General features: G+C 55.5%; 203 protein-coding genes, 5 tRNA genes, 1 other RNA gene and 3 pseudogenes (2 of these 212 cut by a window edge). 89 read left to right on the top strand and 123 right to left on the bottom strand.

Going from position 1 to position 230,686, the window contains the following annotated elements; translation table 11 throughout:
- The 4 genes in view from K3757_RS09025 to K3757_RS09010 are tightly spaced (at most 22 nt apart) and all read right to left on the bottom strand, a layout consistent with a single transcriptional unit that may run on beyond the window.
- Positions 1–753, bottom strand: the 5' portion of a protein-coding gene (locus K3757_RS09025) for a glycosyltransferase (protein WP_260001132.1). 249 nt of this gene lie to the left of the window's left edge; 753 of the gene's 1,002 nt are visible here — the first part of the coding sequence; the start codon lies at positions 751–753; its stop codon lies off the left edge, out of view.
- On the bottom strand, positions 750–1,730 hold the full coding sequence (locus tag K3757_RS09020) for a glycosyltransferase family 2 protein (RefSeq protein WP_260001131.1): 981 nt from the start codon (positions 1,728–1,730) through the stop codon (positions 750–752). The genes K3757_RS09025 and K3757_RS09020 overlap by 4 nt, the downstream gene beginning before the upstream one ends.
- A 22-nt stretch (positions 1,731–1,752) precedes the next feature.
- Positions 1,753–2,676, bottom strand: a complete 924-nt coding sequence (locus K3757_RS09015; RefSeq protein ID WP_260001130.1) for a glycosyltransferase family 2 protein — start codon at positions 2,674–2,676, stop codon at positions 1,753–1,755.
- On the bottom strand, positions 2,673–3,914 hold the full coding sequence (locus K3757_RS09010) for an oligosaccharide flippase family protein (RefSeq protein ID WP_260001129.1): 1,242 nt from the start codon (positions 3,912–3,914) through the stop codon (positions 2,673–2,675). The genes K3757_RS09015 and K3757_RS09010 overlap by 4 nt, the downstream gene beginning before the upstream one ends.
- 192 nt (positions 3,915–4,106) lie before the next feature.
- Between K3757_RS09010 and K3757_RS09005 the strand changes: the two genes are divergently transcribed.
- On the top strand, positions 4,107–5,306 hold the full coding sequence (locus tag K3757_RS09005; protein ID WP_260001127.1) for a polysaccharide biosynthesis/export family protein: 1,200 nt from the start codon (positions 4,107–4,109) through the stop codon (positions 5,304–5,306).
- Here K3757_RS09005 and K3757_RS09000 read toward each other — a convergent pair.
- From K3757_RS09000 to K3757_RS08990, 3 genes are all read right to left on the bottom strand, one after another.
- A complete protein-coding gene (locus tag K3757_RS09000; RefSeq protein WP_260001126.1) occupies positions 5,296–7,785 on the bottom strand; it encodes a PAS domain-containing hybrid sensor histidine kinase/response regulator in 2,490 nt (829 codons plus the stop codon). The genes K3757_RS09005 and K3757_RS09000 overlap by 11 nt on opposite strands.
- 48 nt (positions 7,786–7,833) lie before the next feature.
- A complete protein-coding gene (locus K3757_RS08995) occupies positions 7,834–8,310 on the bottom strand; it encodes a molybdopterin-dependent oxidoreductase (RefSeq protein WP_260001125.1) in 477 nt (158 codons plus the stop codon).
- A gap of 195 nt (positions 8,311–8,505) precedes the next feature.
- Positions 8,506–9,885 carry a WecB/TagA/CpsF family glycosyltransferase gene (locus K3757_RS08990; protein ID WP_260001124.1) on the bottom strand — a complete coding sequence of 460 codons (1,380 nt, stop codon included), beginning with the start codon at positions 9,883–9,885 and terminating at the stop codon, positions 8,506–8,508.
- A 250-nt stretch (positions 9,886–10,135) separates the two neighbouring features.
- On the opposite strand from K3757_RS08990, the gene K3757_RS08985 reads away from it, so the two are divergent.
- From K3757_RS08985 to K3757_RS08975, 3 genes are all read left to right on the top strand, one after another.
- The gene (locus tag K3757_RS08985) at positions 10,136–10,750 is read left to right on the top strand and encodes a response regulator transcription factor (RefSeq protein WP_260001123.1); all 615 of its coding nucleotides are present in this window, start codon (positions 10,136–10,138) and stop codon (positions 10,748–10,750) included.
- 107 nt (positions 10,751–10,857) lie between these two features.
- Positions 10,858–12,297: a hypothetical protein gene (locus K3757_RS08980; protein WP_260001122.1), complete on the top strand. Its 1,440-nt coding sequence runs from the start codon at positions 10,858–10,860 to the stop codon at positions 12,295–12,297.
- The gene (locus K3757_RS08975) at positions 12,294–13,571 is read left to right on the top strand and encodes an O-antigen ligase domain-containing protein (RefSeq protein WP_260001121.1); all 1,278 of its coding nucleotides are present in this window, start codon (positions 12,294–12,296) and stop codon (positions 13,569–13,571) included. Before K3757_RS08980 ends, K3757_RS08975 begins: the two co-directional genes overlap by 4 nt.
- A gap of 426 nt (positions 13,572–13,997) precedes the next feature.
- Here the strand turns inward: K3757_RS08975 and K3757_RS08970 are convergent, their stop codons facing one another.
- Positions 13,998–14,546: a YaeQ family protein gene (locus K3757_RS08970; RefSeq protein ID WP_260001120.1), complete on the bottom strand. Its 549-nt coding sequence runs from the start codon at positions 14,544–14,546 to the stop codon at positions 13,998–14,000.
- 430 nt (positions 14,547–14,976) lie between these two features.
- On the opposite strand from K3757_RS08970, the gene nadA reads away from it, so the two are divergent.
- The 4 genes from nadA to K3757_RS08950 all read left to right on the top strand — a co-directional run bounded on the left by nadA (position 14,977) and on the right by K3757_RS08950 (position 19,771).
- A complete protein-coding gene (gene nadA / locus K3757_RS08965; protein ID WP_260001119.1) occupies positions 14,977–16,026 on the top strand; it encodes a quinolinate synthase NadA in 1,050 nt (349 codons plus the stop codon).
- Positions 16,027–16,031: 5 nt separating this feature from the next.
- A complete protein-coding gene (locus tag K3757_RS08960) occupies positions 16,032–17,597 on the top strand; it encodes an L-aspartate oxidase (protein WP_260001117.1) in 1,566 nt (521 codons plus the stop codon).
- A complete protein-coding gene (nadC, locus tag K3757_RS08955; RefSeq protein ID WP_260001116.1) occupies positions 17,594–18,442 on the top strand; it encodes a carboxylating nicotinate-nucleotide diphosphorylase in 849 nt (282 codons plus the stop codon). The genes K3757_RS08960 and nadC overlap by 4 nt, the downstream gene beginning before the upstream one ends.
- A gap of 297 nt (positions 18,443–18,739) precedes the next feature.
- Positions 18,740–19,771 carry a histone deacetylase family protein gene (locus tag K3757_RS08950; protein WP_260001115.1) on the top strand — a complete coding sequence of 344 codons (1,032 nt, stop codon included), beginning with the start codon at positions 18,740–18,742 and terminating at the stop codon, positions 19,769–19,771.
- Between the two features lie 239 nt (positions 19,772–20,010).
- Here K3757_RS08950 and K3757_RS08945 read toward each other — a convergent pair whose 3' ends face one another.
- From K3757_RS08945 to K3757_RS08920, 6 genes are all read right to left on the bottom strand, one after another.
- On the bottom strand, positions 20,011–21,036 hold the full coding sequence (locus K3757_RS08945; protein ID WP_260001114.1) for an extracellular solute-binding protein: 1,026 nt from the start codon (positions 21,034–21,036) through the stop codon (positions 20,011–20,013).
- 30 nt (positions 21,037–21,066) lie between these two features.
- The gene (locus tag K3757_RS08940; protein ID WP_260001113.1) at positions 21,067–21,873 is read right to left on the bottom strand and encodes an ABC transporter permease; all 807 of its coding nucleotides are present in this window, start codon (positions 21,871–21,873) and stop codon (positions 21,067–21,069) included.
- Positions 21,866–22,768 carry an ABC transporter permease gene (locus tag K3757_RS08935; protein WP_260001112.1) on the bottom strand — a complete coding sequence of 301 codons (903 nt, stop codon included), beginning with the start codon at positions 22,766–22,768 and terminating at the stop codon, positions 21,866–21,868. The genes K3757_RS08940 and K3757_RS08935 overlap by 8 nt, the downstream gene beginning before the upstream one ends.
- Entirely contained in the window at positions 22,765–23,820 is a 1,056-nt protein-coding gene (locus tag K3757_RS08930; RefSeq protein ID WP_260001111.1) for an ABC transporter ATP-binding protein, read from the bottom strand. Before K3757_RS08930 ends, K3757_RS08935 begins: the two co-directional genes overlap by 4 nt.
- A gap of 43 nt (positions 23,821–23,863) precedes the next feature.
- Entirely contained in the window at positions 23,864–25,312 is a 1,449-nt protein-coding gene (locus K3757_RS08925; protein WP_260001110.1) for an amidase, read from the bottom strand.
- A 390-nt stretch (positions 25,313–25,702) separates the two neighbouring features.
- Positions 25,703–29,752, bottom strand: coding sequence for a PEP/pyruvate-binding domain-containing protein (locus K3757_RS08920; RefSeq protein WP_260001109.1), 4,050 nt, complete (start codon positions 29,750–29,752; stop codon positions 25,703–25,705).
- A 228-nt stretch (positions 29,753–29,980) separates the two neighbouring features.
- Between K3757_RS08920 and K3757_RS08915 the strand changes: the two genes are divergently transcribed.
- Together K3757_RS08915 and K3757_RS08910 are read left to right on the top strand one after the other, a co-directional pair.
- A complete protein-coding gene (locus K3757_RS08915; RefSeq protein ID WP_311201755.1) occupies positions 29,981–30,874 on the top strand; it encodes a PhnD/SsuA/transferrin family substrate-binding protein in 894 nt (297 codons plus the stop codon).
- A 21-nt stretch (positions 30,875–30,895) separates the two neighbouring features.
- On the top strand, positions 30,896–33,163 hold the full coding sequence (locus K3757_RS08910) for a response regulator (RefSeq protein ID WP_260001108.1): 2,268 nt from the start codon (positions 30,896–30,898) through the stop codon (positions 33,161–33,163).
- A 703-nt stretch (positions 33,164–33,866) separates the two neighbouring features.
- On the opposite strand, the gene K3757_RS08905 is transcribed toward K3757_RS08910, so the two are convergent.
- Both K3757_RS08905 and K3757_RS08900 read right to left on the bottom strand, forming a co-directional pair.
- Positions 33,867–34,610: an RlmE family RNA methyltransferase gene (locus K3757_RS08905; protein ID WP_260001106.1), complete on the bottom strand. Its 744-nt coding sequence runs from the start codon at positions 34,608–34,610 to the stop codon at positions 33,867–33,869.
- Positions 34,610–35,731: a Ppx/GppA phosphatase family protein gene (locus tag K3757_RS08900; RefSeq protein WP_260001105.1), complete on the bottom strand. Its 1,122-nt coding sequence runs from the start codon at positions 35,729–35,731 to the stop codon at positions 34,610–34,612. Before K3757_RS08900 ends, K3757_RS08905 begins: the two co-directional genes overlap by 1 nt.
- A 264-nt stretch (positions 35,732–35,995) precedes the next feature.
- Here K3757_RS08900 and K3757_RS08895 point away from each other — a divergent pair, with 264 nt between their 5' ends.
- Genes K3757_RS08895 through K3757_RS08885 form a run of 3 tightly spaced genes read left to right on the top strand, consistent with a single transcriptional unit; the run spans position 35,996 to position 38,345 of the window.
- On the top strand, positions 35,996–36,292 hold the full coding sequence (locus K3757_RS08895) for a virulence factor (protein ID WP_260001103.1): 297 nt from the start codon (positions 35,996–35,998) through the stop codon (positions 36,290–36,292).
- Positions 36,293–36,326: 34 nt separating this feature from the next.
- Entirely contained in the window at positions 36,327–37,253 is a 927-nt protein-coding gene (locus tag K3757_RS08890; RefSeq protein ID WP_260001101.1) for a methylenetetrahydrofolate reductase, read from the top strand.
- A 12-nt stretch (positions 37,254–37,265) separates the two neighbouring features.
- On the top strand, positions 37,266–38,345 hold the full coding sequence (locus K3757_RS08885) for a methyltetrahydrofolate cobalamin methyltransferase (protein ID WP_260001099.1): 1,080 nt from the start codon (positions 37,266–37,268) through the stop codon (positions 38,343–38,345).
- 53 nt (positions 38,346–38,398) lie between these two features.
- Here K3757_RS08885 and K3757_RS08880 read toward each other — a convergent pair whose 3' ends face one another.
- From K3757_RS08880 to K3757_RS08815, 14 genes are all read right to left on the bottom strand, one after another.
- On the bottom strand, positions 38,399–39,322 hold the full coding sequence (locus K3757_RS08880; RefSeq protein ID WP_260001098.1) for an acetamidase/formamidase family protein: 924 nt from the start codon (positions 39,320–39,322) through the stop codon (positions 38,399–38,401).
- 12 nt (positions 39,323–39,334) lie between these two features.
- Entirely contained in the window at positions 39,335–41,116 is a 1,782-nt protein-coding gene (locus K3757_RS08875; protein WP_260001096.1) for a gamma-glutamyltransferase family protein, read from the bottom strand.
- A 71-nt stretch (positions 41,117–41,187) separates the two neighbouring features.
- Positions 41,188–41,264 (bottom strand) — tRNA-Arg (locus K3757_RS08870).
- 50 nt (positions 41,265–41,314) lie between these two features.
- Positions 41,315–42,535, bottom strand: coding sequence for a cysteine desulfurase (locus K3757_RS08865; RefSeq protein WP_260001094.1), 1,221 nt, complete (start codon positions 42,533–42,535; stop codon positions 41,315–41,317).
- Positions 42,528–43,118, bottom strand: a complete 591-nt coding sequence (locus K3757_RS08860; RefSeq protein WP_260001092.1) for a YIP1 family protein — start codon at positions 43,116–43,118, stop codon at positions 42,528–42,530. The genes K3757_RS08865 and K3757_RS08860 overlap by 8 nt, the downstream gene beginning before the upstream one ends.
- Positions 43,118–43,603: a YIP1 family protein gene (locus tag K3757_RS08855; protein WP_260001090.1), complete on the bottom strand. Its 486-nt coding sequence runs from the start codon at positions 43,601–43,603 to the stop codon at positions 43,118–43,120. The genes K3757_RS08860 and K3757_RS08855 overlap by 1 nt, the downstream gene beginning before the upstream one ends.
- A gap of 1 nt (position 43,604) precedes the next feature.
- Positions 43,605–44,885: a Fe-S cluster assembly protein SufD gene (gene sufD, locus K3757_RS08850; protein ID WP_260001088.1), complete on the bottom strand. Its 1,281-nt coding sequence runs from the start codon at positions 44,883–44,885 to the stop codon at positions 43,605–43,607.
- The gene (gene sufC, locus K3757_RS08845) at positions 44,885–45,640 is read right to left on the bottom strand and encodes a Fe-S cluster assembly ATPase SufC (RefSeq protein WP_260001086.1); all 756 of its coding nucleotides are present in this window, start codon (positions 45,638–45,640) and stop codon (positions 44,885–44,887) included. The genes sufD and sufC overlap by 1 nt, the downstream gene beginning before the upstream one ends.
- Positions 45,641–45,699: 59 nt before the next feature.
- Positions 45,700–46,497, bottom strand: a complete 798-nt coding sequence (locus tag K3757_RS08840; protein WP_260001084.1) for a polysaccharide pyruvyl transferase family protein — start codon at positions 46,495–46,497, stop codon at positions 45,700–45,702.
- Entirely contained in the window at positions 46,497–46,811 is a 315-nt protein-coding gene (locus tag K3757_RS08835; RefSeq protein WP_260001082.1) for a heavy metal-binding domain-containing protein, read from the bottom strand. The genes K3757_RS08840 and K3757_RS08835 overlap by 1 nt, the downstream gene beginning before the upstream one ends.
- Positions 46,808–46,993 carry a hypothetical protein gene (locus K3757_RS08830; RefSeq protein ID WP_260001081.1) on the bottom strand — a complete coding sequence of 62 codons (186 nt, stop codon included), beginning with the start codon at positions 46,991–46,993 and terminating at the stop codon, positions 46,808–46,810. The genes K3757_RS08835 and K3757_RS08830 overlap by 4 nt, the downstream gene beginning before the upstream one ends.
- Positions 46,993–48,513, bottom strand: coding sequence for a Fe-S cluster assembly protein SufB (gene sufB, locus K3757_RS08825; RefSeq protein ID WP_260001079.1), 1,521 nt, complete (start codon positions 48,511–48,513; stop codon positions 46,993–46,995). The genes K3757_RS08830 and sufB overlap by 1 nt, the downstream gene beginning before the upstream one ends.
- Positions 48,514–48,531: 18 nt before the next feature.
- Complete coding sequence (locus K3757_RS08820) at positions 48,532–49,710, bottom strand: cysteine desulfurase family protein (RefSeq protein WP_260001077.1); 1,179 nt, start codon at positions 49,708–49,710, stop codon at positions 48,532–48,534.
- A gap of 48 nt (positions 49,711–49,758) precedes the next feature.
- Positions 49,759–50,217, bottom strand: coding sequence for an Rrf2 family transcriptional regulator (locus K3757_RS08815; protein WP_260001076.1), 459 nt, complete (start codon positions 50,215–50,217; stop codon positions 49,759–49,761).
- A 174-nt stretch (positions 50,218–50,391) separates the two neighbouring features.
- Between K3757_RS08815 and K3757_RS08810 the strand changes: the two genes are divergently transcribed.
- The 5 genes from K3757_RS08810 (at position 50,392) to K3757_RS08790 (ending at position 53,967) form a co-directional block, all read left to right on the top strand.
- On the top strand, positions 50,392–51,045 hold the full coding sequence (locus K3757_RS08810) for an alpha/beta hydrolase (RefSeq protein WP_260001075.1): 654 nt from the start codon (positions 50,392–50,394) through the stop codon (positions 51,043–51,045).
- A gap of 23 nt (positions 51,046–51,068) precedes the next feature.
- Positions 51,069–51,281, top strand: coding sequence for a hypothetical protein (locus K3757_RS08805; protein WP_260001074.1), 213 nt, complete (start codon positions 51,069–51,071; stop codon positions 51,279–51,281).
- Positions 51,278–51,865 (top strand): HD family hydrolase, encoded by a 588-nt coding sequence (locus tag K3757_RS08800; protein WP_260001073.1) that lies wholly within the window; start codon positions 51,278–51,280, stop codon positions 51,863–51,865. The genes K3757_RS08805 and K3757_RS08800 overlap by 4 nt, the downstream gene beginning before the upstream one ends.
- A gap of 94 nt (positions 51,866–51,959) precedes the next feature.
- Positions 51,960–53,174 carry an NADP-dependent isocitrate dehydrogenase gene (locus K3757_RS08795; protein WP_260001072.1) on the top strand — a complete coding sequence of 405 codons (1,215 nt, stop codon included), beginning with the start codon at positions 51,960–51,962 and terminating at the stop codon, positions 53,172–53,174.
- A gap of 187 nt (positions 53,175–53,361) precedes the next feature.
- Entirely contained in the window at positions 53,362–53,967 is a 606-nt protein-coding gene (locus tag K3757_RS08790) for a YitT family protein (RefSeq protein ID WP_260001071.1), read from the top strand.
- A gap of 8 nt (positions 53,968–53,975) precedes the next feature.
- Here the strand turns inward: K3757_RS08790 and K3757_RS08785 are convergent, their stop codons facing one another.
- Positions 53,976–54,782, bottom strand: coding sequence for a class II glutamine amidotransferase (locus K3757_RS08785; RefSeq protein ID WP_260001070.1), 807 nt, complete (start codon positions 54,780–54,782; stop codon positions 53,976–53,978).
- Positions 54,783–54,989 carry a DUF6356 family protein gene (locus K3757_RS08780; RefSeq protein WP_260001069.1) on the bottom strand — a complete coding sequence of 69 codons (207 nt, stop codon included), beginning with the start codon at positions 54,987–54,989 and terminating at the stop codon, positions 54,783–54,785.
- 115 nt (positions 54,990–55,104) lie between these two features.
- Here K3757_RS08780 and K3757_RS08775 point away from each other — a divergent pair, with 115 nt between their 5' ends.
- From K3757_RS08775 to typA, 3 genes are all read left to right on the top strand, one after another.
- Positions 55,105–55,563, top strand: coding sequence for an Lrp/AsnC family transcriptional regulator (locus tag K3757_RS08775; RefSeq protein ID WP_260001067.1), 459 nt, complete (start codon positions 55,105–55,107; stop codon positions 55,561–55,563).
- 12 nt (positions 55,564–55,575) lie between these two features.
- The gene (locus K3757_RS08770) at positions 55,576–55,908 is read left to right on the top strand and encodes an SMR family transporter (RefSeq protein ID WP_260001066.1); all 333 of its coding nucleotides are present in this window, start codon (positions 55,576–55,578) and stop codon (positions 55,906–55,908) included.
- 103 nt (positions 55,909–56,011) lie between these two features.
- Complete coding sequence (gene typA, locus K3757_RS08765) at positions 56,012–57,829, top strand: translational GTPase TypA (RefSeq protein ID WP_260001064.1); 1,818 nt, start codon at positions 56,012–56,014, stop codon at positions 57,827–57,829.
- Positions 57,830–57,916: 87 nt separating this feature from the next.
- On the opposite strand, the gene K3757_RS08760 is transcribed toward typA, so the two are convergent.
- From K3757_RS08760 to recA, 3 genes are all read right to left on the bottom strand, one after another.
- Positions 57,917–58,204: a DUF1330 domain-containing protein gene (locus K3757_RS08760; RefSeq protein ID WP_260001062.1), complete on the bottom strand. Its 288-nt coding sequence runs from the start codon at positions 58,202–58,204 to the stop codon at positions 57,917–57,919.
- 5 nt (positions 58,205–58,209) lie between these two features.
- The gene (gene alaS, locus K3757_RS08755) at positions 58,210–60,864 is read right to left on the bottom strand and encodes an alanine--tRNA ligase (RefSeq protein WP_260001060.1); all 2,655 of its coding nucleotides are present in this window, start codon (positions 60,862–60,864) and stop codon (positions 58,210–58,212) included.
- Positions 60,865–61,004: 140 nt separating this feature from the next.
- Positions 61,005–62,075, bottom strand: a complete 1,071-nt coding sequence (gene recA, locus K3757_RS08750; protein WP_260001059.1) for a recombinase RecA — start codon at positions 62,073–62,075, stop codon at positions 61,005–61,007.
- Between the two features lie 203 nt (positions 62,076–62,278).
- Here recA and K3757_RS08745 point away from each other — a divergent pair, with 203 nt between their 5' ends.
- Positions 62,279–62,878: a gamma-glutamyl kinase gene (locus K3757_RS08745; RefSeq protein ID WP_260001055.1), complete on the top strand. Its 600-nt coding sequence runs from the start codon at positions 62,279–62,281 to the stop codon at positions 62,876–62,878.
- On the opposite strand, the gene K3757_RS08740 is transcribed toward K3757_RS08745, so the two are convergent.
- The 3 genes from K3757_RS08740 to guaB form a co-directional block, all read right to left on the bottom strand.
- On the bottom strand, positions 62,875–65,187 hold the full coding sequence (locus K3757_RS08740; RefSeq protein WP_260001054.1) for an ATP-binding protein: 2,313 nt from the start codon (positions 65,185–65,187) through the stop codon (positions 62,875–62,877). The two genes, K3757_RS08745 and K3757_RS08740, sit on opposite strands and share 4 nt — an antisense overlap.
- A 133-nt stretch (positions 65,188–65,320) precedes the next feature.
- Complete coding sequence (locus tag K3757_RS08735) at positions 65,321–66,484, bottom strand: RsmB/NOP family class I SAM-dependent RNA methyltransferase (protein ID WP_260001053.1); 1,164 nt, start codon at positions 66,482–66,484, stop codon at positions 65,321–65,323.
- Between the two features lie 3 nt (positions 66,485–66,487).
- The gene (gene guaB / locus K3757_RS08730; protein ID WP_260001052.1) at positions 66,488–67,936 is read right to left on the bottom strand and encodes an IMP dehydrogenase; all 1,449 of its coding nucleotides are present in this window, start codon (positions 67,934–67,936) and stop codon (positions 66,488–66,490) included.
- Between the two features lie 135 nt (positions 67,937–68,071).
- Here guaB and speB point away from each other — a divergent pair, with 135 nt between their 5' ends.
- From speB to K3757_RS08705, 5 genes are all read left to right on the top strand, one after another.
- On the top strand, positions 68,072–69,031 hold the full coding sequence (gene speB, locus K3757_RS08725) for an agmatinase (protein WP_260001051.1): 960 nt from the start codon (positions 68,072–68,074) through the stop codon (positions 69,029–69,031).
- Positions 69,032–69,106: 75 nt separating this feature from the next.
- Positions 69,107–69,493: a hypothetical protein gene (locus K3757_RS08720; RefSeq protein WP_260001050.1), complete on the top strand. Its 387-nt coding sequence runs from the start codon at positions 69,107–69,109 to the stop codon at positions 69,491–69,493.
- 230 nt (positions 69,494–69,723) lie between these two features.
- Positions 69,724–71,772 (top strand): ASKHA domain-containing protein, encoded by a 2,049-nt coding sequence (locus K3757_RS08715; RefSeq protein ID WP_260001049.1) that lies wholly within the window; start codon positions 69,724–69,726, stop codon positions 71,770–71,772.
- Complete coding sequence (locus K3757_RS08710; protein WP_260001048.1) at positions 71,769–72,611, top strand: class I SAM-dependent methyltransferase; 843 nt, start codon at positions 71,769–71,771, stop codon at positions 72,609–72,611. Before K3757_RS08715 ends, K3757_RS08710 begins: the two co-directional genes overlap by 4 nt.
- A gap of 39 nt (positions 72,612–72,650) precedes the next feature.
- Positions 72,651–72,724 (top strand) — tRNA-Gly (locus K3757_RS08705).
- Between the two features lie 800 nt (positions 72,725–73,524).
- Here the strand turns inward: K3757_RS08705 and K3757_RS08700 are convergent.
- The 4 genes from K3757_RS08700 to K3757_RS08685 all read right to left on the bottom strand — a co-directional run bounded on the left by K3757_RS08700 (position 73,525) and on the right by K3757_RS08685 (position 76,084).
- Positions 73,525–73,716, bottom strand: a complete 192-nt coding sequence (locus K3757_RS08700) for a hypothetical protein (RefSeq protein ID WP_260001047.1) — start codon at positions 73,714–73,716, stop codon at positions 73,525–73,527.
- Positions 73,713–74,849 (bottom strand): FAD-dependent monooxygenase, encoded by a 1,137-nt coding sequence (locus tag K3757_RS08695; protein ID WP_260001046.1) that lies wholly within the window; start codon positions 74,847–74,849, stop codon positions 73,713–73,715. The genes K3757_RS08700 and K3757_RS08695 overlap by 4 nt, the downstream gene beginning before the upstream one ends.
- Entirely contained in the window at positions 74,812–75,018 is a 207-nt protein-coding gene (locus K3757_RS08690) for a hypothetical protein (protein ID WP_260001044.1), read from the bottom strand. The genes K3757_RS08695 and K3757_RS08690 overlap by 38 nt, the downstream gene beginning before the upstream one ends.
- A 175-nt stretch (positions 75,019–75,193) precedes the next feature.
- Positions 75,194–76,084: an AraC family transcriptional regulator gene (locus K3757_RS08685; protein WP_260001043.1), complete on the bottom strand. Its 891-nt coding sequence runs from the start codon at positions 76,082–76,084 to the stop codon at positions 75,194–75,196.
- A gap of 162 nt (positions 76,085–76,246) precedes the next feature.
- On the opposite strand from K3757_RS08685, the gene K3757_RS08680 reads away from it, so the two are divergent.
- Entirely contained in the window at positions 76,247–77,200 is a 954-nt protein-coding gene (locus tag K3757_RS08680; protein WP_260001042.1) for an SDR family oxidoreductase, read from the top strand.
- Positions 77,201–77,488: 288 nt separating this feature from the next.
- On the opposite strand, the gene K3757_RS08675 is transcribed toward K3757_RS08680, so the two are convergent.
- The 21 genes and pseudogenes from K3757_RS08675 to acuI all read right to left on the bottom strand — a co-directional run bounded on the left by K3757_RS08675 (position 77,489) and on the right by acuI (position 98,318).
- Positions 77,489–78,793: a ferric reductase-like transmembrane domain-containing protein gene (locus K3757_RS08675; protein ID WP_260001041.1), complete on the bottom strand. Its 1,305-nt coding sequence runs from the start codon at positions 78,791–78,793 to the stop codon at positions 77,489–77,491.
- Positions 78,794–80,304: 1,511 nt separating this feature from the next.
- Entirely contained in the window at positions 80,305–81,372 is a 1,068-nt protein-coding gene (locus K3757_RS08665) for a hypothetical protein (RefSeq protein WP_260001040.1), read from the bottom strand.
- Entirely contained in the window at positions 81,356–81,871 is a 516-nt protein-coding gene (locus tag K3757_RS08660; RefSeq protein WP_260001039.1) for a hypothetical protein, read from the bottom strand. The genes K3757_RS08665 and K3757_RS08660 overlap by 17 nt, the downstream gene beginning before the upstream one ends.
- Complete coding sequence (locus K3757_RS08655) at positions 81,861–82,253, bottom strand: hypothetical protein (protein ID WP_260001038.1); 393 nt, start codon at positions 82,251–82,253, stop codon at positions 81,861–81,863. The genes K3757_RS08660 and K3757_RS08655 overlap by 11 nt, the downstream gene beginning before the upstream one ends.
- A gap of 496 nt (positions 82,254–82,749) precedes the next feature.
- A pseudogene (locus tag K3757_RS08650) lies at positions 82,750–83,121 on the bottom strand (integrase core domain-containing protein); the annotation flags it as partial.
- A gap of 46 nt (positions 83,122–83,167) precedes the next feature.
- Positions 83,168–83,311, bottom strand: a pseudogene (locus K3757_RS19110) (transposase); the annotation flags it as partial.
- Positions 83,312–83,406: 95 nt separating this feature from the next.
- Complete coding sequence (locus tag K3757_RS08645; protein WP_260001037.1) at positions 83,407–84,771, bottom strand: pilus assembly protein TadG-related protein; 1,365 nt, start codon at positions 84,769–84,771, stop codon at positions 83,407–83,409.
- Between the two features lie 13 nt (positions 84,772–84,784).
- On the bottom strand, positions 84,785–85,222 hold the full coding sequence (locus tag K3757_RS08640) for a TadE/TadG family type IV pilus assembly protein (protein WP_260001036.1): 438 nt from the start codon (positions 85,220–85,222) through the stop codon (positions 84,785–84,787).
- Between the two features lie 341 nt (positions 85,223–85,563).
- On the bottom strand, positions 85,564–85,698 hold the full coding sequence (locus K3757_RS08635; protein ID WP_260001035.1) for a hypothetical protein: 135 nt from the start codon (positions 85,696–85,698) through the stop codon (positions 85,564–85,566).
- Between the two features lie 437 nt (positions 85,699–86,135).
- Positions 86,136–86,711, bottom strand: a complete 576-nt coding sequence (locus K3757_RS08630; protein ID WP_311201754.1) for a DUF6538 domain-containing protein — start codon at positions 86,709–86,711, stop codon at positions 86,136–86,138.
- A 133-nt stretch (positions 86,712–86,844) separates the two neighbouring features.
- Positions 86,845–86,934: transfer RNA gene (locus K3757_RS08625), tRNA-Ser, on the bottom strand.
- 69 nt (positions 86,935–87,003) lie between these two features.
- Positions 87,004–87,723 (bottom strand): alanyl-tRNA editing protein, encoded by a 720-nt coding sequence (locus tag K3757_RS08620; RefSeq protein ID WP_260001032.1) that lies wholly within the window; start codon positions 87,721–87,723, stop codon positions 87,004–87,006.
- Positions 87,720–90,131 (bottom strand): DUF3772 domain-containing protein, encoded by a 2,412-nt coding sequence (locus K3757_RS08615; protein WP_260001031.1) that lies wholly within the window; start codon positions 90,129–90,131, stop codon positions 87,720–87,722. Before K3757_RS08615 ends, K3757_RS08620 begins: the two co-directional genes overlap by 4 nt.
- On the bottom strand, positions 90,128–91,162 hold the full coding sequence (locus K3757_RS08610) for a cysteine synthase A (protein WP_260001030.1): 1,035 nt from the start codon (positions 91,160–91,162) through the stop codon (positions 90,128–90,130). The genes K3757_RS08615 and K3757_RS08610 overlap by 4 nt, the downstream gene beginning before the upstream one ends.
- A gap of 45 nt (positions 91,163–91,207) precedes the next feature.
- Complete coding sequence (locus K3757_RS08605; RefSeq protein WP_260001029.1) at positions 91,208–92,311, bottom strand: NUDIX domain-containing protein; 1,104 nt, start codon at positions 92,309–92,311, stop codon at positions 91,208–91,210.
- A 3-nt stretch (positions 92,312–92,314) separates the two neighbouring features.
- Positions 92,315–92,755, bottom strand: a complete 441-nt coding sequence (locus K3757_RS08600; protein WP_260001028.1) for a TrgA family protein — start codon at positions 92,753–92,755, stop codon at positions 92,315–92,317.
- Positions 92,756–92,785: 30 nt separating this feature from the next.
- Positions 92,786–93,994 carry a cyclopropane-fatty-acyl-phospholipid synthase family protein gene (locus K3757_RS08595; RefSeq protein ID WP_260001027.1) on the bottom strand — a complete coding sequence of 403 codons (1,209 nt, stop codon included), beginning with the start codon at positions 93,992–93,994 and terminating at the stop codon, positions 92,786–92,788.
- Positions 93,995–94,059: 65 nt separating this feature from the next.
- Positions 94,060–95,484, bottom strand: coding sequence for a deoxyribodipyrimidine photo-lyase (locus K3757_RS08590; protein WP_260001026.1), 1,425 nt, complete (start codon positions 95,482–95,484; stop codon positions 94,060–94,062).
- Positions 95,485–95,551: 67 nt separating this feature from the next.
- Complete coding sequence (locus tag K3757_RS08585) at positions 95,552–96,775, bottom strand: aminotransferase class V-fold PLP-dependent enzyme (protein ID WP_260001025.1); 1,224 nt, start codon at positions 96,773–96,775, stop codon at positions 95,552–95,554.
- Between the two features lie 62 nt (positions 96,776–96,837).
- Complete coding sequence (locus tag K3757_RS08580) at positions 96,838–97,335, bottom strand: hypothetical protein (RefSeq protein WP_260001024.1); 498 nt, start codon at positions 97,333–97,335, stop codon at positions 96,838–96,840.
- Positions 97,332–98,318: an acryloyl-CoA reductase gene (gene acuI / locus K3757_RS08575; protein ID WP_260001023.1), complete on the bottom strand. Its 987-nt coding sequence runs from the start codon at positions 98,316–98,318 to the stop codon at positions 97,332–97,334. The genes K3757_RS08580 and acuI overlap by 4 nt, the downstream gene beginning before the upstream one ends.
- A gap of 263 nt (positions 98,319–98,581) precedes the next feature.
- On the opposite strand from acuI, the gene K3757_RS08570 reads away from it, so the two are divergent.
- On the top strand, positions 98,582–99,313 hold the full coding sequence (locus K3757_RS08570) for a FadR/GntR family transcriptional regulator (protein ID WP_260001021.1): 732 nt from the start codon (positions 98,582–98,584) through the stop codon (positions 99,311–99,313).
- 23 nt (positions 99,314–99,336) lie between these two features.
- Here K3757_RS08570 and K3757_RS08565 read toward each other — a convergent pair whose 3' ends face one another.
- On the bottom strand, positions 99,337–99,765 hold the full coding sequence (locus tag K3757_RS08565; RefSeq protein ID WP_260001020.1) for a L,D-transpeptidase: 429 nt from the start codon (positions 99,763–99,765) through the stop codon (positions 99,337–99,339).
- Positions 99,766–99,970: 205 nt separating this feature from the next.
- Between K3757_RS08565 and K3757_RS08560 the strand changes: the two genes are divergently transcribed.
- The 8 genes from K3757_RS08560 to K3757_RS08525 all read left to right on the top strand — a co-directional run bounded on the left by K3757_RS08560 (position 99,971) and on the right by K3757_RS08525 (position 105,640).
- Entirely contained in the window at positions 99,971–100,324 is a 354-nt protein-coding gene (locus K3757_RS08560; protein ID WP_260001019.1) for a DUF4345 domain-containing protein, read from the top strand.
- Positions 100,325–100,674, top strand: a transfer-messenger RNA (tmRNA) gene (gene ssrA / locus K3757_RS08555).
- 491 nt (positions 100,675–101,165) lie between these two features.
- Positions 101,166–101,981: a sulfurtransferase/chromate resistance protein gene (locus tag K3757_RS08550; RefSeq protein WP_260001018.1), complete on the top strand. Its 816-nt coding sequence runs from the start codon at positions 101,166–101,168 to the stop codon at positions 101,979–101,981.
- The gene (chrA, locus tag K3757_RS08545) at positions 101,978–103,222 is read left to right on the top strand and encodes a chromate efflux transporter (RefSeq protein ID WP_260001017.1); all 1,245 of its coding nucleotides are present in this window, start codon (positions 101,978–101,980) and stop codon (positions 103,220–103,222) included. The genes K3757_RS08550 and chrA overlap by 4 nt, the downstream gene beginning before the upstream one ends.
- A 70-nt stretch (positions 103,223–103,292) precedes the next feature.
- On the top strand, positions 103,293–103,781 hold the full coding sequence (locus K3757_RS08540) for an SspB family protein (RefSeq protein ID WP_260001016.1): 489 nt from the start codon (positions 103,293–103,295) through the stop codon (positions 103,779–103,781).
- Between the two features lie 64 nt (positions 103,782–103,845).
- A complete protein-coding gene (gene fumC / locus K3757_RS08535; RefSeq protein WP_260001015.1) occupies positions 103,846–105,237 on the top strand; it encodes a class II fumarate hydratase in 1,392 nt (463 codons plus the stop codon).
- Positions 105,234–105,410, top strand: a complete 177-nt coding sequence (locus K3757_RS08530) for a DUF4169 family protein (protein ID WP_260001014.1) — start codon at positions 105,234–105,236, stop codon at positions 105,408–105,410. The genes fumC and K3757_RS08530 overlap by 4 nt, the downstream gene beginning before the upstream one ends.
- The gene (locus tag K3757_RS08525; RefSeq protein WP_260001013.1) at positions 105,407–105,640 is read left to right on the top strand and encodes a ribbon-helix-helix domain-containing protein; all 234 of its coding nucleotides are present in this window, start codon (positions 105,407–105,409) and stop codon (positions 105,638–105,640) included. Before K3757_RS08530 ends, K3757_RS08525 begins: the two co-directional genes overlap by 4 nt.
- Before the next feature lie 157 nt (positions 105,641–105,797).
- Here K3757_RS08525 and K3757_RS08520 read toward each other — a convergent pair whose 3' ends face one another.
- From K3757_RS08520 to K3757_RS08505, 4 genes are all read right to left on the bottom strand, one after another.
- Positions 105,798–106,691, bottom strand: coding sequence for a fructose bisphosphate aldolase (locus tag K3757_RS08520; protein ID WP_260001012.1), 894 nt, complete (start codon positions 106,689–106,691; stop codon positions 105,798–105,800).
- Positions 106,692–106,773: 82 nt separating this feature from the next.
- Positions 106,774–108,126 carry a cytochrome P450 gene (locus tag K3757_RS08515; RefSeq protein WP_260001011.1) on the bottom strand — a complete coding sequence of 451 codons (1,353 nt, stop codon included), beginning with the start codon at positions 108,124–108,126 and terminating at the stop codon, positions 106,774–106,776.
- The gene (locus K3757_RS08510) at positions 108,123–109,355 is read right to left on the bottom strand and encodes a hypothetical protein (protein WP_260001010.1); all 1,233 of its coding nucleotides are present in this window, start codon (positions 109,353–109,355) and stop codon (positions 108,123–108,125) included. Before K3757_RS08510 ends, K3757_RS08515 begins: the two co-directional genes overlap by 4 nt.
- A 72-nt stretch (positions 109,356–109,427) precedes the next feature.
- Positions 109,428–110,180, bottom strand: a complete 753-nt coding sequence (locus K3757_RS08505) for a cytochrome c biogenesis CcdA family protein (RefSeq protein WP_260001009.1) — start codon at positions 110,178–110,180, stop codon at positions 109,428–109,430.
- Between the two features lie 72 nt (positions 110,181–110,252).
- Here K3757_RS08505 and K3757_RS08500 point away from each other — a divergent pair, with 72 nt between their 5' ends.
- Entirely contained in the window at positions 110,253–110,498 is a 246-nt protein-coding gene (locus K3757_RS08500) for a sulfurtransferase TusA family protein (RefSeq protein WP_260001008.1), read from the top strand.
- Positions 110,499–110,570: 72 nt separating this feature from the next.
- Here the strand turns inward: K3757_RS08500 and K3757_RS08495 are convergent, their stop codons facing one another.
- Complete coding sequence (locus tag K3757_RS08495; RefSeq protein ID WP_260001007.1) at positions 110,571–113,357, bottom strand: Rne/Rng family ribonuclease; 2,787 nt, start codon at positions 113,355–113,357, stop codon at positions 110,571–110,573.
- 572 nt (positions 113,358–113,929) lie between these two features.
- Between K3757_RS08495 and K3757_RS08490 the strand changes: the two genes are divergently transcribed.
- Positions 113,930–114,229 carry a hypothetical protein gene (locus tag K3757_RS08490; protein WP_260001006.1) on the top strand — a complete coding sequence of 100 codons (300 nt, stop codon included), beginning with the start codon at positions 113,930–113,932 and terminating at the stop codon, positions 114,227–114,229.
- A gap of 81 nt (positions 114,230–114,310) precedes the next feature.
- On the opposite strand, the gene K3757_RS08485 is transcribed toward K3757_RS08490, so the two are convergent.
- From K3757_RS08485 to purC, 5 genes are read right to left on the bottom strand one after another with little or no spacing between them, the layout of a single operon-like run.
- Complete coding sequence (locus tag K3757_RS08485) at positions 114,311–115,645, bottom strand: sigma-54 dependent transcriptional regulator (RefSeq protein ID WP_260001005.1); 1,335 nt, start codon at positions 115,643–115,645, stop codon at positions 114,311–114,313.
- A 3-nt stretch (positions 115,646–115,648) separates the two neighbouring features.
- Complete coding sequence (locus tag K3757_RS08480) at positions 115,649–117,418, bottom strand: ATP-binding protein (RefSeq protein ID WP_260001004.1); 1,770 nt, start codon at positions 117,416–117,418, stop codon at positions 115,649–115,651.
- 35 nt (positions 117,419–117,453) lie between these two features.
- On the bottom strand, positions 117,454–118,122 hold the full coding sequence (gene purQ / locus K3757_RS08475) for a phosphoribosylformylglycinamidine synthase subunit PurQ (RefSeq protein ID WP_260001003.1): 669 nt from the start codon (positions 118,120–118,122) through the stop codon (positions 117,454–117,456).
- Positions 118,122–118,352: a phosphoribosylformylglycinamidine synthase subunit PurS gene (purS, locus tag K3757_RS08470; RefSeq protein ID WP_260001000.1), complete on the bottom strand. Its 231-nt coding sequence runs from the start codon at positions 118,350–118,352 to the stop codon at positions 118,122–118,124. Before purS ends, purQ begins: the two co-directional genes overlap by 1 nt.
- Positions 118,353–118,401: 49 nt before the next feature.
- On the bottom strand, positions 118,402–119,163 hold the full coding sequence (purC, locus tag K3757_RS08465) for a phosphoribosylaminoimidazolesuccinocarboxamide synthase (protein WP_260000999.1): 762 nt from the start codon (positions 119,161–119,163) through the stop codon (positions 118,402–118,404).
- 501 nt (positions 119,164–119,664) lie between these two features.
- Between purC and bmt the strand changes: the two genes are divergently transcribed.
- The 4 genes from bmt to K3757_RS08445 all read left to right on the top strand — a co-directional run bounded on the left by bmt (position 119,665) and on the right by K3757_RS08445 (position 122,424).
- Positions 119,665–120,678 carry a betaine--homocysteine S-methyltransferase gene (gene bmt / locus K3757_RS08460; RefSeq protein ID WP_260000997.1) on the top strand — a complete coding sequence of 338 codons (1,014 nt, stop codon included), beginning with the start codon at positions 119,665–119,667 and terminating at the stop codon, positions 120,676–120,678.
- 165 nt (positions 120,679–120,843) lie between these two features.
- On the top strand, positions 120,844–121,542 hold the full coding sequence (locus K3757_RS08455; RefSeq protein ID WP_260000994.1) for a B12-binding domain-containing protein: 699 nt from the start codon (positions 120,844–120,846) through the stop codon (positions 121,540–121,542).
- Positions 121,543–121,636: 94 nt separating this feature from the next.
- Positions 121,637–121,792, top strand: a complete 156-nt coding sequence (locus K3757_RS08450; RefSeq protein WP_260000992.1) for a hypothetical protein — start codon at positions 121,637–121,639, stop codon at positions 121,790–121,792.
- Entirely contained in the window at positions 121,789–122,424 is a 636-nt protein-coding gene (locus tag K3757_RS08445) for a DUF1638 domain-containing protein (RefSeq protein WP_260000990.1), read from the top strand. The genes K3757_RS08450 and K3757_RS08445 overlap by 4 nt, the downstream gene beginning before the upstream one ends.
- Positions 122,425–122,434: 10 nt before the next feature.
- Here the strand turns inward: K3757_RS08445 and K3757_RS08440 are convergent, their stop codons facing one another.
- On the bottom strand, positions 122,435–122,845 hold the full coding sequence (locus K3757_RS08440) for a SufE family protein (protein ID WP_260000989.1): 411 nt from the start codon (positions 122,843–122,845) through the stop codon (positions 122,435–122,437).
- A gap of 131 nt (positions 122,846–122,976) precedes the next feature.
- Here K3757_RS08440 and K3757_RS08435 point away from each other — a divergent pair, with 131 nt between their 5' ends.
- Positions 122,977–123,501: a hypothetical protein gene (locus tag K3757_RS08435; RefSeq protein WP_260000988.1), complete on the top strand. Its 525-nt coding sequence runs from the start codon at positions 122,977–122,979 to the stop codon at positions 123,499–123,501.
- Here the strand turns inward: K3757_RS08435 and rnd are convergent.
- From rnd to purM, 3 genes are read right to left on the bottom strand one after another with little or no spacing between them, the layout of a single operon-like run.
- Complete coding sequence (gene rnd / locus K3757_RS08430; RefSeq protein WP_260000987.1) at positions 123,498–124,655, bottom strand: ribonuclease D; 1,158 nt, start codon at positions 124,653–124,655, stop codon at positions 123,498–123,500. The genes K3757_RS08435 and rnd overlap by 4 nt on opposite strands.
- A gap of 57 nt (positions 124,656–124,712) precedes the next feature.
- Positions 124,713–125,309 carry a phosphoribosylglycinamide formyltransferase gene (purN, locus tag K3757_RS08425; protein ID WP_260000986.1) on the bottom strand — a complete coding sequence of 199 codons (597 nt, stop codon included), beginning with the start codon at positions 125,307–125,309 and terminating at the stop codon, positions 124,713–124,715.
- Complete coding sequence (purM, locus tag K3757_RS08420; protein ID WP_260000985.1) at positions 125,309–126,355, bottom strand: phosphoribosylformylglycinamidine cyclo-ligase; 1,047 nt, start codon at positions 126,353–126,355, stop codon at positions 125,309–125,311. Before purM ends, purN begins: the two co-directional genes overlap by 1 nt.
- Positions 126,356–126,469: 114 nt before the next feature.
- Here purM and K3757_RS08415 point away from each other — a divergent pair.
- Positions 126,470–126,546: transfer RNA gene (locus K3757_RS08415), tRNA-Ile, on the top strand.
- Positions 126,547–126,701: 155 nt separating this feature from the next.
- Here the strand turns inward: K3757_RS08415 and K3757_RS08410 are convergent.
- Positions 126,702–128,021 carry an ATP-binding protein gene (locus tag K3757_RS08410; RefSeq protein WP_260000984.1) on the bottom strand — a complete coding sequence of 440 codons (1,320 nt, stop codon included), beginning with the start codon at positions 128,019–128,021 and terminating at the stop codon, positions 126,702–126,704.
- Between the two features lie 44 nt (positions 128,022–128,065).
- On the opposite strand from K3757_RS08410, the gene K3757_RS08405 reads away from it, so the two are divergent.
- From K3757_RS08405 to K3757_RS08390, 4 genes are all read left to right on the top strand, one after another.
- Complete coding sequence (locus tag K3757_RS08405) at positions 128,066–128,977, top strand: MBL fold metallo-hydrolase (RefSeq protein WP_260000983.1); 912 nt, start codon at positions 128,066–128,068, stop codon at positions 128,975–128,977.
- A 78-nt stretch (positions 128,978–129,055) separates the two neighbouring features.
- A tRNA-Asn gene (locus tag K3757_RS08400) sits at positions 129,056–129,130 on the top strand.
- Positions 129,131–129,261: 131 nt separating this feature from the next.
- A complete protein-coding gene (locus tag K3757_RS08395) occupies positions 129,262–131,133 on the top strand; it encodes a site-specific integrase (RefSeq protein ID WP_260000981.1) in 1,872 nt (623 codons plus the stop codon).
- 641 nt (positions 131,134–131,774) lie between these two features.
- Positions 131,775–132,131 carry a nuclear transport factor 2 family protein gene (locus K3757_RS08390; protein WP_259995661.1) on the top strand — a complete coding sequence of 119 codons (357 nt, stop codon included), beginning with the start codon at positions 131,775–131,777 and terminating at the stop codon, positions 132,129–132,131.
- A 211-nt stretch (positions 132,132–132,342) separates the two neighbouring features.
- On the opposite strand, the gene K3757_RS08385 is transcribed toward K3757_RS08390, so the two are convergent.
- From K3757_RS08385 to K3757_RS08375, 3 genes are all read right to left on the bottom strand, one after another.
- The gene (locus K3757_RS08385; protein ID WP_260000979.1) at positions 132,343–133,371 is read right to left on the bottom strand and encodes a hypothetical protein; all 1,029 of its coding nucleotides are present in this window, start codon (positions 133,369–133,371) and stop codon (positions 132,343–132,345) included.
- Between the two features lie 581 nt (positions 133,372–133,952).
- On the bottom strand, positions 133,953–136,499 hold the full coding sequence (locus K3757_RS08380; RefSeq protein WP_260000978.1) for a hypothetical protein: 2,547 nt from the start codon (positions 136,497–136,499) through the stop codon (positions 133,953–133,955).
- A gap of 132 nt (positions 136,500–136,631) precedes the next feature.
- Positions 136,632–138,350, bottom strand: a complete 1,719-nt coding sequence (locus K3757_RS08375) for a hypothetical protein (protein ID WP_260000977.1) — start codon at positions 138,348–138,350, stop codon at positions 136,632–136,634.
- A gap of 752 nt (positions 138,351–139,102) precedes the next feature.
- On the opposite strand from K3757_RS08375, the gene K3757_RS08370 reads away from it, so the two are divergent.
- Entirely contained in the window at positions 139,103–139,531 is a 429-nt protein-coding gene (locus tag K3757_RS08370) for a hypothetical protein (RefSeq protein ID WP_219578959.1), read from the top strand.
- A gap of 317 nt (positions 139,532–139,848) precedes the next feature.
- Here the strand turns inward: K3757_RS08370 and K3757_RS08365 are convergent, their stop codons facing one another.
- On the bottom strand, positions 139,849–140,691 hold the full coding sequence (locus tag K3757_RS08365; RefSeq protein ID WP_260000976.1) for a hypothetical protein: 843 nt from the start codon (positions 140,689–140,691) through the stop codon (positions 139,849–139,851).
- Between the two features lie 489 nt (positions 140,692–141,180).
- Between K3757_RS08365 and K3757_RS08360 the strand changes: the two genes are divergently transcribed.
- Entirely contained in the window at positions 141,181–141,483 is a 303-nt protein-coding gene (locus K3757_RS08360; protein ID WP_260000975.1) for a hypothetical protein, read from the top strand.
- Between the two features lie 276 nt (positions 141,484–141,759).
- The gene (locus tag K3757_RS08355) at positions 141,760–143,061 is read left to right on the top strand and encodes a plasmid recombination protein (RefSeq protein WP_260000973.1); all 1,302 of its coding nucleotides are present in this window, start codon (positions 141,760–141,762) and stop codon (positions 143,059–143,061) included.
- Positions 143,062–143,266: 205 nt separating this feature from the next.
- On the opposite strand, the gene K3757_RS08350 is transcribed toward K3757_RS08355, so the two are convergent.
- On the bottom strand, positions 143,267–143,506 hold the full coding sequence (locus tag K3757_RS08350; RefSeq protein ID WP_260000972.1) for a hypothetical protein: 240 nt from the start codon (positions 143,504–143,506) through the stop codon (positions 143,267–143,269).
- 428 nt (positions 143,507–143,934) lie between these two features.
- Here K3757_RS08350 and K3757_RS08345 point away from each other — a divergent pair, with 428 nt between their 5' ends.
- A complete protein-coding gene (locus tag K3757_RS08345; RefSeq protein ID WP_260000971.1) occupies positions 143,935–145,077 on the top strand; it encodes a DUF4240 domain-containing protein in 1,143 nt (380 codons plus the stop codon).
- Positions 145,078–145,554: 477 nt separating this feature from the next.
- On the opposite strand, the gene K3757_RS08340 is transcribed toward K3757_RS08345, so the two are convergent.
- From K3757_RS08340 to K3757_RS08290, 11 genes are all read right to left on the bottom strand, one after another.
- Positions 145,555–146,856 (bottom strand): ABC transporter transmembrane domain-containing protein, encoded by a 1,302-nt coding sequence (locus K3757_RS08340; protein ID WP_260000970.1) that lies wholly within the window; start codon positions 146,854–146,856, stop codon positions 145,555–145,557.
- Positions 146,853–147,380 (bottom strand): plastocyanin/azurin family copper-binding protein, encoded by a 528-nt coding sequence (locus K3757_RS08335; RefSeq protein ID WP_260000969.1) that lies wholly within the window; start codon positions 147,378–147,380, stop codon positions 146,853–146,855. Before K3757_RS08335 ends, K3757_RS08340 begins: the two co-directional genes overlap by 4 nt.
- A 105-nt stretch (positions 147,381–147,485) precedes the next feature.
- Entirely contained in the window at positions 147,486–148,298 is an 813-nt protein-coding gene (locus K3757_RS08330) for a copper-binding protein (RefSeq protein ID WP_260000968.1), read from the bottom strand.
- A gap of 46 nt (positions 148,299–148,344) precedes the next feature.
- Positions 148,345–149,703: a multicopper oxidase family protein gene (locus K3757_RS08325; RefSeq protein ID WP_260000967.1), complete on the bottom strand. Its 1,359-nt coding sequence runs from the start codon at positions 149,701–149,703 to the stop codon at positions 148,345–148,347.
- A 14-nt stretch (positions 149,704–149,717) separates the two neighbouring features.
- Positions 149,718–151,181, bottom strand: a complete 1,464-nt coding sequence (locus K3757_RS08320) for a TolC family protein (RefSeq protein ID WP_260000966.1) — start codon at positions 151,179–151,181, stop codon at positions 149,718–149,720.
- Entirely contained in the window at positions 151,181–151,423 is a 243-nt protein-coding gene (locus K3757_RS08315) for a hypothetical protein (RefSeq protein ID WP_260000965.1), read from the bottom strand. Before K3757_RS08315 ends, K3757_RS08320 begins: the two co-directional genes overlap by 1 nt.
- A gap of 599 nt (positions 151,424–152,022) precedes the next feature.
- Positions 152,023–152,781 (bottom strand): glutaredoxin, encoded by a 759-nt coding sequence (locus K3757_RS08310; RefSeq protein ID WP_260000963.1) that lies wholly within the window; start codon positions 152,779–152,781, stop codon positions 152,023–152,025.
- A gap of 11 nt (positions 152,782–152,792) precedes the next feature.
- Positions 152,793–153,269, bottom strand: a complete 477-nt coding sequence (locus K3757_RS08305) for a DUF305 domain-containing protein (RefSeq protein ID WP_260000962.1) — start codon at positions 153,267–153,269, stop codon at positions 152,793–152,795.
- Positions 153,270–153,337: 68 nt separating this feature from the next.
- Positions 153,338–153,730, bottom strand: a complete 393-nt coding sequence (gene cueR / locus K3757_RS08300) for a Cu(I)-responsive transcriptional regulator (protein ID WP_260000961.1) — start codon at positions 153,728–153,730, stop codon at positions 153,338–153,340.
- A 10-nt stretch (positions 153,731–153,740) separates the two neighbouring features.
- On the bottom strand, positions 153,741–156,248 hold the full coding sequence (locus K3757_RS08295) for a heavy metal translocating P-type ATPase (RefSeq protein ID WP_260000960.1): 2,508 nt from the start codon (positions 156,246–156,248) through the stop codon (positions 153,741–153,743).
- 650 nt (positions 156,249–156,898) lie between these two features.
- Positions 156,899–157,045, bottom strand: coding sequence for a ribbon-helix-helix protein, CopG family (locus K3757_RS08290; RefSeq protein WP_260000959.1), 147 nt, complete (start codon positions 157,043–157,045; stop codon positions 156,899–156,901).
- A 150-nt stretch (positions 157,046–157,195) separates the two neighbouring features.
- Here K3757_RS08290 and K3757_RS08285 point away from each other — a divergent pair, with 150 nt between their 5' ends.
- The 4 genes from K3757_RS08285 to K3757_RS08270 all read left to right on the top strand — a co-directional run bounded on the left by K3757_RS08285 (position 157,196) and on the right by K3757_RS08270 (position 162,732).
- Complete coding sequence (locus tag K3757_RS08285) at positions 157,196–157,672, top strand: hypothetical protein (RefSeq protein ID WP_260000958.1); 477 nt, start codon at positions 157,196–157,198, stop codon at positions 157,670–157,672.
- A gap of 73 nt (positions 157,673–157,745) precedes the next feature.
- Entirely contained in the window at positions 157,746–158,762 is a 1,017-nt protein-coding gene (locus K3757_RS08280) for a hypothetical protein (RefSeq protein WP_260000957.1), read from the top strand.
- Positions 158,763–158,807: 45 nt separating this feature from the next.
- Positions 158,808–161,036: an AAA family ATPase gene (locus K3757_RS08275; RefSeq protein WP_260000956.1), complete on the top strand. Its 2,229-nt coding sequence runs from the start codon at positions 158,808–158,810 to the stop codon at positions 161,034–161,036.
- A gap of 394 nt (positions 161,037–161,430) precedes the next feature.
- Positions 161,431–162,732: a plasmid recombination protein gene (locus tag K3757_RS08270; protein ID WP_260000955.1), complete on the top strand. Its 1,302-nt coding sequence runs from the start codon at positions 161,431–161,433 to the stop codon at positions 162,730–162,732.
- 709 nt (positions 162,733–163,441) lie between these two features.
- On the opposite strand, the gene K3757_RS08265 is transcribed toward K3757_RS08270, so the two are convergent.
- A complete protein-coding gene (locus K3757_RS08265) occupies positions 163,442–164,554 on the bottom strand; it encodes a zinc-binding dehydrogenase (RefSeq protein ID WP_260000954.1) in 1,113 nt (370 codons plus the stop codon).
- 547 nt (positions 164,555–165,101) lie between these two features.
- On the opposite strand from K3757_RS08265, the pseudogene K3757_RS08260 reads away from it, so the two are divergent.
- Positions 165,102–165,735, top strand: a pseudogene (locus tag K3757_RS08260) (tyrosine-type recombinase/integrase).
- Positions 165,736–166,049: 314 nt separating this feature from the next.
- Here K3757_RS08260 and K3757_RS08255 read toward each other — a convergent pair.
- Together K3757_RS08255 and K3757_RS08250 are read right to left on the bottom strand one after the other, a co-directional pair.
- Complete coding sequence (locus K3757_RS08255) at positions 166,050–166,739, bottom strand: D-lyxose/D-mannose family sugar isomerase (protein ID WP_260000953.1); 690 nt, start codon at positions 166,737–166,739, stop codon at positions 166,050–166,052.
- Positions 166,740–166,767: 28 nt separating this feature from the next.
- A complete protein-coding gene (locus tag K3757_RS08250; RefSeq protein ID WP_260000952.1) occupies positions 166,768–167,946 on the bottom strand; it encodes an ROK family transcriptional regulator in 1,179 nt (392 codons plus the stop codon).
- Positions 167,947–168,109: 163 nt separating this feature from the next.
- Here K3757_RS08250 and K3757_RS08245 point away from each other — a divergent pair, with 163 nt between their 5' ends.
- The 5 genes from K3757_RS08245 (at position 168,110) to K3757_RS08225 (ending at position 172,658) form a co-directional block, all read left to right on the top strand.
- On the top strand, positions 168,110–169,129 hold the full coding sequence (locus K3757_RS08245) for a sugar ABC transporter substrate-binding protein (RefSeq protein ID WP_260000951.1): 1,020 nt from the start codon (positions 168,110–168,112) through the stop codon (positions 169,127–169,129).
- A 104-nt stretch (positions 169,130–169,233) separates the two neighbouring features.
- A complete protein-coding gene (locus K3757_RS08240) occupies positions 169,234–170,295 on the top strand; it encodes an ABC transporter permease (RefSeq protein ID WP_260000950.1) in 1,062 nt (353 codons plus the stop codon).
- Positions 170,295–171,059, top strand: coding sequence for an ATP-binding cassette domain-containing protein (locus tag K3757_RS08235; RefSeq protein WP_260000949.1), 765 nt, complete (start codon positions 170,295–170,297; stop codon positions 171,057–171,059). The genes K3757_RS08240 and K3757_RS08235 overlap by 1 nt, the downstream gene beginning before the upstream one ends.
- Before the next feature lie 5 nt (positions 171,060–171,064).
- Positions 171,065–171,724 carry a nucleoside triphosphate hydrolase gene (locus tag K3757_RS08230; protein ID WP_260000948.1) on the top strand — a complete coding sequence of 220 codons (660 nt, stop codon included), beginning with the start codon at positions 171,065–171,067 and terminating at the stop codon, positions 171,722–171,724.
- A 4-nt stretch (positions 171,725–171,728) separates the two neighbouring features.
- Entirely contained in the window at positions 171,729–172,658 is a 930-nt protein-coding gene (locus K3757_RS08225; RefSeq protein WP_260001217.1) for a carbohydrate kinase, read from the top strand.
- 872 nt (positions 172,659–173,530) lie between these two features.
- Here the strand turns inward: K3757_RS08225 and K3757_RS08220 are convergent.
- The 7 genes from K3757_RS08220 to K3757_RS08190 all read right to left on the bottom strand — a co-directional run bounded on the left by K3757_RS08220 (position 173,531) and on the right by K3757_RS08190 (position 181,751).
- Positions 173,531–174,643, bottom strand: a complete 1,113-nt coding sequence (locus K3757_RS08220) for an aminopeptidase P family protein (protein ID WP_260000947.1) — start codon at positions 174,641–174,643, stop codon at positions 173,531–173,533.
- Between the two features lie 26 nt (positions 174,644–174,669).
- Entirely contained in the window at positions 174,670–175,272 is a 603-nt protein-coding gene (locus K3757_RS08215; protein ID WP_260000946.1) for a helix-turn-helix domain-containing protein, read from the bottom strand.
- A 3-nt stretch (positions 175,273–175,275) separates the two neighbouring features.
- Entirely contained in the window at positions 175,276–176,967 is a 1,692-nt protein-coding gene (locus K3757_RS08210) for an ABC transporter ATP-binding protein (protein WP_260000945.1), read from the bottom strand.
- The gene (locus K3757_RS08205) at positions 176,964–177,914 is read right to left on the bottom strand and encodes an ABC transporter permease (protein ID WP_260000944.1); all 951 of its coding nucleotides are present in this window, start codon (positions 177,912–177,914) and stop codon (positions 176,964–176,966) included. Before K3757_RS08205 ends, K3757_RS08210 begins: the two co-directional genes overlap by 4 nt.
- The gene (locus K3757_RS08200; protein WP_260000943.1) at positions 177,911–178,882 is read right to left on the bottom strand and encodes an ABC transporter permease; all 972 of its coding nucleotides are present in this window, start codon (positions 178,880–178,882) and stop codon (positions 177,911–177,913) included. Before K3757_RS08200 ends, K3757_RS08205 begins: the two co-directional genes overlap by 4 nt.
- Before the next feature lie 145 nt (positions 178,883–179,027).
- Entirely contained in the window at positions 179,028–180,608 is a 1,581-nt protein-coding gene (locus tag K3757_RS08195) for an ABC transporter substrate-binding protein (RefSeq protein ID WP_260000942.1), read from the bottom strand.
- Positions 180,609–181,568: 960 nt separating this feature from the next.
- Complete coding sequence (locus K3757_RS08190) at positions 181,569–181,751, bottom strand: hypothetical protein (protein WP_260000941.1); 183 nt, start codon at positions 181,749–181,751, stop codon at positions 181,569–181,571.
- A gap of 427 nt (positions 181,752–182,178) precedes the next feature.
- Between K3757_RS08190 and dctP the strand changes: the two genes are divergently transcribed.
- The 4 genes from dctP to K3757_RS08170 all read left to right on the top strand — a co-directional run bounded on the left by dctP (position 182,179) and on the right by K3757_RS08170 (position 186,043).
- Positions 182,179–183,216, top strand: a complete 1,038-nt coding sequence (gene dctP, locus K3757_RS08185; protein WP_260000939.1) for a TRAP transporter substrate-binding protein DctP — start codon at positions 182,179–182,181, stop codon at positions 183,214–183,216.
- 83 nt (positions 183,217–183,299) lie between these two features.
- Entirely contained in the window at positions 183,300–183,866 is a 567-nt protein-coding gene (locus K3757_RS08180; RefSeq protein ID WP_260000937.1) for a TRAP transporter small permease subunit, read from the top strand.
- Positions 183,863–185,176 (top strand): TRAP transporter large permease subunit, encoded by a 1,314-nt coding sequence (locus tag K3757_RS08175; RefSeq protein WP_260000935.1) that lies wholly within the window; start codon positions 183,863–183,865, stop codon positions 185,174–185,176. Before K3757_RS08180 ends, K3757_RS08175 begins: the two co-directional genes overlap by 4 nt.
- Positions 185,177–185,740: 564 nt before the next feature.
- Complete coding sequence (locus tag K3757_RS08170; RefSeq protein WP_260000933.1) at positions 185,741–186,043, top strand: SH3 domain-containing protein; 303 nt, start codon at positions 185,741–185,743, stop codon at positions 186,041–186,043.
- Positions 186,044–186,450: 407 nt separating this feature from the next.
- On the opposite strand, the gene K3757_RS08165 is transcribed toward K3757_RS08170, so the two are convergent.
- The 10 genes from K3757_RS08165 to K3757_RS08120 form a co-directional block, all read right to left on the bottom strand.
- Positions 186,451–188,229, bottom strand: a complete 1,779-nt coding sequence (locus K3757_RS08165; RefSeq protein ID WP_260000931.1) for an ABC transporter ATP-binding protein — start codon at positions 188,227–188,229, stop codon at positions 186,451–186,453.
- Positions 188,226–189,173, bottom strand: a complete 948-nt coding sequence (locus K3757_RS08160; protein WP_260000929.1) for an acetamidase/formamidase family protein — start codon at positions 189,171–189,173, stop codon at positions 188,226–188,228. Before K3757_RS08160 ends, K3757_RS08165 begins: the two co-directional genes overlap by 4 nt.
- A complete protein-coding gene (locus K3757_RS08155) occupies positions 189,163–190,803 on the bottom strand; it encodes an ABC transporter substrate-binding protein (protein WP_260000927.1) in 1,641 nt (546 codons plus the stop codon). Before K3757_RS08155 ends, K3757_RS08160 begins: the two co-directional genes overlap by 11 nt.
- Before the next feature lie 29 nt (positions 190,804–190,832).
- Entirely contained in the window at positions 190,833–191,753 is a 921-nt protein-coding gene (locus K3757_RS08150) for an ABC transporter permease (protein WP_260000925.1), read from the bottom strand.
- A complete protein-coding gene (locus tag K3757_RS08145) occupies positions 191,753–192,637 on the bottom strand; it encodes an ABC transporter permease (protein ID WP_311201753.1) in 885 nt (294 codons plus the stop codon). Before K3757_RS08145 ends, K3757_RS08150 begins: the two co-directional genes overlap by 1 nt.
- Entirely contained in the window at positions 192,624–193,223 is a 600-nt protein-coding gene (locus K3757_RS08140; RefSeq protein ID WP_260000923.1) for an ANTAR domain-containing response regulator, read from the bottom strand. Before K3757_RS08140 ends, K3757_RS08145 begins: the two co-directional genes overlap by 14 nt.
- The gene (locus tag K3757_RS08135) at positions 193,220–194,299 is read right to left on the bottom strand and encodes a transporter substrate-binding protein (RefSeq protein ID WP_260000921.1); all 1,080 of its coding nucleotides are present in this window, start codon (positions 194,297–194,299) and stop codon (positions 193,220–193,222) included. Before K3757_RS08135 ends, K3757_RS08140 begins: the two co-directional genes overlap by 4 nt.
- 1,272 nt (positions 194,300–195,571) lie before the next feature.
- Positions 195,572–196,882, bottom strand: coding sequence for a TRAP transporter large permease (locus K3757_RS08130; RefSeq protein ID WP_260000919.1), 1,311 nt, complete (start codon positions 196,880–196,882; stop codon positions 195,572–195,574).
- Entirely contained in the window at positions 196,879–197,427 is a 549-nt protein-coding gene (locus tag K3757_RS08125) for a TRAP transporter small permease (protein WP_260000917.1), read from the bottom strand. Before K3757_RS08125 ends, K3757_RS08130 begins: the two co-directional genes overlap by 4 nt.
- An 82-nt stretch (positions 197,428–197,509) precedes the next feature.
- A complete protein-coding gene (locus K3757_RS08120; protein WP_260000915.1) occupies positions 197,510–198,661 on the bottom strand; it encodes a C4-dicarboxylate TRAP transporter substrate-binding protein in 1,152 nt (383 codons plus the stop codon).
- 335 nt (positions 198,662–198,996) lie between these two features.
- Between K3757_RS08120 and K3757_RS08115 the strand changes: the two genes are divergently transcribed.
- Positions 198,997–199,632, top strand: coding sequence for a TetR/AcrR family transcriptional regulator (locus tag K3757_RS08115; RefSeq protein WP_260000913.1), 636 nt, complete (start codon positions 198,997–198,999; stop codon positions 199,630–199,632).
- 3 nt (positions 199,633–199,635) lie between these two features.
- On the opposite strand, the gene K3757_RS08110 is transcribed toward K3757_RS08115, so the two are convergent.
- Both K3757_RS08110 and K3757_RS08105 read right to left on the bottom strand, forming a co-directional pair.
- Positions 199,636–201,231 carry a class I adenylate-forming enzyme family protein gene (locus K3757_RS08110; RefSeq protein WP_260000911.1) on the bottom strand — a complete coding sequence of 532 codons (1,596 nt, stop codon included), beginning with the start codon at positions 201,229–201,231 and terminating at the stop codon, positions 199,636–199,638.
- Positions 201,232–201,510: 279 nt separating this feature from the next.
- Positions 201,511–201,633, bottom strand: coding sequence for a hypothetical protein (locus K3757_RS08105; protein ID WP_260000909.1), 123 nt, complete (start codon positions 201,631–201,633; stop codon positions 201,511–201,513).
- 685 nt (positions 201,634–202,318) lie between these two features.
- On the opposite strand from K3757_RS08105, the gene K3757_RS08100 reads away from it, so the two are divergent.
- From K3757_RS08100 to K3757_RS08090, 3 genes are read left to right on the top strand one after another with little or no spacing between them, the layout of a single operon-like run.
- Entirely contained in the window at positions 202,319–202,735 is a 417-nt protein-coding gene (locus K3757_RS08100) for a CopG family transcriptional regulator (protein ID WP_260000906.1), read from the top strand.
- 31 nt (positions 202,736–202,766) lie between these two features.
- Complete coding sequence (locus K3757_RS08095) at positions 202,767–203,849, top strand: PHB depolymerase family esterase (RefSeq protein ID WP_260000904.1); 1,083 nt, start codon at positions 202,767–202,769, stop codon at positions 203,847–203,849.
- Between the two features lies 1 nt (position 203,850).
- Entirely contained in the window at positions 203,851–204,975 is a 1,125-nt protein-coding gene (locus tag K3757_RS08090) for a C45 family autoproteolytic acyltransferase/hydolase (RefSeq protein ID WP_260000902.1), read from the top strand.
- A gap of 455 nt (positions 204,976–205,430) precedes the next feature.
- Here K3757_RS08090 and K3757_RS08085 read toward each other — a convergent pair whose 3' ends face one another.
- Positions 205,431–207,725 (bottom strand): arginine/lysine/ornithine decarboxylase, encoded by a 2,295-nt coding sequence (locus K3757_RS08085; RefSeq protein ID WP_260000900.1) that lies wholly within the window; start codon positions 207,723–207,725, stop codon positions 205,431–205,433.
- A 208-nt stretch (positions 207,726–207,933) separates the two neighbouring features.
- On the opposite strand from K3757_RS08085, the gene K3757_RS08080 reads away from it, so the two are divergent.
- The 8 genes from K3757_RS08080 (at position 207,934) to K3757_RS08045 (ending at position 216,179) form a co-directional block, all read left to right on the top strand.
- Positions 207,934–209,598, top strand: coding sequence for a phosphoethanolamine transferase (locus tag K3757_RS08080; RefSeq protein WP_260000898.1), 1,665 nt, complete (start codon positions 207,934–207,936; stop codon positions 209,596–209,598).
- Positions 209,595–209,996: a diacylglycerol kinase gene (locus tag K3757_RS08075; RefSeq protein ID WP_260000896.1), complete on the top strand. Its 402-nt coding sequence runs from the start codon at positions 209,595–209,597 to the stop codon at positions 209,994–209,996. The genes K3757_RS08080 and K3757_RS08075 overlap by 4 nt, the downstream gene beginning before the upstream one ends.
- Positions 209,997–210,010: 14 nt before the next feature.
- Entirely contained in the window at positions 210,011–210,703 is a 693-nt protein-coding gene (locus K3757_RS08070) for a phosphatidylserine decarboxylase (RefSeq protein WP_260000893.1), read from the top strand.
- Positions 210,700–211,467: a phosphatidylcholine/phosphatidylserine synthase gene (locus K3757_RS08065; RefSeq protein ID WP_260000891.1), complete on the top strand. Its 768-nt coding sequence runs from the start codon at positions 210,700–210,702 to the stop codon at positions 211,465–211,467. The genes K3757_RS08070 and K3757_RS08065 overlap by 4 nt, the downstream gene beginning before the upstream one ends.
- Entirely contained in the window at positions 211,448–212,104 is a 657-nt protein-coding gene (locus K3757_RS08060) for a response regulator transcription factor (RefSeq protein ID WP_260000889.1), read from the top strand. Before K3757_RS08065 ends, K3757_RS08060 begins: the two co-directional genes overlap by 20 nt.
- Positions 212,101–213,438, top strand: coding sequence for a HAMP domain-containing sensor histidine kinase (locus tag K3757_RS08055; protein ID WP_260000887.1), 1,338 nt, complete (start codon positions 212,101–212,103; stop codon positions 213,436–213,438). The genes K3757_RS08060 and K3757_RS08055 overlap by 4 nt, the downstream gene beginning before the upstream one ends.
- A gap of 115 nt (positions 213,439–213,553) precedes the next feature.
- The gene (locus K3757_RS08050) at positions 213,554–214,939 is read left to right on the top strand and encodes a DUF1800 family protein (RefSeq protein ID WP_260000885.1); all 1,386 of its coding nucleotides are present in this window, start codon (positions 213,554–213,556) and stop codon (positions 214,937–214,939) included.
- Positions 214,940–214,943: 4 nt separating this feature from the next.
- A complete protein-coding gene (locus tag K3757_RS08045) occupies positions 214,944–216,179 on the top strand; it encodes a DUF1501 domain-containing protein (RefSeq protein ID WP_260000883.1) in 1,236 nt (411 codons plus the stop codon).
- Positions 216,180–216,247: 68 nt separating this feature from the next.
- Here K3757_RS08045 and ndk read toward each other — a convergent pair whose 3' ends face one another.
- A complete protein-coding gene (gene ndk / locus K3757_RS08040; RefSeq protein WP_260000881.1) occupies positions 216,248–216,670 on the bottom strand; it encodes a nucleoside-diphosphate kinase in 423 nt (140 codons plus the stop codon).
- Positions 216,671–216,774: 104 nt separating this feature from the next.
- On the opposite strand from ndk, the gene K3757_RS08035 reads away from it, so the two are divergent.
- The 4 genes from K3757_RS08035 to K3757_RS08020 all read left to right on the top strand — a co-directional run bounded on the left by K3757_RS08035 (position 216,775) and on the right by K3757_RS08020 (position 220,302).
- Positions 216,775–218,634 (top strand): ABC-F family ATP-binding cassette domain-containing protein, encoded by a 1,860-nt coding sequence (locus K3757_RS08035; RefSeq protein ID WP_260000879.1) that lies wholly within the window; start codon positions 216,775–216,777, stop codon positions 218,632–218,634.
- A complete protein-coding gene (locus K3757_RS08030) occupies positions 218,631–219,269 on the top strand; it encodes a MarC family protein (protein ID WP_260000877.1) in 639 nt (212 codons plus the stop codon). Before K3757_RS08035 ends, K3757_RS08030 begins: the two co-directional genes overlap by 4 nt.
- 45 nt (positions 219,270–219,314) lie before the next feature.
- Complete coding sequence (locus K3757_RS08025; RefSeq protein WP_260000875.1) at positions 219,315–219,896, top strand: TIGR02281 family clan AA aspartic protease; 582 nt, start codon at positions 219,315–219,317, stop codon at positions 219,894–219,896.
- A gap of 64 nt (positions 219,897–219,960) precedes the next feature.
- The gene (locus tag K3757_RS08020; protein WP_260000872.1) at positions 219,961–220,302 is read left to right on the top strand and encodes a hypothetical protein; all 342 of its coding nucleotides are present in this window, start codon (positions 219,961–219,963) and stop codon (positions 220,300–220,302) included.
- Here the strand turns inward: K3757_RS08020 and K3757_RS08015 are convergent, their stop codons facing one another.
- From K3757_RS08015 to K3757_RS08005, 3 genes are all read right to left on the bottom strand, one after another.
- Positions 220,303–220,653, bottom strand: coding sequence for a DUF6614 family protein (locus K3757_RS08015; protein WP_260000870.1), 351 nt, complete (start codon positions 220,651–220,653; stop codon positions 220,303–220,305).
- 71 nt (positions 220,654–220,724) lie between these two features.
- On the bottom strand, positions 220,725–221,183 hold the full coding sequence (locus tag K3757_RS08010; RefSeq protein WP_260000868.1) for a DNA polymerase III subunit chi: 459 nt from the start codon (positions 221,181–221,183) through the stop codon (positions 220,725–220,727).
- 5 nt (positions 221,184–221,188) lie between these two features.
- Positions 221,189–222,664, bottom strand: a complete 1,476-nt coding sequence (locus K3757_RS08005) for a leucyl aminopeptidase (protein ID WP_260000866.1) — start codon at positions 222,662–222,664, stop codon at positions 221,189–221,191.
- Positions 222,665–222,802: 138 nt separating this feature from the next.
- Here K3757_RS08005 and lptF point away from each other — a divergent pair, with 138 nt between their 5' ends.
- From lptF to rsmA, 6 genes are read left to right on the top strand one after another with little or no spacing between them, the layout of a single operon-like run.
- Positions 222,803–223,933, top strand: a complete 1,131-nt coding sequence (gene lptF / locus K3757_RS08000) for an LPS export ABC transporter permease LptF (protein WP_260000864.1) — start codon at positions 222,803–222,805, stop codon at positions 223,931–223,933.
- Positions 223,930–225,027 carry an LPS export ABC transporter permease LptG gene (lptG, locus tag K3757_RS07995; protein WP_260000862.1) on the top strand — a complete coding sequence of 366 codons (1,098 nt, stop codon included), beginning with the start codon at positions 223,930–223,932 and terminating at the stop codon, positions 225,025–225,027. Before lptF ends, lptG begins: the two co-directional genes overlap by 4 nt.
- Positions 225,028–227,163, top strand: coding sequence for an LPS-assembly protein LptD (locus tag K3757_RS07990; RefSeq protein WP_260000860.1), 2,136 nt, complete (start codon positions 225,028–225,030; stop codon positions 227,161–227,163). It abuts the gene before it with no gap.
- Entirely contained in the window at positions 227,151–228,368 is a 1,218-nt protein-coding gene (locus K3757_RS07985) for a peptidylprolyl isomerase (protein ID WP_260000859.1), read from the top strand. The genes K3757_RS07990 and K3757_RS07985 overlap by 13 nt, the downstream gene beginning before the upstream one ends.
- On the top strand, positions 228,365–229,324 hold the full coding sequence (gene pdxA / locus K3757_RS07980; RefSeq protein WP_260000857.1) for a 4-hydroxythreonine-4-phosphate dehydrogenase PdxA: 960 nt from the start codon (positions 228,365–228,367) through the stop codon (positions 229,322–229,324). Before K3757_RS07985 ends, pdxA begins: the two co-directional genes overlap by 4 nt.
- A complete protein-coding gene (gene rsmA / locus K3757_RS07975; protein ID WP_260000855.1) occupies positions 229,321–230,163 on the top strand; it encodes a 16S rRNA (adenine(1518)-N(6)/adenine(1519)-N(6))-dimethyltransferase RsmA in 843 nt (280 codons plus the stop codon). Before pdxA ends, rsmA begins: the two co-directional genes overlap by 4 nt.
- Before the next feature lie 78 nt (positions 230,164–230,241).
- On the opposite strand, the gene K3757_RS07970 is transcribed toward rsmA, so the two are convergent.
- Positions 230,242–230,686: the 3' portion of a DUF4167 domain-containing protein gene (locus K3757_RS07970; RefSeq protein WP_260000853.1), read on the bottom strand. The gene runs 146 nt beyond the window's last position; only the last 445 of its 591 coding nucleotides appear in the window; the start codon falls outside the window, past its right edge — the gene reads right to left on this strand; its stop codon occupies positions 230,242–230,244.

Raw genomic sequence — 230,686 nt, 5'->3', positions numbered from 1 at the left:
GATGGCCACCAGGCCGTAGGCTTCCCAGCGCGAGGGCATGACGACGACATCAATTGACGCAAGTGCAGCGGTTGCATCCTCATAAAATCCACGAAAAACAATGCGGGGATCGTCGCCTGCGAGGGATCTGAGTGCGACCTCTTCTGCACCTTCTCCGATGATATGCAGTGCAATATCGGGATCCGCGCACTGGCGAAACGCCTTTATCAAAGTATCAAACCCTTTTTGCCCGTCCAGCCGGCCAATCGCTCCAAAAACACGTGCTTGGTTTGTAGACGCCGGCACGGACCGAAAGGCATCCAGATCGACGCAAGACTGGATGGTGGAAAGTTTTTCGCCCCTGATAAGACGACTTGCGATCATCCAGTCTGCTTGTCCCTTGCTGACACTCACGACGCGGTCGAACAATCCATAAGCTGTTTTCAGCAAACGGATAAAGCGGCGCTTATGTGTCACGTTGTGGGCTACAAATCCTTCTGTATAGCTGTGCTCGACGTGGATAAGCGGAACCAGAGCAAACCGCATGCGAAGGGTCATCAGTGACGGCAACGCAGACCAAGAGACCGTCAGGTGTGAAACGACGACATCCGCAGCCCCGACAGGCCAGGAAAGTGATCCACGTTTGACAAACTTGACTTCATGCGTTGCTGTCTTGGCCATTTCCGGATCGGACCGAAGAAAATCGAGAACGCGCATCACGCCGCCAGCGGTGGTATCGTCGACAAGGTGCAAAACGGTTGGCAGCTCCTTCATGACTTTGCGCCTCGCTTTTCCATAAGTGCATCCAGTGCAAGGGGGCCTGCAGTGCGCAAAATCGCTGCTGCAGCAATCGTCGTGAGCGTTTTGCGCGGCTCTTCCCAAAACGGCAGCCAAGACGCTTTGACAGATTGCGCAACCAGATCGACAGCACGCGCGGTGTCTTTGTCACTGATTGCGCGGCGGGCAAGATAGCGGAGCTGGTACGCGCGGGCCGTTTTGGTATGTTTGGCAAAGAACCCCGGCGAAATCAGGGCAAGTTTTGCGACCATCCGTTCCCAAGCGGCCAATTGCAGATCGGTTGCAGAGGACAAGGCGCCCGCGCTGATGCGATATTGTGTGAGATGTCCCTCAATACCCTCGAAATGCCAGCCGGTTGTAAGGGCGATCCGCAACCAGCATTCGATATCCTCGGACTGTCGGAATGTCTCGTCAAAATACCAGTCGCGTGATTGCTCGGATGCAGGGCGGTGGGCGATTGCATCGAACACCGCACGGCGAATGACAGGAGCTGACCCGTTTCCAATAGGATTGCGTTTAAAGATATGTGCCGCGGTGATATTTTTGAGGCGCGGGCTCTGGTTTATGCCAAGGGCAATGCCGTTGTCGTCGATCATACAAGAACCAGAGTAGCTCACACCGATTTGTGGTGCAGATTGCAAATGCGCTACGTGTTCGGCCAACTTTTCCGGCAACCACAAGTCGTCGGCATCGCAAAAACCGATAAACTCACCGGATGCGGCAGCGATGCCGGTGTTGCGCGCGCCCGCAAGGCCGCGATTGCGTTGGGTGATGACTTTTATGTGGGGCCGGTTCGCATAGTCGCGCAACAGCGACGCGGTCGTATCGGTAGAGCCGTCATTCACCACGATAATTTCTACGTCTCTAAAGGTCTGAGCGCACAGAGCGTCTAGTGTGGCCCGCAAGGTTTTGGCCACGTTAAACGCAGGCACTATGACAGAGGCTGTGGGCATGAGGTGCTCCTAATCGGGAGGGTTAGCGTGAGAACAGAATTTGAGAGAGCCGGGAGGGAAGAACGGGGACAAGCATGGCACCTGCCAATGTGGCAAGGCCGCGCCACGGGGTGCTAAAGAAGCCAGCGGGACTGCGCATCACCCCTTTGAAAGCGAAACGCAAAGGTAGCAGACGCCCCTGCCCCAAGCGCAAAGCCCGGCGGCACAGATAGCGTAGAAAAATCGCGTCAGAGCGCCGTGTCGGGGCGTGTCCGAACCGGCCAGCTGTGCGGATGGCGTCTTTGCGACCCTGTTGCATGGCGCGCAGATTGGCGGAGAGGCCGTAAGGGCTGCTGCGATACCATGTTTGAAGCGCATCGATGCCAACCACTTGCGCGCCAGTGCCGACAAGACGGATCAGCCAGTCAAGATCCTCGTTGTGGACCATCTCCTCGTTAAAGCCACCTGTGCGCAGAAAGGCATCTCGGCGCACGGCAATGTTGGACATGGTGCAAACGGGGTTTTCCCCCAACAGCATCTGAATGCTCAGCGGCGTGGCGGGGATTGTAGAAGTGGCAGTGACTTCGGCAGGATCATCTTGGAAAAAGGCGACCTGTCCAAAGGCTGCGTCGATGTCGGGTGTGTCAAAGCAGTCGTTTAGCTGGCCAAGTTTTTCGGGCCCCCAAATGTCATCCGCGTCGCAGAAGGCTATCACGTCACCTGTGGCGAAGGTAAGCGCCCCTAGGTTTCGCGCCCGGCTGGGGCCTTTACCCACATTGTGGATGACGCGGATGCGCGGATCGAGGCTGCGTGCAGTATGCAGGACCTCCAGCGTTGCATCCGTTGAGCCATCATCCACACAAATGACTTCCCAATCCTGACAGGTCTGGGCCTGAATGCTTTGCAAGGTCGCTTGGAGGGTGAGAGCGGCGTTGTAGCATGGAATGATGATTGAGAAGTCCCTCATGACTGTACCTGCGGGTAAGAGGGGAACAGATCGTTTTGAAGAATTTTGAGAGCACCGAGCAGCATGAGCCCCCCCGTTACGACAACGTATCCGACAGCCATTGCAGTGAGACCGAAGGGGGCGAAAAGCAGTGTGCTAGACAGCACCGCTGCGGCGAGCGTGGCAGTCATCAAAAGCTCTACCTGCGGCTTGCCACACACTCGCAACCAGCCTGCGGCAGTGGTCCAGAGTGTCGTGGGGATAGCAACAAGGCAAAGGATTGAAACCAGTGGAGCCACGTCTTCCCAACCCTCGCCCAGCAATGCAGGCACATAGTAAGGAGCAAGTGCAGACTGTAAGATGACGACCGGAGCGATCAGCCCAAGGCCCACAACAATGCTTTGACGCATGGCAGCAGCAGTATCACGGGACTGGCTGAGGTGCGGAAACACAACAGTGGAAAAGGCCGTTGCGAATGCATTGGACAGGCTCAAACCAGCATTGAAAGCCATGAAGTAAAGGCCGAGTGCCTGAGGTCCGAGGGCAAGACCGACAACGATCTTGTCGCCTTGCAAGCGCAGCACTTTGACAACTTCTACGCCCAGTACAGCCCAGCCGTAGGAAATGAAGGGCCGCAAAGGGGCAGGTTTGATGCCTGCCTTTGGCGCCCAAGGATGTAGGGCGCGAACAGCGACAAGCCAAATAGGAGCAGATAGAACACGCGGCAAGATGAGAGCGAGCGCGGAGGGATATATCAGCACCAATGCAACGGAAAGCAGATTAGCGCCCACAATTTGTGCGCCGCCGATGGCAGCGGTTTGGCGCAGCTTGCCTGCGCGCATCGCAAGTGCCACATGGACCAGACCTGCAGGCATCAACAGATACTCAAGCCCCATAACGAAGATGAGACCGGCAAGCACAGCACTGCCGCCCGATAGGTAGAGTACAGCAGCTATTAGGGCTTGAGCCGCGAAAAGACCAAAGCACCAGAGCCAGAAGATACGGCGCGCGGCCGTGCATGTTGCCTCCAGCGCTTCGTCGCTAGCGACAATGATGCGTTGACCAACGCCATTTTCGGTCAGAGCCTTGAGAAGATCGCCTGCCGCCAGCGCCGATGCCGCGATGCCGATCTGCGTCAGATCCAATGTGCGGGCCACGGCGACAACAACGAAAAGACGCGACGCCTTGGCGGCCACTTCTGATGCGCCGTAAGCGATCAAGTTAGTCGCAAAATGTTTTGTTGTCTCGGCGAAGGGCACTGTCGGGTCTTTCCGGTTATGTTGCCCTACCCTAGCCCGCAGCCATCCTTGCTGTCTCGGTCCCTGCAGGACAGGCCGCAAGCGCAAAAGGAGCGCCCCCTACCCATCGGGATAGGGTTTAAAATCGCATGTTTTGTGGCTCGATAACCCTGCTGAACCTATGGTACACTCAGCCATCTTCAGGAGTCCTTCATGGCAAAAAGATCCACACTGTCCAGCGCGATCAGCGTATTACTCATGACAAGTGCATGTGCCAGTTTCGACCAGCCTGACAACCTCGAGCCGGTGGCGCAGGGCGATGGCTATCAGGCGCAATACCGTGAGCCAGATGTCACGCGACGGCAGGCCGACTTGCTGCGCTCAGAGGAAATCAACCTGCAAAAATGTCTGCCGCTTGGTGGGACTGCGGGCAAAGGGTCCGGCATTGCCGCAAGTGCATTGAAAGGTGAACGCTTGTCGAGGAATGATCTGCTGGATGTGCGGATCAGTGACGATGATACATTCAACGGAAACTATGTCGTCTCGCGGGACGGGATGCTCAAATTGCCTTTCCTGCCGCCTATCCGCGCTCAGGGCCGCAGCACTGCGGAAGTCGAAGCAGACATTGCCGCCGCATTGGTTGCGGATCAGTTTTATCAAACGCGGCCTAGAATATCAGTTCGCGCTACTGATTTCGCCTCGGTTTCTATTGGCGTGTCAGGTGCAGTCTTTGAGCCGCATGTAGTCGAGATTGGCGGCGTGCGCGGAGATACCGTCGACAGCCAGCGACAGGTCGCCTCTGGCGCGTCAACCGAAGGGCGCAACCTCTCTGCTGCTTTGAGAGCGGCTGGTGGTGTACGGCCTGATGCCGATATCTCGGCGGTGGAAGTACGACGGGGAGGCAAGCTTTACCGGTTGGACATGCGCGGTGTTTTTGAAGGCAGCAATAGCGTAGACATTATGCTGCTGACAGGTGACGAGGTGCGCGTGCCAAGCCGTCAGTGTTTCCAAGACGACCTTATGCGCCCCAGCCCGATCAGCCCGCCAGGTGTGAGCCTGTTTTTGTCCAACCTGACACAACCCGCGCAGAATAACGCGGCATCCGCCATAGGCCAGACCGTGCGTCAGGTGCCGTATGGTTCGCGTTATATTCAGGCCGTGATTGACGCCAACTGTGTTGGTGGCGCGCGGACGACCAGCGCAAACCGTTCTGCAGTCTTATTCTCGCGCAATCCGGTCTCTGGCGTGTCAGTGGTCATTGAACGCAATATCGAAAACCTGCTGCGCCGTGCCGACCGCGATGATTTCGATCCATATCTGCTGCCCGGCGATGCGATGGCATGTTATGACAGCACGGTAACCAACCTTGCCGAGATCGGGCGTGTGATTGGGATGGTAACTCTTATTCCGTAAGGGCGATTTCGGACAATGCCTTTTTGCTACGCTTCCAAAGATCGGGCAGTGAGGTGATCGCGGCTAACACCTTGGCATCTTCACCGGCTTTTGCCGCCTCTTCCATAGAGAGCAGTGCGGCGCGAAAACGGGTTGCACCAAAAAGGGCAGCGCTGCCTGCGATCCTATGGGCTTGCGCAGCGATTTCTCCACGGTCAAGATGCGTATCACTTTGCAGCCATTCGATCATCTGATCGACTTCCCCTGTATAGCGCGCAAGCAGTTTGGGAAGGTTCTCAGCCCCGACAGCCTCCAAGGTTTCAAGCATGTGCGCGTCATCAACCAAGACAGAGACGTCATCCGAGGCTGGCTCGGGCGCGTCTCCCATCATTGTGCGAAGATCCGCTTTCCTAAGCGGTTTGGTGAGCACGTCATCCATACCATGAGCAATGAAATCGTCACGCTCTGACGGCATGGCATTGGCGGTCAAAGCAACAATGCGGGACCGACAGGATGCGCCCTTGCCTTCTCTGATCCGGCGCGTGGCAGTGCGTCCGTCAAGCACCGGCATACTGATATCCATCAAAATCAGGTCGAACTTTTCATGCGTGGCCATATCGACGCCTTGCTGGCCGTCGTGTGCTTCTGACACATGATGGCCGTCTGCCTGCAACATCTCACGCGCAACAAAGCGGTTGATCTCGTTATCCTCGACGATAAGCACCCGCTGCGGAGCAATAGGCGCATGGCTGTTTGCACCATGATCGTTTCTGGAAGTGGCCTGAGCTTTGGTGGCGGGGACAGTTACGCGGAATGTAGTTCCCTGCCCCACAACGCTTGCCACATCAATCTCACCGCCCAAGACGTTCACGAACCGCTTGGCGATGCTCAGGCCAAGGCCCGAGCCGCCCACTTCCCGGTCGTAGGCGGCATTACCGGTTACAAAATCATCGAAAATGCGGTCTTGCAGCTCATCGGGGATGCCCGTGCCCGTGTCCTCAATCTCGAAAGAGATTTCATCATTATGCCAACTCACGGTGACGGATACCCGTCCGCGTTTGGTGAATTTCACAGCGTTGCCAATAACATTCATCAGCACATGCTGAAGGCGGTCGCTGTCGGATGTAATCCAGTGTTGTGGAAGGCCGTTCCAGCCCCAGTCCAATGTGGTTTCCTGGGTCGACGCCATTCCGCTTTGGCTGTCGATGATATCCTGAAGCAGGTCGGAGATGTTCATAGGCTCAAGCTTTGCGCTGACCTTGCCCGAGTCGTAGCGGGTGATATCCAGAACATCGGAAACATGGCTAAGAAGCAGACGGCCCGATGTTTCCATATTGCGCATATAGGTGTCTTGTTTTGTGCTGACGGGGGTATCGCGCATCAGGCTCAGGTTGCCCAGCAAACCATTGAGAGGTGTGCGAATTTCGTGGCTCATGGTGGCAAGGAACTCGGAGCGGCTTTTCTCACCTGCAATGGCCTTGTCGCGCGCATCGACCAATTCGGCCTCATCCAACTTCTGCTGTGTAATATCGCGCAGAAAAGCAATAAACATCTCACCCTGAGCGCTGACCGCGGACTGGACCGCAAGCTCCACAGGAAAGATGGAGCCATCGGCGCGTTTCGCCTCTAGCTCTACCCTGCCCTTACCAACCACACGTTTTTCGCCGCCTGCGCGCATTCGGGCCATTCCCGCATCGTGGCTTGCGCGCAGGTGGTCAGGTATTATGATCGCACCAAGTTCGTGACCGATCACATCCTGAGCGCGGTACCCGAAAATTTCTTCGGCGGCGGGGCTGAATTCAATGATGGTGCCTGTTTCGTCGCTCACGATCACACCATCCAGAGAGGCTTGCAGGACAGTATTCATCCGTGACGTCGTCTGGCTCCGTTCGCGTTCCTTGCGCACAAGCTTTCTGTTCAATCGCACAAAGTGCAATACTGACATGCCCAGTGCGGCGATCAAGGCAGCCAGAGTGAGAGCCAATTCGATCATCGTGCGAGCAACTTCGTTGCGCTGCTGGTCCGCGTTGCGGGCAAAGATTTTCAGGCCCGAATTAGATAATCTGCGCACATCGGGCCTGATGTCTTGAACAAGGGCAGCCAGCCGAGGCATCTGGCCTGTCAGCTCTGCATCGGATGTATCAATATAGGAAACCGCGGTGTCCAGCCACGTCTGAATTTTGCTAAGCGTTTCCCTGAACTCTGTATCCTGGCGCAACTCTTCAAAAACATGGGCCGTGGAAACAGTGTTGATCCTGCTGTAAAATATATCAAACCGCCGCCGTATCCCCGGCAGGTCTGCCCCGACCCTAATACGGCCTGCGAACTCCTGAAATTCAACTTCGGTTTGCGAAAGCGACCATTGAACATTATCGGAACTGGCTGAGCTTAGCTCTTCGATCTCGCTGCGCACGGTCCATGTCAGAAAGGCAATAGCCAGCACAACAACAAGACCGGCCAAGACAATTAATGCCTGGCCGGGTTTGATGCTTGTCTTCATAAGGTTCGCCACAGTTGTCCCTGCTTTTTTGAAATGCTCCACTAGGGGTTACTGGACCACTTCAATTCTGTCGAGTTGCCAGATGCTGCGCGAATAGATTACTTCGGTGCGGTAGTCGGCCTTTGCGTCATAGGGATACACGATCCAAAGCGGGCCTTTATCGCGGACTGACATTTCTTCACCATTCAACTTCATCGCGATGATAGGCCCATTTTCAACAGCATCCGAAATCGGTATTTCCACGGTATAGTCGTTAATTGCAGTCGCGAGCAGCTTGCCCTCTTCGGCACCGATTGCGTCAGTGATAGCAGCCAGTGATACGCCTTCGAACGTCTGCGCGCCGTCAGTCCAGATCGTTGTTGTCTCAATGACTTCAAGGTCAAAAGCCTCAAGTGCGGCGCGATCGAAGGTCTGCGTTTTCCCGTCAAAGGTCACGGTAAGTAGCGTGTCTTCGGCCTGCGCCGATGTGCCCAAGCCGATAACAAAGGCCGTCGCGACCAGGCAGGTGTAGATGCGGTGTAACATATGTAACTCCTAATGCTTGCTCCGAGCTTGATGTCACACCAAGCCCCAACTCGCATCTGGGCATCGGGATAGAGACCTATCCTTTCGGATAGATCAGGCTTCAGATGGCCAGTTCATGCAAATTTAATTTCGCTGGTGATGTAGATGAAAAATCCCGGGATACTGATCCCGCCCAGCAAGCTATCTGGACGCGGCCTAATGTGCGCCACGCCCTGTCAGGACCGCGCGGAATGTAAGTGCTATAAGGATCAGGTCGAGCAGGATCGTCCGCTTGGTCACATATGCAAGATCCATTTCGATCATCTGATCAAAGCCGATCTCGGCGCGGCCGGATACCTGCCAGATGCCTGTGATACCGGGCTTCACGGCCAGACGGCCGAATGCACGCTGTGGATAAGCATTAACTTCGCACGGCAACGCGGGGCGCGGGCCGACAATCGACATCTGCCCCCGCAGTACGTTGAGGATTTGCGGCAGCTCGTCGATGGACGAACGGCGAATGAAGCGGCCCACACGTGTGATACGCGGATCGTCTGCCGACTTAAAGCAGAGGCCTTCCCGATCTGATCCGGTCAGAACGCCTGCACGCAGGGCTTCTGCGTCCGAAACCATGGAGCGGAACTTGACCATCGTGAAGGGGCGACCGTTCTGGCCAATACGGGTTTGGGTGAACAGCACAGGGCCTTTGCTTTCAGCCTTTACGGCAAGCGCGGTAAGCGCGAGGATCGGAGACAGGACAACAAGCGCAGTGAGGGATAACGAGATATCGAGGGCGCGCTGTGCAACTGCCTTGGCTGGAAGCGCGAAAGCGGCTTGTTTAGCAGCACGTGCAAGAAAGCTGGGATTGCCTGCAAGATAGCGTTTTGCCAAACGCCGCGGCTCTAGCGCCAAACGCCAGACCCATTCGCATTTCGCTTTGCGAACCAATGCAGGCGCGCGGGATACGTTGCCTGCGAAGAAGTCCAACGCCGCGCCAACACCCATGGTCAACTCTGCATTGATGTAGGGCGCATTGCGGTGCAGCCAGAGTTCTTGCATCGGCACACCAAGGGCCACCAACACGATGTCGGCACCGCTGGCATTCATATCGGCGATGATCTCGGCATCGTTCTGGGCCTGAGCATAACCGTCACGCACACCGGCAATCCGCAAGTTGGGGATCTTGTGGATCAGATTGTTCGCAGCCCTATCCGCCGTTCCCGGAGTACCCCCAAAGAGATAGACGGATTTACCACGTTGCGCGGCCTCTTCTAAGATCGCGGGAATAAAGTCGGTGCCATTCAGGTTCTCGGTCAGCTTGTGACCTGTCATCTTGGCGGCAAGAGCAACACCAATTCCGTCCGGCAGCAGATAATCAGCGCTGTTTACTGCAGCTGCGTACTGCCTATTACGTGCCATCACATTAAAGCAGTGGGCATTCATAAAATTGATGCGCCGTTTTCCAGGCGCCAAAAGCGCTGCGATTGTCTGGGGCGTTGTGGCGTCGACCAGTGAAGTGCGCAAGCTGGGCAGATAGGTTTCACGCAGAGGTGTCGCAGGTGTCAATGGGCCGTCGAACGTGGTAAGGTATGTCATGGCAGCAGTCCTTATTGATCAGAAATATTGGATTAGTGATCAACGAAAACAGGCACTTGCCGCAACGGAGCGGGCGGACAGGTGGAGGGCACTTATGGTTGACGGATACCCCAACAGGGCCCACATCAAAGGCAGAATGGCGGCGATCCTATCCGTTCGGGGGGCCGCGTTAACCCTAATTTCCCGCTATTTGCGCCTTTGAAGTACCACAATCTGCGGTTACAATGTCTCAACGCTCGAAGGATGTATTATGAGAGTTTTGATTGCTGACGACCACGACCTGCTGCGCGACACGCTTGTAATGTTCCTTGAAGCAGAGGGGCAGATGGAGACCGCGACCGCAGGCACGTTTGATCACGCCTGCGCGAAGATCGAAGATGATGGACCATTCGATCTGATTCTGCTCGACTACAACATGCCCGGCATGAATGGTTTGGACGGGCTGCGCAAAGCGATTGCCCTCAAAGACGGGCAGCGGGTCGCCCTCATTTCGGGAGAGGCGACGCGCCAGATTGCCGAGGATGCACTCGAAGCGGGCGCAGCCGGATTTGTGCCCAAATCCCTGCCCGCCAAATCGCTGGTGAATGCTGTCAAGTTCATGGCCATGGGTGAGCAATATGCGCCCATTGATTTCATGACGGCGATTGAAGAAGAACCCACAAACGCCCTTGCCGAAAAGCTTACACCGCGTGAATTGCAGGTGCTTAAAGGGTTGACCGAGGGCAAGTCGAACAAAGAGATTGCGCGTGATCTGGTCATCACCGAGCCGACGATCAAACTCCATGTCAAAACGCTCTACCGTAAAGTCGGGGCCGCAAACCGCACACAAGCAGCCCTGATCGCGCGCGAAGCCGGCCTGTTTTGATCTAACCTAAAGGATAGGTGCAGGGTCAAATGCCCCATTCCGCTGGCCCTTAGTCCACAAGATAAATTCCGTGCATTCAGATAGATCATCGGTGAAGGAGCCACCCGATGATCACATTCACATTTCCATTTGCTGCCAAACCCCGTCCCCGCGCAGGGGGGGTCGTGAAGCGTGTCGTCATGGGTGGGAAGCTTGGCGATCCGGCACGGTTGCCGCGCTATATGGCGACCGCAATTCTCGGGGCGACCCTGATTTGGGCACCGTTGCTGGGTTATCTCAAGACAGCGCCTCTCAGCTACCGCTCGACCACATCGCTGATCATGCCGGGCTCGGGCGCGTCTGCCTCGATGAATGTAAACGGGATTGGTCAGGCGACCTCCTATGCCAACTCTGCCTTTGCCAGCAATGCTGTCAGCCCGACCGAGACATATAAGCGATTGTTGGGGGCGGACCGGATTGTCGATGCGGCGGCGGCGTCCTTGAACATCCTCCGCAGTGAATTGGGCCAGCCGCGTGTGCGTCTCGTGGATCAAACAAGTCTGATCCACTTTGAAACCACAGGCCGCACCCCGCAAGATGCGCAGGCCCGTGGCGATGCCATTCTGGCGGCGTTTTTCGAGGAGCTGGATGCGCTGAGGACCGATGAAGTCGACACCCGTCAGGACAGCGGCCTACAAGCCATTGCGGACTATCGCGCTTCTGTTGCGGACACGCGCAGCCAGATCGAGGCGCTACAGGCGGAGACCGGATTACTATCTGTGGACCAATATGACGTGCTGCTGTCACGACATCTGGCACTCGACGACCAAATTCAGACCCAGCACGCCACACTGAGCGACATCGCGGCCACCACTGCCGCGTTGGAAGCGCAATTGGGACTGGATGCTTCTGTTGCAGCCGCCACGCTCAAGCTTTTTGCAGATGGCTCCTATATTGCATTGCTGGATGAGGTGGCACGAACCGAAGTCGCCCATACGGAGGCCAATGCGCAATATGGATCGCGCCATCCAAAGGTACAGGCGGCACGTGCCGCGCGCGACCGTTCAGCCTCGACAGCCTTAACCATGGCACAAACCATCACCGGCTTGGATGCTCGGGCGCTAGGCGCCTTTGACCTCGCTCCGGATGGTGCGCGGGCGCAGTTGTTGGCAGAGCTGGTGCGGATGCATGTGGATGTGTCCGGGGCGCAGCAACAGTTAGCGACACTTGAGCGTCAAAAAGCCGAAGGCCAGACTATGCTGGATACCTTCGCCCCTGCAGCCGCTAAGATGAAAGACCTCGAGCGTGATTTTTCCGTGGCAGAGGCCGTCTTTGCCTCGGCCATTGCCCGCGCTCAATCGAGCAAGTCGGATGTCTATGCCTCCTACCCGCTTGTGCAGGTTCTGGAGAATCCGTCCCTGCCATTGAAACCCTCCTCTCCCAACCGCAAGCTGGCTGTGATGGCGGGGGTCGCTGCCACGCTGATGCTGCTCATCAGCCTTGCGATGGGCTGGATCAGGATTGCACTGATCTCGCGTCTGCTGTCCAAGCCCGAGGCCCGCGAATGATCTGCGAGAACCCCATTGAGCGCATGGTCTACCGCACATTTGTCTGGACATGGCCGTTTTATGCGGTCGGCGCGCTCTATATCGTTGGCCCTGTGCTGGCATGGGTGTTGGGCGGATTAGCGGTTCTGGTCCTTTACCTCGGGCCTGCCGTACGCGAGGATATGCGGGCAACGGGCAGTATTCCGCCGGTGATCTGGTGCTGGCTGGCAGGCATGTTTGTACTGCTGATCGCCCTGTGGGTCGGGCATCTTGATTGGGGCCTTGGCACCGGCAAGACGATCAAGTCATCCATTGGTTGGGCAAAAGGATGGGCGCTGTTGGCGCTGTTTCCGTTAGCAGGCGCCGTGCTGCCTATCCGCCGCGAGGTGTTGGTGCGTGCGCAATGTGTCGTCGGCTTGTGGACGCTTATCCTCGCGCCCGCCCTCCTGGCCGCGCCTTATATTGGCTTGCCGGAACGCATTTTCACCTCGCCGCTCAAAGCTGTGGGTGGTCCGGGACCCGAGTATTTCACGGTCTATTTTTACACTTGGGACCCTGCAAGCTGGACCCCGCGCTGGCAATTTTACGCGCCTTGGTCGCCTTTTGCAGCACTTCTCGGGACGGTGATGGTGCTGTTTGCACTAGAGGAAAAGACCATCAAGTGGCGCAGCATCGGGATTGCAGCCGGAACCGTGATGATCTTTGCCTCCAAGTCACGAATGGGATTGGTGGGGCTTGTCGCCTGCACAATTGGGCCGCGCCTCTTGCCGCTCATTCTGCGCGGATGGGCATGGCAGTTGTTGGCCGCTTTAACGGCGTCATTGGCAGTGGTTGGATCGACCCTCGCCACCGCAGCGACCGATGCCGTCGCAGCATTCAAAGGCGCGCGGGCAGATAGCACCCGGGTGCGCGAAACACTTCAACGCATTGCCACAGAACGCTGGCAGAACGACGCCTATTGGTTTGGCCACGCCACTGTGCAACCGGGCAGCCATGCGGTGGAATACATGCCAATTGGCAGTCATCACACATGGTACGGGCTATTGTTCGTGAAAGGTCTGGTCGGATTTTTAGCCCTGCTCGTGCCCTTTGGGTGGCAGATGTGGATTGCGATAAAGGATGCCGCGATGGGACCACGAGGGCGTTTGCCATTAGGAATCATGATGACACTTTTGTTGCTGTCCTTTGGCGAAAATATAGAGATCGAAGCCTACCTGCTGTGGCCTGCACTGATTGTGCTGGGCATCCATGCAAGGGAGTTGGCGCTACCTGAAGCTACTCTGGAGAGGGTCTGAAATGCGATGCAAGTCCGCAATCCCCACCAAGGTCCGTTAAGAGCGTTTGCTGCCACCGTAAAAGGGCTGGCGACATCACCTTCGGGAATAGTCATCGAGAATAGGCAGCCTGCTGTATTTTCGAAGCTTAGGCAGGCAAAGCAAACGTGAACATGTACTACTCAATCTGCTTCACGGTCATGAATACTGAATCTTCATAACTGACTGATAAAAAATACTTATTGAACACCACCTCTGACCAAAGGACTGTCCTTCCACCGCAAGACCCTGAGAACATGCATGGTTCAAAGTAAGACTGCCGCCCTGCGCCTCGCGGCGTGGCCAAAGATTACTTCGCCCCCATATAATGCCACCTAAAACCCATTCCGGACGCAGTTTCGACGCATGCCTAGGTGTTATCCGGTGTTAAAGTTAGTCGGTTCAGCGTCAGCGGCCAGCAGTTTTCAATTCAACAGGAGTGACGTAAACGATGCTATCATCGACGCTTACCATCACTTCGCCGTCCTGAATATTTACCTGCAATTTCATTGAGCGCTTTGCCATCTTCGCCAGTTCACTGGTGTCTTTTTCCAGAAAATTCGTGACCTGAAGATTATCAAAACGGGTGGTACTGTTGCTGATCTTCTCCCACCAGACATCAGCCGTCCTGCCGCCATAGCTATAGACGATGACTTTGGCGGCCTTTCCGCAGGATTGACGGACGATCTTCTCGCTCGGAAGGCCCAATGCCACCCACAGGTCCAGCTCGTCACTCAGGCTTTTCTGCCAGATGTCCGGTTCGTCATCGGTTGAGAGACCCTTGGTCAGTTCCAATTGCTCGTTGGCATTTAGCGCAAAAGCAAGAAGACGTACCATCAACCGTTCATCCGTCTCTGACGGATGTTTTGCGACAGTCAGTTTGTGGGTCTCGTAATAGTGACGATCCATATCTGAGACGGAAAGTTCAACTTTATAGATGGTGGCTTTTTGCGCCATGATCTGTCCTTGAATCTAGAAGATTGGGATGCCTAGAGCGTCTGATCGCTTTGTGAAAGCAGATAAAGGAATACATCTGGGAAAGATGCGGCCAAATTAGCGTTTAAAGGCGTTTGGATTATCAAAGAAAACCACAAACGCGCATTACACCCCCCCTTGGTAAAATGACGAAATGTGGAAAGACCAATTGGAAAGCATAGCAGTTTACATTCTCTGAGGCGCACCAAGACAATCTTTAAGTGCCTGACATAAGGTTACATTTCACCCGGACAGAGCGATCAGGCAGAATACAGCGCCCTTGCGCTTTTCACCGCTGCGCTAAAGAAATTGCAGTGCAAACTTGCCTATAAACGGTGTTTCGCGCTGCAAGACGTTGGCCTGCGGCCATTCTCCATGTATTGAGCACTCAAATCATCCGGAGACATGCTCAATGCTGGACCTTTCGCACGTTCGCACCGTTCTTTCAGATCACTATGATCTCACCCCTTCTGCTGAATGTGCAGAGGCGCTGCAAGACACCTACGCAGGTATGTCACGTGTCGTTTCACCGGCGGATTGGCTGATCTACGCGCCATACGTCAAGGCGATCAACACGCTGAAAAAAGAACGCAACGCGGTTATTCTGGGTCACAACTATATGACACCAGAGATTTTCCATGGCGTGTCCGACTTCGTCGGTGACAGCTTGCAGCTTGCAATGAAAGCCAGCGACGTTGATGCGGATGTGATCGTTCAGGCGGGCGTCCATTTCATGGCGGAAACCTCGAAAATTCTGAGCCCGGAAAAGACTGTCTTGATGCCGGACATGGATGCAGGCTGTTCGCTGGCCGAAAGTATCACAGCTGCTGGTATTGACGAAATGCGGTCAAAATATCCCGGCGCGCCTGTCGTGACGTACGTGAACACAACCGCAGAAGTCAAAGCCGCCTCTGACATTTGCTGCACCTCCTCGAACGCGTTGCAGATCGTGAATGCGATGGAAAGCGACACGGTCATCATGACGCCGGATCAATATCTGGCGCAGAACATTGCCAACCAAAGCCACAAGAACATCGTCTATTGGCCCGGATCTTGCATCGTACATGAGCAATACACAGCCAAAGATCTGCGTGATTTCCGTGAATGGAATCCGGGCACGCGATTGATCGCGCACCCGGAATGCCCGCCTGATGTGGTCGCAGAGGCTGATTTCTCCGGCTCGACTAGTGGCATCATCAAATATGTGACGGACGAAAAGCCTGAAAAGGCAATGCTGATTACCGAATGCTCGATGGCGTCGAATATCTCGGATCAACTGCCAGAGGTGGACTTCGTCGGCCCCTGTAACATGTGCCCTTACATGAAGAAAATATCGCTGGAGAAAATTCTATGGGTGCTGCACAGCGGTGAGAACGAGGTTTTCGTCGATCCCGCCGTCGCTGAAAACGCCCGCAAGTCGGTGCAAGCGATGATCGACCTGTCACGCAAACTGGGTCTTTGATCCGGATGAAAACCGTTCAGACCGACCGGATCATCATTGTCGGTGCCGGGCTTGGCGCGCTATATGCTGCGCTCAAACTTGCGCCACGTCCTGTCGCTATGATCTCGCCCGAGCGTCTGGGTGAAGGGGCCAGCTCGGCTTGGGCGCAAGGCGGTGTCGCGGCTGCGATGGACGCGGCTGACAGCGCGCAAAGCCATGCTGCCGATACGGTAAAGGCGGGCGATGGGACCGTTGATCCCGATGTCGCCGATCTGGTCACCCAAGAGGCACGCGCCCACATCCTTGATCTGACCGCACTTGGCACACCTTTTGATCGAACCGAAAACGGCGATTACGTTATGTCGCGCGAAGCTGCGCATAGTTTTGCGCGTGTGGTCCGTGTCAAAGGCGATCAGGCCGGGGCCGAAATTATGGCTGCACTTATCGAACAGGTACGCATGACAGCGTCTATTCAGGTTCTGGAAGGCACGATGGCCCTAGACCTAGAGGTCATCGACGGCCGCGTCACGGGTATCGCCATTCAATCAGCCGAAGATTCAGGCTCTGCCCCTGTGATGTTGCGCGGCAGTGCCGTGTTGTTGGCCGGTGGCGGCTCTGGCGGGCTTTATGCTATAACAACGAACCCGCCACGGATACGCGGTCAGGTGATCGGTCTGGCTGCGCGTGCGGGTGCGGTGATTGCAGACCCAGAATTCGTCCAGTTTCATCCCACTGCGATGGACGTCGGTGAGGACCCTGCCCCATTGGCCACCGAAGCCCTACGCGGGGAAGGTGCCACACTGATCAACAGCAATGGCGAAAGGTTCATGCAGGCTGCGCATCCCGATGCCGAGCTTGCCCCACGCGACGTTGTGGCCCGTGCGATATTCGCACAATCCCAAGCAGGCCTGCGCCCGATGCTCGACACGCGCCACGTGTTGGGTGAGGCCATCAAAATCCAATATCCAGCGGTCGCAGAAGCCTGCGCACGCAACGGCATTGACCCTGCAATTGACCCGATCCCGGTAGCCGCCGCGGCGCATTACCACATGGGCGGGATCGCAACCGACACAGACGGCCGCGCTTCGTTAGGCAGTCTTTGGGTCTGCGGAGAAGCGTCTTCGACCGGATTGCACGGTGCCAATCGTCTGGCCTCGAACGGCCTGCTTGAAGCGCTGGTTTTCGCCCGCATTTGCGCTGAAAACATCGCGGCAGCGGTCCCCGAGAACACGGCGCCGAAACTTGACATCAGCTTTGACGAAGGCGGCACATCGCCCGATCCCGACGCGGTGACACAACTGCGCGAAACAATGACACGCCACGTTGGTGTCATGCGGGATGCCACGGGCCTGAAGACAGCCCTGCGTAAGATCGCGGATCTTGAGGACACCTTCGGGGACAGTATTTCCTTCCTGAACATGACCGCTACAGCGACCTTGATCGCCGCGTCGGCACTTGCCCGCGAAGAAAGCCGCGGGGCGCATGAGAGGTCCGATTTTCCTGATACAAATCCCGGCGATGGCAAACGATCAAAGCTGACGCTGGCGGATGCCATGACATTAAGAACCCAAATTTGTGAGGAAGCCCCATGAGCTTTTCCAATGTGCCTGACTTGATCCTTGAGCCGATGATCCGCAACGCGCTTATGGAAGATTTGGGCAGCTACGGTGACGTGACAACCCGCGCCGTGATCCCCGCCGGAACGACCTACTCAGCGCGCCTGAACGCCCGAGCAAACGCCATAGTGTCAGGCATGCAGATCGCGCGCATCGCCTTTCATCTGGTGGATGCAACGCTTGGCATTGAAACACACATTGCGGATGGCCAGCCCTGCAATGCTGGTGACACTCTGATGACTATCACAGGCAGCGCGGCGTCCATCTTGTCTGCCGAACGTGTGGCCCTGAATTTTGCAGGGCGCTTGACCGGTATTGCGACGATGACGGCTGCATTTGTCGCCGAAACCGACGGGACCGAAACCCGCGTCACCTGCACCCGCAAAACGACACCTGGCCTGCGTCTGGTTGAGAAACTGGCGGTTCTGCACGGCGGTGGCTTCAATCACCGCTATTCCCTGTCGGACGCAATTCTGATCAAGGACAACCATATTGCCGCTGCGGGCGGTGTCCGGCAAGTTCTGGAAGCCACAAAGGCCCATGCAAGCCACATGATGGCTGTTGAAATCGAAGTGGATCGGTTGGAGCAATTGGCCGTTGTTCTAGAGGTCGGCGGTGCCTCTGTCGTCCTTCTGGACAACATGAGCAACGACCTGCTGCGCGAGGCGGTTGCCCTTGTAGACGGGCGCATGAAAACGGAAGCCAGCGGCAATGTAACCCTTGAACGCATCGCTTCTATTGGAGCCACAGGTGTTGATTACATCTCCTCCGGTGCGTTGACCCACTCTGCGCCTACCGTTGATCTTGGTCTGGATTTCTGACCTTGGCGGGGACCGGTCTGATCTTAGTGCGGGAACAACCTGCGCGCGCTCAGGGCCTCTGACACAGATCATCAAGAACCGATCGCTTTTACCCTATTCCGGCTAACCACTGAAATCAGGCGCGCGACCGGGGCGATCTGCCAAAGCCATACGCGTCTCCTTGCTCGGAACATAGCCCTCCGTTAACCGCAAGGCTGAATACCTTGGCGGCTACGAAAGAAACATTGGATTATTGCAGGATAAGTTGGCACGCTTGCGCGATATTGCCCCTCCATATTTCATAGTCAGGTGCCCGAAATGCGAATATTTCACAGTGAAGACCACCGCTTCCACTTTCCGCAGGCGGAACTGTCTGGCGGCCAATTTGTCACGCCGTTCGAGCGCCCCTCGCGGGTTGAATACGTGCTAAATCGGCTCCGCGAACGCAAGCTCACCGATATTCGTGCACCTGAACAAGTTGACATGAAACCTGTAAGGGCGCTGCTTGACCCTGGATACCTCAGATTTCTGGAGACCGCTTGGGATGAGTGGAAAGCCGCAGGAATGGCCGGAGAGATTATCGCAGCCAATGTTCCTGCCAGAGGTATGCACCTTGACCGGATACCCGAGTATATTGACGGTAAGGTCGGATATTATTCCCACGCCTCGGAAACGGCAATCACCCAAGGGACATGGGCCGCAGCCCTGTCTTCGGTTGCCTGCGCCCAGACGGCGCAACGACATGTTGCGGCAGGCGCTGACAGCGCGTTTGCCTTATGCCGCCCACCCGGCCACCACGCCACTGCGGATCAATATGGCGGCTACTGCTTTATCAACAATGCCGCAATCGTCGCCGATATGTTCCGCACATCCGGAGCCGGGCGCGTAGCTATTCTGGACATTGATTTCCATCATGGCAATGGCACGCAGACCCTCTTCTACGACCGCGCGGATATCCTGTTTGCATCGCTTCACGGTGCCCCGCAACAAACCTATCCCTATTATCTGGGATATGCTGATGAGACAGGAAAAGATGCAGGCGAAGGGGCAAACCTTAACTATCCGATGACGGCCGGCACAGGCTACGATTTATGGGCGCAAGCGCTGGATGACGCCATCGCCAAGATCGCGGATTGGGGTGCGGAAGCATTGGTCGTTTCTTTGGGAGTGGATGCGTACAAAGAAGACCCGATCAGCTTTTTCAAACTCGAAAGCAAAGATTTTACGGATGCAGGCCGCAGGATCGGGCGGATGAAACTACCCACTGTTTTCTGCATGGAGGGCGGCTATGCGATCGAAGCTGTTGGCGTTAATACGGTTAATGTTCTTGAAGGGTTCAAGGATGCGTAATGTCGTCTTTGCAGGAACGTATTTTAAGATATCGTTTCTGTTGAACTTGTCACCCCGCAAGACCGGCGCCTCAAGCTGGCAGGTTTTTCAGAACGCTCAAAATAGCACAACCTGAGACTGTTCAACTCAGTTTCGGTCAGGCGGGAAAAGCGCCCTGATCTCTAGGGCGTTTCGACAAGGCAACATTGCACCTAAACAGATGCAAGGACGGGGTCGCAACGCAGCCCCGTCCTTGGTGTTTATTTCAGCAATTCAGTCCAGATTGCGGTATAAAGATCTACCGCCGATTGTGGGCAGGTTGGCAAAAAACGTCCCGCATCTGCGAACTCTGCCGGCGTCACGATCTCTGGCGCAGTTTTCATATCTTCAGGCATAAATTCCTCTGATCCAGCCACACCATTGGCATAACGCGCAAAGGCAGAGATCATCGCAGCGTTCTCGGGCTCAAGGATAAAGTTGATGAATTGATAGGCTTCATCGACGTTCTTCGCATCTGCCAGCAAGGCGACAGAATCCATGAACAACGGGTAACCTTCCTTGGGATAGCCATAAACCACATCAGGGTTATTGATCCGCGCGCGCATGGTAGAGCCGTTCCAGTTAACGGAAGCGGCGTAGTCCCCCGAAGAAAGCTTGTCGGTGGTTCCGTAATCCATCGACAGCCACTTTGGCTTCGCAGCCATCAACCTGTCGCGGACCTTTTTGAGGACGGTCAAATCTTCGGTGCAGGCTTCGCCGCCTGCGTTAAAGATCGCCATATTCAGAACATCGTTCATTTCGGGCACGATGTTGATTTTGCCGACCAGCTCCTCTGGCGGATCAAGGAACAGCTCGGATGTGTTTGGATCACCGCCGTAGACGGTTGTGTTCACCGCGATGCCAACTGACCCCCACTGCCACGGAACCGAATGCGCACGGCCAGGATCCCATGGCACATCTTTCCACTCGGCCGCTATATTGGTGATGTTGGGGATTTTTGAATGATCCAGCTCGGCCAGCAGGCCCTTACGGACATAGACGGGTATATAGTTTGCTGATGGCACAACCAGATCAAACCCGGACGCCCCTGCCTCTACCTTGGTGAGGGCCGTTGTGTTGCTGTCATAATCGGTGACGGTCACGGTGATGCCTGTCTCGGCGGTGAATTTATCCAACATCTCGGGGCTGGTGTAATTGCCCCAGTTGAATAGGTTCAATTCGCCTTCGGCCATCGCACCGAAGGTGGTGCTGAGCAGGGCTGTCGTCGCAATAAGGTAGGTCTTCATCAGGATACTCCCTTTTGGATGTTGTGCGGGCTATGCCCGCTTTTTGGTGACGAACACGAAAACAATGAGGATCAGAACGGTCAGGGCCAATAGCGCCGTTGAGATGGCGTTCACCTCGGGCGTCAGCGCGCGGCGCAATTGGCCAAGCATATAGGTGGGCAGTGTATCCTGCCCTGCAGATTTCACAAACTCGGTGATAATCACATTATCGAGCGAGATAATAAACGCCAGCATAGCCCCCGCAATCACTCCGGGCAGCAGCAGCGGCAGGGTCACATAGCGAAAGGTCTGCCAGGGGGTGGCGTAAAGGTCCGCCGCGGCAGTCTCCATGCTGGTGTCCATCCCTTCCAGCCGCGCCTTGATGGGCAAATAGGCAAAGGGGATACAAAAAGCGGAGTGTGCAAGGATCAGATAACCCAAGCCGGTATAGCCAGTGGCAACCTTCACCGAAGAAAAGAAAATAAGGAGCGCAACAGCCGTCACGATTTCAGGCACCATCAGCGGTTGGTTGATGATGATGTAGATTAAGGTCTGCCCTTTGAACCGTCCCCTACGCGTTGTCCCGAGAGCGGCCATAGTCGCCACAGTTGTCGAGATAACCGAGGCCCAGAGCGCGATAATCAAGGACCGGATAGTGGCGTCCTGCACTGCCTCATTGTTGAAGGCGACCACATACCATTGCAGGGAAAACCCGCCCCACTGGTTAACTGAATTGCCGCCGTTAAAGGAATAGATCACCAGCGTCGCAATGGGCGCATACAGCAGAACGAAAGCCACGACCGCGATAAAGGTAAAGCCCGGCAAGGTTGTCACATCAAAGGCGCGTTTCTTAGCCATGCGGATTATCCCGCGAAGACACGCGCGTGTAGACCACTAAAGACACCAGAACGATCAACAGCAGCACAGTCGACAACGCCGCCCCAAGCGGCCAGTTCTGCCCCTGCCCGAATTGCAGCTCGATAAAGTTGCCGATCATCATATTCTTGCCGCCGCCCAACAGGCGTGGCGTCACATAGGCGCCCAGACTTGGGATGAACACAAGAATAGATCCCGCGATGATCCCCGGTTTAATGATCGGCAGGATCACTCCGCGCAAAACCTGCCACCGCGAGGCATAAAGATCATACCCCGCCTCGATCAGACGGAAATCAAAGCGGTCAATGGCGGCATAAAGCGGCAATACCATCAGCGGCAGATACACGTAGGTCATGCCGATCAGCACCGCTGTATCCGTATACATAATCTGGATCGGATCGGAAATGAGACCGGCGCTGATGAGCGCAGTGTTCAGGATACCTTCGTTGCGCACCACTTCCATGATGGCAAACGTCCGGATCAGCAGGTTTGTCCAGAATGGGATAGTAATGAGAAATAGCCAGAACGCCCGTGATTTTGCTGGTCTAGTGGCGATGAACCACGCAGTCGGCAAACCAAGCACAAAGGTGATCACCGTGGTCGAGATCGAAAGCTTTACCGAACGCCAGAAGATCGACAGGTTCGCATCCGCAAGGCTGACAGTCTGGTCGAAAATGTCCCGTTCAAACAACACGCGGAACCAGCCGTCACCGGACAGTATCCACCGAACGCCAGAGTAATCCCCTTTCTCAAGCACGGAGTACAATGCAACAATTAAAAGCGGCCCACTTGCCGCAAAAACCAGCAAAACCAGAGCAGGCGCAGACAGCAGCCAACCATTGGCACCTTTGCTACGTTGTCCGCCCGCGATGCTCATGTCTTCAGCACCTGAACGGCTTTGGTATCAATACCGATCCCCACCGTATCCCCGACCTTAAATGCACCGACAGAGTTTGATTGCACACGGGCTACGATCTGGCTCCCATCGCTCAGGCTGACGGTGTAATGTGTGTCCGTCCCCATATAGGTTGCCTCGGTGATCTTGGCAGTCAGGCCAGCATCAGCGGTGCCCAGCTGTATCTGTTCAGGCCGTATGGCAAGCGTTACATCGCCTGTCTGACCGGACAGCTGCACATCCAGCATATCGCCCGTGCCAATTCTAACACGCCCTCCGTCCACCTGCCCGTCAAGAAAGTTCGTCTCTCCGATGAAGTCGGCGACAAACCGGTTAACGGGATGTTCGTAAATCTCATGCGGCGTACCGACCTGTAGCAACGCGCCCTGGGACATCACGCCGATCCGGTTGGACATGGTTAACGCCTCTTCCTGATCGTGGGTGACAAAGATGAAAGTGATACCCGTCTCTGTCTGAAGGCGCTTCAGCTCGCTTTGCATTTCTTTGCGCAGCTTCAGGTCCAATGCAGAAAGTGGCTCATCCAGCAGCAAGACCTGCGGTTCAGGCGCAAGCGCACGGGCCAGTGCCACACGCTGTTGTTGCCCGCCAGATAACTGTTGCGGCAATCGGTCCGCAAATTCCTGAAGCTTCACCAGCGACAGAACGCGATCAACGGCCTTGGCGACCTCGGCGGCAGGCCTGCCCAACATCTTGAGACCAAAGCCGACGTTTTGAGCGACATTAAGATGCGGGAATAGCGCATATGATTGGAACACCGTGTTCACAGGGCGCTGGTTTGGCGGTGTATGCGTAATGTCCTGACCGGACAAAAAGATGGTGCCGGATGTGGGCGTTTCAAAGCCGGCAATGCACCGTAAAAGCGTAGTTTTACCGCAACCAGACGGTCCAAGAAGGGTAAAGAACTCACCCTGTTCTATCGATATTGATACATCGCCAAGCGCCGCTACAGCGCTAGGCCCATTTCCGTAGACTTTTCCGATATTACGCGCGTCAACCGCGATATTGGTGTTCAATCGCCGTTCCCCCTACTCCCTCACTCTGCGCACCAATCTCAATCTATGCAAGATATTCCGCGAGCAGTGATGGTCTATGGTGGGACCATGGCGCAGCTTGCTCAAGTTCTGCGCACAGGGCAATCAACGTGGCATCTTCACCAAAAGCAGCAGCCAGATGTATCCCCACGGGCAAGCCGTCGGTTGTCCAATGCAAAGGAACAGATGCCGCAGGCTGACCACTGGCGTTGAAGGTCGCGCAGAATGGTGAATATTCGAAAACACCACCCGGCCCCACGCGGTAATTGGCGTAGTCTTCCCGTTCGTGGGTAAAACGGCCAACAAGCGCTGGCGGCTCTGCCAATGTGGACGACAGAATGATGTCGTAATCGTCAAAAGATGCAGCCATTTCACGTCCGTAAGCGTGGATTTTGTTGACCGCCGCCAAATAGTCTGCGCCAGAAATCCCCCCTGCGTAGGCCAAAGCGCCTCTTGCCACGCCCTGAATGTCACCTTGGCGCAGGTCGCGGCCTTTTGCTTTCGTCACATTCTGAATCCAAAGCGCTGTCCCACATGCTACAATCTTGGTCCAGGCGTGCATCATGCCTTCGTGATCGGCCTTGGGACAGGCAGGCGTGACGTGATGGCCAAGCTCTTCAAGAATTTTTGCAGTTTCGAGAACGGCCGCCCGACATTCATTATCAATGGGGGCGCCGGTAAATGTGGTATCACAAACCGCAATCCGCAGACGGCGCGGAGGACGTACAATGGCCTCCGAATAGGATGTTTCCATCATTGGGGCAACATAGGGCGCGCCTGAATCCGGCCCCGCGCACGCATCCATCATCGTTGCATTATCACGCACCGAACGTGTGAGGAAACCGTCTATGGCCATGCCGCCCCAACCCTCACCGGACATGGGCCCGTCCGGAAACCGCGCGCGGGTTGCTTTGAATCCAAACAAGCCGCAGCTTGATGCTGGTATCCGCACTGAACCGCCGCCGTCTGATCCATGCGCCATTGGCACAATTCCTGCTGCAACCGCCGCCCCCGATCCCCCCGAAGACCCACCGGAAGTCCGCGAGACATCCCACGGATTCCGTGTCGGACCATCGTAAACGGCCGCCTCAGTCACAGGGCCTATGCCCCCCTCTGGCGAAGTTGTCCGACCGAAGGTTACAATACCCGTCGCCCGCATGCGCCGATATATTTCACTGTCATAAGTGTATCTGGTGTCTCGCAGCAGATTTGATCCGCTATGAGAGGGAAAATCCACGGCTTCAGCCCCGAGATCCTTCATCAGAAATGGAACCCCCTTAAAGGGACCCTCCGGCAAACCTGCCTTGATCGCCGCGCGCGCGACCTCTTCCTGTATCAAGACAACTGCATTCAATTTAGGGTTAAATACAGACACCCGAGCCAGCGCTTCATCAAGCAGTTCAGACGGCGAAACCGCGCCCGATGCCACTTGCGTTGCCAAAAATGTCGCATCATCCTGATAGCCGGATCCCATCTGAGACCTCCATCTTGGGGGTTCGAGCCTCTTTGAGCGGTTTGAATACCCACATCAACAGGAGGCCTCTTGCATACATGATACTCGGTACACGTTTCCGGGCAACACCTTAGAAACAGTGACAGCAGAGGATACTAAAGCGCTACCTGCTTTGCAGCTGGCGGCGGCAATATGCCGGCAACTCTCGCTCAGGAAACGCTGATGATTTGGATCGTTGCATCTACGCCCTTTGGTCTGATGTATCCTAACGTGCGCTTCAGTAACCATTCCTGATTATTGGGATGGCACTGTATTTCTTCACTCCACCCGGTGGTCTGATCGGTTGAGTGAACAGGAATTTCCAATCGGGGCTGATCCCCGGATTTGAGGGATCAGCCGTTGGCTTCGGTTTCAGGCAATCTTGCGTGCGGGTGCCCTGCCCGCTTCTGTAACGGTGATTGTTCCGTCCGTGCCGACCGCAGCGATCATTCCGGTCTGCAAGGACTCCAAACCGCTGCACCTTACGTGCATCAGAATATCTTTCTCACGCGCCACAATCGCCATGTGGCTCAACCAGCCTCCAATCTCGCTCAACACCCCGCCAGACCGCTGCACAAAGGGCAACCAAACCGGATTAACCATTCGGCAAACAATGATATCGCCATCTTCAAAGCCCGAGAACGCAGTAGCGCCCATGCCGGTGTCATCGTGAACGACGAACACCCGACCAGACACATTTTGGCTTCCGGAAACACAGACACCCCCAAGGGCGCCCTGCCCTTGAGCCCCTTGCACAGCAGCCTCAGCGGACAATATTTCACAATCACGTAAAGTCAGCGATACAGGTTTGAGCGCGTGTTTCGAAAGCTGCGCAGCACGATCCTTTCGGTTCTGAGCAATCTCTTTCAGCACCTCGATGTCAGCCCTTCCGGCAGTGAGAAGTTCATCCATCTCAAGATAGAAAACCAGATCAAATAGCCCCGTTGCCTGAGAAAATGCCAGTATAGCCCGACGCATTTCAGCGATGATCTTAAGCGCCTCATGCTTGGCTTGTTCTTTCGCGTCTTGCAACGCGATGGCCAGATCAACTGGGGTCTTGGGACCGTGTGCCAGTGCAGAACGGCCCTTGATCTCAACAGGGTTTGCCCCCTTTAGCAATGACCACAGCATCTCAGGCGCTTCAGCGTATCTCGGGGTGCTGAGTTCATAATCAAAGATGGCCCGATGCCCCATCAGCCTCATCAAACGGTCTTTTTGCTTGTCGCCCGCGAGATCGCCGCATGCATTGATGAGACTGTTCGGAGTATGGTGCAAAACGGGGTGCATCAGGCGGCTTTGCGCATCTGCATTATCTTTCGCAAAGGCTTCGGCTTCATTCATCGTAAAACCAGCCAGAATATTGATCTTTTCGGCCTCGACGTAGATCTCGCGGACGAATTTAGTCTCCAGTTTCTGTATGCAGCTAATGATAATGTCTGGCGGCATCGCGGTGAAATCCACGGCCTGCCAAAGCGCCAGATCGTTTTCCAATGTCGGCATTGTTTCATTCCGGAACGCGGCGACCACGCGGATGGCATTCTTACGCATCTCCCGCGCTTTGGATTTGCCAAGGCGCAATGCCATCGATTGTTTTAAGCTACTATCCACAAATGTGCGGCCAAAGAGGTTGATCAGATGGCCAGGCCGACCTTCAGGCAGGTTGTAATTAACCCCAAGCTGTCGGCAGGCGATGTCTAAACTGCCGCCCGGTGCCCAAAGTCGCCCCATCAACGAGAAAGACAAAGGCGTCGGAAGCGGAAGGACCTCTGACATTTCGTCTTGCTCAAGGATCACCTCATCCGGCTCAGCGTCTTTGTACATGTGCAAGATACGTTCCCACTCCTCCACCCTGACCATTTCCGCGGTAGTTCCAGTTTTCAGTGTTGTGATATCGCGGCTTTGTACGATCTGGAAAGCGCCATCAGCGTAGGCCCATTCGATGTCTTGGGGGCAACCGAAAATTGTTTCGATCTTTTGGCCAAGCGATAATAAAACCTCCAAATTAATCGGCGGAGTTTCCTCGCTAAAGGCCGTGTGCGTGTGGCGCCCGAATTGCAGGCTCTGCGGCGTCACCCTGCCAGAGACCAAATCCTCACCGCAGCCCTTGACCAACTCAACCATCATCAGACCTGGTGCCTTGGGATCTTGGGTAAACAACACGCCGGCATATTCGGCACGTACCATTTGCTGAACCAGTACATTCCCGTCATGGCTGGTTGGCCCCGAGCGATCATAATCATTCGCACGCTCAGCCGAGAAAGACGCGATGACCGCATCCAAAGCGCTGCGCATCCCTTCATGGCGGACATCCAACACACTATCGAACACTCCTGCAAAGCTTTGATCGGCCCCGTCTTCGCTTGCGGCCGAGCTTCGCACAGCGCAAGGTTTCTGCCCAACCATGCGCCAAATTTTCATCGCGAATTCGTCCTTTTGGCTGCCTGAAAGACGACCGTAAGCCCTGATCCCACCGGAGCGAATAACAAGACCATCCGGAACCGGCAGACCCGCATTCTTCAGCACAGAAAGCCTGTAGGACTTATTGCCGCTTTCGCGCAGCGCAGACGTGTGCTCAAGAAGGGAAACACCGATAGGCAGCTTGCGCGAGGGTAGATCATGCCAAAGGCTTTTGACCTTGTTTTTGAGTTCGGAAAGAAGACCGGTGACATATGCACGCTGGATCAGCAAAAGCGTGAGGCTGGCACAGAGGTAAATGTTGCCCGCCGCACTTAGCCGGAAAACCAACCCGAACATCAGCGGTGCACCAATAACCCACCACAAAGCAGCCTGCCGACCCGTTTTCGCCACTGCCCAGTGCAGATAAATCCCCGCCAATACCGCAAACAACAACGGCAGCACAAAGGTCCCGTCGGGCTGCCCCAAAGACTGCACCCACAGGAAGGGCGCATTGATTTCCAGGCTCGCCTTTTCGGTCGCGCTTAGACCAAGCATCATGACAGGCAAAAACAGCAACGCCGCAAGGTTGCGCATCGGGGTCAGCCCCTTATCCCCGTAAAAGCGCTGTATGGCGCGGGCTTTTCTGGCTGGATCGTCTTTCAACTTCTCTTTGAGCAGTTTCAATTCGTCGGACGAAGTTGAAGTGATCATCTGATCCCGCTCCGACTTTAGCGCGATGGGCAGAACAAGCATCCGGGACAAAAGCGACAGGGTAAAAAGGGCAAGCACAAAGTGCGATCGCTCTGCGATCCAGACCAACCCCTCCGCTAATCTGGCGACCGCTTTCTGCCAAAGTGTCACCTGCTGCTCAGCTTGCCACTGTTGGACATGTGGCTTGGGCTTGGGCGCGACGAAATACTCCCAAGGGGTGGTGTAGCGACCCCGGAAATCAATGCCCGCTTCGTTCATCTCAAGCGCTAGAACCTGTGACATGAAACAGCTGCGACGGTCGTAGCAAGCCGCAACCGTTGGCTTGTCTTGCAACTGGGTAATCCGGTTTTTCAATTCCTCCGTTGGCAAAGCACGAATTGGAATGTTGATCGCATCCGGCAGGTGTCCAACAGAAAAATCGCCGGGATAGCGGGTATCAACAATCTGGAGGTTGCCCGCCTCTATTAGGCTTTTGAACTCTGCCGTGCCCAACAGTTTTTCTTTGTTCGGATAGTCTGGAATGGCACGCAAATCGGATAAGGATTGCACATCTTTATCGCTGAATTTACGCCCCTCCACGATCCACTTTTCGATACCACCCGCAATAAAACGACAATCAATCCCCCGTGCGGCCAGTTGCGCGCAGATTTCACCACTGCGGTTGCCGTTGTGACAGAACAACACAACTTGTTTCCCTTCAAGAGGGATGTTGGACTGCATGAAATCAGGGAACCGGACATGACGCGCGCCCGGCAAGGTTCCCATGCGGTGTTCACCGGTTTCTCTCACATCAAAGAATAGCGCAGATGAGGCGCCCCCTGACCCATCCAAGAGTTCCTGCGCCTTTTTGGTTGTGACAGCCAGCGGGTTTCGGGATTGCTGACCAAAGCTCGCCTCTTTCAGATCGGGGTCCTGAATGCTGGTTCCATCAAATTGCGCCGGCCTGACAAGTGTGGCTTGAAGATGCGCAAGCTCATTTGCCTGCTGTGTGCGGTACTGCCAGATATTCGCAGCTCCAAGGACCAACCCGATCAACAAAAGTACCATAATCAAACGGAGGGGAAAGCGCCCCTGTCCGCGCCCCGTTGACGGATTGAAGCCGAACCGCTTGGCAATCAGCGCGCCAGCCCCCGTCACCGTTGCAATTCCCACCGCAAAAACCTGCGACAAAGAAGAAACCGACCCGATGATCAATTCCGGAGACGGTATGGCAAATGCGATATTCGGAGCAAAAAGCATAAGAAGGAGCCCGATCGTTCCGATCTGAGGCCGCATATATACGGCAAGCCGGTTTTGTGTGTCTTCTTGTGCCATGTTCGCCCCGTCTGGTTACCTGAATGCAATCAGACGATAAGAGGCAAATTTTCTTTACAAATAATTTACATACAATTTTTTTGATCAATCCAAACGCCTCCCTGACCACCGAAGGTCCTTAGAAAATCACATCGGGCATTAACGAATAATTCTTTTTGATCTGCCACGAATTGTCCGTCATTTCCGGCGATGCGTCCCCAAACGTTCCGCCAAACTATGAGGGCCACCATGAATAAAATTTCTGCAAAACTGCTTGGGTTTGTTGTAAAGGCGCAGAAGCATGCATCACATTGGGCATGCGTTACTGTGACTGTCATTATTGCTACTATGGCGACGTCGGCGACGGCAGAAATCAACCTGACCTTCGGCAGTTACGCCGCTGACAAGCCGACTTATACGGTCAAGATGTACCGCCCTTTCCTGCAGTATCTGGCACAGGAAATGACCAAAATTCTTGGTGAACAGGTCAACATCAAGATGCGGATCACGAAGGAATACGAAACAAGCATCGACCAGCTTGCAAATGGGGAAGTTGACTTTTCCCGGTTTGGACCGGCCTCCTACATCACCGTTTTCGAACGTGAACCAAAAATACAGATCATCGCAATCGAGTCCAACAAAGGAAGCAAGCGGTTTAAAGGGGCCATAGCTGTCCATGCTGACAGTCCGATTCAATCCCTGTCGGAACTGAAAAATAAAAGCTTCGCCTTCGGCGATCAGCTCTCAACTATCGGCCGGTACCTGGCACAAAGTCATCTTCTTGACGCTGGTATCAGTAGCAAAGAGCTTAGCGGGTATGACTATCTTGGTCGTCACGACCGGGTTGGCGCTGCGGTCGCTGCTGGTAGGTTTACCGCCGGTGCTCTGAAGGAAAGCACCTTGTCGAAGCTCATCCGTTCTGGCGTTCCAATCAGAGCAATGCACGAGTTCGATAATGTCACAAAACCATGGTTGGCTGCTGCGGGCATGGACCCGGACGTCCTTGCCGCAATCCGTGAAGTTATGTTGGAACTAAAGGACGCCGAGTTGTTGGGCGACATCGCCGAAGACGGCTTTCTGGAAGGCTCGGACGCGGACTATGACATCATCCGTCAGGCCATGAAGCACAGCAAAATGTTTTAGATCAGCTGATTGGATGAGCACATGAAGAAAATGGGTATATACACCCAGATTGCTGTTTCAATGACCTGTGCTGCGGCAATCGTGGGGTTCCTTATTGAGGGCTACGAACGCAGAGCAGAAATCAACCGGATGAACGATGATCTTCTGGCCCAAGCTGATCTGACAGTCTCTTTGATCAGCGGCTTGATGATAGAACCGATCATTGTCCAGGATACGCCTGTCCTTGAATCAGCCATCAGCGAAGCTCTTTCAAGCAACGGGAAATTGCTTTCTCTCATCATTAAAAACGATTCCGGTGGCGTGATCGCACAAGCGGAACGTGATGGAGCAGCAGATGACGCGGCGTTCCGCCGCTTCAAGCGTGATATCATCGTCGAGGGGGAAGCATTCGGCGTTATGGAGATCGATTGGTCGACCGCTGAAGGACAGGCATTGATAAATTCAAAGGTAAGTCGCACGCGTTACATTATCTTGATCGCAATCTTCACCCTTTCTGCTGTCTTTCTATTGCAGATACATTTCCTGATCATGCGTCCCCTGCGGAATATTCACGAACGGATGTCTGCCGCCATTGCGGGTCAAGCCCACGCAAGAAGGCCGATCGCATCATTTGCGTCGCATGAATTCAAAGCGCTCGACCGATCCGTGGACGTCTTGCAACGCAGTTTCTCTGAGCGCGACGAACGCGAGCGGGCGCTTGAAATCGAACGCGAAAACTCCGACAGGGCAAACAAGGCGAAATCTGATTTCCTTGCCAACATGAGCCACGAAATACGCACGCCAATGAATGGCGTGATTGGCATGACCGAACTCATGCTGGAAACCGAGCTTGATGAAGATCAAAGAATGTACGCTGAAACAATATCCTCATCAGGATCGGCGTTGCTGGCAATCATTAACGACATCCTTAATTTCTCAAAAATAGAAGCCGGGAAAACAGTACTGGAGCCTGCTCCTTTTGATCTGCAGGCCACAATTGGCGACGTGGTGACCTTGCTCTCGGCAAAAACCAGAGAAAGCTCTGTCGAGGTCGTATTGCGCTATGATCCTGAACTGCCGACCGTTTTCGAAGGGGATGTTGGTAGACTTCGGCAGGTGCTGACAAACATCGTAGGTAACGCCGTCAAATTTACGCTTGAGGGATATGTCTATGTGGATGTTACAGGCGTGAAAAGTCCGGGACATTACGATCTGGAAATCAAAGTTGCAGACACCGGGATTGGCATTCCAAATGACCGGATAGATCAAATATTCAATGCGTTTGAGCAGGTAGACAGCTCGCGGAACCGGCAATTCGAAGGCACCGGCCTTGGATTGGCTATTTCATCGAAGCTGTTGGTACTGATGGGCGGTCGGATAACGGTAAAATCGGAAGGAGAGAGAGGATCGACTTTCGCTATAGAACTGCCGTTGCATACAGCACCAGAGATTCCGCCCAGTACAAACAATATAACTGTGCCACTGAGAGGTTTGCGCGTTCTTGTTGTGGATGATCTGGAGCTTAATCGTAAAATCCTGTCGGAGCGGCTGGCAAGCTGGGACATGGTTTCCGTCCTTGCCTCGTCTGGTGCCGAAGCACTAAAAATTCTTGAGCGGACAGAGGAAAAGTTCGACTTGATAATTCAGGATTATCAAATGCCACAGATGAATGGTGAAGAACTTGCATGTCGCATCCGAAGCTTGGCTTCGTATAAAGATACCCCTCTCATAGTTTTGTCATCCATTGACCAAGCCATGAGCATCTCCATCAAGTCGAAGTACAGCCCATGCGAATTGCTCCTTAAGCCGGTTCAATCAAAAAGCCTTCGGGCAGCAATCGTCCAGTCGTTGCAGGTAAATCCCAACAAACCGCGTCATGTCAAATTGCCCAACGTGCTCAACAATCCCACAGCACCTCTGAAAATACTGGTGGCAGAAGACAATAAGACGAACCAGTTTATTGTGAAGAAAATGATGGCTAATTCCTCCATGTCCTTAACATTTGCCGACAACGGTCACGAGGCCTTGAAAAAATTCGCTGAGATCAGACCTGATGTTGTCTTCATGGACGTATCGATGCCTGAGATGGACGGGTTGGAAGCCACACAAGCCATCCGCAAGCTCGAGACGGAAATGACCTACCAACATTGTCCGATTGTGGCCTTTACGGCAAACGCCCTGCAAGAGGATGAGGAACGCTGCCTAGACGCCGGGATGGATGGTTTTTTATCTAAACCAATCACGAAAAAAGCACTCTTGGCGACAATTCAACATTGGACGGCACCACAGGCTCGGGCGATCAACTCATAATCGTCCGTATGTCAGAAATTCATTTGCCAGCTGATCCCGGGAATCCGGAAAGCGGCCTTTTCCATACATTGAGACACGCATCGCTGACTGCTCCAACAGATCCTTCATCATTGCACAGATGGAAGATAGACGGACTGCTTTGACCAAAATATTCCTATGGCACCCAAATAGACTTTGCGCAATTTGCATTGAGCAACCCAGTCCCTTCCTTAAGCTTAAGTCTTTCGACCAGTATCACTTTACTACTGCACCGTAAGTGTTGGCATAATCTCTATATCCCCAATCACGACAGGACATCGCCCCACACTATCACACTATGCTGAGTATAGGCTCCGTCGGTAGTAGAAGATTTTTCTCTATCGGAATTCGACTTCTTGGCGCGGATTCTTGTTTCACATGAACCGCGCCACTTCAGCCATGGCACGATAGTTCCGGAGAACCTCCTTACAGCAGAGGTATCATTGAATTTGCCCTTCATGGACACCTAGCTGTCGCTATAAAGCAATGTCGTCTGATGCCCATGCAATGAATTTCAATTGCCTCCAACAGCGTGACAGGCGCGCTCTTGATCAACTTGGTCGCCTAGTCATTTAAGAAGTACGAAAGCGCGCAAGCTATGCGGCCGACACTATCGTTATGACCGTCAATATGCTGCGTCAAATCGCACCAAGAGAACCGTATCGACCCGTCCGATCCCGCAAAATCACTCTGCCTCTGGCGGCTCCGCATCATCGGCCTTAAAGCCGATCGCAACGACGAACTTCTCCGAACTGTCCTGACGGCTCGACGGCGGTTTGTAGTTGGCAACCTTGCGAAAGCGCTTCTTAAGCAGCTGTTGCAGTTCACCCTCCGCGCCGCCAGCCAGAACTTTGGCCACAAATGTGCCGCCCTCGTCCAGCACGTCAAAGGCGAAATAGGCCGCCGCTTCGCACAAAGCGATGATGCGGTTGTGGTCGGTCTGTTTGTGGCCCGAAGATGCAGCCGCCATGTCGGACATAACCACATCCGCACGACCACCCAGCCATTCCTTAACCTTCAGGTCCGCGTCGTCTTCCATGAAATCAAGCTGGTGAATCTCGCAGCCGGCAATCGGCTCCATTTCTTGCAAGTCTACAGCCAGAATGGTGCCGCGCGATTTGCCGCCTTTTTCACCCAGTACGTTGCAGCGTTTGACCGCCACCTGACACCAGCCGCCCGGAGCAGCCCCTAAGTCAACAATCCGTGCGCCCGGGACCAAGAACCGGTACTTGTCGTCAAGCTCCATAATCTTGAATGCCGCGCGCCCGCGATAGCCTTCGGCCTTGGCGCGTTTGACATACGGATCGTTCAACTGCCGCTGCAACCAGCGGGTCGAACTAAGCTTGCGTCCGCGCGCAGATTTCACTTTTACCTTAAGGTCACGCTGTCCGCGCCCTGATATATTCTTTCCTGTCGGCGTCTTGCCCATCAGAATGTTCCTTCTTCAAGCACGCCGTCCGCGCTCATTTGTGCATATAAAAGGCCTTCGCGTAGACCGCGATCCGCAACGCTTAGCCGGTCTGTCGGCCAACAGCGCATCAGCGCCTGCAAGATGGCAGCGCCTGACATAATCAGCGCAGAGCGGTCGTGCCCGATGCACGGATCAACCCGCCTGCCCTCTGGCCCCATGGCGAGGTATTTGTGAATCACCTTGTCAATCTGCTGGCTGGTCATGCGCAGCCCGTCCACTTTGGTCCGGTCATATCGGCGCAAGCCCAAATGGCTTGCCGCCACTGTCGTGACTGTACCCGACGTTCCAACAATCTGAAACCGTTCTTGCGGTTGTGCGGATTGATAGGGAGTAAAGTCGGTCAGGTTCTCTTCAAAAAACCAGCTCATTAACGCAAAGCGCGCTGCATCATCTTCTACGTCAGAGAACTGGTCGCGCAGCGTCGCCACCCCCAGCGGCACACTGATCCAGTCAACCACCCGCGCGGCCGGAATATCGGTCGGGGCTTGCACAAATCCATTATGCAGCCGCATGATCGATTGGGCACGGTCCCGCTTGGGCACTTTAGAGATGTCGATCCAGACTAATTCGGTCGATCCGCCACCGATGTCCACTACCAGCAGGTTTTCCGTTTTCGGACTGACCAAGGGCGCGCAAGAGATCACAGCAAGCTGGGCTTCCTGCTCTGGCGCGATAATGTCCAGACGCAACCCCGTTTCACGGGTCACGCGGCGCATAAAATCATCACCGTTAATGGCGCGGCGGCAGGCCTCGGTTGCGACAAGGCGCATGCGTTTGACTTTATTGCGGCGGAGTTTTTGCTGGCAGATGCGCAATGCCTGAATGGTACGCGTCATTGATCCGCGCGACAATCGCCCGGTCTTCTCAAGCCCCGCGCCAAGCTGGACGGATTTCGAGAAACTATCCACCACATGAAAACCACCGCCCTTTGGTTGGGCAATCAACATGCGACAGCTATTTGTGCCCAGATCAAGGGCCGCATATAGGTCGTTCGATCTGGACGAAACTGGCGCGGGGCTCAGAACCGTCGGTTTTGTTTGTTCGAGCGCGCCCGCACCTTTGGAGCGCTTTGGCGCCATGGTATGCGCCTTTCATTACGAGTTGTCCCCACGATACGTCTTGCGCGGCTCTGGCGCAAGCACCCGCGAGCGACAAAGACCACCGATTTTAATCAAGCGCATGATCTTCATGCGGGGAATGGGCATTCGCACCCCTCGCGGCACCAAGTGCCGTGGGATATACAAAGGTCGCGGATGGTGCCGTTATTGTCGAAAACGACATTCGTGCAGTGCCCCCCATCCGCTAGAGAGATTGAAACGTAATGCAGGTTGGAGGAATCGCGCATGGCTGAAGTGGTTGTGGTCTACTGGCGGGATATTCCCGCGCAGGTCATCGTCGGCAAAGGTCGGCGCGGCGAAAAGCGCATTCTTCCGGAACGCTTTGAGCAGGCGATTGACCGCGCTGCCATGAAGGTTGGCGCGGAAGATACCGATGCCTATCTGGCCGAATGGCGCAAAGCAGACCCTTATACCGTTGAAGGTGATGACGCTGCCGCGGCCGATGCCGAAGCTGCCCGTCTGGACCAAGAGTACGATCGCGACCGTATCAAATCATTGATTGCAAACGATGGCTGGGCCTGATCGCCCGCGTTTCGATTTTGGAAGGAGCCTGCGCATGGCACTATTGAATTTCCGCAAAAAGTCAGAGCCTGCCGATGAAGGGGTTAATCCCGAAATCGTGAGCTTTCTCAAAGACTTCTCTATCGAAGTTATGCCCCGCACAGCAGAGAAGGTCGAAGACTTTCGCGCGCTTTTGCCCGAAGGCACCCGCGTCTATATCGCACATATCGAAGGCACGCCCATCGAAGACATGGTCGCGACGGCCAAGCGTTTGAATGACGATGGATATTCCGTCATGCCGCACTTCCCGGCCCGTATCATCAAAGACCGCGCCACCCTTGCGGACTGGATTGCACGCTATCAGGGAGAAGCAAACGTAAAGCAGGCATTGCTACTGGCCGGCGGAGTTGCGAGCCCTTGCGGTGAATTCTCTGACAGTATGCAACTGATGGAGACCGGTCTGTTTGACAAAGCAGGCTTCACCCGCCTGCATGTCGCGGGACACCCGGAAGGCAACCGCGACATCGACGCATCAGGCACAGCCAATGTCGATGCTGCCCTGCGCTGGAAAAACGATTTCCAGACGCGCACGGACGCAAAGATGGCGATTGCAACGCAGTTCGCTTTTGAAGCGAAGCCAATCATTGCCTGGGCCGACAGCCTGCGCGACGCCGGGATCACCCTGCCCGTCCACATCGGCATTGCAGGACCTGCAAAACTGCAAACGCTGATCAAATTCGCCATCGCCTGCGGCGTCGGCCCATCGCTCAAAGTACTCCAGAAGCGCGCGATGGATGTGACCAAGCTGCTGCTGCCCTACGAGCCGACAGACGTGCTGCGCGAATTGGCTGCCCACAAAGCCGCCAACCCCGACTTCAACATCTCTCATGTGCATTTCTTCCCGCTTGGCGGGATCAAGACCAACGCCACATGGGCGCACAAACATGGCGGCGATTCCGCTGTCCCTGCAAACGCCGGATAAATAGGACTAAACATGACCAGAACGATCGTCGAATCCAAAACAAAAACCGCCATCATCGGCTTTGACCAGCCGTTCTGCGTCATCGGAGAGCGGATCAATCCGACAGGCCGCAAGATACTTGCCGAAGAGCTTGAGCGTGGCGATTTCTCCCGTGTTGAAGCAGATGCTATTGCGCAGGTGGCTGCCGGTGCAAACATTCTAGACGTGAACTCTGGCGCCGTCTTTTCCAACAAGATGGCAGAAGACCCCCGCTATGCCGACAACAACTTTGTCGAGCCGATGTTGATGCCGGAAATGATCAAGCGCGTGCAAGCCGTGACTGATTGCCCGATCTGCATCGACAGCTCGGTTCCTGGCGCGCTTGAAAACGGTCTTGAGGCTTGCGAAGGCCGCCCGCTGCTGAACTCTGTCACAGGCGAAGAAGAACGACTTGAGCTGGTGCTGCCACTGGTCAAAAAATACAATGTGCCGGTTGTAGCGATCTCGAACGATGACACCGGCATTTCCGAAGACCCCGATGTGCGCTTTGCCGTGGCCAAAAAGATTGTTGAACGTGCGGCTGATTTTGGCATTCCAGCCCATGACATCGTTGTCGATCCACTGGTCATGCCGATTGGCGCGATGGCGACTGCCGGTCATCAGGTCTTTACCCTTGTGCGCCGCCTGCGCGAAGAGCTGGGTGTAAACACAACCTGTGGCGCATCCAACATCAGCTTTGGCCTGCCCAACCGTCACGGCATCAACAATGCCTTCCTGCCAATGGCCATGGGCGCAGGTATGACATCGGCCATCATGAACCCTGTGGCACTGCCCGTTAATGCAGCCAAAATTGCAGAGAAAAAAGCAGAGCTTGCCGCCCTTGGTCTGATCCTGCCCGAAGGCATGGATGACGAAGTATTTGTGAATCTGTTTGGAATGGGTTCGACGCTGCCGCGTCCGGGCAAAGAGATGGAGGCCATTCGCGCCGCCAACTTCCTGTTTGACCGTGACCCCCACGGCGGCGACTGGATCAAGTTCAACAAGGTTGCACCAAAAGCAGGCCAAGAAGGCCGTGGCCGCGCCGGACGCACCGGTGGCCGCCGCCGGGGCTAACCCTAGATAAACATCGACCTAGGGGCAGCGTATTTCGCTGCCCCTTTTCTATTCTAAAGCAGATTTTTGGCGAGCATCATATGAACGCCCTTTTCACGGTTTACCGTTTGGGTAATCCGCAGATCACCGGCCAGTGAACACAGCATATAGGCTTGTGCACGGCTGATCCCTGCCCGCGCAGCGACAACAGTGATCATCCGGCGCAACGCAATCTCAACGCATTGATCAAGGTCCGCGTGCATACCCATTGTGATGATATGCGTAGACGTCTCTGCCTCAGGATAGGTGACATCCATGTCTCGGCGCAGGGTCAATCTAAAACGCCCCTGTAACGCGGTTTCAATAGCTGTCACGCAAACCTCGCCATCGCCTTGCGCACCGTGCCCGTCTCCGCAAGAAAATAACGCCCCATCTACATGGACCGGCAGATAAAGCGTGCTGCCCGCCACCAGCTCTTTGTTATCCAGATTGCCGCCATGGGCGCGCGGCTCAATCGTTGAAATGCGTCCCCACGCAGGCGGTGGTGCCACGGCCATGACGCCGAAAAATGGCGCCAGCGAGAGCTTTAACCCCCATGGCATCGTTGCCTCCCCTTTCTGCGCGTCAAGTGGCAGAATGCTCAGATGTGTTTCGTCGAAATCAAGCGGAAGCGTGCCAGCCAAAGGGCGTACCACGTTATAGCCCCAGTCCTGCCGCAGCTGCACATCAAGGATGTCCACCTGCAAAACATCGCCGGCCTGCGCGCCTGCAACGGCCACCGGACCGGTCAGGATATGACCGGGCATACCGGGCTGTCCGCCGGCGTGGATCTCCAGCAATTCGGGTGGGATATGGAACCCCTCGGGTGGCAGCACTTGGGGTCCGCCACTCACGGTATTGATCGTGACCTCATCACCACTTTCCACTGTCGCCACAGGTTCAAGGCCCGCATCGAAAAAGCCCCAATGACAGGTATCTGGTCCGGCTTCGATCAGCATCGCATCACTTCCCTATCTGCCAATGGCGTAGGCTTGCATTAAACGCGGCGTGGCTGCGGCACGCATCACCCCGTCGGGGCTGCGCATGGCGGCAGTCAACCGGCCCACGCTCCACGGTTCTGCCACGGTTACAATGTGGCCGCGTGCACGTAGATCAGCGATCACCACCTCACCAACATTTGGTTCAATCATCATCTCTCCTGTGCGGACCTCACGCGGAAAGAACGATCCCTGAAAATGCATCGAATGAAACAAGGGCGCGTCCATGCCTTCCTGCAGACCCAGCCCGTGATGGACAAAACGTAAGAACCAGATCAGCTGCCATTGGTCCTGCTGGTCCCCCCCCGGTGTGCCGAAAACCAGCTGCGTGCCATCCTTTTCCGCAAGACTGGGCGTCAGCGTGGTGCGCGGTCTGCGCCCCGGTGCCAGCGAAGTCGGTAGGCCCTCCTCCAGCCAGAACATCTGTGCGCGGCTGTTCAGCGCGAAGCCAAGGCCGGGGATCACCGGATTGCTTTGCAGCCAGCCGCCCGACGGTGTGGCGCTGACCATATTTCCCCAGCGGTCGATCACATCAAGATGCACGGTATCCCCACGCTTTTCCGTGAGGTGGGACATTGTCGGTTCCTGCGCTGCCACCTCGCCCACGTCAAAGTCGCGAGCCGCCCTTTCGATGTAACGCTCCGCCAGATGTTCGAACCCAGGCACGCGACCGGGACGCTGTTCAAGCGAAGCCCGAGATGTGATCAAGCTGCGCCGCGCATCGCAATAGGAATCACTCAGCAGGTGTTCCATCGGGATATCGCTCTGGGCCGGATCGCCGTAATAGGCCTCCCTGTCCGCATAGGCGAGCTTCATCGCCTCAATGACAGTATGGGTGAACTCGGCCCCCATCGGGTCCATCGCCCCCAGATCAAAGCCTTTGAGGATCGCCAGCGCCTGCAACATAACCGGCCCCTGACTCCAGGCGTGGGTCTTGTGAACTGTCCAACCGTGGTATTCATAGCTTAACGTGTCTTCATAGGTCGCTTCCCAGTCAGCCATGTCACGGGGGGCAAGCACGCCCCTATGTGCCTGCTTGGAGACATCCATCACGCAAGCGTCTTTCAAATAGTCAAAGATCGCTTCAGCGACAAAACCTTCGCGCCACGCCGCGCGCGCAGCATCAATCTGCTCTTCACGTATGGCACCTTCGCTATGCGCCAATCTGGCGTAAGTTGCTGCAAGATCGGGGTTCTTGAACATTGCGTGAGGGGCCGGCGCAGCGCCATCCGGCGCCCAAACCGCCGCCGAACTGGGCCAGTGTTCCGCGAAATAACCGGCAAGGCCTGCGATGGTATTAGCCACGCGCGGCAGCACAGGATGACCATCTTTGGCATAGTCGATTGCAGGCTGCATCACCTCTTGTAACGACAGCGTGCCGTGATCGCGCAGCATCAACATCCACCCGTCAAACGCCCCCGGTACCACTGTCGCCAAAAGCCCAGATCCGGGCACCAAAGTCAGACCCTGTTCATGATAATGCGCAATTGTCGCCGCTTGGGGCGCTACGCCTTGCGCGCAAAGCACTTGTGTCTTACCGGTTTCGACCGAATGGAAAATGGCGGGCATGTCGCCAGCCGGACCATTCAGATGCGGTTCGACCACTTGCAGCACCAACGCAGTGGCGACAGCCGCGTCAAATGCATTTCCGCCCTTTTCCAGCATCGACATGCCAACAGCAGACGCGATCCAATGGGTGGAGGTAACCACGCCAAAACTGCCGCGGATCTCCGGTCTGGTGGTGAAATCTGACATAAACGCTTCCTTTTGGTGCAACCAATCGCTGGCTTTACAGGACGTTACGCATGTCATCGCAAAAGGGAAAGTGGTGAACCCAGCTGGATTCGAACCAGCGACCTCTGCCTTCGGAGGGCAGCGCTCTATCCAGCTGAGCTATGGGTCCACTGAGGGCGGTATAGTAGCAACCAACCGCCCCTGCAATTCAAAAAACCGTCACGCGAAAAGTTCGTGCGCCAGTTCCAACGCTTCGATCAACGTGTCGATCTCATGCGTGGTATTATACATTCCGAAAGAGGCACGGCAGGTCGCATTCAGGCCCAAATGCTCCATCAGCGGTCCGGTACAATGTTGACCAGCGCGCACCGCAACACCCTTTTTATCCAAAATGGTCGAGATGTCATGCGCGTGGGCAGCGCCGTCCATCGTAAAGCTAAAGATCGCGCCCTTGTCTGGCGTGGTGCCCTGCACCTGAATCCAGTTCAACCCTGCCAGTTTGGTCACGGCATAATCGCGCAGCGCTGCCTCGTGGGCCGCGATATTTTCCAGCCCAACACCCTTCATATAATCAAGCGCCACGCCCAGACCGATGGTCTGAACAATACCCGGCGTGCCTGCCTCGAATTTCATCGGTGCATCATTGTAGATCACAGTGTCTTTGGTGACCTCCCGGATCATGTCACCGCCGCCAATGAACGGTCGCATCTCATTCATACGGTCGGCTTTGACATAGATCGCACCGGAACCGGAAGGCCCGTAAAGCTTGTGACCCGTCACGCAGTAAAAATCACAGTCAATATCCTGAACGTCCACCGGCATGTGCACTGCCGCCTGAGAGCCGTCTACAAGCACTGGAACATCTTTGGCATGCGCAGCGGCGGTTATTGATTTTACATCAACTACAGTCCCCAACACATTGGACATATGAGTAATTGCAATAAGCTTGGTGCGTGGTGTGATCGCGTCGATTACCGCTTGAGGGTCAAGTGCGCCGGTAGAATCCACGTCGACCCATTTGATCACCACCCCCTGCCGTTCGCGCAGGAAATGCCATGGCACGATATTTGCATGGTGCTCCATTACGCTGAGAATAATCTCGTCGCCTGCCTCCATGCGGGGCATCGCCCAGCCGTAGGCAACCATATTGATCCCTTCGGTCGTGCCAGAGTTGAAGATGATCTCATCCTCGGAAGCCGCGTTAAGAAATCCCGCCACCTTGCCGCGCACTGCCTCGTATTTGTCGGTGGCAAGGTTGGAAAGGTAGTGCAACCCCCTATGAACATTAGCATATTCAAAGGAATAGGCATTGGTGATTGCATCAATGACAACCTTCGGCTTTTGCGCAGAAGCGCCGTTATCCAGATAGACCAACGGCTTACCGTTCACTTCCCGCGACAGGATCGGGAAATCCGCACGAATTGCTGTGACATCATACATTAGAAGGTACTCCCATGGCGCCAAGGCCAATCAGCCCCGCCAGAATAGCAAGCCCGAAGACGATGCCGACAGCCGCCAGCACAACAACACCCACTGCATGCAACACGCTTGGCAGGTGCAGCGCTTCGGTAATAAAGTTAACGGTGATCCAAAGCCCCAGAATACCGACGCCCAGCGAAAATAACTGCCCCAACACAGGCGAAACCACCATCAGAACAAACATGACCAGCTGCGCCACGGCACGCAAAGCTTGCAACCAGACCAACAGGGCCAACAGATCGCCAAACTCGCCCTTCCCGCCTATGGCGCGGCCGGTCCAGTAGAACCCGTGGATCGTCAGGATCAAAACGCCCGTCACGATCACAAAAAACAGCACTGGATTGCTGAACAGGGCCGGCAACATCGACGTATCGCTGAACAACAAAGAGAAGCTGTAGATAATGCTGTTGATCGCAGCCACAAGAAACAGACCCGACCACAACACATCGCGGCTCAGATTCAGAGACATGATTTTCTTTGCCGCGCTGCGCGGGCTTTGAATGGTTTCCAGAGCCAGATTGATGACGACACCACGATCCACCATCAGCGTGACCCATCTGCGCGCAGCAGCCCCGCGATCCAGAACCACCCGAACACCGCCAACCAGAGCGCGCCAACCGCCTTTACCTGAATGCCCGGACCGATGAGGCCTGCTGTCAGCCCCAGCAACAAGGCAACCGGCGTTGCCGCCAGAAGCGCCCAGATCAGGGTAAAGCGTATCTCGAAGCCTGTGATCTGGCGGCGGGCAACGCGGGCCAACCCCCAAATGATAATCGCAAAGAGATAAACCAGGATGGGAAGAAGAAAGACGTAGAAAAAGCCGCTCCAGTACAGGCGCGCGGCCAGCGGAACCTCCGGGTCCAACTGGGCCTCGCGTGCCTGAAAAGGCGTGGACGCAACGAACATCAATATCCCCGCAATCAACAGAAAAAGAAGTGCGCGCACTTCGTTGCGGCCCTGCGACAGAAAGCGTTCAACGACGCGCCCTGGCCCCTTGTAGGTGGCAATGATGTCCTGCGTCAGCGCCATCTCAGCTCCGGCGCCGCGTCAGCCATGCACCAAGCCGTGCTGTCATGTCCTCACGCAGGTCTTCATGCGCGATCTCATCCACAGCTTCGGCAAGAAATGCCAATGTTAGCAGATCTGTCGCATCACCCTCAGGCACCCCGCGAGAGCGCAGATAGAACAGCGCATCTTCGTCAATGGCACCCGACGTGGAACCGTGACTGCAAGCCACGTCATCGGCATAGATCTCAAGCTCGGGCTTGGCGAGGAACTGGCTGTCGCCGTCCAAAAGCAGCGACTGGCTTATCTGATACCCATCGGTTTTCTGCGCATCGGCTTTAACCAGGATTTTGCCCTGAAACACACCTGTCGCCCCGTTGCGCAGCACCTTTTTAAACACCTGACGGCTTTGGCAATTCACCGCATCATGGGTGATGAACACCGTATCGTCGTGGTGGAAGTCTCCGTCACCAACGCAGGCACCCGCGACATGCGCGATGGCATCGTCGCCTGTCAGCTCGATCACGCAGTCATTGCGCGTCAGCTGGCCGTTCACTGTCATGGTGAAAGACCGGAAGGCAGATTCCGTACCCAACCGCGCAAAGATATGCGTGGCTGCGCGGCGTTCGTGATCGCGGCCTTGGGCGCGGATGTGGTGGAAGGATGCGTTATCCGCAACCTCGACTTCCATCACTTTGTTGAAGCGCGCCGCTGCCGGACCGTTTTCCAGAACCGTTACCTCGGCGCCCTCTTCCAGCTTAACGCAGTGATGTAGAATCGCATCGGAAGTGTCTGATTTGTGGTGATATATCAGGTTAATCGGCTTGCTGACCTTACCCTTGACGTGGATCAGGATACCGTCTGTTGCAAAGGCTGTATTCAACGCGGCCAACGGACGCTCAACAGGGTTTTGTCCACGTGTCTCGAGCACACCGTAGACGCTTTTTGCCCAATGCAGATCGGCGTCCGCAGTCGCCAAGCGTTCGATGCTGACACCCTCCAGCGTCAGATCGTCAGATGCTTCCGCGTCAAAAACACCATCCACAAAGACAATTCTCAGACGGTCCACGCCATCAAACATCGGCGCTTCGTCACTGGCCAGAACAGCCGCTTTGGGCGCGCCGATCTGGGTCAGCGTGTCCGGGCGGGTGTATTTCCAGTATTCGTCGCGTCGCTGGGGCAAGCCCATAACACGCAAGCGCGCTAAAGCATCCTCACGCGCGGATGCCGCCCATGTCCCTTCGGGCATAGACAGCGACGCGATCATCGCTTCTGTGGGATCGGATTTTACTGCTGCGTCTGCCATTACACCACCTCGGCGAGGATATCTGCGTAGCCGTTGTTTTCGACCTCCAGGGCCAGCTCGGGGCCACCGGTTTTAATGATCCGGCCATCCGCCATGATGTGCACTACGTCTGGTTTGATATGGTCCAGAAGACGCTGGTAGTGCGTGATAACCAAGAAACCGCGGCCTTCGGAGCGAAGAGCGTTCACGCCTTCGGCCACCAGCTTCATCGCATCAACGTCCAGACCCGAGTCTGTCTCATCGAGGATGCACATCTTTGGCTCAAGCATGGCCATCTGCAGGATTTCATTACGCTTTTTCTCACCACCGGAGAAGCCAACGTTGACCGGACGCTTCAGCATGTCGGCGTCGATCTTCAGTTCTTTCGCACGGGCACGGACCACCTTGAGGAACTCAGCGGCAGACATTTCTTCTTCGCCACGCGCCTTACGCTGGGCGTTCACCGCTGTACGCAGGAACGTCATGTTGCCGACACCGGGGATCTCTACAGGGTATTGAAACGCAAGGAAAAGACCTGCGGCAGCGCGCTCTTCCGGCTCCATTTCAAGCAGGTCCACGTCTTCTAGCGTTGCGGAACCGCCTGTCACTTCGTACCCGTCCTTACCGGACAGAACATAGGATAGCGTCGATTTACCAGACCCGTTCGGCCCCATTATGGCATGCACTTTGCCAGCTTCGACTTCCAGATCGACACCCTTTAGGATTTGCTTGTCTTCGTCTTCCAGTTTCACCTGAAGGTTCTTAATGCTCAGCATGGAAATGCTCCTTTTTTGTTCGGTCTGGCGCGTATCGCGCCGGTGTGTGTGTTTGGCCCTTAGGCCGTTGATTTCAGTCGCGCGGGAAAGCTCTCATACAGGGCTTCGCGTGCGGCATGGATACCGTCTGCATAGTTAATCTGGGCAGTTTTGTGCGCCTTTGCCTCATCCAGTGCCAAAGGTGCCATCATGTCACGACGCCCGACAGATGCAGCGTAGTCGAGATATTTGAGCCAGCTTTGCCCCTCTGGTTCGATCCAAGTATTAGGTACCCCGTAGGCATCCGCGACGATCAAACCATGTAAAGAAGATGCAAAGACATGCGCACATGAGGCAATGGCTTCGCACACCCTGGTTGGTTCGTCGCGTGGATCGATCAGCAGGTAAGCCGGATCGGAAGCAACAAAAGCCAGCAGATCACGGTCTTCGATCAGCGAAAAATGCGGCACGATCCCGATACGGTCCTGACGCGTGCCGTTGAATGGCAGCACATCATTGATCAACAGCCCCGGGTCGCCGAATTGCTTCATTTCGCATTTCAGCAAAGCTGCCGTAATCGGGCCGCGCACCAGCGCCAGATCGACCTGCTTCAAAAAGTCGTGCCCAAAGACAGGGTTCAACAGTCCCGTGCCCCAGACACATACTTTTTCACCATTTTCGCGCGGCTCTTTAAAGCTGCGTTTGACCACCTGCAACATGGAGCCAATCGCAAACATGTCAGCGCGGCGCGGCCCCATATGGGTGACCTCACGCCCTGACACATGGCCTACGACCAACGGATTGATCGCATCACCGAAATTCGGCACCGCCTTCCACCAATGCAGGCGGAGGGGTTTGGAGACCGCAACGTCTGCCATCAGCTCAGGCTCACCGCTGTACCAGAGACCGACACCATCATCATCGAATCCGAGATGATCTCATAGTCGATATCAATTCCAACAACCGCATCCGCACCTTTTGCGCGCGCTTCGTCTTCAAGTTCACGCATGGCCGCTTCACGCGCATCGCGCAGCTTGTTTTCATACTGACCAGAACGGCCACCGACGATGTCTGTCACCCGCGCAAAAAGATCGCGCACGATGTTGGCACCCATGATTGCTTCCCCCACGACGATGCCTTGATAGGCAGCAATCGCACGCCCTTCGACGCTATTTGTAGTGGTGAGGATCATGAATTGCGCTTCTTATACCAAAGGATCAAAAGCCCGACGACAAAGTAGAATCCGGAAAAGATCACCGCAGACATCAATGCCTCCGGCCAGCCATCGCCCTCGTCTATTCCGAAGCCCAAGCCAAGGCTGAGTGCGAAATAGACGATGGCAGCAATGCCTGTTTCCTTCAGCAGCTTTTGCATCAGCCCACAGAACCTTCGAGAGAGATCGCCACAAGGGCTTGTGCTTCCATCGCGAATTCCATCGGCAGCGCCTGAAGCACGTCCTTGCAGAAGCCGTTCACCACCAGTGCCACGGCTTCTTCCTCATCCATCCCGCGCGAACGGCAATAGAACAGTTGATCATCGTCAACCTTGGATGTGGTCGCCTCATGCTCGACCCGAGAGGAATTATTCTTCACCTCAATGTAAGGCACTGTGTGCGCCCCGCATTGGTCGCCGATCAACAGGCTGTCACACTGGGTGTAGTTGCGGCTGTCTTTCGCTTTCGGGTGCATCGACACCAGTCCACGATAGGTGTTCTGCGCCTTACCGGCCGAGATACCTTTGGAGACGATCCGCGACTTGGTGCGTTTACCCAAGTGAACCATCTTGGTGCCCGTATCGGCCTGCTGCATGTTGTTGGCGATAGCGATTGAGTAAAACTCGCCCTGGCTGTCATCGCCGCGCAGGATGCAGGACGGGTATTTCCACGTCACAGCGGAGCCTGTCTCGACCTGCGTCCACATTACTTTGGCACGGTCGCCACGGCAATCGGCACGTTTGGTAACGAAGTTATAGATGCCGCCTTTGCCGTTCTCATCACCGGGATACCAGTTCTGAACGGTGGAGTATTTCACTTCGGCGTCTTCCTCGATGATGATCTCAACCACGGCTGCGTGCAGCTGGCTTTCATCGCGTTGCGGCGCGGTACAGCCCTCAAGGTAGCTCACGTATGAACCTTTGTCGGCGATGATCAACGTGCGCTCAAACTGGCCCGTGTTTTCTGCGTTGATGCGGAAATATGTGCTCAGCTCCATCGGGCAGCGCACACCGGGCGGCACGTATACGAAGGACCCATCCGAAAACACAGCCGAGTTCAGCGTGGCGTAAAAGTTATCCTGAACCGGCACGACCGACCCAAGGTACTTTTTCACCAGCTCGGGGTGATCCTTGATCGCCTCGGAGATCGAGCAAAAGATAACGCCCGCCTTTTTCAATTCGTCCTGAAAGGTCGTACCGACAGAAACACTGTCGAAAACCGCGTCTACAGCAACTTTGCGCGGCGCATCCGACATTTCCTCGGCGCCCTCGACGCCAGCCAGTATGGCCTGCTCCTTCAACGGGATGCCCAGCTTTTTGTAGGTCTCAAGCAACTTGGGGTCCACGTCATCCAAAGACTTCGGCTTTACCGCCATGCTTTTGGGGCGGGCGTAGTAGTACTGATCCTGAAAGTTGATCTCGGGATAATCCACCATCGCCCAGTCAGGTTCGCGCATCTGCTGCCAACGGGCATAGGCACCAAGGCGCCATTCTGTCATCCACTCTGGTTCCTCGTTTTTGGACGAGATCAGCTTGACGATGTCTTCGCTCAGACCAAGCGGCGCATAATCCATTTCGATATCGGTGGACCAGCCATGCTTATAGGCACCGCCGACTTCGCGCACCGCATCAACTGTTTCCTGATCTACACCGTCTTTTACGATTGTATTATCCAAGGTCATCTTCCTCTCGCGTCGGGCTTAGGCCGCCCGCATCTGGTGTTTTTCGAATTTCGCGCTCCAAGCATCCGCAAAGCGCATTACATCTTCTTTTGTCGTCTCAAGCCCAAGCGATACACGGATCGCACTAGCGGCTTCAGCCTCGTCATATCCCATGGCCAACAGAACCTTGCTGGCCTTTACCTTTCCGCTGGAACAGGCTGATCCAGCAGAGATCGCAAATCCCGCCAGATCCATCTGCATCACCTGCGTTTCCCCCTTCCATCCGGGGGTCAGCATGCAAGATGTATTCGGCAACCGCGCAGCGGCTTTCCCGACAAAAATAGTCTGTTTTGAAGCAGCCGCAATAGTCTTTTCTAGAATATTTCTAAGTTTGGCCACTTCATCCCATTTGCCGGCCGCAACGTCATGCCCGGCAGCCTCGGCCGCCGCGCCAAAACCGGCGATACCTATGATATTTTCCGTGCCCGATCGTCGGTTCATTTCCTGTCCGCCGCCGCGCAACATCGGCTCGGGGTCATCGGCTGTGAAATTGATCAGCGCCCCGACGCCCTTTGGCCCACCCATCTTATGTGCGGATAAAATCGCATAAGACGGCGTGACGTCATCATAGAGTACAGCCATCTTTCCAGCCAGTTGGGTGATATCACATATCGTTGAATAGGGGACCGCTCCTGCCTTCGAAGCATTTATCCGACCGCTACCGATGACTTTACCGGACAGACCCAATATCCCTGTTTCACTGTTCGCTGCCGAATGCGCGATCAATGCAACAGGTCCACGACCCTCCTGCCAAGCATCCCCGGCCAAAGCCGTTACAAAATTCAAATACTCGGAAGCGCCATGCGGTGATACGGCCCCGTCCCGACCCGTCAATGATACCATCGGACGCTCGGACCAAACACCCAAGCAGTCATGCTCGGTGGGTAATGCGGCGAAAACACTACCGTGCCGCGCCTTTTGCGCCACCGCCAAGGCCGCCGCCTCGGTCGCACTGGAGGTAAAGATCACCTGCTGCGGCTTGCAATCGACCAACGTCGCGACCTGCGCACGGGCGCGCTCAACCAACATCTTGGCCGCACGCCCTTCGGCATGCACAGAAGACGGATTGCCGATGACATCCATCGCGTCAATCATCGCCGCCCGCGCTTCAGCACGCAAAGGCGTGGTCGCGTTATGATCAAGGTAAACCCTGCCCATAGTCTCTCCGCCTATTCCTTTTGGCCAAAAATATCCAAATCCAACGCCTTACTCATCCACAACAGCGAAAAGATTCGGCACAGCCGGACAAGGCGTCATCTGATTGCTCACCACATCCGACAAGCGCGTCTGGTGCAAAAACACATAGACATGCGCCGACAGACCTTGCCACAAGCGATTGGTCAGGGACTGCGCGCGTGAGCCGGATGCGCCGCCTGACGCTCCTGCCCCCTTGTGCATTGCATCGACGCTCTCGTCTACCGCAGCCAGAATATCGACCACACGGATTTCCGACGCTGGCTTGGCCAGTCGGTACCCGCCGCCCGGACCGCGCACAGATGCAACCAGTTCGGCTCGGCGCAGCTTTACAAATAACTGCTCAAGATACGGAAGAGACACCTGCTGCCGCTCCGCAATGTCACCAAGCGAAACAAGGGTGTCAGCCGGTTGCAGTGCAATATCGGCCAATGCCACCATCGCATAACGCCCTTTTGTCGATAGCTTCATCGCCAATTCCCTATTCAGCCAAGGCTTTTGTTTGACCTTAGCGGCCTAAATGCCTACATCCATCGAACGTGGTCCGCTTGAAGTGGAGCCACATATTAGAATTGTTCTAAGGTTTCCGACCGATTTCGTCAAGAATATCATCTGTCCCTTCGAACCCTGTGAGAGAGTACATTCATGCCCGAGGTCATTTTTCCCGGACCCGAAGGACGCCTAGAGGGCCGCTATCACCCGCAAAAAGAACGCGATGCGCCAATTGCAATCGTCCTGCATCCACATCCGCAATTTGGCGGCACGATGAACCACAAGGTGGTCTATAACCTGCACTACGCCTTCTACAAGATGGGCTTTACGGTATTGCGGTTCAACTTCCGCGGTGTCGGGCGCAGTCAGGGCGAATACGATCAGGGTATCGGTGAATTGTCCGATGCAGCTTCGGCGCTCGATTATTTACAGTCCATGAACAACAACTCCAAGCATTGCTGGGTTGCAGGTTTCTCCTTTGGTGCATGGATCGGTATGCAGCTACTGATGCGCCGCCCAGAGATCACGGGGTTCATTTCTGTATCTCCACCGGCCAACATGTATGACTTCAGCTTCCTTGCTCCCTGCCCTGCCTCCGGTCTGATTATCAACGGGACCGCCGATCGCGTGGCACCACCGGCCGACACGGTCAATCTGGTGAACAAACTGCACGAGCAGAAGGGCATTACAATCACCCACCAAGAAGTAGAGGGTGCGGGCCACTTCTTTGAAGAACCGCATATGGACACGCTGATCGATTCGACCACCGAATACGTCCGCCGCCGTTTGACTGAGAACACCCGCTAATGGCAGATGATGCAGTCATCAAAATGGCCAACGCCCTGGCCGAAGAATGCCTCGCCGTTCAGAAAGAGACCGGCGAGGACCGCTTGTTCATGGAAGTCGGCGATGTGCTGGGCGCCTCTTCCCAAACACTTGAAGAAGCGTTTCTGACCGCGATCCGCACACGGATGGCCGAACAAAAGGGCCGCGCATTCCTGGCGGCCAAACTTAAAAACTACCGCGCGACCGCCTCCGAATGACTGACCGGCTTGAGCAACAAATTGCCTTTCTCAATGAGGCAGACAAGCTCAAGCAGATCATTCGGGGCACCACATTGTGCGATGCGTCCCGCTATGAGAACTCTGCCGAGCATTCGTGGCACCTGACGCTTTACGCGCTTGTCTTGTCTGATCAGGCCGACCCGGACGTTGACATCACCCGCGTCATCAAAATGCTTATCCTGCACGATCTGGTCGAAATTGATGCAGGCGACAATCCCATATTCGGCACCTATGACGCGGCCGACATGGCTGCAAAGGAACAGGCAGCGGCGGACCGGATATTCGGCCTCTTGCCCGACGATCTGCGCGACAGCCTGCGCGCCATCTGGGAAGAGTTCGAAGCCGCACAAACCCCTTCGGCAAAATTTGCAAAATCGCTTGATCGGTTCCAGCCACCAATGCAGAACTTGATGTCAGGCGGTGGCAGTTGGGTCGAATATAAAGTCGACGAGCAAACAGTGGCGAACCGCGTCGGTGCAAAAATTGCGATTGGCGCACCGGGTCTGTGGGTCTTTGCACGCCAAAAGATTGCGCGTTATTTCGCAGATCTTCGCAAGCAATGAAATCTAAACGGTATACCATCGTACACCGACTTCCCCTATCATCGAAATTACGCTAAGCCGCCTAGAAATAAGCACCCTATCCAAAGGACCGCACATGACCAAGATCAAGGTAGAGAACCCCGTTGTTGAGCTTGACGGTGATGAAATGACCCGCATCATCTGGGATTTCATCAAGAAAAAGCTGATCCTGCCCTACCTGGATATTGATCTGAAATACTACGATTTGGGCATTCAGGCCCGCGACGAAACTGACGACCAGATCACCATCGATTCCGCTGAGGCGATCAAGAAATATGGTGTCGGTGTTAAATGTGCGACGATCACCCCCGATGAAGCACGCGTTGAGGAATTCGGCCTCAAGAAAATGTGGCGTTCGCCCAATGGCACCATCCGCAACATTCTGGGCGGCGTTATTTTTCGCGAACCGATCATCTGCAAAAACGTGCCGCGCCTTGTGCCCGGCTGGACCAAGCCTATCGTCGTCGGCCGTCACGCCTTTGGCGACCAGTACCGCGCGACGGACTTTAAATTCCCCGGCGCTGGTAAGCTGAGCATCAAATTCGTTGGCGAAGACGGCACAGAAATCGAACACGAGGTCTTTGACGCGCCCGACTCCGGTGTGGTGATGGCAATGTACAATCTCGACAAATCCATCATCGATTTTGCCCGCGCCTCGATGAACTACGGCCTTGTCAAAGGCTGGCCTGTGTACCTGTCCACCAAGAACACGATCCTCAAGCAGTATGACGGTCGGTTTCTTGAACTATTCCAGCACATCTACGAGACTGAATTTGCCGAGAAATTCAAAGAAGCGGGCATTACATACGAACACCGGCTGATCGACGACATGGTTGCATGTGCGATGAAATGGAACGGCGGCTATGTCTGGGCCTGTAAGAACTACGATGGCGATGTCCAGTCCGACACTGTGGCACAGGGCTTTGGCTCTCTTGGTCTGATGACGTCGGTTCTGATGACCCCCGACGGGAAGACTGTTGAGGCAGAGGCTGCGCACGGCACTGTGACGCGCCACTACCGCCAGCATCAGAAAGGCGAAGAGACGTCGACCAATTCCATCGCCTCTATCTACGCTTGGACTGGGGCGCTGAAGCACCGCGGTAAACTGGATGACAACAAGGTTCTGATCAACTTTGCCGAGACTTTGGAAAAGGTCGTCGTTGATACGGTTGAATCCGGCGACATGACCAAGGATCTTGCCCTGCTGGTGGGGCCGGATCAAGGTTGGCTGACCACGATGGGCTTTCTTGAAAAGGTCGATGAGAACCTGAACAAGGCCCTCAAGGGCTAAACGCCGACATATTGCTACCTGAGGGGCCGCATTCCGATGCGGCCCTTTCGCGTGCATCGTCGCTGCTTTTTTGGGCAACGGTGCGGCACCGGCAAAATCTTTCAGCCACAGCGCTTGCTGACGCAAGGAAATGCGTCAGCAAGCATTGGAAGGTCAGCATTTCTGCCCTAAGTGCCGAACCATGCACATGCCTGATCCAAAGCCCGATCACACCCTGCTTGATGACGTCCAAGGACTTTCGCTTGGCGTATTTTTATGTGGCTTTGGCTTACATCTGCTCACGCAGGCCGGCCTTTTCACGGGTCAGACTGCCGGGGTCGCCGTGATCCTGTCCTATATGACCGGCTATAGCTTCGGAATCACATTCTTTGCGGTCAACCTTCCATTCTACCTCATCGCATGGCGCAGACTGGGCGCTGCTTTCACGGTAAAATCACTCATCAGCGTAACCATGCTGTCCGTGGTGACGGAGATGTTGCCGGACTTCATCAAAATTACAGAACTCAGCGCCGGTTTTGCCGCTGTTGCCTTTGGCGGACTTGTTGGTCTTGGACTGCTGGCGATGTTCCGGCACAACGGCTCGCTTGGCGGGCTGGGCGTTATTGCCCTGATTGTGCAGGACACAACCGGTTTTCGCGCGGGCTGGGTGCAGCTGATGTTCGATGCAGTGATCTTCGGTGTGGCGCTGTTTATCCTGCCGCTATCAATCGTTGGGTATTCGCTGATCGGGGCATTGGTGCTGAACCTGATCATCACGATCAACCACCGTCGTGACAGGTATATCGCAACCTGACAGGCCGCTTATGCTGACTTGAGCAAATCTTCGGCGCGGTGTGTGGGCGCAAAGGTGGAAATGACGCAATCACGGCCCTCAAACCGGCAGAAACTGCCTTTGGGCACCTCAATCCAGTTCTCCGCCGCAGCATCGTAAGGTTCTGACACGACAGCCCAGCCCTGCCAGACCTCGGACCACTGATAAAACAGGGATGGCGCAAACACATCAGAGGCGTAGCGCACGGCATACAGCGCGCGCCCGTCAGTGAAGGCTGCCGTACACCGCACATGCGGGCCGATCCCACGCTCTGTCGACATCTGTTCAAGCAGCGCGACCGCTTGTTCCATCGCAGCTTGTGGCGCCGCATCCAGCCCCAATGCGCTGGCGATCAGGAACAAAACTTCGCTGTCGGTGGCCCCTTTTCGGTGAGGATAAAGGTCATCGGGTATCAACTGCTCTGCATGTCTGCGGAATTGATCAAACCCGCCGATCTGACCATTGTGCATGAAAGACCACCCACCCTGCACGAAGGGGTGGCAATTGTTACGACTGGTCGCGGTGCCAGTAGACGCGCGCACATGCGCCATAAACAAGCGCGATTTGACCTGTTGCGCGATGCTTCGCAGGTTTGGATCAGACCACGCGGGATAAACATCACGATATAGCCCCGGTTCGGGCCGCTCACCATACCACGCAAGCCCGAAACCGTCGGCATTGATCGCTGTCTTGCACTTTGATGCTTCGCGCGACTGGTGGATCAGCGAATGGGCAGGAGCACTAAGAATTTCAGAAATAAACAGCGGCTCTCCGAGCCACGCAGCCCAACGACACATTCACGCGCCCCGATTGTGGGTTTTGGCGTAGAGGTCAGCAATAATGGTGCTGGCAGTCTTTTCGAACAGGCAGGGGATCACCGCATGAACCAGCGCAGCACCAGCAGCGAGAAACAGCTTTCCTGCAAATTTGCCTGCAAAGGCCATATGCTCAAGAAAAGTCTCATCAACCTTTGCGGGGTGTTCCAGAAAAATACGGGTGATCATGGCGGCTCCTGATGTTTGAGGGTTCGGACACCCTACCCCACACTAGCTGCACATTTATCCCAATCTTCGCAGAACACCCATTGATCTTGGGATAATATCCCAAGATAGTAGGAATATGAATGACATTGATACAATAGACCGAAAGATTCTGAACGCTTTGCAGCGTGACGCGGCACAATCCCTTGAGGCGCTGGGCGCAGATGTGGGCCTGTCGCGCAACGCCTGCTGGCGGCGCATTCGCGCACTGGAGGACGCAGGCGTCATCACCGGTCGCATCGCCACGCTCAACGCGCGCAAACTCGGGTTGGGCCTCACGGTTTTCATGCAAATTCGAACCAACGCACATGCGCCCGACTGGCTCAAGAAATTTTCCTCGGCAACGAAAGCCATGCCCGAAATTCAGGGCGTCTACAGGATGAGCGGCGATCTGGATTACCTCATAAGGGCTCGGGTTGCCGATATGGCTGGCTACGACCAACTGTATCAGCGATTGATTGCCCGCGTGCCACTTTCCGATGTCTCTGCCAGCTTTGTTATGGAAGAGATCAAGGAAACCGCACAACTTCCACTATGAAAGCCACCGCTCATGCCCGTTTACCTTATCCTTGCTTTGGCCGTTATGGCAGAAACCATCGGCACAACGGCCCTTCAGGCCAGCCAACAGTTCACGCGGGTCGGCCCTTCGGTATTGGTGGTTCTGGCCTATGCTGTTTCGTTTTATCTGCTGTCGATCACTTTGCGCACGATGCCCGTTGGCGTTGTCTACGCATTGTGGAGCGGTCTTGGCATCGTTCTGATCGCAACGATAGGCTGGATGGTTTTTGGTCAAAAGCTTGATCTGCCCGCTGTTCTGGGCATGGTCATGATCATTGGCGGCATTGCCGTCATCCACCTGTTTTCGGCAGCATCACCACACTAACGCAGCGGAAACCCGCACCGTTAAGGTCCAAGGGGTTTTTTGCTGGCCTTTGCTGCGGATGCACGGTAGAGGCCGCTCAACCCCCTGAGACAAGGTAATCCAAATGGACCTGCGCAACATCGCAATCATCGCACACGTTGACCACGGCAAGACGACGCTGGTGGACGAACTTTTGAAACAATCCGGCACCTACCGTGAAAACCAGGCGACCACTGAGCGCGCCATGGACAGCAACGATCTGGAGCGCGAACGCGGCATCACGATTTTCGCCAAACCGACCTCGGTCGAATGGAAAGGCACGCGGATCAACATCGTTGACACGCCCGGCCACGCTGACTTTGGTGGCGAAGTAGAACGCATCCTGTCGATGGTTGACGGTGTTGTCCTGCTGGTAGACGCGGCCGAAGGCCCGATGCCACAGACCAAATTCGTAACATCCAAAGCGTTGAAACTGGGCCTAAAACCCATCGTGGTTATCAACAAAGTCGATAAGCCCGATGGCGAACCTGATCGCGCGCTGGACGAATGCTTTGACTTGTTCGCCAACCTTGACGCCACAGACGAACAGCTTGATTTCCCTACAATGTACGCTTCCGGCCGCTCTGGCTGGGCCGACATGGAGCTGGACGGCCCGCGCAAAGACCTGAGCGCCCTGTTCGAGCTGATCCTTGAGCACGTCCCTGCCCCCAAGCAGATCGAAGACACAGACAAGCCTTTCACAATGCTGGCAACAACACTGGGCGGCGACCCCTTCTTGGGCCGCCTGCTGACAGGCCGCGTCGAAAGCGGCACGTTGAAAGCCGGTCAGACAATCAAAGCAATGTCGCGCGACGGCAAACTGATCGAAAACTTCCGCTGCACGAAAATTCTTGCTTACCGCGGCTTGGACCAGACAGCGATCGACGTGGCAGAAGCAGGCGATATCGTCTCCATCGCCGGCATGACCAAAGCGACAGTGGCAGACACGCTGGCGGAGCAATCCGTTGTGGATGCCATCCCCGCACAGCCGATCGATCCACCAACCATCACTGTGACATTCGGCATTAACGACAGCCCGTTGGCGGGTCGTGACGGCAAGAAAGTCCAGTCACGCGTCATTCGCGAGCGTCTGCACAAAGAAGCCGAATCCAACGTAGCGATCAAAATCTCCGACACCCCTGGTGGCGAAGCGTTTGAAGTTGCGGGTCGCGGTGAACTCCAGATGGGCGTTCTGATCGAAAACATGCGCCGCGAAGGTTTTGAGCTGTCAATCTCGCGTCCGCAGGTTCTGTTTCAGGAAATCGACGGCGTCCGCCACGAGCCTATCGAAGAAGCTACAATCGACGTGGATGACGAATACTCTGGCGCGGTGATCGAAAAGCTGACCGGCGTGCGCAAAGGCGAACTGGTCGAGATGAAGCCAGCAGGTGCTGGCAAAACCCGCATCGTGGCCCACGTGCCATCGCGCGGTCTGATCGGTTACCACGGCGAATTCCTAACCGACACGCGCGGCACAGGTGTTCTGAACCGTGTGTTCCATTCATGGGCACCGCACAAAGGTCCGATCCCGGGTCGTCGTGCAGGTGTTCTGATCTCAATGGAAAACGGCGTTGCTGTTTCTTACGCGCTCTGGAAGCTCGAAGATCGCGGCCGTTTCTTCATCGGTGCGCAAACAGACGTTTATACTGGTATGATCATCGGTGAGCACAGCCGTGAAAATGATCTGGAAGTGAACCCGCTGAAAGGCAAACAGCTGACCAACGTTCGTGCCTCTGGTACAGACGAAGCGGTACGCCTGACCACGCCAATCACGCTGAGCCTCGAAGAAGCGATTGCCTATATCGACGATGACGAACTGGTGGAGGTGACGCCAAACGCGATCCGCCTGCGCAAGCGTTATCTGGATCCGCATGAACGCAAGCGGATGGCCAAATCAGCCTAAATGGAAAAAAGGCGCTCCTGATTGGAGCGCCTTTTTTTATCGTTAGTTCATATCAACGTAGTGAAAAGCTGACGCCGTGCCGCCAGCCTATTCGCTGGTTTCGATGATCATCAATTCACGCTCCGAAGCGCCTTTTGCGTGCTCCAGTGCCGCCTGATAGGCCGCTGAGTGATAGCAACGCTCGGCCGTTTCCACATCGGGGAAACGGGCCACCACATTTCGGGGGCGCTCTTTGCCCTCAAGCTGAACAAAACGGCCACCACGGGCGATGAATTCACCGCCATGTTCTGCGATAGCAACCGTCGCACCGGCTGCGTATTTCTTATAGGCTTCCTCGTCCGTGACAGTGACGTGGGCGATCCAGAGTGCTCCCATGGGGCTTATCCTTTCAAAATGGTTTCAGCGGCTGCAATCGCAGCCTCGGCATTATCGGCAGAAGCACCACCGCCCTGCGCCATATCAGGACGGCCACCGCCACCCTTACCGCCCAGTTCAGCCACAGCAGCACGCAGAATGTCCACAGCGGAAAGCTGTGCGGTCAAGTCAGCAGTCACGCCCGCCGCAACAGCAGCTTTGCCGCCGGTATCGGCGATCAGCAATACCGCACCTGACCCAAGGCGCGCCTTATGCTCGTCTACCAAGGCAGGCAAATCCTTACCGGTGATCCCGCTAAGCACTTGAGCATGGAACGCTACACCATTGATTTCGCGCGCTTCTGGCGCACTTGTTCCGCCGGACATAGCAAGCTCGCGGCGCAGTTGTGCGACTTCGTTGGCAAGGCTCCGGCGCTCATCCATCAGCGCGCGCACACGTTCGGGAACTGATGCCGCAGGGCTCTTGAGCTCTAGCGCAGTGCGGCTCAATAATTCGTCCTGCGCCCGCAGATGCGCGATTGCCGCCTCACCAGTAAGCGCCTCGATGCGGCGCACACCCGCGCTGCTGGCACTATCGCCCAGCATCACAAAAGCACCAATATCACCGGTGCGGGCCACATGCGTGCCACCGCAAAGCTCTAGCGAATAGGTGCCGCCGTCTGTGCCTTTGCCCGAACCGCTTTGACGGCCCATGGAAACCACGCGGACCTCATCGCCGTATTTCTCTCCGAACAATGCCTGCGCACCCAGTCCGCGTGCGTCATCCGGCGTCATAATCCGCGTTTCGACCGGAGAGTTCTGGCGGATATAGCTGTTCACCTCGGCCTCAACTCGCGACATGTCTTCGGCACTGACAGGTTCATTGTGGCTAAAGTCGAACCGCAGCCGGTCCTGGGCATTAAGAGAGCCACGCTGTGCAACATGATCCCCAAGCGCGTGACGCAGGGCTTCATGCAGCAGGTGCGTTGCAGAGTGATTGGCGCGGATCGCCGTCCGACGTTCGTGATTCACCTCAAGAACGGCGGATTGCGCATTGGAAATGCTACCCTTTTCGACTTTCGCAAAATGAATAAAGACACCCGCCGCCTTGCGCGTATCGGTCACACGCGCTGTACCTGTATCCGTCCGGATGATGCCCGTATCGCCCAGCTGGCCACCGCTTTCGGCGTAAAAGGGCGTTTGGTTAAGGGCGATCTGAACGTCCTTACCTTCGCCAACTTCAGCGACCGCTTTGCCGTCTTGCACAAGCGCTGCGATCTTGCCTTCCGCAGTTTCGGTATCGTACCCGAGAAACTCCGTCAGGCCGGATTTATCAGCAACGTCAAACCAAATTGCGGCATCTGCCGCCTCACCCGAACCGGACCAAGCTGCACGGGCTTTGGCCTTCTGTTCGGCCATGGCGGTGTCAAAACCTTCTGTATCCACTGCACGGCCCTTTTCACGCAGCGCATCCTGCGTAAGGTCAAGCGGAAAGCCGAATGTGTCATACAGCTTGAACGCCGCGGCACCGGGCAGATTGGCCCCCTCCGGCAGTTTCACCAGCTCGTCGTCCAACAGCTTCAGGCCGCGGTCCAGCGTCTGGCGGAACCGCGTTTCTTCTTGCAGCAGCGTCTGCTCAATCATGCTTTGCGCTTGCCCTAATTCTGGATAAGCCTGCCCCATCTGCGTCACCAAAGCCGGAACCAGGCGGTGCATCAGCGGGTCTTGCACACCCAACAGATGGGCGTGACGCATGGCGCGGCGCATGATGCGACGCAACACATAGCCACGGCCATCGTTGCTGGGCATTACGCCATCGGCCATCAGAAAAGAGGTGGAGCGCAGGTGGTCAGCAATCACACGGTGATGCGTTTTGCCCGGACCGTCAGGATCCGTGCTGGAGGCGTTGGCAGATGCCTCGATCAAGCTACGCATCAAGTCGGTTGCATAGTTGTCGTTCGTGCCTTGCAGCAGGGCGGCGACCCGCTCAATCCCCATGCCGGTATCGATGGATTTATTCGGCAGATCACGGCGGGTGCCATCCTCGAACTGCTCGTACTGCATGAATACGAGGTTCCAGATTTCAACAAACCGGTCACCGTCTTCGTCAGGGGAACCAGGAGGGCCACCCCAGATGTGATCCCCATGGTCATAGAAAATCTCGGTACAGGGACCGCAAGGACCCGTGGGACCAGCGGACCAGAAATTGTCATCGGTCGCAATGCGGATAATCCGGTCATCGCTAAGGCCCGCGTGCTTTTTCCAGATTTCAACAGCTTCATCATCGGTATGATAAACTGTCACCAGCAGACGCGACGCATCAATGCCGAACACCTTGGTCAGCAGATCCCACGCAAGCGGAATAGCGTCCTCTTTGAAGTAGTCACCAAAGCTGAAATTTCCCAACATCTCAAAGAATGTGTGGTGCCGCGCGGTATAGCCGACGTTATCAAGGTCATTGTGTTTACCGCCGGCGCGCACACATTTCTGCGCTGTCGTCGCGCGGGTGTAGTCTCGCGTCTCAACGCCCGTGAACAGGTTCTTGAACTGAACCATCCCCGCAGCAGTGAACATCAATGTGGGATCGTTCCGTGGAACCAGCGGGCTGGATGGTACAATCGCGTGACCGTTTTCTCCGAAATAATTAAGAAAAGTCGAGCGGATTTCGTTGAGCGTTTGCATGGGATCCATCCTTTGGGCGGGCGAAAGTCTTTTGCTGAGATAACGCTGGCATAAGGTGCTGTCCACAGGCGGCGAAGCAAAAAAGGGCACGCGCCGCATGGCACGCACCCTTTTTCAGGTTCAATGTCGAAATCAGGCGATCAATCGTCCAGAATACTGGGATCGTCGGCATTTTCAGAGCCGTTAAAATCTAGCCCGTGAGAGGCACGGATTTTGTCTTCGATCTCGATCGCCATAGTCTCGTGTTCGCGCAGATAGTTTTTGGCGTTCTCACGCCCCTGCCCGATCCGTTCATCCCCGTACGAAAACCAACTGCCCGACTTATCGACGATACCGGCTTTAACCCCCATATCCAGCAGTTCACCCATTTTTGAGATGCCTTCACCGTACATGATGTCGAATTCGACCTGCTTGAATGGTGCTGCGACCTTGTTCTTGACGATCTTGACGCGAGTCTGGTTGCCCACAACCTCATCGCGGTCCTTAAGAGAACCGATACGACGGATGTCCAGACGCACGGACGAATAGAACTTCAGGGCGTTACCACCGGTCGTTGTCTCGGGAGAGCCAAACATCACGCCGATTTTCATCCGGATCTGGTTGATGAAGATCACCATACAGTTTGACCGAGAGATCGAGCCGGTCAGCTTGCGCATCGCCTTGCTCATCAGACGCGCCTGAACCCCGACCGAGCTGTCGCCCATTTCACCTTCAAGTTCTGACTTTGGCGTCAGGGCCGCAACCGAATCCACAACGACCATGTTCACAGCGCCCGACCGAACCAGGGTATCGGTGATTTCCAATGCCTGCTCACCTGTGTCGGGCTGCGAGATCAGCAGCTCGTCAATGTCGACGCCCAGCTTACGGGCATACTGCGGGTCAAGCGCATGCTCAGCATCGACAAACGCGCATACGCCGCCGGCTTTTTGCTGCTCGGCAATACAGTGCAGTGTCAGAGTGGTTTTACCTGATGATTCTGGGCCATAAATCTCGATGATACGCCCCATCGGCAAACCGCCGATGCCAAGCGCAATGTCTAGCCCAAGCGAGCCGGTCGAGGATGACGTGATATCCTGTATCGCACCTTCCGATCCCAGCTTCATGATTGAGCCTTTGCCAAACTGCCGCTCGATCTGCGCCAGAGCGCTGTCGAGCGCTTTTTGTTTGTCCGCTGATTTCTTATCCATATTCAAAAGATCTGCCGTTGCCATTTGGGTTCTTCCCTTACTGTCACAGGGCGACGGTGGCGGCAATCGCCCCTGTCACAATGTGGTTATGTTCTATTAATGTTCTTATGAGCACAAACGCAGAACATTTCAATCGAATTTTTGCTACCCCGACTTTGCAGACCATTGGTTAAGAAGTTGTTTATGCAGCAGGCAGTTTGTATGCTGACCGGAACCGGAGATCTTAGATGCTTGTTTTCTTTAAAGAACGTCTCGCGTTCCTATCTGTACCAAAGACGGGCTCAACAGCCTACCAAACTGCGTTGGCCACCCGGGCTGATATGGCAATCACTGATCCGCCCCTGCTAAAGCATGCACCGGTCTATCGGTACAACCGATTCATCCGGCCGATGTTTTTGAACGTTTGCGATGCGGAAATGGAGCTGATGGCCGTTATGCGTGATCCAGTGAGCTGGCTCAGCAGCTGGTACAGGTACCGACAACGCCCGTTTATGAAGGACAAACCCAACAATACTTTCGGAATCAGCTTTGATGATTTTGTGCTGGGTTACATGAAAGGAAAGCGGCCTGGTTTTGCTGAGGTGGGTAGCCAGCTCAAATTCCTTGAGCGCCAACCTAATGGCACGGGCATTACGCATCTGTTCCGGTATGAGGATCAGCAAAGTCTGCAAAGCTTTCTGGAAGACAGACTGGATGTGAAGCTGTCTCTGGCCCAGGAAAACGTATCACCCGCGATAGAGATCGCATTGTCGCCTGAGATTGAGGAAAGGTTCCGCCGAAAATTTGCCGATGAGTTTGCGCTTTATGACAGTATTCCAAGCGGTTAGTGGAGCTGCTTGTTTACGGTTTCCGTCAAGTCATTCAATGAGAACGGCTTGGGCAAGAATACCGAATTTGGAATCTTCTTTTGAGCTTCTCCAAGGCTATCTTCAGCATAACCTGATACGAATACGACCCTGACATCAGGCCGCATCTTGAGCGCTTCACGTACCCAGCTTGGCCCGTCCATCCCCGGCATAACGACATCCGTGACAAAGACATCAATCTTTAGATCTTGGTCTTCGAGAGTTTCCAGCGCAGCTTCCGCGTTTTCGGCTTCGAGAACAGTATAGCCCCGCAACCGCAGTGCTCTGCTGGCAAAGGCACGCACCGGTGCTTCGTCCTCGACCAGCAAGATAACACCACCCTTAGGTGCTGTCTTAACGATTGGTCCCGCCTCTTTCGATTTTGGGACTTCGAGTTTGGCCGTTTGGACAAGAACAGGGAAATATAGCGTAAAACACGTTCCGACCCCTTCGCGACTGTCCACGAAAATATAGCCGCCCGTTTGTTTGATAATACCGTAAGCCGTTGAAAGGCCAAGGCCCGTCCCCTCACCTGTGCGCTTCGTCGTGAAAAAAGGCTCAAAAACCTTTTGTAATTTATCTGATGCAATACCAAAGCCATCATCACTAACCTTGATGGTCACGTATTCACCCGCAGGAACTGTGACCTGATCGCGTGACATCGGGTCTTTCAGGTTTGTACATTCTGTCACGATCCGAATTTCACCGCCCGAAGGCATGGCGTCGCGGGCGTTCACCACAAGGTTCATCAAGACCTGTTCCAACTGCCGCTTGTCAGCCCGGATCGGCTGAAGCACCGGATCATGGCTTAGTGTCAGCGTCACCTTTTCCCCGACCAATCTGTTCAGCAGATGGGTCAGATCAGCCAGGGTGTCCCGCATATCAAGAGTTTCAGGCCGCAACGTCTGTTTTCGAGAGAAGGCAAGCAGTTGCCCCACCAGCGCCGCAGCACGGTTCGCATTTTGGTTAATCTGGATGAGGTCGCTATAGTCGCTATCACCTTGGTCATGACGCAAGAGCAACAGATCGCAGTGGCCAGAGATAGCCGTAAGCAAGTTATTGAAATCATGCGCCACACCGCCGGCAAGTTGTCCGATCGCCTGCATTTTCTGACTCTGAACAAATTGCGCCTCAAGCGACTTGAGCTCTGTCGCATCATGCAACACAGCAATCAACGCTGGCACTCCATCCTCTTCAATACGGTTCAAGGTGACCTGAACAAAGGCCTCGCGATCCCCACGCGTAAGGCGCAGGAATTCGGATTTTTGCACCAACCTGCCAGCCAATGTGTCTTCAAGCCAATCCGAGATGGACCTGCCCAGCCCCTCCATAAGCGCCGATAAATGCGCACCCTCTGTAAGAACAACACCAATCAGATTGGATGCCCGTTTGTTAAAGGACTGGACTGTTCCATCGAGAGCGATCTTGATCATCGGGATTGGCATATCCTGAAAGACCTGCCAATCCGGATTTGGCAGCGCTTCGCCTGCGGTTGGCGGCGGTAAAAAATAGATGGCCGACCGTCCCGCCCCCGCATCCGTTTGGGCGATCAAAGCGGGTTTGCTTCCTGCAGTGGTGGCCACCTGCATTACCGTACCGGGAACAACAACCTGTTCGGCAAAGATACCGTCCAAGGATTTGCTTCTCATTCCGATAAACTGCCGGGCAGCGTGGTTCATAGACAGGATCGCCCCGCTTCGCCCAACCATTAGCATTGGTAAAATGCGGCTATCACCCATGAGACCGGCAGCAGCCTGTGTGTTCTGCGGCTCAACCCGCCACGCGAAACCATCAGAACCAATCGCATGTACTGCCAGTAATATCTGGCCGCTGTTGGTCACAATCTCTTCGCGCGCAGAACCATTTATCTCAGCCCGCGATTGCAAACGGAAAAGCACCGGTCCAGGGTTTCCCATCCGATCCGCCAACACCGATGCCATCGTACGGTCCTTGGTGGCCCCGAATATGCGGTCAGCCGCGGGATTGGCGAAATCGATCTGGCCATCATGACTCGTGATGAAACTGGGCGCGCTATCGTTGGTGACAAAATGCGCCACCGAATTATGGCTCCGCTCCTGCGCCAGTTTATGGCCGACACGCAGCACCAGTAAAGCGAGACAGACACAAAGCAGGCTGACACTGGCCGCACCCGCGCCAATCTGCGCCGCCCCGTCAAGAGCACCCCATGCGGCCCCGCCAAGTAGCAGCGCCAAAACAAGAAGGGCTCCTAAACGTTGAGGCGTCGCCAAAACCACCCTATCCGTCAGCCAGGTGCCCCTTGTCCGATGCATAACTTCCCTTCCAGCGCTTTCAGGAATCAAATCCCGAATCATTCAGTCTACTCTTGGGCCGAAGGGTTAACCGCCTATTAACCGTATCCGAAAATGGCATACAACATTCCCGCAGCCGGCAATTTTTTTGTAATTAGTTGCTTTGCGTCAAGTGTGCGGAGTAGAAACCGTCACCCAGATCGCTGACCTCAAACGTCTTTTCCCACGTGCAAACCCAGCCGTTATTGCGCGCCAGAAACGCAGCAACACGCTGTTGGTTTTCATCAGGCAGGATCGAACAGGTCGCGTAGACAAGGGTCCCGCCCTCTGCGACAAGTGCCGCCGCTGCATCCAGAATGCTGTCCTGCAGGTCCATTGTCTGAGCAAGCTGCTCTGGCGTCAAACGCCACTTGGCCTCAGGCGCACGCCGCCAAGAACCGCTGCCGGAACACGGCGCATCAACCAGAACCAGATCGTAGGGTCCAAAGGTCGCTAGATCACTGCCCTCAAGCTGGGTGATCTCGGCCTCTGCACGGGCGGCGCGCAATGGCAGATCGCGCATCCGTCCAACATCTATGTCATGAGCGAAAACCGCATCGGCCCCGCGGGCCGCAATTGCCAGCGCCTTACCGCCGCCGCCAGCGCAATAGTCAAGCACGCGGCCAGCCTGTGGCAACGCATCGACGACCGCCTGACTACTTGCGTCCTGTAGCTCGACAAAGCCATCCATATACGCAGGAGCATTGCGGATGCGCCGACTGCCCTCAACAACCGTCAAGGCCGTCGCACTCAAAGGATTTTCCACAACCTCGACGCCAGCCTCTTTCAACATGAGGATAGCATCAGAGGTATTTGTTTTTGCAACATTTACCCGGAGCGTCACTGGTGCGCGACCTTGCAGCTTCTGCGCGGTCTCCGCTGCTGCATCACCCAGACCTTCTGCAAATCGCTCAGTCAGCCAATCGGGTAAATTCCACGCATCCGCGTCGGGCATTTCGCCCTCCGGAAGCTGCATCTCATGATCCATCAAAGGCGCGGGTGCATGACCTTCGCCAGTAAATAGGGTTGCAGGATCAATGCCCTGCAAACGAAGCAAGCCGATCATCAAACCGCGCCCTGTAGCAGCATTCCCCAGCCATGCAGCTGAACGACGCACGCGCAATACGTCAAAAACATGGTCGCGGATCGCCGCCCGGTCTTTGGAACCGGCAAAACGGTTACCCCGTCCCCAACGCGTTAAAACCTGCTCGGCTGGCAAGCCGTCACCGATCATATCAAGTATCTCGATGGCGGCAGCCACCCGTGCAGCAGGTGTCATAGTCTAGCCAATCCTGTAGTTGGGAGATTCACGGGTGATCTGAACGTCATGCACGTGGCTTTCTTTCAGACCCGCGCCGGTGATTTTGACAAAATTGCAGTTCTTGCGCATTTCATCAACGGTTCCACAACCAGTGTAACCCATGGCCGCGCGCAAACCGCCGACCATCTGGTGTACCACCGCAGCGGCACTTCCCTTGTAAGCCACTTGTCCTTCGATGCCTTCCGGCACCAGCTTGTCACTGGCAGCATCCTTCTGGAAATACCGGTCAGCAGACCCGCTGGCCATGGCGCCAAGACTGCCCATACCACGGTAGCTTTTAAAGCTACGGCCCTGATATAGAATGACTTCTCCAGGGCTTTCATCTGTACCTGCAATCATCGAACCGACCATTGCACAAGAAGCACCAGCCGCAATCGCCTTGGCAAAATCGCCCGAGAATTTGATGCCACCATCGGCGATCACAGGCGTTTCACCCGCAGCCTTCGCGCAATCCATGATTGCTGTCAGCTGTGGCACACCAACACCGGCAACCATACGCGTCGTGCAGATTGAGCCCGGTCCGATGCCGACCTTAACCGCATCGGCGCCCGCGCCGATCAGCGCGCGTGTCGCTTCGCCAGTTGCCACGTTCCCGGCAACAACCTGAACCTCATTGCTAAGCTTCTTGGCGCGTTCCACGGCAATCGCCACCCCTTCGGAGTGTCCATGTGCGGTGTCGATCACGATCATATCCACGCCCGCATCGACCAATGCCTGAGACCGCTCGAAACCGGCATCGCCTGTGGTGGTCGCAGCCGCCACGCGCAGACGCCCAAGCTCGTCCTTGCAAGCAGTCGGATTAAGCACGGCTTGCTCGGTATCTTTGAGCGTCAGCAGGCCCGTCAGTTTGCCTTTGCCATCAGTCACCAGCAGTTTTTCAATGCGGCGCGCTTTCATCAGGCTGATAGCTTCTTCGCGGTCAGCAGGTTCCTGCAGGATCGCCAGATTGTCGCTGCTCATCATCAAATGCACCGGCGTGTCATCAAGATGGGCAAAACGCATGTCGCGGTTGGTTACGATACCGACAACGCGCCCCGTTTCATCAACGACCGGAAAGCCGGTGACGTTGTATCGGGCCTGCAACGCCTTGGCATCGGCCAAAGTCTGATTGGCTTTCAGAGTGATCGGATTATACACAATACCGCTTTCAAACCGTTTGACGCGGCGGACCTCTTTGGCCTGTTCCTCAGTCGTCAGGTTGCGGTGGATCACGCCCATTCCGCCGGCCTGTGCCATGGCAATCGCCATGCGCCCTTCGGTAACCGTATCCATCGCAGAGCTGAGCAAGGGTATGTTCAGCGCGATCGATTTGGTCACACGGGTACGGGTATCTGCGGTGGAAGGCAGGACCGATGAGGCGGCAGGAACCAGCAACACATCATCGAACGTCAGGGCCTCACGAATCTCCATAACAACCTCCATGGGTAATGGCATCATTTGGCGGTTTGCTATTTCACGGATAGACCGGATTGAAAAGGCCCAGAGACGCCCACCCTTGCATTTGATTTGCACTTGTCCAAAGCTGCGGCGAAACAGGAGAGTGTGATGAGCAAACACGGCTATGAGAGCGGTAGGCTGGACCTGCCATTTGTCGGCATCTCAACATTCGGCAAACGCCCTTACGAGCCTGATTGGGCCAAGCTCGACGCGGATGTTGCGATCCTCGGCGCGCCATTTGATGCGGGCACGCAATATCGTGCAGGGGCGCGGTTCGGCCCACGCGGCGTGCGCGAGGCATCTACCTTGTTCAGTTTTGGTCATGCGGGCGCGTATGACCATGAGGACGATCTGACCTATCTGCCCGGCGACGTGAACATCGTGGACATGGGCGATGCCGATATTATCCACACGGACACCGAAGCCAGCCACGCCAATATCGAGGCAGGCGTGCGTGCAGCGCTCGACGCCGCAGCCCTTCCTGTTGTGATTGGGGGCGACCATTCGATCAATATCCCCTGCATCCGAGCCTTTGACGGTCAGGGCGACATCCACATCCTGCAAATCGACGCGCATCTGGATTTTGTGAATGAAAGACACGGTGTCCGCAACGGCCACGGCAACCCGATGCGCCGTGCTGCCGAACAGCCCTATGTCACCGGCCTAACGCAAGTTGGTATTCGGAACGTCAGCTCTACAGCCAAAGAAGGCTATGACGACGCCCGTGCCATGGGGTCTGATATTATCAGCGTCAGGCAGGCCCGCGATATGGGCATCGGCGGCGTGCTGGCCCACATCCCCGTTGGTGCACGTCTATACGTGACGATCGACATCGACGCCTTCTGCCCATCAATCGCGCCCGGCACCGGCACGCCCTCTCATGGCGGGTTTCTCTATTACGAGGTTCTGGAGCTGCTACAGGCCGCGGCAAATCGTCATGACATTGTGGGCATTGATCTGGTTGAGGTTGCGCCCGATTACGATCCCTCCGGTTCTACGCAGATCCTTGCGGCACAAATTTTGCTGAATTTCCTGGGCTTTATCTTTCATGCGCGCCGCGAAACATGACGACCCGGACGGTTGGCACTCTTCTGCACTCCGACATCAATCCAAGCGCCTACCAAAATATAAAAAAGGTTGATAATGCGTTTTGTTGCTTGGTTCGTTGCTTGCACCGCACTTCTTTCAGCCTGCGGCGGTCCGTCTCTCAGCCCTGAACAGAAAGTGCAGCGTGCTGCGAACATCCCGAAAACCGATGCCGCCCTCAAGACTGCGCAAGACGTGCAGATTGATGGCAAAATGCTCCGTGTCGCGACAATCGCTGACAAAAGCTACGCCTTGGTAGAGCTGCAAGGCGCGATCGAAGAAGTGCCCGCGCGCCCTGTGCAATTCCCCAATTATCCGCAGTCAGGCCAGACGTATTTGTCGTTTTCCTCCGCGCATGGCTTTCAGGGTGTTGGCGACACCAAAGCAAGATCTATAATCCGGTCACCAAACAGCGCGGCGCGGATTTGCCTGCACGCCGCTTGACCTGGCACGCAAAACAATCGTGGCAAGGCTGTAGGGTGATCCATATCGGCTGGCATCTGCGCGACTGCCTTACCGGCTGGACAGATGCACTGCGCCTGGGGCATTCCAATTCGACAGAACCAAATATAAGTGTTGATGGCGCGAAAAGGCTTCAAGGTGACGCAGGTTTGCGTGATAAATGCGAATAATAATCTAACTTAGCGGAAACAAAGCCAAAGGCAGCCTAAAAAATGAGCGATGATCCACTTGTTATCTTTACCCCTTCTGGCAAGCGGGGCCGCTTTCCTGTGGGCACGCCTGTCCTGACCGCAGCGCGGCAATTGGGCGTCGACCTTGATTCAGTATGCGGCGGGCGTGGTATCTGCTCGAAATGCCAGATCACACCAAGCTACGGCGAGTTTTCCAAGCACGGCGTGACAGTCGAGGCCGACGCGCTGTCCGAATGGAACAGCGTTGAAGAACGCTATGACGATAAGCGCGGGCTGAAAAAAGGCCGCCGTCTGGGCTGTCAGGCAACCGTGCTCAAAGACGTGATCATCGACGTGCCTGCCGAAAGCCAGGTACACAAACAGGTCGTGCGCAAACGGGCCGAGGTACGGGACATCACGCTCAACCCCTCGACAAAGCTGTTTTATGTCGAGGTAGCAGAGCCTGACATGCACGATCCATCCGGCGACCTTGAGCGTCTGCGCTTGGCCCTGAACGAACAATGGCAGCTTGAAGAGGTCACCGCCGATCTGCACATCCTGCAAATCATGCAACCGATTTTGCGCAAAGGCGCATGGAAGGTTACAGTGGCCATCCATCTGGGCGACCATGAAAACAAGCCGCGCATCATGCACATCTGGCCCGGCTTTTATGAGGGCACGATTTACGGCGTTGCCGTTGATCTGGGGTCGACCACAATTGCGGCGCACCTGTGTGATCTGCAAACTGGCGAGGTCGTCGCATCATCGGGCGTGATGAATCCGCAAATCCGCTTTGGCGAAGACCTGATGAGCCGCGTCAGCTATTCCATGATGAATTCCAAGGGCGCCGAAGAAATGACCCTGGCTGTGCGCGAAGGGATGTGTGGTCTGTTCACACAACTTGCAACCGAGGCGGCGATCGACAAGCAGCTGATCGTGGATGCAGTGTTCGTATGTAATCCTGTGATGCACCACCTGTTCCTTGGTATTGATCCATTTGAGCTGGGTCAGGCCCCCTTTGCGCTGGCCACCTCCAACGCTTTGCGCATGCGGGGCCGTGATCTGGACCTCAACATCCATGAAAGCGCTCGCGTCTATCTGTTGCCTTGCATTGCAGGGCACGTAGGCGCGGATGCCGCCGCTGTCGCCTTGTCAGAAAGCCCGCAACTCTCAGATGATCTGGTGTTGATTGTCGACGTGGGCACAAATGCGGAAATCCTGCTGGGCAACCGTGAGAAAGTGTTGGCCTGTTCATCCCCCACCGGCCCCGCCTTCGAGGGTGCCCAGATCAGTTCAGGACAGCGCGCAGCCCCCGGCGCTATTGAGCGGGTGGAGATTGACGCTGTGACCAAGCTGCCCCGCTTCAAGGTCATCGGATCCGATCTGTGGTCAGACGAAGAAGGCTTTGATGCTGCCATCGCGCAGACCGGCGTGACCGGCATTTGCGGATCAGGTATCATTGAGATGGTCGCAGAGATGCGTATGCATGGCATCGTCGATGCACCGGGCCTGATTGGCACAGCAGAACAGACTGGATCGGCCGCCGTTTTTGCGGACGGCCGCACCAACAGCTATATGGTTTATGACGGCACCGAAAACGGGGGTCCTCTGATCACCGTGACAAACCGCGACATCCGCGAAATCCAGATGGCCAAGGCTGCGCTATATTCCGGCGCGCGTCTGCTGATGGACAAATTCGGCGTCGATAAAGTGGATCGTGTGGTGCTTGCGGGTGCTTTTGGTGCGCATATCTCAACCAAACACGCGATGGTTCTGGGCATGATCCCGGATGCACCGCTGGATAAAGTTACATCTGCGGGCAATGCCGCTGGCACTGGCGCCCGCATCGCCCTGCTGAACAGCGATGCGCGCGGCGAAATCGAGGAGATCGTGCGCAACATCCACAAGATCGAGACAGCAATCGAGCCGCGCTTTCAGGAGCATTTCGTGAACGCCTCCGCAATGCCGAACGCAGTCGAGCCTTTCCCGATCCTGAATTCCATTGTCACTTTGCCAACCCGCACCTTCAACACCGGTGGCGGCGGGGAAGGCAATGGCAGCGGTGGCAGCCGTAGACGGCGTCGCGGATGAGCAACAACGACGATCAGCGTGACTTCTGGACAGATCAGGCTGGCCCGCTTTGGGTCGATCAACGGGCTTCTTTGGATGCCGCGCTGGCCGAAGTTCTGGAAGGCACGTTGACGCGGGCAGATATTCAATCCGGTCACAGCGTGTTGGATATCGGCTGCGGCGCTGGTACCAGCACGTTTTCTGTGGCGCATATCATCGGCGACACCGGACATGTGACGGGGATCGACATCTCCTCCACGTTGCTGGAAGCGGCGCATAGCCGTGTTAAAGGGCAGCACAACATCGCCTTTCTTCAAGCAGATGCCCAAAACCATCCGTTCGTTCCCCAAAGCGCTGACAGGATCGTGTCGCGGTTTGGCGTTTTGTTCTTTGAAAATCCTGCGGCCGCATTTGCAAATATCGCCTCTGCGTTGCGCGATGACGGCTGTATCGCGTTTTCCGCATGGGGGGCCATTGAGGAAAACCCGTTCTTCACGCTGCCCGCGCAGGTCGCGCGTGAAGTCCTTGGTCCGGTTCCCAAATCTCCCCCTGACGGACCGGGACCCTTTTCGCTGCGCGATCCGGCCCGTATTGCGCAGATCATGCAAGACGCAGGCCTTGTCGCCGAAGTGGAAACCACCGAGGAAAGCCTGACCATTTCCGATGGCGCAGAAGCAATGGCACGCGTCATGTGCCAGATTGGCCCTGCCAATAAAGCGCTAGGTCACTACAACGCGGACGATGTGCAGCGCGCCCACCTGCTGGACGCTTTGACCAAGGCTCTTGAACCTTACGAGACCTCTAAAGGCGTCACCCTGCCCGCTCAAATCAACTATGTGATTGCACGCAAACCCTCTTGACGCATGAAGCACTGCGGCTTAGGTCAATGCCACTGGCGCGCGGGTATGGTGAAAAGGTATCACGGCAGCTTCCCAAGCTTTAGTTACGAGTTCGATTCTCGTTACCCGCTCCAGAAAAATTATCCATAAAATCCATAAAAATCAATTATTCGCCTAGAATATTGGGTGAAATATCTACACGTAGCGTATTGAAGACATGGGAGAATTCGGGAACGTCTGGAGCATTTTTGGTGTCCCCCCAGACTTTCCCCCAGAACTCACGCAAGGAAAACGAAACCCTTGAAGTCGGGATCGCCGCTCCATAAAAAATAATAATAACCAATATCTTAACTTACTTCCATGATTGGAGGTTATCGCAACCTCAATTTTACGGTCAGTCAATGAAACTGTTTGAGATTGCTTATTCACTGGCCAGCGCGGGTGCCCAGATCGAGTGCTTCCAATATTCATCTTCCCCCAAAGATATGCCCTTGTTGGTGGAGACCCCTGTTACCGTAAATTCATCGCTACAATTGATATCAATGTCAGCAAATTGATCGGTTAATACTCAACTTCAAGCGGGCTGTGATGAACCTGAGCCGTCTTGGTAATCCCTTGGCCCTCTTTAAGGTTGTACGAAAGAAAACAAGGCTTTGATAATAAGCGCATAGCCCCGAGCAACATCCGAGCCTGGAACCAGACCTTCCATAACCGCCTTGTCTGCTTCATCTGGTCCATCGCGAATGACTGCCTGCGTGACCTCTATGTCCGCGGTAAATACCGAGACGTAATCCCGCCGATTACAGACCCACCTGTTGCACGTTTCAGCGAGCATTGCTCACATTTTTCTGAACTCTTGGAGATTAACCAAAATGAACGGCTTCAGTTTCGAAAAATGTAGTTTGCAAGTGTAGGGGCGAGATCGGTGTTGGCTTTAACGATAGTTCGCTGCATCAAGGTTGCGTTTGGCATCGTAGATCAATTTGATGACGCGGTTGGCGTCACCGAACTCATGCGACAATAGCAATGCCAGCTTTATCAGAAACAACTCGGACTTTTCGGGTCCAACGCTGTCAATTTGTGCTGCAAGAGCATCATAGACGGCTTCGACATCTGTAGGGGTCATGGAAGAACCTCTCCGGCTGCAAATCTCAGCGCGTGTTGAATGGTGGCAGGTGTAGTGTCAAACAGCCGCGCGGCGATGTGAAGGTCGGGACGCACGAGGTATGCGCTGGATTGTCTTGCTCCGAATTGCTGGGCAACCTCGGACTCAGCATCAATTAGAATGACCGCGACACCCGCGATGTCCAAATCGTTGGCAAGGCGCTTATCGAAAACAAGAACAGAAAACCCAGCACCCAGTTTCCCGGTCAGATAACCGTCACCAATCCGCGCCTCTGGCAGCATCGCACCAACCTGCGGCCCGCTTTTAAATTCAGGATCATCAGCGCACACAACGGGACTATCACAATAGGTATAGGGTGTCATCTGGCGCGGATTAGCGAGCTGTCCCGCAAAGGAATGGCTGAGCGCGAGGTTTAGCGCTGCATCACGCATGACCTTCCAACCGCGCGTAGGTGGTGTCATGAAACGCGCGGATTTAGAGGCGTTTGCAAAGACATCCAACGTGGCCCCGCGACGCTCTGGTGTATAGCTGTCAAGCAAGGGAGGGGCGGCTTTGCCCTGCATCACATAGGCCAGCTTCCACGCGATGTTATGCGCGTCGGCCAAACCGTTGTTCAGGCCGCGTACACCGAATATGGGGACGATATGAGCTGAATCGCCGATGAAGAAGATACGCCCGTCGCGGTACTCATCCAGCGCCAGAGTGTTGGCTGAATAGATGCTCCACCATTCCAGTTGCCAATCGCCTTCATAGCCGATTTCGTCGAGCACCGCTGTCACAGAGGCCCGCACGGTTTCCTCTTTGATGGCATCGCCTTCATCCTCGTCCACGCCAAGCTGATAGTCGATCCGCCAAATGTTGTCGGGTTGCTTGTGGATCAGGATCGTCGCACCGCGTCTGCAATCAGGATCAAACAGCGCGCGGCGGATTGTGGGATAGTCATGCGGCATTTGAATATCCGCGATGACATAGCGCCCCTCGTAATTGTCGCCTTTCAAACGCAGCCCACGCATCTTACGCATCGGGCTGCGCGCCCCATCCGCGGCCAAAACCCAATCAGCGGTGAGAGTGTAGCGCCCGTGAGGATCCTCGATCTCAAGGTCTACTCCGTGATCCGTATCCGTCGCGCCCACGACCCTGCTCTGCCACCGTGCCATATTGCGCCATTGTCCTGTCGACGCGCTTAATCTCGGAGGCGCCAAAGCCTGCCGAGCCTTTCCAAGTACCATAGAACAGCCCGCCACCAAGGATCAGCATCAATATCCCCGCCACGAGCATCGGAAACACGAACGCTCTGGTCATGTCGGTCTCGCCCCTCGACCAAAAGAAAGGCTGGCCAAGACAACCATCACCCCGAAACAGCAGGAGAGGCTGTTTGACAGCAGTTCCGCCCGGGCCCCGTCGGACGATGCCTTGAGGATATCAATAGTGTCTCTTTTCTTTAGCGGGCTGTGTGTCTGCAGTGCGGAGTGCGCCCTTAGGTCAGGCGTTCGGGCACCTGAACCGCGTTGCTCCATTGCCGGGGCGACTGGCCGTACATCCGCTTGAACTCGCGGCTGAATTGAGAGGAGCTTTGGTAACCTACGTCCCAGGCCGCCTCCGAAACTGTCTTGCCTTCGGCAATCTTCATCGCGGCGCTGTTCAGGCGCATGGATTTCACAAACTGGATCGGGGACATTGTCGTGGCGTCTTTGAATCGCCGATGGAATACCGCGCGGCTCATACCCACATGGTCGGCCATATCTTCGATGGTGATCTGTTCGTTCAGGTGGTTCGAGAGATACTCGATGGTGCGCGCGATTTCGTTGCCGACACCAAAGGCACGTCTTGCGGCGGCCCCGGCTTCCCCCTTGAGCACCGCGTAACACAACTCGCGCATGCGCCCCGATCCTAACACCTCCAAGTCAACCGGATTGTCGAGCAGCGCTAGGAGCCGCAGTAAAGCCTGCGTAAACCCCGCATCCCAGGCTGCCAGTACCAAGGCTGATGGCGCTTCGCCCCGAAACTGTCTGTTGCCACCCGCGGCAGCCTCGATCTCCATGGTGAGTTCGCGCATCATTCGTGGATCCAAAGTGATCACTAGACCGAGCAGAGGATCCGCTTCGGAAGCCTGTGGCGTGCCAGCCTCTACCGGTAGGGTCATTGGGCAAAGCAGGTATTTGTCGTTGCCATAGACGTGATGCTCACCGTCCAGCACAGCTTCCTTGGTGCCGCTCAGGATGGCTACAACCGTGGGCTCGTATACGGCAGGCACGCAGGGCATGGCCTCGGTCACCCGGAAAAGCTGGACACCCTTCAACGCGATATCGACAAGGCCCGCCTCGGGCAGGCGGTTCTCAATAAGGGCTTTGATCTGTTCCTTGCTCATGCGCTGTAGCTTGCAGAGGATTTTCATCTTTGCAACGGGGTTGAGACGATTGGGCAAGTAATAGAGAGGATTTCGCCTGTTTGGAGGTGCTGGCTGCTACTATCTGTGCTTTCAGACAAATAACACCCAGAACCGCCAGCTTGGGCTGGCAGGAGACCGACAATGGCCGATACGACATTTGGACCTAAAGGTTGGACGCCCGAGCGCCTCGGTGACCAATCGGGCAAGACCTACATCATAACCGGCGCCAACGCGGGCGCAGGCTTTCAAGCGACGCGCATTCTTCTGAAGAAGAACGCCAAGGTGGTGTTGCTGAACCGGTCGGCCGAGAAGTCAGAGGCGGCAATCGCTGAGTTGAAGCAGGAATTCGGCGCGAAAGCTGACGTGAGCTTCATCCGCATGGACCTGTCCGTCCTGCACAGCGTGCGCGAGGCCGGCAAAGAAGTCCTGAAGACCGTGCCCCGCATCGACGCGCTGATCAATAACGCCGCCATCGCGCAGGTGCCGACGCGCAAGCTGACGGTCGACGGGTTCGAAAGCCAGCTTGCCACCAACCACTACGGACATTTTCTGCTGAATGGTCTGCTTTTCGATCGCATCGCGGAAAGCATGGGCCGGATCGTGATCGTCGCGAGCCTTGGCTACAACCTCGGTCTCAAGACCATCAAGTTCGATGATATGAACTGGGATGAAGGCTACGGCGCAAACACCGCTTATTCGCAAAGCAAGTTGGCGCAGATGATGTTTGCATACGAACTGCAGGACCGGCTGGCCGCTGCGGGGCGCAAAGATGTAGAGGTTTTCGTCTGCCATCCTGGCTCATCGGCGACGTCTCTGATCACAACAAGTGGCAGCCGCATGATGCGTTTCATCTGGTGGCTGATGACCAAGACGCCGATGGTACAGACTGCGCAACAAGGCTCATACCCCGAGGTCATGTGCGCGACCGAAGAGGCGTTGACCGAGCAACGCGCCCTCTACGGTCCGACGGGCCGCATGGAAGCGGTCGGCCCAGTCGGCAAGGGCACACTGAACGCTCACGCCCATGACAAGACTGTCATGTCGCGTCTCTGGGAGGTGTCCGAAAAAGCCGTTGGGTTCGAGTGGAAATTCTGACCAATTGATAGAAGTCGGCTGCCAACGCTCCAGTCCCGAATGCGGACACTGGCGCGCCTTGCAGCACGCCACAGCTATGGGCTCAACCCTGCCTTTCGCTTCCTCTTCGCCACTGGCAGCTTTCGTATGGATTGCGACCTAGCCTCGGATACTGCCAGAGGAAAAACACTCTTGAGCAGGAGGAACTAAACCCTAAGCGCGAAGGCCAAGATCAAAAGCCCGAGGATCACATTGACCGTCAACAGCGCAAGCCAGACCCTGCGGCGCTGAGACAGATGGCGGAATGGGTCAATCATAAGTGAACCTCTCTGACAGGATGTTGGATGAGGGTGTACCTTTGCTGAGCAGATGATCCTCAACTGCATCCATCATGGCAGGCGGCCCGCAGAGCACAAACAGCCAAGTTTGACAAATCTCGGGCGAGAAGTGTCTTTCTAGCAGCGCCGGATCGATACGGCCCGTCTCTCCGGCCCAGTCTTCTGGCGGCTCTGACAGAACATAAACCACATCCTCATGCGATAAATCCTCTGATGGAATGATCTGCTCTTGAAGCCGGTTGCCATAGATCAGCTTGACCGGGCGCTTGTCGCCCGTCGCACGCATCTGACGCAGAATACCCAGCATCGGTGCGATGCCAACGCCGCCGGCGATCAGGGCGACGCCCTGTGCGGTGCGCCCCTCAATGATCAAATTTCCGTAGGGACCATCAATATAGGCAAGTGTTCCGGGAGACACCTGATCAAGGGTTCTGGTGAAATCGCCAAGCTCTTTAATGATGAAGCTCAGTTCATTGCCATCCACGGATGCCGAACTGATCGAGAAAGGGTTCTCATAATGGCTGAAGGCGCTATGCCCGATGTTAAGCCATACAAACTGGCCAGCATCATAGGTGATGCCGTTGTGACCAGTGGGGGCAAGCTTAAGCTGCCATTGAAACGGCGTCAGACGTTTGATTACGGTCACCTTCCAAGGTCGCGTCGATTGTCGCAGTGGCTGAAACACGTAGATATTCAGTAGCGCAGCCACGGCGGTGCCCGTCATGGCGACCCAAAACCACATAATGGTTGGATCGGCACTGTAACGCCCGGCGCTGATCGTGTGGTCAAGCAGCAGAAATGCAATAAGCAATGAGCCGATGCCGTGCATCAATCGCCATGTCTCGTATTTGTAGTCCAGCTGAGTCCGGGCGATGGCGAGCAATACGAAGGTAGGAAAAAGCAGGTACGCCACTATGCCTGACGCGAGATCAGAAAACTCCGATGTCACAGTCAACGCACGCGTCGGATCCCATGGTCGATGCCCACCCGACGGCGTGCCTCCAAACATGAACGGGTGTAACAGAGCAAAAGCGAGAGCGGTTCGGGCGATAAGTTGGTGAAACCGCTGGATTACATCCATTCCGATGCGTTTTGAAAGACGTTTGAACCGACCTGACAAGACAAATTCGGTCAGGATGATCGCAAAAGCCACCATGCCAAGACCCGACGCAATGTCGTCAAGCAACGGACGCGGCGGCCAGTCCAATGCCCACGACAGACACAAGGGCATCAGGACAATGACAAGGTAGAAGAGGATAAGAATCACGGACTGCATACTGCAAATTAGATCCTTTGCGCATCTTCTGGATTGATGTCGCTCAAAGTTGCCGTTTAGGTCGTGAACCGATTGGATATAACCAGAACGAATGCGCAATACTGCCGCTTAACTGGGACCCGCGGAGCAAGGACGTCAAACGTTCGCCTCCCACTGGTGGCTGCGTGAACATCGGTAAGGCCCTGTCTGGCGGGCAGCATTCGACACAATGGGCTCGAAGCCGACCTTGGATGCAGCGCAGCATTTCATGATATGATGCAGTGTCAACGTCGGGTTGTCGATGTGGGATGGCATGGCGGGTTGGAGAAACTGTCATGCAAAAACCAAACTTACCGGTCATTCGCCACTTCGCACCGCTTGGAAAGAGGGTCGCCCCTTTGGCCAGAAACGGCCGCTGAAGCCCAAACATGTGTGTGCGATCCAAGGCAGACTGGAACTGGCAGAGAACCATTGCGATCGTGCTCTGTTCAATATGGTCATCGATTGCAAATTGCGCGGCTGTGACCTTGTGCGGACGAAAGTTGTCGATTTCATGGCATCCGGACAGTTCAAAGAACGGGCATCGGTGCTGCAAAGTAAGACCTAAAGACCGGTCCGGTTCGAAATTTTCGAGCGCACGCGCGGCTCCCTGGGGAAGTGGATGGAAGATCCACCAATGGATGGGTCCGAGTATCTCTGGCCTGGATGGTTTCACGAGCGCCTTCACATCTTAACGCGCCAGTCTGCCGGTATCGTGCGGGATTGGGTTTCGTCTATCGGGTTGGAGGGGACCGCTTATGGGACCCATTCAATGCAACGCACGAAGGTCACTCAGACATATATGAAACCGGGCAACCTGCGCGCCATTTAGCTTCTGTTGGGGCATACGAAGATGGACAGCACGGTTAGATACTTTGGCGTTGAACTTGAAGATGTGTTGGCAATTTCGGAAGCTATTGAAACCTAAATTTTTGGGCCTTCGCTCTGCCTTCCCATGCTGCAATCGCACGCCCCTTTGCGGACATTTGTACTTCCGGCAGCATCTTCAGAATTTCGATGATCTAATCGCGGACACTGCCAATTTAGTTTAAAGTTGCCGGATTGCGCACTTTGAGGCAGCAGCGAGAACGGACCATTCGTGAATGAGTTCTAAGTTATCCTCAAAAGAAAAAAGTACCCTTCGATCAAACCGCTTGCCCAAATGTAAAGATGGGCTGTTTCACGTCCTCTGCTTGGCTCAAGCGAGGACCGCCACAAACTGGTCGTCGAATTTTTGGCCGCGATTTCAAAGAAACCTATACCCAGAATATTGTCATGGGCTCTGTTCGCAGCATCGAAAGACCTTACGCCAAGCCGGGCGCAAACCACTGATCGGAAGTTACCTCCGAAATTGACGCCCCAGCATGGTCGCGCGGATCTGGCGATCACACCTGCAAATCAACTGGCACTGTTTGACGGGCTTCATGGTATTCCCACTATCCAGATATCGGGGCTGTTACCGAAGTAAATAAGATAAATCAGATAGCATGATGTCACCTTGCGAGATCAACCAAGGGCATTGTGGGTGGGAATAAGTACACAGAGTTCAACCAAGCATTTCCAATTTGCTGACCTTCTCGATAGGCGAATACATCAAACCGATCACGCGTTTTATCGTAACCGAAGTGGCATTGCTCTTCCGCCTGCCCTGCAAATTTGAGAAGGGTGTAGCCCGACTTCGATTTAAGCGCTGTATAATGACCCGTTGTCTTGTAGAGATTTACCAGCTCTTTTGTCACAATCCGGTCGCCGATTGTTGCCCCTTGCACAGCGTATCCAAGGTTTGCGCACAGCTGGTAAAACCCTACTTCCAAATCGAAATTCTGGGGCGCCCGAAGCTCCTCAGGAAAAATATCAATTCTCCATGAGAATGCATCGTGTAAGGTTTCAACATAGCGCATCTCATCTGGGGGCGTTCTAAGCATTTCCCGGAGCAAACCCAAAGGAATAAAGTCAGTTTCCGGATCACTGCTGATGGCACCATCGACAATCTGAGCAATAGTTTTCAAGGCCCCATCGTATGCGCTGTTGACCATAGCCATCGGCACCTCGGTGGTCATATCACTTGAAATAGGAAGTGATGGCGCATGAAAACCAAGCTTTCCATTTGGATGCAACATCCGAAAGGGTTTAAATTTGTCGTATATTCCTACGAAGCCATGCATGAATGCTATCGCGCAGGCAGATGAACATTCAGCGTTTTCGGGTACAAAGGTTCCAAAATAGTTTTCAAAAATGAGCTTGCCGATCAAGAACCCCTCGTTGAGATTTCCACCGCTGCTATTCATGCAAATTACGAAATTTTTATCATCGTGATCTTGTCCGGGAAGGCTCAGGATTGCTTCCTTTACCTTTTCAGCACTTCCACGCACGATAGTTCCACTCAATTCGTGTGTACAAATACCGGAATCGAGTTGGCTGAATTCTAAGGGTGTATCGCTGAGAGTTTTAATTTGGAACTCAGCAGCGGATGATCGCCCGGTTGTGATAGCTAAAAGCAAAAGCGCAATAACCACTAACGTTCCGAAACTCCATCTCATCCGATCACTTGCAGCCACCATTCGAGATCTCCTCTAAACCACGTGATAGGTTTTTTACGTTTGTTGCTCTTTCAATTTCCGTCACCACTCCCATAAAAACACATGAGAACTCTGAAGCCTCTTTGCCCATCAACGAATGAAGCAGTTCGCCATCACAAAGACCTGAGGCGGTACAATCAGCGGCTGCATTATAGAAACCCGTGATGGCGAGAACGTTTGGCATGACGGTGTTCAGGAGAGATTGATCCGCTCTGATCTTTTTCACCAAGAAAGTGTTCAAATCCAAAGAGCCCAAACGTGCCGGCGCAACTGTGGCCTGCGCGTTTGCTACCAACTCAAATAGTTCGCTTCTTGTTCGAACAAGCTCCGCTTGCTGATACTGGCTTGCAACCTGAAAGGTGAACTCCGCCTTCTTTGTTTCAAAATCACCTAGATAAGCAACAAGGGCCAGAACGGCAGTCATGGCAACAATGAGAGCCGAGCACACCTCCGCGATGTATGAAGCCCGCTCAATTCTCAAGACAGATGCCCTCTCGAGGTATTCGGATTTCTCCGCTCACAGCAACAAGGTCTTTCGATTCAATCAAACACTGAAACTCTTGCTTCGTCAGAATGATTACTGGGTCCCCATCCATAACTTCGAACGTACCGGAGTTCACCGCTGAAGCCGCCATGGCCTTTGATAAATCAGCCTCAGGGCAGCCCATTACCATTATGACGATAGGATCATCTCCATGTTCCATATAATTTCGAGAATTGTCGACTATGCAGGAAAACTGTTCTTGCGACACCCTCCAGAAAGATTCCTCGGCACTCGACGCAGCCGAAAAAATGCAAAACAGAACACAAAGACAGGTGAAAAGAACGGCTTGCATCTTTCGAAAAGCTTCAATGATCATCATGCAACTCTCTCGAACAAATTGGTCGCGCTATCGTCAACTGAGTGAAGACCCCAAAAAAAAACCAAAGTCGCACTGCCGGAACGAAGACATTTCAGAAACTACTGAGAGATCACTTACTTGTCTATATCGTCCGTCGTCAAAGTTCTCGGACCCGACGTTTGCCTGAGCCAATAGAGGGTTTGGGGCTCATCGCAGCCACCGAGGAGTGACTATTGAGAAAGTTGACTAAAACCACCGTGAGAGACGATCATCAAAGACATGAAACGTGCCAATCGTAGGTATTATTCATCTATGGAGAAGATCAGGATCGTCTCGGACGGGTGAGGAATGTGATTGCAAGTCAATTGATCGAATGGCCGCTCAGAATACTGGTTCAGTTGTCATTTGAACCCGTTACGAAGGTCTGGTTTCCGCCCTGAGTGTCGAGTGCCGCTTCCGGCCTATTCTGTTGAAAAAATCGGATATCTGGCGTTTGACCTGCTCCCCTGAGAGTCCGCTATTTTAGGTTGGCTCTGTTCAGGTTTTGGCCCTTCTTTGACCGGTTAAAATATTCCGCCGGTGTCATACCAGAGAGTCTGGAATGTGGGCGAAGGTGGTTAAAGTCATTGCGCCAAGCCACCACCAAATTGCGCGCATGGTGAAGGCTATCGAACAAATGCTCGTTCAGGCACTCGTCATGCATGCGACCGTTGATGCTTTCAACATTGCCGTTCTGCATTGGTTTACCCGGCGCGATGTAGTGCCAATCGACTTTGCGGTCTTCCTGCCACTTCAGGATCGCATTCGAAGTCAGTTCTGTTGCATTGTCGCTGACCACCATGCAGGGATAGCCACGTATCTCAGCGATCCTACCCAGTTCACTTGCCACACTTTCACTCTCGGGATCATGCTGCGCATAACCCTGCCGTGCAGTGCATCCCGCCATACTTGGACCGCCATTTGCAAAGCGTCGCATTGCTGACCCCATGCTTGCGGCGCAGTTCCGTCGCGCCAAGCCCCGCCTGATGCCCCTTCAATATCCCAATGATCTGTTCTTCGGTAAAACGGCTTCTCTTCATAGACTTTCTCCTTAGTTGGAGAACCGGCCAACCTTGAACGCCGGACTTTTCAGTGAGCACGTCATCAAGCATGCATCCAATCGGGGGTTTACACCTCATTTTACGGTTCGGAAGTACGGAGCCCGGTACACATTCTCCATACCCTGGTTCTGACAGTACCCCATGTCCATGTTGCTCGTGCCATCGATCATCCCTCTGGATTGGAAAGACACGCCCTGAATGCCATTAGCATTCGCAGAAAACTGGATATCACCAATGGCAAGGATTTGTCCGCCAAACGCGTTGAGTGAAGAGGCCGCCTTGAAACCTCCAAGGGTCATAAGAGTAGCGCCTCCGCCAGCTGCGCAATTATCATCACGTCCGATGCTCAGACCTGAGGGAGTACTAAAGGAGGTGACGCTGGAGTTAGTTGTCGCGATGACAACATCCTCAAGCATAACTCCATTTGAAAACTTGATCTCGCAATCACTCACAAACACAAAGTTTGAGTACACGCCGGCTTCGAAGGTGACTTTTCCAGACCCTGGGCAACTGTACCTGTTCACCGAATTGGGTTCAAAATGCTCCGGGGTCAGCCCCGTTCCCTTGTACCTCGTATTACCATTGGAATCGGGCACCGCGAGGGAAGACGACGATACAGTGTAGGGCGTACCAGCGTAGACATAAGGTGGCAGATGATCGGCCTCACCAGTCCAGAAGCTGTCGATAATGTCGGGCAGATCATTGAGCAGGCGCAGCCGATAGGCCCCTGATCGCAGGGCAGTTTGAAGACCGTCATTCTTCTCAAATCCAGATTTTGGCATATCGAGATCGTTCAGATTGGGCATCGAAACAATTGTACCAGGTTCAAAGTAGTTGTTCTGGTTCAGGCTGACATAATCATTGGAATGAATGCAAAACCCGTCAGTGAAACTGTTGTTAGATTGTATATCCACCACTAATTCAGCCACAAATCCCTCGGTGAAGCATGGAGGGTAATAGGTGCTGTAAACAGATTCGACATTGACGTTGAAGGTATCAAAACCAACGATCCTGAGTAGGAAGTTCCGCGAGGGATTGCCACGAATATCAGACATCTCAGCGGACACCCGAACTGCGTCATTAGATTCCATGTCAGCCGTAAATGTTGCTGACTGCCTATCCCAATTTCCAAACTCTATGTCAGCCCAAGTTATCGCAACTGATCCGAACGTCGATACCGGAAGTAAGCTGGATACGGTTGCCAAAGCCTGATCCTGTGAAGCCATAACATCATGCTTCGTTCTCGTATAAAGAGCAGCGTGCGCCGCGGTATCGGCGGCAATCTGCAATTGGGTCCGCTCGGCAATGACCTTGTTGAAGTCAATTGCGACTCCGCCCATCACAATCGCAATTAGCACAAAGAACAAAGCCAAAATTGTGATAGAGCCGTCTTCGCTTTTAGCTATCCGGCTCGTGCCAACCGCAAGACGTGATTTCATGGAATTATCCATATCAAAACTCAATCAGGTGTTGGGCCCGCACACCGATGTTTATGCCATCAAATGCTGAGAACATCATGTTAAACGGCATGAGGTTCGTTGCTGGCGTGGTAAGTACTGTAGAGATTTCACCGCCCGCTATCGTCGATTGAATTGACAGGTCCGCGCTGAGATATGCAAGTTTCTCGCCAATGTACGCTTCCACCGCTGCACCATCTTCAAGGCGGCCCAAGGAGAATGCGCGATTGCCGTCTTGGACGACACGAAGAATTTGAGATTCACTGAAAAACACCATCGACAGATTTATAATCATGGTCAGCAAAATGGTGAAAATCGGAAGCCATATGACCGTTTCAATCGTCGCGCTCCCCTCTTCATTGTTAAAGAAGTTCGACGATCCATTACGTAAAGTAAACTTGGTGCCGTGCATAGACGCATTAATGATGGTCATGTTGTGCTCACAATCCGTTGGTTCACTGCTGCTTTCGGGTCCAGCGCTCTGCCGGGCTTTCCGCTTCTTCACACTTGCTTCTAATGGAGGCGAGATTCTGTTCGAAAGATGATTTTACAAAGTTATACTTATAACCCAATAAAATCAGCAATTTAGAAAAATGCCCATATCACAAAGACTTAGAAATATCTCAGAACACAGAAATGATGCAAAGCCGCCTGATCAACCATTACAATTAACCAATCGTCCAAAATGCGTCGGCGCGAGCGAATCCCATATCCTTCCAGCTCGCTCTTTCCGGAGGTTTGTGTCGACGTAAATGACTATTGGTTTGGTATTCTTCAGATGTCGATTTCCCGCTGCAACGCGCAGATATAGGCAGCAATAAAAAAACCATCGGTCTGCGTAATATGTTGCGCAATTGGCATGTCGCCAAATTTCCAGCGGTGTGCTCGAATACAATTCTGTGCTGCCATAACGAACGCCATACCACCGTGGTGGTTGGACTTGTAAATCTGGTGAACCAGAAGCTGTGCAATAATAGCCTTGCCTGTGCATTTCTCCCATGGCGTGCAGAGCCAGAAAACCCATATGCTGTTTTCCTATCCGCTGTTGGCCGAATAAGGAGGCCGGCATGCGAAGGCTGGCGATAGCATCATCCGGTATTTCCTGGAGGGTATCTTCCTCCACCGATGTAATCACAGCTGCAGGTCGGGTGATGTGCCGAATTTCGGCTACTGCCGCGACCAGAACAATCGGCATTGCCAACCATTTCACCTATATTTCTCTTTAACAAACGACATGCCGATTGGATGTTTTGTCGGGAAACCTGTCTTTGTATTTGAATGACCGCTTGTGCGATCGGACCTATCGCATGTCAGGCACGCAGCGAACGGCAGCTCTCCGCCCTTCCCTAGCGCAGGAGATCCAGGATTTCATCAACGGTGATGTTGTTGATTGGCTTGTCACCGACAACGCTCACAAAATTCCGGACAGCCTTCTTTCGCGGGTTCTCCCAACGCCGCTTCTGATCCTCGCTTTTGCCAAAGGTCTTGTCTTTAACCAGCGCCCAATAGGTCTCCAGCGCCTGCGTGACAGTCAACGCAGGAGGCTGCTTTGTCCCCAGAACGGCTGCTGCCTCAACCGGGTCAGGCCTCTGGTCACGATTGGCGATAGTTTCAATCCGGTCCAGCAGGGTGTCGATCGGCAGTTGCACCACCTGATCCAGCGGCATGTACCGCACGCCCTTGGCCGACGCAAAATCCTGAACAGCCTCAAAATGTTTCACCGCGTCGTCATCATGACCAGACAAACGAGCTTTCCATGCCGCAACCTGTTCGTTCCAAACCGCCGGTGCTTTCTCGCATGCAAGACGTCGAGAATCCGTTCTCAAGCTGATCCAGACCTCCGAGCAGGATTCGACCTGCTGAAATTCCACAGGCACACGGCGGCGCAGGCACCACTGGTTTCCATGTTTGTGCACAGACATAACACACCCAGCGACGAACCTGCCGTGTAGCAATTTCGGGGTGTTCGATTGCCCCATACCGCACGCAAAACACCCTTTAGAGGGGTAAGTACGCGTAAAATATGAGGTTCCAAGTTTTCTTGAAAAATGGTCATGGCGGACAGACAGGGATTCGAACCCTGGAGACGGTCTCCCGCCTACACACTTTCCAGGCGTGCGCCTTCGACCACTCGGCCACCTGTCCGTGGGGGGTCTTTAGCAAGGTAGCACGCGTATATGCAAGCCCGAAAGTGGACCTAGTTGTCGTTAATATTCAGCTATCGAGGTGAAGGTAGATCCGGCGGTTCATCCGACCCTTCTTTTCGATCTTTCCAAGGCGCAGCGCCCCGATTTCACCGGTGCGTGCAACGTGGGTACCACCGCAGGGTTGCAGATCTATCCAGTCGGTTTCTTCGCCAATGCGCACCAACCGAATATCGCCTGACCCGCGCGGCGGCTTTACCGCCATTGTTTTCACCAACTGAGGCGCTGCCTCAAGTTCCGCCTCTGTGATCCATCCATCACTGACCCGCGCGTCGCGTTCGACAAATTCGTTCAGGGTTTCTTCGATCGCCTGCCGGTCTTCGGGCGCGTCGGGCATATCAAAATCAAGCCTTCCGTGCGTGGCAGAGATGGCGCCGCCAGTCACACCGAAAGGTACCGCAACAGACAGCAAATGCAGCGCTGTGTGCACCCGCATATGTTTGTGTCTGCGGTCCCAATCCATTTGCTGCAATACCTGAGCGCCTATCGGCGGCAGCGACAACGGCTCTGACGGAACAAGGATGATCTGGTCGCCCTCACCTTTCACGGCTGTCGCAATCGCCAGACGATTGCCCTGCCAACTCAGCACACCACTGTCACCGGGCTGACCGCCCCCTTTTGCGTAGAACACCGTAGCATCCAATACGATGCCCCCTTCGGCGGTATGAGCCACGACCAGGGCTTTTGCGTCCCTTTGGTACGGGTCTTCAAGGAACAGCTTTGTCGTCATTGGTCAGCATCTTTATCTTCGGCTTTGACGCCAATCGTCGCTTTTGGAGGCAATGTGTTCTCACCCTCTGACTTGGCTGGTCTAAGCGTCTCGGGATTGCGCAACCAAATATCCTGCTGCGGAAATGGTATCTCTATCCCTTCCTCTGCAAAGCGACGGGCGATTTCGTGGTTCACATCGTTCTTGACGACGTTGAGCCAAGTCACATCACGCAGGAAAATGCGGATTTCAAAATCCATGGAGGACGCACCAAAGTTCAGGAACAATACCTGCACTGCAGGATTTGAAAGAGCCATGGGTTGGGCGTTCGCGATCTCAAGCAGTATCTCCTCTACCTTTTTGGTATCGGTGCCATAAGCAACGCCAATCGGGATAATCACCCGGCCAAGCGTATTGCCACGCGTGTAATTGATGACTGTGCCGCTTACTAGATCAGCGTTCGGCACAATGACATCCGTCTTGTCGAAGGTCTCGATCCGGGTTGAGCGCACGGAGATATCGCGCACAAAACCCATCTCTCCTCCCGTAACCTCGATCCAGTCGCCTTCCGAAATCGGGCGCTCGATCAAAAGAATGATACCGGAGACAAAGTTCGAGACGATGTTTTGCAAACCGAAACCGATCCCGACCGACAGCGCACCAGCGACAATGGCAAGCGAGCTGAGATCGATACCGGCACCCGTAATCGCGGCCAGCGCTGCAAGGAAAATCCCCACATACCCAAGGCCGGAAACAATGGCGTTTTGGCCGCCCTTGTCGATCCGTGTCTTTGGCAAGACGTTGGTTTTCAGCGCTCCTTGGGCAAGCCTTGTAAGAAGATATCCAACGGTGAAAATGAGTGCAAATGTCAAAAAGTCCGTTGGCGATATGCGCGATTCACCGATGGAAAATCCGCGCCGGAAAGCGGCCCAGATCTCTGTCAGGTCCGATACCCGCGCTCCCCAAGCCAGCGCAAGGACAGGCAGCGCCATCAGCTGCAGAACCAGCCCGAAGAAGATCGGCATCAGCGCATCACGCGCTTGCACGCCCTGCCCTGTGATCATCCCGTATACGTCCGCACTGAACCTCTGGAGAGCAAGCACCAGACCAAGAATGACCAGCGTCAGGACAGTGGGATGAAGAACAAATGCACTGGCATTATAATAGCCTGCCGCCTGCAACAGTGGTGCCGCAATGGCCACACAAATAGACGCGGTCCCCAAGCTACGCACAATCCGTCCCAATGTGCTTGCGCGCGAAAGCTCATCGTCCTCCTGCTCGACCACTTCGGCACCGGAATGGCGCAACAAACGGCCAATCCGGTAGATGGCGTAAGAGATCATAACGGTGAACGGAAAGCTCACCACCGTTTTCGTCATGCTGTCCCCGTCATCTAGCGCGATGATCCGCAGCAACAGCATGTTGATGATAATCAGCAATGTGATGCCGCTTACCAGAAAGCGTGCCTCGCTCCGGTCTTTCTGGCTCAGCTCCAGCAGTGCTTCGTCATCCTCGCGGGAAAATATCTGCTCGGCCACCCAACGAAAACCCAGCATGAGACCGCCCAGAAACGGAATCAGAAGAACAAGCTGATCGCCGCGCTCTCCCAGATAGCCCGTTGTCAGCGCAGCAAAGGCCAGTAGAGACAGGCCAATCAGCGGGAATACGATCCGCAGCAGCGAAAACACAAAGCGCCAGACACTTAGGCTGCGCCCGCCCACCCTGCTAAAGCGTGTGACAATCTTTGTGGACCATCGACGGCCGCGGAAAATCAGGATCAATCCAGCCACTGTCGAAAACAGGATCACCGGCAGGTTGCGTATCAGCTCGGTTCGCCGTGCGCTTAGCGCGTCCTCCTCGGGCTGGCTCCATAGCTTGGACACGGCCGCATTCAGCGTCGCAAGAGCCACAGGCCAATGCGTTGGTACCAGAGGCGATTCGACAACCTCCAGCAGCGCCTCTGTCTGGCGGTTGCGCAGTATCGTATCGATTTCACCCACAAGGCCATCTGCACGCGCATAAGCGCTATCAGCGACCTGAACAGGTGCCATCAATTCGGCAAGCTGCCCTTCCAGTTCTTTGCGTTTGGAAACGACTTCTGCGGCTTCCGGCACGCCTTCGCCTTCCGGCGGCTCCGCACCCAAAAGCGCCAGCTGGTCGCGCAGGCTGGTAATACGTACCGCGTTAACATTGCGGGCCTCATTAAATTGCTCGCGGTAGTCAGCAATATCGCTTCGCAGGCTTTCCAGTGATTCATCTGACGTATCAGCCTGATCCACCAAGGTTTCGGCACGCTCCGCCAGATCAAGCCACTCCGACATATTTACGCCGGGCAAGTGCTGTGCATGTGCTGCACCAGCGCAAAGCAGCAGCAGCAGCCCCATGAGCGCGACGAACCGCATCAGGCCGCCTTTAAGAGTGCTGATCATACGTCTTCAAATACCGCTGGGATGTCGGCCGGTTCGCGGTCCAGCCACTCCGGTACGGGCAATCCTTTTTCCCGCAGGAACGAAGGATTGAAAAGCTTGGACTGATAGCGCGTGCCGTAGTCACACAAAATGGTAACAATTGTATGCCCTGGCCCCATTTCACGCGCCATTCGCATCGCACCCGCGACATTCACGCCAGAGGATGCCCCAAGGCATAGGCCTTCGTGCTCAAGCATATCAAATACGACCGGCAGCGCCTCTGCATCGGGGATGTTGTAGGCGAAATCGGGTTTGAACCCCTCAAGGTTCCGGGTGATCCGGACCTGTCCAATACCTTCGGCAATCGAACTTCCCTCCATCTCAAGCGCGCCGCGCGTGTAATAGCTGTAAAGCGCTGCACCATCCGGATCGGCAATCCCGATTTTCACGCCTTTGGGCTGCAAGGCCATCGCAGTCCCGACCAGCGTACCGCCAGAACCTACAGCGCAGATAAAACCATCTACTTTGCCATCTGTCTGGGCCCAGATCTCTGGGCCGGTCGTTTCGATATGGGATTGGCGGTTTGCCACATTATCAAACTGGTTGGCCCAGATCACACCTTCGTTGCTTGTGCGCGCCAGCTCCTTGGCCAGCCGTTCGGAATAGCGGACGAAGTTATTGGGGTTGCGGTAAGGGGCAGCAGGCACTTGAACCAGCTCTGCTCCGGCAAGGCGCAACATCTGTTTTTTCTCTTCGGACTGGGTTTCCGGAATGACGATCACGGACTTGAACCCCATAGAGGCCCCGACCAACGCCAAACCTATGCCCGTGTTGCCGGCAGTGCCTTCAACGATCGTGCCACCCGGTTTGAGATCTCCACGGGCTATGGCATCCCGAATGATGAACAGCGCTGCGCGGTCTTTTACAGACTGGCCCGGATTCATGAACTCGGCCTTGCCGTAAATCTCGCAGCCGGTTTCCGCGCTCGCACGGCGCAATTTGATCAAGGGCGTATTGCCCACAGCATGTTCCAGATCGCGCGCTACTTGCATCAGGGCACCTCGTTTATTATGCGCCCTACATCTAACCCTGCTGCGTCAAGACCTCAACCTGCTTCGGTGATGCGCCAACCAATAGGCAAGCAGCGCCAACGGCGTGTTTGCTATTGCCTGACGTTCAGCCATGCCGATGAAATCATTGTACGAAATTAGTCTGGAGCGGATATTTTCGTCTTCACTGTCCAGACCGCTGACAACCGCTGCATCATCCGGCAGATCGGCGAGGCCCACGAAAATGTGAAAATAGCAGGTCGACTCTCCGGGGCTGGCATAGCCCTGCGCAACCGTTTCGAGCACTCCGATCTCAAGTTCGGCTTCTTCAAGCGCTTCGCGACGGGCCGCCTGTTCGGGGCTTTCGCCCGGATCAACCCGACCAGCGATCGGCTCCAGTTGCCAGATATCACTGTCGCCCCGGCCCAAAGGACCTACGCGCATTTGCTCCACCACCAGCACGCGGTCGCGCTTTGGATCGTACGGCAGGAGCAAGGCGGCGTCGCTGGCGATAAAGTAGGACCGCTTAAGCTCGTTCGACATACTTCCGTCAAAGCGGCTGTGGCGCAGGTTCACTTCGTCCAAGGCAAAAAAGCCGACATAGGCGCGCTTCTGGCGCGTCACATCAACGGTACCGTCGAACACGTCCTTATCTGAACTATCGCGATCAGCTAAAACTCTTGACCATGCGCGCGCCCGAATCTGAGGGAACATGCCCGCAACCTGATCGCGACCATGTGAGGACAGATACCCCATCACCTCTTGCGCCGCATAGCATGACATTGCCCCCCACAGATCAACCCAAGCGTCGAAATCCCAAATGCCATCTGGTGGCCACTGATCTGGTGGGCACAGATAAACCTGCGCGGCCTCTCCGTTTTCTAGAACAATATCCACCAGATCATAGGCGAAACCGCCCTCGTAAAAGTTCAGGCGCGCCACATCCGACGCAGTAAGACCGCTGGCCAAAAGCCCTTCTGCGCGGCCACCGGCCTTGGACACCAACATCGGAAAAGGTTGATCTACAACTGCGTAAACAGCGTAATCGCACAATACGGCCGCCTGAAAGTTTTCTGGCGGCAAGGACCGGCCAAGCACGATTTCGAGAAGCGGCGCGTGCCGCAAGCTGCCGTAAAAAAAGAGCGCGGCCATGCCTTAGCGCCACCTCTTGGCAGCAGAGTCTGTCGCCAATCCGACAACCACAGCCCCGATGGCCGCTGTGATGATCACAGGCGCGGTAGCGATCATAAGACCAAATTCAGATGCAATCAGGAAAATCGCGGTGATCGCCTCCATCGGACTGTCATAGCGGTTGCGCAGCGCAAGGCGGAACATCTCGTAGCAGGAATGGACACCAAGCGCGTAGATGAACAGAACAGCGACACCAGTGACACCGTTGTTGATGCCCGGAACAATACCACGTCCTGCCCGGCTGCCCATCACGAACCAGCCAACAAGTAACCCCAAAAGGGCGTTCACATAGTTGAACCAGCCAAAATCTGTGCCTTCGGGCATCAGCGGACGAATGAGATCAGACAGGATCCAAGCCAAAATAGCGAGCAGAACTCCCGCGACAAGACGTGCAGCTGTGGGCATTGCGATCTTCCTCTAGTGCCTAAGACGGGATCACCCCGGCTTGCGCACCGTAATCTGCGTTACATCACAATTTCCACTATCAAATGTTGCTGCGCAGGAAGTGAGGTAAAAATTCCACATCCGCTTGAACCGCTCGTCAAAGCCCATATCAGCAATATCGTCCCACTTTTCGTTGAACGTTTCATGCCAGCGCCGCAGCGTGATGTCGTAGCTTTTGCCGAATTCGATCGACCTCTCAACCGCAAGTCCGGCCTTCTCTATCTGCTGGCGCAACGCTGAGGGGCTGGGCAGCATGCCACCCGGAAAGATATACTTCTGAATGAAATCAACGCCGCGTTTATAGACATCCCACCTACGATCCGCGACTGTTATGATCTGCAACGTAGCCGTTTTTCCGGGCTTGAGACGCTCACGCACAGTGTCAAAATACACCGGCCAGTATTTTTCACCCACCGCTTCGAACATCTCGATGCTAGCGATCCCGTCGTAAACACCTTTTTCATCTCGATAATCTTGCAGCTTGAACGAGACCCTATCGGATAATCCAGCATTTTCAATGCGTTCTACTGCGTACCTAAACTGCTCTTCACTGATTGTCAGGCAGGTGACCTTAAGGCCTCGTTCCGCCGCAGCATATTCCGCAAAGCCGCCCCAACCACAGCCGATTTCCAGCACATGGTCACCGGGCTGAACCCCCATTTCGTCCACCATGGACTTATATTTCTCGATTTGGGCTGCTTCCATGCTTTGCTGCGGATCGCGAAAAATCGCACTGGAATAGCTCATTGTTTCATCCAGCCACAAAGCGTAAAAGTCGTTCCCCAAATCATAGTGATAGGAGATGTTCTTCCGAGCTTGCTGTTTTGAATTGCGCTGCAGCCAAAAGCGAAGCTGTTCGAACTTCCGGACAAGACCCATGCCCGGAAAACCGTCATAAAGCTCTTCATTGTCGGCATGAATGAAGTCCATGAAAGCCTGCAAATCGGGCGTGCTCCACCAGCCATCAAGGTAGGCGTCGCAAAATCCCAGATCCCCTTCGCGGATCAGACGGGCAAAAAGATCGTCATTATGAACATGCAGTTCAGCAACAGGTCCGGGTTTTGTCCCCTCAGCGCGGAAATGACGGCCGTCTGGCAGAACAAAATCAATCCGACCGTGACGCAAAGAAGACGCCATGCCAAGCACGCGGCCAAAGTACCGCGGCAGATTTTTCTGTCCTTCGGCTGTTGTCAAAATCATGTCAGGTTCCTGTCTTCCGGTTTTATTACCATAGCGAATTTGTCAATTTCATCAATTGAATTCACTTAAAAATCCCTATTTTCATAGGCATGCAAGGCGCGCTTACGGCCGTCTCCGACATCGACAATCGGCTCTGGATAGGGATCATCGGGCGACATGTGCCACCGCTGTGGTATCGCGTCGAAATATGCCAGTGCGTCCTTACTCGGGGCGCTACGCCCTTCAGCGATCCAACGATCGGGATACGCGTGCTGCTTGTCGAACTTATCAAGTTGGCTGACCGGATTGAAAACACGAAAATACGGCGTGGCATCAGGGCCAGAGCCTGCCGACCATTGCCAACCCATCGCGTTTGATGCCGGGTCCCAATCGATCAAGCAGTCCTCAAACCACTTTTGCCCGATCTTCCAATGGCATAGCAGATGTTTTGTCAAATAGCTTGCCACGATCATCCGGCCACGGTTGTGCATCCGGCCCGTCACATACATTTCGCGCATAGCTGCATCCACAAAAGGAATACCGGTGCGGCCTTGTTTCCACGCTTTGACTTCGGCGTGTCGCTCGTCCTCGTTCCAGTTAAAGCCTGCCCATTCCTCGCGCCAGTTAGAGGTTAATATGCGCGGCGTGTGATGCATCAAGTGATAGGCAAACTCACGCCAGACCAGCTCTTTTAAAAACGTTTCCGCCCCCGATTTACCCTCATGCAGCGCACGCTGGCCGGCATGCCAGCACTGGTGCGGACTTATCTCGCCCAAGGCAAGATTCTCGCTCAGGTTCGATGTTCCATCAACCGAGGGCAAATCGCGGTTGGTGTTATAATCAGCCACTTTATGGGCAAGAAATGCGCCAAGCCGGGACTGTGCGGCCTTTTCACCCAATTGGAGAAAAGGACGAAGCACCTCGGCACCGCGATTCATCGCAGCATCCATCTGCCAGTCTTTCAGATCATCAGAAGCGGGCCAGCTTTCTGGCACGGGAATATCCGACGGGGCGGACAACGGTTCATCCACGTCGCGATCCTTTACCGAGCGCCAGAAAGGTGTGTAAACTTTATAGTAACCGCCGGTTTTGGTCTCAACTGTCCACGGCTCAAACATCAGATGCCCACCGAAAGACCGCGCGTCGATCCCGTCTTCCTTGAGCGCCGACTTCACACCGCGATCGCGTGCAACGGCGTCTGGATCATATTGGCGCGTCCAGTAAACCGCGCCCGCTCCCGTCTCTTTCAGCAACGCTTTCAGCGCGTCCAGGGCGCTATCCGAACGGCGAAGGATCAGTCTGCTGCCCTTTTCGGCCAACGTTTCCCCGAAGTGTTCCAACCCAAGACCCATCCGGTATTTTGGCGCGGCTCCTAAGCCCTCATAAAGAGGATCGAGGATGAAGACCGGAATAACCGGCCGCCCCGTGGAACACGCGGCATGGAACGCAGGGTGATCGCTCAACCGCAAATCGCGGCGGAGCCATATCAGGATGGGGGATGTGTCGCTCAACTCTACCAGACCTTATAATTCATTTTCTACGAATTAGGCCAACCACGATAGGATCAAGGCATAGGTTTCATAAAACATCATCCAAAGCGTTCAAAAGCTGATCTATTTCAGCTTGGGACGTATAATGCGTAAAACTGAGGCGCAGAACGCCCTTCTCCACATCAACGCCCATCGCCTTGAGGGCACGCACGGCATAGAAATCGCCGCCGCCTGTCATGATCCCCTTTTCTGCCAGATCACGCGCGACATCCAATCCAGCGCGGTTCAGCGCAAGCGCCACTGTCGGTGCCCGCTGCCCCGCTTCCTGTGGCCCAATCAGACGAACAGAATTGCGATCTTTGACCGCATCCAGCACTTGTTGAAGCAATGCGGTTTCGTGCCCCCGCATCAAATCATGCACGGCCACGCCACGCGCAGCAGCATCGGCATCACCGCCACCATGGTGCGCGTATAGCGCATCGACATAGTCCGCCATACCGGCGCAGGCAGCGACCTGCGCATGATCGGGACCAGCAGGGGTAAACCGCTTATACAGTGTATCAGCGTTAAAATAGTGCCCCTGATTAGGCAAAAGCTCTGCGAGCATGCGGCGGATAACCATTAAGCCTTGATGCGGCCCATAGGTTTTATACGCAGAAAACAGGTAAATATCAGGTCCAAGAGCGCCCACATCCACAAACCCGTGCGGCGCATAGGACACGCCATCTACGCACACAAACGCCCCAGCAGAATGCGCGAGCGCAGTGATTTCAGTGACTGGATTGATCTCTCCCACAACGTTCGAGCAGTGGGGGAAACACACAAGCCGCACCTTGTCATCCAGCAATTTTTCCAGATCAGCGGGGTCCAGATGGCCGGTTTCCGGGTCAATCGCCCACTCGCGCACCTCAATGCCGCGTTCCGCAAGCCTGCGCCAGGGGCCGGTATTGGCCTCATGGTCTTGGTTGGTAACGATAATCGCCTCTCCGGGCTGCATCATCTGCCCGAATGCCTGCGCCAACACATAGGTGTTTTGCGTAGTAGATGGACCAAAAGAAAGCTCGTCTGTATCCACCCCGAGGATCGCCGCCATGCGGCTGCGCGCCTCGTCCATTTCTTCGCCACCAAGGGTGCTTGCCGCATAGGGCGCGTAGGGCTGCACCTTGCGCTGCGTATAAAAACGGGTGAGCCGGTCTATCACGGCACCACATGTGTAAGAACCACCAGCGTTCTCGAAAAACGCCTGCCCCTGCAACACAGGTTCCGCAAAAGCTGGAAACTGGCTGCGCACGAATTCTATATCTAATTTCATAGCGGTAGGATGTTTGAACCGACCCCAGCCGTCAAACAAAAATCACAGGACTCACAAGAAACTTAACGCTTTGACGCGCGTGAAAGCCGCCGATGCGCCGCCCTGAGCAAAGCTTGCGCATAGGCACGATGGAACGGCATGGCCAACCGCGCGGCGAAGGGCAACCTTGGCTGCGATGGCGCCACAACAGCGGAGCCAAAGGACAGCCTTGTGCCTCCAGAGATGGCGTTTACCGAGAACCACGACCGCGTAGAGCCTAAGAGGTCACACAAGATGATCTGGTCATCACTGCGCGCTTCCACATACCATGCGGCAAACCGGTCTTGCGCTCCGATCACCATCTGCGAAAGTTCGTTGCTTGTGATCCGCCTGCGCAAGATCACCGTCAACACAGCACGTTCCGCCCGAAATAGCGGTGTGGTGTAGAAAGCCTCCAGATACTCCTCAAGCGTCACGCCCCGCCCGATGTCGGCCACAAAGCAATCGGTATAGGTGGCGCCCTGCCCCACGTATCGCGCCAGAAACGCGTCTTGCGGGACAGGGCATTCCGTAAGGGTCACGCGTTAACGTCAACCACAACGCGGCCTTTAACCTGACCTTTCAGGATGTCAGCCGTCAGCTTCGGCAGGTCCGACATCTTGGCCGGCACAACCATCGCTTCAAGCTTGTCCATCGGAAGGTCTGTCGCGATGCGTTTCCAAGCCCGCAGGCGGTTATCATAGGGCTGCATCACACTGTCGATGCCCAACAGGTTCACACCACGCAGAATGAACGGGATCACAGACGCAGGCAAACCCGCACCGCCCGCCAGACCAACGGCCGCAACAGAGGCACCGTATTCCATCTGTCCAAGCACGCGCGCCAGCATGGCGCCGCCCACGGCATCAACACAGCCGCCCCACGTTTCGCCTTCCAGCGGACGCTTCACCGTCTCGTTGATCTCTTCGCGCGCTACAATCTGCGTGGCACCAAGCGACATAAGGTAATCCGCTGTATCGGGGCGCCCTGTCACAGCCGCAACCTTATATCCAAGGTTCGCCAGTATCGCCACTGCGACCGAACCGACGCCGCCAGCAGCACCGGTCACCAGTACCGGACCCGCTTTAATCCCGTGATCCTCCAACGCCATAACCGACAGCATCGAGGTGAGGCCTGCGGTTCCCACAGCCATCGCCTGACGGGCGTCAACCCCGTCTGGCAGAGGCACAAGCCAATCTGCCTTCACGCGCGCCTTCTGGGCGTAGCCACCCCAGTGGGCTTCACCCACACGCCACCCCGTCAGAACGACTTTGTCACCGGCCTTGTATCGCGGATCAGAAGACTCCTCGACCGTACCGGAGAAATCGATACCCGGCACATGCGGGTACTTGCGCACAAGACCGCCGCCACCCGGGCTCATGCACAGCCCGTCTTTGTAGTTCACAGTCGTATACTCAACCGCCACCAGAACCTCACCGTGCGGCAACTGATCCTCGGAAATCTGCGTGATCTCTGCCGACGTATTTCCTTCGTCGTCCTTGTTTACGATCAATGCATCAAACATGTGACTCTCCCTCCGGGGGCTTTCCCCAATTTGTCCGGCCATTTCTTTTGGCCAAAAATATCCCGGGGTGTCCGAGGGGCTGGCCCCTCGGCCCCGAACTCTCAATCCGCCAAAGCCTGTCGGACTTGCTGATAGTCACCTGACAGAAAGGACAATCATAATGTTGTGCCAAACTGCCGTGACACAGCCGCACCCGACGACTCATGCGTTGCAAATTTAATGTCAGACAATTAGGCTTTTGCCAAATAGTAAATGTATGACATATGAAACTCGACCCTCAAAGCCCTGCCGACCTCCCTGCCCAGATTGCCACCGCCATCCGTGATGAAATCATCGCGGGCCGGTTGATTGTGGATGCGCGCCTACCATCCGAGACAGAACTTGCAGAACAGTTCAAAGTGTCCCGCCCCACGGTACGCGAGGCGCTAAAAAGACTGGCAGCCCAATCGCTTATCCGGACGCAGCGCGGTGCCACTGGCGGAGCATTTGTCAACCGCATCAGCTTTCCTGACGCCTATGCCCAGCAAATCACGACCTCCACCCTGCTGCTGTCAATGAACGAGGTGAGCTTCGAGACGGCCTGTGAGGCGCGGTTCGCGCTGGAGAGATCCTGTGCGGCACTGAGCGCTCAGCGTCGGACGGCAGACCATCTTGCGGACATGCGTGCGGAAATACATCGGCAATCCCAACCGGGCCTCACAGACGAAGCCTTCTGCGGCTCGGATGTGGCGTTTCACCGCGCATTGGTGGACGGGGCCTGCAATCCTGTTCTGTCTTACCAGCTTGCCGGTGCGGTCGAAGCAATGCAGCCGCTGATGAACATGATCACCTTCTCTGCCCGTGACCGCGCGCGGATCGTGGCTCTGCACAAGGCAATTGCGGACGCGGTAGAGGCACAGGATGCCGATGCGGTTTTGGGCGGCCTCACAGCGCTTGAGGAGGAAACCCAGACGCTAGGTGCAGGCGTGTTTGCAGCCCGCGCCGCGCAAGACTAGAGGAATTGGCTGGCCGCACACAGCTAGTCCTGAACAATTACCGTCATATTACGCAACCCGACCATTCGCGTCAGGGCAAAGAGCTTGGCCGCGTTATCCGGATGAAGACGAATGCACCCGGATGAGGCCGGCGTACCAAGTTTGCTAATCTCGTTCGTTCCATGGATCGCGTAATTTCCAGTGAAAAAGATCGAATAAGGCATCGGCGCATTGTTATAAAGGCTGGATTTATGATCCCGCGACAGCCATTGGGCGTGCCAAATACCCCGCGGCGTGGCCTTGCCTTCGCGACCGGTCGAGACTTGCCACAAATGAATTTCCTCTCCATCCAAATAGACACGCATTGCCTGCTCGGACAAATCCACATCTGCAACCACCTGCCCTGCAGTACCCTCGCTAGAAGCGAAACTCAGCAGCGACATTATTAGTAGAGTGACGGATAAAATCTTCATTTGAGGAGCACTTTCAACGCGAATCCCAGCCATCACAATATATCACGCAAATTATGTTAACCTTGAAAGGCTGAATGCCACCAGCTCAAGCAATCGCTTTCCCTCGTCCTTAACCGGATCGTTGTGGCAACCAATGTTGCGCCGGATGCGTTAGACTAAAAAATCGCAACCAAGTAGCGTTCAAGATAACATACCGGAGAGTTAAATGGACTTTGTGACCCTTATCAATTGGGCTTTGGCCCTTCTTAGCATCGGTTTTGGCGCGCTGGGGTGGCTGCGGCCAGAATACACGATGCGCACGCTTGATCTCCGAGACACCGGATCAACAATGGGTACATCAGAAATTCGCGCGGCCTCAGGTGCCTTGTTTGTTGTGGCTGGTTTTGGCGCGCTGCTTTTGGGCGCACCGTCCGCCTTTGCGATGCTCGGCTTCATTTGGGGCGGCGGCGCTTTGGGTCGGCTTACTTCGTTGCTTTTGGACGGAACTACACGGCTAAAGTGGATTTTTTTCACCAGCGAGGTCGCGATCGCAGCGATTGCCCTCGGCACGAACCTCTAGGGTCTTGAATTGCGCGCGCCACGCCTCTATCTATGGGATGTCCTTCGGGACTATGGATATAAACGCGCTCGTAATAAGCGGTTCGGACCCGGGGGCGGTACCCGGCGACTCCACCAATAATCCGTCATTTGCGGATCATGGGGTCGAAACAGGATCGACGAACGTCTAAAGGGGTTATGCTTTATCTCGGCTGTCTGCCACCGTTATCGGCGAAAACTGTACAATTGCAAATGACAATCGTGCTCCAATGGCGATGGCCGCGTAAGCGACCGGAACTATTGAAACCTAAGTCCTTACGTTTAGCGACCTAAGGCGGGGCCCGCCGGAGCCTGGCAACAGAATCCGGCACCTTTCCAACATTCTTATCAACTGCCCCGCATAGCAGCTTGTGCACCCCGTCTGGCACATGGACCGTTCCATGTCAGGCGCAGGGCCACGATGCGTCGAAGCTGGTGTACTTAGGTCCGCGGGTTTTATTGCCGAGAGACATGACGCCAATTGCCAGCAGTGCTCCTGTCGAGATCATGCTCACCCTATCCTGGATTTCCATTCCAGTCCCACCGTCGACCAATCGTTTTCTTTACATTTATTCCTTTTGTAGTGGCCTTTCGAACGCCGACGCAAAATCTGGCAGGAATTATCAACAACCGGTCAGAGAATTAACCCTAAACGGACAGAAGCAGAGCGAAAGGTGCGCTGCTTTCATCTGCATGCACCAATCGCAGCTGCTTGACCGATCCGCCCGTGCATGGCATGTCATACCGCAAGGGGATATCTGCGAACGCCCCGTGAGGCGCCAGCCAGAGGTTCGCATTTTTCCAAATACGGAAGGATGCATGCCATGGCTGCCCCAAATGAAATAACTTCCTCTCAATTGATCCGCCTTATCGGCCTGCCAGACGCGCCCGCAATTGTCGACGTGTCGACTGATGATGATTTTGCATTGGATCCTTTTTTGATCCCTGGCGCCTTTCGGCACGCCCACACTGATCTTGCAGGCCTAAAAGAACTCCTTAAGGGCCGCGCATGCGTGATCGTCTGCCAAAAGGGGCTAAAGCTTAGTCAGGGTGTGGCTGCACATTTGCGCTGTGACGGGATCACCGCAGAGTATCTTCAGAACGGAAATACCGGCTGGAGCGCGCACCCTGATGCACCGCGCGTGCCTGCTGCCGCTGTACCGCCATCGGTGTGTGGATCGACTTTATGGGTTACGCGCCACCGCCCCAAGATCGACCGCATTGCATGTCCGTGGCTCATCCGCCGTTTTGTCGATAGCAAGGCGCGATTTCTTTTTGTCTCACCTTCTGAAGTCGCCAGCGTGGCGGAGCGGTTCGGTGCGCAGCCCTTTGATATCGAAGGGGTGCATTGGTCGCATCGGGGTGATCACTGCACCTTTGACACGATGCTGGATGAATTCGGATTGAACATGCCCGCATTGGCACGTTTGGCAACGGTGGTTCGCGCTGCAGACACCAACAATCACGATCTTGCGCCTCAAGCGGCTGGTTTACTTGCCATCTCAGTCGGCCTGTCACGCCAGTACCGCGATGATACCGCGCAGATGGAAGCAGGTATGGCTATCTATGATGCGATGTATCGCTGGGCACGTGACGGAACCAACGAAGGTCACGACTGGCCTGCGGGACACCGGCAATGAACGCGCCGGACTGGCGGGAGATGACCCGCGTTTTCGGACGGATTGGCCTGCTTTCCTTTGGTGGACCAGCGGCGCAGATCGCGTTGATGCACGAAGAGCTGGTCAGCAAACGTGCATGGTTGACTGAGCAAACCTACCTGCGCGCACTCAGCCTCTGCATGCTTTTGCCCGGCCCCGAAGCGATGCAGCTGGCGACCTATGCTGGTTGGCGTATGCGTGGCACATCAGGCGGGCTGCTGGCCGGACTGCTGTTTGTGATCCCCGGTGCGCTGGTCATTGCCGTGCTTGCGCTGCTCTATGCGGTTTATGGTCAATTGCCACTGGTTCAAGCCGCGTTTCTAGGCATCAAAGCAGCCGTTATCGTTGTCGTGTTTCAGGCCCTGCGAAAAGTGGCTGGCAAAGCGCTGATCGGCTTACAGGGCTGGATGCTTGCTGTGTTGTCGTTCATTGCCCTATTCGTCTTTGGCCTGCCGTTTCCCGTGATTATCATTGCAGCGGGGCTTTGGGGCCTCGCGCAGCCCACCCCTGCCCCGCAGATCGCTCCCCCCCATGATGTTCGGGCCGATCCCATCCGTATCCTCATCCTGTGGGGTGCGCTTTGGGCGGCGCCGCTTCTGGCGCTATGGATCTTGGATCAGCAATTCCTGCTTGAACTGGGATTGTTCTTTTCCAAACTCGCTGTGGTGACGTTTGGCGGCGCCTATGCGGTCTTGGGCTACATGACCCAAACTGTCGTCACCGATTTGGGGTGGATCACGCCCGAGGCCATGATCGATGCCTTGGGCCTCGCCGAAACCACGCCCGGACCGCTGATATTAGTCACTGAATTCGTGGCATTGCTGGCTGGATACGCGCAATCAGGGACAAGCGGTGCCATCGCGGCCGGCTTATTGGCACTTTGGGTGACATTCACGCCCTGTTTCTTATGGATATTTCTGGCTGGTCCATTTCTTGAACGGCTCAGCGCGCAACCACGACTGACCGCGGCGTTGCAGGCGATCACCGCAGCGGTGGTGGGCGTGATTGCAAACCTCACGGTTTGGTTCGCCCTGCACGTCCTGTTCAGCCGCGTTGGCACAGTGGGTTCCTTGCCGCTTCCCCTGCCCGACTGGACCAGTTTCGATCCTGAGGCTGCTGGACTGACGGCGCTTGCTGCCATCCTGATGCTTGGCCTGCGGATGGGATTTTTACCTGCGATGGCGCTTCTGGCGGTTTGCGCACTCGGGCTGGGACTGATCTGAGAGCAGGCCCTTTCATCCCGCCCGGAATCACCTATGATGGAGGCGAATTAACACACCTGAGGGACATGACATGAGCCGCACCATCGACTACGGCAATCTCATGCACGATGCCATGCGCAGCTTGATCCGCAACGTCCTGCTGGATGTGGCTGACAACGGGCTGCCGGGCGCGCACCATTTCTTTATCACGTTCGACACATCCCACCCCGATGCAGAGCTGGCCGATTGGCTGTCAGACCGCTATCCCGATGAGATGACAGTTGTGATGCAGCATTGGTATGACAACCTCGAAGTGACCAATGAAGGCTTCTCTATCACGCTGAACTTTGGCGATGCGCCCGAGCCTCTGTATATTCCTTATGACGCCATCCGGACGTTCGTTGACCCTTCTGTGGAATTCGGCCTGCGGTTCGAACAGCAAGAAGATGAGGAAGCAAAGACAAAACCATCGTCCAAGCCCACCGATCTGCCCCAAACCGACGAATCCGAGCTTGAGGTGGAGGAAACACCGGCAAAGGCCGCTGAAATCGTGTCTCTGGACAGTTTTCGCAAAACATAGGTTTGCGCGGAACAGCGGCAGCCGCTAAACAGCGCCTGAACATATCAGATCAGGAGCCTGCCCCATGGCCGATACACGCACAGAAACCGACAGCTTTGGCCCATTGGAAGTACCGTCCGACAAGTACTGGGGCGCACAGACGCAACGCTCTATCATGAACTTCCCCATCGGTTGGGAAAAGCAGCCGATTGCCATCGTGCGCGCATTAGGCGTCATCAAACAAGCCTGTGCCGAAGCGAACATGGCGCAAGGCTCTCTTGACGACGCGCGCGGCAAGGCGATTGTGCAGGCAGCCTCCGAAGTGGTTGCAGGCAAATTCGACGACAACTTTCCACTGGTGGTCTGGCAGACGGGCTCTGGCACGCAATCCAACATGAACGCCAACGAAGTCATCGCCAACCGCGCGATCGAAATCATGGGCGGCGTGATCGGCTCCAAAGATCCGGTGCACCCGAATGATCACTGCAACATGGGTCAGTCATCCAACGACACATTCCCGACAGCTATGCACATCGCCGCGGCGACAACAGCGCATCACGTTCTGCTGCCCGGCCTGAAAAAGCTGCACGCAGCCCTGCAAGCCAAGGTCGAAGAGTTTGACGGCATCATCAAGATTGGCCGCACCCACACGCAGGATGCAACACCTCTGACGCTGTCGCAGGAATTCTCTGGCTACACCCATCAGGTTGCCATGGGCATTCGCCGCGTCGAAGAAGGCCTTGGCCGTATTTATGAACTGGCGCAGGGCGGCACAGCCGTTGGCACAGGTCTGAATACCCGCAAAGGCTGGGCCGAAACAGTAGCCGCCAACATGGCGCGCATTTCTGGCCTGCCCTTCATCACAGCACCAAACAAATTTGAAGCACTGGCAGCGCATGACGCGATGGTCGAAATCTCGGGACACCTGAAAACCGTTGCGGCTTCGCTGTTCAAAATTGCCAACGACATCCGCCTGCTTGGCTCCGGCCCGCGTTGCGGTCTGGGGGAACTGATCCTGCCCGAAAACGAACCTGGTAGCTCAATCATGCCCGGCAAAGTGAACCCGACACAGTGCGAAGCGCTGACACAAGTTTGCGCCCATGTCTTCGGCAACGACGCCGCCGTTGGTTTTGCCGGTTCTCAGGGACATTTCGAACTGAACGTCTACAAGCCGATGATGGCCTATAACGTCCTGCAATCCATGCAGCTTTTGGGCGATGCGGCATCTGCGTTCACCGATAACCTTGTTGTTGGCCTGAAAGCTGACGCCGACCGGATCGAGAAACTGATGCGTGAATCGCTGATGTTGGTCACTGCACTGGCCCCCGAAATCGGCTACGATAACGCAACTAAAGTTGCGAAAACGGCGCATAAGAACGGCACGACCCTCAAAGAAGAGGCAATCGCGCTTGGCTTTGTCGATGCCGAAACATTCGACCGCGTGGTGCGGCCGGAGAATATGATTGGACCGAAATGACCACGCCCCTGAACCTCAATAAAATCCGCAAAGAGCGCGGCCGTACGTCTCGTAAGGCGCGCGCGGATGAAAACGCTGTCGCTTTCGGCCAATCCAAGGCGCAGAAAGAGGCGTTGAAGGCGCGCGCGGAACAGATTGCACGCAATCTCGAAGGTCATAAGCGAGAAACATGAGCGCGCGGCCCGTCAAACACTCCGTCACGTTGCACGGGCACCGCACCTCTATCTCACTTGAGGCTCCATTCTGGGCAGAGCTACGCGCAATTGCGCGATTAAAATCCATGCCAATCAACGCACTAGTTGCCGAAATTGATGCAAAGCGTGGAATGGACAGCGGATTGGCCTCGGCCATCCGCGTCTATGTTTTGGCAAGTTTGAAGGATCGTTTGCCGCGATCCGATTAGTATAATCTTTATGAAAATTTTCGCAGAGTGATCTGTTGCAATCTACGTTCTAGAAAACGCTGATCAAATCATCCCGTTTCCAAAAAACTATTACATCTGCATGACCCTCTAGGAGATTTCCTAGAGGTGTCCGTTTGATATTTGAAATCTCAGCGCCTTAGGCAACCGATGCCGCAAAGATCTGGTCGATGTTCCGGCCAAGCGCTGCGTCAAACTCTGCATCGCTCATCTTGACGCTCAACCCTTCGGCCAAGGCACGGCTAAAGCTCGCGATCATCTTGTGGTTTTGGCTCAGAAGATCACATGCTTTGTTGGTAGAGTAACCGCCCGACAATGCGACCACGCGCAAGACGCGCGGGTGATCCGCGGCAGCGTCGTACAGACCCGCCTTTGTCGGAATCGTCAGCTTAAGAATAACATCAACACCATCTGGCAAGTCATTCAGATGCTTTATTATTTCGGCTTCCAGCATACCCTCTGCCTCTGCCTTGGTAGCGCTGTCGATGTGAACTTCGGGCTCGACAATCGGCACCAGCCCGGCGGCAGCCACTTGCTTTGCCACCTCGAACTGCTGGGCAACCACATCCGCGATGCCTTGCGCGTTGGCCTCAAGAATAAGCGAGCGTTCCTTCGTGCCAAAGATGCCCTTCTCATTGGCCTTAGCCAACAAAGCATCCAGATCAGGCATCGGTTTGAGCAGCTGAACACCGTTTGCCTCATCCGCGAGACCTTTATCGATTTTCAGAAATGGGACCACGCCGCGCTCTTCCCACAATATCTGTGCTGTGGGTTTGCCATTGATATCGCTGTCCATCGTCCGCTCAAACAGGATGGCGCCCAGAACTTTTTCAGAGGTGAAAGGGTCCGACAGAATAATGCGGCTGCGCATGGCGTGCACGGCGGCGTACATCTCGGCATCTCCAGAATAGTCTGACGGCTCAACACCGTATTGTTGCAATGCTTTAGGCGTCGACCCACCAGATTGGTCCAGCGCGGCAATAAAACCGGGTGCTGTTGCGATGCGGGTGCGTTGTGCGTCTTTTGCGGACATGAATATTGCCTTTGTAAGCTGGAAACCAATTGTCGCCTCTTCTAAAGCGTTCGCTCCAACAGCGCTAGTCGCTTTGACCCTGTTAGCGCTCACGGCGTCTGATTTTGAGGCGTATGCCATTTTTGGCCCGGACGGTCAGATGTGCGACAGGCACAGGCACTGGCCCCGCCTCGACCTGATAGTCGCGCAAAATCCGGCTTAGGATCAACGGCCCTTCGATCATCGCAAAACCTGCACCGGGACAGACCCGCGCACCTGCGCTGAAAGGAATGAACGCGTCACGCTGGCAGGCCTTTCCGTTCTCGGTCTGCCAGCGGTCCGGATCAAATCCATCGGGATTGTCCCATAAACGCGTATGCCGATGCAGATGCCACGGGCTGATCACAAGCTGAGAGCCTGTGCTAATCTCACGGCTGCGCATATTTTCCGGGCAGCTGTTTTCGCGCACCATCATCGGGACCGGCGGATAGAGCCTTAGGGTTTCACGAAACACATCGCGACTCAGGCGCAGCTTTCCCATAACGCTAAAGTTGCAGGTATCCAGCGCTGAGGCCTCTTGCGCTAGCCTGTTCTGCCATTCGGGATAAAGCGCCATAAGATATAGCGCCCAGGCCAGCGTTGAGGCGCTTGTCTCATGACCGGCAAGAAAAAAGATCGCCACCTGATCCACCATTTCATCGGTGGTGAAAGTTTCGCCTGTTTCAGGATCTGGGGTCATCATGATCTTGGTCGCCAAATCCGCAGGCGCTGTCCCGGCCGCGATGTCATCGGCACGTTGTTGGGTAAGTTGGGTGATGAGCGCGCGAATACGGGCAGCACTGCGTTTGGTATCGCGGCGAAATAGCCGCGGCATCCAGCGCGGTAGCGGCACAAGAGCTGCAAGGTTCAGAATGGGTTGGCTCCGTTGATAGGCACGGAATTCTTCAAAAACATCGCGCGCCAGATGGTGGTCAATCGGCAACGAAAACAGTGTCCGGAAAATCACATCCGCTGCTGCATGGCTTGTCTCTTCTTCGATCTCTATCGTCTGGCCATCCTGAACAGCAAGCCGGGCCGCAGCCGCCTCTGCTGCGTCCCACATGGCGGGGAAAGTCTCGCGCAGGCGGCCTCCTTCGAATGCGGGATCAATAATACGCCTCTGCCGCTTCCATGTCTCGCCATTGGTGACAAACACCGAATTCCCCAAAAGCGGGCGCAGCCCTTCGTTGACGCGGTCGGATTTCGGAAAGTCATCTGGCCGCTCTTTCAGTACGCGCTGCACCAGATCAGGTTGATTGATCAGATAGCTCCGAAAAAACGGCGTGCGAAACTCAGCCATCCACGCGCGGTATAACCGTGCGGGCTGGGCTGACAAAATATCTGACCGGAACAATCTGGCATAACGCCAGAGCGATACTTTATCCGGCCTACTCTGCGGTTTGGGTGGCAGGATCATGCGGCCATGCTCGTGAATTTGTTCACAGGTTCCTCAATCCGCGATTTGGACGCTGGACGCCCTGCATAACGGTCGGCAAGGGTCATAGGGCCAGCCGTAATTTGGAAGTAATCATAATCGCGGGGCATATCGAAGGCGCACATATACTGAAAGTGCAACCGGAAGAACCGCCAGCGCAGTGCCTTCCAACGCTCGGGGCTAAGAGATTGGGTAAAGGCCGCAGAGAACACCAGTGGCCAGCGTTTGCCCTCTGGCGCAACGCCACTCACGCTGACCGGATCGCATAGCGCAAAGGCACACCCGTCACCGGGGGCAGTTACATCTATCCAGGTAAGCGCGTCAGTGACGCTGAGATAGGCCAGATCAGCGCGCAGGCGGTGGGCATCGGGCAAAAAAGAGACCATCGGGACCACTTGCCCCAAGCTCAGAAACCCAAGCGCGGGACCATCCGGTGGCACGCGGCCTGCGCGGATCAGATCGGCCAACACAGAAACGCCTAGATGCGCGCCAGAGGAATGGCCAACGACCAAAACCTCATCCACGTCATCTGCCAACGCTTCGGCAATGGCATCGGCAAATTCCCCAATACGGCGTTCCAATTCGGGCATATTGGCACCACGCGTCGATGCGCCATAGGCGTAATCATGCATCAGGTAGTAGGCAAAGAACTTACCATCTTTGGCCTTGAACCAGTTCAAAAGCCAGATCGCAACAGCAACGGATGCGCCTACCGCTATTGCCTGCCCCCAGGGACCCATCAGCGGCACCAGCAGATGTTTTCCTGTCCAGTTAACGGCAAAGGCCGCCGCCACGGCGACAAGCAGCTGGATCAGCAACATGCCCACCGGGTAAAGCGCGGCGATGACGGGCCCTTTGCGTAACCGCATCAGGCGGCCCAATGCTCCGGTGCTGATATAGACCCATGCGGTGCGCAAAAGTTGCCAGTAAGTGGCAAGGATTGAGGTATCCATACTGTCGCGCACGATGTCGGACCAAACCAACACATCCACCGAAGCATCCACATCCACGCCATCGATCAAGCCTTTGACATCCCAGCCATATCGCACGCCGCCCTGCCGCGCGGACAATGAAATACCATAGCCGGAAATACCTGCCTGCAAGGCGGATTCCTTTCGGTAAAGCTCGCGGTAGCGGCGGGGATGGATCGGGTCATAACCGGGGATGTAGAACACCCGCCGACGGGACACGGTTGTGCGGGGGGCAGCCATGGGTCTGCTCGGGCCTCATATTTGTTTGACCCATGCTAACGCGGGTTATCGGCCAAAGTAAGACCCTTGGCGTTAGCCCAGACTTCCAAGCGCTGGAAAGGTCTCTAGCAACCAGAAGCTAAAGGTCGAGAAGGCGCCAGTGAGCATGGCAATACCGACGATCAACAACAGCAATCCCATGACCCGTTCAATCGCTTTCATGTGGCGTTTGAGCTTGTTCATCACCCCTACGGCGCGGGTCATGAACATAGCCGCCAACAGAAAGGGAATCCCGAGGCCAAGCGCATATACGCCCAGCAAAAGCGTGCCACGCGAGACCGAACCTTCGGACGCAGCCAAGGACAGGATAGCGCCAAGTTGCGGACCGATACAGGGCGTCCAGCCAAACGCAAAAGCCAGCCCCAAAAGATAGGCGCCAAATGAGGAGCCTCCTTTATCGCCTGCATCCATCCGCGCTTCGCGGTCGAGGAAAGGAATACGGAAGATACCAAGAAAATGGATACCAAAAATGATCACCACAACGCCAGAAATCTGGCTAAAGAGTATCTGGTTTTGAAGAAAGAACGCCCCGAAGGCCGACGCCGTGAATCCGAGGATCAAGAAAACCGTACTGAGCCCCATGACAAAGAACAGCGCAGCCACAATCGCACGGCGCCGCGCGGCGCTGACCGAGCTCATGTCATTCAGGCTCACCCCGCTCATGTAGGCCAGGTAAGGCGGCACAATCGGCAGCACACAAGGCGACAAAAAGCTGATCACACCGGCCAGCAGGGCCACGATGATCGCGGGCAAAAGACTTGCGTCAATAAGGTCGATTCCAAACATGGTTCACAGGTATACTCTGTTGGGCCTGTCGTCACCTGTCACGTTGTCACAAGGCTGTGGACAGGCTGTAACATGCGGCCTACATCTTGGCGCATGATACATGATCTTGATGCCACAGGGCTTTTGTGCCCCCTGCCCGTACTTAAAGCACGCAAGCGACTGCAGTCGCTGAATTCGGGTGACAGGCTGCGTATGCGTGCCGATGATCCTGCTGCAGTGATCGATGTACCGCACTTCTGTACAGAGGCCGGTCACACGCTGGTGGAAAGCAGTGCAGATGGCGATACGCAAATCTATGTGATTGAAAAAGCAGGCTGAACCGCCCGCCCCGTCAAACGAAAAAGGCAGGCCCGAAAGCCTGCCTTTTTGTTGTTTCAGATCATCCAGCGTTTAGCGACTGCCAAGTGACCACCAGCCCTTGCGCCGCGGCTTTGCCGGTTCTTCTTCGGCCTTCACCTCAGGCTCTGCTACCGGTTCTGGTGCTTGAACCTTTTCGGCAACCGGCTCAGGTGCCGCAACGGGCGCGGGTTCTGGCGCGGCAACCGGTACCGCCACGGGTGCCTCGACGGGAGCAACGGCCTCAGCCGGTTCTTCGGCCTTCTTCGGCGCTGTCTTTTTCGTGGTGGTGCGCGGCTTGCGCGTCGCCTTTGGCTTAGGTTCGGCCTTTGCCACTGGATCAGCAGGCGCATCCAAAACTGCGGCGCCCTCAGACGCAGGAGTTTCTTCCGCTTCAGCTACAGGCGCCGCTTTTGGCTTGCGCGGCGCACGGGTCCGCTTGGGCTTGGGCTTTTCCTCAACTGCTGGTGCTTCCTCGGCAGCTGCTTCTGCAGGCGCTTCGGAGGTTTCCTGCGGTGCGTCTACAGCAACAGGCTCTGCCTTCGGCTTGCGGCTACGAGAACGGCTGCGTGGCTTCGGCTTGGCCGCTTCTTCGGCAGTCGCATCGACAGTTTCCGGAGCAGGTTGATCTGAGTCGGTCTTGGCAGTGTCGTCTCCCTCAGACTTGCTTTCACCGGACTGGCTTTCACCAGACTGGTTCTCGTCCGACTGCTGATCATCCGACGTAGAGCGGCCACCACGGCTGCGCCGTCTCCGGCGACGTTTGCGCTTTGGCTTGTCCTCACCATCCTCTTGGGCGGGGGTGGCTGCATCCGGACGTGTTTCGCTGACGTTCTCTGCTTCGGCCGCCGCTTCTGCGGCTTCTGCCTCGGCTGCATCCGCTTCGTCGATCTCGTCCATCAAAGACGTATCAACCGACACGACATGCGAGAGCTGTTGTACAACACGCGTAGCAGTCTTGAATTTCTCGATAGAGAAATCAGGGCTTACCAAATGCGGGTCCCCTTCGATCCGCACGCTAAGACCATAGCGCATTTCGATGTTGGCGATGTGTTCGCGCTTTTGGTTCATCAGGAAATTGGCAATGCCGACAGGCGCCTTAATCAGCACCTCGCGTGAACGGCGGCGTGTACCTTCCTCTTCGATGGTCCGCAGGATCGCCAGGGCAAGGTTGTCATCCGACCGGATGAGGCCAGTGCCGTGGCAGGCAGTACAAGGCTGTGTTGTCGCCTCGATCATGCCGGGACGCAGACGCTGGCGGGACATTTCCATCAGGCCAAAGCCCGAAATGCGGCCAATCTGTATGCGCGCACGATCAGTCTTGAGCTTATCCTTCATCATTTTTTCGACGGCAGCGTTATTCTTACGCTCGTCCATGTCGATGAAGTCGATCACGATCAGTCCTGCAAGGTCGCGCAGGCGCAGCTGACGCGCAACTTCGGCTGCGGCCTCAAGGTTGGTCTTGAGCGCGGTCTGCTCAATGCTGCCTTCCTTGGTGGCACGGCCCGAGTTTACGTCGACGGCGACAAGCGCCTCAGTCACGCCAATCACGATATAACCACCAGAGGGCAGCTGAACCGTAGGATTAAACATGCCTGACAGGTAGGATTCGACCTGATACCGCGCGAACAGCGGCAGGTTTTCCTCATAGCGTTTTACGTTCTTCGCATGGGACGGCATGATCATCTTCATGAAGTCCTTGGCGATGCGGTAGCCGCGCTCACCTTCTACGAACACCTCGTCAATGTCGCGGTTATAGAGGTCACGGATCGACCGTTTGATCAGATCGCCTTCTTCGTAGATTTTCGCAGGTGCTATGGATTTCAGCGTCAGCTCGCGGATTTGCTCCCACATGCGTTGCAGATATTCATAGTCCCGCTTGATTTCAGCTTTGGTCCGCTTGGCGCCGGCAGTACGCACAATCAGTCCAGCACCCTGAGGCACTTCGATCTCTTGCGCGATCTCTTTCAGCTTTTTGCGGTCAACAGCGTTCGTGATCTTGCGCGAGATACCACCACCACGCGCGGTGTTTGGCATCAGAACGCAGTAACGGCCAGCCAGTGAAAGATAAGTGGTCAGGGCAGCGCCTTTGTTGCCGCGCTCTTCCTTGACGACCTGAACCAGCAGGATCTGGCGTACTTTAATCACTTCCTGGATTTTGTAACGGCGTGGACGGGGTTTGCGCACCGGACGGATATCTTCGCTGTCGTCCTCGTCGGCGACAGATTCGATATTCTCGTCCTTGTCAGAGGCATCAGCAGTTGCATCGCCTTCCGCATCGTCCTGATCGTCAGAGCCCTCTTCATCGGCATCAGCTGTTTCTGCTGGCGTCTCTACCGGTGTTTCTTTGACCCGCTCCATCGGAGAAGAAGCTTCGCCTTCTGCGACTTCTACTTCATCCGCGTCCAGATCAACGGTCTCCATGCCATCAATGTCTGTTGATGTCTTGGCGTCATCCGTTGCCGCCTCGGCAGCCTTAGGCTTGCGAGACCGCGACCGCGTCCGGCGCTTGGGCTTTTCGTCTTCTTCATCCTTGGCGGCTTGCGCTTCAGCATACGCACGTTCTTCCGCCAGCAGCGCCTCACGGTCTGCAACGGGAATCTGGTAATAGTCCGGATGAATTTCCGAAAACGCGAGGAAGCCGTGGCGGTTCCCACCGTAGTCCACAAAAGCCGCCTGCAATGACGGCTCAACGCGCGTCACCTTGGCGAGATAGATATTACCGGCTAGCTGGCGTCTGTTTTCAGATTCGAAATCGAATTCTTCGACCTTGTTTCCGTCCACCACAACAACGCGGGTTTCTTCCGCGTGGGTGGCATCGATAAGCATTTTCTTAGGCATTTTACTCTTTTGCACGGGCGCGCACGCGCAGGCCTCCCGGGGGGGGCTGCTCGCAGGGCCGAGTGTCTTGTCAGGGCGATGTGGGACGGCGCAGCGGTGCGGCCCAAGGGGCCACCTCCGAAACTGTTATCAGCGTTTGCGCGCGTCATCGCGGTTCTTCTCCGATGCGGGATCACTGCCTTGTTGTGCAAGGTGCGCCGCGCATCCATTAAAAACTGTGTCATTTCAGGCGTTAAACCCTAGATGTCCATCAGCGTCTCTTCGCCGTTTCCGGCCAATCGGTCTGCTGCACTCAGGCGGTGTGCCAAAAGGCAGCAGCGAAACTCTTCATCGGGCTCTAAGTGCTGTGTTTATCCACAGCAGCCCATCCCCCTAGATAAAAGGACGAGCGCGGCAAACACAATGGGCAATCATGCCTCAGACCACCTAAATTACACTTCACGGTGAATTCCGGCAAAGGATTGGCCCCGAAAACCACCCCGAGGCATGTTGCCGTTCGTATAATTTGCCCTTACGGTTTTCTGCAACAATCAGGGCGCATTCGCGCGCGCCGCTAACATCTAGGAGACAATATGCGATTTCTTGCACGCCCTGCCCTTTTCGCGAGCATGGCAACTTTGGCCCTCGCGGCCTGTGATCCAGCCGAATTTGATCCCGATCCCGATGTACGCCGTGATGCACGCGCCAACCGCAAATGTGTGGCGGTGATCAAAGAGCAGACAGGCGATGCAACCGCACAGCTCAACACCACATTGCCGATTGTCGAAATCAACCAGTTCATCGTCGACGTACCCGCACTTCAGGAGCGCTGGATGTGCCGCACAGATGATGAAGGCAATCCGACCCAGATGTACAAACTTGGAGGCGGCTGATTTTCCGAACAGTCCCCGAAAGACCAAATAGCAAAAGGGGCACCGTTCTGGCGCCCCTTTTTCTTTGATTTAATCCTTCGCTCAGAGATAATCCGACCGCTGGAGTTGGTATTTGGCCATCTTCTCATTCAGCGTGCGGCGTGGCAGGCACAGCTCATCCATCACGGATGAGATAGAGCCTTTGTGACGGCGCATCGTGTTGTCGATCAGCATCCGCTCGAACGCTTCTACATATTCCTTAAGAGGCTTGCCCTCTGTCGTCATCACCGGCTGCATTTCATCATGGTCCGACATCAGCAGCGATGCGATCGTGCCAGAGCCGCGGCGCGACTGGAGGACGGCACGCTCTGCCACGTTGATGAGTTGACGCACATTGCCCGGCCACGGGGCCTGCAACAGCTGCGCGGCCTCTTGCGCGGTGACCTGTGGCGCATCACATCCGTACTCCTCGGCGAACTGGTCGCTCAGGCGGGTGAAAAGGGTCAGAATGTCTTCGCCGCGCTGGCGCAACGGCGGCACCGTGATCCGCAATGCCGCCAGCCGGTAAAAAAGATCTGAACGCAGAACATCTTCAGACGTACGGCCCGCTTCTTGCAGGTTTGAGATGGCCACGATCCGCGTCTCCGCCGGCGTGCCCTGTTCGTTAATAACCGACAACAGACGTGCTTGAAGTGTCTCGCTTAGCGCCTCGACATCTTCCAGCACCAAGGTTCCGCCGCGCGCCTCTTCGATGGCCGGCAGTTGCGCGTCTTCGGGCTGCATCGGACCAAACAGACGCTTGCTCAGAGCGTCTTCTTCATAGGCAGATGCACTTACCAGCACGAATTTCTTGCCAGCACGGCTACCGACAGCGTGCAGCGCGTGCGCCACCAATGTTTTGCCTGTACCTGTTTCACCGTCAATCAGGACATGTCCATCCGCCTGCCCAAGATCGAGAATATCCTCGCGCAAACGCTCCATCACCGGGCTTTGACCAATGAGCTTTTTCATCAGCTGGCCGCCATCGCTTAGTTCTCGACGCAGCAAACGGTTATCCATCACCAGACGGCGCGTTGCTGTCGCTTTTTTGGCCAGCTCGCTCATCCGGTCCGGATTGAACGGCTTTTCCAAGAAATCAAAGGCGCCAACACGCATTGCTTCAACGGCCATTGGAACATCACCGTGACCTGTGATCATAATCACAGGCAACGCGCTGTCACTGCCCATCAGCTTCTTTAAAAACTGCATCCCGTCCATGCCCGGCATCTTGATGTCCGAAATCACGATACCCGGATAATCAGGGCCCAATACCTTGAGCGCGTCTTCCGCGCTGGCAAACGTTTCTGTGTCGTATCCCGACAAAGCCAGCCATTGGCTGATTGACTGGCGCATATCTTTTTCATCGTCGACAATCGCAATCTTCATCGCCTGTGCCATAATTTATTCCGCCGCCTTTGTTTCCTGTGTGCCGTCATAGAACGGCAATTGCATCTCGAATACTGCGCCGCCGCCCTGCCCGTTCCGGGCTGTCAACCGACCACCCAGATCGCTTACAATCCCCGAAGAGATCGCAAGGCCAAGACCGACCCCGTCGCCGGGCTGCTTGGTTGTATAAAACGGCTCGAACAGCGCATCCAAGTCCTCAATACCGGGGCCGTTGTCACGCACCGTCAATGTTACCGTTTCCCCCGCACTCAAGATGATCTCAACTTTCGGGTGTCTTTCTGATTTGGTGGCATCCAGTGCGTTCCGCAAGAGGTTAACCAAAACCTGTTCGATCCGCATCCTGTCACCAAGAGTATATACGGGTTCATCCGGCAGTATCCGTACAATCTGTACCTGCCGCTGCCGCAACTGCGGTTCCATCATCGACAATGCCGATGCCAGCGCGTCAGCCATGTTGACAGGTGAAAACACCTCCTGGCCCTTGCGGGCATAGGATTTGAGCTGTCTGGTGATCGCGCCCATACGCTCGATCAGATCATCAATCCGCCCGAATGAGCTTAGCGCTTCCTCGGGTCGGTTGCGCTGCAACAGCAGCCGTGCGCCCGCCAGATATGTCTTCATCGCGGCCAGTGGCTGGTTCAGCTCATGGCTTACCGCCGCCGACATCTCGCCTAGCGCGGCCAATTTACTAGACTGTTCAAGCGTTTGTTCTGCCACTGCAAGCGTCTCTTGCACACGCTTACGCTCAGCAATTTCCCGCTGTAGTGCTGCGTTCAATGCGCGAAGCTCTGCCGATTCACGTTGAAAAATAGCAGCGCGACCCGCGGTTCGGCGGCTCAGAAAATAGAAAGTCAGCGCCAGAAGAATCGCAAAGCCCATGACTTCGAGGGCCAGAACGCCATTCACCCGTTCGCGCACGCTGGCATAGGTGGTGTAGCTGACCATCCGCCATCCGCGAAAATTCACCCGCGCATCCAGCCGCATCACAGCTTCGCCGCGCAGGTAGGCATCGGGGGGCAATGCGGTCCAATCAGCGGTGGCCTGAATGGCACGTTCGATCGCGCTTTGCGGAGTTTGATTTTCCAGTGCTTCCGCTTCTGTCTTGCCGCGCCAGCGCGGTTCGGTGGCCAGCAGGATTTCTTCGTTGCTGTCCAGCACAATAACCGCATCCGAGATCCCCGCCCACGCGCGCTCGAACTTCTTGAGATCGACCTCGACGGCGATAACGCCCACCGTCGTGCCGCCATTCTGGATGCGGCGAGAGTAGAAAAAGCCGTAGCCGCCCGTTTCATCACGGGTTACGCTGAAAATGGTCGTATTAGACCGGATTGCATCGACGAAATAGGGCTGGGACCGATGCGCTGCCCCGATCCGGTTGCGGTCTGTAGCGGCAACCGTCCGGCCGTCCGTGTCGAGCAGCATCAAGGACGCCGCACCGATCTCTTCAACGAAGGAGATCAGCCGCTGTGTCGAAAGCGTGTAATCCGCGCTTTCAAGTGCTGAAATCAACGTCGGGTCACGGCCCAACAGCTGCGGCACGATCGCGTTCTGGCGTAGTTCGGCCAAGAGGTTGCCGCCGTAGAGCGCGATACGCAATTCAGCACGGTTACGGGTACTTTCGGTAAAACGGTCTGTCAGCAAACGGTTGGTCACCGAAATGACGGCAACGGCAAAAACAAGCATCACCGCCAAACCGATGCGAACCCGCCAGCTAAACGCAGCGGGTTGCCAGGGCGGTGTTGTGGCGATGTTATCAGTGCTCATTGTGACACACTACCACAGGGCAGCGCGCGCTCAAGTCAAGCAGTCGTCAGCGCCCCTGCCAATGCGCGGAAGAGCGCCACCCCGTCAGTGCCACCGTGGCCAGCATCGGCCGCACGCTCGGGGTGTGGCATCATGCCAAGGACACGGCGGTTTTCCGACAGGATACCGGCAATGTCCGCCTGCGCCCCGTTTGGATTGTCCGTGTAGGTAAAGGCGATACGATCCTCGCCTTTCAGCGTGGCAATCGTTTCTGCATCAGCGAAATAATTGCCATCGTGATGTGCAATCGGAATGTCGATCACATCGCCAGCGTTGTAACCAGCGGTAAAGTCAGAGGCAGAGGTAACAACCTTCAAGCCAACCGTCTTGCAGATGTATTTCAGACCGGCATTGCGCAAAAGCGCGCCGGGCAGAAGGCCTGTTTCAGTAAGCACCTGAAAGCCGTTGCAAATCCCCATGACATAGCCGCCGCGCCCTGCATGTGCTGCGACAGATTTACAGATGGGAGAGTTTGCAGCAATCGCACCGCAGCGCAGGTAATCGCCATAGGAAAAGCCGCCGGGTATACCAACAACATCAATGCCCTGCGGCAGTTCACTATCCTTGTGCCAAACCATCGTGACATCGGCGCCCGCCTGTTCAAAGGCGACCGCGAGATCGCGATCACAGTTGGAGCCGGGAAATACAACTACCGCTGCGCGCATCAGACCATCTCCACCGTGTAGCTTTCGATGACCGTGTTGGCCAAAAGTTTTTCACACATCTGTTCAACGTCAGCCTGTGTAGAACCTTCGGCCAGATCCAGTTCAATCACTTTGCCCTGGCGCACACCCTGCACGCCATCAAAGCCCATCGCACCCAGAGCATGGCGCACGGCCTCACCCTGTGGGTCCAGAACCCCGTTCTTCAACATCACATGCACCCGTGCTTTCATGGCGCGTCCCTCTTCTTCGTTTTGCCAAATAACTTCAACCGACCCGGTGTCAGTTGATCAATGTAGGCTTTGTTACCGGACCGGAGTTCTTAGGCATCACGCCCAAGCGCTGCGCGACTTCCGTATAGGCATCGGTCAGCGAACCAAGATCGCGGCGGAACACGTCTTTGTCGAGCTTGCGACCGGATTCGATATCCCACAACCGGCAGCTGTCCGGCGAAATCTCATCTGCGATGATCAACCGCTGGAAGTCACCGTCGTAAACGCGACCAATCTCAATCTTGAAATCTACCAGGCGGATGCCGACAGCCATCATTATACCGGACATAAAGTCGTTAACCCGCAGCGCGAGGCTGAGAATATCGTCCATGTCCTGCTGCGTGGCCCAGCCGAACGCAGCAATATGTTCTTCGGTAACCAGAGGATCACCAAGGGAATCATCTTTGTAGCAATATTCGACGATCGGCCGCGGCAGCTGCGTGCCTTCTTCGATGCCCAAACGCTTGGACATAGTGCCTGCCGCGTAGTTGCGCACAATCACTTCCAGCGGAATGATCTCGACCTGACGGACCAGTTGTTCACGCATGTTGAGACGTTTGATAAAGTGCGTCGGCACGCCAATCTGGTTCAGACCGGTCATAAAAAACTCGGACAAACGGTTATTTAGCACACCTTTGCCGTCAATGACGTCTTTCTTTTGCGCATTGAAAGCAGTGGCATCATCTTTGAAGTACTGAACAATCGTTCCCGGCTCTGGGCCTTCATAGAGAATCTTTGCTTTGCCTTCGTAGATTTTCTTGCGGCGGGCCATGGGCGTCCCCTGTCTGTTTAGGCGCGGGGGAGTCCCGCCGCCCTGTCGCCCCCTCTTAGGGCAGTCGAAGCCTTGCTGCAAGCACACCGCATTGCATCCCGCCAACATGCGACCCGCGCATTATAAAGTTGCAAACAAAGTCAGCGAAACCCCGCCCCCCCAGCGAGACGCCAAGACAGGACAGCGAGATGAAGGAATACTGTACAATGTCGGCATCAAACAATCTGCCGCCTGACGGCACAAACTGTAGCAGGCAATAATCCCAGCTTTGGCGACAATAAATGCCCTCTGCACCCGCCTATGTCTGTTGCGCTTCGCTCAAACGCTTTTTTTCACGTAGAGCCTGTTTGTTGATTAATGACTGTTCACGACAGGGTGGGTATTGCATGCTCCCGCACTGTTGGCTGTCAAGTTGGCTCATAAACAAGATGAGAAATATGAGCTTGCCTTGAATTCCACTGCGTGAAATGACCCGATACGCCCATTTAAGGATGCTAAAACATGTCCAATCCCCTGTCCGATCTTCTTGCCGAAAAAGGTTACCTGTTGGCCGATGGTGCAACCGGCACCAACCTGTTCAATATGGGACTGATGTCAGGGGAACCACCGGAGTTCTGGAATACAGACAAGCCGGAGAACATCCTGACCCTGTATCGCGGGGCCGTGAATGCAGGTTCGGACGTGTTTTTGACCAACAGCTTTGGTGCAAACGCTTCGCGACTGAAACTCCACAACGCGCAGAACCGCGCCCATGAGCTAAGCCGTGTCGCTGCCGAACTTGCACGCGAAGTCGCAGATACAGCTGGACGCAAGGTGATCGTCGGAGGCTCCGTCGGGCCAACGGGCGAAATTATGGAGCCGGTTGGCACACTCAGCCACGCTAATGCCGTCGAGATGTTCCACGAAACCGCTGATGGCCTAAAAGCCGGCGGTGCAGACGTTGGCTGGCTTGAGACGATTTCCGCCCCTGAGGAATACCGCGCCGCCGCGGAAGGCTTTGCGTTGGCGGGCCTGCCTTGGGTCGGCACGATGAGCTTTGACACAGCCGGGCGGACAATGATGGGCATGACTTCCGCCGGCATGGTGGACATGGTTGAAGAAATCGAAAATGCACCGGCGGCCTATGGCGCGAACTGCGGTACTGGCGCGTCAGACCTGCTGCGCACAGTGCTTGGGTTTGCGGCAAAGGACGGCAAACTGCCCATCATTGCAAAAGGCAATGCGGGTATCCCTAAATATCACGAAGGGCACATCCACTATGACGGCACGCCTGAGCTGATGGCGACATATGCCGTTATGGCACGCAACTGCGGCGCTCAGATCATCGGTGGCTGCTGTGGCACGATGCCATCCCACCTCGAAGCCATGCGCGAAGCATTGGACACGACACCCAAAGGGTCGGCACCCGAACTGGAAGAAATCACCGCGGCCTTGGGCGGCTTTTCATCAGAAAGCGACGGCACTGACGGCGCTGGACCAACGCGCGCGCCACGTCGCGGTAGACGCCGCAGCTGATCCGGCACAAGAAATTGCGCTTTGATCGCAGAAAAGCGTGGCATGATCCGCGGCAACAAGTCGCGGCTTGCGCCTGTCAGGTCGCAAATGCTTTAGTATTTTCACCACGGTCTGACAAAAGAGATTTATGCAAGGCCCAGCGGCCCGCCAAGAAAAGGGAAAGCCATGTCTGACGAAGACGAAATCATCCTGTCTGAACTCGACGACGACGAACTTGTCCAACAGATGTTCGACGATCTTTACGACGGTCTCAAAGAAGAGATCGAAGAAGGCGTCAACATCCTGATCGCCCGCGGCTGGGCCCCATATGATGTGCTGACCAAAGCGCTTGTTGGCGGCATGACAATCGTTGGGGCGGACTTCCGTGATGGCATCCTTTTTGTGCCAGAAGTACTTCTGGCCGCCAACGCGATGAAGGGCGGCATGTTTATCCTCAAGCCGCTGCTGGCCGAAACCGGCGCCCCGCGCGTGGGCAAAATGGTCATTGGAACGGTGAAAGGCGATATCCACGACATCGGCAAAAATCTTGTCGGCATGATGATGGAAGGTGCAGGATTTGAAGTGGTTGATCTTGGGATCAACAACTCGGTCGAGGCCTATCTGGAAGCCATGGAAACAGAAGGCCCCGATATTCTGGGCATGTCTGCCCTGCTTACAACCACAATGCCTTACATGAAGGTCGTGATCGACACGATGGTAGAGCAAGGCATTCGCGATGATTACATCGTTCTGGTTGGCGGCGCACCGCTGAATGAAGAATTCGGGAAAGCCATTGGCGCGGACGCATACTGCCGCGATGCCGCCGTGGCTGTCGAGACCGCCAAGGAATGGGTCGGTCGCAAGCATAACAGCCAGAACGCATGACGCTGGCAAAGTGATCAATTGAAGGCCCTGCACCTGCGGGGCCTTTTTTCATGACCACCGGCCCCCTATCTTTGATTATAGAATGGAGATGCCTGTGCCCTTGATGCCCTTCCTCACAATGCTGATTGCGGTCATCGCCGCCGCGGGAGTAACCATCTGGCTCCTGACTCTGGGCGGCCCCGCAGTCTTTGCCGCTGCCCTACCGGCCAGCCTGATCGCAGCACTCGGATTGCGAAAGCTTTACAAATGAACATCAGCGATAGCGATCTCACAGAAACCGGCCTGCCGCTGGACACACCGCGGGGCAAGATACTGATCATTGCCTGTGGTGCATTGGCCCGCGAGATTATTGATCTGAAGAATGCCAACGGCTGGACCCATCTGGACCTCACCTGCCTGCCCGCAAACTATCACCTTTACCCCGATAAGATTACAGATGCCGTGCGCAACTGCGTTGCCAAACACCGCGACACATATGACGATATCTTCATAGCCTACGCCGATTGCGGCACCGGAGGCCTCTTGGAAGCCGCCTGTAAAGAGCTGGGTGTGCAGATGATCGCAGGGCCACATTGCTACAGCTTTTTTGAGGGCAACGATCGCTTCTCGGAGACCAGCAAGGAAGAGATCACAACCTTTTACCTCACTGACTTTTTAGTCAGACAGTTTGATGCTTTTATCATTAAACCCATGGGGTTGGACCGGCATCCTCAATTACGAGACATGTACTTCGGGAATTACGAAAAGCTGGTCTATCAGGCCCAGACAGATGACCCTGCCCTTACGCAAAAAGCGCAACTCTGCGCCGACCGCCTTGGTCTGAAATTTGAACGGCGCTTCACTGGTTACGGTGATCTGGAAACAGCCCTGAAAACCCTCTGAGCGCGACAGCCTAAGCCGAACGCGCAGCTGTTTCGCGCACCCGCTCGATCATGGCTGTAAGCCCGTTGGATCGCTGCGCCGACAAATGCTCGTTCAGCCCTAACCGCCCCAATTCGGCACGCGCATCAACCGCCAACACTTCTTGAGGCGTAAGACCGTTATAAAGCGTCCGCAGTACGGCAATCAGCCCTGAGACGATCATGGCATCAGACGCGCCATCGAAATGCAGCTTGCCGCCGGTCATTTCCGCATGCAGCCAGACCTGACTGGCACAACCATCCACCTTGGTCGCAGGCACACGCAGTGCTTCTGGCAAGGCCTCCATTGATTTTCCCTGGTCAATCACATGGCGATACCGGTCTTCCCAATCCTCAAGAAATTCAAAATCTTCGACCAGTTCTTCAAATTGCGCGGTAGCCATCATGCGCTCCTGTCATTTGCATTTGGGCCTGAGGTAGGGCTTACTTACCCAAACGTCCAGCCCTGCCTCTTCCCATGCGCGCGGGGATGGGTTAGGTCACTAGTCAACGGCAGTATCACACGGCAGGTTCTATGCGTATTTCCATTTCGGTTCTTCTGGTTGCATCCCTGTCTGTAGGAGCATGCGGCTTTGTGCGCGACAGTGCGATCAATCCAGCAAACTGGTTCGGCCGCAGCGCGTCCGAAACCATCGCGGTCGCGGATGACAAGCCAGTCAATCCGCTCATTCCGCAAAGAAGCGGCCTGTTTGCCAGCCGCGGTGACAAAGCAGAAACATATGCCGGTAAGCCGTTCGACGAGATCACCGATCTTACGGTTGAACGCATCCCGGGCGGCGCCATCATCCGCGCCAGCGGCCTTGCAGCACGTCAGGGTATTTACGCGGTCCGTCTGACACCTGAAAACGCGGAAGAGCTTCCTATCGATGGTGTGTTGACTTACCGTCTTGAAGGGATCGAGCCCGACCGTGCAACCGCAATCGGGACACCGCCAACACGCGTAGTTACGGCTGCGCGCAAGATCACCAATCAGGATCTCGCAGGCGTCCGCACCATCCGCGTTGAAGGTTTGCGCAACGCGCAGGTGGCGCGCCGCTAAACCGGCACAACCTTTACATCATTCCCCACTGCGGTCAGGGCAATCTTGCCCCCGCACAGGGCCATGGCGTCGGTGCCAAAGACTTCCAAACGCCATCCGCTCAGCGCCTGAACGTCACGCTCGCCTGCAGCTATTGCATCAAGATCGGCCGCTGTCGCAATAAGCTTCGCGGCAACGCCTGAGCTTTCGGTTTTGGCTTTCAGCAGAACCCGTAGCAGATCGGCAAGTGCTGGATTAACCTGCATCTTTTCGCGGCTGCGGTCGGGCTGTGGCACATCAGAATTGGGGCAAGCGATCCCTGCGGCTACGGCCTTCAGGATGCCTTCGGCAATCTCACCCTTGCGGGCGTCACGCAGCAGCAGCCGTGCGCGGCCAAGCTCTTCGTGGTTTTTCGGCTTGTTCGACGCCAGTTCAACAAGCGCATCATCTTTATAGACACGGCTACGCGGGATATTGCGCGTCTGGGCGTATTCTTCTCTGAACGCCGCCAGTTCACGCACGATAGCCAGAAACCGTCCAGAGTTCGTGCGGGTTTTTACGCGCTTCCACGCATCCTGAGGCGCTGTGACATAGGTGCCGGGGTTTGTTAGCACTTCGAGTTCTTCTGCCACCCATTTGTGGCGGCCCGATTCTTCCAGTTTGGCAGCCAGAAATTCGTAGATCTGACGCAAGTGCGTCACATCTGCCAAAGCATAGGTTTTTTGCGCTTCTGTCAGCGGACGACGGGACCAATCGGTGAAGCGCGAGGTTTTATCGACACCTTCCTTGGTTATCTTGCGCACCAGTGTCTCATAACCGACCTGTTCACCGAAACCACAGACCATCGCAGCAACCTGCGTGTCGAACAGCGGTTCGGGAAAGACTTCTGCATCCACAAAGAATATTTCCAGATCCTGCCGTGCGGCATGAAAAACTTTTACAACCGATGTGTCGCGAAACAATTCGTAGAGGGGCTCAAGCGACAGGCCATCGGACAATGGATCAACCAGTACAGCACCACTGTCATCCGTTCCTGGCATTGCCAGCTGGATCAAACACAGTTTTGAATAATAAGTCCGCTCGCGCAGAAATTCTGTATCGACTGTAACAAAAGGGTGTTGGGCGGCTTCCTGACAATAGGAGGCCAGTTCTTCAGTAGTGGTGATAGTGCGCATAAACGAAAAATTCCTTCGACTGTCCTAGCGGTACAGAATACGCATCAGTTTGACCAGTCAGCTTTGCAAAATCAATGGGCTACGGTCGCCGGCAACAAATCGGCGTAGCACGGCAGGGTAAAGCCTGTGTTCCTGTTCCAACACCCGTGCGGCCAGCGTCTCGGGGGTATCGTCGGCCAATACAGGGACCTGCGCCTGCCCCAATATGGGACCATCATCAAGCGCTGCCGTTACTTCGTGCACAGTGCAACCGTGAACAGCGTCACCCGCCTCCAACGCGCGGGCATGGGTATGCAGGCCCTTATATTTGGGTAACAATGACGGATGGATGTTAAGCATCTTGCCCGCCCATTGTTCCATGAAACCTTCGGTTAGGACCCGCATAAAACCGGCAAGGCAGATCATGTCGGGTGCAAATGGCTCCAACGCGGCGTTGATCGCAGCTTCAAAAGCTGCGCGGTCACCTTTGAACGGACGATGGTCCACAACAACCGTTGGCACGCCGCGTTCTTCAGCGCGAGCCAGCCCGCCAGCATCGGCACTATTTGCCAGCACGACACAAGGCGTGCCTGCGTGACCTTCGCGCGCCATATCTTCAAGCAGCGACACCATGTTGGAGCCGCCACCCGAAATAAACACCGCAACGCGAACCATCAGACGAGGTTGCCCTCATAAACAACGCCTTCTCCCTCGACCACTTTACCAAGGTGAAAGACAGTCTCGCCAGCGTCGCGCAACAGTTTGGCTGCTTCATCTGCTTTATCGGCAGGCACGACAACGATCATTCCGATGCCAGCGTTAAAGGTTTTGAGCAGCTCGGGCTCATCCATGCCGCCATGCGCTGTGAGCCAGCGGAATACCGGTGGTAGCTCCCATGCGCTGAGGTTGATTTCAGCGCCCAATCCCTCGGGCAGGACACGCGGCAGGTTTTCGGTCAAGCCGCCACCAGTGATGTGGGCCAGCGCATGCACCATACCGGCGCGCGCCGCAGCGAGTGCGGATTTCACATAAAGCCGTGTTGGTTTCAGCAGAACCTCACCCAAGGTGCCACCATCCCACGGGCATGGGTCATCCCACTGAAGGCCCGAATGCTCAACAATCACCCTCACAAGGCTGTAACCGTTGGAGTGTACACCATCGCTGGCCAGACCCAGCAACACGTCGCCCTCGGCCACGTCGAGCGGCAAGGTACCGCCGCGTTCCATTGCGCCGACGCTAAAGCCTGCAAGGTCGAAATCACCTTCGGGGTACATCCCCGGCATCTCTGCCGTTTCTCCGCCGATCAGCGCACAGCCTGACAGCTCACATCCCAGGGCAATACCTTCGATGATACGGGTTGCTGTATCCAGCTCAAGTTTGCCGGTCGCAAAGTAATCAAGGAAGAACAGCGGCTCCGCACCCTGGCAGACCAGATCGTTCACACACATTGCCACCAAATCAATGCCAACACCGTCGACATTACCGGTATCAATGGCAATCCGCAGCTTGGTGCCGACGCCATCTGTCGCAGCAACAAGCACCGGATCGTTATAGCCTGCGGCCTTGAGATCAAACAGCGCGCCGAAGCCACCCAAGCCTGACATAACCCCGGAACGTTTGGTCCGCTTTGCTGCCGGCTTGATCCGTTCCACCAATGCGTTACCCGCATCAATATCCACACCCGCGTCTGCGTAGGTGATCCCGTTCTGTCGCTCGTTCATTCTCAAAAGCCTCTGGCTGAAAACCCCGTTGCCCTGCGATCTAAATCATTCAGGCAAAAGTCGCAACGCCAACCCTTGACGAAACCGCCGCCGCACAATACCCAAACCCACGGCGGGCCTGTAGCTCAATTGGTTAGAGCAGAGCGCTCATAACGCTTTGGTTGCGGGTTCAAGTCCTGCCGGGCCTACCAAATCCGCCATTTTGAAAGTCTGACACAGCCGGTTTCGAACCGTTTTTGTGGGAAACGCTACTTTTCTGATAATGTGGCTGTTATTTCCGCAGCGCGCTCATGTCAGGGGCATGTGCTGGCCCCATCAAGAGAATCAGCTACGACTGTTCGTTGGCTTAGCGCGCGATAACAATATCAGCACGCAAACCGCCCAAAGCTTCGGATGAGCCCAGACGCAACACGCCGCCGTGGCTGCGCGCCACATCGACCGCAATCGCAAGGCCCAACCCCACGCCACCACCCTTGTCCTGATTCCGGGACGGATCCAGACGGGTGAACGGGCGCGTGGCCTGTTCGTGCTGGTCTTCAGGGATGCCCGGGCCATCGTCCTCTACGCGGATGCGCAGGGTTTTGTCCGTCAGCATGACTGACACCTCTGCCCGTGTGCCGTATCGCACCGCGTTCGAGATAAGGTTGTCCACAGCACGCCGCATGGCGACCTCGCGCAGCTGAACCGTCCCCTGCCCTGCACCGTCACGCGCCATAAGGGTCACATCACGCCCTGCCCGCTGTGCGCCCTCCACAATATCAGCGACCATCGCAATCGGATCGACTTCTGTCGGCTCCCCCTCTGCGGCACCTTTGGCGAAGCTCAGGAATTCATCCAGCATACCTTGCATATCATCCACGTCGCGGAGCAGCGGCGCTGCCTCATCTTCATCCAGCATCGCAAGGCCCAGACGCAGACGCGTTAGTGGCGTGCGTAAATCATGACTAACCCCTGACAACATCAGGGTCCGCTGTTCTATGTGACGCTCGATCCGGTTACGCATGTTGACAAATGCATTACCCGCAGCACGCAATTCGACAGCGCCGGCAGGGGAATAAGGTATGTGGCGCCCTCGCCCGAATGCCTCGGCAGCGCGCGCCAACCGTTTGATCGGGCGGAGCTGGTTGCGCAGATAAATGATCGCGATCAGCGTCATCACGATGCCGAAAGCAATCGTATAAACAAAAAGCTGGTGCGGGTTGGAAGCCGAGATACGTCTGCGATCAAAATCAACCCGCAAAAGCCCATGCGGGCTATCGACATATAGCTTGACCACCCCGCTCTCGACCAGATCAACCGCCCTAAAACCATCAAGCCTTTCCGAAAGCCGCTTCGTCAGCACCCTGCCTGAATAATCATACCACAGCAGGTCATTTCGCGGGGAAATTAACGTCGCAGGCGCAATCTCGAAATCAAGCAGCCCAAGTCGGGTCTGGACATCGTTTACCGCGTCATCCGCGCTTGGCGCTTCGTCGACAACCCGAAGAACCAACGCAAGTTCACGCAAAACGGTGTCACTCATCTGGTGAGTGACACCCTCGAAATGCCGCTGCGCGAATATCACAGTCACAACAAGCTGCAAGAAAACCACCGGCAGCAGTAGGATCAAGGCTGCACGCCCGTAAATGCCGCGCGGCACATAGTGTTTGAGCAAGTCGAAAGACATAGGTTAAACCTAAGCGGTCAATGCCCTGAGCGAAAGGCCAAACCATGCTGCCACCTGATGACTTCGACCCGCCCGTGGGCGTGGCCCAAACGCTTGCCACCGGCCTGCGCCGCATCGTTGCCCCGAACCCGTCACCTATGACGTATCGCGGAACGAATACCTATCTGCTTGGCGACACCGCGATTGCCGTGATTGATCCGGGCCCCGACAGCCCGCCCCATCTATCCGCGATTCTAAAAGCCATAGAACCTGAGCAACATGTCAGCCACATCATTGTAACCCATACACATCTGGACCACTCCCCGCTGGCAAGGGGCCTATCGCAAGCAACTGGTGCGCCTGTCATCGCATTTGGAACGGCGGATGCCGGACGCTCGACCGTCATGCAGCAATTGGCGGACGCTGGCACTGTGGGTGGCGGTGAAGGCATTGATGCAGCTTTTTCTCCGGACCAGATAGTTGCCGACGGCGACACCATTACCGGTGCCGGTTGGGAGCTGGATGTGATTCACACACCGGGCCACATAGGTAATCACATCAGCCTTGGCTGGGGTGATGCCTGCTTTACGGCAGATCACGTCATGGGTTGGGCTTCTTCGCTGGTATCTCCACCTGATGGTGATCTGACAGACTTCATGCGGTCCTGCGCGCGCCTGCAAGCCCGCGATTGGCACGTGTTTTACCCGGGCCACGGCGCGCCGGTTGAAGAACCGACCGCACGCCTCGACTGGCTAGTGACACACCGCCGCGCTCGGGAAAAAGCGATACTGGAATTGCTCTCCCAAAGCCCCTCATCCGCACCCGCCCTTGCCCGCACCATCTATACAGAGACACCCTCGGCCCTGCTCGGTGCGGCCATCCGCAACGTGCTGGCACACTTAATCGACCTCCACGGACGGGACCTTGTGACCCACACAGGCGCACTCCACGAAAGCGCAACATTCTCCTTGAAGTAGCCGATGTAAATTTTTTCAAAATTCTCCCCCAAACCCTCTGGACGCGCCAAAATACCGCCGCTATACGGTGCAGACCGTTCCGACGTAGCTCAGCGGTAGAGCAGTTGACTGTTAATCAATTGGTCGTAGGTTCGATCCCTACCGTCGGAGCCATTTCACCTTAAGTGGTTGAACTGGCAAATAAATACCGCTTCGGCGGCGTTTGTCACACGGAACTGTCATACATATGACTCCTCATTTGTTATTTCTGATCTCTTTGGCGTCCTGTTTAGGAGCCTTAAATCATGGGACTACAAACCCACCTCATTCGACGCAATGCGAGCTATGCTTGGCGCAGACGCCTGCCCGCGCAGATCGGCGGTGGCCTGATGCAAATCAGCTTACGCACCAACGATCCTGACATCGCCAAACGCATCGCATTGGTTGTTTCTGCAGAAAGTACGCGTACATTTGATCTTATGATGACACATGGCCTTTCAAAAACTGACGCCCGCCGCCTCCTCACTTCGGTCATTGAGCGTGAGTTGGCGCGGATTTCTCATGCACAGATGGTACGTGCAGATGACCCCAACCCTTCCGCGTGGCAAGACGACCAGTCCCATGACTGGGCAATGGGGCAAGCCCTGCAACTCCTGGCGCAGCGTGGCGCGTCTGGAGTGGACCTCACAGATCGGGACCGTGTTGCATTCCGGAACGACGGTCGAACAGATTCGGACATCGATCGCTTGGAATTGGCTCTTGAGATTGAATCTCAGGCGTTCAGACATCCGCCCATGAGCGGCCCCAACACTCGGGTTAAGCAAGCGATGGAACGTGCGCTGGACCGGAATGACTTTACCAACATGGAATATCTTGAGGGCCGTAAGATTTACATGAATGGGCGTGGCGCGGGTCTACTCGCCGCATATAAGGGCGACAGTAGTTCGGCAGATGCAACGGATTTGGCGGAACGCCTCATGCGATCTGATCAAGCACCTGTTGAGCAGATCGAAGTTGAGCCACCAGAACATACCCAACCCGACCCCGTTAAGGCTTCACAGGCAAAGCCCGTTGGTAATAGCTATGACCCAAAGATCACATCCCTGATTGAACGCCTGATGGATCAAAAGCGACGCCTTGAGAATTCAACACAAATGATTGATCAAATGGAGAAAACACTCCTGATGTTCATTGAAGCCACTGGGGTCGAAGACATCAATAATCTGCAACAAGTCCATGTCGCTCAATATGTCGATATGTTGCATGAGCTGCCCAAGTACTACCGTCGCTCATCAAAGACGCGCCATATGTCATTGAAACAAATTCTGAAAGCTGCCAAATCCAGTGCGCAAAAGCCTGAAGGCCTGTCAGTCACAACAATCAATCGTAACATTGATTATCTCGGGCAGCTTCTCAAGAAGGCCCGCTCGGAGGGCTTCATTTCTCCCAATCACATTGATCTGGATGCCCTGCGCCTGCGTAAACCAGGCCGCGAGCGCGATGAATGCCCGCCGTTCACGCTCAAAGATGCACAAGATATCTTTGCACACGCGGTCTGGCATGGCGCTGCCTCGAAACGAGACTGGCAGGTTCCCGGACAACAAATTGTTCGCGATGGCCTCTTCTGGATTCCGGCGTTCGCCGCCCTGTCAGGTGCGAGACGCGCAGAGATCGCGGGATTACAACTTGATGACATCAAGGAGATGGAAGGTATTCCGTGCTTCCGTATTCGCGAGAACACCAATCGGAGCATCAAGACTTTTGGTTCAGAACGCGACCTGCCCATCCATCCGCAACTTCTGGAACTGGGGTTTATGGACTATGCCAACCGCCTTCGTGACGACGGACAGACCGACCTGTTCCCTGATATGAAACCCGGAACAGGGACAAAGGATAAATGGGGCGGTAAAATCGACTATCGCTTCCGGCAGGTACTGGATAATCGCCTGACCGAAGGCCGAAACGGCAAAAGCTTCAAGTCTTTTCGTCACTATGTGATTACCCAGCTCGGACGCAGCAAAACGGTTGCAGAAAACGTCCGTAAAGACATCGTCGGGCACGTCGGAGGCAGCATGACCGCTGAACGGTACACCGAAACCGCGAGTCTGGCCGAAAAGCTTGATGCGATCAGCACCCTCCCGCGCCTGCCAATCGCGGACCCACGTGACGCCTCTTGAGATCATCATTGCAGAAAAGTACATTCCGGACATGAACAAGAGACATTCTAACCAAGGGCGTATTCAATACATGGGCCAACCCAGAGCTTTGGCCTCGGGGCTCAGGTAAAAGCGAACACCAGAGCTGGTTCGTCGCATTTCAACATCCGCAAGGCCTGCAATGCGGACTTTGCTGCCTTTCGCTGCTGCTGCGAATTTTCCGGTATTTTGACAAGCCCCCGGACACGAAGAGTGGATTCCAGCCCTTCTCCGCATTTTACATTGAGGTCTGCTGTGCGGACCAAGCCGACCTTAACCCCTTCGAAGCCAACGGCCGCTTGAACACGAATGCGAACGCAGCGAAAAGCAAGAAGGGCGGATTGCGGGCTTTCGCTGCGCGCCGCACCAACGGCAGCTATGCGCAGAAAGCGTACTTTGCAAAGTCGCGCGAACGGCCCAAAATTACCGCACGTGTTGGCCTCGCACGCTGCGACGCAGCTTCCCCGAAGCAGACATTGATACGTTGCTGCAGCATTATTGAGGTTTTAAGGTCTGCTACGCGGACATGCTGCGCTTGCCCTTGCAGATGCGAACGGCAGCTTAAGCTGATATGTGCTTTGGACACACGGTACGAAGCATGAGGCGACTCGATGGATCTTGGAATGGAAGACAGAAACACGCTTATGGCACTTGAAGAGAGCCTGTGGCTTGCCAATACCCGCTTCGATCCTGACTTGATGGACAAAACCTTTGCGGAAAGTTTCGTGGAATTCGGGCGCTCGGGCCGACGTTATGAACGGGCCGAGATGATTTTCGAAAGCACCCCCCATGCCGTGATTGACGCTGAACTTCCTCTTCAGCACTATGCCTTAGAGCTCATCGCACCTGATGTGGCCTTGGCAACCTACACGAGCATAGTGAGATATGGCGAGAGGGTCGAACGGGGCCGCCGCTCATCCATCTGGGTCAAAGTTGAAGGCCGCTGGAAGTTACGCTTCCATCAGGGAACCCCATATTAACTGAGGGCCCTGTCTAAGTCGAACTTTCAGGGCGTCTGCACAACAAAAGCTGACATTGGCGCTAACTGCAGCATCCGTAACTATGGGCTCCTTGCTGCCGTTCGCTGCGGTTGCAAACGAAATCACCGCCAAATCGGAAGGCGAGAGGCGGCAATGCGAACAAAGCCCCATTTCGCTGCGGTTGCGCCAAGTTCCGCAATTGGTGACTACCTCAATCGCCAGACGTAAAATAGTCTTCGAGGCGAGGTGGTAATTCCATCAGTCCCATACCATGGCGATAGTATAAATGCGGTTGCGGTGAATTTCCGGGAAATGCTCTAAACAGATCCTTAGGAACGCTCCATGCCTCCCGGCCGAGCGTATCCCTCGCCTTTTCGCGTTGTTTGAGAAAGGCTGCTTCACAAGCTTTGAAATTCCAGTTTGTGAGATCCAGAGTTGCTGTCTCATAAAGCCCGTCATTCCAACGTTGAATAACGGCTGCAAACGCATCGGCAAACTGGGAACTGTTTTTCTTGCTCTCCCTTGCAACCCGCGAAGCTGCGTATCCTTGCTCTATGTATTTTTGCACGAAAGCCGCAACGGTTGCATGATCACAGGAAGGTTGGGATAACGCCCAGAAAAGTGCATCTTCATCCACCTTAACGCCACGTTCTATTTCACAAGCAACCACGTGCCAAAGATCCCGATCAAGGGTATCAGCGTCTTGAAGCAATCCTATAAAGTCATCTTCTTCGTGATAACGCGCGATGTTTCCTTGATGTTCCCAGTCCATCATGGCTTTCTGATAGGCTCTTTTCTGAGCTTCAAATGTGTCAACCTTTCCCTTAAGCATATCAACACGAGATCGAAGTGCGCGAGCTGCATCCTTGTCCTTGAACAGGGCGATGACATTCTCAACATCTGTCATTGGCGATAAGATCAGACGATAAATTGTTGCACGCTCGGCCAATTGATCAATGCTCATACCTTTGCCTTTGGTAATCGGCTGAACAAGTCTGATTTCTTCGGATACTTCACTGAGAAATTCCTCAATACTGGGCCCACGTGGTATCCGGGAACCGGCTTTCTTGCGACCACTTTCAGCGTAAGCCCATGAAGACACGAGAGCGGAGCCTTTACTTATCGTGTTTCGAAGCTCTTCAATCGACGGGAGTTGCTTACGCCGGATCATTTTCTGCGCCGGTGCCCGAAGGGCAAGATACGGACGATGATTTGATTTTCCCAACAAATTCATAAGCATTTTGACTGCCTTTCGCTATCAAGATCAGTCAAATATCAACACAATATAGTGGCGAATTTTTGACCTCTGGCGAAACAGCAGTCGTTCAAACACTCCGCAGCATTGGGCACTCTTGGGCTCCTTGCTGCCGTTCGCTGCGGTGCACATCGAAAAAGCTGGGTCAGAGCCCTGAGCGTCCGCTTTCTTCAAATTGCCCAGTTTAGTTAGCGGGCGCAGCGAAGGTACGCAATCCGCCCAAGGTTTCGTTTGGCCATGTCCGCTTTGGGCTGGGAGCCGCCGTTAGACGTCTTCAGCACCAAGGGCAGCTATGCGCAGAAAGCGTAATTTGCAAAGTTACGCGAACGGCCCTTTGCGACACGAACAAAGCCTCGCTAATGCTGCGGCGCGGCGCGCTGAAGCGGCCGTACAGGGCTGACGTAACGCTCTGTCAATTTGGTAAATATGTAGCCGTCAGATCAGTGCCATTTCTGGCAATAGCCAAGGCGATCTGGCAGTCGAGCCGAAGCAGGTGCAAACAAGATTTTTGATAGGCAGACCGTCGTCCCCCATGTCCAAATGGCTCAATACAGCAGCACCTAATATCAGCGCAGGGATGCGACTGCCTGGCAAGCATCGTCTGAGCCAAGCTGACAGCCGTATTCATACAACGCCCGTTGCATGTCGCGGGGAATACGCTTGTCGTATTTGGCGTAGTAGCCAGCCAGATAGCATCCGGTTCCTTCGCCGCCGAGGCATCGGAGGACCTTTTGATCATACTCAGCAACAGAATCGCCACGGAGGATACCCGCCAACAGATAACAGTCCAACCGACCGTCCAGCCAGCAGGCTTTTTCAGTGAAACGTAGTTCCATGGCGGGGTCGGGCGTTTGCGAAAGTTTGCCCCAATGATCCCCAGCCTGATAACATGCGCGCGCTGAGCCATGCTCGCAGCCGAGCTTGTTAAGCGCGTATTCTCTCAAGGGGTCGGAGGCGAGATTTCCTCGCGCCCAATTTGCCAGTTCTGCGCAGCCATCGCCCAGCCCCAAATCGCAGGCCTGTCGTTGAACAGCATTTGAAAGTTGCCAATGTTGCATCTGGAAGCGCATCGCAGGCAGGCTCGAGCTTTGAAAGTTATACAGTGCAGCAAGGTCCATGCAATCCGCAGCTGTCCCGGACGCACACCCCCGTTGCAGGCGGCGCAAAGTTCCTGACGAGTGGGGCAATTCCAACCCAAGGTCGGGCATCAATGCAACAGCAAGCGCGCCGTGTTGCGAGATCAGGTTCGACAGTGTGCGTCGTATGCCTGCAAATAAGACGCCGTCGCAGCCAACGATCGTGTCGCCAAGACGGCAGGCTTGCAGGCTCAAGCGGAAGGTCTGGTCCGGATCATCGGACAGGCCTGCGGCATACGAGCAGGCTTCGGGGTCTTCCAACTGGCACCCCTTGGCATAATCGTCGAACACCTCCTGCGGCGTGCCCTGAAGGCTGCGTTCGGCGCGGGTCGGATTTCTCTTGGGCTTGGCGATGTCGGCCAGACCGCGGCAGGATCGCCCGTCGTCCAGATCACATCCCATGCGGTAGAAATCAGCGGCAAGATGCAAATCCCTATCCGGAGACCACGCCTTTGTGCTGCCATCAATCAGTATCTGATCCGAATACAGCCGGCCGATAAGTCCGCAGGCTGCCCCGTTGCCCGCAGCACAGCGCGACAGCAGTTCGGACATGCGGTCTTGTGGTGGGCGCATTTTCTCGGCTGCGATGGCTTCGGCACAGGATTGGTCGTCGTTGCTGGCGCAGGCCGTGTCGGGTGGCGGAGGGCTGGCATATCTCGATGTTGCTTCGGTTTGCCCGCAGGCATCCGTAACCCCGAGGTCGCAGGCGCGCGCTCGCAGGCTTTGGACCGCAACAGTCATGAATGGTGCCCCCCGATTGGCAAGGGCGATGGTGGCGAGGTCGTAGCAACTGTTACCGTCACCTGCGGCACAGCCCTCACGCGCCTGGGTCACAAGGGGCTGGAGGGCGGGCAAAAACACTGCATCAAAAGTTACCGAGAGCACGTCGAAATCCTCGCTTTCGGTCAGCAGGCAGTCGTCGCTGAATTCCCCATGCGACCAATCGCGTTTGTCGCAGGTTTGTCGCAACCAATAGCGGGCTTTGACCGGGTCACGAATGTCCTCTGGGCCTTCGCGGTGCAACTCCGCCAGCGCGTGACAATCAGGCTGCGAGCCTTCACCGCACATCAGTTCGTGCATCTCAATCAGCAGTGGTAGATACTCTGGCCGTGCTCTAACCTTCAACAATGCGTAGGCAGCGTTGCCGCAATCGTCATGCCCCCCCAACCGGCACGAAAGGGCGTAGAGGGAAAATGCGCGCCCCGGATCATGCGCCTCAAGAGCCATCGCCAGATCGAGGCAATCCACCACGATGCCCTTGGCACAGCCTGCTTCCAGTGCGTCCATGGCCGATGTTGAGGGCTCGGGGAGATTCCTGAGAACGTCACTATACGAGCTGCACTCAAAAGGTGTTGTCGAGGCACGTGTCACAAGCATGCAGGCGCGGCTCAAAAGTCCATTGGCATGATCCAGGCGTACTCTGGGATATTGAACGGTATTCAACTGATCACGGCTGTACGTGTAGAGTTTAGACAAATCCACGCAGGCTTTGGCGTCGCCCTGCGCACAGCGGTCCTCGCGCCAGGGTATGCCGGGAAGAAGCCCACTGTGGCGAAGGGGGGTCGACACTTCGTGGATCCTGTCGAGCGACCGGCAGGACGCATCGTGCCCTTCGTCGCAGCCCAGCCAATAGATCGCCTCGGCCAACGGCACATCGCGCGGCACGACCCGTCCGGCGGCAAAGACCTGCGCGACCCCAATGCAGGCATCCAGATCGCCGCTGCGGCAGCCGTTTTTCAGAGTATCGACATGGGCGCGGTGCGCGGGTGCCACATCTAAGGCAGCCTCCGGCATCAACGCCATGTCGCGAACATGCCGGTACCGCGCGCGTTGGTTGTCGAACCGCTGGGCAATCTGTGCCTCTTGCGCGACGATGGCCGCTTGCCGTCCGGAATGCAGTTCTTCAACTGTACGGTATAGCTGAGCGTGAGCGGTGCCACCCAAGAGCATAAAGACTACAAGAACCAAACCGCGCATAAAGAAACCCTGTGCTTTCATGGCCAGAGCGTGGCCCTGCTTCTTGGCAGAGTTGTGTCCCAGTTGGGACAAAATGGTGAAACTGTAATGCCGTTGACCTTTCCGCGCAGCCGCCGCAGGCCCGGTGCTGCATCAGTTCTTGGAGTGATATTGCTCTGCCAGCGCGTCGCCGGTCTCGCGCAGCATTTTCGCAAGGCTTCGGTCCTTGCGAAAGCTGTCCCGGCCACGGTCGTATTCCTGCGCCAGGATCCAGCAGCCATTCGGCTCCCCTTCCAAACAAGCGCGCAGGTTCGCGGGACCATACAAAAGTGGATCACGGCTCAAGTATCCTGCGAGGTTGGAGCATCCATCGTGGTTGTCGAGATCGCACGCGTGCCGAGCATATTTCACCTGCATTTCGGCCTCGAGGACTTTATCACTTCTTGAGTGTCTAAGCTCATAGTGAAACGCCAACTTGGCGCAGCTGTTACCTTGGCCCATGTTGCAGGCCAGTTGGAAAACTTCCACGTAAGGCGGTGCTAACACTCCGGAGTCATGTTGGTCGGAGTATAGAGCATATCCATATTTCCAGCATCCAACCGGATCAGCCGCGTTGCATAGATGCTCAAAAATCTCGCGCTGTGTTTGTCGGTCCATGATCCCGTCCCATGACGCCCACTCCAGCCCGCGTCCGGCAAGTGACGCATAAGCATCTGCCAAATCCCTGCAAGCCAAGTTCTTGCCCATCGCACAAACACGGGCACTTCTGCGGATATGCCCATGATCCTGCGGGTGGAACAAGAAATATTCCGGCTCAAGCACCGCTTCAAAAACGGAGCGGCCCGAACGATGACGGGCCTTCAGCCGCTGCGCCTCATCCCAATCTGCTGCGACATATTCGTGCGGCAAAGGCATTGCCGACTGGCAGTCTGCTACAGAACCGTCCGCTGCGCACAATATGCCGGCTGCGTTGGGGGGCATCGGCGCGTTGCGCTTTACACAGGCACGGTAACTGCCCAACGCGCAGGCCTTGTCATAAAGACGGTTTGACTTTGCGACATCTTTGGCCGGCACTCGCGTGCCAAGATATCGACTGGCGAGAATTTCGCAGCTGCTTGAGTTCGCGGCCGCGCAGCCAGCTTCCAGTATCTGCGTCAGCCGCGCTTCGGTTTCCTTGGACTGCTTTTTCCAGTGATTCAGAGAGAAGAACTGCAAGTAACAGCTGTCACCATGCCCCTTTGCGCAAGCCACCTCCGCATATCTGCGCGCCAGATCATCCATCGCCGCGGCCAGCGCCGTGTCGCGTTCCACACCATTTACGCCTAAAGAGTAGATTGAACTCAATCGTTGACAGGCTTTGGCCGACTTCTCAATGCAACCCTTCGTAAGAATAGGGATGATAGGCGCGTAATCGTCAAAGTTCACGTCTGATGTGCAGGCGCTCAACTCACCACGGCGACACCACAACCTTAGCATCGTGTCGCCCAGATCGCGATCAATCCATACGAAGCCCCCTTGGCGATAAAGTTGAGCCAATTCGATGCAAGCCTTGGCGTTGCCTGAGGCGCATGCGGTGCGGTATTCTCGCGCGTGCGGGGCGACATCAGGATCGAAATCAGCGTCGACTTCGGGTATCAGGGCCTGCGCCTGCACAGCTTCCAAGGCTTCAATTTCAGCAGCAGTTTCTCGCGCCTTGCGCAGCGCGAGCCGTGCGCGGGCCTCGTCGGTCAACCTTTCCACGATTGGGGCTGTCAGGTTTCTGACGTCTACCCGGTCCACTTCTGGCCAAGCATTGATCGGTGCAGTGTCCTGCGCTCCGGCACATGTCGCAGCAAAGATGAACACAAAAGCAATCTTATGAAACAGTTTCATAAGCCCTTTTTAGCCCATACGGCCCGGCGGTCAATTACGCGGTGACCGTCACCGGACAAGCCAGACCCATTGATACGCCGCAAATGCGATAGGAACGACACCAGTCTCAGCACTGCTTGATTTTTTTGGTTTGACCTTTTCCGCCTTGTTGCAGCACGAACGAGCACCCGCAGCGAACTTTTGCTAACTGGCATCCCTGTAGGTCATCCGGGGTTCCGCGGCGTGATCCTGCGGAGTGTCCGCTTCCATGATCTGGCAAGGTTGAGTTCGCACGTGCAGAGAAGGTCCGGAGTCCGCCAAGGTGTCGTTGGGGCGTGTCCACTTTGGGCTGGGAGCTGCCATTAGACGCGTTTCACACGAACGGCAGCAAAGGGCCGGAAGCGGCAGTCGACTTGAAGGGCGGAAACCGGACCTTCGCTGCGCTTTGCTCCAAGGGCAGCTATGCGCAGAAAGCGATCTTTGCAAAGTCGCGCGAACGGCCCAAAATTACCGCTCGCGTTGGCCCCGCACGCTGCGACGCAGCTTCCGCGAAGCAGACATTGATACGTTGCCGCAGCATTATTGAGGTATTAAGGCCTGCTCAGCGGACAAACCGGACTTCCGCTGCGCGTGGTTCAATGTCCGGTTTGGCGAGCCGTTCAGCAAACGGTCGTTTTTGGGAGGGTGTTACTGTTCGCTCGGAGTTCTCGCAGACCGATTTGTGCATAGCGTAACATTACATTACGAAACTACGTGAAAGGGGATAAATCTGGATGTTCATCTTATCGCTTCGAGGCAAGTTTGGGATCTCTATTGCCTTATGGATTCATGGTTTGACCGCTCTAATGACCATTGTTCTTTTGGGTTCGACCACACTTGGCCTTCAGTTGACCGTCTTTCTGATTTTTATAGTCGGTTCAGTGTTTATTCTGCGCTACATGAACCAGAATAAGGAACGCCTTATCTTCAACAGCCCCGCAAACAGACAGGTTGCATTTCCATCGTCACCCAAGATTGAGAAAGCTACAGCTTACTTCCAAGGCGCAATTGTCATCTTTTTCTTCTTCCCCGTGGTAGTCATTCACTTGCTCGGCAAAGGTCTATCAGACGTTCCCAATGGGGTTATCTTTCCGGTGTTCTACCTTGCCTCCCTCGCCTTCATCGGAATCCTACAAAATGTAGTCCGCAGTCAAACGCAGTAATTCACTGCGGTTTTTTTATGATCTTCGACGCGCGATTAACACGGTCATTTGTTTAGATGCCTGTTCCAAAAACGCTCCTTTTTGGCACAGCCTCAGATCACCTAAATTTACGCTGCCAAAAACCTCGTTCAAAACCTAAGCAGTTTTTGAAGGTTTTTGGCTCTCTGATGATAGCGGACATCCATACTTTGTGCAGCATCGGTCAAAATGGGCTCACTGCCGCCATTCGCTGCGGTTGCATACGAAATTAACGTCAAATCATTGGGCGAGCGGCTGCAATGCGGACTTTTAAGACATTGGTTACCGTCGCTTGAAGGTCAGCTATCGGACTTTATTACCCAACCTTGAGCTTTGATTTCGAGGGTTTCATCTTTCAAGTAGAAATGAAAATGCCTTGCCCCTGCGCCTTCCACCTTGATCCAAGGCGTAGAGTTCATGCTGTCTCGGGTGTTGCCTGAAATTTCGTAGAACTCGCCCCATTTTGGTGCAAGCCCGCTGAAACGGCACTGGCCCGAGTACCAACCTTCGTCGTTTACTGACGTCACGCGATAATTGGAGCAGTTTATAAAGCTGACAGCAATTTCGGGGACGTTTTCGTATTGGCGATAGGCGTACGGATTTGGTTTCATACGGGCAATCAACTCATCTCCGCTCTTTTCAAGCCTGAGACCCACATCATTCGGGTGAGCGTTCCAGTCTTCATTTAGTCGGATGAACATGGGAAGGTCGTCTGTCTTGAAATGCCATGGTAAATCCGCTTTTGGTCTCCACGTCACCCAAAGACGGTTTGGATGCTTTGCTAAGGGTTTCAATTCTTCAATTGGCTCGCTCACCAATACGGCGATACTACCACGACCAATAAGCGGCCAGCCCGTCAGGCAGCTTCGCATCCGCTGTCTATCAACGTGTGCAATCAACAAGTTACGATTTGCTACCCGAAGCACATCCCCAACCTCAGGTACGTGTGTAAGTTGATCAAGCATGAGTATGGACTGAGGTTGCCCAGAACCATCGGTAGGCAGGCTAAATATGTCCGTCAGACGGCCCTTCGGTTCGTGCATCTTTGGCCCCTCAGAAATTACTACTGCCAACCACGAAGAAAGACAGTTTGTCGATTTTTCATCATAGCAGACCTTTGTGCGTATCGCAGCATCGGTCAACAAGGGCTCGAAGCCGAAATTCGCTGCGATTGCACATCGAAAAAACTGGATTACAGCCCTGAGCGTCCGCTTTCTTCAAATGGCCCAATTTAGTTTGCGGCCGCGGCGAAGGTAGGCAATCCGTCTAACGTGTTAGACAGCCATGTCCGCTTTGGGCTGGGAGCTGCCATTAGACGCGCTTCACACTAACGGCGGCTTTGGGCCGTCCCTGTTCAGGCTGGCAAGGTGTGCAATCACCGAGCCAGCCCTAACTGACACCTGAGCAGCATACCCAGGAATGGCTATGGCCGGGCTAACATGCGGTGTGCGGGTTGTGCAACTTCGCATAGAGAGCCGCTTGTGGATGGGAAAATTAGAGGACCAGCTAATATCTGCTTCCGGGAAAATGCAGCGCGGCATGCGATGGCCGGTCAAAGTCCGGAAAGGGCCGTCTTCACCGGGATAGCGCGCGCCAGATGTGAGTACGGTGCGAGCGAGCTAAAGGCGGCAGTGAGCCATATGCGTGCGGTGAACTGGATCATGACGGCCAACACGATTGATCGCATGCCGCAAGCGTTTTTGGACCGCTGCACGCTCGTAGAGCTGACGGAACCAAGCGTGTCCCAGCTCGCCGCAAAGGGGCGTGAGCTGCTTGGCGCAGCAATGCCTGACGCAGACGTAAAGGGGACGTCGCATGTGCTGGCCCGCCCGTTGAGCACAGCAAACAATCACGGAAAATCCTTGTCGTTACGCGGGTTAAAGCGATTGGGCGACAAGCTGGTGGAAATGCAAGACAGACCCAGATTGCATTGAGGCAGACGGTCACCGTTATTGTTTAACGATCATGCAAGAGACGCAGTCTCGCGCAGTTGTTTTGGGACAAAACGACGGAGCGCCTCCCCGGCGCAAGGGGCAGACAGGTAGCTCGTAGAGCTACCTATAGTCTGTCACTATAGGTAGAGCTTCGCGCTGCAATAACCTGTTTATCCACACAAAATGAATATCAGACAGGAGCTTTATGGGAAAGAGTTCTTGGTTTTAAAAAACCATGCGCCTACCTCCTCATAAATAAGATCAGGAGCATCCGCCGTGTCATACCAGTTCATACATATCGAAACGTATTCAGAAGCCGCCAAAAAGGTGAGCGGCACAGACGGGCATTTCAATTCCGCCGCACAGGTTTTGGGAGAAGCGTTACGCGAGCCGGAATATTCTAAACATGTGGAAGAGCCCGGCTCGGTGTATAAAGTCGGTGGCACCATGTCTGTCCGGCAACTTCAGGAAAGGCGCAGTGATATTCTGGATGGTCTGCGCGAAACCGTCACCCGCAAAGATGGCACGACATACACACGCAAACTCCGCAATGATGCCGCGACGCTGTATACAGAAATCCATTCGCACCCCCTGCCCGCTACCGACCTTCTGTCAGACAAGAAAACGCATGGCTCCGAGATAAGAGAATGGATCTACCATGCGCTGGCTGATTTTACGGCTCGCATGCCAGATGACATTGATTGGTCTGCGGTGATGCATTTGGATGAGGGCTTTGTCCATTTCCACGTCATTGCCATCAATACACACGACCTCAAACTGGACGCGAACAAACTACATGCTGGCAAGGTGGCTGCAGCAATGCTGCGTGATGAGTTGGATACCCCTACGGCCATCCCATCACTCCCCAAGCCCGCATTAGAAAAGCGCCCCAACAAGCCCAAGCAACCCCGCCCCTCCAAAAACCGCGAGACCCAGAAGAAGAACAAGATTAAACGGGAAGCGCAATTATCAGCATGGGAGAAAGCATGCCAAAAGGTTGCAGCACGCAACGCTGACCTGATGGCTCAATGGGAGGCCGAGAACGGTGAGCACCTCCAAGTCGCACGCAAAACGCGTGGTCCGATCCCAGAAAAGGAAGCCTACTCTGCCGCGTTAAAACAGCTTCAGGACCGATATTACGAGAAGGTCGGCAAGCCCTGTGGCCTGTTGCGCGATGGTCCACGTAAGCAACGCCTGTCCACTCAACAACACGCAGCGCAAAAAGCTGCAGCCAAGGATATGAAAAACAGCCTGAAGGAGGTCAAAAGTAGCTTGGCGCGAGCCGAGGACAATGCTGATCACGCGTTAGACATAAAAGAACGCTATTTGCAAAAAGAAGCCGAACTGGACGCTGGCATCGCCGCAATGGATGAACTGGTGACCCAGATCGCGTCGGGAGACGCAGAAGTAATTGAGGGCGACATTACGATGAGAGACATGCCCTCATTCATTGAACGCCTGTTTGGACCCAAGCCATCCAAGACCAAAATCGGTAACTTGTTTAAGAAACTGATCAATCTCATCGGGCGCGTGAGCGAAAGCGAACAACGCGGGCCAGACCAGTCACCAAAGCCATGACCGCTCTATGGAAAGGGCATCATATTCCCAATGACACGAACGGCCCTTAGCTGCCGTTCACGCAAGCCCTCGCCGCCGAAGTGCAACTTCCCCGAAGCGGACATTGGCTTGCAAATGCAGCTTTATGCGTGGATGGACGGCCGCAATGCGGGACGAAGCCGACATTACACCAACAGTTACCAAAGGTGTTCCTCACGCTCGACACTTATGAGCGAGGAAACACGCCAAACAACAGCAAGCCGCTGGAAAGTATCACTGCAAATACCAAAAGCACCTTCCGGTTAAACCTGTAGCTTACGTGAGTTGGATCACGAAGCTCCCAGTGGTTAAACGGTTGAACGAAAAAATGCCTGTAGAAAGTGAAAACCATAAAGCTGAAAAAGGCGATCATCCAGATGCCTTCCGCAACCACCATTGCGTATTCAATAACGTCTTGACTTACCATTCTCAGTGTCTCCTGTCCTCACGATATTTCTGCATGTACACCAATGTCATGCAAGGGCTCAAACCGGACTTGCGGCGATGCGGCACGCAAATCTTGACCTTGCAGGCTTCGCCGCGCCCAACCGGATGACCGGTCCCAGCCCAAAGCGGACATGGCTGTCTAACACGTTAGACGGATTGCCTACCTTCGCCGCGGCCGCAAACTAAATTGGGCCATTTGAAGAAAGCTGACGCTCAGGGCTGTAATCCAGTTTTTTCGATGTGCAATCGCAGCGAATTTCGGCTTCGAGCCCAAAGTGCAGAATACTGCGCTCTGCGCCGACGGCTGCTTCGGTGATTGATTGAAAATGTTTAGTCTTTACCTTGAACAGGTCAGAAAGCATTCTTTGAATTCGAGACCGTTGGCGATCGATCAACTGAGGACGAATAATGCGAAAAAGTGAAATCGACTCGATGGGCTTCGAAGATGGACGGATCACTGGGTTTATGCCGCGATTTCGTTCCATCGATGATGATTGGGAACGATACACAGACGCTTTGGTAGAACTCGTCGACCGCGGTGTTGTGGCACATGAAAAAGGTCGATCGCTTTACGATCTGTATTTACAAGATCTAAACGAATGGCTGACCGAATTCTATTTCGAGGAAAAACGGTTTGACCAGATCGAAGCACACTACACCCCTTCAGGTGAAGTCTCTTTCGGTCCGATCAGTGACGGACATCTGACCGTGTTAGACCGGTTGCAAGCGATGGGCGAGGGCGCGCGCGTGCGGCGGATTTGGCGCTCACATATGGGGCTCATCAAGGGGGAGTTTTGGTGGTATATCAGTGAACGAAATGCGGGCTTCCGTATCGCCAAATATTATCAGGCGTCGGAGCAAAAACAAAGCCGCGATTACGAAAAACTGATTAGCCGCATTCCGACGATGAAGCAGGAGTTATTGGCTATAATGGCCGACTATCGCAAAACAGCAGAAATGACTGGTGCAAGCGAAACGGAACTGACCCGCATCCACGCCGACATTGCAGCAATTGACGCCGAAAAAAGACCGCGTCCCAAAGGCAAACCCGATCCGCGTAGAATGGACGAAAATTTATTTTGGGACCTGATCGATGAAGGTCTGACGGATCAGCCAATCGGCGAACGGATCGACACGCTTCCCGAAAGACTGGCTGCATTCAAAGCGACAGCAATTCGCGACTTTGAAAAGATCCAACGCAGCCTTGATGCGCGTGCCTATCGTTGGGACGTGTGGGCCTTGGCCTATCTGTTGCAAGGTGGATGTTCAGATGACGCCTTCGAGGACTTTCGTGGCTGGTTGATCTTGCAGGGACGAGAAGTCTTTGAAGGTGCGATTGCGGATCCAGACAGCTTTGATGTGACCTTACATAGCGGCACGGCCAGTGGGATAAATGGATTGCGTGACGCGGCACCCGTGGCCTACGAAATGCGGCAAGGCAAAGCTATGAAGCCAGTGAAGATGCCCCTAATGGATGTTGCCGGAACCGAGATTGCTGAAGAAAATTTCGCGTCTGCCTTACCGCGCGTCGCGGCCTTGGTCGGTCGCTGATGCGTTCACAACAGCATGGCTACGGAAAACTAATAAGAGCCCGGTCGGAAAGAATATCATAAGCGATCTCTTTTTCCGAAGTCTGCAGCGCTGCAAATGGGCTTTCGCAAGGGAGAGGAATTTCTCCCAAGAGCCGACATTGGTGCAAATGCAGCGAAATGGGGCTCTGTCCGCATAGCGGACCTCTGTGCAAAGCGCAGCGAATGAACAGCATCCCAACTTTGTTGGATGAAGTGGTCGGGCAAATCTGGACAACGTGCTAAGATGCATCCAACCTTGATCAAAAATGCACATAATCTCCCAAATTGCCCCAGTTCCTGTCCAAAAACCGGGGCGTAACTCATAGTAAGACCAAGCGGGGCGATCAATTTTGAGATGGGCGTGCGGGAGGTAAATATTGTGAGTAACGCTGCCGTTGATGCCTTGATCATAGCGATGAAGACTGGTGCTTTGACACCGGCCTTATTTAGCGAAGTGTCAGACGGAAGGAGACGTGCCCCCAAGCTGAAACACTTCTTCTGAATATGATGCTCTGGGCCGGTGCGGCAGTGGTTCAGCCATTGGTTCCGCTTCTTTTCCTCGGCCAGATACTGAAAAAAATCGCGTGATCTCATGATATCTGATCCGCGTGTCTTCCAGTGTTTGATAGTATCGGAAAAGCTCTTTCAGTGGTGCGGAAAAATCCTTGTGTGCTGCCAGCACTGCGACAAGCGCCCCGAGGCTGATGCGGCCCTCGATTACAAAATAGCCCCCCAGCGAATAGAACAGGAATGGCGTGAGTGCGGTCAGAAAGTTGTTCAGCGCCTTGATGAAAAACTTCAAAATATAGATACGTCTCCGGACCTCTTCCAGCTCTCGAAAGCTGGTGAGTGTTGGGGCAAACCGTGACGCACTACCCACATCTCGAAGTTGATCGCTGAGGTGTCTGCCCAGATACCGGACCTCCTTGATCCTTGTCCGAGAATATCCGTTCACACGGCGTTGTAGCTTGGGAAGGAGGATCAATTGGATAGGTAAAACGGTCAGCGCTGCAGCACCCAGAACGGGGTCCTGCAAAAACATAAACAATAATATCGTGGCGAGTGTGCCACCTTGAAGAACCGGTAACGTCAGCACATCTGCCGCAAATCCGCCGATGGGTTCAACCTCTTGAGCGAGGATAGGGACAATTTCGCTCTGGTCTCCCGCATTCGGGTCGCGGCGCCATTGCCGATACACCAGTAAGCGAAACCTGCGCAAAAACCGCTCTGCAACATATCCTTTAAAGACATTCAAAACATATTTGTTCAGACCGCTTGCACTTATCGCCAGCAGGTAAAGTCCCGACAACGTCATGAGCAACTTCACCTGTTCGAATTCATACCCCAAGAAGGTGAGCGGGAAGCGGTCTGCCTCCAATGCACTGTTTACGATCTGTTTCGGCAGCTCCAGCGTGAGATACAGAATCGGCATTGCGAAAAGGCTAAGGATGATCATCAATAGTTGTTGCTTGCGGGAGTATTTCAGAACAGCCTTGAAAAGGCTGGGATCAAGACCTCTTACGGTGGAAGCTTGTGGTTCGTCAGCCGGTTGCCTCCGCGATCGTTCAATCAGCCAACGTATCAGGAAAGAAAGCAAGACAGCCCACAGCAGTGCAGGTGCCAGAACGAAAATCAGATGGATGATCGGGTGAATCCAGTCCGGCACAGTATCGTCGTATGGATAGCCGAAAAACAGCACCAGATCATGAACAACGACGTAATATTTATCCCAGAACCCTATCACCTCTGAATGGTTCATTGCTTTGGCGCGAGGTGGTCATGCACCATAATGACGCCAAACATCCCTGCCTCGCGGTGCCCCGGGACCAAGCAGACGAACTCGAGGTTGGTTTTGCTCAAAAAATTCCAATCCAGCGTTTTACTCGATCCGCTTGGAATGAATACGGCGTTTGGATCATCATGCTTCATCTCAGGGTGCTTAAGCATCCATTGCTGATGCTTTTTTATCTCTTCAAAAGATCCCAGGAAAAATTCATGGTCCAGATTACCCAAATTGTTGATCACAAACCGAACAACCGATCCTTTATTGATATGGATCGCGTCAGGGTCGAAAAGCATATAACCGCTTTGCGTTTCCTCAATATTGATCTCGATCGTGCGGGTGATCTCTTTTCCCGATGCCGGCTCTCCGATGGGAACATGTCCAGGGTGGTCGTATGCGCGAGCATGAGGCTGCTCGCCTACTCCCGTGCTTGCCTGCGCGCTCACCACCGCAATATTCAAGCCACTCAGGATGAGTAGGGTCATAAATATAGTCTTCATTTCATGCTCCATTAGACGAGTGCTTTTGAGGGGGGCGTTGACACAAACATGGGATCGTTTGATCGGATGGTAGGAGGCGATGAAACACATCGCCTCCTGATCGTTTTACTTAAGTTGTGTAACGGTCAGCTTGCCTTTGACCGGCTCGGCGACGAATTCGATCTCCTGCCCTTCGGACAGTTTGGAAATCATCGCCTCGTCTGCACGAAACACCATCTTCATAGCAGGCATATCAAGGTTCAGGAGAGGGCCATGATCAATCGTGACCTTCCCGCCTTTTGCATCAACTTTTGTCACCTTGCCCTTGGTGTATTCAACATCAGCCTGCGCCACTTGCACTTCCGCTGCGGCCATTTTCATATCCGCCTTCATTGCGTGTTCGCCCACAGCAACCGCGCGATACATACCGGACTCGTAGTGACCCGGAATGAGGCACGCAGCCTCGAACACACCGTCATTTGCAAAGGTCCAAATCACCTCACCAGACGCTCCCGCATCAAGAGTGATGCGGTTTGGATCGTCATGCTCCATCATCATCTTGGCCATTTCGATTTTGTGCTCGGCGTTGCGCTCCATCGTGTCCAGCACGAACTCATGCTCCAGGTCGCCTTTGTTCTCGATGACAAACCGGATCGTTTCGCCTGATTTGAAGGTCATCTCGTCACCCTCAAGGAGCATCTTGCCATCGTCCGTTTCAACCATGGTCACGTTAATTGTCCGGTCCACCTTTGCGGCGTCACCTGGCTTCCCGATCATCATCATTTCAGCGTGGGCATCACCGTGTCCCGCACCATGGTTGCCGTGGCCTTCGGCCTCTTCAACCTTTACCTCAGAGTGCTTTGTATCGTGGTCGCCACTTGCGAATGCAGGTGCTCCGAAAGAGAGGGCAATCGCGGTTGTTAAAAGTAGGTTTTTCATCAGTTTATCCTATAGATTTAAATTGTAGATCGATTGAACGGCTGTTTCAGCCCTTCTGCGTTGGTCTGGGTGTGAGAATGGTTTTCGGACTGTCGTTGGAGGCAAACTCCGGCAACTCGCCAGTCCATTCATAGGCTTGCTCACCGGGAGGGTTGTCGTACCAACCTGGGTCCTCGTAATCGTCTGCCTCGATGCCTTCGCGGACTTTCACAACAGAGAACATGCCGCCCATCTCGATAGGTCCGTGCGGCCCCCAGCCGTTCATCATCGGAATGGTGTTATCCGGCAACTCCATCGTCATCTTGCCCATGTCGCCCATGCCAGCGGTGCCCATCGGCATATAGTCAGGCTGGAACGAGCGGATTTTTTTGGTCAACTGCTCTTTGTTGACGCCGATGAACGTTGGCACGTCATGACCCATGGCATTCATCGTGTGATGCGACTTGTGACAGTGGATAGCCCAGTCGCCCAAGTGATCGGCGGTGAACTCATACGCCCGCATTGCACCCACCGGAATATCAATACTGACTTCAGGCCATTGCGCAGACTCCGGCACCCAGCCGCCATCGGTACAGGTCACCTTGAAGTCATAACCGTGCATGTGGATCGGGTGGTTGGTCATCGTGAGGTTCCCGACCCGAACGCGCACCTTGTCGCCTCGGTTCACAACCAGCGGATCAATGTCGGGAAAAATCCGGCTATTCCATGTCCAAAGGTTGAAGTCAGACATGGTCATGATGCGCGGGACATAAGTGCCGGGATCAATGTCGAAAGCATTGAGCATGATCAGGAAATCGCGATCGACTGGCATGAAGGTCGGGTCTTTGGGGTGGACCACAAACATGCCCATCATCCCCATGGCCATCTGCACCATCTCGTCCGCGTGAGGGTGATACATGAAGGTGCCGGATTTGATCAGGTCAAACTCATAGACAAAGGTTTTGCCCGGTTTGATCCCCGGATGGCTGAGGCCCACCACACCGTCCATGCCTGAGGGCAGGATCAGTCCGTGCCAATGCACGGAGGTATTCTCAGGTAATTTGTTGGTGACATATATCCGCACACGGTCACCCTCGACGGCCTCGATCGTGGGGCCGGTCGACTGGCCGTTATAGCCCCAGAGATGGGCGATCATACCATCGGCCAGTTCGCGCTCCACCGGCTCGGCGACAAGATGGAATTCCTTGACCCCGTTGTTCATGCGGTGCGGCAGGGTCCATCCATTCAGGGTCACAACAGGATTGTAATCCACACCCGAAGAGGGGCGCGGCGTGATTGCCGTTGCCGCACTGTCCATTTGTGCAGCTTCCGGCAAGCCCATGTTCAATGTCTTGCCCCAAGCTTGGGAAGAGACAAGCGTTGCACCAGCAGCACCTGCTCCGAGTAATTGACGTCTGTTCAACATTTCAAATTTCCTTTTCAGTGTCCTGCGCCGCCACCGGCAGCCAATGTTGCACCTTCTCCACCAGCACCACCGCTGCCCGCGCCACCGCCGTAGATGGCAGCGGTCAGATCAGCTTGCGCCATGAAGAATTCGCGTTTCGCATTTGCAGCTTCCAGCGACGCGCTGAGCTTTTCGCGCACGTCCGTCAGGAGCTCGAATGTGTTGGTGATCATGCCGTTGTAAGACAGCAGACCTTCGTCCTCGACTGTCTTGCGCAAAGGCACCAGAACATCGCGGTAATGGCGCGCGATCTTGTAAGAGGAGTGGTAGGATTTCTCGGCTCCACGCGCCTCGGATCGCACAATCACTGCACGTTCCGCCAAAACGTTGGCGGCTTGCAGATACGTCAACTCTGCCTTGCGCATCCGCGCTTTGCCCGTGTCATAGATCGGGATCGCAAACTCGAGTTCGATCTGTGGGGTTACCTCAGTTTCTATATCACCGTCTTCGGCTTCACGCTCCAACTCGGCTCCCGCGATGATCTCAAGGTCCGTGACCAGCCGAGTTTGATCCGTCAGACCAAACGCCGCTGCTTGTGCTTCAAGACCCAGCTTCGCCACGCGCAGATCAACACGGTTTCGCAGTGCCTTTGCCTCGACATTGTGAACCTGCCCAACCGACTTTGGGAGTGAAGGCAACGCATCGGGAACGTAGTAGTCCACATCTGTACCCCAGAGACCCATCAGCCTCGTCAGTTCCTCCTTCGCACGATCCGCGTTCAGTCGTGCTTGTGCCAACTGACCCGCAAGTTCTGCATTGAACGCTTGTTCGCGGGCCTGACCTGCCTTGTTGAGTGCCCCGGTTTCTCCCAGCTTGCGCGCCAGCTCTGATCCAGCGTCGGATGTTGCTTTAGCACGCTTGAGATAGCTCGCGGCCTCGAAAGCAGCCACGGCGTTAATCCATGCCTGACGGGCCTGATTGGCAAGCGTCAGGGTATCGTTCACCGCCTCCAATTGAGCCGCGCGGAAATTCACGTCTGCCAGCGCCCTGCGCTGCTTGCGCGTCTGGGCATCGAGAATATTGACCGCAATCATGCTCTCAATTGCGCGGTACAATCCCAACTCGGCAGCTCCGATACCAAGGATCCCAACAGATACGACGGGATTTTCAGGCGTCGATTGCTGCCATGCTTCAGCAGCAGATAGGCCCACATTTGCATATGATGCCTGCAAGCCTTTGTTATTGAGTAATGCTACTTGTACCGCAGTATCAGCAGAGATCGTCTTTCGATGTACCATCCCGTGCACTTGTTTCTTCAAGGCTTCGTTTTCAGCCTGGGTTTCGGCAAACACAGTTCGCTTTCCTATTGCAGGAGTCACCTGGCTTGCAACGTTGGCAAAGCCTGCTTTGGGCTCGGTATAAGAGCCAGGCACTGCCACAGCGCACGCCCCCAAAAACAGCGGGAAACCTGCAATCAGCGGTAATTTAGAAATACGCATCAATTTCCCTCCGACTGTTCTTCGTTGACGGTGCGCCAATCGCGAGGGCCGGTCGGGCCGCGGTATGTGTATCCGGCAAGGGGATCTTGATACCTTACAGGCGACACAACGGCTGTGTTCGTAACGGCTTGTTGCGCCGCGACGACGGGCAATGGCGTCGCCGTATAAGGCAAAGGCTTGAGTTCTTGCGCGCATGCGCCAAGAGCAAGGGCCGAAGCCCCCAAAAGTATTTGAATTTTCATGGATCGTGCCTGACTGATGAACTTCGGAACCGCGTGTAAAAGCACGCGAGACGAAGGCCCTGTTAAGAGCCTATGATCAGATCAGAAATTGGGGAGGGCGTAGAAAGCCTGAAGGCTCGGCCGAGCGCGCCTGAGCTTGAAGGGGAATATAACGGTCAGCAACGGTATGGACCACAAACACAGGGGCCGTCTCATTAAGCACTACAGAACTGCAAATACCGCTACAGCATTTACCCGCCCCGTGGTCTTGCCCTTCCGCACTGTCCACAGACCTACATTTCCCAGCTACTTGATCAACCTGCGAAATATCATGAGTTTGGTGATCAGCGCCAACTGTCAAAGTCTCGGCAGCAGAATGGTGGCCACCATGCATGGATGCAGATGCATGGGCAGCAGAGGGCGGAAGGAGCACCAAAGCAAGGACAAACGCAGCGCAAGCCAACGTTTTCATCATTGCATATATGGTTTCAAGCATGCTCATCCCTCTCGTGTGGGCAACTGGGCCCCTTCTGTCAATCCGTCCAGCGCAGGAAGGTTTCCAACTTTTTCATGAAACAAGCGTTGATGCGCCGACCGCAAGCCACTTAGACCAACATGCTTCAAAGCATCCGTGCCAACATCCATCCACCCATTCCCAGCATCATCAGATTTTCGGTCAGCGAGATAAAACCGAGCGGCACATTGCTACTGCCGCCTACGCAGGCGCATTTCAGCTCGCGTTTGTCGATATAGACTGCCTTGATGACCGAAACTGCCCCGATACCACCGATGATAATTGCTACAGGGGCCGCCAGCCACAACAGCGCGCCTGCAGTCATGGCGATACCGGCAAATGCCTCACCGAAGGGATAGACCTTGCCATAAGACACCCAGCGCTGCGCCAGCAGGTCATAGTTGAGAAACATCGTCGAGAAACTCTCGACATCTTGCAGCTTTTGAAGGGCCAGAAAGCACATGGAGATCGAGATGAACCATTCAAACGCGCGCAAGGTGAAGATATTCTCAAAACTATACCATGACAGACCAAGCGCCATCAGACCCGCCACCGCGAAGATCGCAATGACCGGTTGATAGGAGGTGTCAGATTGTTCCTCTTTAGGTTTGTCCAGATCGAAGTAAATGCGCAGATCCTCATATCCGCCAACGCGTTCCCCCTCGACAAACGTCTGGGGCGTCGTCTCAACTCCATGCTTTTCCATAAACGCATCAGTTTGTTCGCGGGTTTCCAAGGGGTGATCCACGACTTCCAACCCCTGCCGCTCCAACAGATCCTTGGATTTCAGGCCGTAGGGGCATGTGTGGTCAGGGGTGGCCATGCGGTAGAGTTTGGCGGTTCTGGTATCTTTATTGCTTGGCATATCCATCTCCTTCATTTCCCGTCCATTTCTGGTGTTGCAGCGGGGCCGCCTTCCAGATCGATGATCAGCGCTTTCATCTCGGAAATCTCCAAACGCTGCGCCTCAATAATGTCATCGGCCAGCTTGCGCACACGCGGGTCCGTAATATTTGCCCGCTCCGAGGTGAGAATTGCGATGGAGTGATGTGGGATCATCGCGCGCATCCAAGATGTGTCATCGACCGTGGTCTGACTGCGCACCGCAAACAGCGCGAGACCAAAGACCAGCGCGCTGCCCGCAAATATCGCCATGTTCGCGGCGCGGTTGGTATACATTCCCAGCATAAATGCCAGCATGATCACTGCCATCACTGCGCCCATATAGAGAGCCATATAGCTGCGGGTTTCGCTGAAAAAGACATGGTCCAGCGCGTAGGTGTTGAGATACATCAAACCGAACATGACCACCGTTGATGTGATAATCATTGCAAAAAAACGCATGTAAGACATGGAAACTCTCCCTGATTAATTTCGTTCTCAGGGGGGAAACAAACTTCCAGCGCTGGAGGGTTCCATAATTATGTTGGAAATTTTTCAAGCTTCGCAAGGATCGGGCAGTCAGGACGGCCATCACCGGCGCATGTCTGCACCAAATGAGAAAGCGTATCGCGAATAGCTATGAGGTCCGCGATCTTACGCTCGATTTGCTCCAGATGCTCTGACGCGATGGCACGCACATCAGCGCTGGCACGGTCCTGATCATCCCAAAGCGCCAGCAGGTTGCGGCAATCTTCAATCGTAAATCCCAACGCACGGGACCGACCCAGAAATGCCAGCTTGTGCATGTCGCTCTCGCGGAAACTGCGGTAGCCGTTTGTGTCACGCAATGGTGTGATCAGCCCGATGTCCTCATAATACCGTATGGTTTTAGCAGGTAGGTTGGATTTCTTTGCAACTTCGCCGATGTTCATCATCGCTCCCCTATTCTGCTGCTGTGGGCACAAATTTCCCAGTATCAATGCGTGTCGTTTGCACTTCCGCAGCAACAGGGGCGATCCACCGCAGCCGCAGCGCATTTGACAGCACGAACACACTCGACAACGCCATCGCACCTGCAGCGAGTGCGGGTGAAAGCATCAGACCCGAGAGCGGATAGAACACCCCCGCCGCCACCGGGATCAGCAAGGCATTATAGCCGAAGGCCCAGAACAGGTTCTGGCGGATGTTGCGCATTGTGCGTTTGCTCACATGCAGCGCGTTCACGACCCCGTTCAGGTCACCAGACATCAGCACAACATCCGCCGCCTCGATCGCCACATCGGTGCCAGTGCCGATGGCCACCCCTATATCCGCATGGGCCAAAGCAGGTGCATCATTAATACCATCCCCGACAAACGCTATCTTTCGCCCGACCGCTTGCAGCTGTTGTAGTGCTGCGACCTTACCCTCTGGCAGGACCTCGGCAACGACCGTATCAATGCCCAACTGTGAAGCAATTGCTTCCGCCGTGGCCTGATTATCACCCGTGATCATCGCAACCTTAAGTCCCAGCGCGTGCAGTGCTTCGATTGCCTGTGCCGTGCTGGGTTTGATGGGGTCAGATACTGCAATGATAGCGGCCAAACGCCCGTCAATTGCAGCATAGAGCGGGGTCTTGCCCGCCTGCCCAAGCGCTCTTCCCAATTCTTGCACGGCATCAAGCGAGATACCTTCACGCACCATCAGGCGGTCGGCTCCGACGAGAATCTCATGCCCGTCAACTACGGCGCTGACACCGTACCCTGTGATCGACTGGAACGCGTCGACAACGCCGAGGGCCAGCCCCTCCTGTTCCGCACGCCGCACAATCGCAGCGGCGATAGGATGCTCGGACGTCGCCTCAACCGAGGCCACCAGCCGCAGCACATCACTCTCTTGGAACCCTTCTATCACCTGCAGATCGGTCAACTCCGGACGCCCTTGCGTCAGTGTGCCGGTCTTATCAAACGCAACAATTTCGATATCGCCCAGCGACTGCAAGGCATCGCCACGCCGGAACAAAACGCCGAGCTCCGCAGCACGGCCCGTGCCCACCATGATCGACGTGGGCGTCGCCAGCCCCATCGCACAGGGGCAAGCAATGATCAGGACAGCAACTGCGGCTACCACCGCAAGGCCGAGGGCGGGAGACGGCCCCAGCACCAACCATGCGACAAAAGTCAGCGCCGCAACTCCCATCACTGCAGGCACAAACCAAAGCGTGATCCGGTTGACCAAGTCCTGAATAGGCAGTTTGGCGCCCTGCGCCTCTTCCACCATGCGGATAATCTGCGCCAGCATTGTATCAGCGCCCACTTTCGTGGCGCGGAATGTCAGCGCGCCAGTGCCGTTTACCGTGCCACCGACAACCTCTGTGCCTTCCGATTTCTCAGCGGGAACAGGCTCTCCGGTCATCATGCTCTCATCGACATAAGACACGCCACGTACCACGACCCCGTCGAGGGCGATTTTTTCTCCTGGCCGCACCTGCACCAGATCACCAACCACAATTTCATCGACAGACAGCTCCACAATCTCGCCGCTCCGCTCCACATGGGCCGTCTTTGCCTTGAGCCCAACAAGTCGTTCAATCGCCTGCCCCGTGCGCCCTTTGGCGCGGGCCTCGAGGAAGCGGCCCAGCAGAATTAGGGTGACAATGACCGCCGCCGCCTCAAAGTAAACTGCGCGCGTGCCCTCTGGCAAAAGCATCGGCACAAACAAGGCGACAGTGGAAAACCCCCATGCCGCAGACGTGCCAAGAGCAACAAGGGAATTCATATCCGGCGCACCCTTGAACAGCGCAGGAAACCCTTTGAGATAGAACTGCCGCCCGGGGATCGCGAGAACAAGAGTCGTCAGGACAAACTGGATCCCCCAGTTAAGCCCCATGCCCATCGTGTCCATGATCCACATGTGCAGCGCAGGGATCAGGTGACTGCCCATCTCAAGGACGAACACAGGTAGGGTCAACGCTGCGGCCAGCAGTGTCATCGTCTTGAGATGTGCAGCCTCAGATGCCTTGCGGTCGCGGGTATCGTCCGTGTCGCCCTCATCCATGATCAGCCGCGCCGGATAACCGGCAGCGCCCGCCACCTGTGAAATCTGTGCCGCAGAGACACCAAGTGCCTGAACTCTTGCGCTCTCTTGCGCCAGATTGACCGAAGCCGTCACAACACCGGGCACTGCGCCAAGGGCACGTTCGACCCGCCCTACACATGATGCACAAGACATATTTTCGATTGAAAACCTGTATGTTTGAAGCTCCGCAGGGTAGCCCGCGTCTTTGAGCGCAGTGACGATAGGCTCCATATCGGACCCTTCCGCCATCGCGACTGTCGCCGTCTCTGCCGCAAGGTTTACCGATGCCGACTGCACCCCCGGCACGGCCAGCAACGCTTTTTCTACCCGCCCGACACAAGAGGCGCAGGACATCTCGCGGACATGGAATGTGGTCGAATTTTCGCTGCTCATGTTGAGGCTCCTATTCTATCTCAGATAACAGATAGGGCTTCCAGTAGCTGGAGGGTCAAGGGCTGATGTGGATTTAATCTTCGTGCTGTTTAATACGGCGGGTTTCGACCGGCCTGAACATCACGCTCCCGCTCGGGCCAGATGGAGCGGATATAGGCGAGGATATCGTTCCTAAGTACAGTGAGTTCAGAAGCTTCAGTAATCGCCGCATCTGCACAAGGCGGCTTTGTCCGCGGAGCGGACCTTAATACCTCAATAATGCTGCATCAACGTATCAATGTCTGCTTCGGGGAAGCTGCGTCGCAGCGTGCGGGGCCAACTCGAGCGTATTTTTTGGCCGTTCGCGTGACTTTGCAAAGTACGCTTTCTGCGCATAGCGGACCTTGGTGCGCAGCGCAGCATGGGGGCTTTGGTCTACTACGGCTTGAACGGCCGCTTTTGCAATTCTGGCACAGGACCTTCGCAGACGCAGCTAAGGTCCGGTTTCCGCCCTTATTGTCGAGTGCTGCCTGTTAAAGGTAATAGAGTTTGCAACCGCAGCGAATGGCAGAAAGGTCCCTCATAGGCGACGAGGTACGCCTAATACCCGCCTTCTGATCAAAAATTATCGTTCGGTCAAAAGACATTTCTAATGAATCACAAAAATTCGATTATTCAACCTTCTTCAGGTTCTCTTCAGCATGCCGGTCCAACCAATCATCAATCATCCTGCGGATCATCTCCGGCCTGCTGGGCAGATCATCCTCTGATCTGCGCGCTGCATCTATGGCTTCAATAGTATTGACCAGCAGTCTCACAGTGACCTGCTCGGTGTTTTTTGATGGGCGCCCAATTTTTTTCATATCACCGATTGACTTTTTAAATTTATAAAGTTAATTATAGCGTGTGAGAGACGGAGGTGCAACTCCCTCTCCCACACTTGTCACAACGATCCTTAGGAGATCCTCATGCCTATCAACACGATTACCACGCGCGCCGCGCATTCCGCCACCCCCTCCCCGTTTTCTCTCAAGGCTTTTGAGGAGGTGCTGCATCATATGGAGCGCACCATCGCGCTGGACCAGGATGTGAAGCACATGCCGCATCTCGACTACTCCGCCGTCGAGAGTGCGGGTGAAGCGACGGCCGATGCCTGGGTCGCGACCGAAGCGTCCGCTTTTGCGTTTCTGCGCGCGCATGCAGGTGCCACTGCTGTTCCCCTGCTTATCGAGACGGTGAAGGAGTTGGTGTCACTGCTCGATATCGAGACGGGCGATCACCCCACGCTGAGTGAGACGATGGAAGCGGCAATCGCTCGTCGCGCATCTGCGCCGCGCGGCACAGACCTGCGCAACCTGTTGGACCGGGCGCTTCCTCTGTTGTTCGGGATCGCGTCTATGCAAGCCGCGTTTTTCGAGCGGGATCACACCCTGCACGCTGCCTGATCTCAAGCACACGGACCGCGTCTGACGCGGTCCTGACCCTCCCTTTTCAAATCACATATAGGAGCGCCTCATCATGATGCTGCCCCCCGTCACCCCTATGCCTGCCGAGCACACATCCACCCATGCCGCACTGTTTCCCGACTATGTCCGGCTTTCTCGCTCCGCCACCCCGACTTACGCCCCTTTCGACGGAAAGGTCCCAGCAAAATGGCGGAAGGCCGCGCGCAAAAAGGGCTTCACCATCGTTGATCGCGTCAAAGACCGACTGCATGTTGCACTGCTCTGTCATGACTGCGGCTGCACACATGCAAAACGCGTGAGTGTCGTTCTCGGGCATAGCCCCGAATGCCCCCATTGCATCAAGCACCAGCGCATTGAGCATGCACGGACAGTAGGTGCAGTGCTCTTGGGGCGTGCCCCCAAACGCCGCCACTATGGGTTTTACCAGCTCTCCTGTGGGCATCAGGTGCGGCGCCAGTTCCACCGGGTAGCACTCGCGGCTGACGGAGGGCACGGTCTCGGCTGCAAGACATGCCGCGAAGAGCGCTATCGCGCGCAAGCACGCAAATTCGGCTGGGACCTCGTTGGTCCCGCCTCCAGCGGCAAACCGAGCTATCGCAGCTATCGTCACACCTGCGGACAGACGCAGGACATTATGGTCGGCAACATGGTCTGGGGCGATTGCGCCTGTTCGGGCTGTAGTCTTGGCAGAACGGCTCGGCCTTCCCACATCTACATTTTTCGGATTGATCTTCCTGGACGACCCGTTCTCAAGCTCGGCTACAGCGCACGTCCGGCAAAGCGCCTCCGGCACCAGCTGGGCATCGACAAAGGCATCACCACGGAGGTGCTGCGTGTCGTGAACCTGCCGACCGGACACGACGCCCGGGCAGAGGAGGAACGCGCGCACAGGACGCTCACCGCGCAGTTTCCGGACATGGTTGTGGCCAAGGCCGAGTATGGCGATGCCATCAACGTCACCCGCGAGATCTACCGCCCCGAGGCAGCCCCCTTCATCCACCGCCTCCTCGACGAGATCGAAACGCGCTTTCCCGATACCAACAGTCAGGTTCCAGACATCGCCGCCTGACCTCTCTTCTCTCCCCTTATTCACTGAACAAAAGGAGGCATGCCAATGCCCCACCATTCCATCGTGCGCGACAGCGCAACTCCCGCCTTCACTCTCGACCTGATGCAGAGTCTCCTCCGGCACGTCTATGTCGAGAACCACCGGCGGACCAATACCCCTGCCCGGTTTGCTCCTTCCAAGCACCCCTTCGATGACGACAATGACGACGACTTGATGGATTTTCCGGATACGCCCGAAGACGTCCCCACCCTGCCCTCATACCAGACCACGGCCGCTGACAATCTCGGACCCGAAGAGATTGCGGAGTGGCAGTCGCGCGGCATTGACCCCTATGCCACCGCAGCCGATGGCACTAACCGCCTCCAGCAGCCAAAGCTGCCGCTGACCCGTTTGATCTTTGCCGCACGCTTTGCGGCCATCTTCAATACGCCAGAGATGGCGCGGTCTCTTGTGTCACCACAAGCTGTTACGCTGCTGTCTATTCCCGACGATGCAGAACGCGAGCTCTTCTTCGAAATGTTCCCTGACATCTTGGAACAGACCGCACAGGCCCTTGATGAGGCAGGCATCCACTTACATGGCATCGCTGTTGCGGAGCTTCCGAATGTTCAGGCCGCATCAAGCCATCGCGGCCGCAAGGAGTTCAACGACAAGGTTGACCGGCTGATCGCTAAAGGGAACAACGTGATCGTTGTCGCCAGAACCCGCGATGATCTGCCGCGCAGCGGGCAGCTGCTATGCACGCGGACTGCTACCTTGCCCCCAGTCACGGGCGATATGGTCATCGAGATTTTGCGGCAGACCCATTCCATCACCGGAAAGCTGTCAGACGTCGCGATCCGCGGTCGCTTCCCCAACGACGCTGCCTTTCAAGAATTGCCCATGCCGCTGGTCAAGAGCGCGTTTGCAGAGCAGACCACGCTTGAGGTTGCAGATCGCCTCCTCGCACTGACCCGCCGCCTCGGCACAGGCAAAGTGGCGCGCGGCCCCTCTCTTGATGCCATCTATCTTCCGCCCCAAGCGCAACAGGACATGAAGCATCTCCTCAGTGACCTCGGCCAGTGGCAGGCAGGCAATCTGCCTTGGTCGGAGGTCACGTCATCGGTGCTCCTCTACGGCCCTCCCGGAACCGGTAAAACGCTTCTCGCCCAGGCCCTCGCCGGCTCTGCCGGTATCCCGCTAATCGCCACCAGCTACGGTATCTGTCAAAAAGCGGGCCATCAGGGAGATTTTCTGCGGACCCTGTCCGAGAGCGTGGAAAACGCTATCGCTTGCGCCCCCTGCGTTTTCTTCATTGATGAGCTGGATTCTTTTTCCAAGCGATCTGTCTCACACCGCAATTCTGGCTATGTCGCCGCAATCGTCAACGCCCTGCTCGAGCACCTCACAAAGCTCAATGACACTGCTGGTGTAATCGTTCTGGGCGCAACAAATCTGCCAGAGAACGTGGACCCTGCAATCATCCGCCCCGGGCGTTTTGATCGGCATACGGCGTTGGAGAACCCCAACCGCGCAGGGATCAAACGGATCTGCGAGATTGAGCTGGGCGCAAGTGCTCAGGATCTCGATCTTGCAACTGTCGCCGACCGTCTTCTTGGTATGTCAGGCGCGCAGGTCGCGGCCGTCGTCCGCGACGCACGGGGCAACGCCCGTCATAGCAACACGACGCTCTGCAACCAGCACCTCCACGCAGCTGTCGACCATGTTGCGCCCGAGGGACGCCAGGAGGATTTGCATCGCATCGCTATCCATGAAGCGGGCCATGCCGTTGTAGCACATATTCTCGGCCTACCCTTGCCCGACATGGTGCGCATCACGGCCCGCGGTGGGGCCTATCTCGGCAAGATCCCCTTTGCCGCGACAAAGAAAAACGTCTGTGACCAGATCGCCGTCACCCTGGGGGGCCGTGCCGCAGAAGCCGTCCTTCTCGGATCGGTGTCGAACGGCGCAGAGAGCGACTTGGAGCAGGCCACGGAAATTGCGTTCAAAGCAAGATATTCATGGGGGCTCTATCCAAACAACCTGCTCTCCCTCAGTTCCGTGAAGCTGACCCACCTCGATCCCCTCGCCCCCCTCGGATCGGTCGTGAACTCGGATATCAGAGGACACTATCTGCGCGCGAAAGAAATCGTTGAGGACAACGTAAAACTGGTGGAGCGGGTGGCAGCAGCCCTCTTGGAGCAGCGGGAGATCGACGGGGACGCGTTGGCCGAGGTACTGGCCGCGCACAACATCACGAACTCTGATCGACCAACGGAGGCGTTGATTGGCTAACCTTCAGGGCCGTCTTTACCAGTGCGGCGAGCAAACACGGACAAGGTATGTTCTCCACGAGTGAAGCCGATTGGTCGACAAGCTGGTCGAAGTGTAAAACAGGCAGAGACTGCAATAAGCAGAACGATCACCGTGATTGTTTAACGATCAAGCAAGAGACGCAGTCTCGCGCAGTTGTTTTGGTACAAAACGACGGAGCGCCTCCCCGGCGCAAGGGGCAGACAGGTAGCTCTTAGAGCTACCTATAGTCTGTCACTATAGGTAGAGCTTCGCGCTGCAATAATCTGTTTATCCACATAAAATCTATATCAGACAGGCGCTTTGTGGGAAAGAGTTCTTGGTTTTGAAAAACCAAGCGCCTACCTCCTCATAAATAAGATCAGGAGCAACCGCCGTGTCATACCAGTTCATACATATCGAAACGTATTCAGAAGCCGCCAAAAAGGTGAGCGGCACAGACGGGCATTTCAATTCCGCCGCGCAGGTTTTGGGAGAAGCGTTACGCGAGCCGGAATATTCTAAACATGTGGAAGAGCCCGGCTCGGTGTATAAAGTCGGTGGCACCATGTCTGTCCGGCAACTTCAGGAAAAGCGCAGTGATATTCTGGATGGCCTGCGCGAAACCGTCACCCGCAAAGATGGCACGACATACACACGCAAACTGCGCAATGATGCCGCGACGCTGTATACAGAAATCCATTCGTACCCCCTGCCCGCTGCCGACCTTCTGTCAGACAAGAAAACGCATGGCTCCGAGGTAAGAGAATGGATCAACCATGCGCTGGCTGATTTTACGGATCGCATGCCAGATGACATTGATTGGTCTGCTGTGATGCATTTGGATGAGGGCTTTGTCCATTTCCACATCATTGCCATCAATACACACGACCCCAAGCTCGACGCGAATAAAATCCATGCTGGTAAGGTGGCAGCAACAGCGTTGCGTGATGAGCTGGGTACCCCAACGGCCATCCCATCACTCCCCAAGCCCGCATTAGAAAAGCGCCCCAACAAGCCTAAACAACCCCGACCCTCCAAGAACCGCGAGACCCAGAAGAAGAACAAGCTTAAACGGGAAGCGCAATTAATAGCATGGGAGAAAGCATGCCAAAAGGTTGCAGCACGCAACGCTGACCTGATGGCGCAATGGGAGGCCGAGAACGGTGAGCACCTCCAAGTCGCACGCAAAACGCGTGGTCCGATCCCAGAAAAGGAAGCCTACTCTGCCGCGTTAAAACAGCTCCAGGACCGATATTACGAGAAGGTCGGCAAGCCCTGTGGCCTGTTGCGCGATGGTCCACGTAAGCAACGCCTGTCCACTCAACAACACGCAGCGCAAAAAGCTGCAGCCAAGGATATGAAAAACAGCCTGAAGGAGGTCAAAAGTAGCTTGGCGCAAGCCGAGGACAATGCTGATCACGCGTTAGACATAAAAGAACGCTATTTGCAAAAAGAAGCCGAACTGGACGCTGGCATCGCCGCAATGGATGAACTGGTGACCCAGATCGCGTCGGGAGACGCAGAAGTAATTGAGGGCGACATTACGATGAGAGACATGCCCTCATTCATTGAACGCCTGTTTGGACCCAAGCCATCCAAGACCAAAATCGGTAACTTGTTTAAGAAACTGATCAATCTCATCGGGCGCGTGAGCGAAAGCGAACAACGCGGGCCAGACCAGTCACCAAAGCCATGACCGCTCTATGGAAAGGGCATCATATTCCCAATGACACGAACGGCCCTAACCGGACATTGGCAGTTCCACCCAGCGCTGCAGTGCAGCTTCCCCAAAGCGGACCTTGACGCACTGTACAGTACTGGAACGCGCGAAAGCCTTGGCGAGAAGATCGTCAACGATATCAAACGCGCCATCCGCAGACAGGCTGAGATGGCGGTCTCGAAAACATCAAAGGCTTCTATAATCCAAGTCGCCGCCATTCATCATTGGTGTGGAAAAGTCCCGCCGCATTCGATCGGAAGGTGGCTTAAACGAACACTTGGGCGGCACGAAAAGGCGACAGGTCCATTTCGCCTATGCCTATGCCTATGATCTTCTGTCGTCGAACTTCCCAGAGTCGTTAGCCTGGGCAGATCCGATGATAGTGCGGACCTTTGTAAACCAGATCGGGCAAATCCCATCGCCCTTAGCCGATGGCAACGGGTACACTCTGCTGCGATCAAGCGGGATAGAGGCGTTCTCCGAGCGCAATCGGTTGAAAATCGTCATCTGCCACATCGAAGGTGGTAAAAGCTTTGGTCAGTCGCCTGACGCGGTCCCGAGCCTGCCGCTTGGCTGCGTGCAATTACGAAGATCGCCAAAGAGGTAGCTGCACTGATCGTGTGACTTTGAAAGTCAAACGATCAGTGCCTTAAACGTGCGCCCTACATAGCCTATTCAGAAAACTCTATTTCCACGGTGTGACGAGGTACTTTTCGCCCGTCTTCATTGCGCGATAATCAGTCACAGCTTCCTTGGTTAGCATTTCTTCGAGATCGACCCGTTTCTTGTAGTGGCTGGCAAAGGTCGTTGTCAGATTCTCGAGCACGCGTTTACGCATCCGCCCCACGGTTTCCGTTCCGGCAGACTGAAGGAAAGGGAACAGGAGCCAGCCAGACAGAGTCCAGCCAAAGCCGTAGCTTGGTGAAAGTACCGTCGCACCCGTGTCCAGACGTCCGTAGATAAACATACGCTTTTGCTGGTTGGAGCCGTAGCGCGAATACTCAGACATCTTGGTCACCGCGACCTGCTCCATCGCCTTGAAAACGCTGTCGACGGACTTGCCACCACCGATCGGATCGAAACCGTAGAAGGCATCGGTATCGTCGATGGCGCTCCGCAGCTGCTTCATGAAGTCATCATCCGACGAATTGACAACATGGGTCGAGCCAAGCTCGTTGAGCAATGCAACTTGGTCCTCCTTCCGCACAATATTGACCAGCCCAATGCCATCGTCGTTACAGATGCGGGTCAGCATCTGGCCAAGGTTGGAGGCCCCTACCGTGTGCAGGATCGCATTCTGCCCGTCAGTCTTAGCATTTTCAACAAACCCCAGCGCGGTCATCGGATTGACAAAACCGCTCGCGCCATCCTCGGCCGAATAATCGCCCAGCGGCAGGCACATGGCGGCGTCGGCGATACAATACTGGCTGTAGGCATTGCCCGGCACACAGGCGACGCGCTGCCCAATCAGCGCCTTTGCCTTATCACCCTCACCCGCAGCAACCACGGTGCCCGCGCCTTCATTACCGGCGGGAAGTTTAAGCCCGTGCCGCGCTTTGGACCCCGCATTGAAAGGCTCGGGCATCTTGGCGACATATTTCCCAGGCGAATACTCAGCGTTCTCCAGATCGGCCGCACCGGCAAGAATGGCCAGATCTGACGGATTGATCGGTGCCGCCTCCATTTTCACAAGGACCTGATTGCCGGTAGGATCGGGAAAGCTTACATCCTCAATCGCGACGGTGAGCGTGCCATTGCTTTCTAACGTCGTGAATAGCTGCTTGCCGGTAGTGCTCATGTTAATATCTCCAGGTTTCGGATTTAGATATCAAGGTCCATTCGGGTCTGAGACCCAGCGTGGTGGACTGAAAGACACCTCGGCCCAACGGCTCTATATCGAACAGTTGCAGCGCCGAAGCGGTACCGGTACTGAACACACCTCCTACTGCTGTTGCAACCAAGATAATGGGATGGCTGCCCCTTGCTTCGAAGAGTTGACATCGATCACAGAATTGCTGCGTTCACTCGCCAATGTCCGCTTCGGGAACTCCGTCCCTAATGTCGATCCAAGGACACCCAGAGCGAACGGCCCAGAGCCGCCGTTCACGCACTAAATTCAATGCTGCAGCGCGGCCCGTCAAACCAGACTTTCGCAGCGCACGCATTATGAAAAGAATGTTGGAGGTCCGCTATGCGGGACATTAGCAGACATTAGCTGCATTGCGGAAATTCGGAAAAGAGGGCTCGAAGCCGACTTCGAATGCGTTGCAGCATCTTATGATATGGTTTCTGGGTCAACGTCGGGTTGTCGATGTGGGAGGGATTGGCGGACCGCAGGATCAGCCATGGAAAAACCAAAATTACCTGCTATTCGCGCACTACGTCCAGCTTGGAACAAGGGGCGCATTGTGGGTCAGAAACGCCCTTTGAAACCCAAGCACGTGTGGGCAATCAGGGTTAGACTTGAGCTTGCCGCAAACCATCGTGATCTCGCGCTGTTTAACCTTGGCGTCGACAGCAAGCTGCGCGGCTGCGATCCGGTGAAGATGAAAGTGGTCGATGTCATGGCGTCAGGCCAAATCAAAGAACGGGCATCGGTTTTGCAGAGGAAGACTCAGAAACCCGGACGCTTCGAATTTTCTGAAGGCACCCGAGCATCGCTGGCAAGGTGGATGCGGGAGCCGCTAATGATGGAATCCGAACACCTCTGGCCTGGGCGTTTTCACGACCGGCTTCATATCTCGACCCGCCAGTACGCGCGGATTGTCCGTGAGTGGGTGAAGTCCAACGGTCTGGAGGCCAGCACATATGGCACGCAATCAATGCGGCGCAAGAAGGTCACGTAGATTTAGCAGAAAACCGGCAACCTGCGAGCCGTCCAACTTCTGTTGGGACACACCAAGATTGGACAGCACGGTCAGATATCTCGGCGTTGAGCTTGAAGATGCCCTCGCTATCGCCGAAGCTATCGAATTCTAAACCATTGGGCCGTCTTCACGGACGGTCCAATGCGGTCATTCACCTACAGATCGGTATGCTGCGGTACGGTCCAGCTTTCAGGATGGTCGAGACGAGAAAAAAGTACGAAAATCGGCACATTTGAAGACTACGAGGCTTTTGACATCAGGCCGTGTCCGATGACTGTTCTCTACATAGGGTGCGATCGCCTGCACAACTTAATTCATTCGTGTTAACGTTCGGTGGTCGTCCCGCGCCAAGTCGTTCGCTCGAAGCACTTCAAATTCATTCGCTTCAAGATAAGCGAGCAGTAGCGATCGATCATGGTCAGCCTCCTATCCGAGAAAATGGGTAGCGTAGTCGCTTACCAAAAGCCGCGCTGGCTCTGCATCCTCTGCAATCTGGGAAAAGCGTGTAATGGGGTTATGAAATATATAATCGCTCTCGTCATCGTTGACGGTGCTGACTTCGCCGATCAAGACATCTGCCCCGTCAGCCCAGAACGCATGCCAGTCGCCGGGGCGCAACGTGATGCTCTCGCCCGGCGCAAGCTTCAGCTTTTCACCTGCTTTGAAGGGAACCCAAATGCCGTCACACATTACGTTGCCACCGCCGTGCTGGTCCAAGTGTCCTTTTGCATCCGAGCCAAAGAGCTCTACCACCAAAGTACCCCCTCCCCGATTGATGATATCTTCGGCTTTGATAATGTGAGTGTGCATTGGAGAAAGTTGGTCCTGCCGCGATATCAGCAGTTTCTCGGCATAGCACATGCCACGACCGGTATTCAGATCACTTAAAACACCATTGCGTAATGTAAACAGAACCAAACCCATTTCGTCAAATCGCCCAGCACCGTAATCTGTTACATCCCAGCCGCAGCGTGAATGTATCAGATGCGCGGCGCTACTTTGATGCGCGACAAAATCGGTTGGGCTCCAATGCGCAAAGGGCGGTAGGCTAAAACCGTGCCGCTCAAACATCTCGCCTGCGTCTTCGAGTAGCCTGTTTATTTCAGACCGCTTCATACCGGATATTCCCCGCCAGTCAGGCGAATTAAGCTGTTGTGAAAAACTGATTGTAGATCGGATCGCAGGCAGCGCCAAGCGCGCGCGCTCCGCCGCCGATGACGCCCTCGGCTACGTCTGGTATGAGCAATCCGCGGCTGTCTTCCTTCAAAAGCTTTGCCCGCACGACTTCAACCAGCCTGTTACGCACATCTCTCGGAAGCGCGCCATCAATAATTACAGCTTCAAAGTCGATGACAGCGCAGGCTGACATGCAGGCTTGTGCGATCGCGTGTGCTGCCCCGTCGATCCAGTCTTTGACCTCATCCTCAAAACCTGACCAGTCCTGCGGCTGTTTCCAAAGGTCGCGGTAATCCTTTCCTGCTTTGGCAAGAGCGGTTTCAAGAACATGAACAGATGCCACGTCGAGCAGTTGTTGCGTTCGGCCGGCGCGGTCCCCGACCCGTAGCGGTCCGAACGCCCCGGCATTTCCTCTGGTGCCTTCGTACACGGACTGGTTCAGGACGATACCGCCTCCGATAAAGGTCGAGACGAAGAAATAGGCATAATCATTGAATTGCCGTCCCCCGCCATAAAGCTGTTCGGCCCAGCACGCACTTGTCGCGTCGTTCAGCATGAAGACCGGCAGATCGGTGAACCGCGCAATCTCACGCTCGAATGACAAATCCTTCCAAGAGAGGAACTCTTCGGGCGTATTGCCGTCCGAGGCCCCCCATTTCCAGATTTCAAAAGGTGCTGCGATGCCAAAACCGCATAGCCGTTCCGAAGCTTTGGTGCCGATTTCTTCACGAGCGTCCGCATAGCTTTCTTCGAGAAAGGTGAAGACGGTCTGTGGAATCGCGATATCATAGGTTAGGTTGCGCTCGAACAGCGTCTTGCCGCAAAAATCCATTACGATCAGATCACAGCTACGGCGGCCCAGCTTACATCCGACAGAGAGCGCCCCAAAAGGATTAAGCGTGATAGGAACCGACGGTTTGCCGACTTTCCCGCGCACCGGCTTGCCTTGTTGCGTCAAACCGCTGCTTTTCAGCTTTCGCAGTATGACCGAAATCGTCTGGGCGGACAGGCCGGTCTGCCGCGCCAGATCGCTGCCTGGCATCGCACCGTTGCGTTGCAAAAGGGAGAGAATAGCGCGCTCGTTCGGGTTGAGATGCGGTGCATGTTGTGGGCGATCCCCCGCGCCTATGGCGTTTATCTGGTTCATCAACTGCGCTCATGCCTTCTAACTACATAAGGAAACTTTCCTCTGATCGAATTAATAAGTCAAGTTGATTTAATAATTGACAGGCTTCGCGTTTTTGTAAATTTTGACACCATGGCAACGCTGCGATTCGTGACGTTGGTAAAATCTTTCTGGGAGGAAAATCATGAAGAAACTTATCGCAGGGACCGCACTTGGTCTGATCGCAATGGCAGGTACGGCATCGGCAGATGCGCATTCTGTATCGGCATGCTTGATTACGAAAACCGACACCAACCCCTTCTTTGTCAAGATGCGCGAAGGGGCTCAGGCCAAGGCAGAAGAGCTTGGGATGGAGCTGAACACATATGCTGGCAAAATTGACGGTGACCACGAGACACAGGTGGCCGCGATTGAAACGTGCATCGCCAATGGCGCGAAAGGCATCCTTTTGACGCCATCCGACACCTCCTCGATCGTACCCGCCGTGCAGCAGGCCCGCGATGCAGGTATCCTTGTGATTGCACTTGATACACCGCTTGATCCAATTGACGCCGCCGACATGACCTTTGCAACCGACAACTTCCTTGCGGGTGAGCTGATTGGTCAATGGGCTGCCGCAGCTTTGGGCGATGAAGCCGCGAACGCGAAAATTGCTATGCTTGACCTTGCCGTCAGCCAGCCGACCGTTGGCGTTCTGCGCGATCAGGGTTTCTTGCAAGGCTTCGGCATCGACCTTGGCGATGCAAGCAAATGGGGCGACGAGACCGACCCTCGCATTGTGGGCAACGACGTAACAGCCGGTAACGAAGAAGGTGGCCGTAAGGCGATGGAAAACCTTCTGGCACAGGATCAGGGCATAAACGTCGTTTACACGATCAACGAACCTGCCGCAGCGGGTGCCTATGAAGCGCTGAAAGACATCGGTCGTGAGAACGATGTGCTGATCGTTTCCGTCGATGGCGGTTGCCCCGGCGTCCAGAACATTGAGGATGGCGTGATCGGTGCCACATCGCAGCAGTATCCGCTGTTGATGGCATCCAAAGGGATCGAGGCGATTGCCGCGTTTGCCAAAGACGGCACGAAGCCTCAGGCAACCGAAGGCAAGGATTTCTTTGACACCGGCGTGGCGCTTGTGACCGACAAAGCAGTCGACGGTGTAGAGAGCATCAGCGTCGCTGAAGGTAAGGAGCTGTGCTGGGGTTAACCCTCTGCAAGCCAATTAGAAAGGTTCGCCGGGCGGTTGAAATCGCCCGGCAGCCACCTCGCGTGCGAGGCGCCAGATTACACTGAAAATGTTTGGAGCGGGCAATGTCCACAGGAGATAATTACGAGGCCGCGGCCTCGAAAGGCGCGACAGATGTCGTGCGTTTCGATGAAACATCTGAAGGGTTTGTCAAAAAGATCCACCACGCCCTGCATGTGACACCGGCCCTTGTGCCACTGATCGTCCTTGTGGCGTCCATCATCGTTTTCGGCTTATTGTTGGGGTCGCGGTTCTTCTCCCCCTTCGCTCTGACTCTGATCCTGCAGCAAGTGCAGATCGTCGGAATTGTTGCCGCAGCGCAAAGCCTCGTGATCCTGACCGCCGGCATTGATCTAAGCGTCGGTGCCATCGCCGTTATCTCCTCGGTGGTCATGGGACAGTTCACCTTCCGCTACGGTCTGCCCCCCGAAGTCGCCGTCGCTTGCGGCCTTGCCTTCGGTACAGTGATCGGGGCGATCAATGGCTGGCTCGTCGCCGTGATGAAGCTGCCGCCGTTTATCGTCACACTCGGCATGTGGCAGATCGTTCTCGCGGCCAACTTCCTGTACTCCGCAAACGAAACGATCCGAAGCCAAGAGATCGCCGCCGAAGCGCCACTGCTCCAGCTTCTGGGTACAAAATTCAACGTAGGCGGCGCGATCTTCACACTCGGCGTGGTGTTTCTTTTGGCGCTGGTGGTCCTGCTCGCCTATGTGCTTAAGCACACCGCGTGGGGCAGACATGTCTATGCCGTAGGCGACGATCCCGACGCAGCCGAATTGTCCGGCGTCAATGTGAGGAAAACGATCATTTCGGTGTACGCCATTGCGGGCCTGATCTGCGCATTTGCGGGATGGGCCTTGATCGGACGGATCGGTTCGGTCTCTCCCACCTCCGGCCAGCTGCTTAATATCGAGAGCATCACGGCGGTAGTGATCGGCGGTATATCCCTATTCGGGGGACGCGGCTCGATCCTCGGGACATTCTTCGGTGCATTGATCGTCGGGGTCTTTACGCTGGGGCTTCGTTTAGCAGGCGCTGACGCACAATGGACGTATCTTTTGATCGGCGTGCTGATCATTGCCGCGGTCGCGGTCGACCAATGGATTAGAAAGGTAGCAGCCTGATGGAACCGATGTTGAAAGCCCGTGGACTGGTCAAACGCTACGGCAAGGTTACCGCACTCGATCATTGTGACTTCGATCTAATGCCAGGTGAGATTGTTGCTATAATCGGCGACAACGGTGCGGGCAAAAGCTCGTTGATCAAGGCGATTTCCGGTGCCGTCACGCCCGATGCGGGGACAGTGACGCTGGAAGGTAAGGAGATTCAGTTCCGCTCTCCGATCGACGCGCGAAACGCTGGCATCGAAACGGTTTACCAAACACTTGCCATGTCGCCCGCACTGTCCATTGCAGACAACATGTTCATGGGGCGAGAACTGCGCAAACCCGGGTTTCGGGGATCGGTCCTGCGCCAGCTTGACCGCAAGCGAATGGAAGACGTCGCCCGCGAAAAGCTGTCCGAACTTGGCCTGATGACGATCCAAAATATCAATCAGGCCGTAGAAACACTCTCAGGCGGCCAGCGCCAGGGCGTGGCCGTCGCACGGGCGGCGGCTTTTGGCTCCAAGGTCATTATTCTTGATGAACCGACAGCCGCCCTCGGGGTGAAGGAAAGCCGCAAGGTTCTGGAGCTCATCCTCGAAGTCAAAAGCCGCGGTATTCCGATCATCCTGATCAGTCACAACATGCCGCACGTCTTTGAAGTAGCAGACCGCATCCACGTTCACCGCCTTGGCAAGCGGCTTTGCCTGATTGACCCGAAAGATCATTCGATGTCAGACGCTGTGGCCTATATGACAGGTGCCGCCGTGCCAGAGGCGGCATAGAGAAAGTGGTCCAGCCCAAAGATCTATTCGAGATGATCAAAGCCGCGCCGTTAAACGGAAGGCGGCGCTTGGTCGCCTTAGTCGGCCCGCCCGCAAGCGGGAAATCAACGCTGGCACAGGCTCTTGCCGAGATCGACCAGCACACACAGGTCGTCCCGATGGATGGTTTTCATCTGGACAACTCCGTTCTGTCCGATCGCGGCGTGCTGCACCGCAAAGGTGCGCCTGAAACCTTTGATGTTGCTGGTTTTTTGCACCTGGTAGAGAGGCTCAGAACAGAGGATGCCGTCATTTTTCCCGTCTTCGACCGATCCCGTGATCTATCCATTGCAGGTGTGGGGGTGATATTGCCCAGCACCGAGACTGTGATTGTTGAAGGCAATTATTTAATGCTGGACCGACCCCACTGGCGGGATCTTGCCCGCCTGTGGGATTTTTCCGTCAGGATCGATGTCCCGTTTCAAGTCTTGCGGCAGCGCTTGCTGCAACGGTGGCTGGATCACGACTACAGTCAGGCGGAAGCAGCAGAAAAAGCGCGCAGCAACGATCTACCAAATGCCAAATTAGTGCATGAAACCAGCCTGCAATGTGATGTTGTCATCGCTGGTGATCAGATCACAATCGCATCGTCTCCTGCACCATCGACCACGAAGAACAGCGAATGATCCTATGATTTTATGCTGCGGTGAAGCTTTGATCGACATGATCCCCGCCCCAACCATGACGGGGTCGCGGGGGTTTGTTCCGCACACGGGTGGCGCCATATTCAACACTGCAATCGCATTGGGTCGGCTCGGGATTGCGACCGGAATGCTGACCGGCCTGTCGACAGATATGTTTGGCCAGCAACTTGCCTCAGCGCTGAATGCCAGCTTGGTCAATACGTCCCACATTATGACGTCCAATCGGCGGACAACATTGGCCTTTGTGCATCTTGTAGAAGGGCAGGCCACCTACACCTTCTTCGACGAGAACTCTGCGGGGCGAATGTTGAAACCAGAAGACATGCCAAATCTTGATGCAGACGTTTCAGCACTTTATCTTGGCGGAATAAGCTTGGCTTGCGAACCGGGTGCTGATGCTTATGTCGCGCTTCTTAAAAAAGAAGCCCCCCGCCGCCCGGTCATGATCGATCCGAATATACGGCCAGGATTTATCGATGATGTTGCAGCTTATCGGTCGCGCCTTACGACCGCCATGGCCCTTGCGGACATCATCAAGGTCTCTGATGATGACCTCGAATGGTTGTTTCCAGAACCTTCAACGTTGAAAAGCAAAGCCAGCGCCGTGCTTGAAATGGGACCTGCTGTGGTGATCGTTACGTGCGGCGCAGAGGGTGCGATCGGCTATCTCAGGACAGGAACTGAAGTTCATGTATCTGCAACCCGCGCGGAGGTTGTGGACACTGTAGGTGCGGGTGATACCTTCAACGCGGGTGTTCTTGCAGACCTTTACGGGACCGGAAATCTGACTAAAGCAGGTATTTTGAACATGTCGGCCGACACGCTGCAGCGCGCGATCAGGTTTGGCGTGAAAGTAGCGGGGATAACGGTATCCCGCGCGGGAGCAAATCCACCTTGGAGTAGTGAAGTCGACTGAGAGTGCCTTTTGACATGTACTGCTGCAGGTGATCTCGACCAAAGCGATCCTTTTAGAAGACATTCAATTTTGGGAGGAGTCCATCGATAAGGCCCAGCGGTTGCTGAAATGGTTCAATTGCCACCGTTGGCCAAAGTGCGCCATCGGTTCTGACGGCCCGATTTCTACTGAATCGACGGTGAGCTTTGCGCCCGCAGCGAACGTCCGCTCCCCGCCCATGGTGTCGATTTGTCTAACTTGCCTTAATACTGAATGTGTCATACTGGATAGTCATATATTCACTTTTACGACGCCGAAGAGATCAGAAATAACAAAACAAGATCATATACTTAAGACATATTAGCTTCGATCCCTACCGTCGGAGCCATAATTTTCAAGGGCTTAGCAATTAGTTGCTGAGCCCTTTTTATTTCTGGGGAGCGCCGGGGGGAACAAACTTCTTTGAGTAAATTTCTTTAACTTGCCCCCTAACATGCTCACATGCTGACATAGGAGTTTTAGAGTTTTCTGAAACTACAACTTGGCAGAAAATACTTTGCCTATTTTAAATTTGATCGCATATATTTGTTGGGCGACAGTGGGCCTTTGCGTTTTGTTGGCTTTAACTGTTTTAAAAACTCTTCCATTCTCTTTAGGATAGCAGCCTCTTCAGCCTTAGTAGGCACTTTCTTCTTTGCTTTTGGCCAAGCCATATCTTTTCTAAGCAAAATCTTAGAGGCTATAAGAAGATTGCAACCACAAATCGAAGATCAGCAAGTTAATGAAACCAAAGCCTTCCCAAGCGAGAAGGTTCGTCCAGCGCCAATATTGCACTCATACGCGGCAGAGCCCGCTTGCAAAGTTCTGACGCGAAGCGAGATTGGAGACCTAGTTTACCGGGGTGCGATCTGAAACACTCGCCGCGACAAGCCAGACAGAACTTCTGGCCCGTCAGGTCCAAGATGCACGATGTCCTCAAGCCTGATCCCGAATGCGTCGGGCAGATAAATTCCCGGTTCAATCGAAAAGACGTTTCCTACTGTCAGGGTCTGATCATTGGTCGCTGTGATATAGGGCGGTTCGTGCACATCAATGCCTAGGCCATGCCCCGTCCGGTGTAGAAACGCCTCGCCATAGCCTGCGTTCTTGATCACGCCACGTGCGGCCATATCAATCGCACTGCACGCGGCACCGAGTTTGGACGCAGACAAGGCCCCCTGCACCGCTTCTTCAACAACTCCCGCGATCTGTGTAAACTTGGGATCAGGCTCATCTCCGTACCACGCGCAGCGCGTCATATCGGACGGATAGCCGTTCAACCGACATCCGGCGTCGATCAGCACGGCCATTTCGGGACGCAACACATCTGGCCCTGTATGGTGATGCGGAAAGGCGCTGTTTGCTCCAAAACCCACGATACAGAACGCAGGCTCAGCCCCGTGGGCGCGGTAGTGGTCGACGATGATGGTTTTAACGTCATTTTCCGACATGCCCGTGCGCAACGATGCAAACGCCAGCTCGAACGCGGTGTCATTCAGCCGGGCGCAGTCGCGCAGCAGCTTGTGTTCATCGGCGTCCTTTTCAGCCCGCAACTGGCCCACTGTATCTTGGGTAAACCGGCGGGTTGGCGCATCAAGCTGGTCCAGCAGCAAAAACGCAAAATCAGTCCGCATTGTTTCGTCAAGAACGACATTGAGGCCGGGGCGTTTGACATCAAGCTTGGTCAGCAATGCGGTCAGCGCATCAAGCGGCCCTTCTGTATCGCTCCACTCATAAAACGGGACGTTTTTGCATTGGGCACGGGCGGCATCCGCATTCAACTGGGGCATCAGGACACCCACCTGATCGGCAGTCACCAGGGCCATCACCGGGCGTTCGTCGCCATGAGGGTTCAGCCCCAACAACCACTGCATATGACTGCTTGGGCCAACGGCGAGCAGATCGGTGCCTGTGTCGGTCATGCGCTGGCGCAACCGCGCTAATCTGTTGTTTGTGATGTCCGTCATGCGACCCTCCAGATGCGTCAAATGCCTTAGCCGTCTTGGCCGGGCAGCCAATTTTTCGCGGGACCTTGCAGCACCACCAACGTGCCCGTCCACATCATGCGTGCCGGAGAATCGCCTAGCGTTTTCCACGCGTGCGGTGTCATGCCGTTGTAATGAAGACTATCACCTTCGCGCAGGGTAAAGGCCTCTCCATCCAGCGTTTTCTCGATAGAGCCGCTAAGGATATAGATGAACTCCTCACCCTCGTGCTGGAATGTCTCGGACACAAACCCGGGGGGGCAGTTCATGATGTAGGCAGACAATTCATGGCCCGGAAATTCGGAACTGAGCGCCTCATAAGTTACGCCGGACTCCGAGATTGAAAACTTCGGCCTTTTAGCCGCATACGACACCGCATCACCCGGTTTCGGGCGAGCAACGAAGTAATCAAGCCCCAAATCCAACGCATGTGAAATCTGCGCGAGCGTGCCCAGTGACGGCGTCGCATTGCCGCGCTCAACCTGCGATAGATATCCCACTGACATGCCTGCCTTGTCGCATAATTCCTTAAGCGTCAGCTTGCGCTGCTGCCGGCATTTGCGGATCAGCTGACCCAGCTTGGCCGGTTCAATGGTCGCACCCTTGGTCATCGCCTACCCTGACAACTGTGCCAGCCGTGGCATTAGCTCAAGCAATTTCTTTGTGTAATCTTGCTGTGGGCTGGCAAACAGCGTTTCGGTGTCCTGCACTTCAATTAACTGGCCCTGCTTCATCACCCCAACACGGTCACACATTTGGCGCACAACCGGCAGATCGTGGCTGATAAACAGCATGGTCAGGCCCAGATGTTCTTGCAAATCCTTGAGAATGTTCAAGATTTGCGCCTGAATAGAGACATCCAACGCGCTGGTCGGTTCATCGCATATCAAGAACCGTGGCTGCGTCGCCAAGGCCCGCGCGATTGAAATCCGTTGACGCTGCCCGCCCGAGAACTCATGCGGATATTTCGCAGCCGCCGCGCGTGTCAGACCAACGCGATCAAGCAATTCCTGGACCCGTCCACTGATCTGGTCACGAGGCAGGATTTTGTGATGCAAAAGCGGTTCGGCAATGATGCTTTCGACCTTCATCCGCGGATTGAGGCTTGAGAACGGATCTTGAAAGATCATCTGGATTTGACGGCGATATCCGGCGATCTCAGCGGGCGTCATCGCAGTCACCTCGTCGCCATCAAACCGGATATGGCCAACGTCCACATCAAGCAGCGTGCCGATCATTCGCGCCACGGTTGATTTGCCAGAGCCGCTTTCGCCAACAAGACCAAACACCTCACCGTCCTTGATATCGAATGATACGTCGTCTACGGCCGTGAAATAGGTCCGCCACGATGGCAGGATCGCCGATTTTTCGAGGAATTTCTTCGTGATCCCCTGAACCTCAAGCAACTTGCCAGACTTCGACGGTTCCGTTTTGGTCCAGTTCCGTGCAAGGTCCTCGATCTTGAACTTAGTCTCGCGGCCACCATAGCTGACCTGCGGGAAGCGATGCAGTTTGACCTGTGGACGTGGTACGGCAGAAATCAGCGACTTGGTGTATTCATGCTTCGGTGCGCTGAGGACTTGATCGGTGGACCCGTTTTCCACAACCTGACCGTTGTACATCACAGTCACTTGTTCGGTGGTATCCGCGATCACGCCCATGTCGTGTGTTACAAGGATCACGCCCACTTGGGTCTCGCGGGCAAGCTCCTTGATCAGATCAAGCACTTGGGCCTGTATCGACACATCGAGCGCGGTCGTAGGTTCATCGGCGATAATGACCGAGGGCTCAGAACACAGCGCCAATGCGATCACCACACGCTGCCGCATCCCGCCAGAGAACTGGTGTGGATATTGGTCAAATCGGGTCTTCGGGTCAGGTATCGACACACGATCAAGGAGCGCCAAGGCACGTTCTTTGGCTTCTTTGGGTGAGACCTTCAGGTGTAGCTGGATCGTCTCAACAAGTTGTTCGCCAATGGTAAACAGCGGGTTGAGTGATGTCAGCGGATCCTGAAAGATCATCCCGATCTCACTGCCCCGAATGGCGCGTTGTTCTTCGACACTCAGGTTGTCGATACGACGCCCCTTTAACCAAATTTCACCGGACGCGATACGGGCCGGGTCATCCAGCAGGCCAATCACGGCATTACCCGTCATCGACTTACCCGCCCCGCTTTCACCCACCACACCGCGGATTTCACCGGGACGAATATCGTAGGTGACGTTCTGCACAGGCTTGAACAGGCCATGGCGGGTCGGAATTTCGACGGTCAGGTCACGAATGGAAAGGACGGGTTCGGTCATTTTAACCTCGGGTTCAATGCATCACGCAGCCAGTCGCCCAGCATGTTCACGCTGAGTGCCAGAGCAAGCAATGTGCAGGCAGGAAAGAACAGGATCCACCATTCGCCTGAGAACAAGAAGCCCTGGCCCACCCGGATCAATGTGCCCAAAGAAGGCTGTGTGGCGGGGGCGCCGACGCCAAGAAAGCTCAGCGTGGCCTCTGCGATAATTGCGAGTGCGAGCGAGATCGTGGCGATCACCAAGACAGGCGACAGGATGTTCGGCAGGATGTGCCGCAACATAATGGCATAGGGCCGCCGACCGATCAGACGCGCCGCCGATACGTAGTCTTTGCCTTTTTCCACCAACGTGGCCCCGCGCACGACGCGGGCAAACTGCACCCAGTCGGACAGGCCAATCGCAAGGATCAAAACCCAGATTGCCATTTGGTCGTGGTTCTCGATAGGCGTGATGCCTTTGGCGATGCCAAAGATCAGCATCGCCACCAAGATCGACGGGAACGTCAACTGTACGTCAGCGGCACGCATGATAAGACTGTCTGCCCAGCCGCCGAAATAGCCCGCTACCAGGCCCAAAAATATGCCCAGCACAACGGCAAACAACACAGCTGCAAACCCCACAAATAACGAAATCCGCATCCCGTACAGGATAGTCGAAAACACGTCGCGGCCCTGATCGTCAGTGCCCAACAAGAACGTATCACCGGTGAACGCATTCGGGGCCATGGGCGCAGTAAAGCCGTTCATCAAGTTTAATGAGGCCGGATCAAACGGGTTTGTTGGCGCGATCAGAGGCGCAAAGACCGCCGAGAGGATCAACACAGCGGCCACCACCGCAGACACGATCGCAACCGGCGACCGTTTGAAGGCGTAGAACAAGTCACTGTCAAGCGCACGGCGCATACGTGACGGGACGACCTCGGTTGTGGGATTAGGGTGATCAGTCATTTCGCGGCCACCCTGAGACGAGGATCAATGAAGGCATATAAGATATCCACCAGCAGGTTGATGACAACGAACATTACCGAAATCATCATCAGATACGCGGCCATTACCGGAATATCGACAAACTGGATTGCGTTGATGAACAACAGCCCCAAACCGGGCCACTGAAACACGGTTTCGGTAATGATCGCAAAGGCGATGATCGCACCAAGCTGAAGCCCGATCACCGTAATCACGGGCACCATCGTGTTTTTTAGCGCATGGCGAAAGTTGATGACCCGGTCGCTTAGCCCACGCGCGCGGGCAAACCTGATATAGTCTTGACGCAATACCTCAAGCATCTCGGACCGGACAAGCCGCATGATCAGCGTCATCTGGTACAAGCCCAGTGTGATTGACGGCAGGATCAATGCTTTCAAACCGGATTCAGTCAAGAAGCCCGTGCTCCACCAGCCAACCTGCACCACCTCACCGCGGCCGAAGCTCGGCAGCCAACCAAGTTCGACCGAAAACAGATAGATCAGCAAAATACCGATCAGAAACGTTGGCAACGACACCCCGATGAGCGAGGCGGACATGATCAAATTCGCGACAAACCCATCGCGGCGGATCGCAGTAAACACACCCAGCGCGATCCCTCCGACGATAGCAAAAAGAGCGGATAGCGCGGCCAGCTCTAGCGTGGCGGGGGCGCGTTCCATGATAATTTCCGACACTTCGCGGCCTTGTCTGTAGCTGACCCCGAAATTGCCCTGTACGGCCTCGCCCAGAAATTTCACATATTGTACGGGGATCGGTTTATCGAGCCCAAGCTGCGCGCGCAGGCGTTCCACGTCTTGCATCGTACGCTCTTGACCCAACATGTTGTCAACGGGATCGCCCACAAAGGTGAACATCGAAAACGCAATGGCCCCGGTGATGATCAACACCAAAAGGGACTGGAAAATGCGTTTGAGAATAAACGGCAACATCGCAAAGGCCTTGCTTTGCCGGCAGAACCTTAAGGGACCGCTGGACAAGTTGGGAATGAGTTGGAAACCGGACCCGAGGCAGCCTGCCCCACATATCCAGCAGAAAAGGCGCGCCCAACTCAAGCGGGCGCGCCGTCATGCGGTATTACTTCATGGTGAAGTATTTGACGCGTGGCTGATCCTCTGGATCGACCTCGATGCCAACGTTTTCAGCCATACCCCAGTTCAGCACTTGGTGGTGGATCGGAATATAAAGCTGCTCGTCCTGAACCACACGCCAGATGTCGGCGATATCCGCGTTGCGGGCGTCCAGATCTGTGTTGGATGCAAGCGACTTGATTTTGGCGTCGAGCTCATCGTTGTCGTATCCGGTGCCGTTCCATGTACCGATGTCGCTTTCACGACCGTGCACGAGGAAGTTGAACACATACTCGGAGTCGTAGGTCGGAACGCCCCAACCCAGCATATAGAAGTCCGTCGTACCATCGGTGATTTTCGGGAAGTGCTGCGCCTTCGGGATCGCATCAAGGTTCACGGTCACTCCGATTTGACCCAACATCCCGACAGCGGCCTGACAGATGGCTTCATCGTTGATATAACGATCATTCGGGCAATCCAGACGGATCGAGAAACCGTCTTCATAACCGGCTTCAGCCATCAGAGCCTTCGCGCCCTCGATGTCAGTGACGCTTTCACCATCCATCTCGGCAGTCCAGCCGTTGACGAATGGAGGGGCGATCATGCCTGCTGGTTGGGACTGCCCCCGCATAACGACCTGCTGGATCGCATCGCGGTTGATTGCCATGGACATCGCCTTGCGAACGCGGACGTCAGCCAATGGGTTTGCGCCATCAACGTTATCGGCTTCGATGTCATCAGCCCCTTGGTTCATACCAAAAAAGATCACGCGGTTTTGCGGCGCCTGCTTCACCACCAGACCGTCAGCATCACCCACACGGGCCAAATCCTGAACCGGCATATCCTGCAAGAAATCCACTTCGCCTGACAACAACGCAGCTACACGGGTCGCGGCATTCTGGATCGGCGTGTAGACGATTTCGCTGACTTCCATCGGGAATTCATCGCGACCCCAATAGCTTTCGTTGCGGGCCATAACGGTTTTTACATCTGGCTCACGGCTGACAAGCGTATACGCACCGGTGCCATTGACGTTTGTCGTAGCGAACGTGATCTCGCCGCCTTCAAAGTCCTGAACGTTGACGGTGTTGTTCGCCTCTGTCCAACCTTTGTCCATCATGAACAGGTTTGTCAGGTTGGAGGGCAGGATCGGGTTCGGACCCGCTGTTTCGATTTCAACCACGTAATCGCTGACAGCGCGGACTTCGGTGATAGAGCCGATCAGCTCTTTCATGTCAGAGTTTGGCTGCTTTGCACGTTCAAAGCTGAAGACCACGTCTTCTGCCGTAAAGTCGGCACCGTCGTGGAATTTCACACCTTCGCGCAGGTTGAACACCCATACATTCGGGTTGTCAGCGCTTGGAGCCCAGTCGGTGGCCAGTGTCGGAACAAAGTTTCCGTCAGTGTCACGGATGATCAGCGGCTCATACATCTGGTGACGCATGGTGTGGCTGGGGCCTTCGTTTTGTGAATGCGGATCCAGAGTCAGCGCGTCGCCAGCACGAGCCCAGCGAAGCGTTTCCGCGTTGACCATAGCAGACGTTGATAGCAGCGCCGCAACGGTAAAAATGGCTGTTGTTTTTTTCATAGTAACCTCTCTGTTCGCTTGAGTTTTATGCAGGCAGTGTTGTTATTTTTAGGGTCGCCTGCACGTTGGGCAAAATGACATAGCTGATCAATTTCGCTCATCTTCATGTGTTAGGTATCTGATTTAATTATTATTTCGATTTTTTGTTGTTCAGACCCGAACGGGCATGCGCAGACGTTAGAAAGAAAATTTAAGACATACAATAATTATTTTTGTGTCGCGCGGCGCTACCGAGCAGCGCAGCAACCCGCAAATCCTGCCAGAGCGTTGCCAATGTGGCAAGCAAGATCAGTGGTGTAAAAATATGCAAGTCTCCACACAATGAGAAGGCTAATCGTATGCGTTGCATCAACCTGTCCAGTTCCACAGTGGTGGCTATCGATATCTCTCTGTTTATGACCGTCCACGATGATCATCGCGAAGGGCAACACGTCCCTGCCGCCTGTCTGCATCCGTTTTCATAAATGCAGTCAGATGTGCGCGACTAACTTCTTCAATAGAAGCAATTTTTGTGAAGGCAGCAATGTGAACTGCGACCGCCGCGTTTAAAAACCTTATTCAAGGTTCGCTGAGGGCCGAAACGACTTTAGCAATGTCGCGACCTAGTCCGAAGCGGACATTTGTTCACCGCGCAGCACTGGACAGCTTCGGTTTCTGAGACCTCCGCTGTGGTGAACCAACCTCAGGTATTCTACGGTTATGATAGACCTGTCGATATGCTTTGAATTTCGTTTCAGTCTTCAAGATTGCTGCTAACGGACGTGATGCGCCTCTGAGCACGCACTCCAGAAAAACTGACGCGCTTCGCGACCTTTCGGCAGTGATAGATAGCCTACCGGTCGTTTCGGAAGCGCCCTCACTAAGTTGATTAAGCCAGTGTTGGCCATGCCGCGCTCCCCGATTACTTTCCCCCCCTCGGAAATGACTATGGCTCCGCGAGGCATAGAAATTCGAAAAACTTCATTCTGGAAAGGCGGGCAGACTTAGCTGCTGGCGAAGCCCGTTGATGTCCTCGCCCTGTTCCGTCAAGCCGCGATGCATCCTGTTCAACGACGTCATCACGCTTGTTGTCGGCACCAAAGCCTCCATCGCCTCAGTATCGCGCTCCATCAAGCCTTTGATCTCGCCCGGACCCGCCATCATCTCCGCGATCCGCACGTCGATATGATGTTGATACGAGCAACACGGCAAATTGCAGGCAAAACTTCCAAATTGTCCTTGAACGACGCTGTAGGCTCAATCATCAAAACATCTTTCTTGAGAACTATCGCGATGTTGATTTACGACTTTCATTCACTGCCGCCGCGCCTTGGCGCATGATCCTACACGATAAACGAAGCGACCTCATCGACCAATAAAACACCTCATCCATAGCAGCTGCATCCCACAGAATTTGCGGACTAGAATTCCGCTGTGCGGAATTTTTCTTCCTAATTTGGGAGTTAAATATTGATTTCCAGATGAAGGAGGATCAGTGTTCGGTTACCTGCAACGGCTCGGATATGTCTAAGCCGTATGCTCGCAGCGCAACAAAAACCGGCGCTGAATGATAGATAATTGGGAGGAATACATGACTAATTCACTTATCAACCGGCGATCCGTCTTGCGCGGCGCAACCGTTGCTGCTGTTGCCTCACCGGCTTTGGTTGGAAAGGCCATCGCAGCGGGGCAAGTTACCTGGCGCGTGCAGGCCCATTGGCCCAAAGCATCAAGTTCGTTCACCGACAGCCTCGGTGTTATCGCGACCTTGTTGGAGGAGAAAACAGAAGGTGCATTCAAACTGGATCTTCTGGGCGCAGGTGAGTTTGCCAAAGGCCCCGACATCTACAACATCGTGCGCAAAGGTGTTGTACCCATGGGCACAATCAGCCCCTCCTACATCAGCGACAACGCACAGGCGGCAACATTCGTCTACGGCATACCCGGAACTCTACGCCAAGCGTGGGAGATGGAGCACGCGATGAAAAATCTTGGCGTCGAGGCTTTGGTGAACGAAGATCTCAACGCAGATGGCGTGCATCTGATGTGTGAGAAAGTACTTCCCACAGAAATGACCGTTTCGAAAAAGATTGAATCAGCCGCCGATTTCCAAGGGCTCAAAATCCGGTCATCGGGTTCCATGCTGGACTATCTGGCAGCGGCTGGTGCAGCCCCGCAATATGTCCCCGGATCGGAACTCTATCAGGCTCTCAGCTCTGGTGTTGTTGACGGGGCGCATTGGGGTGCCGCGATTGGGGCACAATCCATGTCACTATGGGAGGTTTGCAAGTACCACTACAAACCCGTTCTGGCACAGACCACGGATGCTTTCATCATGAACATCGACGCCCTTGAGGAGCTGCCAGAAGATCTGCGTGGCGCTCTGGAAGAAATCATCACTACCCGTTTCTTCCTCCGGTCTGCAGAGTACCAGCACAAAGAAGCGATCGCTTTGGCGGAAGGTATCAAGAATGACGGGATAGAGGTTATGCAACTGCCGGATGACGTTTTGGAAATGCTTGCGAATGCTTCAACGACGATCCTTGAGGCAGAGGGCCAAAAGGGCGAACGGGCTGCCAAAGCGGCGGACATCTATCGCACTTTGATGGCTGATATGGGCTACGCTTAAGCCAGCGGAACAACCAGCGGGTGACCCACATCGGGTGACCCGCCTTCCCCCCTCCCCCTTAACCTAGCAAGGAGCAGCAAGGTATGTGGCAGCTTGCCCGCGCAATTACGCGCATAAATCGCTTTATCGGACGGTGGGTATCGCTGGCCGTACTTTTGATCTTTGCGCTTTTACTTGCGGATGTCGTCATGAGATATCTGGTCGGTACTCCCACAATCTGGACGGCTGAACTCGCCACCTTAATATTCGGGGGATATGCCATCATCGGTGGAGGGTATCTTCTGGCAGAGCGCGGACATGTGAATGTCGATATCTTTTATGGAAGCATGTCCAGCAAGCGGCGGTCGTTATTGGACGTTTTGACATGGCCGTTATTTTTGCTCTTTGTCGGCGTCCTTTTGTGGCAAGGCTATGACATCGCCTACGATGCGATTGAAGATCTAGAGCGTTCAAACTCGGTTTGGAAAGCCCCGTTATGGCCGACCAAAGCGCTCATCCCCCTCGCAGCAATCTTGCTTCTTTTACAGGGTGTTGTGCGGCTTTGGGCCGACATCCGGGTTCTGCGTGGTTTGCCCGTCCCCGATGACGTGTTCGGCAAACCGGGTGCGCCTGACCAAAATGGTGAACACGCGCAGGAGACCCGGTCATGAGTGTCGAACTTCTAACGGTACTGTTCTTCGGTTGCCTTCTATTCTTCCTCATGGTGGGCACCCCGTTAGCCTTTGTTCTAGGCGGCGTATCTGTGGTTTTTCTTTATTTCGAGATGGGCCCCATCGGCTTCTACCTGCTCGCCTCCAAAATGTGGGAGACGATGCAATCGCCAACGCTAATGGCCATTCCACTTTTTGTTTTTATGGCAATATTATTGGAAAAATCAGGAGTCGCTAACGACCTCTATGACATGATGCACCAATGGTGGGGTGGTCTGCGTGGTGGTCTGGCAATCGGTACAGTTCTGATCTGTGTAATTTTCGCTGCAATGTCGGGCATTTCAGGCGCCGCTGTGGTGACGATGGGAACGATCGCCCTGCCCAAAATGCTGGAGCGAGGCTACGACAAGAAGCTTGCTCTTGGGGCCATCAATGCGGGGGGCGGATGGGGTATTCTCATTCCGCCGTCAATCCTCATGGTGCTTTATGCTCTGCTGACCGAAGTGTCGGTGGGTCGTCTTTTTGCCGCTGGTGTCGGGCCGGGTCTGACGTTGTTTGCGCTTGTGTCGATCTACATCGGCGGCCGCTGCTGGCTTCAGCCAGAGCTGGGACCGGCGCTCCCCCTTGATGAACGGGCAAGTTGGAGCCAGAAGTTCCGCTCTCTCAAAGCTGTTATTCTGCCGATATTGATTGTCACAATCGTTCTCGGTGCGATTTTTGGCGGTTTCGCGACCCCAACCGAAGCCGCAGCGATCGGTGTGTTTGGCGCACTATTTGCCACTGGCGTTAACGGTCAACTGAACCGGGACGTTATCCATCGCGCCTCTATCGAGACGCTGAAACTCACCGCGCTGGTGATGTGGATTTTGTTCGCCGCACATGCCTTTTCCACAGCCTATACTGCTTTGGGTGCTCAAAGCCTGATATCCAATGTCATGAATATGATACCCGGAGGACGCTGGGGCGCATTATTTTTCATGCTTATGGTTCTGTTCTTCTTGGGAATGGTTCTGGATCCTGTCGGCATCATGCTGATCACCCTGCCCGTCTTCCTGCCGGTGGTCCGTGACGCGGGTTTCGATCCGATTTGGTTTGGGATCTTGTTCATCATCATGATGGAGGTCGGGTATATGACACCGCCATTCGGGTTCAACTTGTTCTACCTCAAAGGGGTTGCTCCACCAGATGTGACAATGGGTGACATCTACGCGTCCGTATTTCCTTACGTGATAGTGACGTTGATTGGTGTTGTTCTAATCATCCTGTTTCCAGCGATCGCTTTGTTTCTGCCGCAGTACTTTTATGGCTAGAAACAACAAAGGAAGACGGCATAGACGTTTGGGAAAGCTACCAACTGACTGGCCCTGTTTGGTGAACGATTCAGCAGGTTTTACCGGCTCAGGATGGATTAGATGATCTTGACCTTGATCAACCATGCACGGCACATTCCTCTGCACAGATTGGGCATTCGTAAAGCTGATGCCTAAATTCACCTTTTAGGTTCAACGCCGTGCAAAACGGCTCCGATTTTTATAGTCGGAGCCAATTCTCTAACATTGCATTGAATGGGCATCATAAACCCCAGCCGTTCGGCGAAGGCGTCTGGATTTTCCAGAAACCACAGCCATTTCGTACGGCGTTTTGCGGATGGTCAGGCCCGTAGGTGGCGATCAGCAATACCCATCTCGACCTTACACCTTCGCCCAAGCGCCCGACCTATTTTGCATCATTCACGCATCCTTTTGCGGCTAATCGAAGATCACGGAGCAACGACACTGTTTCATCGCCACAAAATGCCGCTGGAATGCGTGGTCGTTCCCGTCAGTCTTCTATAAAGCTGCAACTCAAAACGGAACCGAGAACAGGAGAAAGCAATGCCACGTATCATCTACCCTGCACTGGTCAGCTTAATGTTGGGTGCCATGCTAAGCGCTGAGCCTGCTGCAGCTGGTTCGCTTGGACGTTTCGAAGTTATAGGCGTCGAAGCTGATGACATGCTGAAGATGCGCACCGGGCCCGGCATCGGGTACAAGGTGATCCTTGGTCTTCCGAACGGCACGGTCCTGCGCGTAAAAAGCTGTCAGCAAACCGGAGGAACACGGTGGTGCAGTGTCACGTTGGATCAGGCGCGCCGGATAAAGGGCCATGTGTCTTGGGCGTACTTGCGTAAACTGTGACGTAGCAGCCGAACCGCGATATGCGGCAAGGTGAGGACATACTGGTCTATCAATTGAACAAGCCCCGACAGCACGGCGACACCGACCATCTTTGGAAGGACTGATCCCTGTATCACAAAACGAGTTGCCGCAAAGATGGACGGTCTCTGACGATCGTATGTTTTATCGCTTTTTAACCGCGTCCGCTGCGCTGCTTTCTAGGGCTTTCGATGAAAGCCAGTCTGCAATCGAAATGATCCTGTAGCAGATGCCTTTGCGGGACAATATCTGAAGGCTTTTGAGGTGTTCCCTACCCAACCAAACCCACGGGACCAAGCATCGCTTAAATTAGCCTCTGGCGTCATTGCCCTATCGGCAAAACACCGATCCATTTCCTGATCCCCGATCATATCATTATGGCAACCGTATTACACCGCCACCAGATGGCCGTCTCCCATGGAGCGGTAGCTGAAAAGTTCCGGGTCCTTACCGACGGGCATTACAGGGCTTTTCAGCTCGGTGTTGATCACAGGTCGGGTCGGAACCGCGCGTGTTGGATCGGGATAAGGCGCTGCGGCAATCAGGCGACGCGTATACTCATGCTGCGGGTTCCCGAAGACCTGCGCACTTGATCCGATTTCAACAATCTGCCCCAGATACATGACCGCCACACGATCCGCGATATTTTCGACGACAGCCATGTCATGCGATATGAACAGATAGGACATCCCGAATTCGGCCTTTAGTTCGTTCAGCAGGTCCAGCACAGTCGCCTGCACAGAAACATCCAGCGCAGACACGCTTTCGTCTGCGATGATTAATTTGGGCTTCAACGCCAAGGCCCTAGCAATACAAATGCGCTGGCGCTGCCCGCCGGAGAACTCGTGCGGATACCGGTCAAGCGCATCAGGCTCCAGCCCCACACGCGCAAAAAGCTCTGCTGCGCGGTCTGTTCGGCTGTGCGTCGTGCCAATATCGTGAATGACCAGCGGCTCGCGGACCAGATCCCCGACAGTCATCCGCCCGTTAAGGGCCGCCATCGGGTCCTGAAACACCATCTGCATGGCACGGGTATTTTTGAACTGCGAGACGCGGTCGCGCAACAAAGGCGCGCCTTCGAACCTTATCACACCTTGATGCGGCACAAGGCCGGTCAGCGCGCGTGCGACAGTCGATTTGCCACAGCCGCTTTCTCCGACGACCGCAAACGTTTCACCCGCGAAGATGTCAAAATTGATCTTTTCGACGGCATGGACCCGCGCCTGCACACGGTCCAATATTCCGCCGCGCAGATCATACGTGACGCGCAAATCCCGAACTGACACCAAAGGACGGGCTGATGTATCAACATTGCTTTCCCGGCCCTGCCCCATACGCGGCACGCTTGAAAGCAGCTGTTGCGTATAGGCCTGCTGAGGCGCGCTGAAAAGCTTGCGCACGGGCGCCTCTTCGACAAGCTTACCTTTCTGCATGACAAGCACGCGGTCGGCCATTTCTGCCACAACACCCATGTCATGGGTGATCAGGATCAAAGCCATCCCCATATCGCGCGCCAGATCACGCAGCAAATCCAGCACATCGCGCTGTACCGTCACATCCAGGGCAGTTGTCGGTTCGTCCGCAATCATCACATCGGGTCGCAGGGCAATCGCAATGGCAATGACCACGCGCTGACGCATACCACCCGACAGCTCATGCGGGTATTGCTTCAACCGGCGTTCCGGCTCTGTCAGACGCACGGCCTGCAAGGCCTCAAGCGCGCGCGCGCGGGCTGCGCGTTTGGACATCGGTTCATGTGCGCGAATGGCTTCTGTCAGCTGATCACCGATCCGCATCACAGGATTCAAAGCAGTCATCGGTTCCTGAAATATCATAGCGATGCGGTCGCCGCGCAGGCGCTGCATCTTTGTCTCGGGCAATTCGGTCAGGTCTTGGCCGTCAAAGATAATTTTTCCACCTGCTACATGCACAGCAGGCGGTGGTAGCAGCCCCATAATCGCAAGCGAGGTAAGCGATTTTCCTGATCCGCTTTCTCCAGCAATCGCAAGGGTTTCGCCGCGTTTCAGCTCAAAGCTGAGATCTGCAACAAGCGGCTGGATACCTGCCTCTGTACGCACAGAGATATCAAGCTGCTGCACAGACAGAACCGTGGGACGGTCATCAGTGGCCACTGGGGCCACCGATGTTGTTTTATCAGCCGCGCTCATTCGAACACGCAGCGTGGAAAGTAAAAAGACACGATCCAGTTCGGCATATCCACAATCTCGGATATGCGCAGATCGCCACAGGTAGACACCAGCATATAGGCATCCTCTGCGGACAGACCTTGGGTCTTGCACAGAAGGTCAACCATTTGGCTCACCGCCTCTTTTGCGCCAGTCATCAGGTCGGGACCAATGCCGGTCGTGACCTCGTATCCTTTGGCATCCAAGTGGTTGGTGACCGGACCCGGTGTTGTGAAGCGCGGCATTTTCAGCTGCGCATCCTTGATCAGGTCCAAAGTTACGGTGGCGTCCATCGGGCTTTCAATCGCTGTCCCGCAGACCTCACCATCGCCTTGGGCGGCATGGGTGTCCCCGATTGAGAACAATGCCCCCGCGACTTCGACAGGCAGGTACAGAGTGGTTCCCGCTGCCAGATCGCGGATATCAAGGTTTCCGCCCACGCGCCGTGGCGGCACAACCGAATGCAACCCCGGCTCCGCGAGGGCGCAGCCAATGGTTCCCGCAAACGGCTTGAGCGGCACGCGCCCGTTTCTACCGAATAGCGCAGGCTCCAACGTATCAGGATCGTATTTCCAGATCGTCAGCGCGGGATCTTCGAACTGATCGGCCAACAGACCAAAGCCCGGGATATTCGCCGTCCAGCCAAAGCCAGACGGCGCAAAGCCCTCGATTGTGATTTTCAGCGCATCGCCGGGTTCGGCCCCCTCGACATAGACGGGACCGGACACCGGATTGATTTTGCCGAAATCCATGGCTGCCACGTCGGCAACTGTGCTGTCAGCGGTAAGCTGTCCGGCAGAGCTGTCGTGGCATTTGAACTCGATTGTATCCCCCGGTGCGACCGTGATGGCCGGGACAAACGAGTTGTCCCAGCCAAAATGGTGGCTTGCGCCGTGGATCGTGTAGTCAGGACATTTATTGCACATCGTTTACATACACATAGTCATAGTTAACAGGGATGGAGACCGGATCGACGTAAAGCTTGTCATCGCCGCCCATACGCTCGGACTTCATGGTGTAGCGTTGTTCATTGAACACCGGCACCCAAGGCGCGTCTTCCATGACTTTCATGTAGACATCGGACCACATTTTCAGACGCTCTTCCACTTTTGCGGGGTCGGTCATGCTGTCGGCCTCAATTGCCATCGCATCCGCATCCGCGTTGCAATACCATGACCAGTTCCAACCGCCCTGCACGGCACCGTCACAGCCCAAAATCGGGCCGTAGAAGTTTGACGCATCCGGGAAATCCGCGATCCACGCCATGCCGCCCGACCAGATCATCGGCGCTTGATCCGCCTCGCCGCCTGCCGCGATCACGCTGGCCTGAGCAAGCGACTGGATCGACGCCTTGATCCCGATCTTTGACAAATCCTGCTGGATTGCCTGGGCAATGCGGGGATTGGGGTCTGTGTTCATCACGAACAACTCTGTCTCGAACCCGTCTGCAAACCCTGCCTCGGCCAAAAGCTCTTTGGCTGCGTCAGGATCATAGGCATAACCTTCGTAGCCCTCGGTATAACCCGGCATCGACGGTGGCAGTGGTTGCGTCGCTGGTACGGCGCGGCCATTGATCACTTGGGTAATGCGTTCCTTGTTGATCGCCATGTTCACGGCTTTGCGCACATCCACATTGTCAAACGGGGCCATTTTCACGTTCAGCGTGATATAGCCTGTGTGCAACTGTCCGCCTTCGATCACACGCGCAGCCTGTTCGGGGTCACCCATGACCTCTTGGAACTTGGCAGGCGGAATGCCGTCACCGGGCACATCGACTTCGCCGTTCTGCAAGCGTAGCAAGGCCACGATAGGCTCCTGCCCCACTTCAAACGTCACACTGTCCAAATAGGGCAGACCCGCGCGCCAGTAATCTTCGTTCTTGGCGAACACCAGCTTTTGACCAATAGTCCAATCGGCCAGCTTGAACGCGCCTGTGCCCATGGCTGTTTTGCCAAAATCGGCGCCCGCCGCCTCAACTGCTTCCTTGGCCACAACAGAAGCAAAGTTCAGGCCCATAACGTGCAGGAACGTCGCATCGGGGCGTGACAGCGTAATCTCGACCGTTTGGTCATCCAGTACTTTGACGCCTGACAGTTCCTCGGCCTCGCCAGAAGACATCGCATCATATCCGGCAATGGAGCCAAAGAAACCGGCACCCGGGCTTTGGGTCTTGGGATTGGTCACACGGTCAAGCGAGTATTTGACATCATCTGCTGTCATCACGCGGCCATTGTGGAATTTGACCCCCTCGCGCAGCTTGAAAGTGAATACCATGCCGTCATCAGAAATCTCATAGCTTTCGGCCAGCCCTGGGCGCAGTTCGGTTGTACCTGGTTCATAGTCCATCAGACCGTCATAGAGTGACTTGATCATGGACCAGTTCTGCCAGTCATACCCGATTGCAGGGTCCAGCGTGGCCACGTCATCCTTGTAAGTCACAGTGATATTGCCACCGGATTTCGCATTCGGATCAAGACTGGAGTGGCTTTCGGCAACCGCCAGCTGAGGCAGGCCAAGGGCGGCCACAAGGGCCGAAGTTGTAAGCAGCTTCTTCATTCTGATTTACTCCTGTTGGGTTGGTATTATTAGCGGACCTTGATCCGCGGGTCGGCAAACAGAGACGCGATATCCGCGACCAGATTGCCAATGACGATGGCGCAAGCTGAAACCAGCGTGACGCCCATGATGATCGGAATATCGACTCGCTGGATCGCCTGCCACGCAAGCTGTCCGATGCCGGGCCAGCCAAAGACGGATTCAACAACAACGATGCCACCCATAAAGATGCCTACATCGATCCCAATCATCGCAATGATCGGCAGGATCGCGTTGGGCAGCGCATGGCGCAACAAAACCCGCATGCGGCTCAGCCCCTTTGCCCGTGCAGTCCGGATGAAATCCTGACGCAGCACGTCAATCATGGATGAACGCATCATGCGGCTGTACCAGCCCGACCCGAGAATACCCAAAGTGATCGACGGCAAAACCAGATGCGCAAACGTTCCGTAACCGCCGATCGGAAACCAGTGCAACTGAACTGCAAAGACATAGAGCATGAGCAAGCCGACCACAAACTGTGGCGCCGATACACCGATAAAGCTGGCCATCATCAGGGCGTTATCGGTAGACGTCCCGCGACGCAGGGCGGCGACCACGCCCATTGTGATACCCAGCACCAGTTCACAAACGATCGCGCCCAACATCAGCAGCAAGGACGCCGGCAAGCGCGATGCGATCAGCGTGCTTACTTCGGTCTTTTGCAGATAAGAGCGCCCAAGATCACCCTGAACCAGATTTCCCAGATAGCGTGCGTATTGCACCACAAAGGGCTTATCCAACCCCAGTTGAGTACGGATATTCGCCACAGTTTCAGGCGTGGCTGATCTACCGGCAAGCTGGCGTACAGGGTCAGCCGGAAGCAGGTAAAGCAGCGCGAACGTGATGAAGGATACGCCCAGCAGAATAAGCGCTGACTGGATCAGACGTTTTACAATGAATGCCAGCATCACGCACGGCCCCGCTGTGTCGGGTCAAGCACATCGCGCAACGCATCACCTACAAGGTTGAAGGCCAACGCCAGCGTCACAATTGCCAACCCGGGGAAGAACACCAGCCAAGGTGCTGCCTGAAAATAGGTCTGGTTCTCAAATATAATGTTGCCCCAGCTTGGCGTTGGCGGCTGGACGCCGACCCCCAGAAAGCTCAGCGTTGCCTCCAACAAGACGGTCGTGGAGATACCCAAAGTGCCCCAAACGATGATCGTTGGTGTGAGATGGGGTAAAATGTGCCGAAACAGGATACGCATGTTACCTGCCCCCAAAGTACGCTCTGCTGCGATGAATTCGCGCTGCGACAGGCTGGCAGTTTCTGCGTACAGAACCCGCGCGGTTTGCACCCAGTTCACCGTCGCGATCACCATTGCCACGATCCACAGCGACGGCTGGAATATTGCTGCCAGACAAATCGCCAACAGCAACGCAGGAAAGGCCATCATCAGATCCGTAAAGCGCATAAGGATGCCGCCCCAAATGCCGCCAAAATACCCCGCTGTGACACCCACAAATGTCCCGATGATCAGCGCGACACCGTTCGCCACCAGCCCGATGATCAATGAAGTCCGCGCGCCGTACAAAATACGCGTCAACAAGTCCCGCCCCAGCAAATCAGTCCCCAGCGCGAACTGTGCGCCGGGCGCCATCGGAGCCCCCTGCATCGTGAGCCCGTCAAACATCTGGTCGTTCGGCTCATAAGGGGTCAGGTACGGGGCAAAAATTGCACCGGACAACGTGAGAAAGATCAGCGCCATGCCAAACAAGGCAAGTTTACGTTTCTTCAAGCGTTGCCAGACAGTTGGCGGCAACAGCGCGGTATTGGTCTCAGCTAATGCCACAGTTTTCTCCTGTCGGTTCGTGATGCTTCACAATCACAACGGCCGCGTCTTCCATGGTCATTTGCCAAGCCATCGCAAGTTGGCGCAGATCATCATATGCCGTCTCGTCAGAGCCGGTCTTCTTCGCCAGAAGCGTTACCGCCTGCACGATTGTCTGACGCGCTGAAAGCCGTTCTCGTAGCGCATCGACCTCTGCCAGCAACGCTTTCCGGCGCTCAAAGGATTGTCGCGCCATCAGCAGGGAAGCAAAAACGCCGCTGGCCGCCAATGGTTTGACCAGCAATGCGTCCGCTCCGGTTCTCGAAGCCCACTCGATCCGGCCCGGCGCCTCTGATCCGACAAGGGCGATCATCGGCATTGGCGCATTGCCTGCAGGCCAGGGAAATTGTTCGTCGTGGCCGGCATCGGTGTCATATAAGGTAAAATCAGCCGTGATCGCAGAGGCAGGCAACTTTGGCCACGCCACTTCGACCTCCAGCCCGATCGCACGTAACTGGCGAAGCAAAACCGGTAACCTGTCGTGTTCAGGATGCAGGACAATAGCCCGCGCGCCCTCCAAACCGGCGATATCGATCTGCTTTTTCATGCCTCAACCACAGTCAACATTGGTTCGCTGAATTGCGGATGGCGCGACGGCCGCGTCAGGTAAGGATCAGGCGCAATATCTTTCCAGCTGTGCAGGATTTCAAATGCGCCGCCACGGACCTGCGCGATATGCACGTCGAGCGTTTTGTGTTGGGTCGCAGGGTCAATGCCGTATCGCGCGCCGTGCTCTGCCAGATAGCTATCAAAAGACCCGCTTACCCCTTGGGCAAGCACTGCAGCCAAGGTCAGGACCGACTGATAGGCTGTGCGCTCCAGCGAAGAACCCTGCCCGTCAGCAGCCTGAGTCTCACAGAAGGATGGCCCGACAGAAATTAGCCCCTCTGCCGCGTCACCCAGCACAGGCAGTTCGGCTTCGGTTAGGTTGCAGGATAGCAGTGGGCAATTTCCGGGGGCAAAATACGGATCGCGGCGCCCCAATTCGGCATAGGCCTTGATAAAAGCATAGGAAGACGCGCCGACCAGCGAGTTGAGAATGAACTTTGGTCGACTGCGCTCGATCTCGGTGATCAGCCCGTCAATGGCCGTGTCGCCCAAGGGCAGATATCGTTCGCCCAGCACCGCGCCACCGGACGCTTCAAGCCGTGTACGCGCTACCCTGCAGGTTTCCCAACCCCAAATATAGTTGGAGCCAACAAGAAAAGCGGACATGCCGTAATGGCGCATGGCCCATCCAAGTATCGGCACAATATTCTGGTTCGTTGCCGCGTGGGAATAAACAACCCGCGCGGATGTCTCGAACCCTTCATACGGTACGTTGTACCACAGCGTCGCTTGGGTGCGGTCCAGTTCGGGAATGACTTCTTTCCGGCTCGACGATGTCACACAGCCCACGATGTGTTTGGCGTTCGAACTGCTTAAAATATCGGCACACATTGGCGCATAGTTGGTCAGCTCACCCGCAGGGTCCCGCACGATTGGCGAAAAAGATACCGGCAAAGCGCGGTCCATATTCACATCATCTATCGCAGACATAGCCCCGACAAAGAGAGGTTCGGAAAGCAGCTGATACGTGCCCGAACGGGAGTATAAAATACCAATATCAAAGTTCTCGGACATGGATTCCCCATAAAAAAAGCCCCGACGCAGCAACAAACTGTTGCTTGTGTCGAGGCCCGAATGCCAAAGCGTGACCTGATTTAAGATCACCGTTACAAACTGGGTGAAAAATTCAGGTTACGCAAATTAATAAACCGGATTTTTTACAAAAATTTCACCCCTGAAAATGAGTGTCTATTTTTTGTGCAGGATGGCCGAGCGACAGACAGGCGGCACATCCTGTCAGGCGTCAGGTGCTTTGCGCACGGCCTGAATGATCACCTCTTTGAGTGCATGGGTTAGGATAGTGTCTGTCTGTCCCGAGCTTAAAAGCATTCCAATCGGACGTGTGACCAACGGGCCGGTCAAGGGCCGTCAATGCGCAACCTCCCCCTTCTTCGCCGTTAGCGCCGTGGCGGGCAAAGGCGCGACGCAGATACCGTGACGGACAAGATCTATCGCTGTACTGATGCGGCCAACCTCATAGTTTCTCTGGACCTGCGTGCTGCTTTTGGCCAGCGCTTCATCAATAAGCAAACGGTTTCACCCGCCACGCGCCGCCACAATCAGCGGCTCTGACGTCAAATCCTGCCAGGTCAGGCTTTCCTACGCACAAAGGTGATGATGCCCTGACAAGGTAAGGACCATCTGCACCGCCACCGGACACATCGCTGGCAAGGAGGCCGCGGCCCATACAAAACTATCCTCTCAATAAAGCGCTCCATCAGGCCAAAACCTGAAACGCCTGCCGCTTCTGCGAAAGCAACTGTTGGGTCTTTCCCGAATTGCACCACAAACGAGCATTCCTTGACTGTGAACTGACGCAGCGGGCCATCCTGTGCCACAACTGCCGTGGATTTTACTATGCGTGCCAATACACTGCCCAGCATGAATCTGACTTTAACCTTTCCAAAGCGTTGGCAGCGGTCGAGCAGGAAAGCTGGAAAGACCACGCGCAGCTTATGGATCGCAGCGGCGTGTTGATGTCTGCCGGTCTGATGTTGGGTTTTGCGATTATTTTGCCTTAGCCCAAGCCATGCAGGCCGAAACCGGTGATGGTTTCTAAGCCCACGTCTCTCTTGGGTTAATGGTCGCGATCGTTGCGCCGATCTTTTTGCGCCCCCTGCTTGCCCGCGCGTGGTCTCTGCGCGGCAGTTGGCGGCCATGACGATGGCAGCAATTTCAAAGAAGCAGCGCACCGGTCCGCAGTCGGACCCTCCCACCCGCCGGATACAGAAACGCCTGCCCCCGAAGCAACGGGGACAGGCGCAATAATCAGGATATGCTCTGACGTTAGTTCCCGACCATCGCCGGCAGAAACAGCACAATGTCCGGAAAGGCGATCATCGCCGCGACGATCACAAGGTCAATCACCACAAACCAGAACACGCCTTTGAAGATCATCGACAACGATGCGATGTTGCCAACGACCCCTTTGATCACAAAGACGTTCATACCCATCGGTGGCGTGATCATTCCGATCTCAAGAAGTTTGACCAGAACCACCCCGAACCAAAGCAGGCTATAACCCGTCTCGTCCACAATCGGCATCACAATAGGCAGCGTCAGCAGCATGGCGCCAACCGGTTCCAGCATCATGCCAAGCACAAGATAGACGACGACGATCCCGACCATGATCATCAGCGGCGAGACACCAAAGCCCAAAATCGCGTCAGACAGTGCATCACCGATACCAGACAGAGCCAGAAAACGCGTCAGCAGGCTCGCGCCGACAGCAATAATCAGCAATGCCGCCGTGGTTGTCAGCGTTTCGGTAAAGGCCATCCGTAGCGCTTTGAAAGTCAACGTCCGGTACAGGAATGCGACGATAGTCGATAGAACGGCCCCGATCGCGCCCGCTTCGGTCGGGGTGAAGACACCACCAAACAAACCGGCAAAAACGCCGATCACGATCAGCAGAACAGGCCATGTCTGACCAAGCGCTTTGATCTTCTCGGCAGGCGTCGCCTTGATATCCACAGGGGGAGCCAGTTCGGGGTTAAGCTTTACCCGCACCATGATCAGCACAATGTAGGCAACCAGCGTGATTACCCCAACGACCAATCCCCCCAGAAACAGGGCACTGACGGACTGGCGTGAGATGATGCCGTAAAGGATCATCAGAATCGACGGAGGAATAAGCGCACCGATGGTCCCTGCGGCTGCGACCGTCCCGGTTGCAAGCTCCGCGCTGTAGCGGTGGCGCATCATTTCAGGCACGGCAATTTTACCCATGGCCGCCGAACAGGCGACAGATGACCCAGTCACGGCGGCAAAACCCGCACATCCGAAAACAGAAGCAATCGCCAGCCCGCCCGGCAGTCCCGATAGCCAGATTTGCGCCGCGTTGAACAAGCCCTGCGTTAATCGGGTATGATAACAGATGAACCCCATAAACAAGAATGCCGGAATAGAACTGAGCACCCAAGAGTTGGCAAAGCTATAGGGCACAATACCCAGACTGCCCCACGCGATGTTCCAATTGAACATCGACCACAGCCCGCAAAACGAAACCGCAATCAAAGAGATACCAATCGGGATCCGCATCAGGATCATGATCAGCAGAACGACGATAAAGATGCCCGCGATCTGTAATTCGGTCATTGGCTATCTCCGCCGGACAAATAGGGGTCTTCGATCTTCAAGGCATTCAGCCCGTGCGGGCGCCCCATGATCATGCAAACAAGCTTCCAGCCGGCCACTATCGACATGAGGCCAAAGCCGATGGGCAAAGACAGATAGGTGGGCCAGGTGATGACCTTACCCCCCGCTTCGATGGAGTATGCGCCACCAAGATATTTGGCCAATGCCTCGTCACCCGTGCGTACGGCCACGGTTGCCGTCACGATAAAGGTCAGCAGCAGTGCAAGACCGGCAATGAAGTTTTGCAGCTTTTGCGGAAACTTCTCGACCAGCAGCTCAACCGCGATGTGGCCGTCTTTTTGTTCGACAGCAGCAAGCGGCAGAAAGGCAATTCCAACCATGTAGAAAGCGGAAACATAAAGAATGGTAGAGTTCAGCGGTGTCTCAAAGACAAACCGCATGATGACATCAAGGGTGACATGCACAACCAGCAGCAACACCAGCAAGCCGGCGATTGATGCCGACCCCGCAATCAGCCGCGAGATGACGGACGAAATAAAGTTCATGAGAGCTATCCCCTATGGAGAAGGAAACGAAGGGTGTCGCCAGATACAAGCGACACCCCGTCAGATCGAAAAGCCGGTTGGCTTACTTGCCGTATGTGGCCGGATCGACTTTTGACGTTACCTCATCCCAGAGCAATTGCTGAAGCGCTTCCTGGCTGTCGATGTCTTTCACCAGATCGTTCCATTTGGTCAAAAGCGGCTCAAACTCGGCAGCGATTTCATCCGCACGGGCAACGCCGTACGTGTCTTTGAACAGGCCCGCGACTGTCTTCAGGTCTTTGCGCGAGAAGTCTTTGACCGCAGCCAGAAGCTCTGGCTCGGCAGCATGGATTTTGATGCCTTTTTCGCGCGCATGCTCAATCGCAGAAGCGTCATCGCTATAGAAGTTCCACGTGGTTGCGGCTGTCATGTGGCTACCACCCCACAGAAGTGCTTCGCGGCTTTTGTCGTCCATTGCGTTCCAACGGTCAGCATTCACGTTGGCAGACGACACGCCGGCAAATGCACCACCCGGGACAGCCAGCGTGATGTCGGTAACAACTTCATGCAGGTTGTAGTTGGTCAATTCAGGCGCTGACAGCATGGCGCAGTCAATAATGCCCTGATCCAGCGCTTCATAGACTTCGGACACGGGCAAACGCACACCTTGCGCACCGAACTCATCCGCGAACCGAACAAAACCAGCACCGCCCGCGCGCAGACGCAGGCCTTTGAGGTCTGCAATGGACGTCACGCTCACGTCTTTGCACAGCAGGTTGTACAGCGGCGTCACGCCACCGCCCGTGTAAACCTGATTTTGCGTTTTATTCTCAGCAAGACACTCAGGGCAATTGTTGAACGTGTATTCCATCATCGCGCCAGTGTAGGCCAACGGCTCTTTGCCAGTGGGGTTTTCCACAAGATTGATCAACAGGTTCAATTCATGCAGGAACAGGGTCGTTGGGTACTCAGCCGGATAATATGGCGGCAGTACAAAGCCCACATCGGCCAGACCGTCGCGGACACCGGGGGATGTTTCCGGCAGGCTCAGCAGTGACATCGCAAAGCCGGTCGTATCAATTTCACCGCCCGAACGCTCGGAAACCGCGGCGACATAATCTTCTACACCTTTGCCAATCGCAGAGGTGTTCGGGTAGCCGTAAGCAAAGTTCAGGCGTTCCTTGGCGGCGGCCTGACCTGCGATGGCTGTAGCGGCAAGTGTCGCAGCGAGTGCGATGGATTTATTAAAAGTCATAAGTGTCCTCCCGAACGTGTGTGGCCAGTACGGAGCGCCAAAGCACCCGACGGGCCGTTCATTTATGGTTACTTTATCCGCCCCTCCGTCGGCGAATAGACTGTTGTCAGTTTCACTTCCAAAGCGACAACATTCTCAGTAGTATGTTAGTGTCAGCCCACAAGGCACGGGTGTCAATAGCCCACGTTCGTTCCTTTGGCGCCAACACGAAAAATAGAAAGTTTTGCACGAAAAGCAGAGTTGACGTATGAAGATGGATATTGCGTCCGTAAGGTAACTTTAGCGCGCAAAACCAACACCAACGAAGAAACGCGGGCGCTTAAAGAATGGTCGAGATGATGCAAACTCAAACCTTAGAAACCCAGCCGCCGATGACGGATAGCCGCCAACAAATCGTAGAAGCCGCCGCGCAATGCTTCATGCTGAAGGGCCTTGAGAAAGCAACAATTGACGATATCGCCGATGTTCTCGGGGCGACCAAGGGGCGCGTCTATCACCACTTCCGGTCCAAGAGTTCGATCTATTTCGCGGTGCACCGTCAGGCGATGCAATATTGCTTTGATGCGGTTGATCCCGTTCTCGCGCAGACCATCCCGCATGACGAAAAGCTTGAGGCAATGGCCGCTGCCCATGCACGCGTCATGATGGACACCCTGCCCTATCAGCGCAGCATCCGTCTTGGGGTCGAGATATATTTGCGTGGCTCGACCACCGAGGCGGAGCGCAAAATGCTTGAAGAGCTGATCACACAACGCAACAATTACGAAGAACTTTACAGAGACGTTCTGCGCAACGGCATCAGCGATGGAACGCTCAGCGTTCCTGATGTCAAAATCGCTGGTCGGGTGATCATGGGCGCGCTGAACAGTCTGGTCGATTGGTACCGGATCAGGCCCGACCAGACAGATGCTGACCGGAAACTGATTGCAGAGGCCCTTGCGCAAACCGTTGTAAACGGTATGCGCGCCTGACCCCTATGCCTGTTCTCTGAGGACTGCTTTGACGATCTTGCCATTCGCATTGCGCGGCAGCGGCTGATCGCTAAGCGTCACAAAGTCCGGCACTTTGTAATCTGCCAGCAGCGCGCGAATGTGTGCTTTGACCGCGTCCACATCAAGACCGGCGTCAGAGCTTTGAATGAACACATGCAGTTTTTCGCCCAGCACCGGATCAGGACGCCCGATGGCGGCACATTCGATGATGGCTGGATGGGCCGTCAGCGCGTTCTCGATCTCGGCTGAGTAGATGTTATAGCCGCCGCGAATGATCATATCCTTGCGCCGGTCGTGCAACCGGATGAACCCTTCGTCATCCCGTGATCCCACATCACCGCTTTTCCAGAAACCTTGGTGGAATTCCGAGGCTGTCTTTTCGGGATTGTTCCAGTATCCCGGCACAACCATCGGCCCCTTGATCCACAGCTCTCCATGTTCTCCGGGCGCGACTTCTGCACCCTTTTCATCAACAATCCGGATTTCTCCGCACGGCACCGCGATACCAACACTATCTGATCGCTCTGTCCCTAGACCTAACGGCAATATGGTGGCAGGAGACGTCAGCTCGGTCGCGCCATAGGCATTCACCAACAGCAAATTCGGCAATTTTTCCGAAAGCTCCTTAATTGTGGATTCCGCCATCGGAGCCCCCCCGTACCCTCCGATACGCCAGTGTGACAGATCATAGTCTTCAATCGTGCAGCGCAGCAGGAAAAGATTGTACATCGCAGGCACCATCAACGTCTGAGTGACCTTCTCCGCCGCAGCAAGCTCCAGAAATGCGGGCGCATTGAAGCTGCGCATAATGACACTGCACCCAGCCGTCCGCAGCATGGTGAACAGTGTCGCGACAAGCCCCGTCACATGGGATGCAGGGACCGCAAGCAACGAACGCTCGCCCGCTCCCAGCTCCATACACATCTCAAAATGCATGGCAGAGTGAATGATGTTGAGATGGGTCAGCATCGCACCCTTTGGCTGGCCTGTTGTGCCAGATGTATAAAGAATGACCGCAACGCTTTCCTCAAAGACTACGGGACCGTCAAGTTCCCCGCCTGACGCGATCAGCGCATTAAAACCGCGCGATCCATCACAAGCCCCACCAACACTAAAGCGGTGTTCAAGTGTTGGCACGTCCCGGCCTAGCGGCAGCTTTTCCGCATAGGTCGCATCATGAACCAGAACCGAAGCACCGCAATCGTTCAGGATATGCGCAAGCTCTGGCGTCTGCTCCCTCACGTTGATCGGCACAGCAATTGCCCCAAGCCGCAAACTGGCCAACAGCACAAGCAGAAATTCGGAACTATTGTCCAACAACAAAGCGACCCTGCTTTCCGCGCCCACACCCAGATTCTTGAGGCCGAGGGCAACCATATGGACCTGCGTGTCAAGCTCGGCATAGGTGAGACGGAGATCATCGCAAACCACCGCCTCCCCATCGGGATTTCGCGCGACAGACTGCTGCACCATCACATTCAGATTGCTGGGGCGATCGACAAAGCACTTGATGTTCTCACGCCCGAAGTGTGTCTCGGGGGAAATCAGGTCAGTGATCTGAGCGGGCCAATTTTGCATCGTAGTTCTTTCCATATTGTTCAGCAATTTCGACAAATAGCAGTGGTCCGACTGGCGGTTTGAATCCGCAAAGGACATGGCATCGGCATCTATCAAACACGATCAAGGTTCCGTATCGTCAAGTCCGCGACAAGATGGAATGTAACGTCACAATTAAAAAATTTTGCCTCTATTAAATAAGATCAGGCCACAACCTTAGCCAAAGGTGGCAACCAGAAATGGTCTAATAAGGGGGCATAACAGACAGGTTTTATAAAAACGCGGTTTGCGGCAACAGGATCAAGCAGCGTGCATCTCTGTCAGCAAGCCGGGATCGGCAAGAAACTCTTTGTCGGAACAGTCGCGGATGCCCTGACACTTCGGGCTGATATAGAGTAGCTTTGGCTTGTACAAATCCGTCATGTCAAATTCTAGGATCGCTCCAGTCAGCTTTTCTGCAATCACAGCAAGAAGGCTGTGCGGACTTTTGTGCTGCCTTTAGACTTCATTAACGTCGGTCAGAACCAAGCTCATCCCCGTCACGCGCTTCGCGAAACCGTAGGCATCCGTCTCTGCCGCTCAGATTGTCCGACTGAAATGCCTCCGTCGGGACGCAAGGCACGAAAATCTGAGTATCCTTGATAGATACCTTTCGACCAAACTGCTCCATCTATTCGCGCACCCGCTGCAAATCATCAGGATTCAAATAGGGTCAGGTCGGGCATAGAAATGCTAGCGGGCTCTCGGTTCAGCCCGAATAACGCAAGCATAGTTGCTTCATAGAACGGTCCCGAAGCGCCGACATCCTGTACAAACATTCCGATGGCAGAGGCAGTTCGGGTCAGCTCCAACCATCGCGCCTACTTTGCGGCCGAATTGGCGTCATTGGCATAGCGGAATGCGTAACGGCCCGATGGTCAGGATGAAAAACGCCGCAACACAGATCAATTTTCGCCGTGCTGGATCAAGCCATCTTTTCGCCCGCCTTTTGATCCACGCAAATCAGTCCCACCTGCCTTAACCGGCCAAAGTCCGCATAAGCGACATATTTGGCACTTGCAAAGAAACCAATAACATCCATATACCATCCAGACAGATGGAGAAACGCATGAGCAACGTACGACAGCTACGGGACAAGGTTCCTGACAGTGAAAAAATCACGATCAATCTAGGATATGTGGATTTGGGCCGGATCGACCTGCTTGTGCAGGAAGGTTTCTACTCTAACCGCAGTGATTTTATCCGCACCGCAATTCGCAAACAGCTTGATAGTCACGTGGATACCGTCACGAAATCCATTGAACGTCACACGATGGAGCTGGGACTGAGAGACTACTCGCGTGCAGATCTTGAAGCCGTTCAAGCCGCAGGAGAGATCCTGCATGTCAAGGTCGTCGGCCTTGCGCGGATTGATCCAGACGTGACCCCCGAACTTGCGCTTGCCACGATCGGTTCGATTTCGGTTCTGGGCGCACTTCAGGCAAGCTCTGCCATCAAAAAAGCCCTCGCCGACCGCATCAGCTAAGCCCCCTTCCCCCAGATCAAGGATGATCCAAATGAACATTTTCAACGTCGGCGCATGGCGTCCGCCGAGCCATAAATTGCGCGCTGCACGTCTTGGTGCTGCGAACGCTCTTGTTGCCCGTACGCTGGCCGCACATGGTCTGCGCCCGACCTCAGGCCCCAAGCGTAGATCGGGCCAGTCAACAATGACAACCATGCCGGAATCCCTCAACCCGACACCACAGCCGGAAAACGCCTCTGTCTCTCCGATCTCCTCCGGTGCGGTTTTCCGCCAAGAGCAGTATTCCTGCAAAGCCGGAAGCCGCAAATATCGTGTCTACGTGCCCTCAACCGCGGCACAGGGCGTGACAGGGATTGTCGTCATGTTGCACGGGTGCAAGCAGACACCCGAAGATTTCGCCACGGGCACCGGTATGAATGCCCTCGCGGAACAGCACGGGTTTGTCGTGATCTATCCCGGTCAATCTCGTGGGGACAATGCCCAGTCTTGTTGGAACTGGTTCAGTCGGGGCGACCAGCGCCGCGAACGCGGAGAACCGGCCATCCTTGCCGGATTGACGCGGCAGGTTATGGCAGAGTTCAACACGCCTCCCCGGCGGACCTTCGTTGCCGGCTTGTCTGCAGGTGCCGCGATGGCTGTCATCCTTGGGCAAACCCACCCCGACATCTTTGCCGCGGTTGGCGCCCATTCGGGCCTTCCATTCGGCGCAGCAAATAGCGTCCCGTCAGCATTTGCCGCCATGGCTGGCAACGCGATGACTGCTCCGGCTGCGAACGACAACGGGAAAGCCGCCCGCGCCATCGTATTTCATGGCAGCGCCGACAGCGTGGTGCATCCCTCCAACGGTGACCGCATCCATCAAGACGCGCATTCCCGCACCACAGGACAGACCATTGAAACCGAAGAAGAAAACACAGTCTGCGGCCGCCGCGTTAACCGCAGCACAGTTTTGTGTCCAAACGGCGAAAGCTTGGTGGAACACTGGCGTATCGACGGGCTTGGGCATGCGTGGTCGGGCGGCAATCCCAAAGGCTCCTACACGGATGCCAACGGCCCCGATGCCAGCGCGGAAATGATCCGCTTTTTCTTTGAGCCAAGCCACAAGGATACTTGAGATGACAAACATGACGCTAACGTTCGATGCTGTGAGCGAACCGACACCAGGACCAAAATGGCAATCCCGCTGGGACAGGTCCTGGCCTGCTTATGAAGCTTGGTTCATCGGGCGCGGCGGTGATAACGGCCCCACAAAACAGCAGTGCCGCGCGGCCATGCAGCGATATATGCCGGAACTTCTGCCTGTTTATGACAGGCTGGTGATGGTCGCTGGCGGGTCTGATCGGGCTGCGCGATTTTTGTCAACATGGTGTCCGCCCACTTATCTTGGCGGTTGCTCGCTTGCCGCAATTGCTGATGAGACGGACGTGCGGCTTGTGCGGAACTACGATCTGTCACCGGACCTGAACGAAGGGCTGTTGTTGCGCAGTGAATGGCTGGGCCGACCTGTGATGGGGATGGTGGAGTTTATCTGGGGTCTGTCGGACGGCATCAACGATGCAGGCCTCAGCATCGCCTTGGCCTATGGCGGGCGGTCTGAATCCGGCGAAGGGTTCGGGATCACGACCATTCTGCGCTATGTGCTGGAGACCTGTGACACAGTTGAGCAAGCGCTCGACGCGCTGAAACGAGTACCCTCTCACATGGCCTATAATGTCGTCATCGCGGACAAAGCCCGCGCCACCGCCAGCGTCGAACTTTATCCGGGCGGCGGGATAAAGATCATGCCCAAAGCTATCGCAACAAACCACCAAAGTGGCAAAACGGCGGCTGACCGCCCCGCCTTCACCCGCAGCTTCGAGCGGCACGAACACCTTGCGCAAATACGCACCGGGCCGCGTAACCTGAACCGCCAGTTCCTAGAAGCACCACTGCTTCAGGACCGCTATAGCGAGGGTTTCGGCACGCTGTTCACCGCCGAATATGATCCCGAAAAACGTTCCGTGGGCCTGACCCTGCAAGGCGTCCGCTGGGACCAGTCGCTAGAGCAATTCGAAGAAGGTCAGCGCGTTGTGACTTACACCTCCGCGACGGCAATCGCGCCTGCTACGGGTATGGCCGACTGGTCGCAGGCCGCCGGAATTGATTGGGCAGCGGTTGGCCGCGACTATGCCGAAGGGAAAGGGAAACCGATCGAAACATACCTTGCTCAGGCCGAAGCGCGGCATCAAGACGCCGCCTGAATGTGTAACAAGACCGTTGCTGTCATGACGGCAACGGTCGCCTCTATACTCAGCAACCATTATATGGACGACTGGCCAGCAACCATAAGGCAGAGGTTGCTCCATTCGACCGCGCCGGAGCGTCCCCCCCCCCACGACCGGCATCCAAAGGTCCTGTGTTTGATCATCAAAGACGGCAATGTTTCGTTTACGCCGCTGCCTTCCTGACACTGATACATGCTGTCAGTCGTGCCTGTCATCAAAGTTATCTTGCACATGTGTGTGTGTGTCCTAGCGTGTCCAACGCACTATGGCTGGTCTACCCGAAGATAAACGTGCTTTCGCCAAAGCTGCGTGTGTTCATCGACCATCTGCTCGACCGATTGGGCAAGACACCGGTTTGGAACGCCGCTTGAAACAATAATATCCGTAGATGCACGCAGGGTACCGACCGGCCCCTGCGTGCATTTCGCCTTCTATTCGTCTGCCACACAATCCGCGAAATACTGGATGTGGCCATTTTCATCTTCTTCTTGCACAAGCCCGTGAATGTCAGTCTCGAACCCCGGACATTCACGCGCAAAAGCGCGGTTGAACTTGAGATATTCGACGATCTTTGTGTTAAACACCTCACCCGGGATCAGCAGCGGGATACCGGGCGGATAAGGTGTTACGAGACTGGTTGTGATACGTCCCTCAAGATCATCAATCGACACGCGCTGTGTGGTGCGCGCAGCAATACAAGAGAATGCGGCACTTGGCGTCATCTCTGGCGTGTGATCGCTCAGGTACATATCCGTTGACAGACGCGCCACGTCGTACTTGGCATAAAGCGTGTGTACGTGCTGACACATATCGCGCAGGCCCATCTTTTCGTAGCGCGGATGTTTGGCGCAGAATTCGGGCATGCAGCGCCACATGCGCCGGTTCTTGTCATAGTCATCCTTGAACTGCTGCAATTCGGTCAGCAGCGAATTCCAGCGTCCCTTCGTGATGCCGATGGTGAACATGATGAAAAAGCTGTAAAGCCCTGTTTTCTCTACAACAACGCCATGCTCCGCCAGATACTTTGTGACAATCGAGGCCGGAATACCAGTATCTTCAAAGCGGCCGTCAAGGTTGAGGCCGGGCGTAACCAGTGTCGCCTTGATCGGGTCCAGCATGTTAAATCCGGGGGCCATATCGCCAAAGGCGTGCCACGACTCTTCGCCGTCAGCGGGTTGCACCCCTTCGGCGTCGGTTTTCTTGAGCACCCAGTTTTCCGGCGCGTCCACGCCATCTTCGCCCAGCTCTTCCGGTCCCCAGACCTGAAACCACCAGTCTTCATCCCCGTACTCTGCATCCACCTTGCGCATGGCACGACGGAAATCCAAAGACTCAAGAATGCTTTCTTCGACCAGCGCGGTCCCCCCGGGAGGTTCCATCATCGCCGCCGCCACATCGCAGCTGGCGATGATGCTGTATTGCGGGCTGGTGGAGCTGTGCATCAGGTAGGCTTCGTTAAACAGATGGCGGTCCAGCTTGGTGTCCTGACTGTCCTGCACCAAGACCTGGCTGGCCTGACTGATACCGGCCAGCAGTTTGTGAATAGACTGTGTCGCATAGGTGATCGAATGGCCTGGGCGCGCGCGCTTGCGACCCATCGCGTGGAAGTGACCATAAAACGGGTGGAACGCGGCGTGTGGCAGCCATGCCTCATCGAAATGCAGGTTGTCGATATACCCGTCCAACATCTCCTTGATCATTTCGGTGTTATACAAAACGCCGTCATAGGTGGACTGGGTCAGCGTGATGATGCGCGGCTTGACCGTATCGGCATCTACATGCGCCAGCAGAGGGTTGGCGCGGATCTTCTCCCGGATCGCCTCTATGCTGAATTCCGTTTTATGGATCGGGCCGATAATCCCGTAATGGTTGCGCGTCGGCTTCATAAAGACAGGGATCGCGCCCGTCATGATAATGCTGTGCAGTATGGATTTGTGGCAGTTACGGTCCACAACCACCACATCACCGGGGGCGACGGTATGGTGCCAGACCATCTTGTTCGATGTGCTGGTGCCGTTGGTCACGAAAAAGCAATGATCCGCGTTGAAAATCCGCGCCGCGTTGCGCTCGGACGCGCCAATTGCACCGTTGTGATCCAGCAACTGGCCCAGCTCCTCAACCGAGTTGCAGACGTCCGCGCGCAGCATGTTTTCACCGTAAAATTGGTGGTACATCTGGCCGATCGGGCTTTTCAGAAAGGCGACACCACCGGAGTGTCCGGGGCAGTGCCACGAATACGAACCGTCTTCGGCGTAATCCAGCAGCGCCTTGAAGAACGGCGGCTGGATGCCTTCGAGGTATTTCTTTGCGTCCCGAATAATATGGCGGGCGACGAACTCAGGCGTATCCTCGAACATATGGATAAAGCCGTGCAGCTCTCGCAGGATGTCGTTGGGCAAATGCCGCGACGTCTTGGTCTCGCCGTAAATATAAATTGGTACATCCGCGTTTTTCCAGCGGACTTCTTCGATGAAGGTACGCAGGTTCAGCACCGCAGGATCAAGATCCGGACCGGGCGTGAACTCTTCATCGTCGATCGAGAGCACGAAAGCACTGGCGCGCGATTGCTGCTGGGCGAATTGGGACAGATCACCATAGGTGGTGGCCCCCAACACCTCGAACCCTTCGTTCTCGATGGCTTCGGCTATGGCACGAATACCCAGACCGGATGAGTTATCTGAACGGAAGTCCTCGTCGATGATGACGATCGGGAAACGAAATTTCATCAAGCACTCCTGATGCAATAGCAGATGACGGGCAAGGCGCCCTGCCACATCTTATCCCGTCGACACGCGGACTGTTAGGGGCAATTGCAGGCTTACCCTCACGTTTTGCAGCTGCAATCGCATCCGTCATGCCCTTTGCTGATCGCACGTAAGTTTCGCGTAAGGTTGGAATGGTCAAAGGGCCCAAATCAATCGCCAAGGCCTTTACATGACTTCTTTCGCCTCGCTTAAAACCCGCCTGTCCACACTGCGCAATGCATGGCCCCTGTCGCCCCTATCCATCATGGCGCTGACGATCGCCTTCACCTTTATCGCGGATAACAGCACATTCTGGCGCATCGGCAGCGAGATATTCTTGGGTCACTCCATCAGCTTTTTCGCCTATGTCTGCGCCGTCTTCTTTCTGATGCTGGCCTTCTTCAGCTTCTTCAGCTTTCCATGGCTGGTAAAGCCCTTCGGGATGGTCATGCTGCTGACAAGTGCGGTGACATCATACTACATGGACACGCTGGGCGTTATCATTGATCGCGATATGATCCAGAACGTTATGGTGACCACTCTTACCGAATCCAAGCATCTGATCACCTTCGGCTTTATCTCTCAGATCGTCATCTACGGTGTCCTGCCTTCGCTTGTTATCGCCTTCATCAAGGTCAAGCGGACGACGATGATACGCTCCGTCGCGATGCCGGCGCTTAGCCTTGTGATGAGCCTTGCGTTGGCTTCCGGACTTCTGATGAGCGACATGAAATCCTATTCCTCAATCTTGCGCGAACGCAAGGATTTCATGAGCAGTTTCCAGCCCGGTGCGCCGGTGGTCGGTGCCATCCGCTATGCTAAAATGATGCTAGGCACAGCCAACGTCACCGTTGCGGCCATCGGCGAAGACGCTGCCAAGGGGTCGTCATACGACACGACCACGCGACCTCTTTTGACCATTATTGTGGCAGGTGAAACCGCACGTACGCAAAACTTCAGCCTCAACGGCTATGAAGTACCCACCAATACCAAGCTGGAAAAGCTGCCTGTTGTAAGCTTCGCCAATGTGTCCTCGTGCGGGACGGCCACGGCAGTTTCATTGCCCTGCATGTTCTCGAGCTTCAATCGCAGCGGCTATTCCTACGCCAAAGGTGTGTCCAACGAAAACGTGCTTGATGTGCTGACCCGCGCAGGACTGCATGTGGAATGGTGGGACAACAACACAGGCGATAAGGCCATCGCAGACCGCATTCCCACACGGTCGCTGACTCATTCCGAAAACGCCGAGTTCTGCGCAGCAGGGGAATGCATAGACGGCATATTCATGCAGCAACTTGAAGACTATGCGCAGAGCATCACACAAGACACGGTGCTTGTGCTGCACCAGATCGGCAGCCACGGACCAACCTATTATCTGCGCTATCCCGAAGAGTTCGAAAAGTTTTCTCCTGCGTGCCGCACGGCGGAATTCAAGGACTGCACACCGCAAGAGATCACTAACGCCTATGACAACACCATCGCGTACACCGACGAAATTCTGGCCCAGACAATCGCTTTTTTGCAAGCTCAAAAAGACATGGATACGGCACTGCTCTATGTCTCTGATCACGGCGAATCCTTGGGCGAAGGCGGCCTTTACCTACATGGCTCTCCCTACTTCATGGCGCCCGAGTATCAGAACAAAGTACCGATGATCCTATGGATGTCGGACGCGTTCCAGACTCGCGTCGGCCTTAACAAAGCCTGCATGGCCGCACAAAAAGACGCAGCGCTGAGCCATGACAATTTGTTCCACTCATTGCTGGGGATGATGGATATCAAAACCTCGGAACGGAACCCCAAGCTCGACATCTTTGCAACCTGTAAGGATCAAGTGAAAGTATCTTCGAAATGAACGCCCCTCAGACCGCCCCCCGCCAAAAGCCCGAACGGATCACCGGCGTTGCGCATCTATTTGCTGCGGCAGGATATTCCATCGGCGGGCTGCGCAGGCTTTGGCAAGAAACAGCGTTTCGCCACATCAGCCTTGCATTGCCGCTTTGCCTGATCCTGTTCGCCGCTCTGGGCGTAGGAATGTTGGAATACGCTATTTTGCTTGTGCTGTTCTTTGGCCTCATCGCAGTAGAGGCGCTGAATACTGCGATTGAATGTATCGTTGACCATCTTGCTCCACAGTGGGAAGAGTTCGCACGCGATGCCAAAGACCTTGGGTCGCTTGCCACCATGTGTTTGCTCTGCGCCAATGGCGTTTTTCTGGGAACGGTAGTATTCCGATCCCTAGCCTTGAACTGACTGGAAGATACACCATGAATATGCTCAAAATCGTCGCCGTTCCCATGCATAAAGAAGGCCGCAAATTCGTCGCGATCTTCGCCGCGGTGACGCTGCTGCTCGGACTGATCTGGGAGCCGCTTTTCTGGCTGGGCGTCGGGGCGACTGTCTGGTGCTATTACTTCTTTCGTGATCCAGTGCGGGTGATCCCGCAACAGGATGGATTGGTGATCTCTCCTGCCGATGGCGTTGTTTCCCTGATCGAGGAAGTGACCCCCGCCGCTGATCTGGGCCTTGGTGACGCGCCGCTGACGCGGGTCTCTGTTTTCATGAATGTGTTTAACTGCCACGTGAACCGTGCCCCAGTGGCAGGGACTGTGACGAATGTGGTCTACCACCACGGCAAATTCCTGAACGCGTCGCTGGACAAAGCAAGCGAGCATAACGAACGCAACAGCGTCACCATCGAAACCGGCCACGGCGTCCGCATTGGCGTCGTACAGATCGCCGGGCTGGTCGCACGGCGCATCGTGTGTTTCGTAAAGGAAGGTGACACGCTGGGCGCCGGTCACCGCTTTGGCTTGATCCGCTTTGGCAGCCGATTGGATATCTACTTGCCGCTTGGCGTCTCTCCGCTGGTGAGCGTTGGCCAGACAGCCGTCGCAGGCGAGACCATCCTTGCCGATCTTCTGACCCCGAACCTGTCACGGCCAGGCCTACCCGAATGAACACATCATCCCGCATCAAGCTGCGCCATATCGTCCCCAGCGTGGTCACTGTCTTTGCTATCTGTGCAGGCATGACCTCTGTCAGGATGAGCCTGGACGGGCGCATCGAGATGGCATTGTACTTTGTTCTGCTGGCCGTGTTTCTTGATGCTGCCGATGGCAAACTGGCGCGTTTTCTGGACAGTGCCAGCCCCTTCGGCGCAGAGCTCGACACGCTTGCCGATTTCTTCAACTTTGGCATCGTGCCGGGCATGCTGCTTTATAATACGCTCTATATAAACACTGATTTCGCCAGCCTTGGCTGGCTTGCGACACTGGTGCTGGCTGTGTGCTGTGCATTGCGGCTGGCGCGGTTCAACCTGTCCATGCGCGGCGATACTGTGGCGTTGAAGAAAGATGACTACTTTGTCGGCGTCCCGGCCCCCGCGCTGGCCTGTCTGGCGCTCATGCCGATCTTTATGCATCTCAACGGCTTCGAGAACACCGATTTTCCGGTGCTGCGCGCAATCTATATCATCGGTGTGGGGCTTTTGGCGGTTAGCACGATCCCGACAGTTTCGATCAAACACGCCAGCATCAAACGCTCCCACCTGCCCTTTGCCATTGTCACGGCTGTTGTTCTGGTGGTTTGCCTGATGGTCTATCCGTGGTCCACCCTGATCGCCGTCAACGTGATCTATCTGGCTTCACTTCCCCTGTCCTACCGCACGCAGCAAAAGTCGGCCAAGGCCGAGCTGGAGAGCCATGCGCATTCTGCTGATTGAGGACGAAGCCGCATTGGCACGTCCGCTGGCCGAGCATCTGGAGGCCGACCATCACATCGTTGAATGGTTCACGACATTAGATGAAGCAGACAGCGCCCTGCGCGCGCTTGAATACGATGTAGTTCTGCTGGATCTGCAATTGCCAGATGGGGATGGCCTGACCTTTCTCAGCGCGCTGCGGGACCGCCACCTGCGCACTCCGGTGATCATCCTCACCGCGCGCGACAAAATATCGGACCGGATTGACGGGCTGAACCGCGGTGCCGATGACTATGTCATCAAGCCCTTTGATCTGGACGAGGTAAAAGCACGCATCCACACCGTCTGCCGACGCAGCGTCGATCAGATATCCCAAACAGTACAGCTGCGCGACCTCAGCATCAGCCTTACTGACCAAAGCGTACACCGCGCGGGCCAGCCCCTGCGCCTTACCGCCAAAGAATGGTGTATCCTTGAGGCTCTATTGCGCCGGAAATCTAAAATCGTGCCAAAAGAAAGCCTCGAGGCTGCGATTTATGCGTATGGCGAAGAGGTCGAAAGCAACGCCCTTGAGGCCCACATCAGTCGATTGCGCGCGAAACTGGGCAAGGATCTGATCGTCACGCACCGCGGCATGGGCTACAAACTGGATCCATGACGCATAAACCGACCAGCCTGTTTCGCACATTGCTGAAATCTTTGGTCCTTCCGGGTGTGATTGCCATGGGGATCGGTGTGGTGATCGTGCACAACCTCGTCGAAGAAGAATACGACGAACTGCAAGACATCAACCTGATCGGCAAGGCGCAATTGCTGCTGGAAATATTTGAACGTTCGCCCGCAAATGCAGACTTGGACACCTTGATGGCGTTCGAGACGCAACTGCTCGATGCGGAAGAGCAGACACAGTACTGGTTCATGGATTTGGCAGGCCAGACCCTTGCCAAATCTGACGGCGCAACACCGGCCCTGCAACTGGGTAACGTCACCGAGGGTTTAATCACCGCCAACAGCCACCGTTATGCGGTGGTCAGAAGCGACTCCTCCACCGTGATAGTTGCCACCCCCATGGTTGAACGCAATGAGGCGATCCGTGATGTGATCATAGGTACAATCGTCGGGTTTCTCGTGTTGGGTATGTTTTTTGCCGTTGCCGCCTACCGCGCTGCCCGTAAATCGGCCGGCGTGATCGCCCGCCTTAGCGCCAATATCGCGCAAAAAGACGAACACAACCTCACGCCCATCGATCGCCAGAATGCGTTTACCGAGATCGAGCCCGCAATAGATACCCTGGATACGCTGATGATGCGGCTGGATGCCGCCCTCAGCGCCGAGCGTGCTTTTGCCACCAATGCGGCGCATGAATTGCGCACCCCGGTCGCGATCAGTCTTGCTCATGTCCAGCGCCTTAAGGCGCGGTTGCAAGATCAGGCCCTGACAGGCAGCGCCGTCGAGATCGAACTGGGCCTCAAACGCCTTATCCGCCTGATTGAAAGACTGCTGCAAATGTCGCGCGCCCAGTCAGGGCTGGGGATCAATACCGTTCGCGCCGATATCACCCCTGTGATCCGCCTGATGCTGAAAGAACTCCGCGCCCGCGAACCTGACAATTCCAAGCTTGAGATCATACCGCCAACTTCCCCGTGGCAAAGTCGCGTTGATCCCGATGCCATGGGCATTATCCTGAGCAACCTTTTCGATAACGCGCTCAAATACGGCTCTGGCACGCTTCCGGTGGTTGTGGACGCGGGCACGCCCGGGCAGATCATCATCTCGAATGATTGCGAACCACTGACCGCGAGCGATCTGGCTGCGATCAGCGAACGCTACATTCGCAAAACGCCCGGCTCCGAAGGCTTCGGGCTGGGTCTTTCTATCGTTCAGGAGCTTTGCAACCAGTCGGGCTGCCGAGTTGATATCAGCTCTCCTTGCGATGGGGCTGCGCGTGGCTTTATGGCCAAGCTGACAGTTCCGGAAGATATTGGCGCCTGACCGCCAAACCTGCTGCGGCAGCAATTCGCTGATTTCCCGAAAAGAAACCAAACTACCCGATGTTATTGCGATCCCGCAGTGCTATATTTTTAACTGAACACATGAGGATCACTCCATGCGCTTTGCCTCACAACTGGCAGATATCCGATTTGGTTGCGGCTTGTCGCCCGTACACGCCCCCCCTGCTTCGCCAGAGGAAATGCTGGCTGGCCTTCAAAGACCGGACGCTATCGCGCAACAGTTTCCCATTGAGACATTTGAAGTATTTCAAACCCGTATCGCCGAAAGCCAGCGCCTGCTCAAACTGCGCCGTACAAACCGTGGCTCGCCAGAGGCGCTTGCTTCGATCAAGGAGCGGCGATTGTTGAACAAGGATGCAAGGATCGCGCAGGCGGCCTGGCTGGGCCAGCACCTGAACCGCTGGGTCTGGACAGACACCCCGCTGCGTGAACGTCTAAGCCATTTTTGGGCCGATCATTTCACGACCAAAGGCAAAGCAGGGATCATGCGGCGTGCGCCCTCTCCCTATCTCGAAACAGCGATCCGGCCGCGGATCAACGGGCTTTTTGAAGATATGCTTCTGGCCACGGTGCTGCACCCCCTGATGATCCACTATCTGGACCAGCAAAAGTCGATTGGCCCGAATTCACCTCGCGCCCTGAAGGGAGGCAAGGCCAACGGCCTGAACGAAAACCTCGCTCGTGAAGTGTTGGAACTGCATACGCTGGGGGTGAACGGCCCCTACACCCAAAACGACGTACGCGAACTGGCGGAACTGCTGACAGGCGTGACGAGTAGCAAAACCTTGGATCTCAAATTCCGCAAAGACTTCGCCGAGCCGGGCAGTGAAACTGTCCTGAACAAAACCTATGGCGGCGGTCAGGCCCATATCAGGGATGTGCAGGCTGTGTTGCGGGATTTGGCCCGCCATCCAGCGACAGCGCGACATCTGGCGTGGAAGATGGCTGTGCATTTTGTCGGTGATACGCCAGACACCGCGTTGGTTGATGCTTTGGCGGCGCGCTATATGGACACGGGCGGTGATCTGGGCGCTGTATCAACCGCGCTACTGGAGCATCCTGCCGCATGGGATGCCCCGCGCACAAATGTGAAGCCGCCGTTGCATTTCGTAGGGTCGGCTTTGCGCGCACTTGCAGTGCCATCCGAAAGCATTTCAGCGCTAGAAGAGAAGACGGTCCGCAAAAATTTGATCAGGCCGATGGCGCAAATGGGCCATTTTTGGGAAAAGCCGATTGGCCCCGATGGCCTGCCTGAGGAGGATACCGCATGGATTGCCCCTCAAGGGGTCGCGGCCCGCCTGCAATGGGCAATCACTGTCCCCCAGTCATTGATGCCGGACCTGCCTGATCCTCGTGACTTTGTGCACACCGCACTTGGTGAATTCTCGACACCGGCTGTCGTTTTCGCAGCAAATGCCGCCGAAAGCCGGTGGGACGGCGTTGGCCTTGTGCTGGCTTCTCCTGCCTTTCAAAGGACATGACACGATGACGCATAGCCTTAACCGACGCACGTTTCTTACCCGCTCAGCGCTGATTGGCTGCTCTTTGGCCGCCAGTCCGCTGATGACGCCTGTCAGCCTTGCTGCTGCCCCCGGAGATAACAGACTTGTCGTTATCTTGCTGCGCGGCGGCATGGACGGGCTGGACGTTGTGCGCCCCTACGGTGATCCCGCCTATGCCGCCCTGCGCGGAGATGTCGGGTTGAGCGATCCGGAAGGTGCTGTTGATCTGGACGGCTACTTTGCCCTTCACCCTGCCCTGCGCCCGCTTATGCCGCTTTGGCAGAACGGCCAGCTTGGTTTTGCGAATGCTGTCTCGACCCCGTACCGTGACAAGCGCAGCCATTTCGACGGTCAGGACCTTCTGGAGGCTGGATTGAATGATCTTGATCACGGCACAGCCCGCGACGGCTGGCTCAACCGGGTGCTCCAGCACTTGCCGGGCAGCTCTGCCGAGACGGCCTATGCCGTCGGGCAGGACCCGTTGTTGGTGCTGGACGGTCCTGCCAAGATCCAGCGTTGGTCACCCGAAGCGGATCTGGCCCTAAGTCCGCAGGCCATCGAACTGGCGCGACTGATCATGGCCGATGACCCGCAATTTAGCGCCGCGCTGACGCAAGCACTGGAAATTTCGGACGGTGACGGCGACCGTGTCGCGACGTTGGGTACACCGGACGATATGATGGCGATGGCCGATAACACGCCTAAGAAGGGCAAAAAAACCTCGACCGAGAAAAGCATAGCGGAGTTCATTGGAAAGCGGCTGCGCGAAGATACACGCATCGCCAGCTTTTCCATCAACGGCTGGGATACCCACTCTAAACAGTCACGGACTTTACCAAATGCGCTGAGCCGCCTGTCCGAAGCGATTCTGACGCTGCAAAGCACGATGGCTGGTCCGGTCTGGAACAAGACCACAGTCGTGGCCGTGACCGAATTTGGCCGAACCGCAAGGATCAACGGCACAGGCGGATCGGATCATGGAACTGGCGGGCTGATGGTAATGGCCGGCGGCGCGTTGCGCGGCGGCAAGGTCATGGGTGATTGGCCCGGTCTGGACGAGGCCCAGCTGTACGCACGCCGCGATCTGATGCCGACACGCGATGTGCGTGCCTATCTGGGATGGTTGCTGCACAGTCAATTCGGCCTACCCGCCTCAACACTGGAGACAACCATTTTCCCCGGTCTTGATCTGGGCGATAATCCCGGCCTGCTACGCTAAGAAGCCAGTACAAACAAAAAAGGGGCCGCCCGAAGGCGACCCCTTTGTCAATCTCAAAGCAGTTGGGCCTAGCCCACCAGTTCCAGACCGGAGAAGAAATACGCGATTTCGATCTCGGCTGTTTCTGGCGCGTCGGAACCGTGAACAGAGTTTTCGCCAACAGATTCTGCGAACTCGGCGCGGATGGTGCCTGCTTCGGCATCTGCCGGGTTTGTTGCGCCCATAACTTCGCGGTTTTTCGCGATGGCGTTTTCGCCTTCCAGAACCTGGCAAACGATTGGCGCGGAGGCCATGAATTCGCACAGTTCGTCATAGAAAGGACGCTCTGCGTGTACTTTGTAGAACTCGCCAGCTTGTGCTTTTGTCAGGTGAATACGCTTGGATGCGACGATGCGCAGACCTGCGTCTTCGAATTTCTTGGCAATCGCGCCTGTCAGGTTGCGGCGTGTTGCGTCTGGTTTGATGATCGAGAATGTGCGCTCAAGAGCCATGGGTCGTCTCCTATAGGGTGTTGAATTTGCCGCTCCCTAGCATGGCCCCTGCCACATGAAAAGCGGCGATTGACGCCGCGCCCTACATCGGTCACACCGCGCGCATGCTACGTATATCAGAGATCAATTATTCCGTCGAAGGTCGCCCCCTCTTTGAAGAGGCCAGCGCCGTCATCCCAGAGGGCCATAAAGTGGGTCTCGTGGGCCGCAATGGTGCGGGTAAAACAACGCTGTTCCGCATCATCCGCGGAGAGCTAGGTCTTGACGCGGGCGAGATCAGCCTGCCCAGCCGCGCCAAGATCGGCGGCGTGGCCCAAGAGGTCCCCTCCTCTGATGTCTCGCTGATTGACACGGTGCTGGCCGCCGATGTCGAACGCGCCAGCCTGATGACCGAGGCAGAAAGCGCAAAAGACCCCGGCCGCATCGCCGACATTCAGGCTCGTCTGGCCGATATCGACGCATGGTCTGCCGAAGGCCGTGCCGCGAGCATCCTCAAAGGTCTGGGTTTTGACGACGATGACCAGCAACAGCCCTGTTCCGCATATTCAGGTGGTTGGCGCATGCGCGTGGCCCTTGCCGGCGTTCTGTTCGCCCAGCCCGACCTGCTGCTGCTCGACGAGCCGACGAACTACCTTGATCTTGAGGGCGCTCTCTGGCTTGAGAATTATCTGTCCAAATACCCCCACACGGTCATCATCATCAGCCACGATCGTGGCCTGCTGAACCGCGCTGTGGGTGGCATCCTGCACCTTGAGGACAAAAAGCTCACGTATTATCAAGGCAACTACGACCAGTTCGCCAAGATGCGCGCAGAGAAACGGGCGCAGCTGACCGCGCAGGCCAAAAAACAACAGGCCCACAAGGCACACATGCAAGCCTTTGTTGACCGTTTCAAAGCCAAAGCTTCGAAAGCCAAGCAGGCGCAGTCGCGGATGAAAGCCATTGAAAAGATGGTGACAATCACTCCGCCAGAAGAGGCCGCCCGCAAGGTATTCACCTTCCCGCAACCTGATGAGCTGTCACCGCCGATTATCAGCATCGAAGGCGGCTCGACCGGTTATACCGAAGGTCAGCCCGTCTTGTCGCGCCTGAACCTGCGCATCGACCAAGACGACCGCATCGCCCTGCTGGGCAAAAACGGTCAGGGTAAATCGACCCTGTCCAAGCTGCTGTCGAACCGTCTGGTGTTGTTCGAAGGCAAAGCGGTAAATTCCAACAAGCTGCGCATCGGCTTTTTCGCGCAGCATCAGGTGGATGAGTTGATCATCGACGAAACGCCGCTGCAACACATGATCACAGCGCGCCCCGGCGTGCTGCAATCCAAACTGCGCGCGCAACTGGCCGGCTTTGGCCTTGGACCGGATCAGGCGGATACCGCTGTGGGCCGCCTGTCAGGTGGGCAGAAGGCGCGTCTATCGTTGCTGCTGGCCACACTGGACGCCCCGCACCTGCTGATCCTCGATGAGCCGACCAACCACCTTGATATCGAAAGCCGCGAAGCGCTGGTTGAGGCGCTTACGCGCTATTCGGGCGCTGTGATTCTTGTCAGCCACGACATGCACCTGTTGTCGATGGTGGCGGACCGACTGTGGCTTGTGTCGGACGGCACCGTAAAACCTTACGAAGACGATCTGGAAGCCTACCGTAAAATGCTGCTGACGGTGGAAAAGCCGATCCGCAAAAACATGGCCCCCAAGGAAGCCCCTAAGCCCAAGCGCGCCAGCCGCGAAGACGTGTTGGCCCTGCGCGGCGAAGTGCGCACATCCGAAGCACGCGTCGCCAAGATCAACGAGATGCGCGACAAGCTGGCCAAGAAACTTGCCGATCCGGCCCTTTACGAAAAGGACAAAGTCGGCGAACTTGAAGTCTGGAACAAGAAGTACGCCGAAGTGATGCAAGCGCTGGAACGCGCCGAAAGCATCTGGATGGGTGCCCTTGAAAAGCTGGAGAAAGCCGAAGCATGATGATCGATACCGCCTATATGATCACCGCGTTTGTGACATTGTTGGTGGTAATCGATCCTGTTGCTATTGCGCCTATCTTTCTTGCGCTGACTCCGAACATGACGCCCAAACAGCGCTCCAACATCGCGCTGCGGGCGGTGCTGGTGGCTGGCTTGGTGCTGGCGCTTTTTGCATTTTTCGGGAAGGCCGTTCTGGATTTCATCGGTATCTCCATGGCCGCCTTCCGTGTTGCCGGTGGGATTTTGCTGTTTCTCACCGCTATGGACATGCTGTTTGAACGGCGCACGAAACGGCGCGAAGACAGCTCGGAAGCCGACGAGACAGAGCATCACGATCCGTCCGTCTTTCCCATCGCAATCCCGCTTGTGGCAGGCCCCGGCGCCATCGCCTCTGTGATCCTGCTGGTGGGCGAAAAGCCAGGTGGTGAAGGGTTGGTTACCATCCTTGGTATCACCACCGTCATCCTGATGATCATGTATGTGATGTTGCGTCTGTCCAGCAGGCTGGAGAAAGCCATGGGCAAGGTCGTCATCAATGTCATCACACGCGTACTGGGCATGCTGCTTGCTGCGCTGTCGGTTCAGTTTGTTCTTGATGGTCTTGCCGAATACGGATTTGTCACCGCGCTTGGATAACCGCGCGCTGCCCCTATATTGAGCGTAAGCGATAGGAGCCTTCTTATGACATCGGACGATACTGCCAGCCTGATCTATTTGGTGTTGCTCGCCTGTGCTGTTGGCGGGTGGTTCATTGTGCAGAACCGTGATGGCATGGCCAAGATGCTGCAACAAGCGATGATCTGGGGCTTTCTGTTTCTGGGTGTGATCGCAGCCTACGGGCTGTGGAACGACGTACAGCGGCAGACCATGAACAACCAAATGCTACAACTGGGCAACGGCCAAATCGCCGTCCCGCGGCAAGCTGACGGGCATTATTACCTCTCGCTTGCGATCAACGGTGAAAATATCCGTTTTGTGGTGGATACTGGCGCGACTAACATGGTGTTGACCCGCGATGATGCCCGCCGCGCGGGTCTGGAGGTTGAGACGCTTAATTTTATCGGCACAGCCAACACCGCCAACGGAACCGTGCGCACGGCGCCCGTGCGTTTGAATACGGTGCGTTTGGGTGACATCACCGACACGGACGTGTACGCCTCTGTGAACGGCGGCGCGATGGATGGATCGCTTCTGGGTATGGGATACCTCGAAAAATGGGGCCGTATCGAAATATCTGGCGGTGAACTGCGATTGACGCGTTGATGAGGCCACTAGGATTTAAGGAGCAGTACGTTTGCTAGACTGGTTATTTGGACCGGCGTTTGCCATGGCTATCGTTTTTCAAGGCGACAGCGATATCAGCGCGACCAGTCTATCCTTTGCGGAGGATGCAAACGTATGTTTGCGCGGACCCTATGAGAACTGCCAAACCGCAAGCTGTAAAGGCGTCAACGAGGGGCAGCTGGCCTTGGATGTCGAAACAGACTCCGCTGCGCAAAGCATAATCTTTTCGGGACAAGTCATTGTGTCAGCAGCAAGGACCGAAAAATCCGTGCAGATGTTTCCACAATGCGTATCGCTGGCGAAGGGATCTATTATCCGGTTTCGTAAATCAGACGAACGTCGCCACAGTGTGATGCTTGGTCTGATAATGGACGACGCAAGCTAGCTAGATCAGCGCCATGCGCTCTGCGCGCTCCGCATCGGGAAAAGGACGATACAGGGCGATGTCAACTTCGCCTACCATCTGGTGTACAGTGGTATAAAGCCGCTCCACCTGTTCGCCGCCATTCGCGGTAAAGCGAAATGCCTGATCCAGTTGTGTCAGGTTTTCAACCTCGACCTCCAGAAGAAAATCCCGCGCACGTGGCGCGCCAAAGCCCAATTTCCGGCGGCACAGTCGCCACGAAACGATCACACCGCCGGACTTTAGATGCTCCATCCAGACCTCTACCGCCGCAGCAAAGGCCAACGCCTTTGAATCGTCGCGAAGATCAATTGAACACTGATAGAAATTCATACACGCCCCCGAAAAGCTGATGGGTCATGTGTTGCAGAGGAAGGCTACCAAACCGTTAAGGCGCGAAATCCTTATGCTTCTGCCTTTTTCTGCCAACGTCCGTCTTCTTCGGCCCAATACTGCGCCTTCACGCCTGCCGCTGTCAGGGCCTTCCATTGGCTGCGTGCGTGGCCCAATTGCACGTCATCATAGCCATCAAACAGAATGCAAACCCGTTCCATCGCGGCGACATCATCCGCGCTTACATCAGCGGCATGAACCGCCATCAGACATTGCGGAGCATTGACCGGAGCGGTGCCGGTGCCCAAAAGCACCGGCTGCAGCGCGTCATGCGTGCCCCCCTCCAAACCATGCGGCAGAAAGCTGTCCTCTGGCCCAAGCCAGAGCGCAGCATCAAGCGCTTCCAGCCCGTTGCGCTGGGTGCCGCGCACCGCAACACGCCAGCCCGCAGACAGGGATTTGTCCACCAACATGCGCAGCGTATCCACCAGTGTTTTCTCTCGGAGCTGATAGAACATTGCCACGCTCATTACTTTCACTCCGCCTCGTAATTATCTGCAATCAAACGATTAAGAGACGCAACACCCCATCCGGTCGCACCAACTGGCGCAAGCGCTGTCTCAGACTTGACCGATGCGACACCAGCAATATCAAGGTGGATCCATGGACAGTCTTCTTTCACAAACCGCTGCAGGAACTGGGCTGCCGTGATGCTGCCTGCGGGACGTCCGCCTACGTTTTTCATGTCCGCGATCCGGCTCTTCAGCAGATCATCATAGGCTTGGCCCAGTGGCATCCGCCATGCGCCTTCGCCCTCGGCTTCTGCCGCCTTAAGGAAGTCGTTACAGAATGAAGTGTTGTTAGAGAAAACGCCCGCGTTTTCATGACCAAGACCAACGATGATCGCGCCTGTCAGCGTTGCGAGATCAATCATCGCAGCTGGTTTGTACTTTTCCTGCGCGTACCACATCACATCGCATAGCACCAAACGCCCCTCGGCATCGGTGTTGATGTTTTCAACCGTGTCACCCTTCATGGTCTTAATCACATCACCGGGGCGCGTGGCCTTGCCGGAAGGCATGTTTTCGACAATCCCGATGATGCCAACAACATTGGCCTTTGCACCACGTAGGGCCAGCGTACGCATCACACCGGCCACCACCGCAGAGCCGCCCATATCCATGGTCATTTCTTCCATACCGGCGCTGGGTTTGAGCGAAATCCCGCCAGTATCGAACACCACGCCCTTACCGACCAGCGCCAAAGGTGCATCACCTTTCTTGCCACCGTCCCAATGCATCGCCACGACATAGGATGGGCTGTCAGAGCCTTGCCCAACAGACAAAAGCGTTCTCATTCCGAGCTTTGCCAGCGCTTTTTCATCCAGAACCTCAACCTTGAGACCAAGGCTCTCCATCTCTTTGAGACGTTCAGCGTAGTTCGTTGTGGTCAAGACGTTGGCAGGTTCATTCGTCAGATCACGGGTAAGATGCGCCCCCTGCGCCACCGCCATCAAAGGCGCCGCAGCGGCCTCAAGCTCATCCGGTTTGCCGTGCATCACCTTCAGGCCACCGCTCCGCTTGTCGTCGGCCGTTTTGTGATCCGTAAAGACGTAATCGCGCATGGCAAAACCGAAGATGACTTCTTCTGCGCGGCGCAACGAGGCACAGAGCATGAGCGTGTCAGCCTTGCCGCCGCGTGTTTTGGCCAGCATAGCGCCGGCTTTCCGCGCAACCTTACCTTTCGCGTTGCGCGCCAGCCGCACCACATCAACTGCGTCCGCTTTCATGCCCGCAGGAAAGCCAATGCTCCCCGCCTCGCCGTCTTTCATCTTTTCCCAACGCGCGCTTTCCACCAGCCGCGCAACCGCCCCCTTTGTCAGGCGATTCACGCGACGTGCAGCCAAATCCATCTTACCCTCGGCATCCACAAAGACGGCAACGCGTCCCTCATGTGCTGCAATGGCGTCCAGGTCGGTTTCGGCAAAAGATATGGCGGTCAGATTGTTCATGGGATGTCCCTTTGGATTTCTGCTTTCCCAAGACCTAGCGTGCCGGACAGCCCAAGACCAGATATGAGTTTTCTGCCCCTCCGGTTTGGGCTAAGATCAGCGAAATCGCCGTCAGAGCAAGACACAGGAGGGAATCGGGTGGCCAAGTTCGACCGCTATATGCTGTCGCAGCTGCTGGTTCTGTTTGGATTTTTCGCGCTGGTTCTTGTTGCGATTTTCTGGATCAACCGCGCCGTGGTACTGTTTGACCGTCTTATCGGAGACGGGCAAAACGCCATTGTTTTTCTTGAATTTACAGCTTTGGGTCTGCCCAGCCTGATCGCCACGGTTTTGCCGATCGCCACCTTTGCCGCTGCGGTCTATGTCACCAACCGCATGACGTCCGACAGCGAGCTGACAGTGCTTCAGGCCACTGGCAGCAGCCCGTGGCGTCTGGCACGTCCGGTTCTGGTTTTCGGGCTTTGCATCGCCATCGCACTGACAGTGCTGAGCCATTTTCTGGTCCCTATGGCGCAGGCGCAATTAAAAGAACGCGAGCAGGAAATCGCTCAGAACGTCACTGCACGCCTGCTGACTGAGGGAACATTCCTGCACCCAACCAGACACCTGACATTCTATACCCGCGTCATCGACACGGATGGCGTCTTGCGCGATGTGTTTATCTCTGACCGGCGCAATCCGGATCAAGGGATCATCTACACTGCCGCAGAAGCCTATCTGTTGCGCAACGACGAGGGCACAACGTTGATTATGGTGGACGGCCTGGCACAGCGGCTTGAACAAGACGGGCAGCTTCTGGCTACGGCGAAGTTTGCAGATTTTTCCTTTGATATTTCGTCGCTTGTCCGGAGCGAAGCAATCGAGACACTGAACATTCGCAACACCACCACGCCAGCGCTTCTGGCGAACCGGGATAGCATCATCACCCAATCGGACAGCAGCGCGGGTGAGCTTGCAGAAGAGCTTCATTCACGTATCGCAGGGCCGTTATTCTGCATCATTGCAGCGCTTGTGGGATTTAGCACGCTGCTGATCGGCGGCTTTTCCCGCTTTGGTGTCTGGCGTGAAATTGTTCTGTCCTTTGGTCTTCTTATTTTGCTGGACGGCACGCGCGGTACATTGGCAGGTCAGGTAACCGACAATGCCGCCCTTTGGCCGGTCCTCTATCTGCCCACCATTGTTGGCGCGATCATAATTTCTGCGATGCTTTGGCATGCGTCGAACCCGGGATGGCGCAGCCGCCTGATCCGGCGAAAGGCGGCAGCATGATCCTGCATTTGTACTTCGCACGCCGCTTCGCGATGAGCTTTCTTCTTATCACGTTGATCCTGTTTATCCTCGTGGCACTGATTGGCCTTCTTGAGGAATCGCGGCGCAGCTTTGCCGATACTGTCAGCTTTGGCGATCTGATCACTCTGACGCTTCTGGATGCGCCCCAAAAGATCAATCTGATCTTGCCGCTCAATATGGTTCTGGCGACGGTTGTGCTGTTTCTGAGTATGGCCCGGTCGTCTGAAATGGTGATCACACGCGCATCGGGGCGATCTGCACTGGGCACGTTGAAATCTCCGGTTATCGTTGCATTTCTGATCGGGCTCATGGTGGTCGGCTTGTTCAACCCTATCGTCGCTGCGACCTCAAAGCGGTATGAGCAATTGTCCGATACATTCCGCAGCGGCGGCGCTTCGGCGCTGTCGATCTCGGACGAAGGGTTATGGCTGCGGCAAGGAAGCGATCAGGGGCAAACTGTCATCCGCGCGTGGCGCTCTAACAACGATGGCTCCATTTTGTATGACGTTACCTTTGTTTCTTACGCGGCGCAGGGCGGCCCGATCCGCCGGATTGAGGCGCAAAGCGCAGCCTTGGGCCCCAATGGCTGGGAGCTGCGCATAGCAAAATCATGGCCCCTTGAAACAGGCGTCAATGCCGAAGGCAACGCCGAGACGTTCGAGACGCTGGAACTGCCATCGACCCTGACGCTCGACAGTATTCGCGACAGCTTTGGCAAAGCCGGGGCAATCTCTATCTACGACCTGCCCGCATTCATCCGCCAGCTTGAATATTCCGGCTTTTCGCCGCGCCGCCACAAGGTCTGGCTTCAATCGGAACTGGCGCGCCCGCTGTTCCTGATTGCGATGGTTCTGGTTGCGAGCGCGTTCACCATGCGCCATACCAGATCCGGAGGGACCGGTGTTGCCGTACTCTCTGCAGTTTTGTTGGGGTTCGGTTTGTATTTCATCCGCAGTTTCGCGCAAATCCTTGGGGAGAACGGCCAGATACCGGTACTGTTGGCCGCATGGGCCCCACCGGTCGCGGCGATCATGCTGGCGATAGGCATGTTGCTCCACCGCGAGGATGGCTGAATGCTGCGCCTTTTCATCCTTATCACTGCGATACTGCTGCCACTGCGTGCCATGGCACAGGATGCCGCATTGCTGGTTGCGGACCAACTCTACATCACCCGCGACCGCGAACTGGTTGCACAGGGCAACGTTGAGGCGTTTCAGAACGGTATCCGCCTGCGTGCACGTGAAATCCGCTATAATCAGGGCACCGGTGCATTAAGCATCGAGGGGCCGATCACCCTGACCGAAGAAGACGGCACCATCATTCAGGCCAGCGCGGCCGAACTGGATGCAGGTTTGCGAAACGGCATACTTTTGGGTGCCCGACTAGTCCTGAACCAGCAACTTCAGCTGGCAGCCGTCCAGATCGACCGCGTCGATGGCCGCTATAACCAGCTATACAAAACAGCTGTAACATCGTGCCGCGTTTGCGATGACGGCCGCCCGCCGCTGTGGCAAATTCGCGCCAAGCGGGTCATTCACGACGAAGTCGAACAACAGCTCTATTTTGACGAGGCACAATTCCGCATTGGCAATATGCCCGTTTTCTGGCTGCCTCGGCTGCGCCTGCCCGGCCCGAAGGTCAAGCGCGCCAGCGGCTTTTTGTTACCCTCCATCCGCTCGACCTCTTCCTTGGGTGTCGGTCTGAAAATCCCCTATTTCATCAAGTTAAGCGACAAGCGCGACGTCACACTGACGCCCTATTTTTCCACCTCCACCAAAACACTGGCGCTGCGCTACCGGCAGGCCTATCGCAACGGGCGCATACAGTTTGATGCCGCGGTAACCCGCGACGATCTGGAACCCGACAAGACACGCGGTTATCTCTTCGGCCGTGGTCTGTTTGCGCTGCCGAAGGATTTCGTGCTGAGCTTCGCGATCGAAACGGTGACTGATGACGGCTATCTGGATGCTTACGGATACTCTGATGCCGACCGGCTTAAGTCCGAGCTGACCGTGAGCCGTGCGCGGCGCGATGAATATATCCGGGGCAGCTTTTATAACTTCAAATCCCTGCGCGATGATGAAGACAATGACACAGTGCCGACCCTTGTGCTGGATGGCGAATACGAACGCCGCTATTTCCCGAAAGCGTTTGGTGGCGAACTGCGCGCAAAGGTTGTTGCCCATAGCCACTACCGCATCTCAGACCTGTCTGTGGACAGCGATGACGCCGATGACATTGTGGACGGTCGCGATGTCGCGCGTCTAAACGTGCAGGTTGACTGGCTGCGCAGCTATAACACCCAAGGCGGCTTACGCGTTGATACCCGCCTGGGCGCTGCCATCAATGCCTTCAACATCATGCAGGACGACACCAGCCTTTCTGATCCAAGCGAGCTGACTCCCCATGCTGCCATCACGCTGCGCTACCCAATGGCAAAAACCAATACCGCAGGCGTAAGCCATGTGCTGGAACCCGTCGTACAGCTCAGCTGGACCGGTGGCAGCCGTCTGGACATCCCCAACGAAGAAAGCACACGGGTAGAGTTCGATCAGGGCAACCTTCTGAGCATGTCACGTTTTCCACGCGCTGACCGCCGTGAACGCGGGGCGATGGCGGCCATTGGTCTTGGCTGGTCCCGCTTCAACCCCAACGGCTGGGACGCCCAGCTAAGTGTGGGTCAGGTATTCCGCGAAGATGATGACACGTCGTTTTCAACCACGTCCGGCCTAAACGGCCTGTCGTCTGACATTCTTCTTGCAGGGCAGATCAGCTCTGGCAAAGGCATCTATCTGACCGGACGCAGCCTGTTTGAAGACGACCTGTCCCTTTCCAAGGCAGAGCTGCGCGGCGATTACGCCTTTGAACGCGGAACCATCGGCGGGTCTTACGTCTGGCTGCAAGATGACGCCGACGAAAACCGCGACCGCGAAGTCTCAGAACTGACAGTAGATGGCAGTTACAAGATCAGCCAATTCTGGACCGCTTCGGCAAACTGGCGCTACGATGTCGACTCCGACCGCGCCGCCAAGGCGGGACTTGGCTTGCGCTACGAAAACGAGTGTGTGACCCTCGAACTTCAAGTCGAACGCAGCTATACATCTTCAACAAGCGTTGAACCCTCGACCGATTTTGGATTTAATGTCGGTCTGCGGGGTTTTTCCGCCAATTCCGGAACAGAAAGATACGTCCGCTCATGTTCAAACTAACGCCCGCTCTCGCCGCCTTTGGTCTGATTGCATCCCTTGCAGCCCCTGTTGCTGCACAAAATATGTTCGCCCCTGTGGCCACGATTAATGACAGCGTGGTGACAGAGTTCGAAGTGCAGCAGCGCGTGCGTTTTCTGCAAATCCTCAATGCACGCGGCGCGACCCGCAAGGCCGCCATCGAAAGCCTTATCGACGAGCGTTTGCGCGGCGAAGCGATCCGCGAAGCCGGCATGGTCCTAAGCGACGAAGGCATGAATGAAGCGCTGGAAGAATTCGCCGGCCGCGCCAACCTGAGCCGTGCAGAATTCACCGAGGCCCTTTCCCGCGCAGGCGTTGCACCCGAAACCTTTCGTGACTTTGTTCTGAGCGGTGTGGCATGGCGCGATCTGATCCGCGCGCGCTACGGCTCAAGAGTGAGCGTCTCGGAAGCCGAGATTGACCGCGCATTGGCATCGCAAGGCTCCGGCGGGTCCAACATTCGCGTGTTGGTGTCAGAAATCATTATCCCTGCTCCGCCCCCACAGGCTGCGCGCGTTGCGGGCATCGCAGAAGAAATCGCTCAGACCAAATCCCCGACAGAGTTCTCCAATTATGCCCGCCGCTATTCTGCCACAGCCAGCCGCGGTGCCGGTGGACGCCTGCCTTGGCAGGACCTCAGCAATCTCCCGCCGGTGTTGCAGCCACTGCTTCTGGCGCTTGCGCCGGGTGAAGTCACCCAGCCGCTGAACATCCCCAATGCTGTGGCACTGTTCCAGTTGCGCGACATCGAAGAAACTAGCGCGCCGGTCCAAAGCTATTCCGCCATTGAATACGCGGCCTACTACATGGCAGGTGGCCGTTCAGAGCAGACCCTGCAGCAAGCGGCCAACCTGAAGGCGCAAGTGGACGTTTGTGATGACCTCTATGCGTTTGCCAAGGGCCAGCCTGAATCAGTGTTGGACCGTGAAACGCGCACGCCTGCCGAAGTGCCAAAAGATTTCGCCATCGAACTGAGCAAGCTGGATCCGGGTGAAGTTTCCACCACACTCACCCGTTCTGACGGACAGGCGCTGGTGTTTCTCATGCTCTGCGGCCGCACAGCCGAGCAGAACGCCGAAGTCAGCCGTGAGGACGTCGCGGGATCAATCCGCCAACGCCGTCTATCAAGCTTTGCCGACAGTCTGCTGGCAGAGCTGCGCGCCGAAGCCCGCATCAGCGTGAAATGAAACCCGTTGTATTGACCTGCGGAGAGCCTGCAGGCATCGGGCCGGAAATTGCAGCGCGTGCATGGGCAACCCTTGCCGCGCGCATTCCCATGATGTGGCTGGGTGATCCGCGCCATCTGCCCGCTGGCACCCCGCATGAGGTTATCAGCGCAGCCTCGGAGGCCGCAAAGGTCAGCGGCCGCGCCCTGCCCGTGTTGCCCCATGCCTTTGCCGCCCCCGGCACCGCAGGTACACCTGATCCAGCCAACGCAATCGGCGTTATCGAGGTGATTGCCCGTGCCGTTGATCTGGTTCAATCGGGCGAAGCCAGCGCAATCTGCACCGCGCCAATCCACAAAAAGGCGCTCAAAGACGGGGCCGATTTTGCCTATCCCGGCCATACAGAATACCTTGCCGCTTTGGCGGGTGGCTGTGATGTGGTCATGATGCTTGCCTCGGAGCAGCTGCGCGTGGTCCCCGCGACCATCCATATTGCCCTCTCCGAGGTGCCAAAAGCGCTGACACCCGCCCTGCTTCGTCGCACCATCGAGATCACCCAGACCGGCCTGATCCGTCAGTTCGGCATCGCGCAGCCACGTATCGCCATCAGTGGACTGAACCCGCACGCCGGTGAAGGTGGCGCCATGGGCCACGAAGAGCTTGACTGGATCGCGCCCTTGATCGCGCAGATGAACACCGAAGGCTACACTTTGCGCGGTCCGTTACCTGCGGACACGATGTTCCATGCCGCAGCCCGCGAAGGCTATGATGCGGCGATTGCCATGTACCATGATCAGGCGCTGATCCCGATCAAGACCCTTGATTTTGACCGCGGTGTGAACGTGACGCTGGGGCTTCCCTTTATCCGCACATCCCCCGATCACGGCACCGCCTTTGACATCGCAGGCAAAGGCGTCGCCAACCCTTCAAGCATGGTAGAGGCGATCCGCATGGCACACCGAATGGCAACAGCATGAGCGCGATTGACCAACTTCCGCCCCTGCGGCAGGTCATCACCGATCACGGGCTTCAGGCCCGCAAATCGCTTGGGCAGAACTTCCTTCTGGATCTGAACCTCACCGCGAAAATTGCCCGTCAGGCGGGCGATCTGACCCAGTGCGATGTGCTAGAGATCGGACCCGGTCCGGGCGGGCTGACACGCGGATTGCTGTCCGAGGGCGCACGCCGCGTGCTGGCAATCGAAAAAGACAGGCGTTGCATACCGGCCCTGAACGAAATCGCCGCCGTTTATGAAGGGCGCTTGCAGATCATCGAAGGCGACGCGCTTGAGGTTAACCCGCTGGCCTATCTGACGCCGCCCATCCGCGTCGCAGCCAACTTGCCCTACAACATCGGCACCGAGTTGCTGGTGCGCTGGCTTACCCCGCCGGAATGGCCCCCTTTTTGGCAAAGCCTGACGTTGATGTTCCAGCGTGAAGTGGCTGAGCGGATTGTGGCCACCCCGGGTTCAAAGGCTTACGGGCGACTGGCGCTGCTTGCGCAGTGGCGCACGGAAGCAAAAATCGTGCTGCACCTGCCGCCAGAGGCTTTCACTCCGCCTCCGAAAGTCTCTAGCGCTGTTGTGCACCTGACAGCCCTGCCAGAGCCGCGCTTTCCTGCCGATGCTGCAATTCTGTCGCGCACTGTGGCTGCCGCCTTTAACCAGCGCCGCAAGATGCTGCGTGCCGCGCTGAAAGGTACGGCACCCGACATCGAAGACCGCCTGATCGCTGCCGGTATCAAACCGACCGATCGCGCGGAACAGATCCCCCTTGAAGGGTTTTGTGCGCTGGCCCGCGAGATCGCCAAACCCTGATCAAATTGGCAGTCAAAACGCAGAGCTAAGCCCGCCCCCACGATTGGAAAAGGCCCCGCTTTTGCGAGGCCTTTCAAATTATTCTGCCACTTCGGGCTGATCACCGCTATCACCCTTCGGGGCTTCTGTAGCCTCCTCTTTGGGCTTTGGTTTACGCCGGGGGGCGCGGCGTGTCTTTGGCTTTGGCTCAGGCTTGGTTTCTGGCGTGTCCACCAGATTACTGGCCTCTTCGGTCTCATGCTGGGGGGCTTGAGGTTGCTGCTGCTCCGAAGGGTCTGTTTCGGTAGGCTGCTGGTGTTGTTGCTGCTGTTGTTGCTGTTGCTGAGCCGCTTCACGTTCCTGACGTTCGCGGTCGCGCTCTGCTTGGCGTTCGCGGTTCTGGCGTTCCTGCTCTTCGCGTTTGGCGTCAGCTTCTTTCTGCGCCTCGCTCAACAGTCGCAGGTAATGCTCTGCGTGCTGCTGGAAGTTTTCCATCGCAACGCGGTCGTTGCTAAGCTGCGCATCGCGGGCCAACTGGTTATAT

The organism is Sulfitobacter sp. S223, from assembly GCF_025143825.1.
Taxonomy (GTDB): domain Bacteria; phylum Pseudomonadota; class Alphaproteobacteria; order Rhodobacterales; family Rhodobacteraceae; genus Sulfitobacter.
Note: the sequence above shows the minus strand (reverse complement) of the source record. Positions and strands in the feature narration are given on the sequence as shown.

Bases quoted from the DNA above. Each gene is read 5' to 3' on its own strand.
- K3757_RS09020 (WP_260001131.1), bottom strand. From the start codon at position 1,730: ATGCCCACAGCCTCTGTCATAGTGCCTGCGTTTAACGTGGCCAAAACC.
- K3757_RS09015 (WP_260001130.1), bottom strand. From the start codon at position 2,676: ATGAGGGACTTCTCAATCATCATTCCATGCTACAACGCCGCTCTCACC.
- K3757_RS09005 (WP_260001127.1), top strand. From the start codon at position 4,107: ATGGCAAAAAGATCCACACTGTCCAGCGCGATCAGCGTATTACTCATG.
- K3757_RS09000 (WP_260001126.1), bottom strand. From the start codon at position 7,785: ATGAAGACAAGCATCAAACCCGGCCAGGCATTAATTGTCTTGGCCGGT.
- K3757_RS08995 (WP_260001125.1), bottom strand. From the start codon at position 8,310: ATGTTACACCGCATCTACACCTGCCTGGTCGCGACGGCCTTTGTTATC.
- K3757_RS08990 (WP_260001124.1), bottom strand. From the start codon at position 9,885: ATGACATACCTTACCACGTTCGACGGCCCATTGACACCTGCGACACCT.
- K3757_RS08985 (WP_260001123.1), top strand. From the start codon at position 10,136: ATGAGAGTTTTGATTGCTGACGACCACGACCTGCTGCGCGACACGCTT.
- K3757_RS08980 (WP_260001122.1), top strand. From the start codon at position 10,858: ATGATCACATTCACATTTCCATTTGCTGCCAAACCCCGTCCCCGCGCA.
- K3757_RS08975 (WP_260001121.1), top strand. From the start codon at position 12,294: ATGATCTGCGAGAACCCCATTGAGCGCATGGTCTACCGCACATTTGTC.
- K3757_RS08970 (WP_260001120.1), bottom strand. From the start codon at position 14,546: ATGGCGCAAAAAGCCACCATCTATAAAGTTGAACTTTCCGTCTCAGAT.
- nadA (WP_260001119.1), top strand. From the start codon at position 14,977: ATGCTGGACCTTTCGCACGTTCGCACCGTTCTTTCAGATCACTATGAT.
- K3757_RS08960 (WP_260001117.1), top strand. From the start codon at position 16,032: ATGAAAACCGTTCAGACCGACCGGATCATCATTGTCGGTGCCGGGCTT.
- nadC (WP_260001116.1), top strand. From the start codon at position 17,594: ATGAGCTTTTCCAATGTGCCTGACTTGATCCTTGAGCCGATGATCCGC.
- K3757_RS08950 (WP_260001115.1), top strand. From the start codon at position 18,740: ATGCGAATATTTCACAGTGAAGACCACCGCTTCCACTTTCCGCAGGCG.
- K3757_RS08945 (WP_260001114.1), bottom strand. From the start codon at position 21,036: ATGAAGACCTACCTTATTGCGACGACAGCCCTGCTCAGCACCACCTTC.
- K3757_RS08940 (WP_260001113.1), bottom strand. From the start codon at position 21,873: ATGGCTAAGAAACGCGCCTTTGATGTGACAACCTTGCCGGGCTTTACC.
- K3757_RS08935 (WP_260001112.1), bottom strand. From the start codon at position 22,768: ATGAGCATCGCGGGCGGACAACGTAGCAAAGGTGCCAATGGTTGGCTG.
- K3757_RS08925 (WP_260001110.1), bottom strand. From the start codon at position 25,312: ATGGGATCCGGCTATCAGGATGATGCGACATTTTTGGCAACGCAAGTG.
- K3757_RS08920 (WP_260001109.1), bottom strand. From the start codon at position 29,752: ATGGCACAAGAAGACACACAAAACCGGCTTGCCGTATATATGCGGCCT.
- K3757_RS08915 (WP_311201755.1), top strand. From the start codon at position 29,981: ATGAATAAAATTTCTGCAAAACTGCTTGGGTTTGTTGTAAAGGCGCAG.
- K3757_RS08910 (WP_260001108.1), top strand. From the start codon at position 30,896: ATGAAGAAAATGGGTATATACACCCAGATTGCTGTTTCAATGACCTGT.
- K3757_RS08905 (WP_260001106.1), bottom strand. From the start codon at position 34,610: ATGGGCAAGACGCCGACAGGAAAGAATATATCAGGGCGCGGACAGCGT.
- K3757_RS08900 (WP_260001105.1), bottom strand. From the start codon at position 35,731: ATGGCGCCAAAGCGCTCCAAAGGTGCGGGCGCGCTCGAACAAACAAAA.
- K3757_RS08895 (WP_260001103.1), top strand. From the start codon at position 35,996: ATGGCTGAAGTGGTTGTGGTCTACTGGCGGGATATTCCCGCGCAGGTC.
- K3757_RS08890 (WP_260001101.1), top strand. From the start codon at position 36,327: ATGGCACTATTGAATTTCCGCAAAAAGTCAGAGCCTGCCGATGAAGGG.
- K3757_RS08885 (WP_260001099.1), top strand. From the start codon at position 37,266: ATGACCAGAACGATCGTCGAATCCAAAACAAAAACCGCCATCATCGGC.
- K3757_RS08880 (WP_260001098.1), bottom strand. From the start codon at position 39,322: ATGCTGATCGAAGCCGGACCAGATACCTGTCATTGGGGCTTTTTCGAT.
- K3757_RS08875 (WP_260001096.1), bottom strand. From the start codon at position 41,116: ATGTCAGATTTCACCACCAGACCGGAGATCCGCGGCAGTTTTGGCGTG.
- K3757_RS08865 (WP_260001094.1), bottom strand. From the start codon at position 42,535: ATGTATGATGTCACAGCAATTCGTGCGGATTTCCCGATCCTGTCGCGG.
- K3757_RS08860 (WP_260001092.1), bottom strand. From the start codon at position 43,118: ATGGTGGATCGTGGTGTCGTCATCAATCTGGCTCTGGAAACCATTCAA.
- K3757_RS08855 (WP_260001090.1), bottom strand. From the start codon at position 43,603: ATGGCGCTGACGCAGGACATCATTGCCACCTACAAGGGGCCAGGGCGC.
- sufD (WP_260001088.1), bottom strand. From the start codon at position 44,885: ATGGCAGACGCAGCAGTAAAATCCGATCCCACAGAAGCGATGATCGCG.
- sufC (WP_260001086.1), bottom strand. From the start codon at position 45,640: ATGCTGAGCATTAAGAACCTTCAGGTGAAACTGGAAGACGAAGACAAG.
- K3757_RS08840 (WP_260001084.1), bottom strand. From the start codon at position 46,497: ATGGCAGACGTTGCGGTCTCCAAACCCCTCCGCCTGCATTGGTGGAAG.
- K3757_RS08835 (WP_260001082.1), bottom strand. From the start codon at position 46,811: ATGATCCTCACCACTACAAATAGCGTCGAAGGGCGTGCGATTGCTGCC.
- K3757_RS08830 (WP_260001081.1), bottom strand. From the start codon at position 46,993: ATGCAAAAGCTGCTGAAGGAAACAGGCATTGCTGCCATCGTCTATTTC.
- sufB (WP_260001079.1), bottom strand. From the start codon at position 48,513: ATGACCTTGGATAATACAATCGTAAAAGACGGTGTAGATCAGGAAACA.
- K3757_RS08820 (WP_260001077.1), bottom strand. From the start codon at position 49,710: ATGGGCAGGGTTTACCTTGATCATAACGCGACCACGCCTTTGCGTGCT.
- K3757_RS08815 (WP_260001076.1), bottom strand. From the start codon at position 50,217: ATGAAGCTATCGACAAAAGGGCGTTATGCGATGGTGGCATTGGCCGAT.
- K3757_RS08810 (WP_260001075.1), top strand. From the start codon at position 50,392: ATGCCCGAGGTCATTTTTCCCGGACCCGAAGGACGCCTAGAGGGCCGC.
- K3757_RS08805 (WP_260001074.1), top strand. From the start codon at position 51,069: ATGGCCAACGCCCTGGCCGAAGAATGCCTCGCCGTTCAGAAAGAGACC.
- K3757_RS08800 (WP_260001073.1), top strand. From the start codon at position 51,278: ATGACTGACCGGCTTGAGCAACAAATTGCCTTTCTCAATGAGGCAGAC.
- K3757_RS08795 (WP_260001072.1), top strand. From the start codon at position 51,960: ATGACCAAGATCAAGGTAGAGAACCCCGTTGTTGAGCTTGACGGTGAT.
- K3757_RS08790 (WP_260001071.1), top strand. From the start codon at position 53,362: ATGCCTGATCCAAAGCCCGATCACACCCTGCTTGATGACGTCCAAGGA.
- K3757_RS08785 (WP_260001070.1), bottom strand. From the start codon at position 54,782: ATGTGTCGTTGGGCTGCGTGGCTCGGAGAGCCGCTGTTTATTTCTGAA.
- K3757_RS08780 (WP_260001069.1), bottom strand. From the start codon at position 54,989: ATGATCACCCGTATTTTTCTGGAACACCCCGCAAAGGTTGATGAGACT.
- K3757_RS08775 (WP_260001067.1), top strand. From the start codon at position 55,105: ATGAATGACATTGATACAATAGACCGAAAGATTCTGAACGCTTTGCAG.
- K3757_RS08770 (WP_260001066.1), top strand. From the start codon at position 55,576: ATGCCCGTTTACCTTATCCTTGCTTTGGCCGTTATGGCAGAAACCATC.
- typA (WP_260001064.1), top strand. From the start codon at position 56,012: ATGGACCTGCGCAACATCGCAATCATCGCACACGTTGACCACGGCAAG.
- K3757_RS08760 (WP_260001062.1), bottom strand. From the start codon at position 58,204: ATGGGAGCACTCTGGATCGCCCACGTCACTGTCACGGACGAGGAAGCC.
- alaS (WP_260001060.1), bottom strand. From the start codon at position 60,864: ATGCAAACGCTCAACGAAATCCGCTCGACTTTTCTTAATTATTTCGGA.
- recA (WP_260001059.1), bottom strand. From the start codon at position 62,075: ATGGCAACGGCAGATCTTTTGAATATGGATAAGAAATCAGCGGACAAA.
- K3757_RS08745 (WP_260001055.1), top strand. From the start codon at position 62,279: ATGCTTGTTTTCTTTAAAGAACGTCTCGCGTTCCTATCTGTACCAAAG.
- K3757_RS08740 (WP_260001054.1), bottom strand. From the start codon at position 65,187: ATGCATCGGACAAGGGGCACCTGGCTGACGGATAGGGTGGTTTTGGCG.
- K3757_RS08735 (WP_260001053.1), bottom strand. From the start codon at position 66,484: ATGACACCTGCTGCACGGGTGGCTGCCGCCATCGAGATACTTGATATG.
- guaB (WP_260001052.1), bottom strand. From the start codon at position 67,936: ATGGAGATTCGTGAGGCCCTGACGTTCGATGATGTGTTGCTGGTTCCT.
- speB (WP_260001051.1), top strand. From the start codon at position 68,072: ATGAGCAAACACGGCTATGAGAGCGGTAGGCTGGACCTGCCATTTGTC.
- K3757_RS08720 (WP_260001050.1), top strand. From the start codon at position 69,107: ATGCGTTTTGTTGCTTGGTTCGTTGCTTGCACCGCACTTCTTTCAGCC.
- K3757_RS08715 (WP_260001049.1), top strand. From the start codon at position 69,724: ATGAGCGATGATCCACTTGTTATCTTTACCCCTTCTGGCAAGCGGGGC.
- K3757_RS08710 (WP_260001048.1), top strand. From the start codon at position 71,769: ATGAGCAACAACGACGATCAGCGTGACTTCTGGACAGATCAGGCTGGC.
- K3757_RS08700 (WP_260001047.1), bottom strand. From the start codon at position 73,716: ATGACCCCTACAGATGTCGAAGCCGTCTATGATGCTCTTGCAGCACAA.
- K3757_RS08690 (WP_260001044.1), bottom strand. From the start codon at position 75,018: ATGACCAGAGCGTTCGTGTTTCCGATGCTCGTGGCGGGGATATTGATG.
- K3757_RS08685 (WP_260001043.1), bottom strand. From the start codon at position 76,084: ATGAGCAAGGAACAGATCAAAGCCCTTATTGAGAACCGCCTGCCCGAG.
- K3757_RS08680 (WP_260001042.1), top strand. From the start codon at position 76,247: ATGGCCGATACGACATTTGGACCTAAAGGTTGGACGCCCGAGCGCCTC.
- K3757_RS08675 (WP_260001041.1), bottom strand. From the start codon at position 78,793: ATGCAGTCCGTGATTCTTATCCTCTTCTACCTTGTCATTGTCCTGATG.
- K3757_RS08665 (WP_260001040.1), bottom strand. From the start codon at position 81,372: ATGGTGGCTGCAAGTGATCGGATGAGATGGAGTTTCGGAACGTTAGTG.
- K3757_RS08655 (WP_260001038.1), bottom strand. From the start codon at position 82,253: ATGATGATCATTGAAGCTTTTCGAAAGATGCAAGCCGTTCTTTTCACC.
- K3757_RS08645 (WP_260001037.1), bottom strand. From the start codon at position 84,771: ATGAAATCACGTCTTGCGGTTGGCACGAGCCGGATAGCTAAAAGCGAA.
- K3757_RS08640 (WP_260001036.1), bottom strand. From the start codon at position 85,222: ATGACCATCATTAATGCGTCTATGCACGGCACCAAGTTTACTTTACGT.
- K3757_RS08635 (WP_260001035.1), bottom strand. From the start codon at position 85,698: ATGGCAGCACAGAATTGTATTCGAGCACACCGCTGGAAATTTGGCGAC.
- K3757_RS08630 (WP_311201754.1), bottom strand. From the start codon at position 86,711: ATGTCTGTGCACAAACATGGAAACCAGTGGTGCCTGCGCCGCCGTGTG.
- K3757_RS08620 (WP_260001032.1), bottom strand. From the start codon at position 87,723: ATGACGACAAAGCTGTTCCTTGAAGACCCGTACCAAAGGGACGCAAAA.
- K3757_RS08615 (WP_260001031.1), bottom strand. From the start codon at position 90,131: ATGATCAGCACTCTTAAAGGCGGCCTGATGCGGTTCGTCGCGCTCATG.
- K3757_RS08610 (WP_260001030.1), bottom strand. From the start codon at position 91,162: ATGCAAGTAGCGCGCGATCTGGAACATGCTGTGGGCAATACGCCCTTG.
- K3757_RS08605 (WP_260001029.1), bottom strand. From the start codon at position 92,311: ATGGCCGCGCTCTTTTTTTACGGCAGCTTGCGGCACGCGCCGCTTCTC.
- K3757_RS08600 (WP_260001028.1), bottom strand. From the start codon at position 92,755: ATGCCCACAGCTGCACGTCTTGTCGCGGGAGTTCTGCTCGCTATTTTG.
- K3757_RS08595 (WP_260001027.1), bottom strand. From the start codon at position 93,994: ATGATTTTGACAACAGCCGAAGGACAGAAAAATCTGCCGCGGTACTTT.
- K3757_RS08585 (WP_260001025.1), bottom strand. From the start codon at position 96,775: ATGAAATTAGATATAGAATTCGTGCGCAGCCAGTTTCCAGCTTTTGCG.
- acuI (WP_260001023.1), bottom strand. From the start codon at position 98,318: ATGTTTGATGCATTGATCGTAAACAAGGACGACGAAGGAAATACGTCG.
- K3757_RS08570 (WP_260001021.1), top strand. From the start codon at position 98,582: ATGAAACTCGACCCTCAAAGCCCTGCCGACCTCCCTGCCCAGATTGCC.
- K3757_RS08565 (WP_260001020.1), bottom strand. From the start codon at position 99,765: ATGAAGATTTTATCCGTCACTCTACTAATAATGTCGCTGCTGAGTTTC.
- K3757_RS08560 (WP_260001019.1), top strand. From the start codon at position 99,971: ATGGACTTTGTGACCCTTATCAATTGGGCTTTGGCCCTTCTTAGCATC.
- K3757_RS08550 (WP_260001018.1), top strand. From the start codon at position 101,166: ATGGCTGCCCCAAATGAAATAACTTCCTCTCAATTGATCCGCCTTATC.
- chrA (WP_260001017.1), top strand. From the start codon at position 101,978: ATGAACGCGCCGGACTGGCGGGAGATGACCCGCGTTTTCGGACGGATT.
- K3757_RS08540 (WP_260001016.1), top strand. From the start codon at position 103,293: ATGAGCCGCACCATCGACTACGGCAATCTCATGCACGATGCCATGCGC.
- fumC (WP_260001015.1), top strand. From the start codon at position 103,846: ATGGCCGATACACGCACAGAAACCGACAGCTTTGGCCCATTGGAAGTA.
- K3757_RS08530 (WP_260001014.1), top strand. From the start codon at position 105,234: ATGACCACGCCCCTGAACCTCAATAAAATCCGCAAAGAGCGCGGCCGT.
- K3757_RS08525 (WP_260001013.1), top strand. From the start codon at position 105,407: ATGAGCGCGCGGCCCGTCAAACACTCCGTCACGTTGCACGGGCACCGC.
- K3757_RS08520 (WP_260001012.1), bottom strand. From the start codon at position 106,691: ATGTCCGCAAAAGACGCACAACGCACCCGCATCGCAACAGCACCCGGT.
- K3757_RS08515 (WP_260001011.1), bottom strand. From the start codon at position 108,126: ATGATCCTGCCACCCAAACCGCAGAGTAGGCCGGATAAAGTATCGCTC.
- K3757_RS08510 (WP_260001010.1), bottom strand. From the start codon at position 109,355: ATGGCTGCCCCCCGCACAACCGTGTCCCGTCGGCGGGTGTTCTACATC.
- K3757_RS08505 (WP_260001009.1), bottom strand. From the start codon at position 110,180: ATGTTTGGAATCGACCTTATTGACGCAAGTCTTTTGCCCGCGATCATC.
- K3757_RS08500 (WP_260001008.1), top strand. From the start codon at position 110,253: ATGCGGCCTACATCTTGGCGCATGATACATGATCTTGATGCCACAGGG.
- K3757_RS08495 (WP_260001007.1), bottom strand. From the start codon at position 113,357: ATGCCTAAGAAAATGCTTATCGATGCCACCCACGCGGAAGAAACCCGC.
- K3757_RS08490 (WP_260001006.1), top strand. From the start codon at position 113,930: ATGCGATTTCTTGCACGCCCTGCCCTTTTCGCGAGCATGGCAACTTTG.
- K3757_RS08485 (WP_260001005.1), bottom strand. From the start codon at position 115,645: ATGGCACAGGCGATGAAGATTGCGATTGTCGACGATGAAAAAGATATG.
- K3757_RS08480 (WP_260001004.1), bottom strand. From the start codon at position 117,418: ATGAGCACTGATAACATCGCCACAACACCGCCCTGGCAACCCGCTGCG.
- purQ (WP_260001003.1), bottom strand. From the start codon at position 118,122: ATGCGCGCAGCGGTAGTTGTATTTCCCGGCTCCAACTGTGATCGCGAT.
- purS (WP_260001000.1), bottom strand. From the start codon at position 118,352: ATGAAAGCACGGGTGCATGTGATGTTGAAGAACGGGGTTCTGGACCCA.
- purC (WP_260000999.1), bottom strand. From the start codon at position 119,163: ATGGCCCGCCGCAAGAAAATCTACGAAGGCAAAGCAAAGATTCTCTAT.
- bmt (WP_260000997.1), top strand. From the start codon at position 119,665: ATGTCCAATCCCCTGTCCGATCTTCTTGCCGAAAAAGGTTACCTGTTG.
- K3757_RS08455 (WP_260000994.1), top strand. From the start codon at position 120,844: ATGTCTGACGAAGACGAAATCATCCTGTCTGAACTCGACGACGACGAA.
- K3757_RS08445 (WP_260000990.1), top strand. From the start codon at position 121,789: ATGAACATCAGCGATAGCGATCTCACAGAAACCGGCCTGCCGCTGGAC.
- K3757_RS08440 (WP_260000989.1), bottom strand. From the start codon at position 122,845: ATGGCTACCGCGCAATTTGAAGAACTGGTCGAAGATTTTGAATTTCTT.
- K3757_RS08435 (WP_260000988.1), top strand. From the start codon at position 122,977: ATGCGTATTTCCATTTCGGTTCTTCTGGTTGCATCCCTGTCTGTAGGA.
- rnd (WP_260000987.1), bottom strand. From the start codon at position 124,655: ATGCGCACTATCACCACTACTGAAGAACTGGCCTCCTATTGTCAGGAA.
- purN (WP_260000986.1), bottom strand. From the start codon at position 125,309: ATGGTTCGCGTTGCGGTGTTTATTTCGGGTGGCGGCTCCAACATGGTG.
- purM (WP_260000985.1), bottom strand. From the start codon at position 126,355: ATGAACGAGCGACAGAACGGGATCACCTACGCAGACGCGGGTGTGGAT.
- K3757_RS08410 (WP_260000984.1), bottom strand. From the start codon at position 128,021: ATGTCTTTCGACTTGCTCAAACACTATGTGCCGCGCGGCATTTACGGG.
- K3757_RS08405 (WP_260000983.1), top strand. From the start codon at position 128,066: ATGCTGCCACCTGATGACTTCGACCCGCCCGTGGGCGTGGCCCAAACG.
- K3757_RS08395 (WP_260000981.1), top strand. From the start codon at position 129,262: ATGGGACTACAAACCCACCTCATTCGACGCAATGCGAGCTATGCTTGG.
- K3757_RS08390 (WP_259995661.1), top strand. From the start codon at position 131,775: ATGGAAGACAGAAACACGCTTATGGCACTTGAAGAGAGCCTGTGGCTT.
- K3757_RS08385 (WP_260000979.1), bottom strand. From the start codon at position 133,371: ATGCTTATGAATTTGTTGGGAAAATCAAATCATCGTCCGTATCTTGCC.
- K3757_RS08380 (WP_260000978.1), bottom strand. From the start codon at position 136,499: ATGCGCGGTTTGGTTCTTGTAGTCTTTATGCTCTTGGGTGGCACCGCT.
- K3757_RS08375 (WP_260000977.1), bottom strand. From the start codon at position 138,350: ATGAAACTGTTTCATAAGATTGCTTTTGTGTTCATCTTTGCTGCGACA.
- K3757_RS08370 (WP_219578959.1), top strand. From the start codon at position 139,103: ATGTTCATCTTATCGCTTCGAGGCAAGTTTGGGATCTCTATTGCCTTA.
- K3757_RS08350 (WP_260000972.1), bottom strand. From the start codon at position 143,506: ATGGTAAGTCAAGACGTTATTGAATACGCAATGGTGGTTGCGGAAGGC.
- K3757_RS08345 (WP_260000971.1), top strand. From the start codon at position 143,935: ATGCGAAAAAGTGAAATCGACTCGATGGGCTTCGAAGATGGACGGATC.
- K3757_RS08340 (WP_260000970.1), bottom strand. From the start codon at position 146,856: ATGAACCATTCAGAGGTGATAGGGTTCTGGGATAAATATTACGTCGTT.
- K3757_RS08335 (WP_260000969.1), bottom strand. From the start codon at position 147,380: ATGAAGACTATATTTATGACCCTACTCATCCTGAGTGGCTTGAATATT.
- K3757_RS08330 (WP_260000968.1), bottom strand. From the start codon at position 148,298: ATGAAAAACCTACTTTTAACAACCGCGATTGCCCTCTCTTTCGGAGCA.
- K3757_RS08325 (WP_260000967.1), bottom strand. From the start codon at position 149,703: ATGTTGAACAGACGTCAATTACTCGGAGCAGGTGCTGCTGGTGCAACG.
- K3757_RS08320 (WP_260000966.1), bottom strand. From the start codon at position 151,181: ATGCGTATTTCTAAATTACCGCTGATTGCAGGTTTCCCGCTGTTTTTG.
- K3757_RS08315 (WP_260000965.1), bottom strand. From the start codon at position 151,423: ATGAAAATTCAAATACTTTTGGGGGCTTCGGCCCTTGCTCTTGGCGCA.
- K3757_RS08310 (WP_260000963.1), bottom strand. From the start codon at position 152,781: ATGCCAAGCAATAAAGATACCAGAACCGCCAAACTCTACCGCATGGCC.
- K3757_RS08305 (WP_260000962.1), bottom strand. From the start codon at position 153,269: ATGTCTTACATGCGTTTTTTTGCAATGATTATCACATCAACGGTGGTC.
- cueR (WP_260000961.1), bottom strand. From the start codon at position 153,730: ATGAACATCGGCGAAGTTGCAAAGAAATCCAACCTACCTGCTAAAACC.
- K3757_RS08295 (WP_260000960.1), bottom strand. From the start codon at position 156,248: ATGAGCAGCGAAAATTCGACCACATTCCATGTCCGCGAGATGTCCTGC.
- K3757_RS08285 (WP_260000958.1), top strand. From the start codon at position 157,196: ATGCCTATCAACACGATTACCACGCGCGCCGCGCATTCCGCCACCCCC.
- K3757_RS08280 (WP_260000957.1), top strand. From the start codon at position 157,746: ATGATGCTGCCCCCCGTCACCCCTATGCCTGCCGAGCACACATCCACC.
- K3757_RS08275 (WP_260000956.1), top strand. From the start codon at position 158,808: ATGCCCCACCATTCCATCGTGCGCGACAGCGCAACTCCCGCCTTCACT.
- K3757_RS08265 (WP_260000954.1), bottom strand. From the start codon at position 164,554: ATGAGCACTACCGGCAAGCAGCTATTCACGACGTTAGAAAGCAATGGC.
- K3757_RS08255 (WP_260000953.1), bottom strand. From the start codon at position 166,739: ATGAAGCGGTCTGAAATAAACAGGCTACTCGAAGACGCAGGCGAGATG.
- K3757_RS08250 (WP_260000952.1), bottom strand. From the start codon at position 167,946: ATGAACCAGATAAACGCCATAGGCGCGGGGGATCGCCCACAACATGCA.
- K3757_RS08245 (WP_260000951.1), top strand. From the start codon at position 168,110: ATGAAGAAACTTATCGCAGGGACCGCACTTGGTCTGATCGCAATGGCA.
- K3757_RS08240 (WP_260000950.1), top strand. From the start codon at position 169,234: ATGTCCACAGGAGATAATTACGAGGCCGCGGCCTCGAAAGGCGCGACA.
- K3757_RS08235 (WP_260000949.1), top strand. From the start codon at position 170,295: ATGGAACCGATGTTGAAAGCCCGTGGACTGGTCAAACGCTACGGCAAG.
- K3757_RS08225 (WP_260001217.1), top strand. From the start codon at position 171,729: ATGATTTTATGCTGCGGTGAAGCTTTGATCGACATGATCCCCGCCCCA.
- K3757_RS08220 (WP_260000947.1), bottom strand. From the start codon at position 174,643: ATGACGGACATCACAAACAACAGATTAGCGCGGTTGCGCCAGCGCATG.
- K3757_RS08215 (WP_260000946.1), bottom strand. From the start codon at position 175,272: ATGACCAAGGGTGCGACCATTGAACCGGCCAAGCTGGGTCAGCTGATC.
- K3757_RS08210 (WP_260000945.1), bottom strand. From the start codon at position 176,967: ATGACCGAACCCGTCCTTTCCATTCGTGACCTGACCGTCGAAATTCCG.
- K3757_RS08205 (WP_260000944.1), bottom strand. From the start codon at position 177,914: ATGACTGATCACCCTAATCCCACAACCGAGGTCGTCCCGTCACGTATG.
- K3757_RS08200 (WP_260000943.1), bottom strand. From the start codon at position 178,882: ATGTTGCCGTTTATTCTCAAACGCATTTTCCAGTCCCTTTTGGTGTTG.
- K3757_RS08195 (WP_260000942.1), bottom strand. From the start codon at position 180,608: ATGAAAAAAACAACAGCCATTTTTACCGTTGCGGCGCTGCTATCAACG.
- K3757_RS08190 (WP_260000941.1), bottom strand. From the start codon at position 181,751: ATGATGGCGGGTCCGGGCGAGATCAAAGGCTTGATGGAGCGCGATACT.
- dctP (WP_260000939.1), top strand. From the start codon at position 182,179: ATGACTAATTCACTTATCAACCGGCGATCCGTCTTGCGCGGCGCAACC.
- K3757_RS08180 (WP_260000937.1), top strand. From the start codon at position 183,300: ATGTGGCAGCTTGCCCGCGCAATTACGCGCATAAATCGCTTTATCGGA.
- K3757_RS08175 (WP_260000935.1), top strand. From the start codon at position 183,863: ATGAGTGTCGAACTTCTAACGGTACTGTTCTTCGGTTGCCTTCTATTC.
- K3757_RS08170 (WP_260000933.1), top strand. From the start codon at position 185,741: ATGCCACGTATCATCTACCCTGCACTGGTCAGCTTAATGTTGGGTGCC.
- K3757_RS08165 (WP_260000931.1), bottom strand. From the start codon at position 188,229: ATGAGCGCGGCTGATAAAACAACATCGGTGGCCCCAGTGGCCACTGAT.
- K3757_RS08160 (WP_260000929.1), bottom strand. From the start codon at position 189,173: ATGTGCAATAAATGTCCTGACTACACGATCCACGGCGCAAGCCACCAT.
- K3757_RS08155 (WP_260000927.1), bottom strand. From the start codon at position 190,803: ATGAAGAAGCTGCTTACAACTTCGGCCCTTGTGGCCGCCCTTGGCCTG.
- K3757_RS08150 (WP_260000925.1), bottom strand. From the start codon at position 191,753: ATGCTGGCATTCATTGTAAAACGTCTGATCCAGTCAGCGCTTATTCTG.
- K3757_RS08140 (WP_260000923.1), bottom strand. From the start codon at position 193,223: ATGAAAAAGCAGATCGATATCGCCGGTTTGGAGGGCGCGCGGGCTATT.
- K3757_RS08135 (WP_260000921.1), bottom strand. From the start codon at position 194,299: ATGTCCGAGAACTTTGATATTGGTATTTTATACTCCCGTTCGGGCACG.
- K3757_RS08130 (WP_260000919.1), bottom strand. From the start codon at position 196,882: ATGACCGAATTACAGATCGCGGGCATCTTTATCGTCGTTCTGCTGATC.
- K3757_RS08125 (WP_260000917.1), bottom strand. From the start codon at position 197,427: ATGAACTTTATTTCGTCCGTCATCTCGCGGCTGATTGCGGGGTCGGCA.
- K3757_RS08120 (WP_260000915.1), bottom strand. From the start codon at position 198,661: ATGACTTTTAATAAATCCATCGCACTCGCTGCGACACTTGCCGCTACA.
- K3757_RS08115 (WP_260000913.1), top strand. From the start codon at position 198,997: ATGATGCAAACTCAAACCTTAGAAACCCAGCCGCCGATGACGGATAGC.
- K3757_RS08110 (WP_260000911.1), bottom strand. From the start codon at position 201,231: ATGCAAAATTGGCCCGCTCAGATCACTGACCTGATTTCCCCCGAGACA.
- K3757_RS08105 (WP_260000909.1), bottom strand. From the start codon at position 201,633: ATGACGGATTTGTACAAGCCAAAGCTACTCTATATCAGCCCGAAGTGT.
- K3757_RS08100 (WP_260000906.1), top strand. From the start codon at position 202,319: ATGAGCAACGTACGACAGCTACGGGACAAGGTTCCTGACAGTGAAAAA.
- K3757_RS08095 (WP_260000904.1), top strand. From the start codon at position 202,767: ATGAACATTTTCAACGTCGGCGCATGGCGTCCGCCGAGCCATAAATTG.
- K3757_RS08090 (WP_260000902.1), top strand. From the start codon at position 203,851: ATGACAAACATGACGCTAACGTTCGATGCTGTGAGCGAACCGACACCA.
- K3757_RS08085 (WP_260000900.1), bottom strand. From the start codon at position 207,725: ATGAAATTTCGTTTCCCGATCGTCATCATCGACGAGGACTTCCGTTCA.
- K3757_RS08080 (WP_260000898.1), top strand. From the start codon at position 207,934: ATGACTTCTTTCGCCTCGCTTAAAACCCGCCTGTCCACACTGCGCAAT.
- K3757_RS08075 (WP_260000896.1), top strand. From the start codon at position 209,595: ATGAACGCCCCTCAGACCGCCCCCCGCCAAAAGCCCGAACGGATCACC.
- K3757_RS08070 (WP_260000893.1), top strand. From the start codon at position 210,011: ATGAATATGCTCAAAATCGTCGCCGTTCCCATGCATAAAGAAGGCCGC.
- K3757_RS08065 (WP_260000891.1), top strand. From the start codon at position 210,700: ATGAACACATCATCCCGCATCAAGCTGCGCCATATCGTCCCCAGCGTG.
- K3757_RS08060 (WP_260000889.1), top strand. From the start codon at position 211,448: ATGCGCATTCTGCTGATTGAGGACGAAGCCGCATTGGCACGTCCGCTG.
- K3757_RS08055 (WP_260000887.1), top strand. From the start codon at position 212,101: ATGACGCATAAACCGACCAGCCTGTTTCGCACATTGCTGAAATCTTTG.
- K3757_RS08050 (WP_260000885.1), top strand. From the start codon at position 213,554: ATGCGCTTTGCCTCACAACTGGCAGATATCCGATTTGGTTGCGGCTTG.
- K3757_RS08045 (WP_260000883.1), top strand. From the start codon at position 214,944: ATGACGCATAGCCTTAACCGACGCACGTTTCTTACCCGCTCAGCGCTG.
- ndk (WP_260000881.1), bottom strand. From the start codon at position 216,670: ATGGCTCTTGAGCGCACATTCTCGATCATCAAACCAGACGCAACACGC.
- K3757_RS08035 (WP_260000879.1), top strand. From the start codon at position 216,775: ATGCTACGTATATCAGAGATCAATTATTCCGTCGAAGGTCGCCCCCTC.
- K3757_RS08030 (WP_260000877.1), top strand. From the start codon at position 218,631: ATGATGATCGATACCGCCTATATGATCACCGCGTTTGTGACATTGTTG.
- K3757_RS08025 (WP_260000875.1), top strand. From the start codon at position 219,315: ATGACATCGGACGATACTGCCAGCCTGATCTATTTGGTGTTGCTCGCC.
- K3757_RS08020 (WP_260000872.1), top strand. From the start codon at position 219,961: ATGGCTATCGTTTTTCAAGGCGACAGCGATATCAGCGCGACCAGTCTA.
- K3757_RS08015 (WP_260000870.1), bottom strand. From the start codon at position 220,653: ATGAATTTCTATCAGTGTTCAATTGATCTTCGCGACGATTCAAAGGCG.
- K3757_RS08010 (WP_260000868.1), bottom strand. From the start codon at position 221,183: ATGAGCGTGGCAATGTTCTATCAGCTCCGAGAGAAAACACTGGTGGAT.
- K3757_RS08005 (WP_260000866.1), bottom strand. From the start codon at position 222,664: ATGAACAATCTGACCGCCATATCTTTTGCCGAAACCGACCTGGACGCC.
- lptG (WP_260000862.1), top strand. From the start codon at position 223,930: ATGATCCTGCATTTGTACTTCGCACGCCGCTTCGCGATGAGCTTTCTT.
- K3757_RS07990 (WP_260000860.1), top strand. From the start codon at position 225,028: ATGCTGCGCCTTTTCATCCTTATCACTGCGATACTGCTGCCACTGCGT.
- K3757_RS07985 (WP_260000859.1), top strand. From the start codon at position 227,151: ATGTTCAAACTAACGCCCGCTCTCGCCGCCTTTGGTCTGATTGCATCC.
- pdxA (WP_260000857.1), top strand. From the start codon at position 228,365: ATGAAACCCGTTGTATTGACCTGCGGAGAGCCTGCAGGCATCGGGCCG.
- rsmA (WP_260000855.1), top strand. From the start codon at position 229,321: ATGAGCGCGATTGACCAACTTCCGCCCCTGCGGCAGGTCATCACCGAT.